The organism is Paenibacillus sp. F4 (assembly GCF_002894905.1).
GTDB classification, from domain to species: domain Bacteria; phylum Bacillota; class Bacilli; order Paenibacillales; family Paenibacillaceae; genus Paenibacillus; species Paenibacillus polymyxa_B.
In genome coordinates, this window is the sequence record NZ_POVS01000015.1 from 113,391 (window position 1) to 284,534 (window position 171,144).

Below are 171,144 nucleotides of genomic sequence, written 5' to 3' on the forward strand. Positions count from 1 at the left end.
GTAAGAGTATCTGGATGATTGCTGATTCCATTCGTGATCTGGCTGTGCGCGGTCGTGATGGAAAATTGGCTGCGAACGAAATGAGAGGAAGCACAATTTCCATCACTAACATCGGTTCTGCAGGCGGTATGTTCTTTACTCCAATCATTAACTTCCCTGAAGTTGCGATTTTGGGTACTGGCCGCATTAGTGAAAAAGCAGTCGTGAAAAACGGTGAAATTGTTGCCGCTCCAGTAATGGCTCTTTCCCTGAGCTTTGACCACCGTATTATTGATGGTGCAACTGCTCAAAACTTCATGAACTATATCAAACAGCTGCTCGCTAACCCTGAGTTGCTTGTTATGGAGGTGTAATCAATGGTAGTAGGAGACGCTTCTCTGGATATTGACACATTGGTTATCGGTGCGGGTCCTGGCGGCTATGTAGCTGCCATCCGTGCCGCGCAATTGGGACAAAGCGTATTGATCGTTGACAAATCTGAGCTGGGCGGTGTCTGTCTGAACCGTGGATGTATTCCATCCAAAGCTTTGATCTCTGCAGCTCATCAATACGAAGCAGCTAAACATGGCGAGTCTTTCGGTATTTCGGCTGAAAATGTAAAAGTGGACTTCGCTAAAACACAAGAATTCAAAAACGGCGTTGTTAAGAAAATGACAGGCGGCGTAAGTGGCTTGCTCAAAGGCAACAAAGTTGAAGTTTTCAATGGTGAGTGCATGTTCATCAACGAAAACGAAGCGCGTGTATTCAACGAACATGAATCACCACGTTACCGTTTTAAAAATGCAATTATCGCAACAGGTTCCCGTCCAATCGAACTGAAACCATTCCCATTTGGCGGACGCATTCTGTCTTCTACAGAAGCATTGAACCTGCCTGAAATTCCAAAGAGCCTGATCGTAATCGGTGGTGGATACATTGGTGCAGAGCTTGGACAAATGTACTCTAAATTCGGTTCCAAAGTAACGATCATTGAAGGTATGGATACAGTGCTTCCTGGTTTCGACAAAGATATGACTTCGATCGTTGCGAAAAGCATGAAGAAAACTGGCATCGAAATCTTCACTGGCGCTAAAGCTGAAAGTGCAGAGCAAACAGATAAAGACGTAACGGTGAAATTCTCCGTTAACGGCGAAAGCAAAGAAGTAACTGCTGAATATCTGCTTGTAACTGTTGGACGTCGTCCAAACACAGACGGTGAACTGGGTCTGGATCTGATCGGCGTAGAACTGGATGAGCGCGGAATGGTGAAAGTTGATCACCAAGGACGTACTAGCATTCCTCACATCTTTGCAATCGGCGATATCGTAGCTGGTCTTGCTCTGGCACACAAAGCTTCTTACGAAGGTAAAGTGGCTGCTGAAGCAATCGCAGGCGAGCCGTCTGTAGTAGATTACAAATGTATGCCAGCTGTCGTTTTCACAGATCCAGAATGCTCCAGCGTAGGCTACACAGAGACACAAGCCAAAGAAAAAGGATACAATGTCAAAGTTGGCAAGTTCTCTTATGGAGCAAACGGTCGCGCGGTTTCCCTGAACGCTGTTGAAGGTTTTGTGAAAATCGTAGCTGACGCTGACACAGGTCTGGTACTGGGTACGCAAATCGTAGGTCTGGAAGCTTCCAACCTTATTGCTGAACTGGGTCTGGCGATTGAAATGGGTGCTACACTCGAAGATATCTCCTTGACTATTCATGCTCACCCTACATTGGGCGAAATCGTTATGGAAGCAGCGGAAGTCGTGCTGGGTCATCCGATCCATGCATTGGCACCACGTCGCTAATACCATTTTTCATTATCTCGTTTTTGGTTTTCATACATGACAAAGAGAGGCAAGGAGCGCTATATTTGCGCTCTTTGTCTCTTTTTTTTCAAGCTTTAGGATTTTCAGGACTACCATGAAAATTCACACAGTACATGGTCAACGAAGCACCGTGCATGATAAACTAAATATAGATATTGGTGCAGAAAAAGAATTTTAAAGATTAGAATCTGGCGATGCCAGTTTTTATTCATGCTCAAAGGAGAGGAATAACGTGCGTAACTATTTGGAACTGCTGGAGGATATTTTAGAGAATGGAGTAAAAAAAGAGGATCGTACAGGAACGGGTACACTATCTGTTTTCGGAAGACAACTCCGTTTTGATCTGGCCAAGGGCTTCCCCTTGGTGACCACCAAAAGAGTACATTTGAAATCCGTTATTCATGAGTTGTTATGGTTTTTGCGGGGAGATACCAACATTTCTTATCTCAAGGAGAACGGAGTTACCATTTGGGATGAGTGGGCGGACGAGCAGGGGAATCTGGGTCCTGTATATGGATCGCAATGGCGCTCGTGGGAAACAACAGACGGGCAACATATTGACCAAATTGCGAATGTCATTGAGGCTATTAAAAATAATCCAGATTCACGACGACACATCGTCAGTGCTTGGAATGTGGCAGAAATCGAATCCATGAAGTTGCCGCCATGTCACTTTGTATTTCAGTTCTATGTAGCTGGAGGGAAGCTTTCCTGTATGCTAACAATGCGTTCTGTGGATACCTTTCTAGGGCTGCCGTTCAACATCGCGAGTTATGCATTGCTTACGCATATGGTTGCACAGCAGTGTGGTTTGGAGCCCGGCGAATTTATTTGGTCAGGCGGCGATGTGCATATTTATTCAAATCATATGCAACAAGTGCATACACAGCTGGAACGTGATCCTTATCCGTTGCCTCAGTTAAAAATTCTGCGCAAACCGGATTCGATTTTTGATTATACCTATGACGATTTTGCTTTTGAAAATTACGAGTATCATCCAGGGATTAAGGCGCCTGTCGCCATCTGATTAGAGGAGGTGGAAAAATGGGCATTTCAATGATATGGGCTATGGCACAAAATGGTGTGATCGGCCGAGATAACAAACTTCCCTGGCGCCTCCCTAGAGACATGGCCTTTTTCAAAGAACAGACGATTAATAAAACGGTACTCATGGGACGCAAGACGTGGGAATCCTTTGGAGGAAAAAGCCTGCCAAACCGACGTAACATCGTCTTGACTCGAGATCAGCGCTATCAGGTGGAAGGTGCGGAAGTGATTCATTCACTGGAAGAAGGGCTCCAATTAGCAAAGCAGGAGGAGCTAATGGTCATTGGAGGAGCAGAGATCTATGCACTGTTTTGGCCACATGCCGATCGGCTGATTGTGACTCGGATTGAGGAGACTTTTGAAGGCGATACAACGTTCCCTGAGCTGGATTGGAACGGTTGGAATATAGTTAGTGAGACTCCGGGTATCAAGGATGACAGAAATCCATATGAGTACCGTTTTGTTGTTTACGAGAGAACGGAATAAGAATAGACTGTATCCGACCCCACTCATTTGAAAAATTAATAAACCATATAAAAAATCCTTTTGGTGTTGATGCAAAAAGTTGCATAAGTTTTCATTACTTTTACGCTGTATTGTGATACAATAAATCAAATTCAACGAGAACAGACCCTTTCATGATACAAACAGACAAATTCGAATTTGACTTAAATTCTGAATGGATGATCGGGGTTCATAAGCGAAGAGATGGGGGAACGTAACATGTCTACACCAACTGGATTTATGGAATACACACGACAGCTTCCTACAGACCGGGACCCGGCAGAGCGTATAAAGGATTGGGAAGAATTCCATAAGCATATGTCTGAAGAAGAGCTGCGTACCCAAGGGGCGCGTTGTATGGACTGTGGAACTCCTTATTGTCATACGGGGATGGATATCATGGGAGCAACTCTAGGCTGCCCGGTTCATAATCTCATTCCGGAATGGAACAATCTCGTATATCGTGGTTTGTGGAAGGAAGCGCTAGAGCGGTTGCACAAAACGAATAACTTCCCGGAATTCACAGGTCGTGTCTGTCCTGCGCCATGTGAAGGTTCGTGTACAGTCGGCCTGATCGGACAGTCTGTTACAATTAAAACCATTGAGGAAGCTATTATCGAAAAGGGTTTTGAGGAAGGCTGGGTCGTTCCTAATCCGCCAGAAAAGCGTACAGGCAAACGAGTGGCTATTGTTGGTTCGGGTCCAGCAGGTTTGGCTGCAGCTGCTCAGCTTAACAAAGCAGGGCACAGCGTGACTGTGTACGAGCGTGCAGATCGTGTGGGTGGATTATTGATGTATGGCATACCGTCCATGAAATTGGATAAGAAGGTTGTTCAGCGGCGTGTGGATTTGCTGGAGGCTGAAGGTATTCAATTCATCACAAATACGGAAATCGGCAAAGATATCCCTACCGATCAGTTGATTGCTGAATATGATGCGGTTGTCCTATGCGGTGGTTCTACGAAGCCAAGAGAATTCAACATTGAAGGTAGCGATTTGAAGGGTGTTCATTATGCGATGGATTATCTGAATGGTACCATCAAAAGCTACTTGGATTCCAATCTGGAAGATGGCAACTATTTGTCTTCCCAAGGTAAAGACGTTATTGTAATCGGTGGCGGTGATACGGGTTCGGACTGTGTAGCTACTTCTTTGCGTCATGGTTGTCGGAGTGTCACTCAATTTGGCACACACACCAAAGCGCCTATGGAGCGTGACCCGATTGCTAACCCTTGGCCACAATTTCCAAACGTGTATTCTCTCGATTATGCACAGGAAGAAGCGAAGGCGTTGTTCGGAGAAGATCCACGTGAGTTCTCCATCATGACGACCAAATTTGTAGGTGATGAGAACGGTAATCTGAAAGAGCTGCACACCATTCAAATTCAACGGATTGTTGATGAAACAGGGCGCAAAATCTATCAACCGATTCCAGGTACGGAGCGCGTATTCCCTGCACAAATTGCTCTGATTGCCATTGGATTTGATGGTCCTGAGCAAACGATTGTAGAGCAAATTGGTTTGGAGACGGATCGTCGCTCCAACGTTAAAGCACGTTATGGAAAATATGTTACCAATGTGGATAAGGTTTTTGCTGCAGGCGATATGCGTCGCGGACAAAGTCTTGTCGTGTGGGCTATTAATGAAGGTCGCGAAGCTGCACGAGAGGTTGATAAATACCTCATGGGCGCTACCGTTTTGGTATAATTATAAATTTTATGTTACGGATCAGTCTAAGCTCCATCTTTGGATGGGGCTTTATTGTATTTCAAGCTGAGTCTGTCAGAAGCGAAAATGAATAAATGATTATTGAGCTGTGAAACATTGTGAAATTCATGTTATATAATATAACTTAAATTTAATCTTATCACCATATATTTCTTATCTAAATTGATCATAACATAAAAAGGGGTGTTTAGTGTAGCTTTTTTATAGAAAAAGAAATATTTCATAAGAAAATTAGATAAAAGCCGATACTTATGTTATATAAGTTAACGTATATATAACTTTCGTTGACTGTATAAAATCATGACCTGAGAGAACCATGGTATCTATGGTATAATACACGTATATTGTTGAAGCGTTTGACTAAATGAATTTACAAAGGAGCTTTCGTCGGGAGAAGGCTCCTTTTGCATGAGGCCGGGATACCTGTGTTTTCATTAACATTCCATGTATATGTATGATTCATGGAGGAGAAACAGAAGGCCGTTAGGAAGGAATGGAGTATGAATGAAGACGTTGATTATTGCCGAGAAACCAGATATGGGACGGACGATTGCCGCTGTTATGGAGCCGCGGGCTAAAAATAACCGTACCTATTTGGAAGGGGAGAAATACATTGTAACCTGGGCGATCGGACATTTGCTGGGTTTGGCTGAGCCGGATGCATACGATGCTAAGTACAAACGATGGAATATTAAGGATCTTCCTATTATCCCTGAGCAGTTCAAAATTGTACCGAATCCGAAAACAAAAGATCAGCTGAAAATGATTGGTGAACTGGCTAAACGCTGCAATGCCATCGTAAATGCTTGTGATGCTGGACGGGAAGGGCAATATATTTTTGCGTTGATTCAACAGCAATTGAAGTTGCATCAGCCAGTTAAACGACTGTGGATTTCAGATTTGACAGCGGAAAGTATTGCGACAGGCTTTGAACGATTACGTGATGCTTCGGAGTTTGAATTTCTGACTCAAGCGGCGAGGGCACGAAGTGAAGCGGACTGGCTGATCGGAATGAATGCTTCCAGAGCGTTCACAACACGACATAACACACTGCTGTCGGTAGGACGGGTGCAGACTCCCGTGCTGGCACTGATTCATGACCGGGAAAAGGAAATTGAGGCATTTCAGTCTCAAACCTTCTATGATGTGTGGGCTGAATTTAAGCAAGATCAAATCAAGTACAAAGGTGCGTGGCAGGGGGATCGGCTGACGAAGCCAGAGGAAGCTGAAGCTATCGCTGCGGCCGTTCGTGGAAAAACAGGTAAAATCACCAAATATGACACGAAGCAGACAAAAGAGTATCCTTTTAAATTGTACGATTTAACGCTGCTTCAACGCGAGGCGAATGCCAAGTATGGTTATTCGGCCAAAAAAACACTGGATGTGGCACAAGCGCTTTATGAGCGACACAAGGTCATTTCCTATCCGCGTACCAATTCTAACTATGTAACAGAGCAAAATATAGACGGTATGCACAAGGCACTACGGATGCTGGGAACAGGTCCTTATGCTGATCTGGTACAACAAGCCAACCCCAACTTGGTCCATAAACAGAATAAATCGGTCTGCAATCCATCTCGTGTTGAGGATCACCATGCTATTCTGCCGACGTTAAAAAGACAAGGTACGCTAAGTAAGGAAGAGCAAAACGTATATGACCTGGTTATTCGCAGGTTTTTATCACATTTTTTCCCGCCTGCTGAATATAAAATGCATACCGTAATGACGCAGGTGGACAAGCATCTGTTCAAAACAAATATCAAAGAGCTTCTTTCCTTGGGATGGAAAGTGGTTTTAAGTAAGGTTGACCAGGATAAAGGTAAAAAGAGCAAATCATCGAAAAAAGAGGATGAAGAGGAAACGGACGAGTGGACGGACAAGAAGTTTGAGATTGATGCGGGGCGTCCGGTGGAGTGTGTTCGCGCTGAGATGAAAGAAAAGGCGACTCAGCCCCCCAAAAGCTACACGGAGGGTACATTGCTTAAGGCGATGGAAAGCGCGGGCAAACAGATGGAGAATGAGGAATTACGTGAGGTCATGAAGGATGCCGGCTTAGGTACACCTGCCACACGGGCCGCCACAATTGAACGATTGAAAAAGGTTGGCTATATTGAAATGAAGGGCAAAAAGATTCTTATTACGGAAAAGGGAAAGATGGCTATTGACCTGATCCGTCATGCCGGGGTTGATCTATTAGCCTCGCCGGAGATGACAGGTCAATGGGAACGTCGTCTGCATCAAATTTCCAAGGGTGAGGCGGCTCAGGAGAAGTTTATGGATAACGTTAAAAGATTTACGTTGTCCATCATTGACAAGGTGAGGCAGCAGCCACCGGCTCCGGCAAATGCCTTTGGCGAGGAAGCAAGGGGGAAGCGTGCGGCTGGAAAAGAAGGCGCACGTAGTGCACGTGCGAGTGGACGCACCGGCGCCAAAGGGGTGGGGCGTGCTACATCAGGACGCGGTGGCAGTGCTGGAAGCGCAACGCTGGAGCAAGCAGCGCCACCAGCAAGTCGTGCTGCGGGAACAGCAGGTTCCGTTGCACGCAGCTCTTCCGACGGAGCCTCAGGCATTTCAGTGAGCCAAAGGCAAGCTTTGGGTAGCTGCCCAATCTCTAATTGTGGCGGAAGCATTATAGAAGGCCGCAAAGGGTATGGGTGCAGCCACTACAAGCAGGGGTGTGGCTTTGTCGTCTGGAAGGAATATGCTGGAAAGCAGATTACCGAAACGATGCTCAAGTCTCTGTTGACGAAGGGACAGACGCAATTGTTGTCTTTTAAGCGTAAAGATGGATCGACCGTCAAAGCGCGAATTGTTCTAAATGAACCAGGTACAGGGCAACTTAGCGTTCGAGAGGAATCCTGAGACAGGGTTTAAACCACTATTTTGGCTGAATCAAAGGTTAAATAACATTTTAAATACGAAAAAAGGACCCTATCCGAGGGTCCTTTTTTGTTGATGCAATTGTATGCTTTCGTGGATAACCCGTGGTACTTCCGTTAGCTTCTGTATCGTATACATCACGGAGTTCACATTTTTTTGCAATTCAACCATATTGTAAATCCATTCCTTAGGCTGCTTGAGATATACAGCATGAATACCTGCGGCAAGGGCTGGAGATACATCAGTGCGCAGAGAATTCCCGATCATCCAGGTGATGCTTCGGTCCAAACGATTCATCTGGATGATTTCTTCTAGGGCTTCGACATTTTTATGCTGACGAATGTAGATGCGGTCATCAAAGTAGGTAGCCAGTTTCATTTGTTCAATCTTTCTTTCTTGAATGATCTGCTCACCGCCAGTATAAAGATGAAGAGAATGCCCTGCTTTTTGGAGGGAGTTCAGCGTTTCGACCATGCCAGGATACGGTTCGATTTCCTGTTCGTATACACTTCGGCCAAGAGAGCGAAGCTCCTGCTCTTCCCGAGAATCGAGACGGCGTCCGAATTGTTCCGAGAAAAATTGGTACGTATCTATCAGAGATTGCGGAAAATGCTCGCTGGCAAAGCCCACTTGATGAACTCCAGCCACATCAATTTCGATTTGTTTTTCACGAATCGTATTTTTCGTTAGGTTATGAGTTGCAAACCATTCCTGAAGCAAATCGAAAAAGTGGTTGAGGATAAGGTCAAAATACTTGTTGCAGTGGACTAAGGTGTCATCAAGATCAAATAAAATGTGCTGCTTAGGATACGACATGATGCATACTCCTTCCAAGCCAAAGCTTTAACGCTGCTTCGATTATAACTAAAAGTACAATTCAAATTACAATCCAATATAGGATTCCAAAAATACCTGTAAATCAGCCGCGCCATCGGGACGGATGCTGAATTTTTCCTTATGATAACGTCCGATGTGAATACGGAGCAGACCAGCCACTCGTAAAATCATCATATCAGACATGAGTGTATCTTCCAAACGGCTCAAATCGTGGCGCATATCTTCGAGAGACTTAGGACCTTGAGCTACATAACGTAGAATTCGCAGCCGCTGCGGATCATTGACCGCACGAGTGAGCCGTAGCAGAAGCGTAGGCGGTTCTTCCTCGCTCTCCTCGGGGATATCTACCGGATACTGGATCAGCAGTGTGCGGGTATAAAAACAGTATGAATTAATCGGGCGATTATGGACAACCGGAAATAGGACTACTGTATCCAGGTCTTCCACGTGTGGCACGACTAGTCCAGCTGTCGCATATTCAACCAGTGCTTCCGGTTCCATCTTACTCAGCAGCATGCGTTTTTCCGCAGCGTCTTCTTCTGCCAACACACGTAGTTCGCCTTCCAAGGCCCGAAAATAATCACGATCCCACAATCTGAGGAGTGGTGCGTATACCTTACGAATGCGTAAAGATTCTTCAAAAGTTAAAAAAGGGATATGCGGAACGAGCAGCTCAAACATATCTTTATCCGGACCGTGGTCCAAATAAGAGATATAATCAGATATTTCATCCGATTCCGGTCGAAGTAACGCCCATGCATAGAGTGCGTCATAATCGCTAAAAGGGCAATCCTGAGCTGTTGCAAGCTCAGTACGAACTTCATGTTGTAGTCGTGCATCTACCTTGTCGATCCATTCATGGCCCAAGTCCATATCTTGGACCCACTTTTTAGTCACATAGGCCATGAAGCTGCCGAGCAATTCATAAATTGGAGAAGTGTCTATTTTAATTTGATAACTCATGGAACCCAATGCCTCCTATTCTGTCTTCTAGCCCAGAGCGGTGAACGTAATTAAGCCCGTCCATAAGCAAAACATGAGCATTTTAATAATTGCTCATTTATTTATTATGGCTTGTTCTGCCAGGGATTGTCCACTATAATATGAAATAGTGCGTTGTGACGTGAATGGGTTCGGATTGAACATACGAGGCTCCTTAACCGAAGGAGTCGGATACATACCAGACAAGCTCTTTCCGTAAAATCGTCATCTCAGATGGCGATTTTTTTCTTCTATTCTTTAATACACTAATTACACCTGAATTTGTATATGTGATTTGCCGGTTTTGCAGGACGGCATGGAATACATAGTGATAAGAATTATTATTGATTATGGAATCAAATGCAAATCATTTCTTAACATTGATTTTAATTATTTTATTTGTTCGATCAGGAGGAGCTAGGATGTCGTCGTCGTTACGGGTTCATTATTTTATTTTAATTGCTGTTATTATTGTTGCCGGATTATGCCAAGGTTTATTATTACCTATTCTGTCTATCTCGTTGGAACAAATGGGAGTTTCATCTTCACTAAACGGAATGAATGCGGCTGCCCTGTATATTGGTTCATTCGCAATGACGTTGGTGGCAGAGCGGACATTGGGGTGGTTAGGGTTCAAAAAGCTGATGGCCGGAGGGCTTGTGCTAGTGCTCGTTACGCTGCTGCTGTTCCCGCTAATCCCTGATATTCGGGTATGGTTCGTACTGCGTTTGCTAGTAGGTATTGGTGACAGTGCACTGCACTACTCTGCGCAGCTATGGATATTGCTGGTGACTCCAGCAGAGAAGCGAGGCCGCAACATTTCCTTTTATGGTATGTCATACGGTCTGGGTTTTGCATTAGGACCATTGGGATTATGGCTACTCGATTATGGAATGCTGGTTCCATTCGCTGCGTTGGCCTTATTGTGCTTGCTTGTTTTGCTGTTGGTGTTAATTAAGCTGCCGGACTCCAGACCGGAGAGGCTGGAGTCCGAGGCGCGTCCCACTCAAAGATTTCGTCGCAGCTATAGCTGGGCATGGTACGCTCTTTTGCCTGCATTTCTATACGGCTATATGGAAGCGAGCCTGAACAGTAACTTTCCAGTCTATGGCCTGCGTATTGGCTTTCATACCGATGAAATCGCCGCCTTGCTGCCGTTCGTCAGTTTGGGAGGGTTAGTGCTGCAGCTACCGCTAGGGATATTGAGTGACCGTTGGGGACGTAAAAAGGTGCTAATGAGCGTAGGTATAGCAGGGGGAATGACCTTTATGTTGCTACCTTGGAGCGGCAATCATTTTATGTTCACTTTGATATTGCTGACCCTAGCAGGTGGTTTAGTAGGCTCCTTTTTCTCCCTCGGTTTGGCCTACGCCGCTGATCTGCTGCCCAAATCATTTTTAGCAGCCGCGAATGTACTGGCATCCTTTCATTTTAATCTGGGAAGTGTGATCGGACCTAATATTAGCGGAGGGTTGTTGGACTTTGGGACTCAAGGCAGCATGTTTCTTGTCCTTGGAGGTAGTTACGTTGTTTTCGGATTGTTAGGTCTGTTTTCCAGAAAAAGAGTAACAGCGGTTTAAAACTGCGGTTTGCATGGTATTTGTTTCACATTTACTATAAAATATAAACAGTATTGATGGCGCGCAAAGGGGAATCACTTAGATGATTAAAATTCGGAAGCTGACCAAGCAAGTGGGGCCTGAACGGACCCAGCTACTTCGAGGAATTGATGCTGAAATTCATCAGGGCGAATTCATTGCCATAGTGGGGCCAAGTGGAAGCGGCAAAACAACGCTGCTTCGCTGTCTTGCTTTACAAGAGCCATGGGATGAAGGCAGTTTAATTGTAGGTGGCAATGATGTGCTGAAATTCGGGTGGACGGGCAAGATGAAAATAAAGCGGGAATGGGCATACCTGGAGCAAAACCCGCATCTAAATATGAATCGAACCGCTCTTAAAAATGTGCTCATTGGCAGATCCGGTCAAACTCCAATGTGGAGAATGGTGACCGGTATGGTGCGTTCCGACGATTATATGGGAGCGATGGACGTACTGGAGGATCTGGGTCTGCTGGATAAGGCGCATGATAAATGCGACAAGCTCAGCGGTGGCGAGCGGCAGCGGGTAGCGACTGCGCGTGCTCTCGTGCACGGAGCTAAAGTTATTTTAGCTGATGAACCTGTAAATGGACTTGATCCAGCTTCGGCTGCGCATGTATTGGAGACTTTTCGCAAGCTGTGTTCTGACGAGCGGGTGACGATCATTACTGTACTGCCGCTGGAAATGGCTGAACGCTTTGCTTCCCGTATATGGGGGCTGAATGATGGTGAATTGGTGTTTGATATTCAGGGAAGACGATTGACACAAGCAGAAAAGAACAAATTGTGAAGGGGACGGCAAGAGAAGTGAATATAATGCTGTTGAGAATGGTGGCTGGCTGCTCTTCCTTGCTGCTCCTTGCTGGATTTTTAAGCGGCTGTAATGTTATTAGCGATCCCATTTCGCTGATGGAGACACCGACGATGTCTGACGAGAAACAGCAGTTGAATGGTGCAGTGAATACGCAACTAGGGGCGGTACAGCCTTTAAGGCCGAATGACCCAGATGACCCGACGCCAATTCGGACGGGTGATCTGAACAATGATGGCACAGACGAAGCAGTGCTCTTTTATGAAACGCCAGATGAGAGCGTAAAAATACATGGTGCCTTGTTTGAAGCTCAGGGCGGAACGTGGGTAAAGAAGCTGACGTTTGATGGGGAAGGCACTGTGCTGGAGTCATTTAAGCTCGTGGATTTAACGAATGATGGAACACTCGATATTGTAGCGGGTTTTTCCAGCGGAGATAGTGGCGATGGCGGGGATCAGAAGGGACTCATCGTGTATTCCTATACCGGAGGAACTCTGGAGAAAATATATGCTACAGGTTATACGGACTTCGTCGTAGATGATTTTAACCACAACAAGATGGACTTGAACGGGGATAATTTGAATGATTTGACGATTGTCACGCTGCGACGTAATGAATTCTTTACGGTTAAAACGTTTCAATTCAGTGGGGGAACCTTTAAGGAAATCGGATCGTTGGATTTGGACAGTCAGGTCTTAGGTGTCTATAATGTCGTTGCTGGCAAGGTAGCCGAGGGTAGGCAGGGGATTATTATAGACACCAAAATTGCCCAGACCACTACCGTTTCCAATGTCATTGTGATGGATCACGGCAAGCTCAGGAAGCTTAATCTTATGGATGTCACCTTCAAGGATGCGACCATCGCCAGTGGTGATGTGGATGGTGACGGTATTCTGGAATTTGGTAATTTGGAGAAGCCTAAAGGTTGGAGTAACAAGCCGCTGGATGAGGTTCCATATTTTGTATCGTTTTATCAATGGGACGGGGCCAAAGGGACGATTTTTAAGCAGCAGCAGTATCGTGATTCTAATGAACAGGTCTACTTCAGATTACCGAAAGAGCTGCATGGCAAGGTGACTATTGATCCGAAAGTTTCGAAGAAGGACAGCTATTTGCGCTTCATTTTGGATGATACAGACAAAACGATAGCGGAAATTAAATTTTTCTCGTTGTCACAATGGGAGCGAAACAACGAAGGTTATAGCCAACTGTGGCGAACAAATGCGCAGGTCATTGGCATTAAGCGATCCAGTGAGCTGGAACCGCGTAAAACCATTAAAAACAAGATGGGGGAAAGGCAGGTAGAGTAGAGTGAGTAAAGTTTTAATCATGGAAGACGAGGAATCCATTCGCAGCTTTATCGTCATTAACTTGAAACGTAACGGTTTTGAGGTGCTGGAGGCATCGGAAGGGCATGAGGCTCTGAATATTTTGAACACGGTGCGGGATATTGATATTGCACTGCTCGACGTAATGGTACCCGGTATGGATGGTTTTGAGGTCTGTCGGAGAATCCGGGAAACGAATGAGCGCATCGGCATTATCTTTCTCACAGCGAAGGTACAGGAGCAGGATAAGGTGTATGCCTTGTCTGTAGGGGCCGATGATCATGTGAGCAAGCCTTTTAGCCCGACGGAGCTGATTGCACGTATTCAATCGTTATTGCGTCGGGTGAATGTACATCGTGAAACAGCAGCCAAAGTGTCCTTCCAGTCTGGACCGTTCACGCTGGACTTGATTGCTAAGCAATTTAAGAAGAACGGACAGCTGATCGAGCTGACGCCGACAGAGTTTTCCTTGATTCAATTTTTTCTGGAAAAAGAAAACACACCGCTCAGCCGAGATGTTTTGCTTGACCACGTATGGGGCAAGGAATATATGGGCGATCCGAAAATTGTGGATGTGAACATCCGACGTCTGCGGCAGAAAATTGAAAACAATCCTTCCGAGCCTGCTTTTTTACAAACAGTGTGGGGACATGGATATAAATGGAAAGGTCAGTCTCAATGATTAAAAAGGGGATTCGCCGACAGATTGTGCTTCACTATTTTTTTGTAGTGTTCTTGGCGCTTCTGTTAGTAGAAGTCATTTTTATGTTTGCACTCCGGTCGTACTATTACGATTCCATTTACAAACATATCGAAAGCCGTATCGAATCGGTAAGTGAATTTGCACCCAAATTCAAAGAGCCGGAACAGTCTTTGCAATCGTATTTGTTAAATACATTTTCTCTGCCCTTCACTGAACTGCAGTTGCTCGATGAACAGGGAAATGTAATTGATAACTCGACGAATTTTGCAGCAGATCTAAGTGTGCAAACAAGTGATGTGACACAAGCATTAGCTGGAGATACGGGCAAATGGATCGGAAAGCAACCGAGTACGGGGCAACAGGTGATGGCGGTATCTCAAAAACTGGACAATATCGTCGGAGACCAGGTGTACGTTATTCGGTATACGACTTCGCTGGAATTGGTAAATGATAAGCTGTTTACGATTACGCTGTTTTCTCTTGGCATCATGGCAGCTGTACTGGTTATTGTATTTGTGGTCAGTACAGGGCTCGCGAATTCCATTGTTAGACCGATTAATAATATCCGCGATGTATCTGCTCAGATGGCTCAGGGGAGGTTTGATGCACGCATTGAAGGCGATTATCGCTATGAGTTGGGTGAACTGGCTTCGACGCTGAACTACATGGCACAGGAGATTGTCAGAACAAATCAAATCAAGGATGATTTTATTTCATCCATATCTCATGAACTGCGTACCCCACTTACTTCTATTAAGGGTTGGAGTGAAACGTTAAATTCTGGCGGCTATGACCCGGAAGAGACGAAAATCGGGATGCAGATTATTTCCAAGGAGACAGATCGGCTGATTGGCTTGGTGGAGGAAATTCTCGATTTTTCCAAGCTTGAACAAAATGCCATGAAGCTTGTGATGGGAACGGTGGATCTACGGGAGCTTTTACAGGAAATTATGCTGAACGTATGGGCTAAGGCAGAAATGAAGCAGATTAAGCTCCAGCTGGATTCGGAGGAAACGGCATATCTCGTCCATGGAGACGGTAACCGTCTAAAACAGGTGTTTTTGAACATTGTGGATAATGCTATCAAGTTTTCGCATGAAAGCTCGATTATTTTTCTGTCTCTTCAACGGATTGATGGCAATATCGAGATTTCCGTACAAGATACAGGGATTGGAATTAGTGCTGAAAATCTTGCCAGAGTAAGAGACCGCTTTTTCCAGGTAGACCACCAAAACGGTGGTACTGGACTGGGATTGGCAATCTCGCAACAGTTTATCGAGCGCCATCATGGTCAGATGCTCATCAGAAGTGAACTGGGGGCTGGAACTACCATTACGGTTTCATTACCTGCTCTGCAAGCAGAACAATCCGTGGAATCATCACAACTTACTGAAGGACAGATTTAAAGCCTACTTATAGGTGTAATTAGAAAAACAGCCAGTCCTCTCAAATCGGGAGGGCTGGCTGCTTTTAATTTGGGGTAACGTTATGAGGTAAAACCTTCGGCACGCAAGCGTGTATTGCGCTCGTAAGCTTCTTTCAGCATACGTGTAGTTTGCGGTCGTACCGCCATTTTGCCAAATACCGTTTCATTGGGTCCGATGACCATAATTTCGCCCGGATTACCTTTAATGACAGCACCATCGCGAATCACAGCACCTTCACCGATAATCGCATGTTCAATATGGACGTTACGTCCAATGCGTGTGTCAGGCATAACGATACTTTCTTTGATGGCTGAACCTTTACCTACCTCGACACCACTAAATACAACGGAGCGTTCTATTCGGCCCTCTACTTGGCAGGAATCATGCAACAAGCTGCCCAATGGTTGTGTTTGACGATTAGGTACCTTTTGTGCGCTCAACCTTGTGCGGCGTTCACGTGTATACATTGGCCAGTCCTTGCGTTGAAGGTCGATCGCACAATCTTCGTGTAACAAATCCATGTGTGAATCCCATAGGCTTTTAACGGTACCTACGTCCTTCCAGTAGCCCTGGAATTCATAAACGTACAAGGATTCTTGGTCCGCCAACATTTTAGGTATGATATCTTTACCAAAATCATGACTGGATTGAGCATCCTGTGCGTCTTCTAACAGGTAATTTCTCAAGTAATCCCATTTGAAAAGGTAAATCCCCATGGAGGCCAAATTACTTTCTGGTTTCTCCGGCTTCTCTGCAAATTCTGTGACACGCAGATCTTCATCGGCACTCATAACACCAAAACGGTGTGCTTCATCCCAAGGTACCTCCATGACAGAAATGGTAGCCGCAGCTCCTTTTTCCTTATGGTAGTTCAGCATTTCACGATAATTCATATAGTAGATATGATCACCGGATAAAATAAGCACATGCTCCGGATTTTGGCTGTCAATATATTCGATATTCTTATGAATAGCATCTGCCGTTCCTAAGTATTCAGCGTTACCTGTGTTATAAGATGGAAGCAGGGTAATTCCCTTGTCATCTGTTTTTGTAAGACCCCATGGTGTTCCATCCCCGATATGTTCGTGCAAGGATTCTGCCTCATATTGCGTCAAGACACCTACAGTATCAATGTCTGAATTTACGCAGTTACTGAGAGGAAAATCGATGATCCGGTAGTGACCGCCAAAAGGTACGGCGGGTTTTGCAATCGTTGAAGTAAGGGGAGCAAGACGGCGTCCCTCTCCGCCTGCCAGCAGCATGGCAATGCATTCTTTATTAAACATTTCGTTTCCCTCCCGGTTTAGTTGTCAGTGTAGTACATACATAAACGGTATGGGGTACTCTTGAAACCATAAGGTATATAAGATTCCCCCAAAACTAAGGTTTATTTTTTTCCTAGTCATTTTTCTGTTCAATGTGGCTAGAATGGGGTAATAACTCAGGTCAGCTTTGACCCACAAGCGAATGCATTACCGATTCATACATTTTTACTTACAAAACATATAAGGGTGGTGACGTGATGACAGACCAAACTCTTCCGCAACAGGCTATTTCATCGGAAGATATTTATTTGTTTCATGAAGGAACGCTTTATCACAGCTACCGATCTTTGGGTTCCCACCTTACTGTGGAGAACGGAGAACAGGGCGTCCGCTTTACGGTCTGGGCTCCTCATGCTCTCCATGTCGGGCTTGCTACAGATCGCAACAACTGGAATGGGGAACAGGATTCCTTATATAGGGTTCCCAAATCCGGTTTTTGGAGTCGTTTTTTTCCGGGGATATCCCAAGGAACTTTTTACAAATACGACATTACGGGCGCAAACGGTGAACGATTTCTGAAAGCAGACCCTTACGCGGTACGTGCTGAATTGAGGCCAGCAACGGCTTCTGTGGTAGCTTCTATAGATGGTTATGCTTGGAACGATGCGATTTGGCGCCGAAAACGTAGAGCACCTTATGGAAAGCCTCTGCACATATACGAGCTTCATCTGGGCACTTGGAAGCAAAAAGAAGATGGAACGTTTTATACATACAGGGAAATAGCTGAGCTTCTTGTGCCTTATGTGACAGATATGGGGTATACACATATCGAGCTGATGCCGCTGAGTGAACATCCGTATGATCTTTCCTGGGGCTACCAGCTCACCGGATATTTTGCACTCACAAGCCGTTATGGAGAACCACATGATTTTATGTATTTGGTGGATCGTTGCCATCAGGCGGGAATTGGAGTGCTGATGGATTGGGTGCCAGCCCATTTTGCAAAAGATGCTCATGGATTAAGGCTGTTTGACGGATCGCCCCTGTTCGAATACGCTGATCCGCTGATTGCGGAAAAGCCCGGCTGGGGAACGCTGACGTTTGATTACAGCAAACCGGAGGTGCGTTCTTTCCTGATATCTAATGCACTATTCTGGATGGATGTGTACCATATTGACGGCCTACGCGTAGATGCTGTGACAAGTATGCTACGGCTGGATTTTGAAAAGCAGGACGGTCAATATCGTTTTAACTCTAAAGGAGGCATTGAAAATGAGGAGGCTATTGCCTTCCTTCAACAACTGAATGAAACAGTATTCCGCTATTACCCGTATGCTCTGATGATGGCAGAGGAGTCCAGTGCCTGGCCGATGGTGACTTCCCCGGTAAGCGATGGAGGACTCGGTTTTAATTACAAATGGAATATGGGCTGGATGAACGATACGCTTGATTATATCGAAACGGATTTCGATCAGAGGCCGGAGCGCCATAATTTGCTGACATTCCCCATAGCTTATGCGTACAGCGAGAATTTTACACTGCCGTTGTCGCACGATGAGGTTGTTCATGGTAAGAAGTCGCTGCTTGATAAAATGCCAGGTAGCTATGAGCAAAAATTTGCCGGTCTTCGAGCGCTTCTCGGTTACCAAATCACCTCACCGGGCAAAAAGCTCTTATTTATGGGAGGGGAATTCGGCCAATTCATCGAATGGAAGGATGAGGAGCAGCTTGACTGGTTTCTGCTGGATTATGACAGTCACCGTTCGCTGCACGCTTTTACAAAAGCACTGAATCATTTGTATATTCAGGAAAAGGCGTTATGGGAACTGGATCATTCGTGGGATGGCTATCAGTGGATTGAAGCGGAGGACCGTGGGCAGAGCGTAATTACGTATTTACGTAAAAGTAAAAAGCCGGGAGATACACTGGTCGTGCTAATTAACTTTCAGCCCGTGCCCAGAGAGAACTACCGAATTGGGCTGGAAAAGGCCGGGAGTTATATCGAACTGCTGAACAGTGATCATAAGGACTTTGGGGGAAGGGGCCAGCTAAATACCGGAGTGATACGGACCGCCTCCATTCCTTGCCACGGACAGCTTCACAGCTTGGAGGTGACCATACCACCCCTAAGCATCGTTATACTCAAGAAAGCGCCTCGGAGGCCTAAAAAAGCAGATTAAACACATAAGGAGGAAGCACATATGAACATTTTGTTTGCGGCAGCAGAAGCACATCCATTTATTAAAACAGGCGGGTTGGCTGATGTCATTGGCGCACTGCCGAAGGCACTTCGTCAGGCGGGGTGCGACGTCCGAATCATTTTACCTAAATATGCTGGGATTCCCGATACTTATAAAAAGTCTCTGCGTCCGGTAGCGGTGAAGCAAGTAGCCGTAGGCTGGCGTAATCAATATTGTGGAATAGAGGAACTGACATTAGACGGAATCAAGGTTTATTTTATAGACAATGAGTATTACTTCGGTCGTGACGGTATTTACGGTTATATGGATGATGGCGAACGCTTTTCCTTTTTTAACCGGGCGATTTTAGAAATGCTGCCTGAACTGAACTTTCGGCCGGATATTTTGCATTGTCATGATTGGCATACAGCGATGGTTCCGCTGCTTCTGAATGCCAATTATCGACATTTGCCCTTCTACAGCGATATTCGCACGGTGTTTACGATACATAATCTGCTGTATCAGGGGGATTTTCCGTATGAGGTCTTAACTGAGCTGCTCAACCTGGATGGGAGCTATTTCACCCCCGAGGGTGTGGAGTATCATGGCAGACTGAATTTTATGAAAGGTGGGCTTACGTACTCGGATCATGTCACGACCGTGAGTCCAACCTATGCAGAGGAGATTCAAACGGAATTTTACGGATACGGGCTGGAGGGTCTGCTTCGTAAATTGGGAGATCAGGGTCGCTTAACGGGGATTGTGAACGGAATTGACACCAAAAGCTACAATCCTGCCACGGACAATCGTATTTATACGAAGTACCGCACGAGTCTGACAAAGAAAAAGGAAAACAAAATTGGCCTGCAGAAGGAGCTGGGTCTGCCGGTGCGGCCAGACGTACCTATGATCGCCATGGTAACCCGGCTTGTAGATATGAAGGGGCTAGATCTGGTAACGAGAGTGCTTGACGAAATCCTGTATTATGATGATATCCAGTTTGTCGTGCTGGGAACAGGGGATCCGGCTTTTGAGCATTGGTTTCGTGAGGCAGCGGGACGCTATCCACTGAAAATGTCGGCGCAGCTCGCTTTTAGCGAACCTCTGTCACGAAAAATATATGCGGCAAGTGATATGTATCTTATGCCATCAAGGTTTGAGCCTTGCGGGATCAGCCAACTGCTGGCGCTTCGTTATGGAAGTATCCCTATTGTGCGAGAAACAGGGGGCCTTAACGATACTGTGCAGGCTTACAATGAGTCCACAGGGGAAGGAAACGGATTTAGTTTCACGAACTACAATGCACATGATATGCTGAACACTATTCGTCGTGCTGTTCATTTTTATCGCCAATCTGAGCATTGGTCGAAGCTTACACAGACGGCTTTTGCAGGAGAATATAGTTGGGATGTTTCAGCTAAAGCGTATATGGATATTTACCATTTGCTAACAAAGACGGACTGAACAGAGTAGGAACACCATAGTCATGTTAATGAAAAAGGGAATCCCTTTAGCCAGTGTTTGGCTGAGGAATTCCCTTTTTTGCTATGATCAGTCGCCTCCGCCACCACAGCTGCTTCCACATGAAGAGCCACTGCTACACGAAGAATGACTATCAGAATCGCCTGAATCATGGTGAGAAGAGCCTCCATGATGAGAACTGTCATGGGAGGAATGATGGTGCGAGTGATGTGTATCCCAGTTCGAGCAGCCGCTTGCCGAGCTACAGCCGGATGAGCTAGCTAATACGGCATTACCTGTAGCATCCGGGTGCATGTGTACGGCAAATTGTTCAGGTTGATACCATGAATACCACACAACAGCTAATAACAAATAGTCGATCTGTAAATAGTTGACCTTAGGCAATTGCTTACCCTCAGGATCATCCACCGCTTTATTCACCCGCTCGCGCAGATGTTGTACAATCTTATGAATCGCTTGTTGGGCCTGCTGTGAAATGGCTATATTCTCCTGCGTATTCCAGCGGTCACCTGCTGGCTGCGCGGAAGTTGTGAGTTTGTAATAGCGCGAAAGCTCGTCGCTCGGTAATGGATGATTAAAAAAGGTTCCCCACAAACTGGCGCTATAGCGGTTCCAGCCAAAGCATTCCACATACAACCAGTCAAACCACGCCCGCTCCTCACGCATCGGCTGAAAGCCGCCGGAATGAGGCGCATGGTGAAGCATACGACCAAAAAAAGCTTCCGAGAATTGCTGATATTCGCGGGTAAACATCAACATTTCGTGCCACAATTCATCCACATCACTACTGAACATAGGCACTCGATTCATAATCGCGCATAGCATAAAATATCGTTTTAGCTCATGCCAGCGCCAATCATATTCTTGCTCCGTCAGCTCTGGGTGGGCTTCCATTACACGACTCCTTACGCTATGAGCATAGGAGGCGGGAATGGATTGCTCCAGTAGCTGCATCAGCTCTGTAATCTCTGGATGACGCTCCTGTGTAAGGGACGAAGGAGAAGGGGAGCTGAGGAAAAAAGCATTCCGGCGCCGTGTCTTTCTGTTTCCCCGGTTCCTGCGTATTGCACGGAATATAAACCAAAAAATGATGAGGTCCACCACAATAAACAACGTCCAAAAACTGCTCATACTATCCATGATGGCTGACTACTCCTTTCTGAAAGAACACGGAATTAAGATTTAGCGTTCGTTATTCAGCAGAGCGAATTCTTTTTTTATCTGGGCTAGCAGTTTAGGATTCGTGATTACATCGCAAGCAGTCCATGCCAAAGTTCTCGCAGCCAGCAGCATTCCTTCCATGGCCCGGTCCTGCATCGCCAAATCGCGGAATTCTGGTGTATGCAAGGCATGCTTCTCGTCAATAACTTGAATGTAAGGATGGATAGCAGGGCAATGAAGCGATACATTTCCGATATCCATGGAGCCGTGATCTTCGCCTTCCGTTATATCTTCTTGTGAAATGCCAGCCTGCACCAAATTTGCGGTAAACGCATCGGAAAGTACACGGTTCGTGACCATTTCATCATAAGAAGTCTCATAATTGGAGGTCTCCAAACGACACCCGGCCTGTAAAGCAGCTCCTTCAGCAATTTGAATAACACGGCTAGTCAGCGGGTTCAGTTCTTGACGAGTAGCGGCTCTCACATAAAATTGGGCTGAGGCGTAATCAGGAATAATATTGGCTGCTTGCCCACCCTGGTTAATGATCCCATGGATACGCACTGTACTTTTTACTTGTTGACGGAACGCATTGATGCCATTGAACGTTTGAATCACAGCGTCCAGCGCGTTAATGCCTTCGTGCGGGCTGGCAGCCGCGTGAGCAGATTGACCAAAAAATTCGAATTGTACAGCATCAATCGCCAGTGATTTGCCTGATTTTTCGTAATGGTCATAAGGATGCGTCATAAGTGCTATGTCGCAATCATCAAACAACCCGGCAGCGGCCATCGGGACCTTTGCACCGCGTGTTTCTTCGGCAGGTGTGCCATATACCCGTACTTCTCCACCAGTTTCGTCGATGATCGACTTGAGGCCGACGGCAGCACCGGTACTCATCATACATATCAGATGGTGCCCACAGGCGTGTCCTAGACCTCTCAGAGCGTCATATTCTGCCAGAAAAGCGACAACCGGTCCGGGTTTTGCAGATTTGTAAGTTGCAATAAAGGCTGTTTCTATGCCCAATACGGGTGCCTGGACCTCAAAGCCGTGAAAAACCAGTTCTTCTTTTAAACGGGCAGCGGCCAGAAATTCCTCGTTTCCAAGTTCAGGATTTGCGCCAATATATAACGAAATGTCCTTAAACCGTGGGGCATGCTGCTCAATTGTCATTTGAATGGTCTGTTTAAAATCCATGCTGAAAACTCCTTTATATAAGCTGTAATGTAGGTACTGCGTTAGGTATGCTGAAATTGTACTATAACATTCATTGCATAATCATGCATATTCATTTATAATGACACAATCTTATTTATTATAAAGAATTTAAGGAGAGAAAAAAAGATTGAAAAAGGCATATCGTTTTACCGCCCTGGTTTTGTCGGCGGTTATCTTGCTGTTGACTGGTCTTCCCATGCTCAATGCATACGGAACGGAAGCAAAGCCTCAGAAAAAACTTGTAGTGGGCATGAGTGCCGACTTTCCGCCGTATGAGTTTCATAAAGTCATTAACGGTAAGGATACCATTGTAGGGTTCGATGTGGATATCGCCAAGGAAATCGCCAAAGATATGGGTGCGGAGATGGTCCCTGAGGACATGAGTTTTGACTCTTTGCTGCCTGCTCTGCAAAGTGGTCGCGTAGATTTGGTACTGTCCGGTATGACACCAACGGATGAGCGGAGAAAGAGCATTGATTTTTCAGATGTATATTATCGCTCCAAGCAAGTCATTATGGTACGCCCAGAGGATAAAGACAAATATCCTACGATGGATGCTTTGAAAGGCGAGAAGATTGGCGCACAAAAAGGGAGTATTCAGGAAGAAATTGCTCAAAAAGTGCCCAATGCCACTGTAACCTCACTGGACAAAATATCCGATCTGGTACTCCAGCTGCGGACCCAGCGTATCAACGCTGTTGTGATCGAAGATACGGTTGCTAAAGGATACACGTTAGATGGTACCGTAACACTTGCCAAAGCGGTGCCTGAGGATGCCGGAGCAGAAACAGCTGTAGGTATACGCAAGGGGAACGCAGAATTGCTTGCCTCTGTAAATAAAACGTTGGCTCGCCTGAAAGCGGACGGGTCGATTGAGAAGTTTTCCACAGAAGCGAGCGCGCTCTCAGCAGATCGACAGGTTTCTTCTAATAACATCGTAGATATTTTTTGGAAATACCGCAGTTTTTACGCTACGGGTATCGGCTACACTCTGTTGCTGTCTGCACTCGGAGTCCTGTTTGGATTTATCATTGGTCTGATCGTATCCTTGCTGCGGATGAGTGGTATACGCATCATTGAGTGGTTAGGTACCACTTATGTGGAGATCCTGCGTGGCACACCTATGCTGGTACAACTTATGATCATTCACTACGGGGTTGCTTTGACGCTGGGTGTCAATTTTACCCCACTTCAGTCTGGTATAATTACATTGTCTCTGAATAGCTCGGCATATCTGGCTGAAATTTTCCGTGCAGGTATCCAGGCAGTAGACCGTGGACAGATGGAGGCTGCCCGTTCGTTGGGTATGGGACGCGGTAAAGCTATGCGTCATGTCATTTTGCCGCAAGCGTTTAAATCTATTTTGCCTGCTATCGGTAATGAGTTTATTACGATCATTAAAGAATCATCCATTATTTCGACCATTGGGATGGTGGATATTATGTATCAGGCCCAGGTCATTAAGAACATTACCTACGAAGGATTAAGTCCGTTCGTAATCGCAGCCGCTATTTATTTTGTAATGACATTCAGCTTGTCTAAGCTGCTGGGTTTATGGGAAAGGAAGTTGAGAGCCAGTGATCACCGTTAAACAACTGCGTAAATCGTTCGGTAAGAATGAGATATTAAAAGGCATTGATATAGATATCGCCAAAGGCGAAGTCGTCGTCATCATCGGCCCCAGTGGTTCGGGGAAGAGTACGTTTTTGCGTTGTATGAATCTGTTGGAACAGCCTACGGACGGGGAGATTTTGTTTGAGGGCGAGCCGATTACAGCTCGTGGCCATAATATTAATGTAACCCGGGAGAAGATGGGGATGGTGTTCCAGCATTTTAATCTGTTCCCGCATAAAACAGTGTTGCAGAACCTGACACTTGCCCCAACACAGGTTAGAAGACAGTCAGGGAAGGAAGCGGAAAAAATTGCGCTAGAACTCCTGCGTACCGTAGGGCTTGAGGATAAGAAGAATACCTATCCGAACCAGTTATCTGGCGGTCAGAAGCAACGTATTGCGATTGCGCGTGCTTTGGCCATGCAGCCGCACGTAATGCTGTTCGATGAGCCGACTTCTGCATTGGACCCTGAAATGGTTGGAGAGGTTCTGGATGTAATGAAGAAGCTCGCCGAAGGCGGCATGACAATGGTAATCGTGACGCATGAAATGGGTTTTGCCCGCGAGGTGGGCGATCGAATTATCTTTATGGATAACGGTCAAATTGTAGAGCAAGGTACACCAGAGCAGGTATTTGGCACTCCAAGCCATGATCGCACCCGTGATTTTCTTGCCAAAGTATTGTAAGGAAGTGCTGATATAATCTATAAAAAAAGCCCTCCGTTTGACGGAGGGCTTTTTTCCTTTTTGTCACCATTTCCCCATACTTTCGTAACAAATATTGATTTCTTGATGACAAAATTGTAACGAGTATAGTATGATGTTCAAGGTTCCCAACATTTTCATACGGATAAGGTTACAAAATTGTGATATTATGCAGTAAGCCAAAACTTACCGGGACAGCATGTGGTTATGACAACCGCTGAATGCTGGGCCCAAACTATGGGAAGTGCGGGGGACGTAACAACGGCAGTCATTCCGATACGTCATAAGACGATGTGGAATATGCCTAGGGGTGAATTGCACAAGCATAGGGCTTCTCCTGAGTCCGAATCCGACAGCTAACTTCGCAGGCATAACAGAGGAGGTACATATCTTTGAAACATCTAAAACATATTGGTAAAACGATGAAATTTGCGGTGCTTGCCGCAGCTATTGCAGGGCTGGCACAGACAGCTGGAGTAGCGGATGCTGCTTCGCTTCACACTGCCAAAGAGGGCGATACCTTTTTTTTACTTGCTCAACGTTATGGAGTATCGGTAGACGAGCTAACGAAGGCGAACCCAAACATTGCCTCCAACAATATATATGCAGGTCTGCAAATTAAGGTGCCTGGCGAAAAAAGTGTGAAGGCAGCTTCGGATTCGAAGCCGCAGCTTCTTACGGAGAAAGCACTAGCGAATGAGGGGCCAACGATTGAAGCGTGGGGTAAAACATTCAACTATAGCAAAATAGTTGACGTTAAGGCTTCTGCGTATTCTGCTGCAGCCGATGAGAATGGTAAATGGGGAGCAGTAGACTACTACGGCAATCCGCTTAAACTAGGTACAATTGCGGTAGACCCGAACGTCATTCCGATGGGCACGAAAGTGCTGGTTACAGGCTATTCCCACCCAGGTTTGCCGGATCATTCTTTTGTAGCTGTCGCTCGCGATCAGGGCAGCGCCATTACAGGAAAACGGATTGATATCTTTATTCCTGGCAACAAATCATTTGTGAACGACTTTGGATTTCAAAATGTGAAGCTGTACGTTATTAATAAATAACATTGTACGTATATATTAGTTTAATAAAACATAATATATATTATGTAAACTTAATACATGTATTCTACCGCATATAACTAGGTCGGACTCTTATCAGGTCCTATCCGTAAAAAAAGGCTGTCTTGACGAGCAGAAAACTTCTGCTGGTAAGACAGCCTTTTTACGTTGCTTTAGCTTGTAGCTCAATCATAAACATATGGTTATTTCCGTTCCGAGGTGTGGAGTAGCCGGGGGACTGTCACAAATTTGTAGCCCTTAGCTTTTAGAGAGTGAATTAGACCCGGCAGAGCTTGGACAGTGCCTTGCAAGTTGGAACTTTGACCTCCACCTGCGTGCATTAAAATAATAGAGCCAGGCCCGGTAGCTGGGATCACATTGCGCTGAATTTGTGTTTTACTTAATCCCTTCCAATCGAGAGAGTCTACATTCCAATTGACAATCATATAGCCATGACGACGTGCCCATTGGATTTGAGGCTCCGTGATTTCACCGTAGGGTGGACGAATCAACTTGGGGCGAAAACCTGCGCTGGCTTGTAAAATACGTTCTGTTTTTGTAATCTGGTTGCGAAAGCGTTCTGGTGTAGCCTTCCTAAAATCCGGATGAGTATAGGAATGGTTTCCTATAGCATGGCCTTCACGGATAATACGGCGTATGATCCCCGGATGCTTTTCCGCACGGTGACCGACGATGAAAAAGGTGGCTTTGATGCCATTGGCGTGTAATACGTCCAAAACCTGCGGCGTATACCTAGAATCGGGCACATCATCAAAGGTTAGGGCAATTTGGCGGGTGTGTGGGCCGCACATTTTAAAAATGTCCGCATGTTTTTTACGCAGCATTGCTAATGTAGGAGTAGCTGGATCTGTGCTCTGTTGTACAGAAGAAGCAATAGCTGTTTCCTTGGGATGGGGCGTTCCGATGTTGGGAGGCGCATCCGCGTGAACGGGTAAACTTGAAAATGCTAGTAACAGTGCCAAGCATGGCAACACTCCCCTGTACGGCATATGTATCCCCCCTTTCCGTGCAGTGGTACCTAGTGGTGCTCTCGACTATTATGTACCTGTCCTATTAAAAATATGCTGGTAACCAAGTTCGGCTCATAAACGACTGGAAAGAAGTCCACGATGAAACGATTATCAATGAAGATGATGGAGCTAAACGTACATATTCTCTTAAACATGACCGAAAACAGGAGCATTTTCGCAAGTTTTAGCCTTACAACGAATTCGGTATACCGTGACAGCTGGTGTATAATGGGGATGCAATTCATAATTATACAGACATGGAATTGAAGGAAGGATGGATAAAAGTGACCGACTTGTTTACTCCTTATCAATTAAAGGGGCTTTCTTTAAAAAATCGGATTGTCATGCCCCCGATGTGCCAAACCAGCGTGGAGGCCAAGGATGGAAATCCAACGGATTGGCATCATGTCCATTATGTGAGCCGGGCAGTAGGAGGCACTGGACTTATTATTGTGGAAATGACAGCGGTCCATCCAGATGGACGTATTACGGATCGTGATTTGGGTATTTGGAGTGACGAACATATTCCTGCATATCGTAAGATTGTAGAGGAAGTCCACAAGTATGGTGCCAAAATTGGCATTCAACTAGGCCACGCTGGACGCAAGGCTGAAGATGCTGAGCAACCTGTGGGTCCGTCCTCCATTCCTTTTAGCGAACGCTTTAAAGAGCCCCGCGCCTTAAAGACAGCTGAAGTCAGGGAACTGGTTCAGGCATACAAAGAAGGCGCGCGCCGCGCGGTGGAAGCCGGTTTTGACACGGTCGAGATACATGGCGCTCACGGCTATCTGATCCATCAATTTCATTCCCCTTTAACAAATGCCAGAGAAGATGAATATGGGCAGGATTTGTCACTGTTCGGTGTTGAGGTCATACATGCTGTTAAAGAGGTTCTTCCTGCTGATATGCCTGTGCTTATGCGGATATCTGCCAAAGAATACGTCGAGGATGGATATAATGTGGAATACATAACAGGCGTAGGGGAACGATATCGTGATGCGGGTGTGGACATTTTCCATATCTCTTCTGGTGGTGAGGGTCCGATTGGTTCTGGCGGAGGCCCGTCTGCGCGTGCCGGCTATCAGGTGGAATTGGCTCATACCATCCGTGAAAAGCTGAATGTACCTGTAATTGCTGTTGGCTTACTGGATGATTATGAGGACGCCCGCCGTGTTGTTCAGCAGAAAGAAGCTGATCTGGTAGCAATAGGCCGTGCCATGCTGCGTGATCCCTATTGGGCGCTGCATGCATCGCGGGAGCTGAAAGTACAGGCCGACATCCCGGAGCCTTACTTGCGCGGCTTTTAGATATTTTTGAAACCCTCTTTGCAAAGCTTGCGTAAACATGTGTACAGAGCTTAAAATTTAAGCATTCAACTCTAGGAGGAACTTCACATGTCTATTTTCAAACGATTAAGAGATCTTACGATGTCCAACATTAACGCCATTATCGACAAGGCAGAAGATCCAATTAAAATGACGGACCAATACATTCGTGATATGCAAGAGGACCTGGAAGATGCAGAGAAAGCGGTAGCCGCTCAAATTGCTATTGAAAAGAGATTCAAACAGCAATACGAAGAACAGGCTGCTTTGGTAAAGAAACGCGAAGAACAGGCACATACCGCTGCAAAAGCACAAAATGTAGATCTGGCTCGTCGCGCGCTGGAAGAAAAGAAATCTGCTGAACAAAAAATGAATGAGTTCAAAGCTGGTTACGAACAGAACAAAGCTGCAGCCGATAACCTGCGTGGCAAGCTGGATGAAATGCGCAGACAGCTGACAGAAATGAAAAACAAGCGCGAGACACTGGTTGCCCGTTATAATGCAGCTAAAGCGCAAACTGAAATTAACAAAGCTATGAACGGTTTTAGCTCTGATACGGCAACTGCCGGATTGAAGCGTATGGAAGAAAAAATGCTGCAAGCAGAAGCACGTGCCGAAGCGAGCAACGAAATGTCCTCTAAGGAAAAATCGTTGGATGAGGAGTTCAAAGAGCTGGATAAGAAAAGCGCCGTGGACGATGAGCTTGCCGCTTTGTTGAAGCAATACGAAAATAAATAAGAACATTTTAGCAGTGCCACCAAGTGTGATTCTCAGGAAGCGAAGGAGAAACGTTTTCTCCTTCGCTTTTCCCTGCCTGGAGGCGTAAAACATTATATGAAGGCCAAGAAGATGTGGAGGATGGTATGAAATGCATTTTTTAGAAACGATGAAAGCAATGCTTGTATGGACTGGTGCGGGGGCTATTTTGATCTTCGCATTAATGTATGTCGACTCTTTATTTACGAAGTATAAGGATTTTGCCGAAGTGAAAGCTGGAAATATGGCCGTAACGGTACGAATGATTATGAAGCTGATTGCACAAGGCTATATTTTGTCAGGGTCTATCGCTACAGCTAATAATTTGCTCGAAGCGCTTGTGTATTCTGTGATCGCCTTTGTCATCCTGCTTGTTTTGGAAGTTATTGTACGTCTGCTGTTGCGGTACTGGGCTCAGTTTGATCTGGATAAAGGTACACAGGAAGGTAAAATTGGTTTCGGTCTGTTTTCAGGAGCGCTGCATCTGGTTGGCGCCTTGATCATTACAGCATGCTTCTAGGCTTAAGAAAGGCAGGAATATAACCATGGGTGTGTGGAAACGAATTTCAAATCTATTTGCTAAGCCGGAGCCGCCAAAAGCAGAGAAAAGCATGCTTCACTTAAATCCAGGTGATATCTGTGAAGTGTCGCTTGTCACCTATGAAGTGGTAGGTCGTGTACATAATCGTGCCCGGAATGCCGTTGTTTTGACGCTTCAGGATGGTAATCAAGTCAGTTATCTTCATATTGAGGAACGGGAAACACTGCAATTCGGACTATATCAGGCCATCGACGGCAGACTTGACAACCCGGAGGAAGTGCCGACCATTTTAGAGCTGGATGATACAACGTATCATTTGGAGGAGCAGTATTCTGGGCATGTTACCGTCATGGGCCGTGCTCCTTTCCGACAGGGTGGAGAGCAGCATGTGTGGCAGTACCAGTCTGATGATTACCATCTGTTGCGAGTAGAGTGGCAGGACGGTCGCTTTATGCTTTATGAAGGAGAAGAAGTGATTACCGGAGACGTCAAGGTTATTCGGGCAAGCTAGGAGAGGGTTACACATGAGCAAACGCACCTGGCAGTATGCATTAAAGGTCATTGTGGCGCTGAGCTTGTTCGTATCCGTATTAAGCGGCTGCGGCGCGCCAAGTGTAAAAGATACGTATCCGCTGGAATCGGTAAGTGGCAGCGGAAACTCGACCTCGTATGTATACCGGGCAGCTGGCAAGACAGTCCCGGAAGTCGCGGAGGAATTGAAAGAACAGCGTACACCGGAACAAATGTCACCGCAGAGCAATGAGCGGATGTTTCTGGTATATAGCGATGAGTGGTACCATTTGCAGCAAGATCCAGCTAAGAAGGAAGATACACTCATTGAAATTGACAGTAAAAAGTATGTCGAACAAAATTACAGTTCAAGCTTTCTAAAAGGATACTTAACCGCAACTGTACTGGATGCTCTGTTTGATTCGTTGCGTGGTTCAGGCTCCTATCGAGGCTACTCCAGCAGAGATGTATACCGACCTTCTCAGGGCCAATATCGTGCTCCTACAGTGCAGGAGAAAAAGGCGATTCCGCCGATTACGGTGGAGCGGAAAGGTTCGGTTACCCGTAGAGGAAAGAACTCGGATTCTAGCGTTGGATCAAGCGGAAGTTTGTTCGACAGAGGGTCCAGCAGTTCACCGAGCAGAGGCTCGATTTCACGTGACCGGAGCGACAGCGGCGGTTCCAGCATATTTGATTCGCCGCGTAAATCTTATAGTAAGCCCAAAACACGTAGCGGTTCAGGTAAAATCAGCCGACGAAGTCGACGATGATGGGTATCGTCAATTTATTTGAAAACAAAAGATTTGCGGAACTGTGGTACTGATGCACAGTTCCTTTTTTTATTTTTAGAGATGACGTTGGTGATCATCTAGTGGCACAGCCATTCAAGTTGAATTGGACAGAAGGGAAAGCAGCCGCAACCTACACCTTTATGGATATAATAATGTAGAGATAATCAAAACTCTGTTTAATTGAAGGGATTGAAAATTAAATGGTACTATCTATTTCTTGGCCAGATCTTTCACAAAGACCATTTAATCTAATGGTGGAACGAAAAATGGAGTGTTCTCCGAATGTTCTGTATCAGGCGTGGACGAAGCAGTTTGACAGTTGGTTTGCAGCCCCAGGATCAGTATTAATGGAGGCTGAAGTGAACACGACCTTCTTTTTCGAAACGCATTTTGAGGGGAAACGTCATCCACATTACGGAAGATTTCTAAGACTTGAGCAATACAGACTTATCGGGCTGACTTGGATTACTGGCGAAGGCGGCACCAAGGGGGCTGAAACAGTGGTCACCGTTGAGCTTAAACCTCGCGGTAATGGCACGCATCTTTACTTAACGCATGCAGGTTTTCCAGATGAGAATTCAAGGAACCAACATGAGCAGGCTTGGCCGCTTGTAATTGAGCAGCTCGACAAAAGGATGATGCCAGATAGACAAGGTTACAGGCTAAAACTGCAACAAGAGGACGATTTTAAAATCGTTCTTTTCATATTTTTTGACGACAAAAATAAATATTTACCTTACATAAAAACAAATATTACCAGTTTACTAGATTATTTCATTGCCACATCTATTAGTAAAATATACAATTACAACAGGCGAAATAAGAGGATGGTGTATCTGTGTTATCTGCTTTTTTATATATATTACTTGGTGTATTCGATGCTTTGGCCGCTGTTATTTTGGTCTTAAAGCTTTATATGCTTCCCGTGAGGGAATATCGCACAAAAATATTATTCTATGCAATTGGCATAGCTTTGTTTTCCTTTCTAATGAGGGAAGTTATAGGCTTGCCTAAATTAGATTTGCCGCTTCAGTATTTGTTAATGGTTATCTTTTTTAGATTTGGTTTAGGGATCAAAACCCATCTAGCAGCTTTTTCTGCTGGTTCTGGTCTAACGGCCTACATTAATTTACAACTTTTTGTATTTCTGTTTGCGTATTTTTTTGGAGTAGCAGAACCAGGTGCTATTAATGATACTTCTGGCTCTTCTATTTACGTTATTCAGTTAACTTCTATTATTATTGCGTGCTTTATTTCTTATATAATGGGAAAATATAACTTTGGTTTCTCGTTTATAATTCAGCCTCCACATGATTTTTTAAGAGCTGAAAATTACTTATCATCCCTAAATAAAATGTTGATTCTAGGTGCTCTAATATCAGCTGTCACCATTTTTATTACTTTGTATATGCTCTATAGCTCAAATACCATAGGATTACTATCCATTTCATTGCTTACTTTCGGCGTGTCGTATTTCTTTTCAGAGAAAGGAGATTATGAGGATGCTAGAAGCGCTATCACGGTACATCGCAACGGAAATAAAAAAAGCTGATCCTGATGGTCCAACAAGTGTAGAAGTGATGGAATATGCGCTTGGTATAAAAATTACCGAAGTGTCTTCGATACTAATGGTTGCGATTATAGCTTGGATGACTGGGCATTTTTGGGGGTCGTTATTAGCTCTAGTAACTATCATGTTTGTAAGAAGATTTTCAGGAGGGGCACACTTCAGTAATCTTACATTTTGTGTCTGTTTTACAACGGCAATATGTGTAACTATACCTCTCATCTCTTTAAATTTATCAATGATTTTGATTATTAATGCTTGTTCAGTATTAGTGTTTTTAGTTTATGCACCCAATCATTTTATTTATATTCATAAGACCAATAACCACAAATATTATAAAACGGTATGTGTTTTGATTTGTGCGGTGAATTTTTTTGTACAATCCCACATAATATGCTTATCTTTAGCTATTCAAGCATTCAGTATTCTTCCTTTATGGAAAGGAGGTGAACGAAAATGGATAAGAAATTGGCGAGAGCATTAAATTTAAGACTGGGAAAATACGCTAACGAATCTACCAAAAACGAAAAAACAGTATTTGGCGCTAAACCGATACCGGCAGAGCTCGAGAAAAAAGAAAAGAACTGATTATGTACCGCGTTACTCTAGACATTGTTCTTATACGATCGGGGTAACCGCACAGGCTTGTAAGGAAGCTTATCAGCTGTGAGATCGAGTCTAGCGCATTTGAAGGCCTGGTACGATTCGAAGCTTCACTTGCTCTATTTCTCATAATAAGCTTGATGCACTTAAAAAGTTATGGAAATGACCCGTGGAATTCACGGGTTATTTTATTGCCAACATACTTATATAGTAAGCCCAAAACACGCAACAGCACGGGGAAAAGCAGCCGAGTTTGACGTTCTAAACACCGCCCGGATTTGCCAGATAACGGTTTTAGCGTTATAACAGAAAGAGGGCATTTTAGAAGAACGGAGTGAGATTATGAATCATACATCATTAAACGCAGAAAAATTCCAGCGTAAAGCAGTTCAGGTGGAAGAGGCACAAAGCAGGATAGCTAGCCATGTTAAACAGGGTGAAAGGGAAGACGTAGAACTGGAGCAGGCGCATGGACGTTATTTGGCGATGGATTTGACCGCACCACACCCGTATCCCCGTTTTCGTCGCTCAGGTATGGACGGTTATGCGATCCTTGGCTCGGACACTGAAGTGTGCACGTCCGGTCAGGAAATCTGGCTACATGTGATTGATGAAATTCCATGTGGCACCGTATCGGACAAACTGGTGGAGACTGGAATGGCTGCCCGTATCATGACAGGAGCGCAATTACCTGAAGGAGCTGACACGGTTGTCATGCTGGAAGCAACACAGCTGCGTGAGGAAAATGGACAGACATATGTCGGCTTAAAGAAGCGTTTAGAAGTTGGCAAAAATGTGACACAGATTGGTCATGAGATTCAGGAAGGTCAGCTTTTGCTTAGCAAGGGAACCTGCCTGGGAGCGGGGCACATCTCGATACTGGCTACTTTTGGTGTACATCGGGTACCTGTTTACAGAAAGCCCAGGGTGGCCGTTTTTTCAACAGGATCTGAATTACTTGCAGTGGATGAGCCGTTACAACCGGGAAAAATTCGAAACAGTAATACATATATGCTGTCTTCTCAAATTAGAGAGGCAGGAGGAGAACCGTTCATTTTAAAAGCCATTCATGATGATTTGAGCCTTGCCCGTACTTCTGTACGTGAAGCGATAGCTGCCTATGATATCGTGGTCACGAGTGGAGGAGTATCGGTGGGGGATTTTGATATAATGGGTGACCTGGTACGACAGGAAGATGTGAACATGTTATTCAACAAGGTTACGATGCGTCCAGGAAGTGTGACCACAGCCGCAGTGATTGACGGCAAGCTGTTATTTGCGCTTTCAGGCAACCCCGGTGCGTGCTTTGTAGGCTGTGAGCTGTTTGTACGGCCGACGATCCAAATGATGTTATCTTCGGCACATCCATATTTACAAACCTGGACGGCGAAGTTAGGTGCAGATTATACGAAGGTAAACAACTATACACGCTTTGTACGCAGCTCTTTGGAGATACGTGATGGGCAAGTATACGCGATTCCTGCGAGAGCAGATGAATCTAGTGTCATGGTGACCATTAAGGACAGCGACTGTCTGATCGTGGTTCCTCCCACAACAGAAGGATTACGCGAAGGTGAAGAGGTGCGTGTACTGGTGTTACAAGGTGGACAGGCGAAGTGAATACGAAACATCCATTTGTATGTCAAATCGTCGGATTCAAAAATACGGGAAAAACGACCTTTCTCGGAGGATTGATTCGTTATGTGCAGAAGTCAGGTCTACGCGTCGCAGTGATCAAGCATGATGGACATGAATTTGAAATGGATCATGAGGGGACAGATACGTACAAGCACCGACAGGCAGGTGCTGAAGGCGTAGCTATTGTTTCGGCTGGAAGAACAGCCATTTTAGAGGAGAATAGTCAGTCTGTCACCAGACTGATCCGGCATTTTCAGGCCTATGATTGTGTGTTGCTGGAAGGCTTCAAGCAGGAGGATTATCCAAAGCTGGTCATGGTGCGGGAACAATCGGATGCTCAGCTTACCGATAAGCTGACAAATGTACAGGGGATAGCGGTTTGGAAGCATCAAATGGATTGGGCTCAAGGTCACTACTCAGATGAAATGATACAGATATTTCCTGCCGAGGCCAACGGACCCGCAGGCCGCTGGCTACTCGAACAGATTCAAAAGCAGATAGAAGGAATGAGCAGGGGTGAGACATCAATCGGCTGAGTCGGTTAGAGTCTCTACCCGCCGTTCGATCGCCTGAGACATGGTTTTGTCAGTCAGGTGAGCATACACTTCTGTTGTTTCTGTCGAAGCGTGCCCCAACTGTTCCTTTGTTTTGTAAATATCATTTTGTAAATAATAGTCAGTAGCAAAGGAATGACGAAGCTTATGCACGGTAAGGTAAGGCTTGCCGAACCGTTTGGCGTACTTGATGATCATTGCCTGAATCGCTCTTTTGGTCATCCGTTTGCCTTCTGTACTGCCGTTAGGACGTGTGACAAAGAGAGCCTTTTCTTTTTTTGGAGCGCGGTAACGGGTATGTCTCAAGGACAAATAAAGTACGAGATCATCTTTGGATTGCTCGCGGAAATACACCGGCGTTTTAAAGGTTTCGTCGTTATTGCCTTTGCGGTACACATATAATAATTTATTGTTTATGTCTAAATCGTCCAGATTCAGATTGACGATTTCAGATACGCGCAGGCCTGAGTTCAAAATGAGGCTGGCGATGCAGGCATCCCGTTCCTTATTTAGTTCATAGGAGTATAACGCCTGCTTGTTATCGGCCAAATCTTGACCATATCCTTCATAAATATAACCGATGAATTCAAGCAGTTCTTCCTCTTCCAGTATTTTACCTTTAAGCTTGGCCGCCGTATCCTTGGGTTTATGTATACGCTTGATTTCGACCTTGGCCATAATGTTGCGTTTGAGCAATGGATAAAAATTTTCATCCTCAGCGATTTGACTTAAATAATGAAAAAGCGAACGAAGAGACGATAGTTTACGTGAAATGGTTATACGGGAGTTGGAGCCTTCGCGCTTAGTAGACAGAAATAATCGAAAGCCTGTAATACTGTCCATATGAAGTGTCTCCAACTCTTCCAGTGTGACTTGGGCATTCGTTTCTCCGGTAGACAAGCCTTCCGAGCGAAGCCATGAAAAGAAAGCTTCGTAATCCCGCACATATTCTAGTAATGTGGAAGGGGAAAGGTCGGGCAGCTTATAATCCATAAATTGCTGCACGTACCATGGTAATCCCGGCATTTTTTCATCTAGTTTGCGCCGGTCGATGATCTTTTGTATATTCATTGGGTTCCACCTCGTCCGGTCATAATATATATGTATTTTAGCATATTTTGAACAGCACTGGATGGGATGTAATTCGAAGTTAAAGAACAGATTGAACCGCCAAGAGAGGTGAAAGTATGGGGTATAATATCAAATCGGAACTGAAGCTGTCTATTAAGAGTGTACCGGAGTCGCAAAAGGACATTATTGTACAGCTCATGCAATTTTATTTGTACGATTTTACAGCCTATCTTCGAATTGATGTCACTGAGAAGGGGACGTTCCCGGCTTATCCAGACTTGTATCAATATTGGACGAGCGGTGAACAGAAGCTGCCTTTTCTGATTTGGAGACAGGATATTCCTGTGGGCTTTGCACTCGTTGACCGAATGTCCAGCAATCGAGAAGCTGACTACTACATGGCTGAGTTTTTTGTACTTCGTCCTTATCGACATAATGGGGTTGGGACTTGGGCAGCTCATAATCTGTTTGGACGTTTTAACGGACGTTGGAAGGTGACCCAGATGAGCACGAATAGGCCGGCACAATCCTTTTGGCGTAAGGTGATCGGAAGTTATACGAAAGGTGAGTACAGGGAACAGACACATCCGGTAAGAGGGAATATAAGTCAGTTTTTCAATACCTGAAAAATTCGAAATAGTAAATCAGTAATGAAAAAGAGTCGGGGAGAGTATCCTATCGGCTCTTTTTTGTTGTCAATTCAAGTCTTCTATCCATCTATAGATCATTCCAATTAGAACCTGCATTGACACTATAAAAACGCAGGTATACAGTTATTAACATAATTCATATATATCAGATTGGAATTATCAACAATGGAACATCGGCTCCAAGAATGCAATGTAATCATAACATTACCCATCAGATCGGAGAGTGTTTTTAGGTGAAACGAACAAGTCGATTTGCAAAAATGGTAGCTTTAACCCTGTTGATGGTGCTGGTCTTATCGGCATGTTCGGGTAATGGCGGAGGCAATTCTACGAATGCCGAGGCGAATGCAGCAGGAGACGGGCAGGCCGCAGAAGGTGGAGATCTTACCTATGCCCTGGCAACATCGCCGGATTCACTGGACCCACATAAGAGTGGATTGGCAGTAGCATCTCGGGTATATCGTGCGATATTCGATAACTTGGTGGTAAAACTGCCCGATAATACGATTAAGCCTTGGCTGGCAACCGAATGGAGCGTTTCCAAGGATGGAAAAAGCTATACTTTCAAGCTGCGCAAGGACGTTAAGTTCCATGACGGAACTCCGTTCAATGCGGAAGCCGTTAAATTTAGCTATGATCGGATTATTGATCCGCAAGCCGTAGTAGGTAATGCCGCTAACTTGCTAGCTCCCTATGAGTCCTCACAGGTGATTGATGAATACACGATTAAATTGAATCTGAAACGACCATCGCAAGCATTTTTGAGCAATTTAAGTGTTCCGGCTGTAGCCATTGTTTCTCCGGCAGGAGTTAAAAAATATGGAGATCAATTCGGTAAGCATCCAGTGGGTACAGGCCCCTTTAAGTTTGTAAAATGGGACGAAAATGCAGAAATCAAAATCGAACGTAACCCGGATTACAAATGGGCACCGGAAACTATTGAGAATCAGGGAGCGCCGTATTTGGACAGCGTGACCTTTAAAATTGTTCCGGAGGAGGCGACCCGGATCGGCAGTGTGCAGAGTGGGCAGGCTTTGGCCGCTGAAACCGTCCCACCGCAAAACATTTTAACGTTGAAGAGTGACCCTAATTTTCAATTGTTGCAGGTCAATACCCTAGGACTGCCATATACACTGTTCATTAACCAAAAGAAGACACCGTGGAATGAATTGAAGGCGAGGCAGGCATTACAATATGGTATTGATGTGGGGACGATCGTCAAAACGCTGTATCTAGGAACTTATGAACAGGCTTGGTCGCCACTCACTCCGGGTATTTTTGGATATGATAAATCACTGGAAAACGGCTTGCAGCCTGATCTTAACAAGGCCAATCAGTTACTGGATGAGTTGGGGTGGGTTAAGGGAGCGGATGGTTACCGGGTGAAGGATGGACAACGTCTGACGCTGCATTATGTAGACGGCACTCTGAACCGTGAAAAACGGAACGACATTGCAGCCATTATTCAGCAGCAGCTGAAGAAAATCGGTGTTGATGTGAAGATTGAAATTACCAAGGATATTGCAACAGTTGTATATACGAACGGAAACTATGATTTCTACGGAAATAGCCAGGTCAATGTGGACCCGAACGCTTTATATGCTTTTTACCACACAGCGGCACCAAATCAGCGGCCTACACTGCCTAACTTCTCCAATCCAGAGGTCGACAAGCTGTTGGAGCAGGGAGCTATTGAACAGGATGATGCCAAGCGGGAGGAGATTTATAAAAAGGTGCAACAGCTAATCCGTGATCAGGCCGTCATCATTCCGATTTATGTTTTCCCTTATACGGTTGGAGCCGCCAAGTCAGTGCAGGGTCTCAAATTCGATGTAGTGGGTTATCCACTCTTTAACGATGTGCGTATTCAAAAATAGTATTGCTAAATAGTTTCTGGGGCCATCCAGACGGGAAGGAGTGTGGGCTATGATCAGAGCTGTTGCAGAAAGACTGGTTACTTCTTTGTTGGTCATTCTGGGTTCCTGTATTTTGGTATTCAGCATTTTGTATTTGCTTCCGGGGGACCCGGTAGATTCGATTCTTGACCCTTCAACGGCCACGCCAGAGATGATCGCCAATTTGCGTTATAAGCTGGGAGTGGATCAGCCTTTTCATGTTCAGTTTTTGAACTATTTCGGAAATCTGCTACAAGGTGATTTTGGAAAATCACTGCTCAATGCTGATCCGGTGCTGCCTAAAATATGGGTCAATCTCCCGCCTACACTGGCGTTGACGCTTGCCGGTTCTGCTATTTCGGTCATTATCGGTGTCCTGCTTGGAGTTTTGTCGGCCATTCATCGGGATAAGCCGATTGATATCATCGCACGAATCGTTGGATTGTTCGGCATTTCTATGCCCACATTCTGGTCAGGTATTCTGCTGTTGCTTATTTTCTCCATTCACTTGGGATGGCTGCCTGCTATGGGCTCGGACGGTTGGAAAACTCTTGTGCTTCCGTCTCTCACTTTGGGCATTGTTGGTGCAGGGTTCATTGTCAGAATGGTGCGCAACAGTATGTTGGAAGTCATTAATGAGCAGTTCATCGTAACGCTCCGTTCCAAGGGTTTGTCTGAGAAGGTTATTATGTATCGCCATGCGCTACGCAATGCGTTGATTCCAGCGATAACGATGATCGGGATGCTGATGGGAGAAATGCTGGCCGGAGCAGTTGTGAGTGAGACGGTATTTTCACGGCAAGGCATTGGGCGTTTAATTGCGGATGCAATTATGGCTAAAGACTTGCCAGTTGTGCAGGGAGTTGTATTGTTCTCTGCCATCATGTATGTGATCGTAAATTTACTGGTGGATATATCGTATACGTTCATTGATCCAAGGGTTAGACGCTCGGCGTAAGCCGGAAGGATTCAGGGAGGAGGAAGTCGGTTGAGAGAAACAATGGCTGCCAAAACAATTTGGAAGGAAAGAAAGCTGCGGGTAGCTCGGCAAACTGGAAGGTGGCGGCTCGGTGGAGTGTCGGATGGGTTCGTATATGCAGCCGGACTGATTATTGTGTTCGTAATCGTCTGTGCGGCATTTCCACAATGGATTGCTTCTTATGCACCCACAGAAATGTTAAGCGACCATATATTACAAGGACCAAGTGCGTCTCACTGGTTCGGAACCGACTATTTTGGGCGGGATGTATTCAGTCTGGTTGTTCACGGAAGTCAGGATTCTCTGTTTATTGGCTTTATGTCGGTACTCGTCGGCGGTCTGGTAGGTGGAATTATTGGTGCGCTCTCAGGCTACATTGGCGGTACGGTGGATTCGATACTGATGCGATTTATTGATATTTTGATGACTATTCCCGGCATTTTGCTAGCTCTGGCGATTGCGGCGGCTCTTGGCCCGAGCTTGTTCAATATTGTGCTGGCGGTAGCCATCTCTGCTGTCCCCGGTTATGCAAGAGTTATGCGAGGCCAAATTATGAGTATAAAAGGACGTTCTTACGTCACTGCTTCGCGTTCCATCGGAGTTACACCTTTCGGCATCTTTTGGCGTCATGTGCTTCCTAATTCCTTGTCCCCTTTGCTCGTGATGGCGACGCTTGGCATCGGTAGCACTATTTTGGCTGGATCGGGATTAAGCTTTCTGGGACTTGGCACGGTAAAGGAAATTCCAGATTGGGGAACAGTATTGTCTCAAGGACGAGGATATTTGACAGTAGCTTGGTGGATATGTACCTTTCCTGGCCTAGCCATTACGTTGTTTGTGTTGTCAGTCAATATTTTGGGCGACAAGCTGAGAGACCAGTTGGACCCGAAAAAGAACGCAAACTAGCATCAGGAAGCCTATTCTTAAGTGCTATAGAAGGAGGGAGTTCGTTTGTCATCATTGCTGGAGATTGAACATTTGTCGGTCGATTTTCACACTAAAAAAGGTTTGCTGCAAGCACTCGACAACGTATCACTGACGATCAGGGCGGGAGAAACGGTCTGCCTCGTTGGTGAATCCGGCAGCGGAAAAACGATTACCTCCAAGGCGATTATGCGGCTAATTGATTATGAGAACGGACGAATTGCTCATGGACAAATACGGTTGCAGGGCATAGATTTGACCGTTTTGTCGCAGCAGGAATTACGCTCACTTCGCGGCAAAAAGATGGCGATGGTATTTCAGGAGCCGATGTCAGCGTTTGATCCGGTGTACACCATCGGGTATCAGCTGATAGAAATCATCATGGAGCATGACCGGAAGACACGAAAGCAAGCATGGGCTCATGCGGTTCATTTGCTGAACAGGGTAGGGATTCCTGAACCGGAAATTCGTATGAAGCAGTACCCTGGAGAGTTGTCCGGCGGGATGCTACAACGGGCGATGATTGCGATGGCGCTCTCATGTGGCCCTGAGCTGCTAATAGCGGATGAACCAACGACGGCGCTGGATGTAACGATTCAGTCACAAATTTTGCAATTGCTTCAGGAATTAAAGGCGGAATTCAACATGTCGATTCTGTTGATTACGCATGATTTGGGTATTGCCGCAGAGGTTGCGGATCGAATTGTTGTGATGTATGCCGGTCGAGTCGTGGAGCAGGCAGCAACGAAAGAACTGTTCGAGCTGCCATTGCATCCTTACACTAGAGGATTGCTGCGTTCGGTGGCAACACTGGATACAGATCGCAGCAGCAAGCTGTTTTCGATCCCGGGGGCTATTCCCAGCTTGAGTGCATTGCCTTCAGGCTGCTTGTTTCACCCGCGTTGTCCGCATGCGACGGATCAATGCAAAAACGAAGCACCACCGCTGGCAGCCAAGGATGAACGCGAGGTGGCTTGCTGGCATTCGGAGCAATTGGCTGCGTCCGGCGATTGGCGTATTACAGAGCTATCGGTGGAAGGTCAGATCACGGGAGATGCTATTGCAAAGGCAGCCGAAGTAAAGGAAGAAGTGACGAACGTATCTGCTGTTGATGGGGCTAAGGTGAGCAGTCATGGCGTACAGGTAAAGAACTCGCCTAAATCCAATGAGACTATCACGGAAACTGTCCAGAACAAGCAGGACTTGTTTCGGGTGAATGGACTTCGCAAGCATTATCCGGTGAAAAAAAGCTTTCCCGGTCGGACTGGCGCTTCGATCCGGGCGGTGGATGATGTATCGTTTTCTATACGACAGGGTGAAACCTTTGGTTTGGTCGGAGAATCCGGCAGCGGTAAGTCTACTTTAGGCCGGCTGCTGATGCAGCTGGAACGTCCGACCTCAGGGCAGGTATGGTTCCAGGATCGGGAGCTGACACGTTTAGGAAATTCTGAGTTGCGATCCGTTCGCCGTGATATGCAGATGATTTTTCAAGACCCCTACGGATCACTTGATCCACGGTGGAATGTGGGAGATATCATAGGGGAGCCGCTTGCGGTTCATGAAGGGTTGTATGGCAAGGCAAAGCAGGAACGGGTGGAAGAACTCCTGAGCGCTGTTGGATTATCACCTTCGCTGGTTACGCGGTTTCCGCATGAATTTTCGGGAGGACAGCGGCAGCGAATCGGGATAGCCCGTGCCATTGCTCTGCAACCGCAGTTTATTTTAGCGGATGAGGCAGTGTCGGCTTTGGATGTTTCCGTTCAGGCGCAAATTGTCAATCTGCTTCAGGACTTACAGCGTAAGACGGATACGACCTATTTGTTTATCGCACACGGATTGCACATTGTCCGCCATATTTCAGATCGGATAGGGGTTATGTACTTGGGGAAACTTGTAGAAATTGCGCCAAGTGACGAGCTGTTCAGGCATCCTGCCCATCCGTATACTCGGGGGCTTGTTGCCTCGATACCTAACCCAAATCCGAAAAACCGCCGGGAGCTAATTACGGTACAAGGTGAGATTCCTTCGCCTGCGAAGCCTCCATCCGGCTGTCGTTTTCATACCCGCTGTCCACTAGCGACCTCGCGCTGCCGTGAGGAATCGCCTGAGCTGACAGCGATTAGCACAGGACATTATGCCGCTTGTCATTACCCGGCCTAGGTTCAAGCCCCTCCTTTGATCTGCTATCGGCATGATAAGAGAGCTACATTCTACAGGTCGTTCATGGTAAGATAAGGAAAGAAGTATATAAATTCAATAGGAAAAGAGGGTATTATGCTAGAAAAATGGGTTCAGGAATTAAAAGATGGTGAACAAGAGCTGATTGCGTGGAGAAGACATCTACATCAGCATCCCGAGCTGTCTTTTGAAGAAACGAATACGTCTGCATTTATCGCCGATCAATTGCGCTCTTTTGGTATTGAGGTAAGAACGAATGTGGGTGGAAACGGTGTGCTCGGGTTTTTAGAAGGCGGTCAGCCAGGTAGAACGATTGCATTTCGTGCTGATTTTGATGCGCTTCCCATTCAGGATGAAAAGGATGTGCCTTATAAATCGACTGTTCCGGGTGTTATGCATGCCTGCGGACATGATGGTCATACGGCTGCGTTACTTGGAGTGGCACGCGTGTTGAGCCATAACCGTGAGGCGCTGAAGGGAAAGCTTGTGTTTATTTTTCAACATGCGGAAGAAAAACCGCCTGGCGGAGCCAAGTTTATGATTGAGGATGGCTGTCTGGATGGGGTAGAGGCGGTATATGGTATTCACCTCGCATCTGAAATTCCGTTTGGTAAAATTGGATTAAAGAGTGGGCCTGCGATGGCGGCTGTCGACGCGTTTACGATCCAGATCAACGGCAAAGGCGGGCATGGCGCACGACCGCATCAGACGGTGGACTCTATTGTTATCGGCAGTCAAATTGTGAACGGGTTGCAGCAGGTGGTTAGTCGCAGGGTGGACCCTATTGAATCAGCAGTGTTAACGATTGGGGTATTTCAAGCTGGAACTGCCTTTAATGTGATTGCAGATAAGGCCAAAATTGAAGGCACTGTACGTACGTTTAATAAGGAAGTGCGTAAGGAAGTCGAGAATGAAATTCGCAGTATCGTCAAGGGGTTGACTGAGGCTTATCATGCCGGATACGAAATTGACTATCTGAATGGCTATCCTTCTTTGGTGAATGCCGAAGCCGAAACGGAACGTGTACGCGAGCTCATCGGCAGACTGTATGGAGCAGACGCCTTTTTGGATTTGAAGCCGGTCATGGGAGCAGAGGATTTTGCTTATTATTTGGAGCAGCGACCGGGAGCCTTCATTCATGTGGGTGCCCGTAATGAGGATGAACGAACGCATTTTGCTCATCACCATCCTCACTTTGATTTTGATGAGCGAGCATTGCTCGTCTCAGGACATATTTTTTTAGCTCTGGCGCTTGAATACTTGCAATAATATGCATATGTTTATGACTGACGACAGTATTAACGGAAGCAAAGGAAGCTGGAACCGCGCATAGCGCGGTTTTTTGTTGTAAATCCAAGTATTTTGACACCCATAAAGAATGAAAATAAAGTAATTAATTCACTATATGAAAAATTCATAATAGAATTAAATAAAAGGTGTTAACTCTGAGGTAAGTCCAAGCCTCCTATTATAAGCTGCGGAGCAGGAGATAATATTGCATTATCTTGATTTTTCGCACAAGGAAATGAGAAAAAGATGACGAATCTATTGAGCAAGACATCAATGTAAGCGCTAACAAAACTAGTGTTGCACCGTATTTATTGGGTTTGAATGGGGGTGAGCCTGAGAAAACATTTGTCAGATTTGTGAGAAGCAACGGTAACGATAGGAACGTATTCAGAATCGGCTGATTACTTTGATCTCAAAATGACTCGCATATTCAAATGATAATGAAGAAGGAGGTTGAATTCATTGACTAAGGCAAAAAACAGGTTGAGAATTGCTTGTTTGGCGCTTGTGGTAGCGGGTGCTTCCTGGACAGGAATGATAGCACCGGCTCATGCTGCTCCAAGTGACGATTACAGTTGGAAAAGTGTCGTTACGGGTGGAGGTGGTGGTTTTGTACCTGGTATTATTTTTAATGAAACGGAAAAAGACCTGATCTATGCCCGGACAGATATTGGAGGAGCTTACCGCTGGAATGCTGCCAATGAGAGTTGGATTCCGCTGACTGATTCTGTGGGTTGGGAGGATTGGAACAAAAATGGTATCGATGCACTAGCGACTGATCCTGTTGATCCGAATCGTGTATATATAGCTACAGGTACGTATACTAATTCATGGGATAAACAAAACGGGCAAATTATGCGTTCCACCGACAGGGGCAACACGTGGCAGACAACCAAGCTTCCTTTTAAGGTGGGAGGCAATATGCCGGGGCGCTCGATGGGCGAACGTCTGACGATTGATCCAAATAAGAATAATATTTTGTTCTTTGGAGCTCGAAGTGGTAATGGACTATGGAAAAGCTCTGACTTCGGAGCAACTTGGAGCAAGGTGAGCAGTTTCCCGAATCCAGGGACGTATGTACAGGACCCTTCCAATGAATATACCAGCGACATTGTCGGTTTGGCTTGGATTACTTTTGACAAAAAAACAGGCTCTTCCAGTAAAGCAACGCAGACGATCTATGTAGGTGTTGCAGATAAAAAGCAAAGTGTCTATCGCAGTACAGATGGCGGGACAACCTGGTCTGCTATAGCGGGACAGCCTACGGGCTATTTGCCACATCACGGTGTGTTATCAGCGGACGGCAACTTGTATATTTCTTATAGTGATGGAGCTGGTCCATATGACGGAACAAAGGGTGAACTTTGGAAATTGAATACAGCAAGCGGGCAGTGGACTAATATTAGCCCCGTAGGTAGCAGTAGTGCGGACAATCATTTTGGATATGGTGGACTGACGGTGGATGCCCAGAAGCCAGGTACACTTATGGTTGCTACGTTGAATGCCTGGTGGCCGGATGAAACGATTTATCGCAGCACTGATAGTGGGGCAACCTGGAGTCCTATTTGGGAATTCGATGGTTATCCGTCTCGCAAGCTGAAATACAATCTGGATATAAGCGGTGCGCCTTGGCTGACTTTCAATGCCAACCCTGCTCCACCGGAAGTATCGCCCAAGCTGGGGTGGATGATTGGAGATCTGGAGATAGATCCATTTAATTCAGACCATATGTTGTACGGCACCGGAGCTACGATTTATGGCTCTAAAAATCTGACCAATTGGGATAAAGGAGGAAAGCTGGATATTTCAGTAGCCGCTAAAGGAGTAGAGGAAACGGCGATTTTGGATCTGGTGAGCCCTCCAACCGGCGCGCCTTTGGTGAGCGCAGTAGGTGATGTCTCTGGATTCAGACACGACGATTTATTCAAGGCTCCAGCTAAAATGCTGGATAATCCGACCTTTACAAGCAGCGAAAGCATTGATTACGCTGAGCTGAATCCTTCTTTTATGGCCCGGGTAGGTAAAGCGGATTATAAAAAAGACCCAAATGCCAAATCCATCGGTTTTTCCAATGATGGCGGAGCCAACTGGTATAAAGCAAATAACGAGCCTTCCGGTACAGCAGGAGGAGGCAGCATCGCCGTAGCGGCAGATGGTAATGGTTTACTGTGGAGTACATCAGACAAAGGTGTGTTCTACTCCAAAACTGGCGGCAACTCATGGACAGCAAGCACAGGGATTCCAGCGAATGCAAAGATCGTCTCTGACCGAGTGAACCCTAATAAATATTACGCATTTGCCTCCGGGAAAATATATGTAAGCACCAATGGAGGCGTATCCTTTACGCCATCAGCGGTAACTGGCTTACCGACAGCAGGCAATGCTGATATTGATGCTGTACGAGGAGCAGAAGGAGATGTATGGTTCGCCGGAGGCTCCGAGGATGGAGGGCCATATGGCTTATGGCATTCCAAGGATTCCGGCGCTACGTTCACCAAGCTCTCTAATGTGCAGGAAGCGGATTTTATAGGCTTTGGTAAGGCAGCGCCGAACCGTACGAATGCAGCGGTATTTATCGTTGGTAAAATAGATGGTACACGTGGATTTTACCGTTCGGACGATGCTGGCGCAAACTGGGCGCGCATTAATGATGACAAGCATCAATATGCTCGAGTGACCAAAATTATTGGGGACCCTCGGATTTATGGACGTGCTTATCTGGGAACGAATGGCCGCGGCATTCTGGTGGCAGATCGTGTGGGTGGTGATCAGCCATCTACCGGGCAAGCAAGTATTACACCAACGACTGCAACCTATGGAGTGAATAACAGCAATACGGATATTACTGTCAAGCTAACACTTAACGGCAATACGCTAGAAGCGATCAAGCAGGGGAGTGTGGTGTTGAACAAAGGTGAAGATTATACGCTTAGTGAGGAAACAGTCGTTCTTACCAACAAGTATTTATCTAAACTTCCTAAAGGAGAGACAGCACTAAACTTCCATTTTAGTACAGGCAATGATGCATTGTTTACGATTACGGTGAAAGGGGATACGCCAAGTGAGCCGGGAACAGGCGAGGGCGTTCTGAAGGTGCAAACCTTCAATGGGAATGTATCCGCCACAAGCAATACAATCAGTTCCAAATTTAAAATAACCAATACGGGAACCTCATCAATTTCCCTAGCAGACGTGACATTGCGTTATTATTACACCATTAACGGGGAGAAAGCACAAAATTTCTTCACGGATTGGTCGAGCGTCGGTACAGGGAATGTGATTGCTAGCTTCAAAACATTATCCAATGCGAAGCCAGGGGCAGATTCTTATGCAGAAATCGGGTTTAACTCGGCTGCGGGTTCTTTAGAGCCCGGTCAAAGTGTGGAGTTGCAAACCCGGATATCCAAAGAGGACTGGAGCAGTTACACACAAACCGATGATTATTCATTTAATCCCACAGCCAACAGTTTACAAGATTCTGCTAAAATAACCGCTTACCTGTCTGGAAGCAAGCAATGGGGAATTGAGCCCTAAACCTTAATAAGGATAATCCTAAGTCAGCCACTCCAAGGAGTGAGCTGGCTTTATTTTTGATAACCTTGTTGTCCCGCATTTTTTTTTTGGGGAAAAAGCAACGACAAGTTGAAAACAGCAACTAATAGAGATTCAAATTAAATTGTATAATTATTTCACTATATGAAAAATTCATAATAGAAAAAAACTATTTCTCGCATACGATCTCCACAAAACAAACACACCACTTTAAGTAGAAAAAGAAACACTGACGGGAACATATGTTCTTTTATCTCGAAAAAGAAACGCTCCTGTCCTTAGACAAAAAGCGTCTTTAATCCATTTTTTATATTGATCATACACCTCAAACAAGATGCCGGGATGCTGAAATTAACAGCGTCATCGTAATGACATTCACAATCGTAGAAAGTAATACTGTTTGTGCGGCAAAATCGGGTTCATTTTTATATTCTTCCGCCAAAATACTTGTATTAACGCCGGTAGGCATACCCGATGCAATGAGCAAGGCTTGAGCGGGAATCCCCTTAAGACCCAGCAGCAAGACGAGCATAAAACCGACCATTGGACCAGCAATCAGGCGTAGTACCATACTGATGTATACGGCTGTCCGGCGCAAATGAAAGGGATATTGTACAATTTGTGCTCCCAAAGTAAGCAGAGCCACGGCAACCATCGACTGACTAATATAATTCAAAGGTTCAGCCAGTAAATTAGGCAATGGACTATGCAGCAGATTTAGGAGCAAACCTAGCGCAAGCGCATAGGGAACAGGCATTTTAAAAAAGTTAATTAATATTTTTCGAGTATTGGCCTTGCCGTGTTGCACAACAAAAGTACCGTATGTAAATGTGACAAAGCTTTGAAAGGTCATAATCAGAGCTTGAACGGAAATGGCCAGCGGATCACCTTTGAACACCAACTGATTGATTGGCAGACCATAATTTCCTGAATTATCTAGCATTACACTGTTTGTAAAAGCTCCACGCATTCCGGGGCTATATTTCAGAGATCTGGCGACGGTAGTGCTGATTACGTACAGAATAGCTATGTACAAGGCATAAAAAAGTGAAACCTCACCCATGAGCATTAAAGAAATTTCCGAGTTATAAAGACCCGTAAACACAACTGCGGGGGTGATATAGTAAAAATTGATTTTAGCTAAGGTATACAAATCCAGCCGAAAATAATATTGCATGATACAACCAAAACCGATAAGTACAAAAATAGGTAAAACAACGTCCAAAAGAATGGTGCCGAACATGTCTGTTTCATCTTCTTTCTATTATGCGAATGTAAAGGCTGATTCTTAAAAATGCATGTGTAATTCTCATTATACTGTGTAAATAGGTTAGGCGTATAATAAATTTTTATAGTGGTTTTGGCAATCTGGACTGCAGCTATAGTGGTGTCTCACACATTAGAAAAGAAAAGATAAAAAATCAGCTTAGAGAAGCCGTTAATACATCTAGGGACATTTGAGCCCGGTCTTTACTATAAGGAGGAATCGCATCATGAGAAACACTTGGACAGCTTTACTAGCGTGTATACTGGTCTTGGGACTGGCAGCGGGAACCGCTGAAGCCAAGCAGGGACGCGGAAATGATCAGGAGAACAAACAGGAAGCAAAGATGTCTGTTAAAGACGGGAATGAAAACAGCGGGGAAGAGCTAATCAATCCCCATGACTCAGACAATGATCAGTTTAAAAAACAAAAGGACAAAGCATCCGGTAAAAAGGATGAAAACAGTAAAAAAGAAAAACACGCAGAAATCAGAAAAACCGAACCTGTTGCAGTAACGGTTGATACATACGAGGAGTCCAAAGACCATAATGGTCACAAGGGACGCAACGGTTACAAGGGTCTGCTTCACGCGGTAGAAAATACGAAGGATAAGCCGGCAGGAGCGGTTATTGCGAATCTGCTGCTTACGAAATACCCGGACCGTTTGACTCCGGAGCAGGTTGCTGAACTTGAATTGATCCGGAATTCTGGTAAAGCACTGACTGAGGCAGCTGAGCTACTGGCTGAAAACGGAAATGTGACAGATGCCGTTTACATGCAGGAGGAGGCGGTACTGGCTAATGTGTCCGATCTGGACAGCTATAAAAAGCTGGGTGAATTCTCGAAGAAGGCTGGACGGCCGTCGGGTATGAAGCTGTTCGTGAATGGTGAAGAATACGATGCCAAACCGATTAACCGCAAGGGGACCACACTTGTTCCGTTTAGAACAGCTTCCGAAGCTTTGGATGCAAAGGTTTCCTGGGATCCGAAAGAAAAGGCTGTTACTGTCACCCGTAACGGTGTGTCCGTCAAATTATTTGTTAACAGTCCGAAAGCATATATTAACGGTCAGCCGTATTCTATCGAGCAGCCAGCATCCATAGTGGATGGGACGACAATGGTACCTGTAAGGGTAATCGGAGAGGCCTTGGGGACAAATGTTAAATGGGAGCCTGAGAGCCAGTCCGTTGTTGTATACGAGTAGCCAACAACTACTACTACATCAACATCATAACGTGTTGTAAACAAACAAAATTTTGTGAACAAAAAGGGCCCCTGACTAAATGTCAGGCCTTTTTGTTTTACCTTGCAATTAATGATTTCGTATTCTTTTTAATGGTGAGAAGATAGATAGCCTTCATGATACTACCAAGCTATTCGCATTATGTGCTGGTCATGTGTACAATTAAATAGAGAACACTGAGAAAAGGGAGTGTCATAGATGGATTTAGGATTAACGGGAAAAATAGCCTTTGTTGCAGGTTCCAGTAAAGGACTCGGCAAGGCAAGCGCACGGGAGCTGGCACGCGAGGGTGCGAATGTCGTCATTTCAGGACGGAACGAAGCAGAGCTTCAGCGGACGCAGGCGGAATTACTGGAAACAGCGAGTGGCCGCGTTGAATATGTAGTTTGCGATGTAACAAAACCAGAACATATCTCCCAGGCCATCCGCCGTACAGCTGATTTGTTTGGCACCGTTGATATTTTGGTTAACAATGCGGGTGGGCCTCCTGCCGGTACCTTTGATGATTTTTCAGATGAAGTGTGGATGCAGGCCTTTGAACAAAATTTACTTAGTCATATCCGGTTGATCCGTGAGGTGTTACCTTATATGAAAAAACAACAAAGCGGTAGGATTTTAAATATTGCTTCTTCCTCAGTTAAACAGCCAATTCCGGGGTTAATCATTTCAAATACGCTACGTACTGGAGTCGCTGGATTGGCGAAAACATTGTCTCTGGAATTAGCTCCTCATAATATTCTGGTACATACTGTAGCACCGGGGAGAATTGCAACCGATCGCGTGCGTAGCTTGGACGAGCATCGAGCTGAGAAAACCCAGCAAACGACGGATCAGGTTCGTAAACAAGCAGAAGAGGGCATTCCATTGGGGCGGTATGGAGAGCCTGAAGAGTTCGGTAAAGTTGTTGCTTTTCTGGCGTCTTCAGCTTCATCCTATTTGACAGGGAGCACCATCCTTGTGGATGGTGGAATGATTAAATCATTATAAAAAAATAAAAAAGCGTGCCAGCCTCAGGTTTAATTGGGTGCTGGCACGCTTTTTTAAAATTTATTTAGGAAGTAGAAAATCTTCATTCACGGCCTGGAAGCTCACAACCCTCATCGGTACATATACCACCTACATCTTGTTTGGACGAGCTGCCGCTTATCATGGTGAAAGGTGAGCGTTCATCCCATGCTTTTTGAAGCGCATCATAAAATACTTCCTCCGGCTGGGCACCAGAAACAGCAAATTTTCGATCAAATACAAAGAAAGGCACACCCTGAACACCCAACTCAGCGCCTTCGGCTTCATCAGCTCTAACTTCGTCGGTAAAACGGTCACTGGCTAATATAGCAGCCGCTTCCTTTTGATCCAAACCAACTTCAGTAGCCAGCGCTACAAGCACTTCATGATCCCCTGTATGCTTGCCTTCGATGAAAACAGCTTGGAATAAACGCTCGCTCAGCTCCAGCATTTTGCCTTGTGTTTGAGCCCAAAGTGTTAAGCGGTGAGCATCAAGAGAGTTCGTCGGCACCATGGCATGAATATTATAATCAAGACCCGCAGAGCGTGCGTTTTCGTTCATTCGATCATTCATAGCCTGAGCCTCTTGCAGACTGACCCCATATTTAGCTGATAGTTCTTCATTGATCGTTTTACCACTATCCCTCACAGCACCCGGGTTCAATTCGAAACTCTTGAATGTCAATTGCACCTCATTGCGATGTGGGAATTGCAAACTTCGATATTCATCAGGAAAAAGCCTCCATGTATACGTATTTTATTGAGTAACTGGGAGTGGTACTCTCCACTTTTGCATGTGTATAAAGGTGGAACTTCATTAGTTACAATAAGAATTATAAAGCTAAAGCATTCAACGTGCAAATAATTAATGCTTGTCAAAAAATTAATGCTGTGATATTTTATATGTGTAACCGGTTACACATTGGAGTTGAACCTACACTATGACAACAATTAAAGAAGTCGCCAGCTTTGCAGGTGTTTCCGTAGCGACCGTATCCAGAGTTATTAATGAAACTGGATATGTACATGAGGATACACGGCGAAAGGTAGAGGCTGCTGTGAAGCAGTTAAATTACAAACCTAATGAAGTTGCACGTTCTTTGTATAAAAAGAAATCCAGATTAATCGGCCTGCTGCTGCCGGATATTACGAACCCTTACTTTCCCTTGTTAGCTCGTGGGGTGGAGGATCGAATGCAGGAAAATGATTTTCGGATTATTTTCGGTAATAGTGATGAAGATCGCCAAAAAGAATTGGATTACATGGATACTTTTGTTCAAAATAATGTCGTTGGTGTTATTTCTTCTACCAATGATCCCGATGCCGATTGTTACGCCAAACTGAAGATCCCGGTCGTTTTTCTCGATCGAACTTCCAGTGACAGCCTCTCCGTATATGCGGATGGAGCCCATGGCGGTTGCTTGGCTGCTCAAGAAATGGTTGCCCGCGGCAGCAAACAAATTACAGTCATGCAGGGTCCTGCACATATTCGTCCAGCACAAGACCGTTTTCGCGGGGCGGTTGAAGAGCTTCAGCAATCCGGAATTGCTTACCATGTGGTCGAAACAACTTCCTTTTCGTTCAAGGAGGCCGAGTCGTGGGCCAAAGAGCTGTTTAGCAAGTACCCGGATACGGACGGAGTTATCGCAAGTAACGATATCGTGGCTACAGCGGTGATGCATGAGGCTCATAGATTAGGAAAGAAAATCCCGGATGATGTTCAAATTATCGGGTTTGATGATATACCATTAAGTAGTTTGTTATTCCCGCCTTTGTCAACGATCCGACAACCTGCTTATGAAATGGGCTGGGAAGCAGCAGGACTACTCATTCAGTTGATTGAGCAGTCGCAAGTAACGAATTCAAGCGTACCTAATCTTCATTCGAAAGTACTTACCTATTCAAGCATACAATTGCCCGTCAAATTTATAGAACGGGAAACGACGAGAAAGGTGGATTATGATGGCTAAAATTTCGATTATCGGAAGCAGTTCTATGGATCTTGTAGTTACTTCGTCCAAACGTCCCGGTGCTGGTGAAACGGTATTGGGTGAAAGCTTTACAACCGTACCTGGAGGTAAAGGAGCCAATCAGGCAGTAGCCGCAGCACGACTCGGAGCGGACGTTACGATGATTGGACGTGTAGGGGATGACCATTTTGGAGAACAGATTTTACGTAATTTTGAAGAAAATCATGTTTATACTGGCTATGTGAAACCGGTTACACATATGGAAAGCGGTACAGCGCATATTATACTAGCTGAAGGTGATAACAGTATTGTTGTGGTAAAAGCAGCAAATAATGAAGTGACACCCGCCTATGTGGAAGAAGCGCTTGACGTCATCCGAAGTTCGGATATTGTGTTAATTCAACAGGAAATACCGTCGGAAACGGTTGTTTATGTAAGTGAAATTTGTGCGAAGTACCAGGTACCATTGTTGCTGAATCCAGCTCCGGCTCGTGAGGTGGATGACAGCGTAATTGCGAATGCGACCTACATTACGCCTAATGAGCATGAAGCTGCCATTATGTTTAAGGATATGAGCCTTCAAGAAGCGCTGCGCAAATATCCCAACAAGCTGTTTGTGACTGAGGGCAGCAACGGTGTACGGTTCTTCGACGGAGAACAGGAAGTCGTGGTTCCTACTTATAAAGTAGAAGCCGTTGATACAACAGGTGCAGGAGATACGTTTAACGCTGCTTTTGCAGTGGCACTGGCCGAAGGAAAATCGCTGGCAGACAGTGTGAAATTTGCTAATCGTGCTGCGTCATTGTCCGTAACCCAATTTGGAGCCCAAGGTGGAATGCCAACCCGTCGTGAAGTAGAGGAGAAAATATAATATGAAGAAACTTGGAATCCTAAACAGTCATATATCCAAAATACTGTCGGATCTCGGCCACACAGACTATATTGTCGTGGCTGATGCCGGCCTACCTGTTCCTGAAGGCGTTACCAAAATTGATTTGGCCCTTAAACTGGGTGTTCCATCCTTTCAGGACGTCGTTGATGTCATTGCAGCAGATATGGTGATCGAAAAAGTAACGCTGGCCGAAGAAATCAAACAAGAAAATGAACAAGCATTGCAGTATATTATGCGCACCTTTGCAGGGGAGCAATTAGAACATCCACAGATTAATAAGCAGGCTGCTGTCATCGAGTTTTGCTCTCATGAACAATTCAAGGAGCTGAGCCGTTATGCGAAGGCGGTCATTCGTACAGGAGAGGCTAAGCCATTTGCCAATTGTATTTTGCAGGCAGGAGTTCATTTTGGATAAAGAATAAAAAGGAGGGTACAGCATGCAGATTCAAATGAAAGGAATTCACAAAGCCTTTGGAACTAATCAGGTACTGAGTGGTGTTGACTTTGATCTTCGTGAAGGAGAAGTACATGCCCTCATGGGTGAAAATGGTGCAGGAAAATCAACGCTGATGAATATTTTAATCGGATTGCATCGGCGAGATGAGGGAACGATCATCATTGACGGCCAGGAAACCTATTTTGCCGACCCCAAAGAAGCGGAGCAAAAAGGAATTGCTTTTATTCACCAGGAACTGAATGTGTGGCCGGAGATGACCGTGCTGGAAAATCTGTTTATCGGCAAGGAAATGACATCCAAGTGGGGCTTACTAGACAGCTCTAAAATGAAAGCGTTAGCAAATGAGCAATTCAGCAAGCTTTCGGTAAATCTTCCATTGAACGGTGAAGCAGGCGATTGTTCAGTGGGTCAACAGCAGATGATTGAAATTGCCAAAGCACTCATGACGGATGCTAAAGTTATCGTGATGGATGAGCCGACAGCCGCCTTAACCGAACGGGAAATTCAGAAGCTGTTCGAGGTTATTACTTCCTTGAAAAAAGATGGTGTTTCGATTGTGTATATTTCACATCGGATGGAGGAGATATTCGCGATCTGTGATCGGATTACCATCATGCGTGACGGGAAAACGGTGGATACTCAGGCGATTCCCGATACGAATTTTGATGAAGTTGTACGGAAAATGGTAGGTAGAGAGCTGACTGAACGCTATCCGGTAAGAACGCCAGCTTTGGGAGAAGTGGTTCTGGAGGTCAAAAATGCTTCGCATAAAGGGTTATTTGAAGATGTGAATTTCACTGTACGATCTGGGGAAATTGTAGGTTTTTCAGGCTTGATGGGCTCGGGACGGACCGAGATCATGCGGGCGTTATTTGGACTGGATGCTTTGGATCGTGGTGAGATTCATGTACGTGGAAAAAAAGTGTCTATTCGTAAGCCGGATGATGCGGTGAAATTAGGGATTGGCTTCATTACAGAAGACCGAAAAGATGAGGGATTGGTGCTGGATTTTTCCATTCGGGAAAATATGGTGCTGCCAAATCTCTTCAGCTTTACCTCAAAAGGATTTATTTCAGGTCAAAAAGAGTTGGATTTTGTTAACACTTTAATTAAGCGCTTACAAATTAAAACCCAATCGGGCGAAACAACGGTTCGCAGTTTGTCAGGTGGTAATCAGCAAAAGGTGGTTATTGCCAAATGGGTAGGTATTGGTCCAAATGTGCTCATTCTTGACGAACCGACGAGAGGTGTGGATGTGGGAGCCAAGCGGGAAATCTACCAGTTGATGAACGAGCTGACCGAACGTGGAGTCGCGATTATCATGGTATCCTCGGAACTCCCTGAGGTACTCGGCATGAGCGATCGTATTGTCGTGGTGCACGAGGGAAAGATCAGTGGAGAGCTGAGCAGGGAAGAAGCCACACAAGAAAATATTATGACGCTAGCTACAGGAGGACAGTAATATGACAACTATGAATGAATCAAAAAGCAGCAAAGGCTTTCAAATGTCACAAATCACGCAGAAGCTTGGCCCGTTGTTGGGACTCATTATTTTGGTGATCATCGTATCGGTCTTAAATCCCAGCTTTTTGGAACCGCTTAATATTTTGAATTTATTGCGCCAGGTATCCATTAATGCGTTGATTGCGTTCGGTATGACCTTCGTTATTCTCACAGGCGGAATAGATTTGTCAGTCGGCTCTATATTAGCACTATCCAGTGCTTTTGTCGCAAATATGATGCTGGCCGGGTTCGATCCTATTTTGGCGATTATTATCGGTTGTGCATTGGGTGGCGTGATGGGGATGGTCAACGGCTTGATGATTACGAAAGGTAAAATGGCTCCGTTCATCGCTACACTAGCAACCATGACCATTTTCAGAGGATTGACACTCGTTTATACCAACGGTAACCCTATTACAGGACTCGGAGACAGTCTGGTATTTCAATTGTTCGGTCGTGGCTATCAGTTCGGTATTCCGGTTCCAGCGATTACGATGCTCATTACCTTTGCTGTCCTATGGATCATTTTGCATAAAACACCATTCGGACGTAAAACGTATGCCATTGGTGGTAACGAGAAGGCTTCGATTGTATCTGGTATTAAAGTACCGCGTGTAAAAATTTGGATTTACTCTCTGGCTGGAATGCTTTCTGCATTGGCGGGAGCTATCTTGACTTCACGTTTGAACTCGGCGCAACCGACAGCAGGTACTTCTTATGAATTGGACGCCATTGCGGCTGTCGTATTAGGTGGAACAAGCCTCTCGGGAGGACGCGGACGAATCGTAGGTACATTAATTGGTGTGCTTATCATCGGTACACTAAACAACGGCTTGAACTTGCTGGGGGTTAACTCTTTTTATCAAATGGTAGTAAAAGGGATAGTCATCGCTATTGCTGTATTGATTGACCGTAAAAAATCCGCATAATACACCTAATCTGCGTAGAAGGAGACACATAAATATGAAAAAGCTTACATTAATCATGACTGCCTTGCTGCTCCTGCTCATGACAGGGTGTTCCTTGGAACCGCCCGAATGGGCCAAACCTAAAGCGGCCGCGAACCTGAAGGACATCAAAATCGGCTTGTCGATCTCAACGCTGAACAATCCATTCTTCGTCTCTCTCAAAGACGGAGTTGTGGCAGAGGCCAAAAAACAAGGAATGCAGGTCATTGTTGTGGATGCACAAAATGATTCGGCGAAACAAAGTAATGACGTGGATGATCTGATTCAACAGGGAGTAAACGCGTTACTTATAAATCCGACAGATTCGTCGGCCATCTCCACAGTGGTACAATCAGCGAATGCATTGAGCATCCCGGTTATTACACTGGATCGTTCTGCTGACAAAGGCGATGTAAAAGCACTCGTCGCTTCAGACAACGTAGAGGGAGGACGAATGGCTGCCAGATATGTGATTGATCAAGTTGGAAAAGGTGCCAAGGTGATTGAGCTGGAAGGTGTCCCAGGAGCATCCGCTACTCGTGAACGTGGGAAAGGCTTTCATGAAGTAGCAGATAAGGATCTGAAAGTCATAGCCAAACAATCGGCCGATTTTGATCGGACCAAAGGTTTGAACGTGATGGAAAATCTGCTGCAAGGCAACCCGGACGTTCAGGCAGTATTTGCCCACAATGACGAAATGGCGTTGGGTGCGATCGAAGCAATCCAAAGCTCAGGTAAGAACATTCCAGTCATCGGTTTTGACGGTAATGAGGATGCGCTTAAATCAATTAAGGAAGGGAAACTGACAGCCACCGTAGCTCAGCAACCCGAGCTTATTGGTCAATTGGCGGTGCAGGCAGCCAAGGATGTACTTCAAGGTAAAACCGTGAAAACATCAATTCCAGCTAAGCTGGAGTTAGTGGATCAATCGAAATAAAAAGGGCGCTTGACCCAACATATTAAGCTATTCGGACTGATGCTGTAATGCGCATCAGTCCTTTTTTTTGGCTATTCTACGATGACGATACATACCACATAAATGGAAGTTTTTAATTTTTGTATTGTAAGAAGAGACGGTAAAAGATAGAATAACAATTATATGATAATGAGAATCACTATCATATAATGAATTATATATATCTAAGGAGGACGTATATTGTGCAACAAAGGTACAGATTAAAATGGGAATCCACGCTTTGTCTTGTGGTTCTTTTGATGGTTGTATTGAGTGCATGTGGAAACGCAGCTAGCAACAACCAGACAAACGACAAGATCAGCACTAATGATCCTTCCGGGCAATCCAAAACGGTTGTCATGCGCGAATATACTGATGCCACTGGCAATAAGATCAGTATCCCTGCAAATCCACAGCGAGTTGTCACGACACAATATTTGGATGCTATGCTGGCCTTGGGAGTTAAGCCTGCAGGTGCTGCTTCCCATTTGTTAGAAGGCGACTATTTAAAAGGTAAGATTGACGGAGTTGCGGATATTGGGAACCCGACAAATGTAGAAAAGGTGCTGGAGTTACAACCGGACCTGATCATCACAACAGAATATACCACGCCCGAAGTGAAGGAGCAGCTAGAGAAAATTGCTCCAACCGTAGTCGTTTCGTTTGGAGAAGGCGATGTATTTGAGCAACTGCGGAGTGTCGCAGCCGTGCTGGGTAAGGACAAGGAAGCCGAGCAGTGGATCGCTAGTTTCAACAAAAAGGCTGAGGAAGGTCGAAAGAAGCTGGTTGGAAAATTCAAAAAAGATGAAACGGTTACGATTTATATGGCCTACGATAAGAATGTGTTAAGGGTATACGGAGCGCGGAATGTAGGACATGTTATTTACCGTTCACTGGAATTGAATCCTCCTGAGTACATACGCCAGAAGCTGGCGAAGGACCCGAGATTTAATTATGTTTATGATGTTATTTCAATGGAAAAGTTACCTGAACTATCAGGAGACCGAATTATTATGCTGGTTTATGATGAAGCGAGCAAGGACGGAATGCTTAAGCAAATTGAGCAAAGTGCATTGTGGAGAAATCTCCCGGCTGTCAAAAACCACAAAGTGTATTTCATCAAAGCTGACCCGTGGTTTACCTACTCGCCGCTAGCCGTTGACCAATCACTCGATGAGGCCGTTAAAATGTTTTCCGTTGATCCGAAGTGATCAGTTCAATTGAAATAAGAAAGGAGAAATCATAACCATGCTTAGACGATTTTTTGAATACTACCGTCCTTACCGGACTTTGTTCATCATTGATTTCTCTTGTGCCTTGCTGGCTGCACTGCTGGAGTTGGCTTTTCCGCTTGCAGTCAACCGGGTGGTCGATGATTTGCTGCCCAGCGGGAATTGGAAATGGATTTTATATGCCTGTCTAGCTCTACTCGGTATTTATGTCATAAGTGCTGCGCTGAATTACGTGGTTACCTATTGGGGGCACAAGCTGGGCATTAACATCGAATCGGACATGCGTAAAAAGCTGTTTGATCGAGTACAAAAGCAATCTTTTCGCTTTTTTGACAATAACAAAACAGGGCATCTCGTTTCACGTATGACCAACGATCTGATGGATATTGGGGAAATTGCCCACCACGGCCCCGAAGATTTGTTCATCGCGTTGATGACACTGGGGGGAGCCTTTGGTATCATGCTCGGTATTAACTGGAAGCTGGCTGTACTGACTTTTATCATTGTACCCCTTATGATTTACTTGTCTCTTTATTTCAGCCGTAAAATGTCTGCTGCTTTCCATCGTATGTTTTCTGATATTGCGGATTATAACGCTCGTATTGAAAATAATGTCAGCGGGATTCGCGTTGTTCAAGCGTTCTCCAACGAAGCACATGAAATGGAACGTTTTGCTGAAAATAATGGGCGTTTCCGTAAAACGAAGCTGATCGCGTACCGGATTATGGCCTGGAATTCCTCAATTAGTTTTATACTAATGAAGCTGGTTTCATTGTTTGTGCTTGTGTGTGGAACATGGTTTGTTATCGAAGGACAGATGACCTACGGGGAATTTATCGCATTTGTGATGCTGTCTAATGTATTCCTGGGGCCGATTAAACAAATTAATTCTGTCATCGAAACGTATCCGAAAGGGATTGCTGGCTTCCGACGGTACCTGGATTTGCTGGAAAGTGAATCGGATGTAGAAGATCTGCCAGGAGCCAAGGCGGTTAGCCATCTTAATGGAGATATTCAATTTGCAGGTGTAACGTTTGGTTACGAGAACAAAGATAAGGTATTACGCAAAGTGGACCTATCTATCCATGCGGGTGAAACCGTAGCACTTGTGGGTCCTTCAGGAGCAGGTAAAACGACACTTTGCAGTTTGTTGCCTCGCTTCTACGATGTCGAGGAAGGCAGCATTACCATTGATGGAATGGATATCCGTGAAATGAAGCTGGAATCGCTGCGATCCATGATTGGTATCGTACAGCAGGATGTATTCCTCTTTGATGGAACGATTCGTGAAAATATCGCTTATGGTAAGCTCGATGCTTCGGAAGAAGAAATCTGGGATGCTGCTCGTCGAGCTCAGATTGAAGACCTTGTTCGCTCATATCCGGATGGTCTGGATACAATGATCGGTGAGCGAGGTGTGAAGCTGTCCGGTGGTCAAAAGCAACGTTTGTCTATTGCCCGGATGTTCCTTAAAAATCCGCCAATTCTCATTTTAGATGAAGCAACATCAGCATTGGATACAGAGACAGAAGCCGCGATTCAGCAGGCGCTGACAGAGCTATCCCAAGGCCGTACGACACTCGTTATCGCGCATCGTCTGGCAACGATCAAAAATGCTGACCGCATTATCGTAGTTGCAGATCAAGGGATTGCCGAGCAAGGCAGACATGAAGAGTTATTGGCAGTAAAAGGGGCATATAGCCGCCTGCACCAAGCTCAATATGGAACGTAAATAGGCCGATATGACACCGTCAATAGAGAGAGGAATGAACGGGTTTGACAAAGAAAATGTGGATTGTGATGATGCTTCTGTCAGTCATTTTAGTTCTTACCGCCTGTAGTGGAAACGTGAAGCAACCGGATGAAAAGCAGAATCAAACTTCTAGTGAACAAAAGTCAGAGGAAATGAAAACAGTTAAAACGATTCATGGAGATATTAAAATACCGGTTCACCCTCAGCGGATTGTAGTAGATATGTACCAGAATGATTTATTAGCTTTAGGAATTAAACCTGTGGGAAGTGTCAAATATTATCTGGATAATCCGTTTTCGAAGGAGCTTGTGCAGGGCATTGCAAGCATTGGAGATCGCGGCAGCGTATCCATTGAAAAAGTATTGGCTCTGGAGCCTGACTTGATTCTGATTGGTTCTAAAGATGCTTATGAATATGAGAAATATAGTAAAATTGCTCCGACCATCGTCATTCCTTATGGAACGTACAAGAATGTTCATGAGGAACTGACAGCTTTTGGTGAGCTGCTTGGAAAAGAACAGGAAGCCAAAACATGGCTTGCCCAATACGATCAGCGGATGCAGGCTGCACGTGACAAGCTAAAGGGAATCGTTCAGCCTGGAGATACTTTCACCGTAATGGAAGCTTCGGAAAAAGAATACTATGTATATGGTGATAATTTTGGCAGAGGAGGGCAAGCGGTATACAAAGGACTGAATTTGACACCTCCGCCGCTTGTACAAAAAGAATTATTAGGTGAGACTCAATGGAAATCGGTGTCAAAAGAAGTCATTAATCAATATGCCGGCTCTTATATCTTTCTGACGGTTAACAAGGATTTGAGCGGTTACGAAGGAGACAGCATATGGAAATCACTAAATGCGGTCTGGCATGGTAAGGTTTTTGAGCTCCAGGAGGATCGATATTGGTACTTCGATCCCATCGCTATTGTAGGGCAAGCTGAAGAAATCGCAGATATGATCGTCCAGCGGAATAAAGAGAACGCCGCACAGAAGTAGTCGCTTCGGTGTTGTTGGCAGCCCTTTGGTATTTATGCCGAAGGGCTTTATTTGTTCACAATAGGGCAGAGCATTAGGCATTCCTCGAAATTTGCTATTGATGCCATTGCCACATTAATTTACAATAGTAAAGATTGCATGATAATAATTCTCATTATCAACATCATCTTCAACACAGTTCGTGATAGCTACATACTATTCAACAGTAAGGGTGAACAATAGTTATGAAATTATCAGAATCATCGGATGGTCCCGCTCAAAGTAAACATAACCAGTCGCCGACTCAATTCCACTCGCGACCTTGGGCGGCTACGCTTATCCTGACAGTGGGGCTTGGACTTTTAGCGTTCGGCATCGCGCTATCCCTATCTTTTGGTGCAGCCTCTATTAGGCTAGAAGAGGTATGGAACGCCGTTTTCCATTTTAAACCGGAGTTACAAAACCATCAAATTATTTGGGAAATCCGTCTACCTCGAATTCTGGGTGGAGTTTTAATCGGAGTTTGCTTTGCCGTAGCAGGTGCAATTATGCAAGGAATGACCCGAAATCCGCTTGCTGACTCGGGCTTGCTTGGACTGAACTCGGGAGCCAGCTTGGCGATGGCAATTTGCTTTGCCCTTTTTCCCGGCTCTTCCTTTTTACAGTTAATGTTGTATTCCTTTGTTGGTGCAGCTCTGGCTGTTGTGATGGTATATGGTACAAGCTCCATATCCAAATCAGGTCTTACGCCAGTTCGTCTTGTATTGGCGGGTGCAGCTGTCACGGCGTTGCTGTCTGCCTTAGGAGATGCGATCAGTTTGTACTTTAATGTTGGACAGGATTTGGCCTTTTGGTATGCCGGAGGGCTTAGTGGAACCAAGTGGGTTCAGCTCGGTATAGTTTTACCTTGGGTTGTGGCAGCTTTTATCGGCGCTCTCATGTTGTCGCGCTCCATTACGCTGCTTAGTTTGGGAGACGAAATTGCGTTGAGTCTTGGTCAGCGAACTGGGGTGGTAAAGGTAGTCGGAATGATTCTTGTTCTGATTCTGGCGGGTGCAGCGGTGTCGTTGGTGGGTTCTATAGGTTTCGTGGGATTGATTATTCCCCATATAACCCGCAAGCTGGTTGGCGTCGATTATCGCTGGATTATTCCATGCTCGGCCATTATGGGAGCTTTACTCATTGTGTTTGCCGATCTGGCAGCCCGTATGATTAACGCACCTGAGGAAACACCGGTGGGCGTACTTATTGCCTTAATTGGGGTTCCGTTCTTCCTTTATCTGGCACGTAAAGAAAGGAGGGCACTGTAATATGAATAACGTTACGAATGGGGCTATTGCCAAAGCTAGTCATCGTAAAAAAATCCATGATTGGATGGTTGTAGTCATTCTGCTCGTATTGCTCATTGCTGCGTTCACCATAAGTGCGAATACGGGAACCATCCGCCTTTCGCCAATGGAGCTATTTAGAACCTTGTTTGGACAAGGGACTCCACAGCAGGAATTAATCCTATTTGAATTCCGGTTGCCACGAATGGTTATTTCCCTTCTAATCGGTGCAGGTCTGGCTGTTTCTGGCTGCATCATGCAAGGGGTCTCGCGTAACGGCCTAGCGGACCCTGGTATTCTGGGGATTAATGCGGGCGCCGGGCTGATGGTCATGCTGTTTGTATTGCTTTTTCCATCTATGCAAACTACGAATTCATTGTTTTTACTTCCCGCTCTTGCGCTGATTGGATCAGGAGCAGCTGCTATTCTCATCTACGCGCTTTCTTACAAGAAAGGCGAAGGAATTTCCCCGACAAGGCTACTGCTGAGCGGAATTGGCGTAGCGGCGGGTATCAGTGCTGCGATGATCATTATGACTCTTAAGCTGACACCTGAAAGCTACACGTTTGTAGCTAATTGGTTAGCAGGAAGCATCTGGGGCTCAAACTGGAAATTCGTAATGGCTTTGTTGCCTTGGCTGATTGTATTACTTCCTTTCGCATACTACAAAGCAAATGTGATGAATGTGCTTAATCTGGGGGATCAGACGGCATCGGGGTTGGGTACACCTATCGAAAAGGAACGTATTCTCCTTCTCGCTGCTGCGGTTGGATTGGCCAGTTCTAGTGTTTCGGTTAGTGGCGGTATCGGCTTTGTCGGTTTGGTGGCTCCACATTTGGCGAGGAAGCTGGTGGGTCCGAAGCATAAAATGCTGCTGGTAACCTGTGCTTTAGTCGGAGCACTCCTGGTACTTGTAGCGGATACGATCACACGATCCTTACCTTTACAGAAAGAAATTCCGACAGGTTTGATTGTAGCCATCATTGGTGCGCCATACTTCTTATATCTGCTGAGTCGCTCCAAAGGGTAACATCACGAAAGGGTGCCACCAGTCAATTAAGGCTACACACAACAAATAACCTTCAACACCACTAAGGAAGTGGGGCTGAAGGTTATTTTTTCATTTGATTTAGCAGCCTTTCATCTCAACGGGAAGTATTCAAGGCATGAGAGGTTTGATGCAGCTCTCTGATCATTTTATGCAACGTGTAATTTTCCTGACGTGTCACGCCGTGTTGATTTTCCTGAACCAGCAACTGATGGATGTTTCGTTTTAGAATTTCACTTCGACGTTCCAGCATTTCGGTACTCATAAATAAATAAACACTCCCTTTGTCATGAATAAACCTACATTTTTGAAATGAGTATAGGCTGAATATAAGGTTGCCTTTCGACTTCTTTAAGTATATCGTGCTGGATGATCAAGGGAAAACGGAGCGAGACTGCAAATTCCTTTTTCTCATCATCCATGCCGTGTCGACAGCGACTCACCCCATGAGTTCTTAGATATACTTCCTGATGCTGGCGATAACAGGGGATTAGGCGTAATTAACTTCATGTATATAATTGTTTTTTTGATATAAACGGATTAAGTGTATTAATCCATTTAAAATATTTGTCCGTAAGGAGCGTATTGGATATTGCTCAGGCTGTCCTGAACAAGCAGAGGCTTAGTAGCGAGTTAATACAAAGGATCAATTGTGTATTTGCAGAAAATCAATTTGTGCGCTTAAAAGTTAGCTAGGTTTCTGAAGATCAGCATTTACATACAGAATTTATAGATGAACCCGACCAGTTAAAGCGAATGTATATGGAATCACTTATCAGTTTGCTGAAAGCTATGGAGGGGAGCTGGCCGAATTACGACTATTCTGCCAGTCCGCACCACTTGCCTTTGAGGCCGAACTTTTCAAGTCGTGTGTTGTACGCCGTAGACGTATACTGAAGCCATGATCCGAATGAAGCACGGCTCCTGATACGTCTATTTTGTGTGCATTCATAATACCAATTTCTTTATCCCCCGGACCGAAAAGATCCACAGTGGTGGAGAAATAATTGCTTTATCATCATTATTTGTATTGTGGATATACCGGCTGAACGGCTACCTGCTCAGGATCATGACCGAAGAACAACAGATTCGGCTTAACCTCCTGCACAATCTGCTGAATGCGGGCGATTGACTGGCGTGCCTGTTCACGGTTAAAGCCGTCAAACGGCACGTCGTTTGCGTAATTCTCCTGCGTGTAGGCAACATCAATCGTCAGCATGACCGGACCCGATTCCTTTGTTGTGACCAGCGCGGACTGATGACCCGGCGAATGCCCCGGAGTATAGAACAGTTGCAAACCTGGAACCAGCTCATGATCCCCTTGAAGCAGTCGGTAATTCAAGTCCGCCTGCACGCATTCCGGTGGCGCATACTGCAGATTGCCGATCGCAGCGTCTGCTTCGGTCTGCTGTACATAAATCGGTGTATTCGGAAAATGCGGATTGCCTCCGGCATGATCCATATGCATATGAGAGATTACGATGGCATGGATATCGTCCGGTTGATAGCCGATCCGATCCAGTACAGCCACGATACTATCATCCGCTGACATATGGGGAATGAAGCGCCCTTCAAACGGTGTACTTTTAAAATAATTTGGATTGTCGATAAACGAATCCGGCATACCGGTATCAATGAGAATCGGACCGTGATCTGTCTCCAGCAGATACGACCAGATTTGCAGGCGCACCAGTTCACCGGGCTGTGCATGATGGTTGAGTGAGGAGCGATCAATATCAAGCTGACCGATCGGTAACCAGTACAATTTGTTAATCATACAATCATCCTCCAATCTTAGTTTACATAATAATTATTATGTAGTTATTAATCAGGGTTTCGGCTGATAGAAAGTGATGTTTGTATTTTCGTTTGTAAGATCCGGGTGCTGGAGACTCATGCTGTCGTTGCAATCTCACTCTTTTGAAAATTAATTTTTAATAGTTTAAATGGTAAGGCATGTAGGCGTCCAGTAGAAATTTTCCGTCAGGCAGGCCAGTTCATGCTTTTCCTGTGAACAAGACTGTTTCTACTCTCTGCTCGAAATTTGCCCAGAAGCTGGATCACACGGTCATCATCTCGAAAATCGGTGAAATTCTTGGTGATCCACTGCTGCTAGTGGGTGAAAATCACAATCAGCTAACAGGCTATCATATGGAGATGATGCACGCGCCGGAGGGTGATCTGGATAGCGAGCTGGAAACTGCACATGATATTCATGTTTTGGCCACTATGGCGATTTTGACTGCTACCGATCGAGAGCAGCGCCCCCAGCTTGCTGATGAAGTAGAGAAGTGGTGCCGCATGCAGACTATTGGCTATTTAGTTTTGTTTTGGATATGAATGAATTACATTAGGTGAACTTTTCTTGAGCGTGTTTTAATTTGTCTACATTGTGGATCACCCCCTTCTGACCCTATGCCACTCTGTTAAGTGCTTTGAAATGTCTGCTTGAAGGTAATACCAGGCTGGACAAGAGGGGAGCGCTTTATTTATACTTAAAAAGGGCTAAAAAAACAGCGTATAATATAAATTATACGCTGTTTAGGTTTAAAACGACTTTTAGAATCTCTCCTGCATAAGATGTCGATTGGATTGTCGATAAAAATCAGACGAAAATGATCTTTTTACAGTATATTTCGGAATATGAACGGAAGTGGAGGCGAGCGGGATGAAAAAAGAGATGCGACATGTGGAGCTCGATACAACAGAAGAAATTGATGAAATATATGCTGAGGAGCTGGAAGCTTTTTTGATCTGGATGAAGGATGCGGGATATACGATACATACGCAAAAAAATTATATGGGGGATGTAAAGCAATTTTTACGCACGTTGCGTGAAAAACCACTCGATCAGGTGAAGAAGATTCATGTTATGTCGTATTTGTCTAAAGCGCGGGAGGGGGGCGCCGGAGATAGTACGCGGAACCGAAAGCATGCAGCGGTGAACAGCTTTTTTAAAGCGCTGCAGGAATTTGAGTTATGCAGCACAAATCCGGCAGCAGGAATTAAAAAAGCAAAGACTGAAAAGAATCGTATGCCCGTCTATTTGGATGAAAAGGATATTCACCCGTTTTTGCTCGCGGTGGAGGGGAAATATGCAAATCGTAATATGGCTATTTTTCTGCTGATGGTCTACATGGGATTGCGGGTGGGGGAGGTTCATTCATTGAATGTCTCGGATTACAGCCGAGAAAGACGTACCTTAGATGTGTTCGGTAAAGGACGTAAGTGGCGTACTCTCCCGGTACCGGAAGCCGTGTGTGATTTTGTAGAGCATGCGTTGGAGGAAAGATTGACGCCGTGGAGAGGTAAAGAGGATGCGATGTTCGTATCCCAAAAAGGCCGCCGTCTGGCAGTGCGCACCATTCAACAGATCGCTACAGAAACGTTCGAACGATTCCAGCAAGATAAGAGTATAGAACGCCGGGAGGCTTATTCCAGCCATAAGCTGAGACATACATTTGCGACAATGCTATTACGTAAGGGAGCAGATCTGCGTACCGTACAGGAGCTACTGGGGCATTCATCCATTCAGACAACCACAGTATATACACATGTCACTGATCGAGAAAAAGAAAAAGCAATGGATAAGCTGGATATTCAGATACCGTTATCAGGAGTGTAAGTATAGCATGGAATTTGAGATTATATGTAAACTCATTGGGCAGAATTACATCCTGACTTGAAAATCACATCAACGGCTTTAGGTCATTACAATCATGAACGTAGTATTCTTTTTCATAGCGTTAGTTTTGTTTTGATTGATTTGCTCCAACCTGATACTGATTAGCTGCCACCCAATCATTTTGTGCATACGATTCGATTTTGGTTCTTCAACAGCATTCTTCAATAGATTAGCCTCCTTATTTTAGCGATCATCTTATGTTAAGCATGAGGATAATTCAGAATAAGCTAGAAAACAATAGTGTATTAAAAGTTAGTACGATATTGCCTTGACAAAGGTAATATTTAGCTGCAAAATTAGTAAAACAACTTTATAAATATGGTTTATAAAGTTGTTTTATGATTTTATAAAAAGAAGGTGCTATGTATGGAAAAAGCTAATACAAATTTAATTAAAGAAATAAATCTGAACCTGGTTCGCAAAGTATTGAAACAGATCAGTAAGACAACAAAACCCCAACTAGCCGCATTGACTGATTTAAGTGTGGTAACTATCAATACCCTTATGCAGGAATTGCTTAATAATGGTGAGATCTTTGAAGATGAAATTGTCCCTTCAAACGGAGGCAGGCACGCGTTAACCTATCGTTTTAATTATGAGTATAGTCTAGCACTGATTATGCATATTAATGAAAAACAAGGGACGGATGTTGTCAATACCACGGTAGTTAATTTAAATGAGGACGTTCTGATGAAAGAAGAGCATCCCTTTCAAATTTTTAATGCTACACAATTTTATTCCACGATTCAAGACATCATTTCTCACTATCCCTCCATTAAAGTTATTGGTATAGGAATCCCGGGACAATCTGTAAATGGAGAAATTACAGTCAGCAGTCATGAAAGGTTAAATGGAATTCGGTTGGCAGAGGATGTGCAAAGCAAATTTGGTTTGCCTGTTATTGTGGAGAATGACGTAAATGCCGCTGTATGTGGATACGTCTATAGAGAACAAATAGATGAAGACCAATGTGTGCTGGCTATTTATTTTCCTGAAAATTCTCCCCCAGGGATGGGAATTTATTTGCGAAATGGGGTTTTAAAAGGCAAACATGGATTGGCTGGTGAAATCAAATTCCTTCCGTCGATAGTTTGGGATGAAAGCAAAGGAACGGAAGTTTTCTTCAATAGTATATGTGAAATTATTCAAATATTACAATCTATATTTGATCCTGACCGAATTGTGATCTATAGAGAGAATATAGAAGAAGTGTCTTTCTTTCATTTTTTAGAATCCTACAAATCTAAGCATAAGATGCCTTTGTATCCTGAGGTTATTCTCTCCGATTTATTTTATGAAGATTTTAAAACAGGGTTGAGAGGATTAACCCTAAAAGAATTGGAACATCCGATCATTGTCTTTAAATAATGTATATATGTGTAGTGAAAAGAGGAGGAGAGAAATGATGGCAAAGTGGTTTCTAATTATTATTTACCTATCGTTTATTAGTTTGGGGATCCCGGATTCCCTGCTGGGGTCAGCTTGGCCCGTCATGTGGACTGAACTTGGGGCTTCTTTTGGGTCAGCCGGAATTGTATCCATGGTCGTTGCAGGGGGAACCATTGTATCAAGTCTAGTTAGCGGAAGTATCATTGAAAGAATAGGTACAGGCAAGATTACTTTAGTGAGCTGCTTTTTGACTGCGGGAGCGCTACTCGGATTTTCATTTGCACCTTCTTTATTTTGGCTAGTATTATTAGCAATTCCTCTTGGTCTTGGCGGGGGAGCTGTTGATGCAGCGCTCAATCAATACGTGGCTACTCATTATAAGGCACATCATATGAGTTGGCTGCATTGTTTTTGGGGTGTTGGGGCAACGATGGGACCGATTATTATGTCTTTAAATTTCGAATTACAACTCATGGAGGAGTGGCTACACAGCCGTATCCATGATCCAGTTGAGTCTTGTTATTATTTTGCTCATTACACTACCATTATGGAAACGTGTTGCCGCGGTACAAAATCCCATAATCGAAACCCAATCAGACGACTCACAGAGAGATCACAATACTGTACAAGTTAAGAACATCTCCAAACAAAAGCTAATTCGAATGAAAGGAGTTAAGAACACGCTTATTGCTTTTTTGTTTTATTGTGGTGTGGAAGCCATGGTGGGCTTATGGGGAGCCAGCTATTTGGTAGGGGCCAGAAACATTGCAGCCGAAACTGCAGCTGGCTGGATATCCTTATACTACGGTGGAATTACGGTAGGCAGGCTTATTACGGGGTTTGTAACTTTAAAAATAAATAATCGCATGTTAATTCTGGCTGGTCAACTTACTGCAATTACAGGAGGACTCATTTTGTTGTTTCCTTTACCGGTCACCTTTTTATTACCTGGGTTTATTCTTATTGGGTTAGGACTTGCACCGATTTACCCTGGACTTCTTCATGAAACGCCAACTAGGTTTGGTAAAGAGAATTCTTCCAAGCTCATGGGATATCAAATGGCAGTTGCTTATACAGGAACAACATTGCTTCCTCCTATTTTTGGGGTTATAGCTTCTCAGGCAAGTATTCATTTTTTCCCGATTGCAATCATTGTTTTCCTTCTTTTTATGCTGTTCAGTTCAGAACAAGTGAATTGTACATTGAAAAAGAGAACTTTGAAGGGTTAATAGAAATTATCACTTGACCTGAAACGCGTTTCATCAGCTAAAGTAAACGTGTAACCTAAAAGAGAAAGCGAGGGCACTCTATGATCTCACTGATTTTACTTTGCTCAGTTATATGGGTTGGTACTTATTGGTGCTTAGCATTATCCGGGCAGTCTAAGGAAGTAAAACCTTACCGCTCCATCGATGATTTTTTTGAATAACTTTGTATGTCCACTTAATAAAGCAACTTTTTTTATTCACTTTATTAATATGTTTAATTAAATGCTTTAATAAGTGTACAGGATATGCAATGCACTTATTAAATGGATCAAGTTCTGGCACTAAGTTGGATTTACGGAATAAGGAGGTGCGACTGTGTGGGCGATAGAAGGTATCTCATGTATCATAATTTTAATCATTATGTACTTCGTGATCAGTAGTTTGGCTCATTCTCCTCTTGTTCAAAAGCTTGCAGCACGAATGTTAGAAGATTTTAATAGAGATTTTTATAGAGATTTTGATGTTGATCCATGACAAGAAAATGAAAAGCCGTAAATTAAACTTGGCTAATAAAGAGCTTATATATTAAGGGAGGATTTATATATGTTAAAACTGGTGGTAAGTGATCTGGATGGTACTTTTCTAAATAATAGTGGCACTTTTGATGTTGAATTATTTAATCAGGTGTATGGAGAAATGCAAGAAAATAATATTTCCTTTGTAGCCTGTACAGGCAAGCAGTGTGAAAGAGTAGAAGAATTATTTGGCGAGCACGGAAAAGGCATCTGTATCTTAGGGGACAGTGCTACGCGGATTAAAAAGGATGGAGTCGTTGTCAAAGAGTTTACGATTGAACACAATTTAGCATTACAAGCGATAACAGATATCGGAAGTTTTTCCAACCATTTCATTATCATAGCATGTACAACGGAAGCAGCATTTGTTCATTCTCATATTCAAGACGAATACTATAAAATTGTGAAAGGCTCGTATAAAGAAGTGATTAAGATTGATTCATTTGATCAAATCAACAGTAGCTTTCTTAAAATAACTGTATATGATCCAGCTGGAAGAAGTTCCTTATTAAGAAAACATGTTGAAAAGACTCTAATGAATCAAATCTATATCGTTGATTCTGAAGCAAATTGGCTGGATATTACAGCACTTCATACCCATAAAGGGGAGACGGTAAGAAAACTCCAAGAGATATTGGGGGTTACTGAGGATGAGACCATGTCTTTTGGAGATGGTGAAAATGATGTGGAACTTATGAGTATAGCAAAATATAGTTTTGCTATGAAAAACGCATGTGAGAATACTAAAAATGCAGCCAGTTTTATCACTAAATCCAACGAAGAAAACGGTGTCTTATTAACGATAAAAAAAATGATGGATTTACAAAAGCAATAATATTAATTATCGTTATGGAGAGAAGACCCCAAATTGCATCATGAAAGGACTATACGTAGCATGAAAAATAAGATACTTGTTTTTGATATTGGAGGCTCTTTTATTAAATTTAGTTTGTATTTTCAAGGTGAATTTATGTGCAAGGGGAAAGTTAAAACTCCATTGGACTCACTTGAGAATCTGCTTGTAGCTTTGAAGCAAATTCATAATCAGTTTATGGATGAATGTGGAGGTATAGCCGTCAGCATACCAGGTATTGTGAATTCGGATAGCGGCCATATGGTGCATGGAGGTTCATTAAGATATATAAATGATATAAATATGCTTGATGTTTTTAAGAAAGCGTTTCACAAGCCAGTAGCGATTGAAAATGATGGAAAGTGTGCTGCTCTTGGAGAAGCATGGCGTGGTTCATTACAAGGGATTACCGATGGTGTCGTTCTGGTCGTTGGAACAGGGATGGGCGGTGGAATCATCTCTCAAGGGAAATTGCTGAAGGGCCATCATTTATCAGCTGGAGAGTTCTCCTTCATTAGAACGAACAACGAAAATGCAGACAATGATGATTATCTGCTTGGTATGCAAGGGAGTAGTTTTGTTTTAACTAAAACCGTTGCGAAAGCCAAAAACCTTCCTGCAGATTCTATGACAGGTGAAAAGATATTCAAATTCATTGAAGAAGGTGATGGCACGGTCCAAACGATTTTTCGAGAATACTGTAGGAACATCGCAACACAAATCATTAATTTGCAATCCATACTTGATCCTGAAAAGTTTGTAATTGGGGGAGGCATATCTGAAAATCCTTTACTGGTTATTACCATTAGGGAAGAGCTAGAAAAGCTTTATAAGGATTCTATCTATAATTTTGTGCGTGCAGATATTGAACAAAGTAGATTAGGCAATGAAGCGAATTTGCAAGGTGCTATATATAACTACAAACAATCCTATCATCTTGAATGATAACTAAAGTTATATTTCGATGAGTGCGGGATTGAGTATTACAAACAAATAAAATAACAACAAAAGAGCGTGCCTTAACTTTGGACACGCCTTTTTTGCATTACAGATGTTTGATATAGGAGCTTTATATAATGAAGCTGGATTGAAGGTTAGAAGCCGAGTTTTACATGAACTTTGGATGTCTGATTTATCTTGTCTGTCTATTAAGGAATCATTAAGTTTACATAATATATATTATGTTTTTTAGTGTGGTAAAATCTGCAAGTGAATCACTCTTATCAAGTGTCCACTTGCAGATTCAAGTTTCACTGACAATATAAAATAGCTTATTTTTCAGTTGAGAATATACGCATGCGTCTATATTTCATTTTCCGGGGGAGATTCAATCATCAGTCCTTCGACATGCTTACGTCCCAGCAGTTTTCGTTTTTTGCGGTTTTCCTTGGTTTCTAAAACAATATCCAGATCATAGTCGTCAGGATACAATTCAGTAGCAGCGATGTGAAGGACGAGCCTCTTTTTGTTCATGGTTAGCTTCTGTCCTTGGATCAAAATCCCGACATTACCCCGTTCATCCTCGGTTTTGTATACAATTCCAGTTCGATCCAGATAGCCTACATAAACACTATCGCCAAGGGCAAAAGGCTTGGTTTTGAGAGGAATTTCTTGTTTACCCCGTTTTGTGACTGTCTGGTCTAAAGCCTCTTTTTTAGGGAAAGGCTTATTTGCATCATCAGACTTTTCATCATCTACAGAAGGGGGAATAACAAACGATTCCTGTGTATTCCGAGACGCTCTGCCTGCAGAAATGGCCTCAGAACGCTCGATAATACGTGTCCACATGCCCAGCTTCAAGGCAATTGCATATGCATAGCTTTCTCCGGCCTCTCCAATGCGAAGTCGGTACAAAGGTTGTAGCGTTTCGGTATCAAACTCCATACGAGCATTCTGAAATCCCGGTGTGTTTTCAGCAAAATGCTTGATTTCGCTAAAGTGTGTTGTAGCCACAACTGTCGCTCGGCGACGATGGAATTCTTCTAGCAACGCGATAGAGAGGCCTACTCCTTCTCCCGGATCGGTGCCGGATGCCATTTCATCAATCAGAATCAGAGTAGAGTTGCCTGTTGTTTCTAAAATGCTAATCATGTTGCGGATGTGTGCAGAAAAGGTGCTCAAAGCATGTTCAATACTTTGTCCATCCCCAATGTCTACCACAATTTCATCGAATACAGCCATTCGGCTGCCATGCAAAACAGGTACCAGTAGCCCAGATTGCACCATTAGTGTTAATAGACCGACGCTTTTGAGGGCCATCGTTTTTCCGCCTGTGTTCGGTCCGGTGATGATGAGTGAGGAATATCCTTCACCAATTGAGAAATCAAGCGGCACCATGGTATTGGACATCAACGGGTGACGTGCACCTTGGATGTCTATAATCCCGTCAAGGTTAAGTTCGACAGGAACAGCATCCAGAGTCATGGCGTATTTGGCTTTTGCCAATAAAAAATCCAGTACACCTACAGTCTCTGTATTGATGCTTAGTTCCCGGTTGTATGACTCAGCCATTGCCGTCAGGTCTCCCAGCACTTTCATTTCTTCTTTAGATTCTTCTGCCATGTTCGCGCTCTGATCGAATTGCAGATTCGTGATTTCGGCAGGTTCAACGTAAACCGTCTGACCACTTCCCGATTCATCCAGTACATTGCCTTTCACTTGTTTACGGAATTCTTTTTTGATTGGAAGCACGTAACGGCCATTGCGCTGGCTAATCATATTTTCCTGCATAATGGATCGGTGGCGGCTGGTGAGAGAGTCAAGTTTTCTCTTGATACGTTCTTCAGTAACCGCAATTTTTTTGCGAATTTTAGCTAGTTCTTTACTGGCGATATCCGTCACACGTCCCGAATGAATACATCTTTCGATTTCGGATAGAAGTGGCTCCATGCTATACATGGAAGATGCATAAGCGCTGACGGTTGGAGCAGCGTCCGCCTTGGAATGCATATATTTTATGAGTTGAATGCAGCTTCGAATGAATTGAGCCATATGAGAAAAATCACGCTCGCTGAACATATACCCGGTTCCGAGCAGTTGAAGAATGTGCTCCATTCCTTCCAACGAAGGAACAGGGACGCTTGCTCCGTGGCGAATGATCTGTAACGCTTCGTTGGTTTCGTCAAGACGAATCTTAATTGTACGGATATCAGTAATTGGGCGCATAGAAGCAGCGTGACGCTTACCCAGGTAAGAAAAAGCACATTCGGAAACTCTTGTTTTAATTTGATCATATTCCAAACGCAGCATTGTAGTTTCGTTCATGAATAAATCTCTCCTTTAGTTGTGTAGTGACAGGATTTTGGAAACCTTGCTAATAAAAAAGGGCGGAGAATGAACAAAACGTTCATTCTCCGCCCTTAAGGAAAGAGGGAATTTATCATCAAATAAGGCTGTTATACAGCTTTTGTAGTTCCGAGTTCCGTGTTTCCAATTCATTCACGCAACAGCTCTTTGCTAAGCTATTTGGATCGAATGGAAGACGTTTAAAGGGAAGTTACAGAATCTGAAAACAAAAAAACCGCGCTGAACACAGCACGGAATAAGGCCTGGATGAAGATAATCCCGAAGGCGATTTATGATATCCGCATGTTCTTAACTAATATCAGGATAACAACACAGCAACAAACAAACCTGTACCCAAAGGGTTCAAGCGCCTGGTGTTACTCCCTGAATATGCAATTGCTTAGTTAAGAACGTTCACCGACATCAAAATCTCTCCCTTAATTGAAGATATAACCATACTATACGATTAGACAGGCATTGAAGTCAAGGCCGACTTCTTTAATTTGGTACAGTGATGATCATTAGATTAACATAACGAAAATTATGTTAACTTAGTTCGACATGATGAGCTGTTGGATGATAACGGCCTGTATGCACGATTGTGGAAAAGACAGCATGAAGGAAGAGAAAGTCATTTCCGTATGAAATCATGATACAAACATTAAGAAACCGCCCCGGAGGATGTATATCATATCTCCAGGGGCGGTTTCTTGTGCTGTTATTTAGAATCATCGGCTATGACAGCTTGTACGGGCTGCCTGTCACAAAGCAATGGTAACAATAGCATCGCTCCGACCAAAAACAAGCCGGCGCTCACGGTATATACGGTGTTCAGGGAGGATTCGTGTTTGAGTGTTCCGCCGATACTCATACCGACGACCATCATCCCGGAGAACAGGGGAGAGAGGGCACCACCGACGCGGCCGATAAAAGCAGCTTCGGCATTTTTCATCATCATCGTGTTGATACCGATATGAATGCAAGGGAAAAATAGGCCGCTGAAAACTTGTAGTGACATAGTCAGCACAATATTGTGCGACCATCCGACTCCAAAGGTTGTCAGTGTGCTGACCAAAAGTCCGGCCACCAGCAGCAATTGCGGCTGTACTTTTTTGGCAACCCCCATAATCAGGCCACCTCCCACCAGCATAGCCGCTCCGTTCGCCATTAACGGCCATTGCAGGAATTCCTTGTTTTGTCCAAGGTTCTCGATGGCGACAAAAACCATTAATGGTTGAATAAGTCCAACCGCCAGCCCAATTACGGTAAATGTTCCCCCAAGCGTGCGAAGTGTGCGGTTATTCCATACATAACGTATTCCTTCTTTAAGCTCTTGAATGAAATGAGTTGGTTGATCATCTATCTCAAGTGCTTGTTCATCTTGTGGAATACGAGTCAGGACAAGCGCCGAGATGAGAAACAATATTCCGGTTATAGACATTGAAATGAAAATTCCAAAGTGTTGATAAATAAATGTACCGATAACAGGGCCGATAACCATAAATAATGCCATGAGAGATTGAAAAAGTGCCATCACTCCCTGTAGCTGTTCTGGTGCTACATGCTGCTTAAATATCTTCATCGCAGACGGCTGAGAAAATTGAGATAGAATGGCCGAAAAGAAAGTGGACAGCAAAAGCACCTGCCATGACCCGTACCATAATGCCAACAAGACAATAAAAATAGAGGCCGCGGATAGCAAATCGCAACTAATCATGGTCCGTTTAGGCCGCCAACGGTCCGCGAATGTTCCTCCAATGATAGCGAACAGAAAAATAGGCATGAATTCAGCAACCGAAATGAGCGACACGTATACGGGATCATTATGAGTCAAATCTGTTACATACAACAGTATGGCAAAGTTGCGCACCCAAATGCCCAAATTTAGCAGCGCATTGGAGGCGATAATGGTCCTTATATATGGATTTTTAAACAACAACAAACTCTCCTTTCCTGTTTTCAGGGCGCAAACCCTTTGAAAAACATTTTAAATAAACAAAATTTATTTTTGTCTAGATAATAATAGATAATATAATAAATTAACTGCTATTTAGTCAAATGTTTTTTGAAACTATGAAGAAAGTAGAGCATGGAAAATAAAGAGGCCAATGATCTTTAAGGACGTGAATTAGAATAGTGATAAAATTAATCACTTTAAACTAGTGAATTGGGAATGATATCTAATCAAAAGATGGTCAATATAATAAATATTATGTTGACTAAATTGCTTATCTAATAATAGGGATCTGAATCCGATGTACCTTTTAAAATCATAGTGATATAATTACGCGTACATGCCTGAAAAGGAGCGAATGGAACGTAAATGAACTTTCAAGTGGATTTTTTATCTTTTTTTGTAATTCAGGTAGATGGAAAAGAAGGACAGGGTGGTAAGTCCTATAAGCATTACGCTACAATGGACGACTACGATTATGACGAAAGCGATGTTAAAAAATTTCTGGACGGGGAATTTACTCGTATTAGCAAGCGGAAGGTTGAAAAAAATCCCAGCACAGAGCAGGCACCGACCAAAATCGGCCGCTTTATCGTCGAACCGGAGCATGAATTGAGCAGTAATCCGAATTTCAATATGTTCGCCCGACTGCGGGCAGCAGAGGATAAGGAAGATTTTAAAAATGCTTGTGACGATCTGGTGCGGATGTATCTGGATACGAGCGCAGTACGCGGCGGAGCGCTGATCATTGTACAGGCTACCTTGAATACCCACTCGGATGATCCGTTTATTTTTGTGCTTAAATGTGATTTTGAACCTAAAATTGCCAGAATTACTGAAAGCAGTCTGGTGAGTGAGGTCGAAATGGCTATTTCTGCCCGTAATATGAAATCCATCATGTATCCTTACATGCTTGAGGAGGGGATGAACGATGAGTGGGAGCTTAAAATTCACCAGTCTTCGCATGCCCGGTATTTTGAAGATTTTTTGAAATTCGTGACCTATGAGCAATCCATGCCCGAAATCGTCAATGAGCATGTCATGGGCTTCGTTCAGAACTATGTAGAAACCAAATGGCCGGATGCATCTAATGAGGAAAGACAGCAGGAAGAGCGCGATCTGGAATTGTGGGCGGCTAGCGAAAAACGGGATTTGCAAGGGAAATGGGAACCCCTTCAGGTCGTAGAGGCTGCACAGCATATTGTCGAGCTGAAACCAGAAATTGAAGTTCGTTTTAAACTAGATGATACGGCCGTGCGTGGGCTACTGTCCGACTTTGGCGCCAAGCTGCACATCACGAAACTTCATGATAGATATGCACTTATTATTGAAGGCGACGCATTTACGTTTGAAAAGGGATTTTCACCGATTGAGTTGCTCCAACCTGAATCGTTTGAAACGGTGGCTGAGCGGCTAAAAGAGAAACACCAGCATGAAAATGAGGATGTGGATGGCGATACGCCACCTTGGTAATTCGAATGCATAGCAGGACGACAAACTGAACTTTTACATTATAATGACTAAAAAACTGGCCTCTCAACGGATATTACCGCTGTGGAGGCCAGTTTTGTTTAGTTTTTATGTTCCCGATCTACATATGGACTTTGCTAATTTGATCTTTCAGCTTGTCCGCAGATTGAAGCAACCTTGCACGTTCCTCGTCATTGAGCGGAAGATCCAAAATTTCACGTACCCCATTGTGATCTACGATACTTGGAACACCTAAATATACGTCAGATACTCCGTTATAATCTTCCAGCAAGGTGGACACATTAAGTACCGACCCCTCGTCCCCGAGAATGGCGGCTACGATTCGGTCGAGAGCCAGCCCGATAGCATAAGAAGTTGCGCCTTTAGCATCTATAATTTCATAGGCAGCATTTTTGGTATTTTCAAAAATTTCATTTTTCGTTTCTTCACCCAGTTCCAGCGGAGTTCCAGCTACGTTGGCTGTGCTCCATACAGGTAACTCGGAGTCGCCGTGTTCTCCAATAATATGGGCGTGGATGCTTCGTGGATCGATGCCCTTCTGCTTCCCGATCAAATAACGGAAGCGTGCGCTGTCCAGCAACGTACCTGATCCAATGACTCTGCTTGAAGGCCAACCACTGCGTTTCCAAGAGATGTAGGAGAGAATGTCCACTGGATTGGTGGCGATCAGCAAAATGCCGTGTGTATTGACCTTGACGATATTATCAATAATACTTTCAAAAATTTCGGCATTACGCTTCAGTAAATCAATGCGCGTTTCTCCCGGCTTTTGTGAAGCGCCCGCTGTAACAATAATGATATCTGCATCACGGCAGTCTTCATAATCACCGGCCCACACTTTGACACCACCGAGAAAGGGAAGCCCATGATTCATATCGAGCATTTCACCCTTCGCCTTTTTGACGTTGACATCAATAAAGACAAGTTCTGACATGCGTTGGCGCAGCAGTAGGGTATAGCCGGTTGTTGTACCAACCGCTCCCATGCCGACAATGGCCACTCTACTTCGTTTGTAAGGTTTTAAGCTCATAAAATCCTCATCTCCTTCTCGGGTTGTATACCTTTTCATTTTGGGTATTTCTTAAAAATTTATCTTTCCAACTTAGTGTACCGTATAAATTTACCCACCGCAAAGAAATATGACATTTTTCCTTGACTTCAAAGGCGAGCTCGCTAATAATTAATCGAATGATAAGAACACGCACTAAAGCGTTGCAGCACCGATATTAACGCATGAAATTATGGAAAGAGGATTCGGCATATGGACTTATTTCGAAAAAAAACAGGACTGCTCCCGCACGAGGAAAGCGGATCTACAGGTCACTTAAAGAGAACAATGGGTGCCTTTGATCTCACCATGCTAGGTGTAGGATGTATTATCGGTACCGGGATTTTTGTTATTACAGGCAAGGCAGCAGCAGAAAATGCAGGTCCTGGATTGATGCTCTCCTTTGTTATTGCAGGTATTGCCTGCGTACTGGCAGCCTTGTGTTATGCGGAGCTTTCATCTACAGTTCCCGCAGCTGGGAGCGCTTATGCGTATAGTTATATTGTATTTGGAGAAATTTTGGCCTGGGTACTGGGTTGGGACCTAATTCTGGAATATGGAGTGGCGGCCGCCTCTGTGAGTAGTGGATGGTCTGCTTACTTTCAGGGCTTGCTGGCTGGATTTGATGTACATTTACCGCTGGCTTTAACCGCAGCCTTCGATTCGACCAAGGGGACCATTATTGATCTACCTGCCGTGTGCATCATCATGCTCATCACACTGTTACTGAGTCTCGGGGCCAAGGAAACGGTCCGATTCAATTTAATAATGGTTTGTGTTAAAGTCGGAGTCGTATTGCTATTTATTGGGATCGGTATCTTTTATGTAAAGCCTGCCAACTGGACACCATTTTTGCCTTATGGATTTTCTGGTGTTTTGAGTGCTGCGGCAATCGTATTTTTTGCTTATCTGGGTTTCGATGCAATCTCAACTGCAGCCGAAGAGGTACGCAATCCGCAGCGGAATATGCCCATCGGCATTATTTCTTCTCTAGCGATCTGCACGGTACTGTATATTGCCGTTTCAGTTGTGCTAACGGGAATGGTACCTTATACGCAGTTGGGGGTAAGTGATCCTGTTGCGTTTGCTCTCCGCTTTATTCATCAGGATTTCGTAGCCGGATTGATTTCAGTCGGTGCGATTGCGGGGATGACGACCGTTTTATTGGTGCTCTTGTATGGTCAAACGCGGTTAATTTTCTCCATGTCACGTGATGGCCTTTTACCCGTTTTTTTATCTAAAATAAATGCCAAAACTCAAACGCCAATTCGAAGCACTTGGCTGGTGGGCAGCATTATCGCATTGGCTAGTGGATTGTTCCCGTTACATGCACTGACCAATCTGACGAGTATTGGAACCCTATTCGCTTTTGCTGTGGTATCGGTAGGGGTTATCGTTCTGCGCAAGAAACGCCCTGATTTGAAAAGAGGGTTTACCGTGCCGTGGGTTCCGCTGCTCCCACTTTTGAGTGCTTTGGTTTGCATCGGTCTGATGCTTCAGCTTCATATTAGCACCTGGATTGGATTCATTGTGTGGCTTCTGCTTGGATTGTTGATCTATTTCTTCTATGGATACCACAAAAGTTTGTTGAACCGTAAATCTTAATAAATTCTAGTATAAAAAAGCCGGCATCCTGCACTTTTGTGAAGGGTCCGGTTTTTTTTGCCATTACGCGAAAAGTGTCACATAGAGGCGTTTATGGTATAATTCTGTTTCAGATAAGCTTTTGGCACGTGATTACAGCATGCCATCGAGGGAGGATTTTTATATGAAACTGCGCTGGCGTGCGCTCTTGGGGGGAGTACTGCTGCTGACGGGTATTCTACTGACTGCCTGTTCTGCTGAAGCCCCAGATACGTTAACTAAACCTCCGATTCAGGAACCTGATGACCAGGGTCAGACGATTACTATTAATCCACCAGTGACTCCTAAGGTGGGCGATCCTAACGCCAAATATGTAGTACAGACGCGAATAGCGGATTTTCATTTAATTGATAACAATAAAGGGTTAGTTTGGGGAGTTACCCATAATGAACTCCGGCTTTATGATACGCATGATGGCGGAAAGACATGGAATAATATTTCCCCCTCCGAAAACGTCCAATTTCAAGACAAGCTTGAATATGGAAAGGACATCAGTTTCACTGATTCTCGTCACGGTTGGGTTGTCCGTCAAAATTTGGACAAAACAGCAACCGTCATTCTGAGAACAGCAGATGGGGGACAGAGCTGGGATGTTTCAGCGCTTCCAAGTGGGGATCATGTGAGCTCGATTCAATATGTAAATCCAACTACTGGCTGGATCATGGCATATGTAAAACTGAATGAGCAGGATCAACAAAAACTGTTATATCACACCACTGACGGGGGAGCCACATGGAATAAAGTTGCGCAAAGTTCTGGCATAACATCTAACAAATCTGGCTCAGGTTTACCCGATCGGGGCAGTTTGGCGGGGATGAGCTTTTCTTCCAACAAGCAGGGATTTGTAGCGATCAATCTAGATAACAGTGTTAAGTTGTACAAGACTTTGAATCAAGGGAAAACCTGGACGCCGGTAGCTAACAGAATTCAGGGCTGCCCTCATGCCAAAGCAGAAGCCCAGCAGTCTCTGAAAGGGAGCAGTACCTCGTATTGGATTCCAGTTCTTTGCTATGGGGATAACGTCATAAAATATAACGGACTGTTTACAAACAATACAGGGATACAATGGAACGGTGTGCCTTTGGGTCTGAGTAGCAACATTAATGCTATTATTCCTGGCCGTACGTTTCTAAACGAAAAGGAAGGGTGGATCATAACCGAGACCGGAATGAGCCGTACAATGGATGGGGGGAAGACGTGGACAAGTCTCACCGGCAACAAAGTACTACCTTTGAAGCTAAAAGACTACCCACGATCAGTTAAGCTCCGTTTCGCTTCTTCTTCGGTGGGTTGGCTGCTTCTGGAGCGCCTTGATGACAAGAAGTCACTACTGCTGAAAACGACGGACGGCGGTGCGAACTGGAGAATTTTATAATCGCTATAAAGGTGATTGCCCTGGGGTGTTTTTCCCAGGGCGTTTTATTTTTAAAAAATTTAATTTTTATACGACTATATGTGAAAAAAATCACAAACTAACGAATAAGCCGCTGTTATACTAAACCTGTAAACAACGATAGGAGTGATAATCATGAGAGCGAATCAGGATCATATGTTAACCCAATACTACCTTCAATTTTGTTATACTTGCCAGGATGCCTATGGTTGCACGACTGAAGAGGACTGCAAGCAGTGTGCAGAGCGTTACGCTGAAGACGAAAATCATGAAGTTCTGGATGAAACACAACGTTATCTCCAGCTTGTACATGTGTAAATCGATGCATCATTCTGATATCGCCATATCTTGAGCCCTCCCGGATATTTCCGTGGGGGCTCTTGGCGTTCTTAAGGGTTGCTATCAAATTTGGGCAGGAACATACATATACTGTTATAGAAAGCTTAGGTCAGGTCAGGATGCCCGGTAGTTTCCCTGTGGAATGCCTGGCGGAGAGGAGTGCGGTGCATGGGTTTTGAGTCATTATGGATGTTCGATTGGCTGGGCACGGTACTGCCCGTATTTTTCGTTGTCGTGTTGGGTATTGTCGTGTTGTCTGCAGGCAGGGAAGTCATGGAATGGAGTCGGAATAAAAGGCAGCCTGTATTGACGGTCGGTTCCCGAATTACAGCCAGAAGGACACATCTCCAACAGAGGCGGCAGGAGGAACAAGGGACTCGTACCTATACTTTCTATTACGTAACCTTCGAGGTGGAAAGTGGCGACCGGATGGAGTTTAAAGTATCTGGAGAAGAATATGGCCAATGCGCTGAAGGGGATGAGGGACGGCTTACTTTTCAGGGTACAAGGTATATCGGGTTTCAGCGTCTTAATCGCTATAGCTTGGAACAGGTTAAAATGTAGAAATCAGCCTAACTATTTTTTTGGACTCATTTACAGCCTTCTGCGAGAAGCCAGGTAGAGGGCTGTAGATGTTTCTTGTACAGTACATTTTGGTACATATATACTAGAACAGTGTAGTTCAGAGGAGGAATGATTTGTGTCATTTGAGGGACAAGTTGTTATTGTAACAGGAGCGGCGCACGGCATCGGGAGAGAGGTCGCTTTTGCCTACGCTGCTCAGGGTGCCCATGTTGTATTTGCGGACCACAATGAGGAGGAGGGTGCCGCAGCCGCTGCAGCGGCCCGGAACGAGGGCTATCAGGCCATTTTTATTCCTTGTGATGTGCGGAAGGAAGAAGATATTGTAGCGCTAATCCGTGCCACGGAAGAAGAATACGGTGCGATTCATACGCTAATTAACAACGCTGGCGTGTCCAAATGGAAATCTCCTTATGAGTTAACGATAGCAGAATGGGATGACATTCTGAATACAAACGTACGCAGCTGTTTTATTGCCACTAGGGAAGCGGCTAAGGTGATGAAACGAAACGCAGAAGGTGGCTCTGTGGTCAATATGACCTCAACACGAGCTTTCATGTCAGAGCCGGATACAGAAGCCTACGCGGCATCCAAAGGAGCCATTGTGGCCCTTACGCACGCGATGGCCATATCGTTAGGAAAGGACGGGATTCAGGTCAATTGTATCAGTCCAGGATGGATTGAAACCGGGGATTATGAGCAACTCCGTACAGAAGACCATCAACAGCATCCGTCTGGGCGAGTAGGAACCCCTAAGGACATCGCACGGGCCTGTCTGTATTTGACACAACCCGGCAATAATTTTGTAACTGGTACGAATCTGGTAGTAGATGGTGGCATGACGCGTAAAATGATTTACGAGCCGTAGTAAAAGCCTAAATGAGTAGTCCCAATCTTGGGGCTATTTTTTTGTTTTTCTGGACTGTCACCCATTGGGCATTTGTACCATACGATAGGGTATGTGATGGAGAAGCGAGGAGGGGACGCGTTGGCTGTAATCAAGACCAACTCAGAGGATGTTAGGACACTCGCCCGATTGATGCGGGCAGAGGCCGAAGGAGAAGGAGAGCAGGGGATGCTCATGGTTGGCAATGTCGGAGTAAATAGGATTTTGGGCAATTGTCTGGATTTTCGGGGGATTCGTCTTATGAACGACATGGTGTTTCAGAGTCCGGGCGGGTTTGAAGCTACCCAAAAGGGGTACTTTTATCAAAGAGCCCGTGATCGTGACATTCGTCTTGCCCAGCGTGTCATTAATGGGGAAAAAATACGCCCGGCGTCCAATGCATTATGGTTTTTCAGACCGGCAGGAAACTGTCCGGGCACCTGGTATAACCAGACTAATACCGGACGTTTTAAAGCCCACTGCTTTTTTAGCCCGACTGTACAGGATTGCCCTGCCGTCTATTAGAACGCTTCAACATGAGTTTGAATAATTTAAAACCATTTTAGGAGGAATTTACATGATTTCACAGCAAGCTTACCGTCCTGTTTCTTATCCTGCTGGTGGCGGGTATCCCGAATGGCCCAGAGGGATGAATCCGGTCGGAACTATGCAGCCCATCAGCACCTTCCCCCCTCAGGTTAATAGCGGTAGTGCGATGACACCGGCTGGTATGGTGGTACAGAGCCAGACTCCACAATTTGAGCAATCATATATTGAAAACATTTTGCGCTTGAACTTGGGTAAAACAGGTACCTTTTATATGACGTATGAAAATAACCGGGAATGGAATGCTAAAATATTCAAAGGTATTCTGGAAGCAGCGGGTCGTGACCACATTATTATCAGTGATCCGGCTACGGGCAAGCGGACGATTTTGCTGATGGTGAATCTGGACTATGCTACTTTTGATGAGCCATTGTTATACCAATATCCCGGCGTCATCGGGAACCCGGGTGCATCCCCGGTTCGCTGATGCCTTCATATATATGAGTCTACATCCTCTGCCAGACGGCAGGGGATGTATTTTGTTTATAATCTTTCTCAAATATAGTAGCTTTCTTTGTGGTAAGCGGCGAAAACGAGAGTTTTATGACCTAAATGATAGGGGAGCTGTTTTTTCTGACATTGCTTGTGGTTTGACTGTATAGAGTATAGTTATATAATTAAATATAAGCTGATGAATGATCTAATCATTTATGCGGAATATGGCTTTGGAAGCCGGAAGGAGTGAATGTGTTGGGAAGTTGACGCTGCTTATGATGTGTTATCGTTCTGTCTATGATGAAACTATCCGAAGGAGGTGCGCCTGTCTGCCGTAATGACGGCTGATGGGGAGCATATTGAGTGACCCTTTACCGAGTATGTTTAACTTATTTATTGTTTTTGCATTAGTACTATTGAATGGTTTTTTTGTATCTGCGGAATTTGCCATGGTGAAGGTCAGAGGCAGCCGTATTGAAACATTGGTGGAAGCGGGCAATAAAAAGGCCGTGTACGCCGCCAATATGTTACACAACTTGGACGCTTATTTGTCTGCCTGCCAGTTGGGTATTACACTAGCATCGTTGGGACTAGGATGGATCGGAGAGCCGGCCATCGCACATTTGATCGAACCTGTATTTACAGCCGCTGGATTAGGAGCGGTATATGTGCACGGTACTGCCGTGGTTATTGCATTTATTGTTATTACGATTCTGCATATTGTGTTGGGTGAATTGGCGCCCAAAACGATAGCTATTCGTAAATCTGAGACCATTACGCTGTATTCAGCCATGCTGATGACTTGGTTTTACAAGTTGATGTATCCATTCATATGGGCGTTAAATGGAATGGCGAACAGCCTGCTGCGTTTATTCCGTCTGGAGCCGGTATCCGAGAATGACGATTCCGCGCATACCGGAGATGAAATACGCATTCTGATGAAAGAAAGCAATAAGAGCGGACTAATTGATAATACGGAATTGGCGCTTGTTGATAATATATTTGATTTTACCGACACGACCGCCAGGGAAATCATGATTCCGCGAACTGAGATGATCTGCTTATACAGTAATGTGTCCACAGAAGAAAATCTCGCGATTGCGACGGAAAGCATGAGAACCCGTTATCCAATCTGCGCCGAAGATAAGGACCATATTATCGGCTTTATCCATATTAAGGACCTTCTACGGGCGAACACACTGGATACCCGTACGATGATTCGACCGATTCTTGCTGTCCCGGAATCTACGCAAATTAGTGATCTGCTCAAACGCATGCAGCGCAGCAAGACGCAAATCGCAATTTTGATTGATGAATATGGCGGTACATCGGGTATGGTAACACTGGAAGATATTATGGAAGAAATCGTTGGTGAAATTCAGGATGAGTTCGATCAGGAACGTCCGAGTTGTGAGCAGATTAATGACGAGGAATTTTCCATTGACGGCATGTTATTAATTGATGAAGTGAACGATCGCTTTGGACTGGATCTTGATCATGAGGATTATGATACGGTAGGGGGCTGGCTATACTCACATGTCGAGGTTATTCCCCCACAGCCTGGCCAGACTGTAGTGTTTGAGGGATGTATGTTCACGGTAGAAGAAGTTGAAAACAAGCGGATTTCACGTATTCGGCTGATAAAACAGCCTATCATCGTGGAAGAAGCAGGAGTCTCATAACGGAATAAACTTGGAGAGCGACCTTGAACGATGTGGGGTCGCTTTTTAATTTGTCTCCTTTACAGAAAGGACATGAATTGATATGATGTTCGTGTAATTGTCAACCTCGTTATAGTCTTTTGGGTTGACAATAAAAAAGGAACTTCCTCTACGCTGAAAATCTTATCCATTTACATGATCATTAAATTTTGGGAGGCAAGAAGTATGAATTTACTAAACAAGGTTATAGAATGGGATTCGTTGGCTGAAAAAGCAATACACGGCAGCCGTGTATCGCTGGAAGAAGGCATAGCGGTACTGGAAGCCAACGATGAGGAATTATTACCGATTATGCAAGCTGCATTTCGGGTGCGGCATCATTTTTATGAAAAAAAAGTAAAGCTCAACATGATCATTAATGCCAAAAGTGGCTTATGCCCGGAGGATTGCGGTTATTGCTCACAATCTATCGTATCCACGGCGCCTGTGAGCAAGTACAGTATGTTGGACAAGGAATCACTGTTGGCTGGAGCTAGGGAAGCAGTAGCGCGGAGAGCAGGGACCTATTGCATCGTAGCTTCCGGCAAAGGTCCAACAGATCGAGAACTGGATCAGGTGATTGAGGCAGTACAAGAAATTAATCGCACGATGCCGCTCAAAATTTGCGCCTGCTTAGGGATTCTCAAGGGAGATCAGGCACGGCGGTTGGCAGAGGCTGGGGTACATCGATACAATCATAATTTAAATACAAGTAAGGCCAACTATCCCTCGATTACAACCACACATACATACGATCAACGCGTCGAAACTGTGAAAATGGCACAATCTCACGGAATGTCTCCATGCTCTGGCGTCATTATCGGGATGGGGGAAACGAATGAGGAAATCGTTCAAATGGCTTATGCCTTACGGGAGTTGGATGCTGACTCTATTCCGGTTAACTTCTTGAATCCAGTCCCCGGAACCCCATTGGAGGGAGCAAAGCGAATATCACCTATCCAAGCTTTGAAAGTGCTGGCACTGTTCCGATTCATCTGTCCATCCAAAGAAATACGCGTTGCAGGTGGACGAGAGTTGAATTTACGCTCATTACAACCGTTATGCCTGTATGCAGCGAATTCAATTTTTGTTGGAGATTATTTAACCACAGAAGGCCAAGAGGTCACATTTGATCATCAAATGATTGAAGATCTTGGTTTTGAAATTGAGATGTGTGCCTTTTCAGCCGTATAATAGAAATTGTACAAACTTGGAAGGGAGAGTTAAACGATGAGCGAAAAAGTATTTATTAGTCCAGGTAAATATGTGCAAGGGAAAAATGTGATTGATAAAACAGGTGAGTATGTTAAGCCATTAGGCCATACTGCCTTGGTTATTGCGGACAAGCTGGTTTGGGAGATTGCAGCCGACCGCGTGGTAAAAAGTCTGGAACTGGCTGATATTACGGCGGTTAAAATTGAATTTCAAGGGGAAGCATCCAAAAATGAAGTCAACCGTATTGCGGATCAGGGACGAAGCGCCCACGTCGACATTGTCATTGGTGTAGGTGGTGGTAAAACGCTGGATACGGCCAAAGCCGTTAATGAACTACTCGGTTCCTCAGTTGTGATTATTCCAACGACTGCTTCTACAGATGCCCCTACTAGTGCACTATCTGTTTTGTACACCGATGATGGTGCATTTGATACGTATACCTTTTTCAGTAAAAATCCGAGCCTGATCCTGGTGGACACGAAAGTCATTTCTCAAGCGCCGCCCTTGTTCCTCTCCTCAGGCATTGCAGATGCCATGGCGACGTGGATTGAAGCCCGTGCGGTCATTGAAGCTCGCGCAACGACAATGGCTGGTGGTTTGCCAACCTTGGCGGCAGAAGCCATTGCGTCCAAGTGTGAAGAAGTTCTTTTCGATTACGGACTGCAGGCTTACGAATCCGTGAAACGCAAAGTCGTCACACCTGCGCTTGAAGCGGTAGTGGAAGCCAATACGTTGCTAAGCGGTTTGGGCTTTGAAAGCGGCGGTTTGGCAGGCGCACATGCGATTCACAATGGTTTTACCGTTCTGGAAGGAGACATTCATTACCTGACACATGGTCAGAAGGTAGCTTTTGGCACCTTAGTCCAGCTTGCCTTGGAAAAAAGACCTCTGTCCGAGGTGGAGCGGTATATTGACTTTTATCTAAAACTCGATCTGCCTGTCACGCTGGAAGACATTAAGCTACAGGAAGCTTCCCGAGAGGATTTGTACCGGGTAGCTCAGGCTGCTACTAAAGAAGGCGAAACTGCTCACAATCTACCATTTGCTGTCACAGCGGATGATGTGCTTGATGCAATTTTAGCGGCTGACCAGTATTCACTTGCCTACAAGGCTAAAATTGGACATAGAAACTAACCCCATACGAAATAAAGTAGATTAAAAGGTCGCTGATCAGCGACCTTTTTCCATTATTTAACTTGTAACTTATGTTGTAATTTTATGGTGCATAATTAGGAAATATCGGCAGTATATTTATGGATCCCCTAAAATTTGCGAGGGGTTTAGCTATGGCAAAATGGAATGTAGAAGATCAAGGTACTCAATATAGTATTGAGTACAAGCGTAGCTAAACTGGCGGAAAAATCATTGTGAATGGAAGCGAGCAGAAGGTTAAAAGCTAGAACGTATTTTTGAACTCATCTTTATCCATGCATCAAACCACCAATCGAAGAGTTGTAAATTGCCTTATTGTCTTTTTCATCATCAGCGTGATACAAATTGTTTTTGGAATTGCAGCGAATTCTTGGATTAACACGTTGTAAAATAGATCTAACATAGCCTATAGGAATGAAGCAAGAAGGCTCTCCCGCATGAAGCGGTGAGAGCCTTTTTGTCGTGTTAGATCGCCCAATTTCCTTTACGGAAGATAGGTTCCTCAGTACCGTCCTCAGTAACGCCGTTGATGTCCATTTCACCTGAACCGATCATAAAGTCGACGTGTGTCAGGCTGGAATTCAGGCCGTTGGCAGCCAACTGCTCTTGAGTCATATCTTTGCCGCCTTTAAGGTTAAATGCATAGGCATTACCGATGGCCAAATGGTTAGAGGCATTTTCATCAAACAACGTATTATAAAATAAAATATTTTTATCAGAGATAGGTGACTTGTGAGGTACGAGAGCAACCTCACCCAGATAGTGTGAACCTTCATCCATTTCTACGAGATGCTGAAGAGTTTCCAAACCGGTCTCTGCCTGTACATCGACAATACGTCCATTTTCAAAAGTCAATGAAAAGTTGTCGATGATATTTCCGCTGTAGCTAAGTGGCTTGGTGCTGCTGACCTTACCGTTCACTCCCGTTTTGAGCGGAGCTGTAAACACTTCCTCGGTAGGCATATTGGCTACAAAAGTATGTCCCTGTTGGTTGACGCTTTCGGCTGCTACCCACAGATGATCTTTTGCCAATTCGATAGTGAGGTCTGTGCCTGGAGCCAGATAATGCAGCTTTTTATAGCGTTTGGCATTTAAAATATCAGATTTGCTGGAAAGGGTTTTCAAATGCTCTTTCCACGCCTCCACGGGGTTATCCAGATCCACACGCACGGTGCTGAAAATGGCATCCCACAGTTTATCCATTTGCTCTGAAGCTGGCAGATCAGGGAATACTTTGGCAGCCCACTCTGCTGAAGGATAAGCAATCAGAGACCAACTGAATTTGTCGGCCATTTGATATTCGCGGTATTGACGTAATTCATGTGAACGCACGCGCTGGGCAGCAGTAATTCGGCTGGACGGAATCCCTTTAAGCAAATCCGGATTTTCTGCAATGACATGCAGTACAGCTGCGCCATTTTCGACCTCTTCAGTCATTTCGGCTGCGTACCATTTGGGAGCAATATTAAAAGTTTCATCAGGAGCTAGTTCATACTGTAATCGAGTAATGGTCTCATCACTCCATTTTACTGTAACCAGCTTGGCTCCGGCAGTATACGCTGATTTGACGATAAGTCTCACGAGTTCGGCGGACAAGATTGGCGCATGAACGATGAGTGTCTGCCCAGGATGGACATTGGCGCCGACCCGAACGGCCAACTCGGCATATTTTTGCAATTTTTGTTGAAAATCTGACATGTAACTTTCCTCCATTTCACGAAAAGCCTTAAACAAGGCTTGGGTAACTTGCACAGTTTTTTTGCAAATTCCACACATAGCTTATATATTGTACAATGTAACGAAAAGGTTCACAAATCAGTTTTGGTACTATTTAGTGAAAATGAAAGGGCGGATAGATGAATGACAGAGCAAAATTCACCTCAGGAAGTGAAAGAAGTACATATTCAACAGGCACAAATGACAAGAGATGAGAATGGTGCTTATCTGGGCCAAGTGGTATTTAAAGTAGAGGGACAGAGTTCTGTATATGAAATCACATTCCACAGCAAAAGGGGAAAGGAATGGGATTATAGTCTCCATTTTGCGGGAGAGCCACGGGTGGAGGAAGAGATGCTGCAAATGGATAGCTGGATTGAAGAGAACGATGATTTGTTCGACTATTTGCTAGATACGGCATGGAGCACATTACCCGAGTAATGTAAACATGGTCTATTTTCGTGACAAGCGGATTATATTTAGCAGTGTCCGCATAATCTGCTGACATGGGGGAAGCCTAAAGGTCGATATTAACAGGAAATTCCATGTGAATAGGAGGGTGAAGCTTTGGCAAATCATCTGTTCACCGAAGGAATGACGGCAAATGAAGAGGCTGCTCCCGATCTCCTGAGCTTACGGACGTTGTTTGTAAATATGTGTTTTATTGGGGAGCCGGGAAGCCGTTCCTGGGTACTGGTGGATACGGGGATGACAGGATTTACAGACTCGATTATACGCCTGGCAGAGGAACGGTTCACTGGCCCTCCGATCGCTATTGTGCTTACACATGGTCATTTTGATCATGTAGGTTCGGTTATTGAGTTGGTACAGCATTGGGGTACACCTGTTTATGCACATCCTTTGGAATTACCTTATTTGACGGGAATGAAGGATTATCAAAAACCTGACCCTAGTGTAGGGGGAGGTTTAATGTCAGGAATCTCCTTTTTGTACCCCAATGATGCTATAGATCTCGATGATCGTATCACATCCCTGCCCCCAGATGGCAGTGTCCCCGGTGCCCCTGGTTGGAAGTGGCTGCATACGCCAGGACATACGCCTGGTCATGTATCGCTTTTTCATGAGCGAAGAAGGTTAATGGTGGCCGGTGATGCTTTTATTACGGTGAAACAGGAATCGGCACTGGCCGTTATTTTACAGGAAAAAGAAATACATGGGCCTCCTGCGTATTTTACAACAGATTGGCAAGCTGCGCAGCGTTCGGTGGAAATGCTGGCCAAGTTAAAGCCTGAGATTGCAGTCACAGGACATGGTCATTACATGCATGGTGCTGAGCTGACAGATCAGCTGGAGCGACTGGCGGGAGACTTTGAGCACATGGCTGTACCCAAACAGGGCCGTTATGTGTAGTGATGTGTGAAAGACGATGCCTTGCGGGGCATCGTTTTTTTTGTGGACGTGGAATTTTTTTGCTCAGCATGGTATAGTCAAGCCAAAAGCTAAACGCTTTCATTAAACATCGTCATTTCATCAAGGAGGATTTTTTGATGACACAACAACATGCTGCAATTGGTGATCTTTATTATGGAATACCGGCGATACGTCTTAAATTTGGACGATATGAAGCAGTTGCCCTGCCGGGAAACGGCGCAAATCTGATTTCTTTTCGTGACAATGAAACGGGATATTCTTTTCTGCGTGAGCCAGATGCTGAGAGCATAGAGGCTTTTAAGCAAAGCCCGTCCGTTTACGGAATTCCTTTCCTGTTCCCTCCGAATCGGTATGAGGATGGAAAATTCCTGTGGAATGGTGTTACATATGAGCTGCCGATAAATGAAGAGGCGACCCACAACCATCTGCACGGCTTTTTACACACTGTTCGGTGGGAGGTTGAGGACTACGGTTCTGGGGAGCAGGGCAGCTATGTGGTAATGAATCAGCATGTAAGGGAAGGACATCCCATGTTCCGCTATTTGCCCTTCACCTTTACCATGAAGTTAACGTACAGCCTGGACGAATTTGGCCTGCATCAGCGTTATGTGATCCATAACGAGGGCGATCAACCGATCCCCAACTTATTTGCCTTTCACACAGCGATTCGCGTTCCGTTCGTACCCGATAGCTCGCCTGAGGATTACAAGATTAAGGTCACAATCGGTGAGCGTCGTGAGCTGACGGAACGGTTGTTGGCCACAGGTCAGTTCCAGCCTTTATCTCCGGAAGAGGAACTGCTGAAGACGACGGGAGTTAGTCCTTATTTTGCCTCTATGGATAATCATTACACGGCAGCTCCGCAAAATGGACGCAACTACATGGAACTGACACACAGTAAGACAGGGGCTACCCTCGTATACGATGTAGGTACAGCTTATAAGCATTGGATGATCTGGAATAACAAAGCGAACAAGGAATTCATCTGTCCTGAGCCGCAAATGAACATGATCAATGCACCGAATCGTCCGGACCTACCAGCGGAGGAGATCGGATTGATTGCATTGGCTCCAGGCCATATTTTTGAAGCAACCAGCCGTTTGTATTGTATTTCACCTAATAAATCGAAATCCTAGCATTTAATTTTATCCTTATAAGCCTGTATCGTGTCCAACGGTGCAGGCTTTATTTGGGTATGTAAAGCACAGGTAAGGGCCAATGGGGAAGGAGGACGAAAAAGGTTGCAGAATGCCAAGCAGTCATAGTATGATACGAAACAGGAGATGATCAGATGAATTTTCCTTTTCAAGCCGTCAAACGCAAGCAAATCGCCGATGAAGTAGCTGAACAGCTGCAACGAAAAATTGCTGCTGGTGAATGGAATGTAGGCACAAAGATTCCAACCGAGCCTGAGCTCATGAAGCTATTCGGAGTCGGGCGATCTACAGTACGTGAAGCGGTTAGCGTTCTAGTACATGCCGGTCTATTAGAGAAAAAGCAAGGACACGGAACCTTTGTCTGCCAACCGACGACTTCTCAAGAGCCATTGGATTACCGTCTAAGCCGCGCTGAAATTATTGAGGTTTATGAAGTGCGGAGTGTGTTGGAACTGGAGATTGCCAGATTGGCAGCGTTACGTCGTAATGACGAGGATTTACGCTTGATGCGGGAGGCGCTGGACCGTCGAGCTGCGACATTGGCCGCTGGAGATATGAACGGGTATCTGGATGCGGATATCACTTTTCACTTGGCTGTTGCCGGAGCTACACGCAATAAGGTGCTTACAGACGTATATGGCAGCTTTGTAGAGGCTATCCGAAAGGCGCTGAACAATCTCATTACCGATCCGGCGATGCAAAATCATTTTACACTTCAGCATGAGAAAATATTTGAAGCAATCCGGGATCAGGATGGCAAGGCTGCCGAACTGTATAGCATTCAACATTTGGACGGCACCAAGCTGGAGCTGCAAAAGCATATGGGAAGTTCATAATTTTTTTAACATTAAACATCAGATGATCGGATGAATAAAATGATTTGTAAACCTTCTACTTTGAGCATCTCCTAAAATCAAACCAAAGGTGGTATCTGTATGCGCAAAATATGGGTGTTGGACACAACGTTAAGAGATGGAGAGCAATCACCAGGAGTTAGCTTAACCAGCACAGAAAAGGTGGAAATTGCTCTTCAGCTGCAAAAATTAGGCGTAGATCGGATTGAGACCGGCTTTCCAGCAACCTCGCCTGGTGAGATTATCAGCATGCAGGAGATTGCCAAACAGGTTACCCAAGCAACACTGGTTGGTTTTGCACGCTCGAAAGAACAGGATATTGATGCAGTCAGAGAGGCGCTACGAGGAGCTGAGGATGCCAGTCTTCATTTATTCCTGGCTACCTCACCCATTCACCGCCAACATAAGCTGCGAATGGATAAAGCGAAAGTATTAGAGACCGCTGCTGCTGCCATTCGTTATGGACGCAAGTATTTCAGCAAGGTAGAATTTTCAGCAGAGGACGCTAGCCGTACCGAGCTGGACTTTATTTGTGAAGTCGTGGATATGGCGATTCGTGCTGGAGCGACAGTCGTCAATTTACCGGATACGGTGGGATATGCCTCGCCGGATCAGTTCGGTGAAATGTTTAGAATCGTAAAACAACAAGTGCCTGGTATCGAAAAAATACAACTTAGCACACATTGTCATGATGATCTTGGCATGGCAACAGCTAACACGCTGGCGGCCATCCGTAATGGTGTAGACCAATTTGAAGGTACTATTAATGGCATCGGTGAGCGAGCGGGAAATACACCTATCGAGGAAGTTGCACTGGCCCTTGATACCAGAACCGAGCTTTATGGTGCACAAACGAGTCTGGTTTTGGAGGAGCTGTATGCCACCAGTCGCCTGGTGAGCAAACGTACGGGGATGTCGGTACCGGGAAATAAGGCCATTGTTGGAGCCAATGCGTTTGCGCACGAGTCCGGTATACACCAGGACGGAATGCTTAAAGAACGTACAACGTATGAGATCGTGTCCCCTGAGCGTATTGGTCTGAAGACAAGTAAACTTGTGTTAGGCAAGCACTCGGGTCGACATGCATTTAAAGAAAAACTGGCGGACATGGGGTTTGATGCTTTGACGGAGGAACAGCTGCAAGAGGCGTTCCACAAATTCAAGGCCTTGACGGATAAGAAAAAACAGGTGTTGGATGAAGACTTGCTCGTTTTGATGGACGAAAGCCGCAATGCCTCGCCTCAAATGTACACACTGGATTCCATTCAGGTGTCTTATGGTAATCAGTCGGTTCCAGTCGCATCCATTCGATTGAGTAAACAAGATGGGACAGCAATTGATGAAGTAGCAATGGGAAACGGTTCTGTAGATGCGATTTTCCATGCTATAGACAAGGCCAGTGGTGAAGAGGTGGAGTTGGAGGATTATTCAATCCAATCTGTAACATATGGCAAAGATGCGTTGGGGGAAGTACACGCTATTTTGAGGCAAGGTGAGTACACAGCTCTGGGAAGAGGCACAAGTACTGATATTTTGGAAGCTAGCGCCAAAGCTTACATCGATGCGCTGAACAAGCTACTGGGCAGAAAAGAAGTCCATGGCAAAAGCAATATCACCATTAGTTGAACATAGTAGCCATGCTGTAAATGAAATTTCCTTTCGCCTCCTCTGGCCTCATCGTAAAAAAGCGCTTGCAAAATAAATGATAACATTTGAAATTTAATGTATAATAGGCAAGAGAGAGCACCATATTTTGTCTGAATTACATAGGCCAAGAGGAGGAAATGAGTTGAACTACCGCATCGAAAAGGATACGTTGGGCGAAATCAAGGTACCGGCAGACCGTCTGTGGGGAGCGCAAACACAGCGCAGCAAGGAAAATTTTCCGATTGGCTCGGAGAAAATGCCATTAGAGGTCATACAGGCGTTCGCGGTGCTTAAAAAAAGCGCGGCGATCAGTAACTATAAGCTGGGTAAGCTATCACAGGAGAAGCAGGACGCCATTATTTATGCAGCGGACGAAATTCTCGCAGGGCGGGTCGATGACCATTTCCCGTTGGTTGTATGGCAGACAGGGAGCGGTACGCAGTCCAATATGAATGTGAATGAAGTGATTGCTCATCTGGGAAGCCAATGGTTACAAGAGCAGGGAAAAGATACGAAGCTGCATCCCAATGACGATGTAAACATGTCGCAAAGCTCAAATGATACGTTTCCTACGGCGCTTCATGTAGCGGGTGTCATTGCAGTGGAGGACCGTTTGTTGCCTGCCATTGATAAGCTGAAAGAGACTTTTCAACAGAAGTCAGAGCAATTCAAGGATATTATAAAAATTGGGCGAACCCATTTACAAGATGCGACACCGCTTACGCTGGGTCAGGAAATAAGCGGCTGGTATGCCATGCTGGACAAGAGCAAGCGAATTATCATCGACACGGTGCAATACATGAAGGAGCTGGCGATTGGCGGAACCGCGGTGGGGACAGGAATTAACGCTCATCCAGAGTTCGGCTCCCGAACCTCTGCGGAAATTTCCAGTTTCACTGGCAAAACGTTCACTTCCGCACCCAATAAATTTCATGCACTGACCAGCCACGATGAAGTGGTGGCCGTACATGGAGCAGTCAAAGCGCTCGCGGCCGATTTGATGAAAATCGCCAATGATGTTCGTTGGCTGGCAAGTGGTCCGCGTAGCGGCTTGGGGGAAATCACGATTCCTGCTAACGAGCCAGGTAGCTCCATCATGCCAGGTAAGGTGAATCCGACTCAGAGTGAAGCACTGACAATGGTCGTTACGCAAGTAATGGGTAATGATGCAGCTATTGGTTTTGCTGCGAGTCAGGGTAATTTTGAACTGAACGTGTTTAAGCCAGTAATCATATACAATTTTTTGCAGTCTGTTCATCTGCTGGCCGATTCCATTGTTGCTTTTAATGACAACTGTGCGATCGGCATTGAGCCTGATCTCGCTAAAATTGAGCACAATTTGAATAATTCGCTGATGCTGGTGACGGCATTGAATCCACATATCGGATATGAAAATGCCGCTAAAATCGCCAAACTTGCACATGCAGAAGGACTGTCCCTAAAAGAAGCGGCACTCCGCAGCGGACTGTTGACTGAAGAACAGTTCGATCAATATGTTGTACCTGCGCATATGATTCATCCTAAAGCCTAGAGCACGACGATTGTCTCTGCTTAAGCCTTATAAAAAATATACAAACCAGCTCATGGAGTGCGATTTAGCACAGACCATGAGCTGGATTTTTTGGTTTTCTCATATATTTTTTTACTTAAGATTAGTATTCCGTGTGATTTGAGGGTATATAGATAGAAGGCGAAAAATTGAACATCTATTTTCAAGATAGGAGAAGCCGTATGGAACAGACAACCCTTATTAATTTGATTGTGCTTTTGCTGTCCAGCTTGCTGCTGGTCGGTGTGCTGACTACCAAATTTTCCAGCCGTTTCGGTATGCCTGCGCTTGTTTTGTTTATTGCCGTAGGTATGGTGCTCAGTCAGTTTATTTATTTTGATAATGCCTTTATCACACAGCTGGTGGGCATTCTCGCGCTCATTGTAATCTTGTTTGAAGGCGGGATGCAGACAAAGTTTGCGGACGTTAAACCGGTTATTCGACCTGCGTTATCGTTATCAACGTTAGGGGTCATCATTACGACCGTAGTCATTGGCGTATGCGCCAAGTTTATTTTAGGCGTAAGCTGGATGGAATCCATGCTGTTTGGCGCTATTGTCGGATCGACCGATGCGGCGGCCGTGTTTTCCGTTCTAGGAGGTAAAAACATCAAAAAACGAATTACCTCAACGCTCGAAGCGGAATCCGGCAGTAATGACCCGATGGCTGTATTTCTCACGGTAACATTGATCGAGCTGATACATCACCCTGAGCAATCCATTTGGATACATATCTTGTTATTTTTATGGGAAATGGGTTTTGGTTTAGTCGTTGGTTTTGTACTCGGACGCATAGGTGTATATGCGATTAATAAAATGAATTTTGATTCATCCGGTTTGTATCCTGTGATGGCTCTGGCATTTGCAGTCTTGACGTATGCGGCGGCATCGTTACTGGAGGCAAGCGGATTGCTGGCGGTTTATGTCATGGCCATTGTCTTGGGAAATTCCGACTTGACCTACAAGCGATCCATTATCCATTTTAACAATGGTTTCGCCTGGATGGTGCAGATTATGATGTTTGTCCTGCTCGGGCTATTGGTCTTTCCTGATCAATTGCTGGGCATTGCGTGGCAAAGCTTGGCGCTCTCCTTCATCCTCATGCTCGTGGCTCGTCCAATAGGCGTGTTCCTAAGCTTGCTTTTTTCCAGGTACTCTGTGCGCGAGAAAACACTGTTATCCTGGGCAGGACTGCGTGGGGCGGTACCTATTGTACTCGCAACCTATCCTTTACTGGATGAGATGGATGTAGGACCCTTGTTTTTTAATGTTGTATTTTTCGTCGTGCTCACTTCTGCGATTATTCAAGGTACCACTATTTCGTGGCTAGCGGTGAAGCTTGGCTTGATGGACCCTAACGAGACGTCATCTCCTTCACTGCTGGAATTAGTTTCTCTGGGAAAAACCACTTCGGAAATCAACCACATTCAGGTACAAAATGGGATGTCGATAGCGGGCAAAGCGATTCAGGATATACAGTTGCCTGAAGATATTTTATTCACAGCCATCATTCGGAACGAGCAAATTATTGCCCCGAGAGGCACGACGGTGATTGAACCGGGCGATACATTGTATGTGCTTAGTCCCAAACTCAAGCGACAGCAGATGAAAGAGCTGTTCATGCTGCTCGAACCGGAGGCTGCTCCGTAAAAAGCGTAGAGTACCCTTAATTACAGTCCTTCACATTCATGTGGAGGACTTTTTCCTGTGTTTTTTTCAGAGTGGATGAATCTGTTAAAAAATTGACACTATCATTCTACAAAATTAGTTTATGATATTGTCGTTAGATGTCGCTGCCTATCGTTACAGATCATTTGATGGGCCATAGTGATGAATAAGATAGAAGTCACCAATAACAGGAGAGATGATGAATGAAACCGGAAGTCTTGCCAAAGCGTGCAGCAGCTCGCAGGCAGAAAAATAGAAAAAAGAAACGAAAAGGAAAATTCGGTCGTTTTATACTGCGACTGTTTATTGTATTCCTGGTAGCAGGAATAGGGGGTGGTGCGTGGTTGTTCTTAACGTCATCTGGCAAGGACATGCGCTATTTGGCTGCGGATACGCTGATCACGACCCAACATCGTCACTGGGCGAAGTACTTTATCGGGGAAGCAGAGGCGAAAAAACGTGTGGCTGAATATTCGGCCCGTTTTGAAGCGATGGGTGAGGAGAAGGACAGACATACAATCAATCTGCCTGATCTGATACCGACCAAAGTACAACAAACGCCGCTGGTTGAAGTGGAAGAGGTATCGGGCCGTAACTATCATGGCTATGTTATGACGGTTCATGACCCCACTAAAATTCGGCTCGGGGTTCCTGCCAAGGTCGGTCGGGGAGAAAGGGTATCTAGTATGGTCGAGCGTTTAGGGGCTGTTGCTGGCGTAAATGGCGGTGGCTTTGCCGATCCTAACTGGAATGGGAATGGCTTTAAACCGATTGGCGTTGTCATTTCCCAGGGCGAGATATACTACAATGATATGGGCAAAAATGCCTCTGTTCAAATCGTAGGTATTGATAAACAGGGAAAAATGATAGCCGGTCACTATTCGTTGTCCGAGTTGTCCAAAATGAATGTGCAAGAAGCGGTTACTTTTCAACCACGCCTAATCGTGAATGGGAAAGGTCTGATTCGCAATGCAAGCGAGGGGTGGGGAATTGCTCCTCGTACCGCAATGGGGCAAAGAGCAGACGGGGCCATTATATTCGTGACCATCGACGGTCGTCAGCCTGGGTACAGTATTGGTGCCAACTTGTATGATATGCAAAATATTTTGCTTAAACATGGAGCGGTTATCGGTGCTAATCTGGATGGAGGTTCCTCAACGGTGCTCGTCAAGGATAATGCCATTGTGAACAAGCCTTCTTCTGAATACGGAGAGCGGTATTTGCCGACTGCGTTTCTCGTATTTGAGCATCCAGAGACCGTTAGTATCCCGAACATATGGGAAGGTTTGAATCCTGGAGACATTGACGCCGCCAAAAAGAGATAGATCAGGAATGAACAAGAATATACGAGGGAGATCTGGCGACAGCACGCAAAGCGCTAATCCGTTTAGACAGACGTTCTGTCCATCCTTATATAGAAGCTCATAATCCTAACACTGAGCTTCTGTCCAGTGTCTATATGTCCCTCAAGGCGAAGCATTGCGCTATTTTGCAGTAGGTGGGGATGTGCTGAGTCTGGTTGAAGTGAAGGACGGTTTTCCACTTGTCACCTATCAAGGGTATGTGGGTGCTCCCTTTGATAAATTTACGATGGAATACGACCGTGGGAATCGCGTACAGATGCCCAGCAGGCGATGGAATAAGTTAAGAGCAGCAATAGCAAGTTAAAATATAAAAGCGCGGATCGTTGAAGTAAAGATACTTCCGGTACGCGCTTTTTTGATGGAATTTGTACTTTTGTTGCTTTGTGCTTGCGTAAGTATCTATTAAGCGTCATTATCTGCTTCGAGAAAGACGGAGATCAGAATTCGGGCGTTGTTATCTCCCACATTTTTGGCATAGTGGGGGATAGCTGCTCTCCAGCTAAAGGAATCTCCTGCTTCCAGAGTAGCCGAATCCTCGCCTTGCTCCACATATACCGTGCCCTCCAAGATAAAATGAATCTCATCCCCTCCATGAGCGTGCTCCTCTTCTGTAGACGAGCCTGGCGGCATGTCCACCAGCATCATTTTAACGTTTCCTTGTCCTCCCAAATGATCAACCTGAATGTTGTTTTTACCATATAAGGTTTTACGGCGCTCATCCTTGCGAATCACTTGCATCCGTTCCTCATCTTTAAGAAGCAGAAAAGCGAGAGGGACCTTAAGCGCATTAGCGATACTGTCCAATGTAGCGATGGAAGGGGAGGTTTTATTATTTTCTACTTGACTCATAAACCCTTGCGATAGTCCGGTTCGTTCGCATATTTGCTGGATGGATAAATTTTTACGTTTACGAGCAGCGCGTATGTTGCATCCTATACTCATAGAACGTTCCTCCTTTAAGGAAATATAATGTATACTAATTTAATATTTATCATACCAAATAATTTGTTGACAGACTATAGTTTCTTATGATAAATTCACATTACAAAATAATTATTTCTATTACTAATAATTCGAGTTTGATTCACACTAATGTGTTGTGGCATAGATTCAGACAGGATTATTTTTTTAACCAAATTATTAGTAATATAAATTAATTATTCATATGCACTTGTATGAGTGTAATAAACAAACAGAATGGAGAGATAAACATGAGTTCAGCAAGCAGAAACATTTCTACAATTATGCGGGTGGCGCTGGGAATTTTGTTTTTGGCACACGGAATTGCTAAATTCCAAATGGGGTTGGGTAATGTAGCAGGCTGGTTTGCCAGCATTGGCGTTCCAGGATTTCTAGGTTATGTCGTTGCGGTGATTGAGTTGGTTGGCGGGATTGCATTGATTCTTGGATTGCTTACTCGCTATGTATCTGGGCTTTTGGTTATTGTTTTGATCGGCGCCATTTTTACAGCAAAATTGTCCGGCGGGTTGATGGGGAATGGTCAAGGCGCTGGCTATGAGCTGGATATTGCTTTTATTCTGGTAGCTCTTCATCTGGTATTTGCACCAACGACTCGCTTGTCTCTGGACTCTTTGTTCAGCCGTCGTGAGTCAACAGAAAAATAATTTTTGATTGCTTTAGTCCTCCAATCCATGTAGAAAGAGGGAAATCTCATGACAGCACATATTCATGACAACACCAAAATTGGGCAGGTTTCATTAAAGGTTAGTAACTTGGAGCGTTCTATTCAATTTTATACAGAGGTCGTTGGTTTTCAGCTACTGCGTCAAACGGCGAATACCGCCGAATTGACTGTCGATGGGAAGCATGCGCTACTGATCCTTAACTATATTGAAAATGCAGTTATTCTGCCGCGTCAATCTGCTGCCGGGTTATATCACTTTGCTATTCTTCTACCAAACCGTGTAGCTCTGGGCCTGTCCTTACGTAATCTGCTGGCTCATGAGATTGAAATCGGACAGGGAGACCATGATGTAAGTGAAGCTCTATATATCCATGACCCCGATAATAACGGAATTGAAATCTATGCAGATCGTCCCCGTGATCAATGGAAAAAGGATGCTAATGGATTTTACATCATGGGAACAGATCCCGTGGATGCAGAAGACTTGGTTGCGATTTCCGAAAATCTACCTTGGCAGGGACTACCTAAGGGAACGGTAATCGGGCACGTCCACTTCCATGTGTCTAATTTGCTCAAAGCACAGCAATTTTATTGCGATGTGCTTGGCTTTGACATTACGTGCCGGTATGGCTCTTCAGCCTTGTTCGTTTCCGCAGGTGGTTACCACCACCATTTGGGCTTGAATATATGGGCAGGTGAAGGAGCCCCACCAGCTCCTGAGCACGCTGCCGGATTGGATTATTTTGAATTGATCGTACCAGATCAGAATGAATTGGATTCCATTGTGGCTCGTTTAGAGGCAGCAGGCTATGGAGTGCAAGAACGCGATGGCGCCAAGTATGTAGCTGATCCGTTCCGTATTCAAATTAAACTGATTAACGGTCAAATCTCGTAACAAAGAAGGCACGTAACAAAAAAAGGGTATTCCTATAAGCCGTAAAGGCTGGGAATCCCCTTTTTTCGTATACTAGAACAAGCTCCAGTCCAAATCCCGAGACATCTTCTCCAACAAGTGTACACCAGCTGTACTGTTGCCCATACGGTTCAGAGAAGGTCCAACCAGTCCAATGCCATATCGTCCGGGTACCATCGTCATAATACTGCCTGATACACCGCTTTTGGCAGGTAGTCCGACTTGAATGGCGAATTCCCCTGAGGCGTCATACATGCCGCATGTCGTCATAAATGTTTTGGCGATCTGTACATAGCGGCGGGGAATCAGCGGTATACCTGTCACCGGATCACGGCCGTTATAGGCTAGTACAAGTCCCATACGTGCTAAATCTGTACAGTTCAATTTGACAGCACAATGTCTGAAATAAACTTCAAGCACATCCTCCACATGACCTCTTAAAATTCCTTTTTCCATTAGAAAATAAGCAAGGGAACGGTTCAAATGGCCTGTAGCTGATTCTGAATCGTAGACATCCTGATCATATTCCAATGTGTCATTGTGGGTAAGCAGGCGGAAAAATTGGAGAACACGGGCAAATTTCTCTTCTGGACTGTTCCCGCGAATCAGAGAGGAGACTGCGATTGCTCCGGCGTTAATCAGTGGGTTAAACGGAATGCCCGGCTCAACTAGTTCTAGCTTTAGCATGGAATTAAAACGGTCTCCGGTAGGCTCCATACCCACCTTAGAGAAGACAACGTCCTCTCCATTATCCATCAAGGCCAGAATGAGCGTAAATACCTTTGAGATACTTTGCATCGTAAATTGGATTTCCGTATCCCCGGCCACTACGGTTTCACCGGCACCGTTCATTACAACAACACCCAGCGCGTCGGCCGGGGCTTTGGACAGTTCGGGAATATATGCTGCTACCTTGCCATGAATATACTCATGACGGCTTTGTTCTACCCATTCCGGCAGTTTGGTTTGTAATCTCTGCCACTCCGATGTCATTTCTTTTCCTCCAGTCGAGTAACCAATCTGTGGTATTTTGTTGTAGAGTAAGAAGTGATAGCTATACGCCTATTCTAAAGATATTTCTGGTCGAAAGACAAGTTTGAATTGAATTTGATAAGTGGAGGTAGTGACTTGTTTTTATCTCATAATGCACCGAATTTTGATGAAGACTATGATGAGGTTTTTAAGGGTCGAAGACTTAGAGGTTTTGTACGTAGTGTACTGGAGCAGGCTGCAGCCTTATCAGACAAAAATCCTAAATGGGCTAACCGCATATTGAAACAGTGGGCAAATGATGTGGAAACGAGCCGAAATGAGCGTCTGGAGCATGAACGCACCCGGGAGAGGCATGTGCATCTATTGTTTTCTCAGTCTGCCGCAGGCTCGATGAAGGTAGGACTTTCGGGTGCAGGATTGCGGCTTGAGAGTATCGTTCTGTCTTTTAATGATCAGTTTTCCATAGGACCATTGTGGAGGCTGGAAACATCAGAAGGACAAGAAAACCGTCACAGCTGGTTGGCTGAACGGATGATGCATTATGAGTTTTTCCATTACGCCAATTGGGAGCAGCGTATTGAACAGATGATGGTTACCCTTAGTGAAATTCCGGATGATAAGTCGATCACGATCTGGTGTGGCTCTAATGCTGACGAGCAGGTTGGATTACGCTTTGCATTATATCTCTTGCGCAACAGAGCTACACCTATTCGAGTCATTAATGTCACGGATACCTTGGAGCGGGAGCCGGATGATTATTTATATAATGAGAGTCCATTCCCTTTATCCATGGGCGTGGTGCATTCGAAAGAAATCGAACGGTTCATTAAGCGAAGTGAAGATGAACTTTATGTGGTGTGTATGGAAGACCGACGTCAATACGAACGGGAGTGGTTGGAGCTTAGCGAGCAAGATAGTGTCCTGAGATTATGGGACAATGACCGTATTGTTCATGTGCCGGAGGATTATTTGGATCAGGCCTTGCTGGATATGATTAGCCAGATACAGTTAGCTGATAATCTGGAATTTGTGAACACCGGAAAAATAATAGGTCAAGCTTTAACGCAGTGGTCGCAGCCAAGAAGCGATACTTTTTTGGAATACCGGATTCAACAGTTGATCGCTTATGGCAAACTTGATTTTCAGGGGATGCCGGGAATGATGAATCGTTATGCTGTGAAAATAAAAGAGTAAAGCGAAAAGAGATCAAATAAAAACTGCCGACGAGATCGGCAGTTTAATTTGAAGACCTTCTGATGTATCAGGCTATTCATCGGAAGGTTATTTTGCTATGTAATTAGAATCAATAGTAGCTGCTTGAATTCAATGAACTTATGATAGCAGGCAATAGAGCAACAGCCATAATGATATAGATCACGATTACAATAGCTGCCCAAAGAAGGCCTGCTTTAGCATAGTTAGCTTTGCTCGGATTAGTCGAGCCGCTAAATGCCCACACAAACAGCATAATAAGTCCAACTACCGGTATAGCCATCAGAAGTAAACTGATCATCCACTCCTTGAATGATACAGGAGGTGGGTAAACAGGGGCTGGTCTGGAGGGTGCTCCTTGCTGATTGTATTGCGGATTAAACTGGTTAGACAATTAGATCTTCTCCCTACGTGATTAGTATGTTGTGTTTCCTATATTGACCAAAACATCATACATGATATGACAATATGCAACAAGTAAAATTCAGTAAACAGTCTAATAGTACTATCACATGATTAAAAATAGGACTATACACCCTATTGACGAAGCAGTTTTTATATATTACTGTATTGATATTAACATTTTGTTTTTATCAATTGATTCAAATTAAAAGTTACATAGAGCATTCGTCACTTTTGAATTAAAAGCGACAAATGACCCATATATGAACAGGTAGGTGAGGCAAGTGACAGATGGATCGAAACATAATCACAGTGGCTTGACGGAAGAGGAGTTCTTGGCCGCTTATGATGCGAATGAATATGAGCGCCCATCCGTAACGGTAGATATGCTGCTATTTACGGTAATGGATCAGTTCCAACAAAATTACCGGAAGCTGCCTGAGAAGACCCTCCAGCTTCTTTTGATCCAAAGAGGAGAGCATCCTTATATAGGGCAATGGGCGTTGCCGGGTGGTTTTGTAGGCATAAATGAAAGTCTGGAAGAGGCTGCACGACGCGAGCTTAAAACGGAAACGAATGTGGACCAAATTTATATGGAGCAGCTATATACTTGGGGAGATGTGGCACGTGATCCTCGTATGCGGGTAATCAGCTGCGCTTACATGGCATTGGTGGACCACGATTCCTTGGAGGTACAGGCGGGGGATGATGCCGCTGATGCCCAATGGTTTGAGCTTGATTACAGCGTAGCTCAGGAGACGCGGACGAATCAGCCGGAAGGTTACACATGGGAACAAGACATTGACATCACATTGAAGCATGGGGACATCCATCTGTCAGCCAAAGTAAAAATCACTGAAATTCTTAAGGGGAAAACCATTGAAATCAAGCGAGAAGTGCTGGAGTCACAGGGAATTGCTTTTGATCATGCCAAAATTATTGCGTACGGTATAGAGCGTCTGCGCAGCAAAATAGAATACACAGATATCGCGTTTCACCTGATGCCAGCTCTATTTACACTGAGTGAGCTTCAGCAAGTGTATGAAATTATTCTAGGTAAGGAGCTCTTGGCCGCAGCTTTTCGTCGCAAAATAGCTGATCTCGTGGAAGAAACCAATGAGTATAGAAAGGCGGCCGGACATCGTCCGTCCAAGTTATACCGATTTAAGCCTCGGTCGCGTTTTATGTAGCATAAGGAATATGAAATGAGGAATCTTCATGGAAAAGTTTACGTTTTTTTATCGCAGTCATTCGCCGTTTTCGCAATGGTATCCTTCTGATTTTGTCGTGGATGGATTGGAGTTTAACTGTGCCGAGCAATATATGATGTTAAAAAAAGCACAGCTTTTTGGGGATGAAGAAGCGGGCCTGAAAATTATGCAAGCCCCCACCCCAAGGGAGCAAAAAGCCCGGGGCCGCAGTGTGCGCGGATTTGACCAATCCTTGTGGGAGGCCAATTGCCGGCAATTTGTGTATGACGGTAATTACGCCAAGTTTACACAAAATCCGAATTTGCTCAAGCACCTGCTTAAAACGAAAGGAACCACTCTGGTTGAGGCTAGTCCGACCGACACCATTTGGGGTGTAGGCTTAGCTGAGAGCGATGCTCGTATACGGAATCGCAAGCTATGGCGTGGCACGAACTGGCTAGGAGAAATATTGACGAATTTACGTGAGGATGTATTGCAAAAGGAGGTATAGTCATCATGAAAAATACAATGAATTCCCGGAGCAACCGGGAGGCTCGATCGCATATGGCGCAGGAAACACTATCCATTTTGGAATATGGGTATTATACGAATATCAAACAGGTTCAAGTAAATATGACAAAAGAGATAGGAAATGCGGTCACAGACTCGAAGTTATATACACCTTCTCAGCTGATAGCTGTAAAACAAGAGGCAGAGCAAAGAATAAAAAATATAATGGGGCCTTCTTCCCGTATAGAAGAACTGACGATTCTTGCAAAATTGGAAATTACGGGAGAAAGCACGTTACAGGCGGCATACAGACTCCAGGTAGAGGAGAAGCTGACCCACGTGGCGTGTTTGAATTTTGCATCAGCCAAAAACCCGGGAGGTGGATTTCTCGGAGGTAGCCAGGCTCAAGAAGAAAGCTTGGCTCGTTCGTCAGCGTTGTATCCTTGCATTTCACAAATGGAAGAGATGTATGGACATAATCGGAAGCTGCGGAGCTGTTTTTATTCAGATTATATGATTTATTCGCCTGAAGTTCCGGTATTTCGGGATGATCAGGGGACATTGTTGGAGAAGCCGTATCAAGTCGATTTCCTGACCGCACCTGCTGTAAATGCTGGAGTTGTGCGAGAACGGGAACCAGAGCAGGTGAATCGGATTGGTGAAGTGATGCTGGAGCGGATCCGTTACATTCTTGGAATGGCTAAGCAAAACGGCGTAGAACATCTTGTGCTGGGAGCCTATGGTTGCGGGGTATTTCGCAATAAGCCAGAAGAGGTTGCCCTCTGGTTCAAGCAAGTGCTTGTAGATGAAGGATATGGTTTGCTGTTTGACCGGATTGTTTTTGCAGTATTGGATCACAAAGCAGACCAACATACTTTAAACAGCTTTAAAAATGTTCTTTCTTGAAGCGAAGGCAGTGCATAAAAACTGTTTACTATAATATCTCATGAAAAAGGAAGGTGCTGAATGAATCCATCTTCGAACATAACCTGGCATGTGTCCGATATTGATAAGCAAGCGCGTCAGCTTTTGAATGGCCATAAAAGTCCGGTGCTTTGGTTTACGGGGCTCTCTGGTTCGGGAAAATCAACGGTTTCCTCCACACTTGAAAAAGCGTTATACGCACGAGGCATACACACGTTTATTTTGGATGGGGATAATGTTCGGCATGGTTTAAATCGGAATCTAGGTTTCCTGCCCGCTGACCGTAAAGAAAATATCCGCCGTATTGCTGAAGTTGCAAAGCTAATGGCACATGCGGGTGTTCTAACGATTTGCGCCACCATTTCCCCTTATCGTGAAGATCGTGAAATGGTAAAGGACATTTTACAGCAGGAAGGTTGCTATGAGATTTATATACAGTGCAGCCTGGAGGAATGTGAGCGACGCGATCCAAAAGGAATGTACAAGAAAGCACGTGCCGGAGAAATTCATCATTTTACGGGGATTGATGCTCCCTATGAAGCACCGCTGGAACCGGATCTAATCGTATCCACTGAAGACCGGGAGGTAATCCAATCGGTTCAGGATATCTTGGATTTTCTTGATAGGAAGCAGCTGCTATTATGATTTTATGATGAATTCTACATGAATATTGTCTGAAAGCCTCCATGGCAAAGCTTCGAGAAGTGATCAAGTAATCATTACAGAAAGTAAAAATGAAGCATACCAATTGGTGAATAAATACAGTACTGCATATACGGCAAGCCTTATAGGGCTTGCTTTTTTATTTATGATTTTAAACTAATTCTAAATCCTATATTATAATAATTATAAAAAAGTATTGATTTTTGTTTGTGCACAATTTATAGTGAAAGGCACATAGTCAACCAATTCATTCAAGAGGTGATGTCAATCATGAGTAACCAACCAACGAACCTGACCACAAGCTGGGGCGCTCCTGTTGGAGATAATCAAAATTCGATCACAGCAGGCTCACGGGGCCCCACACTAATTCAGGATGTGCATCTGCTGGAGAAATTGGCGCATTTTAACCGGGAGCGTGTGCCGGAACGTGTCGTTCATGCAAAAGGTGCAGGGGCGCACGGATATTTTGAAGTCACTAATGATTTGTCTGCATTTACAAAAGCAAGCTTCTTGTCTGAGGTGGGCAAGCGTACACCGATGTTTATTCGCTTTTCGACTGTGGCGGGTGAGCTGGGCTCGTCCGATACTGTACGCGACCCGCGTGGTTTTGCGGTGAAGTTTTATACAGAAGAAGGCAACTATGATCTCGTTGGCAATAATACACCTGTGTTTTTTATTCGGGATGCCATTAAATTTCCTGACTTTATTCATACGCAAAAACGTCATCCCCAAACCCATCTGAAAAACCCGAATGCGGTCTGGGATTTCTGGTCCTTATCTCCTGAATCGCTGCATCAGGTAAGTATCCTTATGTCTGACCGCGGTATTCCAGCTACATTTAGACATATGCATGGTTTCGGTAGTCACACGTTCAAGTGGGTCAACGCCGAAGGACAGGCAGTATGGGTGAAATATCATTTTAAAACGGAGCAAGGTGTGCAAAATCTTGATGTGGATTTGGCTGCGAAAATTGCCGGTGAAAATCCGGATTATCATACAGAAGACTTGTTTAATGCCATCAAAAAAGGTGATTTTCCTGCATGGAAACTTCATGTGCAGATTATGCCGGTAGAAGATGCAGATACGTACCGCTTTGATCCATTTGATGTAACAAAAGTATGGTCTCAAAAGGATTATCCGCTGATTGAGGTTGGGCGCATGGTGCTGAATCGCAATCCTGAGAACTACTTTGCTGAGGTAGAACAGGCGACATTCTCTCCGGGTTCATTTGTTCCTGGAATTGAAGCATCCCCGGATAAAATGCTGCAAGGACGCCTGTTTGCTTACGGCGACGCACATCGCTACCGTGTAGGTGCAAATCATAATTCGTTGCCAATCAACCGTCCGCATGCGGAAGTACAGAACTACCAACGTGATGGTGCATTACGCAGTGACAGCAATGGCGGAGGATCTGTTTATTATGAGCCTAATAGTCTCGGTGGACCCAAAGAATCACCTGCGCACAAAATTGCTCCTTTTGAAGTGTCTGGCGAGGCTCAAAGTGTAGCCTACGATCATCACGATCACTACACACAGCCGGGCGACCTGTACCGCTTGCTCAGTGAAGAAGAGCGTGCACGTCTGGTCCGAAACATCGTAAATGCGATGAAGCCCGTAGAAAATGATGAAATTAAACTACGTCAGATCGGACATTTCTACAAAGCTGATCCTGAATACGGACGTCGTGTAGCCGAAGGTTTGGGCTTGACCGTTCCTCAAGGCGAGTAAAAGGATTTTGCAAACTTCTAATCTGATAAACCCGTATGAATAAATAATAAAAGGATGTCCCAACACCACGTACATGGTGGATGGGACATCCTTTGTTTTTGAGAGCGATATAAATCAGGTGCTATTATATCCTCTGCAAGCGAGGTAAATAGATTACAAGAAACAGTGACCGTCCTAGTGCAAACACGATAAAGGATAGCCAAAGTCCGTGATTCCCATAATGGGGAACGCACCAGAAGAGAGCGATCAAAAAGCAGAGCAATGAAATCATCATCGAATTACGAATGGGATACGTTACCGTCATTCCCGTAAACACACCGTAGAATACCAGTCCCAGCCCGGCTGCCAGCGGAAAGACCACAAGCCATCTATTATAAGGGCCTGTAAGACTAATCACTGTAGCATTATCCGTAAATAGTGAGATAAGCGGCTCTTTCAGTGCGAAATACAATCCTCCGGTCACTACGCTGGTCACCAGTGTCCAGAACCAGGACAAGTTAATAACTCTTTGCAGCATTTTACGATCCCCGGCCCCCCGAGCCTGACCCGTCATGATGCTACTGGCGTTGGCGAACCCATCAAAAAAGTAAGCCATAATATAATGGATCTGCAACAAAATAGCGTTCGCCGCCAATTGATCGGTTCCAAAGCTCGCACTGCGCGCCGTAAACAGATTAAACATCGTCAGCAGACAGGCTGTACGAATCATAAGATCAAGGTTTGTTGCCATGACACTTTTCAACTCTGAAGCTCCAAACCAACCTCGCCAATTCATCTGTCCGCTGTGCTTCCATTCTTTCCAAATCGATGAGCGGAACACCAGGACCAGACCCAATACACATGCAAGAGCTTCCGCAATCAGAGTAGCGCTTGCTACACCAGTGACATTCCAATGCATCATCTGTGTAAATACAATAGCTAATACCATATTGATTACGTTCATTGTAATTTGCAAAAATAATGTAGCCTTCACACGGGACAATCCCATCAGCCAGCCGAGCAGCACATAGTTCACCAATGTAAGAGGGGCTCCCCAAATACGAATGTTAAAATAAATTGCTGCCTGCGCCGCCACATCCTGAGCCGGATGGATAAGCTGAAGAGAAGCTAGCAGAATTGGCTTTTGTAACACAATGAATACCGCACCAATGAGTAAAGCAATGGCCAGTGGGCGCATGAGAGCAGCTATGCTCTGGTCGTTATTTTGTGCCCCCGCGGCTTGTGCCGTGAAAGCTGATGTGCTGACTCGCAGGAAGCCAAACAGCCAATATAAAGTATTGAAAATAAGAGTGCCCACCGCTACACCGCCTAAATACGCGGAATGGCTCAAATGACCGATTACAGCTGTATCCACCGCACCGAGCAGCGGGGTTGTAATCGTCGAAATAATTAAAGGGATAGCTAAAGCAAGATAGGCTCGGTGGGAAGGCAACATGTTGAAAAAACCTCCAGTAATGATTGTGTATAAGGATGGCGATCCGAATGAAATAATGCTTCTTTGGGAAAATGCTCAACCACACTGCCTTCTTTCATGACCATGATTCGATCACTCATAAAGTGCACAGCCGCCAGATCATGTGAGATAAACAGATAAGCCAGTCCTAGCTCATCCTGCAAATCCTTGAGCAGATTTAAAACGGTGGCTTGTGTAGTCACATCCAAACTAGCCGTTGGCTCGTCCAATACGATAAAATCCGGCTCTGTGCTGATGGCACGTGCGATAGTTACACGCTGCTTTTCCCCACCGCTGAGCTGATGTGGAAACTTGTCCAGATAGCTGGCTGGAAGCTTTACCATATCAAGCAAATGTTCTGCTATATCCCGACGTTCTGAGGACATACCCGCCATAAAGGAAGGAACATAGTACTTAAGCTGGTCCAGTGGCTCCAGCAGGGAGTGCAGGATGGTTAGTCTGGGGTTCAAAGCCGCAGATGGATGTTGAAATACTGCACCCAGCCTGCTGCGAATCCGTTTTAATTCGCTCCGCTTTAGCCCTCGGATAGACTGTCCATCCAGTCTAAGCTCACCTTGATCAAATGGGTCCAATGTCAAAATACAGCGAGCGAGTGTACTTTTCCCACTGCCGCTTTCCCCGACGATGCCCAGACATTCTCGGGAGGAGATCGTCAGAGCAACATCTTGCAGCACCGTTTTGCCTCCAGCGTAAGCCTTCGTCAAACCGGAGACGGTCACGACAGGATTAGACGTGTCTTGCCGCTGAGCGCAGGCGGCTTGATTATTCATGTAAAGCGCTCCTTTCCAATGCGTTCTGTTCTTCAGTACTGTTGTAAGGCAAACGTGCTGGAGCGCCCGGAGACAGCGGTGGAATAGCCGCCAGTAGACGACGAGTATACGGGTGGGCCGGATGGTTCAGCACCGCTTGCGTTTCACCAGTTTCAACTAGTGAACCTTCGCGCATCACTGCGATTCGATCTGCATACTTGCGTACATGACGCAGGTCGTGAGTGATCCACAAGACGGATATACCCGTTTCCGTCCGGATTTGGTCAATGAGCTGGAGCACCCGATGAGCTGTGAGCGTATCCAGCGCGGTTGTAGGCTCGTCGGCAATAAGCAACTTCGGCTCCAGTAGCAGTGCAGCCGCAATAGCTGCCCGTTGCAATTGACCGCCGCTGAGCTGGAACGGATAGCTGCGGTACACGCGCTCGGCGGGAAGTTGTACGCGCTCCAGCACCTCGATACAGCGTTGCTTACGTGCCTTGCGATCTTGTTTGCCATGGGCGCGCATCAGCTCGTCCAGTTGGCTGCCCACACGCAGAAAGGGGGTGAAAGCCCCGTGGTAGTCTTGAAAAATGTAAGATATTTCACTACCAAGCAAAGAACGTCTTTGTTTAGCGGATAGATCCAGCAAATTATTGTCCTTCCACGCAATGATTCCTTCCGCTGTAACAGAAGAGGGGAGAAGGCCGCCGATAGCAAACGCCGTCATGCTTTTGCCGCTACCGCTTTCGCCGGCTAGAGCACACCATTCCCCCGGACGAATGGCAAGCTCCAGTTGCTCTACAATCGTTTTTGCATTTGTCCGAATCGTTAAGCCTTCAATAGTCAGCATGTGCCAGTTCACTCCTCTGTCCGGGTTTTAATATCATAACGGTCGCGCAGTTTGTCTCCAAATACGTTCGCCAGTAGCACTGTTAGCACGACAGCTATCCCTGGAACCAGCATCAGGTGGGGAGCCATTTGAAAATACGCTCGTCCTTCATTCAACATAGTACCCCATTCGGGAATTGGCGGCTGTGGACCTAAGCCCAAAAAAGATAGGGAGGCAATCATTAAAATGATTTTGCCGATATCCAGCGTAGCCAGCACAAGAACATTCCCAATTGCATGGGGGAGAATATGCCGCATGACAATCCGCAGGGAGGAGGTACCCGCCAGTATGGATAACGAAATGTAATCCTTTTGCTTTTCAGCCAGAACGGTACTACGCACCAGGCGTGCATAACCAACCCATTTTACCGCAGTCACCGCGAAAATAAGATTTACTAAGCCTGGTCCGAGCAAACCGCTCAGTACAATGGCAAAAATATAATCAGGTAATGTCATGAAGGCATCAACCACCCGTTTGAATACACGATCCATCCAACCTCCAATAAATCCTGAAAGCAGACCAAGAGGGACCCCGACAACCAGCGAAACGGCCAAAATCAACAAACTGGTTCCGACAGTCGTCCGAAGTCCAGCTATGACTCTAGATAGTACATCTCTGCCCAAATGATCCGTTCCCAGCCAGTGCGTAGCGCTGATCGATTGTAGTCGATTCCCCATCTGGATACGATACGGATCTTGCGGTGCAAGAAACGGAACGACTGTAATTGCTGCAAGAATGAGCAGGATGGAGAGCGACACGATCCATGTTTTGGACAATCGTGTTCTAGTGAGCTGCCTGTTTTCCGCATGTACGGATTTTATCATGATAAACGTTTCTCCTTCAAAGCGATTTCAGGATTGACCCAACGGTAGGACAGCTCTACCAAGATATTGATACATACAATGAATGCAGCCATAAATACGGTATAGCCCTGAATTATGGGGTAATCCCTTGCAGCAATGGCATCCACAATCCATTTGCCCAGCCCCGGATAGGCGAATAGCACTTCAATTACGACTGTGCCTCCCAGTAGGCTGCCTATACTCTCACTGAATACCGTAATGAGCGGAACTAGACTGTGACGAAGCATGTGTCTGAAAAAAATGTGGATGGGGCTGATTCCACGCGCTTGCGCCGCTTTGATAAAATCTTGTCCCGAGCTTTCAATCAGACTTGCGCGGATCATTCGTACATAAACGGCCGCCATTGCCAATCCCAAGGTAAGAGAAGGGAGTACCAAATGAAAAGCGGTTCCTTCACCCATAGACGGCAAAATGCGCAATTTAACTGCAAACCATTCGATAAACAAAAGCCCCAGCCAAAAGCTGGGAATCGAGGAGCCGATTAAGGCAAACACACGACTGGTTCTGTCAATCCAGCGGTTACGGTATAGCGCTGCCATCGTTCCCAAAGGGAGAGCTATCAGCAGCATAATGAACAGGGAGCCTCCGGTCAGCAGCAGCGTATAGGGCAGTTTTTCCATAAACTCTGTGAATACCGGACGATGGGTTAAATAAGATTGTCCAAAATCAAACTGAAGCAACTGAACCAGCCACTTACCATATTGCACAGGCAATGGTTGATCCAGCCCCAGTTGACTGCGCATATCCATTATTTGCTGATTGGACACAGCTACATCATCGACTCGGAGAATGCTCCGGACGGGATCGCCCGGAACAAGCTTAAGCAGACAGAAGCTCACAAAGGAAAGAATAAGAAAGAACAAAACCAGTTCAAGAAACTTTTTGGCGATGGATTTAAACATGCTAGTTCACATCCAGGTCCTGGGTCAGCAAGTAGTATTCACTTTGACTAGTTACCCAGTTATGTACGTAATCGCGATAGGCCACTACGTTGTTTGGATGGACCAGAAAGGATTGCAGATTTTGTTGGTCAATCAGCGTGACAGCCTTCAGCGCCAGCTTGTTGCGTTGTTCCTCATTCACGGTTGTGTTCAGCTGTGAAATCATACCCGAGAGTTCTGGTACATGCACACGCCCATAATTCAGTGCTCCTTCAGGCATGTAAGCCGCATTCAGAAAATAGCTTGCATCGCCGCGCGGGGCTGTAATGCTACTATAAGTCGCTAAATCCCAATCCTGATGAGCGGCAAGATATTCGTCAATATTATCAACCTGACGGATATCAATCGTAATGCCAAGTTCTTTAGCGTTAGCCTGAATCAGCTGGGAAATGAGTGGAAGCTCCGCTCTCGACTGGTAAGTTAGCAATGTAAGATGAAGCGGCTTGCCGTCGGGGTTCGCAACTTTTCCGTTCTGCACTGTATATCCAGCTTGCTTGAAGCCTTCTCGTGCAGCATTCAAATCAAACTGTTTCGTAATATATTTCGGTGAAAAAGGAAAGTCGGACAAGAACGGGCCTTGAGCAGGGGTTCCCTGACCAGACATGATACCACTGGCAATCTCATCCCGGTTGATCAGGTTATCGAATGCTTTACGCACAGCCGTCTTTTTCAGATCGTTATTGTTCATATTGTAAATCAGTTGATGCGTTCGCAAACTAGGAAGCGAGTCTACCTTAACATTAGAATCAGCTTTCAATAGCTCCAAGCTTTCAATTGGCGGGCGATACACAATATCAGCTGTTTTGGCTTGAAAAGCAAGCTGACGCGCATTGGCGTCTTCGTTAAACATGAATTTGGCATGTTTCAACTTTACTTCACCGTTCCAATATTGTTCATTGCGATCTAAATTCAGTTCACTTCCAGCACGGAAGCTGGCAACCTTGAACGGTCCCGTCCCTGATGGGAGGTCACCTGTAGCTGTGGTGTCTATAATAGCCGTATTCGGATGAACCAGCTCAGACACAAATTCTGGGAAAGGCTTGTCTGTCGTAATGGTCAAAATCTGTCCATCCGCATGAATATCACGGATATGTAGCGCATTTTTGACCGATGGATTGAGCTTTAACGCTCTTTCCAAAGAAGCTTTGACAGCAGCGGCATTGACGGCTTTACCGCTGTGGAAGTTCACACCTGGTCGGATGTTGAAGGTCCAGTGCTGTCCGTCCTTGCTGTCCCATTTCTCTGCAAGCCAAGCTTCCAGCTTGAGATCCTTGTTCACTTTGATCAGTGTTTCACTTACTCCAGCACGAACAGCTGTGTAATTTACATCTGAATGAGGGTCTATAGAAGGGCTTTGCACGTTAAACAATAAGGTGACACTTTTATCTTGTGGTGCAGCAGATGGAGAGGGTGAAGCTGACGGAGATGAAGCGCAGGCTGCCATCATCACCGCCATTACCGCAGGTATAAATAGTTTAAAATACGAACGCTTAAACAACAGGGAGTCCTCCTTAATAGTAATCGTAATTTTTACGCTTTAATTCATAAACCATATCGTAACCAAATGAAGGAGGTTTGTAAATATGTAATTGATGAATGTGTATGTAAATTCATATGAAAAAAGGCTGCATAACCAATAGTGAGATGGTTAGCAGCCTTTAAGTATATTTAGAAATGTTTAATTTGGAATGGCTAAAAATTTATGAATTAATGCATGGGTGCTTTGGCAGTGCCATGTTCAACATGAACTCTACGGATGAAAAACGCAAGGATCAACCCGATCACACTGATGATCATCGCAAAGAAAAATGAATTTTGTGATCCGATTGCCATGGCATTGGCCATTTCATTTACCGATTCAGGCATACTGGATTGGCTCAAATAGCTGTCCATGCCCTTCGAGAGAATGCTTACCGCTACGGCTGTACCAATAGCACCAGCAACTTGTTGGAGCGTGCTCATAATGGCCGTTCCGTCTGGGTATAGATCCATAGGGAGCTGGTTAAGTCCGTTTGTCTGAGCTGGCATCATAATCATGGAAATGCCGATCATCAAGCAACTATGAAGCACAATAATGAGTACGAGAGTTGAAGTTGTTGTAATGCCAGACAGGAAAAACAAAACAGCAGCTACAATCACAAGTCCTGGAATGACAAGCCATTTGGGACCAAATTTATCGAATAGGGAGCCCATAATGGGAGACAAGAGACCGTTGATAATCCCACCAGGCAGAAGTACCAAACCTGCTGTTAGAGCAGACAGAGCCAGCCCTTTTTGCAAAAAGAGTGGAAGAATCAGCATTGTAGAAAGGATCGTCATCATACATAGGAATACCATGATAACGCCAATAACAAACATTGGATATTTAAACACACGCAAATTCAACATAGGTTGCTTCATTTTCAACTGGCGTACAGAGAACAGAATCAACGATACCAGACCGATGATTACAGGAAGCAAAACAACCGGGCTAGCCCAACCTTCGCCACCTTCTCCGGATTTACTGAAACCAAACACGACACCGCCGAAGCCAATGGAAGACAATAGGATAGATAAAAAATCAATTTTGGGCTTGGTCGTTTTTGAAACGTTTTGCATAAATAAAACACCGCAGATCAGCGAGAGAACCAAGAATGGAAGGGAGATCCAGAAGATCCAGTGCCAAGACAGATTTTGCAGTACCAGTCCTGCAATGGTAGGTCCCACCGCAGGTGCAAACATAATGACCAATCCGATGATCCCCATAGCCGCGCCTCTCTTTTCAGCCGGGAAAATGATCAAGATGGTGTTAAACATCAATGGCAATAACAACGCCGTACCAATGGCCTGAAGAATACGTGCGATCAATAGCACTGTAAAAGTAGGTGCAAGTGCGGCAACGAGACAACCGGCTATTGAGAATAGCAACGATGTCACAAACAGCTGTCTTGTCGTAAAGGTTTGAATCAGCAATCCCGATACAGGTACTAAAATACCGAGTGTAAGCAGATAAGCGGTTGTCAGCCATTGGGCTGTTGCAGTTGTAATATGCAAAATCTGCATCAAATCATTCAGTGCAATGTTAAGTGCCGTTTCACTGAACATCCCAATAAAGCCGCTAAGGAGCAGCGCAATCATAATAGGTAGCACCTTGAACGTTTTGGGTTCAGAGGGTGAACTTGTTTGACTCATTGTACTCATGTTGTTTTTGTTCCTCCAAATAAATTAATAGTGTTGAATTATAACAATCGGTCTATATATAATAAACATGTTGTTATTTTTTTGTCAAAGTAAAAGTTTCAAATATTATATAATGAAGGATGCTGTATATGGCTGCTAAACCCGAATCATACGAGAATATCGTACAAACCGCATCGAAGCTCTTTTTTCATCAGGGGTATCACGCGACCGGACTGAATCAGATTCTTGCGGAGAGTGGATCACCGAAAGGGTCACTTTATTATTATTTTCCGCGTGGTAAAGAAGAATTGGCTTTGGAGTGCATAAGAAGAGGGAATGAGTTTATAAAGCAAAAATTAAAACAGACACTGGACGGGAATGATAATCCAGTACTAGCCATTCAGGATTTTATTCGTAATACAGCTGAGGAAGCAGACCGTACCGGCTTTAACGACTTCATGCCGATTGGCTTCTGGGCTGCTGCGGAAACTTCCTGTATTAGCGAATCGCTACGTCATGCTTGTGTGAATACATTTGCAGATTGGCAGCGCATTTATATGGAGCGTCTTCAGGAATCGGGCTGGGACGAGGAAAAGGCACACAGTCTGGCGGTACTTATCATTTCGATGCTCGAAGGTGCATTAATTTTGGCCGTTACGCAACAGAGCAGTGCTCCTATTTATAATATCGTGGATTACATTCCACAGTTGGTCAAATAATCCTGTCTCTTCAATTTTCAATCTCTCCTAATGAGCTCCAACAAGTAACTTTAGAGAGCCGATGTTCTCGTTTTTGAGAACTCGGCTTTTTTGTGGTTCTGAGACGTAATTTTACTCACATTACCAGCACCAAATGATGAAAAGTATGGTAAAATGGAATGAATTTGATTTTGATTTTGAGTGAAGGAAGGGTGATAGCAAGTGGCAAAAGCGAAGGTACCCAAACGGCCTACTCGGGATGAATTTGTACTGGAGGAAATCGGGAATCAGCTTGTAGAAGCACAACGAGAGCAATCTGAAGTTGTATTGACCGTATGGGGACGCGAAGAAACAACCCGTGGACAAATTGTTAAAATGGACCCGAGAACAGGAAAGGTTCATGTAGAGAGTAATGGAGAAACGGATAAAGTTCCTTTTATGGATATTATGAGTGTAAATTACCCGAGAGATTAGTTGTTGTGATTACATAAATATAGCAGATAGGGAAGAAAAGAATGACAAAGTTAGAGTCTCCCTTACTGCGTGGGAAAGTAACAATTTACAATTCGCGTATACAAAAACAACCGAGTGGTTTAGAGCCATCGGTTGTTTTTGTATACTGCTGCATGAGTGGGAAGAGAAAGCCGCGTTGTTGTATTGGCACTTGCCCTTGTACATGCTTATGTAGCTTTTATCGGGCTGGTATGACTGGCACGTGCTTCGGCTTTCTTAAGCACCTTACGATCAAAAATGAAGGGACCAAACGGCAACAGCGATGCAATCAAGGCTGCAAGACTTTGCAGTAGCGTTATTTTTCGCAGAATCAGCATGACCACAGTCGCTACAACATAGGCAACGAACAGTACCCCATGGATCATACCCACCCAGCTTACCATTTGTGGCATTCCAGCTGCGTATTTAAGTGGCATAGCGATACACACAAGCAGCAGATATGAAATCGCTTCAATATTACCAATGACACCAAACATCTTAAAGGCATTTTTGAACATAATACACCTCCTTCTCCTATTGCTTAAAATTTAATATATCCTATAATGCAATGTTATTAAACGGTAGAAAGTTACGATATATCGAATATTTATAGCTGAATCCAAAGGTTATGTCAGAGCTTTCACATGATTGAAGTATCTCCCACCAATGCTTCATTTCGCTGATTCCAACGTCCCACAGCTTAGCGTCCCCGGAAACGATAATCGTAATTTCGTTTAAATTGTTGCAACAAACAATGGGGCTTAGAAAGATGGCTTGGAGTAAGAAAAAACACTAAGCTGGTGTAGTTCGAAGGCTTAGCATATATTGTTTGCGCGACCCCTATCTGTAAAAAAGCTAGTGTGAAGCCTAAACATTTTGTATAGAAATTCCGATAACAGTTAAATGAATGTCTGTACATTATAGTGTTAATTTTAAGAGCTGGATTGCAGCAGAAGGGTTTGTAAGCTTGACTTATTAGTTTTGACAAATAAAATTTCCATACTGGTATCAAGGAGAGCATAGATTATGAATAAAAAACGTTTGCGTCAATGGATGGCTCCATTCGCAACGGCTACACTGATTTTGAATACGGGATATGGCATTTTGGCACCCGATGCAGTGGCTAGCGCGTTGTCGACTGAAAGGCATAACTCAAACCTAACAGGCCTGAATACAGCACAGTTACATACGAAATTAGCAACCGCTCAAGGTCGTCATGTGCCGGTTACTTCAGGCACGAAAGTGACTACGTTAACCAAAGGTTATGGTCAGAACACCTATCTCAACCAAATGCTAAAAGTAATGTCGAGCCAAATGGTTACTGCGAATATCGCGCTGGCAGAGGTAAGCAATCTGACAGCGGTTCCTACAGAAACAACAAAAGTATATTTGTCCTGGACCAATCCGTCGGACCTTAATTTCGACCATGTAAAAGTGGTTGGTGTCACTAACGATGTGTATGTAGATAATATTAGAAGTAACTCTTATATGTTGAGCGGTTTACAGCCGAATACGACCTATACCTTTCGAGTGAAGACGGTGAATAAGAGCGGAGATGAATCACAAGGTACGACAGTACAGGCCAAAACGGCTTCCATTGATGTCCCTGTAGATAAGACACCTCCGGGAGAGGTAAGCGGGCTGACAGCGACGAATGTCGGATATAACGCTTTTACCGTAAATTACATATTGCCTAAGGATGCTGACCTGAGCCAAGCGATCATCTATTTAAATGGTAAGGAAGTGCAACGAACTACAGGGACGTCCTATACGTTCAGTGGATTGATTGCTTCCACAAATTATACAGTTCTGGTCAAGACTATTGACAAATCCGGCAACATCTCTGGAGGAATCAGTATTCCGGTTACGACCTCAGCGCTTACCGTCGATACAGTGCCCGAAGTGACAGGAGCTTCAGTGACATCAGTTAATAACTATAGCGTCACTGTTTCCTGGACGAGACCCAGCGGAATTAGTACAGTGAGTCTGTATAAGGACGGGCAACTGGTAACCGATTCATCAGGAACATCCTATACATTCAACAATCTTTCTTCAGGGCAGGCCTATTCGTTCACGATTAGGTCCAAGCGAAGCACAGGTGCATTGTCCTCCGGTGTGAGACTGACTGCCACAACGGACAGTACGTCCTCCAATTCGTCAGAAGTGTCCAATCTTGAAGTAGATAGCAAAAGTGACACCTGGATCAAAATCACCTACGATATGCCGAGTAAAGCCGACAAGGTGAAGATATATGTTGATGGAGATTATGAGGGAACTACAAGCTCTGAGTCCTATAAAATCACGGATTTGCGAGAAGGACGCTGGTATGAGATTAAGGTCGTGACTGTTAATAGTAATGGAAGAGAATCTAGCGGTGTAAAGATATCAGAACGCACGGATTCGGATGGATACTATTCTTCTTCGTCATCTAGTTCATCGAATTATGAGAAAGCGAGAGATTTGATGCGAATTGCAGAAAACAGTCTGAATGCCTCGGACTGGCGTTCTGCCAGAGATGCAATCAGTGATCTGCCGAGCGGAACCCGTAAAAGCGATTTGCTGGATCGGTTAGAAGCTATTCGCAATAGAGCGATTGGTACCAGTAGTTCATCATCCGGGACGAGTTCTACAACAACAACTTCTGGTACAACGTCCTCATACCCTAACAATGCGGTTTCCTCATATTCAACTTCGTTCACCCTGACACCAGGAGCTAAATCAGCTTATGTCGATGGTCGTGCTACGACGATGGCTCAGGCTCCGCGAATCATAAATGGGGCGACGATGGTCCCGCTGCGCTTTATCAGTGAACGGATAGGTTACGAAGTAAATTATGAAAAGGCGACCAAAAAGATCATTCTGACTCGACCTACAGACGGCAAACAAGTAGTGCTTCAAGTCAAGAATTCGACCCTTGCCGTGTATGAGTTAAACAACTCCCGGAGTTATTCGACGAACATCACAGCTCCGGTTATTGTTAACGGCTACACGCTGGTTCCATTACGAGTGATTAGCGAGCTTTCGGGGTATCAGGTGAACTATAATACTGCATCCAAACAAATTACGATTACAAAATAAATGCTTCTGCAAAAAAGGGTTCTAGAGTTTTCACTTTAGAACCCTTTTTGTGTATTAAGAAGTGTATGTAAAACAATGACAAACTGTTACTCTGTAAACAAGTTATCTTGATTGAGAAGAATATCGAGTTGCTTAAGCTCGTCACTTGTTAGCCGAACACCCAGAGTTTGAAGATTGGACTCGATTTGATCAGGCTTGGTTGCACCTGGAATAATTAGATCAACGGCTGGACGCGTTAATAGCCAAGCTAGCGCAATCTGTGCAGGATCTGCACCCTAGTCTTTCGCGAATGCTTTGAATCGATCCACGCGTTCCAAATTTGCTAGAAACGCTTCTTTTTGAAATAAAGGATTATTCATTCGTGAAGTGTCATTAAAAACATCATTCTTCTTATATTTACCGGCCAACAGACCTGATGCGAGCGGGAAAAAAGGAATCAGTGAAATTTCGTGCTCTAGACAATAAGGAATAACGTCGGCTTCTGCATGACGAACCAGTAGTGAGTATTCAGCTTGAAGAACATCCAAGTGCTTATTAGCATTAAAAGCCTGAAGCTGCTCAAAGCTTAAATTTGAAGCGCCAATGGCTTTGATTTTCCCTGACTTCTTCAGCTCTGCAAGTGTGTCAGCAGCTTCAGCCAGCGGGGTACGGCTATCGGGAAAATGAAGAAAGAAAATGTCAACATAGTCTGTCTGTAATCTCATTAGGCTGTCATCCACAGCCTTACGTAATGCAGCTGGACTATTGTCGACTTCCAGATGGCCTTGATTAAATTGGGGGTTAGAAGAAGATTTAGTAGAGATTACAAGATGTTCACGGCCACCATAATCCCGGATGGCTTCACCGATTAACTCCTCAGAGTGACCCATTCCATACAGAAATGCGGTATCAATGAAATTGATTCCTTTTTCAAGGGCAGTCCTAATTAATTGTCGGCTTAGAGTATCATCGACTTTTGGATACATCATTGAATTACCTACCACACCTGCTCCAAAACCAAGTTTAAATGCTTTTAATCCTGTTTTTCCTATTGCTATTTGATTCTGGGCATATGGATTATAGGCTTTGCTATTTTTTATTTTACAGTTTTTCATAAAGAAGCATCACCTGTTCAGCAAGACACATAGCAATCAATTATCCAAGTGCTGACCGAGGAGGGGAATACCATTGTCGTTATCGAGCATAATCTGGATGTGATATATTATTGATCTGAGACTCGAAGGTGGTAGCAATGGAGGGAACACAACTATTGTGTTTATGATTTCGAATGCGATACAGGCAACCCCAAATGGGGTTGCCTGTATTTTTGTCTACATATATGTGATTGTATTAGTTGAATAGTTGATGATTTACTTTTTGTATTTGATGATCACATCGGTAATGAACTAATTGGAATTTTAATGCTTACCTGTCCGCCGCCTGTTTGGGTGGAGTTGGCAATAATCAACTTTCCGCCATGTAGATTGACAATGGATTTTGTTATATACAGGCCCATACCGTAATGTCCACTTAATCTTCTGGACGAGTCACCCATATAGAACTGCTCGGCGGCCTGTTTGAGGCCTTCCGGAGAGAAGCCTGGGCCTTCGTCTAAGATGCTGAACCGAATGCAGTCTTCCACAGACTCTACGGTCAGCTGGATCTCGCTATATTCAGGCGCCTGATCTACCGCATTAGAAGCAACATTCATAATGGCTCGCTCAAGTAGAACTGGATCTGCATACAGCGTCTTAGGGAGGTTATATGCAGCGAATGCTACAGATATTTTTTTGACAGCAGCCAAGGCCATTATCCGATCTTTCACTTTCGTTAAATAGAAGTCAGCATCCATCGTTTCCGCCCGCAGGGTGACTAGTGTTTCCGCTTTTGAAATTTCAATAAGAGTCTTAATGTACTGCTCCATCTGTTTGGTGCTTTCCGATATATAATCCGTATAGTTCTTTTGCTCTTCGGACTGATCGGTCTCGGACAGCAGCTCTACGTTTCCACGAACGATAGTGAGTGGTGTTTTGACATCGTGTGCTAGGGCGGATATTTGCTCGCGCCGGGATCTTTCGAGATTCCATTGTTTCTGAAGCGAAGTCTTTAACGTTTCTTTCATTTTATCCATGGAATGGAGGACCTGATCGATCTCCATCACGCCACTGAATTCGATTGAGAAGTCCAGATCCTGTGCTTGAATTTGTTTGGTGGCCTGCTGCAATCCACTCATCTTACGTGCCAGCTTTCGTCCGAAGGAGGAAGCCAGCAAGGCACCTCCCCCCAGAAAGGCGATACAGAACACGGCAAAAAAGGACAATTCCGCGTTCGGCAGGTATTGACGCAGGATAGGAAGTTCAAACTGAGCCGAGACAGAATAGCGCATCACAGTAACTTCATCATGATGTGAGACTTTTACATAGTTATAGGGAAATTGATAAGCAGTATCGTTCTGCTGCGTAACACTCCAAGCAGTTTGAGCCTGCTTTTCAGAAAGGTTTCCCTCAATGAGGCGGCCTTCCGAAGTGAATAACGCGTACTTGTACAGTTTTATCTGAGAATCCGGCTGCAGGATCTTGCCCGCTTCAATGATTGACTTGTCCTCCCGTACCTGCTTCTCCGCATAGTTCGCGGGAAGAATGGTTCCATAAGACATCAGGACATAGAAGATGAGAACCAGGAACAGAGCGAGCGCAATCGTCCCGATACAGAACATAACTAAATAACCCAGAAAAATGGTTCGTAGTTTGGTTGTCTTGCGTGCTTGCTGTACTTTGGTTACTTCCATCGGTACCCGATCCCCCAAACCGTCTCCACTGGCGAAACCTCTACTTTGCCAAGCTTGATTCGGATATTTTTGATATGCTCCACGATGGTGGCGGAATCGCTGTCCCCATCCAAGCCGAAGACAGCTTCGTAAATCTGCTCTTTAGGGAACACCTGTCCCCAGTTCAGCGCTAGAAACTTACATATCTCATATTCGCTTTTGGTAAACGGGACTACAACATTCTGAACGGTGATTTCCTTGCCGGACAGATTGAAATGAACTTCCCCGATGCAGAATACATTACGCCGTTCACGATTCTCCCGTCTGAGATGGGCGTTGATTCGTGCGCGCAGCTCTCCAGCCCCGAACGGCTTGACAATATAATCGTCGGCCCCTTCCCCAAGCCCCAACATCACATCGTTCTCCATGGATTTTGCGGTGAGAAACAGTATTGGACAGTCTACCTTGCTGCGAATTTCTCGGCAGAGTGTGAATCCGTCCAAGATAGGCATCATCACGTCAAGCAGGATAAGGTCAAATGCTCCGAGCTGCATGGTGAGAACCTGTGGGGAGGCGGAGACCACCGTGACAACATGGCCATCTTTCTGCAAAATATTTTGAAGGAGTGCCAAAACGGCGGGTTCATCATCAACGGCCAACAAGTTTGCCATACTTTATTCACTTCCCTTACTTTCTTAACTTCAATTCTTAATCCAACGAATGTTGTCCTTCCCAATGACAAATCCATAAACCTAATAATACCATGATCGCTAAAGTCCCCACTACGCAATATCTGATTCCCGAATCAAGCTGTATAGCTTCAGGAATAGCGTCTACTGAGCTTACGCTGTATTGCACCCAGATCGTGACGAACCGGGCCGCCCAAGCAGAGGGGAAGAATATCCAATTCTTTTCCCCCAGACCTGTAAGAAGCAAAGCGGACAACAAGCTCTCTACAATGCCGAGGCCGATGGAAGCTCCTTTGCCGAACCGCAAACTAATAAAAAAATGCAGAAAATAAAGGAATATACTGGACATAAACAGAATGCAGGCAGCAAGCACAAAGAACTCCATGTCATACGGAGACTCTTTCAAAAGATATAGAAAGCCAGCCCCAAAACCGCCAGAGGCAAGCAGCACACTGCCAAATCCCAAGATCATGAGCAGGCTGAGCTTGCTCATGAACGGTAGCAACTTCACTGGCGAGATCAATAGCTGCTGGAAATTGCCAGCGACTGCCTCCTGCTCAACAGCAATGGAGCAGACAATACCAATCATGGTAGGAAGAACCACGGCCAAGACCTGCAAATAGCCGTCCACCTTTGAAATCGGTGAATACGGAGTAAAGGAATAATAGGCTAGAAAGATTGCTATGCCTAAAAGCGGCACAAACAGCTGCACAAGCAGTAAGGGCTGCCTTCTAAGTTTAAGCACATCGGATTTCAGATAGCGGAAAAAAGAAATCATCTTATTTAGCCTCCCGCTTGCGGAAGGACATCGCCGTCAGTATCGACAGAATTATAAACAGGCAGATTGTGATCACTAGGCCGGGCACAATCACGCCTTTATCCAAAAGCGGATCTCCTGAAGGAACGGCAAGCCCATTAGGTAGCACTTTAATGACGGCGCACATTAATCGGGCTGGAATAGCATAAGGGACCGCCCACCACACAGAGGACGTAGCGAACAAAATGGTGCAAGATACGTTGCCCAGCATGTTAATAATTAGAGTGGCAAACATGCCTATTCGGTCCGTCAGGAACAGGCAAAGTGGAACTTGCCACAAAAAGGTGATGAAGAGGATTAGAGTTGCAGCAACGCTTCCTGCTAGTGTTACAGAAGTTGAGAATACGAATCCGCCAAGAGTTATCCCTATAAATAGGACAATAAAGGAAACCATTAAGAGTCTTACGCAAACCCCGATTTTACCGTACCATACCTGAGCCAAATCTACAGCCATGCCGAGGACAGCACGGTATTTCAGCTTCTTGCCATCCTTTTGGATCACTCCTGAGCACATTAAGGTGAGGGCACCTGGCAGCAGCATGAAATACCACCAATTGTAGCTGGCGCTTTGGAGCATACGTCCCCCCATGAGTACGGTACACAGAAGAAGAGTAGCGATGGGGGCAAGCCAGACCAACTTTTTTGTGAAGGTATGCTTTAATTTTAGATGTTCGGCGGCTATATATTGCTGCATCCTACTCATCCCCTTTTCGGTATTCCTGTGCAATCTGCATGAACAACGATTCCAGGTTTTGTCCTGGAGTGACCGCCTCTTGATAAGCTAATACGCCGCCGGCAATGATACCGACATGGTCAACGATTTGTTCGACTTCGGATAAAATATGACTGGAAAGAATTACGGTAATTCCTTGCTTCGGGAAGGAACGAATCAACTCACGTTGCTCCTGAATACCAATGGGATCTAGTCCGTTGGTTGGCTCATCTAAGATCAATAGCTTGGGATGATTGAGGAGAGCAATGGCAATGCCCAGCCGCTGTTTCATACCCATCGAGAACTGGCCCGAGCGCTTTTTCCCGGTATGGGTCAAATCAACCATGTTCAGCACTTCATCAATCTGCGAATCAGGCAATCCCAGCAACGTTGTACGAACTTTGAGGTTCTCTCTAGCTGTCAAATTCTCATAGAGTGGAGGGGATTCGATCAGTGCACCGATCTGAGCAAGATCTTTTCGGGACCAGGGTTTTCCTTGAAATAAAATCTCACCGGATGTCGGGCGTAGCATACCGGTTAACATTTTCAAGGTGGTTGATTTTCCAGCCCCATTTGGGCCAAGTAGTCCATAGACGGAATTCTCCTGAATAGACAGTGTGACGTTGTTCACCGCCTGTTGTCGTCCGAAGGTTTTGCAGAGATTTTTAGTCTGTAAAATAATGTTATCCATATCATTTCATCCTTTTCATTCGTTCTGACAACTACTTTAAAGATCAATTCTAAGAACTTTATAAGGATTTAAAATATTAATTTCAAACTTTATGCATTCATGCACTATTCGCTATAATGGATACAGTGATTTAGGAAAGGGATGTAATCATGAAGAAGATCATCGTAATTGGATCAGGAATTCTGGGGGCATCGACAGCGTACCATCTAGCAAAAATGGGTGCTGATGTCATTATTGTAGATCGTAAAGATAAAGGACAGGCTACTGATGCCGCCGCTGGCATTATCTGTCCCTGGTTATCACAGCGACGTAATCAGGCTTGGTACCAGCTGGCAAAGGCAGGCGCACGCTTTTATCCTGGGTTGATTGATGAACTCAAAAGCGAGGGAGAAACAGAAACTGGCTATGCTCAAGTGGGTGCTCTCAGTATTCATGATGATTTGGAGAAAATCAAAAAAATGGAGGAGCGGGCACACTTACGACAAGCGGATGCACCGGAAATCGGTGAAATTACCCGGCTAAATGAAAAAGAAACCCATGAACGGTTTCCTTTGTTAGTAGAAGGTTATCATTCTGTTCATATTAGCGGTGCCGCCCGTATAGATGGTCGTGCGCTGCGGGATGCGTTGGTCCGATCAGCACAAAAAAACGGGGCGGTCCTTATACAAGGAAATGCTACGCTTCAATATGAGTCCGTCCATGTAACGGGAGTAGTGGTCGGTGCAAAAAGCTTCTCGTCTGACAAGGTCATTGTTTGTGCAGGTGCATGGGCCAATCAACTACTGCTGCCTTTGGGCATTCATTTTAAGGTTAGTTATCAAAAAGCACAAATTATGCATTTGCAGGTTCCTAATAGGCAAGACACAGGCACCTGGCCTGTAGTCATACCGCCTTCTGATCAATATCTGCTGGCTTTTGATAAACAGAAGATCGTAATAGGGGCAACTCACGAAAATGAAATCGAAGGTTACGATACGAGAGTAACAGCAGGTGGTATGCAGGAAATTCTGGACAAAGGTTTAGAATTGGCCCCTGATTTAGCAAACAGCACTTTTCAGGAGGTAAGAGTTGGTTTCCGTCCTTTTACACCCGGCTTTCTACCGGTGATCGGAGCTGTTCCAGGCTGGGATGGTCTTATAGCGGCAAATGGGCTTGGAGCATCCGGGTTGACCATGGGCCCCTTTATTGGAAATCAGTTGGCAAAGTTGGCACTTGGAATGAATTTAGATATCGATATCAATGATTATGATATTCGAAAAGCAATAGATGAAAGTTGATTCTTGACCGGAGAAATGAAGTCGCCACAATGGCGGCTTTTTTAGCGATATAAGATTTTTTTCTCAACTTTAAGTGAACTTATATCGCTAGCCGAAAAGGGCAATTACAGGTTTCCATTTTAAAGATTAGATAACCATCTAACCGTTGAGTAGTTTATAGAGATTGACTCATATTAATGTTCAAAACTCCGCTACGTAAGAACAAGATAAGTGACATACTAAAACAAATCACAGTAAACAGGCTAACGGAAATAAAACCACCAGAGTGTGCATATAGCATTCCCGCTGTGAAAGAGCCAACCGCCGTACCACAATACATAGAAGAATTGGCAAGTGATGAAATTGTTCCTCGTGCTGTAGCAGACAGGCTTTGAAGCAAACTCATCATAAGTGGAAAAATCATTCCAAGGGTGAGGAAGATCAGGAAATATGTAATTTCGACATAAGTTACGCTGGGTAAATATGGAAGAAGTAAATAAAGCAGGCCGATGAAGATTATGCCATATTTCAAAGAGTGTCTAGCACCTACTTTATTAACTAGGCTACTACCAAATAAGCTGCTGATCGTATTTCCTAAACCAAGGAACAGAATTACCGTACCAATACTTGCAACATTGAGGCTGAATTTATCGGAAAGCCATGTGCCAATAAAAGAGAAAGCAGCAAAATTTCCGAGCTGGAATAGGAGGTAGGCAAGAAAAGCGACCTTAGGTGTTGATCCGCGTAGTAATGAACGATATCTACTCTCAATAGAGGAAGCCTTATGCTTCTGTACAGAAGCAGGCAAGGAGGGCAAGAGAACAGCAGTCAAAATAACGATCAAGAAGGTGCAGCAACCAATCATAATAAAAGGTGTTTGCCACCCTGTGGTAGCGAGATAGCTGCCGATGGGCACACCCAGCATTTGGGAAACGGCCAATCCTGCGGTAGCAACCCCCATGGTTTTTAACACTTTATGTGGTTGAACCAGCTGAGGAATGGCAGCCCAAACTTGAGGCGACGCGAAAGCGGCGCTAATCCCAGCCAATAAGCGAAAAGCAAACATGGTCCAAAAATCCGTGGCAAAGCCGCAAAGTAAAGTAAAGATACCAAAACCAAGCAAGCCGAACAGTAGTACTTTTTTTCGATTCCATTCATCTGACAAAGGTCCTGCAATTAGGGCAAACACAGCATAACCTAAAGCATAGGCCGAAACGATCCAGCCTGATTGCTCGATAGAAATACCGAAACTTTCACGAAGAATAGGTAAAAGAGGCGATACAATGAACGTATCAGTGCCGATGAAAAACATGATAAAGAAAAACAAGGTGATAATTTTATTCAAAACTAATTCCTCCATTTGTTCTATTGTTCGATAATTTTGGAACAATAGAAATATAACATTGCAATATGTTATAATGCAACTATAATTCTTTGTTCAGGCGGTGAACGGATTTTGAGAACACTGTATCATCCTAGCGTTAATGAAATTACTCTATCTACAGTTTTATATGCCCTAAGTGACCCGATTCGGCTTAATATCATCAAGATTTTGGACGAAAAGGGGGAGCAATCCTGTAGCTCGATAGATATTTCGGCCCCAAAGTCAACCTTGTCCCATCACTTTAAGGCTCTTCGGGAATCAGGAGTCGTTCATACAAGAATAGAGGGTACCCAACGCTTCATTTCAATACGGTACGACGATGTGAATTTACGATTTCCGGGCTTGCTATCGGCTGTACTGATGGGCTTGAAGCAATAAAACAAAGGTCTAGTTAGCATGATGCTGACTAGACCTTAATTGACGGAGGCAACGATATAAAATCATAAGTTGCCGCTTATTTTGTAGTTAGAGGGAGAACAATTATTCTATACGTCATTCATCATGTCATTGAGATGCGAATTCTCCAACGATTGTGTTAGGGTTTGCATGTTTTTCAAGTAGTCGATTTTATAGATACAGGAATAGATCACATTTAATACATAGTCAAAAGCAATTTGCGACGAAAATGTACCAATCTTGGCATGTTTTACTTCATCATTAGGCACCCGGATACAGATATTACTGAGTTTGGCCAATTCACTTTGATTGGTTGCTGTAATTGTGATAAAAGGGATATTTTCATGTGCGAAATGCCGTGCTGCTTTTAAAAAAATCGGCGACTTTCCGTGGTAAGTTAAAAACACAGCGCAGTCCTGTGTCGTAAGATTAGCCGTATGGTAAGCCCATTCAGACAGCTCCGTAGCTATAACCACATACTTGTTTATTTTCACCAATTTATTTTGAAAACTTTTCGCACGGATTTGTGAATCGCCTAACGCATATATAAAGATCCTTTTCGCTTGATCCAGCAATAGGGCTGTTTGCGACAATGAATCATCATCCATGAATGTAAAGTTTTTTTCAATCGTTTCTTTCATTAATTCTGCAATTTCTTTCGCCACTTGAAGTGGGGATTCATCAAAACCGAAGGGATAGTTGGGGTCTACATTGGAAATGTTCTGGGTGTTCTGCTGAAACTCCCGAGCAAGTTTGATTATAAACTGCTTGAAGCCCGATAGCCCAAGTTTATGTGTTAATCGATTAATTGCGGAATGCGAAGTATACGTTGCCTTTGCAAGCTCCTGAATATTTAAATGCAGGATACTTTCCTTATGAAGTAAAATATAGGATGCAATGCTTTTTTCGTTTGGTGTAAAGTTTTGCATTTCTGATAATTGCATCAGTATTTTCAACAGGTTCACCCCGGCTCAATTGAATATAACGTTCGGAAAATAATATGAAATAAACATTTTGTTTAAAAATAAACAACCATTTTTAAAAAAAATCGGTTGAATGTACCATTTTGGTGGCGAATCCTTTACGATCAACGTTCTTCTTTTATAATAAATGAAAAAGAGCCTAAGGGGGAAATAATATGCTTACCATCGGTTATATTGGAAATGGGAAAAGCACGAACCGTTATCATCTTCCTTTTTCATTGAACAGAGCTGAATTGAAAGTGAAGACGATATACGCCCGTAATCCAGATAAAAGGGAGTGGAAAAAAATCCCTGATGTGCTGTATACAAATAATATTGAATCTCTAATGAACGATAAGGAGATTCAGTTGATTGTTATCTGTACACCTGTAGAATCCCACTACTCTTATGCAAAAATGGCGCTAGACCACGGGAAAAATGTACTTGTTGAGAAACCTTTTATGTTAACCAAAGAAGAAGCCGTGTCGATCTTCCAATATGCTAAAGAGAAAAATCTGGTTATACAATGCTATCAGAATAGACGTTACGATTCGGATTTCCTCACTACCCAGAAGGTTATTGAATCAGGAAAGCTTGGAGATTTGCTAGAGGTGGAGATGCATTACGATTATTATCGCCCTGAGATCCCGAACTCCACTTCTCATTTTTCCAAATATAACAGTTACCTATATGGACATGGCGTTCATACCATTGACCAGGTTCTTTCCTATTTTGGGAAGCCGGACACAATCCATTATGATGTTCGTCAATTGCTGGGTACTGGAAGAATGAATGATTACTTTGATCTGGATTTTTATTATCCCTCGCTCAAGGTATCCATCAAATCCAGCTTTTTTCGCTTAAAAGAGCGGCCGGGTTTTGTTGTATACGGCAAAAAAGGCGTTTTTATAAAGCAAACGAAGGATCGTCAGGAGGAGCATCTGAAATTATACTATCTGCCTAAGGGACACTCCGATTTCGGCATCGACCAGCCCGAGCATTACGGCATCTTAACATATCTGGATGATAAAGGCGAGTATCATGAAGAAAAAGTCGTTTCTGAAAAGGGAGACTATGCTCGAGTATATGACGATATCTATCAGTCGATCGTACTTGGTAAAGAAAAAGTGATTAAAGACGAAGAAACGATAATTTGTATGGAAATACTTGAAAAAGGTATAGAGGAGTGCAACTAAAATGAAGTTGGGAATTGTCGGAGCAGGGATGATCGTAGGGGATCTATTGAGCTTTATTCAGGATATCCCGACTATTTTATTAAAGGCAATTTGTTCTAGACCTAGTCATGAGGAAAAATTACTGGATTGGCAACATAGATATGGAATCTCTCAGATTTATTCGAATTACAGCGAGATGCTGATGAATCGTGAGGTGGATACAATTTATATCGGGCTGCCTAATCATCTTCATTATTCATATGCCAAAGAAGCATTACTGAGTGGTAAACATGTCATTTGTGAGAAGCCGTTTACTTCCAATTTGCAAGAATTTCTAGAGCTAAAAGAAATTGCTCAGGAAAGAAAACTGGTATTGGTGGAAGCCATTACGAATCAATATTTGAAAAATTATTTGTCAATGAAGGAGTATCTACCTAAACTGGGTGAGATCAAAATCGTTGAATGCAACTATTCTCAATACTCATCTCGGTATGAAGCTTTCAAAGCGGGAATAATCCAGCCTGCGTTTAATCCGGAAATGTCTGGTGGAGCCTTGATGGATATTAATTTATATAATATTCATTTGGTTGTTGGATTCTTCGGGAGCCCTAAGAAAGTGGAGTATTGGGCGAACATGGAGCGTGGAATTGATACTTCAGGTATGCTGCTGCTTGATTACGGCGATTTCAAGTGTGTCTGCATAGGTTCAAAAGACAGTACGGCCCCCAATGCCGTGAACATTCAAGGCAATAAGGGCTATATACACATGGCAAGTTCAGCTAATATATGCGACTGCTTTGATTACACTGCGAATAAGGAAACGCCAATTCGGGTGGACCTAAAAGATCATTCGCATCGAATGTATGACGAATTCGTTGAGTTTGACCGTATCATCGAGGAGAAAGATTTGGAAAAAGCCTCGGATATGCTTGAACACAGCGAGAAGGTCATGAATGTGATTGAGAAAGCCAAGCAGTCCGCCAATCTTGTATTTGGCCCTGATAAACACGATCTATAATACTTTTAGATCAGTTAACGAACTGAATATTAAAGTAGCAACTCGCTAGGGTTGCTTCTGACTCGCTGATTTGAGAGTAGCAGACATAGTAGCCTGCTACTCTTTTTTTTCATCAGATTCACAATTTCCGGTCCAACAGCATGCCTATTTGCTCTGCCATCTCGACAGGAGGGAGAGGCTTATCATTCAAAAACCACCACTCCATAATTCCCACCACAGCGGACGCTGCATAACGGACAACCACTTCTTCGTTTAGTCCCCGATTTCTTGCTTCATTCATGTCGACCTCTTCCCGGAGTTCATCGATCATAAATTCAAGAAACCGAGTGCGGAAGTAAGGGGCGCCTTTGCTCACCAGCATCGTGGAGAAAAATAAATAGTTAGCCTCAAAATATTCAAACCAAACAATTTCGGCCTCTGTAAAGCTCAAATGAGCCGATTCAATACATAATCTTCGAAGTTCATTGATGTGTGCGGCGATCAGCTTATCCAGCAAATCATATTTGTCCACGTAATGAAGATAGATGGTTCCCCGGCTTACATTCGCTTTGTCGGATAGATCCTGAATCGTAATATGGTCGAAACTCTTTTCGGCCATCAACTCCGTTAATGCTTTTTTCAAGGCTTCCTGTGTTTTGAGTATTCTTCTGTCTACTTTCACTGTGTTCAACCCCTAAACTTCTAAATGATAATTGACTGTTTTAACTTATATGTCTATTAATGAACAAATCAAGCGTATTTAACAATTGCAAGCATTCTGTATCAGCTTATAATAATAGACACAAGTTCAATAATGTATCTATTTCAATTATAGATGCATTTATATGAAGGATCAATGCAAATGAAGAAAGAGGAGATATCACATGTCAGATACTCAAAAACTTACGGCTGCACAGCGAACGATTGGGGACTTCTCACCAAAGATCGTCGAGCTGACCGACAAGGTGCTGTTTGGGGACGTTTGGGAACGCAAAGAGCTGGACCCACGCGACCGCAGCCTCATTACCGTAGCAAGCTTGATCACCGGAGGGAATTCCGAACAACTGGGCTTTCATTTGAGTAAAGCCAAAGACAACGGCCTAACGGAAGAGGAACTGATCGAAGTCATTACCCATCTTGCCTTTTATGCGGGCTGGCCGAAGGCGATGTCCGCTATTACAGTTGCCAAAGAACTATTCGCAAAAGAAAACTAAGTCTCAAAGCAAACATTTTATATCCAATCTCAGAACCTCAATTAAGCAATTTAAATTAGAAAGGATGTTCATTCTCTATGTCCAATATTCAAGATAAAGTCGTTATTATTACAGGTGCTTCCAGCGGAATCGGAGAGGCAGCTGCCAAAGAGCTGGCATCTAAAGGTGCGAAGCTTGTGCTGGCGGCTCGCCGTGAAGACCGTTTACAAAAGCTGCAAGAAGAAGTTGAACAAAGCGGGGGTACAGCCATCTACAAAGTAACCGATGTGACATCGCATGAACAAGTGGAGGAGTTGGCTTCGTATGCACTTCAAGAGTTTGGGAAAATCGACGTACTTATCAATAATGCCGGAGTCATGCCGCAATCGTTTCTCTTTAAGAAGAAAATTGATGAATGGGATATGATGATTGCTATTAATATCAAGGGACTTTTGTACGGGATTGCTGCTGTTCTGCCTGCGATGCGGGAACAGAAATCTGGCCATATCATTAATCCGGGGTGTCCAGCAGACGGGCAAGCCTGAGCACGGCGTCCTGAATGGACGATTCCATCCGGCCGACGAACAGGGCACGCTTGGCATTATCTTTTGACGTGACCTTAATATCACAATCGTTCAGTACTTCAAGGATCTGGTTCTGTGTAAATTCGAGCTTGAGACTCAGGTAAGGAGAGTCAGCAGACGCTTTTATAATTTGACCGATCACAGGCAGATTCATGGAAGCGATCAGATAATTGGACGGTCCATATTCAAATCTCTCCTGTGCCAGCAAAATTTCTTTCAGACCTTGAACGACAACACAAAAAGAAGGCTTGTAAACCCGATAAGCGGGCTCAGTTAAGCTGGAATGCTGATATAAAAATAGGGAAGGGATCGCCGTTTCCTTGGCGCTATTCTGAAGCGAGTGACGCTCGATTAATCCGGTAAGCTCCTGTTGCTGTTGAATAAGGTTCTCGGACATTCAAATCCTCCTTGCAGGTTTGTCTGGTCCCATTATAAGACTTATCCGCCTGTAGCAACAGTAGCCGTGATAGGATTGGGCAATCATTTAAGACGAATGAGATACCGCTTCGCTTTCTCTGTTCGGCATAATAAGACTAAGCTCACAGAATCAAGCTAGGGGGAGAACAACAGAATAGCTGAAGCGGAGGGAGTGACAGAAGCCTCTAAACTACCGTAAGCATAACGACATTATCAAAGAACAAGTTTAAAAAAGGGAGGAGATGAATTATTTGAATCGTTGGTTTAGGAACTTATTGGTTCAAAGGCTTATCACATTAATAGAGTTTGAAGAACATGAATTTTTCAAAAAATTATATAATAGTTCTCTTGATAGGATAGTAAGTCAATCAACAAATGGAAAATAATAATACTTATAATTACAAACCTCTAACTAGATAAAGATAGAATCATAATAAGAAAGGAAGATGTATGATGGAAAAGCGTAAATTGGGAAATAGCGGTCTGGAAGTTTCTGCAATCGGACTTGGATGCATGGGAATGAGTTACGGTTATGGGCCGGCTTCGGACCAAAAGGAAATGATCTCGGTCATTCGGGAAGCGGTCGAGCGCGGCGTGACTTTCTTTGATACTGCCGAAGTATACGGACCCTACACGAATGAAGAACTCTTGGGCGAAGCTCTTCTTCCTGTTCGAGATCAAGTCGTGATTGCCACGAAGTTCGGCTTCAATATCCAGGATGGCAAGCAGTACGGGATGAACAGTCGCCCTGAGCATATCAAGAAAGTTGCCGAAGAATCGCTTAGTCGGCTCAAGATTGAAGCCATCGACCTGTACTATCAGCACCGGGTCGATCCAGATGTGCCGATCGAAGAGGTAGCGGGAGCCGTGCAAGATCTGATCCGGGAAGGAAAGGTGAAGCACTGGGGATTGTCTGAAGCAGGAGTGAAGACCATTCGTCGTGCACACGCGGTTCAGCCACTCACTGCAATTCAGAGTGAATATTCCCTGTGGTGGAGACGCCCCGAAGAGGAACTCCTCCCTGCCCTAGAGGAGCTCGGTATTGGCTTCGTTCCGTTCAGTCCTTTGGGCAAGGGGTACCTGACGGGGAGTTTTAATGCAAATACGACATTCAATCATGGCGACTTGCGTAGCGTTCTTCCACGTTTTACTCCAGAAGCCCTGGAGGCCAATCAGGTGCTGGTCGACCTGCTTAAAGAGATGGCTGAGCAGTTAAAAGCAACGCCAGCCCAAATCGCACTCTCCTGGCTGCTAGCCCAGAAGCCGTGGATCGTTCCAATCCCGGGCACACGGAAATTAAGCCGTCTGGAAGAAAATCTAGGCGCAGTGGACATTGAACTCACATCCGAAGATGTGCGCAATATTAACAGCGCAGCCTCGCAGATCACTTTGATGGGCGCCAGATATACGGAGGAGCTGGAGAGAAGAACGGGTCTTTGATCTAATTCTTCAAGTCATAATCCAATCATGAGGAAATCTCTTTTGTTAAAGTAAATAATTGAGATGAGAAATCGTATTTCTCCGCAATATTAAGATCCTGTCCCGCCTTATGGGGCGGGGTGAGTATAAGTCCAATGTTCATTAACTCGCTGCCGGTAAAAAAGCATTAAAATCATCCCTAAAATCGAAATAGCGGCAGTCATGGACGAGGAAATAATGTCCTAGAACTGCCGCTATTTTATTGAACTATCGTATCCGTTTGCGTAATAGTTAATAAACATTTATTTGTTCGCGGCACTGATTGCTGGGTCTAGGATATCCCACTCAATCTGTTTGCCAGCAGGAACCACGAGACCATGTCCTTTCAGTAACGAAAAGAGCTTATCCATCCATGGGGTACGCTTTTTGGGGATTGACAGAGGTATGGCTGCATGAGAAAATGTACGCGCGTACATAAAATGATTTGGAGGTGGGTAATATCGTTTCGCGCAAGGAAGTAGCAGAACTTTCCGGCGTGTCTGAAGCGACGGTATCTCGGGTCTTGAATGCAGTAGGTCCTATCAAAGAGGATACGCGGAGAAGGGTTCTGGATGCAGCTAATCAGCTTGGATATGTACCCAGTGCGCTGGCTCGTAACTTTGCCCGAAGCAAGAGTGGCCATCTTGGTGTAGTTATGCCTTATGTCCCAAAGGCGCACCTGTTCTCAGCCTATTTTTTCTCTGAGATGCTGAGCGGTATCGGAAACAAGGCCAGAGACAGCGGGCTCGATCTGCTTCTATTGTTCCGAAAGCCGGGGGAACGGATTGATTACAGTAGTCTTTTTCGCCAGCAAAGGATCGATACCTGTATCATCCTTGGAGCCAGGGATGACCACGATGAGGTAGAAGCTCTAAAGAGACTTCAGGAAGAAGGACGTCCGTTCTGCGTCATGAATCACCATTTTGAAGGGCAATCGTTCTGTGAAGTGGATGCAGATCATGTAGAAGGCAGCCGGGCGGCTGTAAGTCACCTCATCGAGCAGGGATATAAGCGGATTGCCTTTCTCAACGGCCCGGACATCTATTCCAACAGTACTGAGCGATTGAAGGGTTACCGTACCGCGCTTCAGGAGGCCGGTATTGAATATGACCATGATCTGCTTCTGGAAGGTAATTACAGCCGTCGAAGCGGGCTCGAAGCCTCAGCTACAATCGCAGGCAAATTGAATGATATTGATGCTGTATTTGCGGCGAACGACCGGATGGCCCTCGGGGTAATGCAGGGTCTCCGTGAGCGCGGACTGGCAGCTGACCGGTTTCCGGCGTTTGTAGGCTATGACGATTCGGATGCGGCTGAGATGGCTGTTCCGCCGCTAAGCAGTGTCCGCGTACCTTTTTATGAGATGGGGGAGCTTGCAGCCTCGAAGCTTATACCCGATTCTCTGAATCTTATTCCAGCCCTGGAACTAACCGGGCGCGACTCGATAAGAGAACTCCTGTCCACAGAGCTGATTATCAGGGCGTCATCCATTCGTCAATAACACCATTCGTCAAAAATTCGTTGAAACTCAGACCCATAAGGAGGATCACGACATGTCTAATCGTCTTCGTATCGGAATGGTTGGCTACAAATTTATGGGCAAGGCTCACAGCAACGCTTACCGTAGTCTACCCATGTTCTTCCCAGATGCCCCGCTGCAGCCAGAGATGTCCGTTATCTGTGGACGCAACGAGCAGGGGGTTCAGGCAGCTGCCCGCCAGTTCGGTTGGACCGAAAGTGTTACGGATTGGCGTGATCTAGTGAAACGTAACGATATTGATCTCATTGACATTAACGCCCCGAGTAATGCCCATAAGGAAATTGTCGTTGAGGCGGCCCTTCATGGCAAGCATCTGTTCTGTGAGAAGCCACTTGCGCTCTCGCTGGCGGATTCACGTGACATGCTGCAGGTAGCAGAGGAAGCAGGGGTCAGACATATGGTAGGCTTCAACTACCGTTTTTCTCCGGCTGTCCAGCTGGCAAAGCAGCTAGTCGAGAGCGGACGCCTAGGCAAAATTTATCATTTCCGTGCCTTTTTCCTTCAAGACTGGATCATGGACCCGTCCTTCCCACTGGTATGGCGTCTGCAAAAAGAAGTGGCCGGTTCTGGCTCTCATGGTGATCTTGGCGCCCATCTGATTGATCTCGCTCGCTTCTTGGTCAGCGAGTTCCATGAAGTGATCGGCATGAGCGAGACATTCATCAAACAGCGCCCGTTGGCTTTGGAGATGAGCGGGTTGAGCTCCAAAAGGAGTACTGAAGCAAATGCTCCGATGGGAGAAGTGACAGTCGATGATGCCACGTTGTTCCTGGCACGCTTCGCCGGAGGTGCGCTGGGCAGCTTCGAGGCCACACGTTTTGCTGCCGGACATCGGAGCACAAATTCATTCGAGATCAACGGTAGCCTAGGCAGTGTGCGGTTTGACTTTGAACGAATGAACGAACTGGAAGTGTATTTCACACAGGATGAGGAGGACGTTCAGGGCTTTCGCCGCGTACTCGCTACCGATCCGGCACACAAGTACTCCGAAGCCTGGTGGCCTGCAGGACATACGATTGGATTCGAACATACCTTCACCCATGAAATGCTAGAGATGTTGAGTGCCATCTCTGAAGGACGGCAACCGTCGCCGAACTTCCGCGACGGTGTTGCTTGTCAGGCTGTGCTTGAAGCGGTAGAACGATCCATAGAGGAACGCCGCTGGGTATCCATTGAAGAAATGTAGTATAACAATACATTCCGAAAGGTGAGTGGATTTCAGATGCGCAAGGCACTGATTGTATGGGGTGGATGGAACGGACATGAGCCGGAGCAGGCGGCGGCCATTTTTGAACGCATTTTGAAGGAAGAGCAGTTCGAGGTGAAGGTGTCTAATACCCTGGAAGCCTACCAGGATGCTGAGAAACTGCTTGACCTGGACCTGATCGTTCCAATGTGGACCATGGGACAGATTGAGCAGGAACTGGTCAATAATGTCTCAGCTGCGGTTCAAAGCGGCGTAGGTCTCACAGGCTGCCATGGCGGCATGTGTGATGCCTTCCGGAACAACGTGGACTGGCAGTTCATGACAGGCGGGCAATGGGTTGCGCATCCCGGCAATGACGGCGTAGAGTACATGGTGAACATGAAGCGCGGCTCCAGCCCACTTCTAGACCATATTGAGGATTTTCAGGTCAAAAGCGAGCAGTATTACCTCCACGTAGACCCGGCAGTTGAAGTGCTGGCAACCACACGCTTTCCGATCGTACCAGGCCCCCATTCAGCCAATGGCCCGGTGGATATGCCTGTTGTATGGACGAAGCGCTGGGGGAACGGCCGCGTCTTCTACAATTCGCTGGGCCATCACGCAGATATCATAGATATGCCTCAAGTGACCGAGATGATGCGCAGCGGGTTTCTGTGGGCAGCAGCAGGCAAACAGGCTGTGGCCACCCGGGGTAGCTCTCTGGCAGAGGCTTATACAGGCATGACAGACAACCAACAGCGTTAGCGTGGACACGAATAGGATGAAGCGTTAGCGCATCTGACAAAGATTTTTACAGCCTGTATCCTCATCCTCGGAAAGTACTGAATGCAGAAGGGCAACAGACAAGACGGACGGTAAGATCGTTAGGCGTGTATTCTTATGCAATGATGTCCCGATTGAATTCGTATTTCCAGTCTCCATTTGATTGATACATTGATGATTTGTAATTTTACAATATTTAACAATCAGAACAGATGGGCTTGTTTATAAGCCCCGTTCAGCGACAGGATGGTATCCGATGTAACAAAAGAGTGCCATTATCCATTTTTTCTGAAGAAGAAGGGAGTCCAGGCATGAACAAAATGAAAGTAGGCATTATTGGGTGTGGTAAAATTAGCGGAATTTACATGGAAAATTGCCATCGTTTCGACATTCTGGAGCTGTACGCAGTAGCGGATCTGGACCAAGGTCGGGCAGAGGAGCAGGCGGTAGCGTTCAACGTACCGAATGTATATTCGGTAGATGAGATTTTGGCTGATCCGGAGATCGAACTCATCATTAATTTGACCATTCCGGGCGTTCACGCCGACGTATGTCTCAGAGCTCTTGAGGCAGGCAAGCATGTCTATGTGGAGAAGCCACTTGCCGTCACCCGTGAGCAGGGGCAGGCTGTCTTGGATCTTGCTCATCAAAAGGGACTGCTTGTCGGCTGCGCACCAGAGACCTTCTTCGGTTCCGGTATACAGACATCATTGAAGCTGATTGAAGACGGAGTCATTGGAAATCCGGTAGCCGCTACGGCTTTCATGATGAGCCGTGGACATGAACATTGGCATCCTGATCCTGAATTTTATTATGCAGTCGGCGGCGGTCCGATGTTTGATATGGGCCCTTATTATTTGACGGCTCTGGTGCAATTGCTGGGTCCGATTGCTACCATTTCGGGCATGACAAGCAAGGCGATGGATCGGCGAACGATTACGAGCGAAAAAAAGAGAGGCCAGTCCATCCCGGTCGATATACCGACCCATGTGGCCGGATTGCTGCGTTTCAAGCAGGGGGCTGTCGGCACGCTCATTACCAGCTTTGACATCTTTGGTGGAAGCACTCTGCCACCGATCGAGGTATACGGCACTCAGGGCACGCTACAGGTGCCTGACCCAAACACGTTCGGAGGGCCAGTTCGCTACAGGCTGCTAGGCGAGCAAGAATGGACAGAGATACCGCTGCTGCCGGGCTACCAGGAGAACACACGGGGCATCGGTGTTGCCGATATGGCCTACGCTATCCGCAGCGGACGGCCTCACCGCGCCAGTGGTGAATTAGCCTATCATGTGCTGGAGGCGATGTGGGCGTTCCACGATTCCTCCGATCAGCAGACCTTCTATCCCATGCAGAGCACATGTCTGCGCCCGGCGGCTTTACCGGAAAACCTGCCGTTGTATACGTTAGATGCGTAAACTAATGTAATTTTTACATCCCGCTTTGAATGTTCATTTCTATTGAAAAGAAGACTTCAGCTCCGTTTTGACCGCGGCTTTGGAGTCTTCTTAGTTCATTTTCAGGAAGAATCTTAATTTCGGGCATAAAATCATTCTTTACCTATCATTCTAAATATGTTATATTGTTGGCGTAGGAGGAATACACGGATAAGAAGCCAAGAGTTATGAGGAGTGGTGTGAGATCTTGCCGTGGACTCTTCTGCAAATATTAGAATGATCATTCTAATTATAACAGATGGAGAAGGGATGGATTGAACATGGAATATCGTGTATTAGGAAATACAGGCCTTAAAATAAGCAGTTTTGTATTAGGTACAGGTACTTTTGGTTTTTGGGGCAACAATACGGAGAAAGAAGCTGCAGTCATGTTAGATGAGGCTTTGGCTGGAGGCATTAATCTGATCGATACAGCGGATGTCTATTCAAGTGGTCAATCCGAAGAAATTCTGGGTGACATCCTAAAAGGACGCAGACAGGATGTTATTCTGGCCACGAAAGGCGGAATGCCCATGGGCAGTGGGCTTAATCAATCCGGTAACTCGAAATATTGGATTAAGCGTGCAGTAGAGGGAAGCTTGAGAAGGTTGCAAACGGACTATATCGATTTGTATCAACTACATCAGCCAGATCTCCATACTGACATTGAAGAGAGTCTTGACGCACTTACGGACCTGGTTCGTGAAGGGAAGATTCGCTATATTGGTACATCCAATTTTCAGGCATGGCAAGTGACCGAAGCACAATGGACTAGCGAACGCAAAAATACCGCACGCTTTGTATCCGAGCAAGCCCCGTATTCCATATTGAATCGAAGCATCGAATTCGATTTGCTTGCTGCAACCGCAAAATACGGAATGGGCGTAATGGTTTGGAGCCCACTTTCGGGTGGTCTACTAACGGGAAAATACCGCTCGGGAGAAGCTGTTGCCCCAGATTCAAGAGCAGCAAGTTCTCTAGGGAAACTTTCAACTGTTGTAGATCCGAATCGAGAAGAAAATCGCATCAAGTTCGAAGCCGTTGCTAAGCTCCAAACCCTTGCAAATGAAGCAGGATTAACTTTGCCACATCTTGCCATGGCATTTACACAAGCTCATTCGTCAGTTACTTCTGCTATAGTGGGGGCAAGAACAATTGAGCAACTTCGTGAAACGTTAAAAGGCAGCGACATCCGATTAAGCACTGATATCCTGGATGCGATAGATGCTATCGTTCCGCCAGGAGTAACCCTGGATGCCCTGGAAAAAGGATGGACGCCTGATTGGTTACAAGCAGACAAACGAAGAATCCTAGGTTAAATATATAAGATAGACCTCATACCTGTAATGTATTCACTTTTTTTAAATCTAGTTTGCCGATCCTTCACTAAATTGTATAATGATTATTCGAGGTGATGACGATGGCAAGATCAAAAGAATTTGAAGTTAATGAAGTATTAGATAAAGCAATACACCTGTTTTGGGCACAAGGATATGAGAAAACTTCAATGCAAGATTTGGTTGAGTTTATGGGCATTCACCGAAGAAGTATCTATGATACCTTTGGGGATAAGCATGCCTTATTTATGAAAGCTCTCGAACGATATGAAACGAAGCAGACCAGCAAAATGAGGTTTCTGATTGAAAAACAAAAACCGATCAAAGAATTAATTCGGGAGTTGTTTGAGGCGACAGTAAGAAATGAAGGAGAACCTCTAGGGTGTTTTCTCGTGAATTCAGGCGTGGAACTCGGCGTGTTGGATCCTGAAGTTTCATCCTTAGTTGATGAGAGTTATTCGCGAACTGAGGAACTCTTGACTAACCTTGTACTGAAGGGTCAACAATCGGGTGAGTTCAAGGCTGACTTGGATCCTGTAGTTATTTCTCATTATTTAATGAATGCGTGGTTAGGGCTACGTACGTTGGTTAAGACAACAACGGATCAGCAAAAATTAAAGAATATTATTGATATGACACTGACCGCTTTAGATTAAAAGTGGAATTACAGCATGACAGGCAAAAGGAGTCACCTAAATGGAGGACTGTTTGTTTCCGTGATACAAGTTTTTTCTTGTCCCTCTAATGAAAGAAAGAACTTGTATCTTATGCCTCAAACAAGTCAAGGAATACCGCTCCAAAATTAAAATTTTAGTCATAAAAAAATTCTTTACTGTTCGTTCTAAAATTGATATGCTAATAGCAAGTTAGATCTAACTGTTTTTTTACCCTAATAAGAATGATCATTCTAAAATCGTCTTTAAAACTCATTACCACTAATCTGGATGTTATGAAGGAGAGAATATTATGAAGTATACAGTTATTACGGGAGCAAGTTCAGGGATTGGATATGAAACGGCATTGGGATTTGCTGCACGTGGCAAAAACTTAATCTTGGTAGCTAGAAGATTGGATAAATTAGAAGAACTTAAATCAGCAATTCAGGATATTGATCCTACTGTAAATGTTATTGTTCATACAAGTGATCTGTCTGTTACAGATCAGGCCTACACACTATATAACAATTTAAAAGAATACCAAATTGAGACCTGGATTAACAATGCGGGGCTCGGTGAAGCTTCTTTTGTAGCAGAACAGAATTTAGATAAAGTTGAAACTATGTTACGTGTTAACATTGAAACCTTGACGATCCTTTCTACACTATATGTGCGAGATTATGCTGATGTAGAAGGAACTCAGTTAATTAACGTCTCATCCGCACTCGGATATGCCATTGCTGTAGGGAGTGTTGCTTATTCTGCATCAAAATATTACGTTAGTGCCTTCACAGAAGGCCTTGCAAAAGAACTAGAAATGAAAGGTGCAAAACTAAAAGCAAAGGTTTTAGCACCAGCTATAACGGAAACGGAATTCTCGAAGAAATCATTAGATACTGAAGAATTTGATTACAAAGCAAACATGCCTAAGTACCACACTGCCAAACAAATGGCGGGCTTCATGGTGGATCTTTATGATAACAACGAAGTGGTAGGTATTGTAGACCAGAACTATGATTTCAACCTGAGAGGCCAAATCTATCCAATCATTTCAGAATTTTAAATTCAATTCATATATCCTTGAATACATGGAAGAATTAGAGTGCAAGAGGGTCTACAATAACATAAAGGCTGAAACATGGCGTACAACTGAAAATTGTGCGCCACGTTTTTTTTAGTCTAAAGATGCTCGATGTTTTCAAAAAAACGCATTTAGTAAAAAATGGTATAGCGAGCGGATCAACCTAAAAACTCGATTGCGTTCATGGTTATGCTATCCCCAAATTAGCAAAGGAAGAGGATGAATGATGAGAGCAGCACAAGTACAGAAATATTCAAAAATAATCCAAGTGGAATTAAATGATGTAAACATACCACAGATCAATAGCCATGAGGTACTTGTCAAAGTAAAAGCTGTAGGTGTAAATCCACTGGACATTCTTAATCTGAATGGCAGTGTTCGGATGATTGCCGACTATAAGTTGCCATTAACTTTAGGGAATGAACTATCTGGGGTTATTGAAGCTGTTGGTGATGATGTTTTGAATTTTAAGGTTGGTGACCCTGTGTATACGAGGTTGCCGCTTAATAAAATCGGTGCTTTTGCTGAGTATGCGGCCGTAAATGAAGATGCTTTATCCATCATGCCTGAAAATCTATCTTTTATTGAAGCTGCTGCTGTACCCCTTACTGCCTTGACTGCTTATCAAGCATTGCACGATGTACTCCATGTCCAGCCGAATAAAAAGCTATTCATTCCTGGAGGAACCGGAGGATTTGGCGCTATGGCAATCCCCATTGCCAAATCACTGGGACTATTTGTTATTACAAGTGGAAGTGAAAGAGGCAGATCACGTATACTGTCGATCGGGGCTGATCAATTCATAAATTATAAGGCAGAGAATTATGCTAACATACTGTCCGATATCGATTATGTGATCGACACCTTGGGTACCAAAGAGATCAAAGCTGAACTGGGTATTTTAAAACCACAAGGGAAATTGGTATCATTGAAAGCCGGACCTAATTATCGCTTTGCGGTTGACAATCATTTTCCGATGTGGAAAAAAGCATTGTTTGGTCTAGTGGGTGCTCGCTTAGATTCTTTAGCACGCAAGAATCAAAATGAATATCGTTTTTTATTTGTGCAAGCCAATGGAAGTCAATTACAAGAAATCACTAAACTTGTTGAAAAAGAAAATATCAAGCCCTCTATAGATTCAACTTATACGTTTGATGACATTAACAAAGCGTTGATTAAAGTGTCAACGGGCCACTCCCAAGGTAAAGTGATTGTGACCTTTTAAGTAATATTACATTTTTCATGATACTAGAATGTTCATTCTACTATTTGTTTCTAAAACGTGCATTCTAGCGAGTTAAAAAACGGTATTCGCGGGAGAAGCAACCCGGGATTTGATATTACTTTGCGAACCCCAAAAAAGGGGAGAAGAACAGATGATTAGACATGTGGATGTTGATTATTTAAAGAATTGGTTCTCATTAATGCAATCCCCCTGACCAAAGTTTCTGGCAGGGAGGATTGCATTAATGTAAGTTCTAGTTCACATACTTCTCTATCGTGCTTCGCACTGCTCCGGGACCTGCCAGCATTTCATGAAACATGGCTTCAATCTTGTCGCCCAGACCAATTTCATATAATCGGACACCGAACAGTTTGTCATCCTCGAGGAGGCAGCGAACCTCGGAGGTCTGATCGCCCAGCTTCGTATTCTGCAAATATCCCTGCAACGTATCGAGTAACGGGTCCGGACTGAGTGTGAAGGGTTCTCCTTGATCATCCACTCCCAGTAAATAGCGACACCAGATCGCAATGGTCAAGGGAATAGCAGTCAAGTTCGTAGGATCAAGCCCTGCTGTGCTAGCATAAGTCTTTATGGTTTCCCCAAAACGGATGCTCATCTTTTGAGAGGTATCTGTTGCAATCCGCTGTGGCGTATCCGGAATATAGGGATTGGCGAAGCGTTCCTGCAATACCTCGTCAATAAATGGTTTCGGTTGGATGATACCGGGATCAACTACAACAGGTAAGCCTTCCTTGTAGCCGATGGTTTCCACCAGACGACACAATGTCTGATCCTTCATTTCATCTGCAATGAGCTCATACCCAAGCAGACACCCAGCGAGGGCCAGCGCTGTATGCAGCGGATTGAGACAGGTAGTGACTTTCATCTTCTCCACTTTGTCCACCGTATCCCGATTCGTGAAGATGATGCCAGCTTCCTCCAGTGCAGGTCTCCCGTTCGTAAACTTGTCTTCAATGACCAAATACTTGCTAACCTCAGCATTGACAAAGGGAGCCGTATACGTATGCCTGGAGGTAACGATCATCTCCATGTCAGCTAACCCCAGCTCCCGAAGAGCAGACTGTACTTGCAAGGAAGGGCGAGGGGTGATTTTGTCAATCATGGTCAGGGGGAAGGTTATTTTCTCCTCATTCTGCAGATAGTCTGCAAATCCTCCCTCTACTAGGCCTCTGCGAGTCCACTCCTTGGCGATGGCAATCATACTATCCTTTAACAGATCGCCGTTATGGGAGCAATTATCCATGCTCACAAAGGTCATTGGATGCCGTCCCCTCAGATAACGCCGATAGGCAAGCGAAGTAGCTATGCTCATCACATGCACCGGCTGTTCAGGACCATTCGTCAAATCCCTCTCCACAACAGCCAGATACTTGCCGTCGGGTCCGGTCAGGGCGTATCCTTTTTCCGTGACAGTAAAGCTGGCCATCTGCAGGGACGGATTCTCAAATATTTCAATCAGACGGAGGTAGTCGTCTGGACGATTTTGCTCTGCTGCGAGTCCCTCAACAATGCTTGCGACCACGCTCTTGTGAAATCTTCCGTCTGCACTCATCAACACCAGTAAGGTTAGATTGTCGTAAGGCTTATAGGCTTTTTCGATCATTTCAAAATCAAAGGCTTCGGCCGCAATAATACCTGTATCCGCTTTCAAGTTATTCAGCAGTTGTTGCTGCGCATTGGCTATCAACCCTCGAAAAATATTGCCTGCGCCGAAATGCACCCATTGCGGTCTAACTCGGGTGTTATTGGCTACAAGCTCCAGATCATATTTTGGCAGTTCGATGCCTGCTGCTCGCCAGGCCGCCTTGTCTAAAAGGCCTTTCCGGTCAAGTTGGAGCATTTATTTCACTCCTTTGCCTTGAGCGAGACTATCCCAGACACCAAGCAAGTACATAACCCCCAGTGCACGGTCATACAAACCGTAGCCAGGTCGACAATTCTTTTCTTCCCCCCATAGATGTCTGCCGTGATCCGGGCGTACATACCCCTGATAGCCGTTCTCGTGATAAGCTCTAACTACTTCCGGTACATCGACGCTTCCGTCCTTCCCGCGGTGTGACACTTCAATAAAGTCGCCATTCTCAAACACCTTGACATTACGAATATGCGCAAAATGAATACGATCATGAAACTCCCGAATCATGGCTGGCAAATCATTCTCAGGATTGCTCCCCAGTGAGCCTGTGCAAAAGGTTAGACCATTATATGGACTGTTCACTGCATCTAGGATGCGTCGGATGGTCTCACGACTCCGGACAATTCTCGGCAATCCGAAGATGGGCCATGCCGGATCATCAGGATGAATGGCCATCTTGATGTCAACCTCCTCGCAGACCGGGATGATGCGCTCAAGAAAATACTTCAGGTTGTCAAACAACTTGTCTTCAGTGACATCCGCGTAAGCAGCAAAAAGTTCATCCAGTCTCGCCAACCGTTCTGGTTCCCAGCCAGGCATGGTGAACTTCCCAGCTCCCTTGAGAATCCGATCCACCATTTGGCGGGGATCATCGGTAATGGCAGCCTTTTCATAAAAGAGGGCGTTGGACCCGTCAGGCAGTTCCTTGTACAGCTCTGTTCTGGTCCAGTCAAAGACAGGCATAAAGTTATAGCAAATCACCTTAACTCCCACTTTGGCTAATTTTCGAATGGTGTCGATATAAATGTCAATATATTGATCGCGGGATGGTAGGCCGATTTTGATATCATCGTGGACATTTACACTTTCTACGACCGCCGTACTAAAGCCCTTGCTCGTAATCTGATCAGCTACCTCCTGAATTCGCTCCATTTCCCATACTTCACCGGCTACCTTATCATGTAAAGACCAGACAATGCCCATAACTCCCGGAATTTGCCGGATATGATCCAGTGTAATATTGTCGTTGCCTTCCCCATACCATCTCCAGGTCATATTCATAACGATACCTCCCTGATTATATTTCATCTGTCTTGTATACAAGATTGAGTTGATCATAAATTATAGGGTTTGTTCTTGTCAATGATAATCTCAGAGGGGTCCGTCACCTCAAAATGCTTTATAATAAGTCTACTAGATTTATAAAGTGAAGGTAGGAATGATATGTTTACAAAAGAAGAAATCATGCAACTGTTGAAAAAAGATATTTTGTCACTGACCTTAAAGCCGGGTACTCTTCTCAGCGAGACGACTTTGTCAGAACGCTTTCAGCTGTCCAGAACTCCGCTACGCGATGTATTGAAGTGGCTTGCGCTTGAGTCCTACATTGATATTTATCCCAAGAAGGGGAACATTGTGTCCTATATTGATCTGGAGTCCGTTGAACAAATTATTTACTTAAGAAGCGCATTGGAAAAGGAGATTATGAAGGAGCTTTCTTCGCAAATTGCATTAAGCGATGTACAGAAGCTGAGCGATATTCTGGACAGACAGAGAGCTGTGATTGAAGAAGATCATGCTACGGATCAATTTCTCAGTTTGGATGATCAGTTCCACCAAACCATGTTCCAATTGGTGGGGCGGGGGTTTCTTTGGCAGCTCATTCAGCAGTCAAATGTTCACTATATCAGATATCGCAAGCTGCATATGCTGGAAACAGGGAAGCTGATGGGCATCTGGCATGAGCACCAAGCTATGCTTGAATCCATGCTGAATAAGGAAACAACTAAAATGGATGATCTGGTTCATCATCATCTCAGAGAGGATATCCATTCGCTCGATTTTCTCCGGAAGTTCGCTGATTATATCAAGAAATAAGGCTAGCTCAAATTGCATGTACAGGAGTTTTCGTCCTTGTATACATGTCAGGTGAAATCCTCCTTGAATACACTCATGGATTAATGTGACAGATTAATCAAATTTATTGTAAATAGGACTGCAGACTCTCCTAGGAACCAACTATGATGTAACTTATAAAAGAGGCCAGATACCTGAAAATGCTTGAAATTACTCTGTTTTTTTAAGAACCAACTTTAATGTCACTAAACACACCGGCAGCCGTCCAGTTCGGCTTCCGTTTTCATTAAGCTAATTACTAGTTAAACTCGATTAAGGAGGGATCTAGATGACTCATTCATTCCATCCCGTCCACTCTCCCAAATTGCAACCGGAGCTACAACAGCCATGGTATAACTGCCGGGAGTATCCAGCGAGTCCTCAATTGGAATCACATGTGGCTTCTTTTTGGACAATGGATTATCGTCCTGTTCCAGACAAGCTTTGGCATCGAGTTATACCGGATGGCTGTGTCGATATTGTCGTGAATCTTCTTTCTCCATTCAGCCGAAAGGCTGCCTACGTTGTGGGTCCTACAACTCGATCAGAATTACTGCAGTTCTCTGAACCTCGTTCACTATTTGGTATTCGGATATATTCGGAATCAGCTCGTTCTATTCTTAAGACACCTCTTTCGGCGTTTAAGGGACAGCGTATCTACTTGGATGATGTATTGGGTTTAGAAGAAATGTATTGGGTAGAAGAAATCTTATCAGCCACTACGATCTCCGAAATTCTTGCGGTTGCTGAACATCATTTGGTCCGAATGCTGGCGAATAGCGATATGGCAATTCCTCCACTTGTGTATCAAAGCTTGCAGATTATTTATGGCCGAAAAGGGAATTTATCCGTAACGAATTTGGCCAATCAAGTTCACTTTAGTGAACGGCATCTTAGAAGGGTATTTGATCAGGAGCTGGGCTTAAGTCCGAAGGAGATGCTTGGAATAATCCGGTTTCAAAGCACGCTGCAAGATTTTTTTCAGGGCGGTTATTCCAGTTTAGTGGATCTTTCGCTCAAATACGGCTATTACGATGAGTCACATTTCACCAATACATTTAAGCAATATTATGGATTGTCTCTTAAAAGCTTGATAAGTAAGAGACGAAAGAGTCCGATTTTTCCTATTTAACAGTCTATATGATCGATACAATGGAGGTGAATAATCATACCACTGGATAGGAGTTGTGAAGCATGGCAGTTAAGTTAAAAAGATTATCGATTTTCGTAAAAGAGATGAAGAGGTCCTTGGATTTTTATCGGACATTAGGCTTAGAAATACCGGAAAGGGCAAATGAAGAACATCATATAGAAGTAGCATACAACGATGTTATTCTTTCTTTTGATACTTGGGAATCGGCACAGATGATTCTAGGCGACCAGCAGAAGCCTGCCGGTTATCGGATGGAGATCGCTTTCCAGTTTGACAGTAAGGAAGCGCTGGATGAATCGTATAGCCGATTGACAGTACAGGGATATGAGGGGCATTTTGAACCGAACGATACACCTTGGGGCGAGCGTTATGCGATCATAAAAGACCCTGATGGCAATTTGATCAGTTTGGTCGCTTGATTTGGTTTAAAATTACGGTAGCCGCACACAACGATCGGCTGCCGTTTTTTCAATTAACGGGCAAATAGTTCGAACAAATTTAAAAAATACTCTTTTCTTTTGACTCAACAAAGGGGTAACGGGATGAAGTTGAGAAGTAACGGCACGGTTTGGTCGTGGATGCATATCATGCAGGTGCGATATTCGTTGGACAGCAAACCTGTATTAAATAGTACAAGTGCAAAGAAGAGCAGCCCGGAAAAAATATAAGAGGTTCACTATACGTGCTTCGTTCGCTGAACTAACGGGCAGGTTAGCTCAATAAGAACCTGACGCAACTTCAGAATTTCCTTAGGCTGCATAACCGATAGGGGACTATGCAGTAACTGAGTTCGGCTCGAGCCATGGTTTTTGATGTGACTAATGATAGCGGAAAATCAAAAAAGAACCTGGATAGTTTTATCAGGTTCTTTTATGTTGCATATAAAACAGACACGATGATATAATCAGATTACGACTTCGTAAAATTTAATGGACATAACTATTACATCTTACAATTTAACTTTACCATGCCGGTGAACTCTTGTCAAATGTTTTTTTCTCAATTTAATGGTTAGGAGAGATGTTGAATGAGTTCTTTGGTTCTCGATTTTCAAGAAATGGAAAAAACCAAGCTTTTGCTCGTTGGCGGAAAAGGGTTAAATTTAGGGGAATTATCAAAAATTGAAGGCATACATGTACCAGAAGGATTTTGTGTTACAACAGTGGGATATCAAAAAGCCATCGGACAAAACGAAACGTATCATGCTTTGCTGGATCGACTAACCATGCTAAAAGTAGCAGATCGAGATCAAATTGGTGAAATCAGCAGGAAGATTCGAGAAATCATAATGGACATAGAAATTCCTTCCGATGTTGTGCAAGCAGTTGCTCACTATCTCTCCCGGTTTGGTGATGAACATGCATATGCAGTGCGTTCTAGTGCGACTGCTGAAGATTTACCACATGCCTCTTTTGCTGGTCAACAAGACACCTATTTAAATATCATCGGCAAAGAAGCAATCTTGCAGCATATCAGCAAATGTTGGGCTTCCCTATTTACGGATCGCGCGGTAATCTACCGTATACAAAATGGATTTGACCACAGTCAAGTTTATTTATCCGTTATCGTTCAAAGGATGATTTTCCCACAAGCTTCAGGGATTTTATTTACCGCTGATCCGATTACTTCCAACCGAAAGCTGCTATCCATCGATGCCAGTTTTGGACTTGGAGAAGCACTGGTCTCTGGTTTGGTCTCTGCCGATTGTTATAAAGTACAGGAAGGGGAAATCGTTGATAAGAGGATAGCAACCAAAAAATTGGCTATCTATGGACGAAGAGAAGGCGGAACAGAGACCCGGCAGATCGACCCCGATCAGCAAAAGACTCAAACCCTTACTGAACAACAAATTTTACAACTGGCACGCATCGGAAGACAGATCGAAGCTTATTTTGGTTACCCGCAAGATATCGAATGGTGTTTGGCCCATGATACTTTTTATATTGTCCAGAGTCGTCCAATCACGACTTTATACCCGATCCCTGAAGCAAATGATCAGGAAAATCACGTTTATGTATCTGTCGGTCATCAACAAATGATGACTGACCCGATAAAACCATTGGGATTGTCTTTTTACCTGTTAATAACTCCTGCACCCATGCGTATAGCCGGTGGAAGGTTGTTTGTTGATGTTACACATATGCTGGCTTCGCCTGTCAGCAGAGAAACTTTCTTAAATACCCTGGGAAAAAACGATCCGCTCATAAAAGACGCATTTATGACCCTAATAGAGCGAGATTTTATAAAATCGTTACCAGATGATAGAAAAGAACCGAGTCCCGGTAATAGCAGTAAAGGGTTGTCGTCTGCAGGTTTTCAAGCACAAATCGAAAACGATCCGGCAATCGTTTCTGATTTGATTAAGAACAATCAAACATCGATAGAAGAATTAAAACAAAACATCCAAACGAAATCAGGAGCAGATTTATTTGATTTTATTCTGGAAGATCTCCAAGAATTAAAGAAGATCTTATTTGACCCACAAAGTTCAAAGGTTTTTATGACTGCTATGGATGCTTCGTCATGGATCAATGAAAAAATGTACGAGTGGTTAGGTGAAAAAAACGCAGCAGATACGCTTTCTCAATCTGTACCAAACAACATTACTTCGGAAATGGGTCTGGCGCTATTGGATGTCGCAGATGCGATTCGTCCTTATCCGGAGGTAATTGATTATTTACAACATGTAAAAGATGATAATTTTTTGGATGAACTGGTTAAGTTGGATGGTGGACAGGAAACTCAAGACGCTATCTATGCTTATCTCAACAAATACGGAATGCGATGTGCCGGTGAAATCGATATTTCGAGAACTCGTTGGAGTGAAAAACCAATTATACTTGTCCCCATGATTCTCAGTAATATCAAAAACTTTGAGCCTAATGCTGGCAATTGGAAATTTGAGCAAGGGCGACAGGAGGCTTTGAAAAAAGAACAAGAGTTATTAGATCGATTGAAGCAATTACCGGATGGTGAACAAAAAGCCAAAGAAACAAAACGAATGATCGATCTGATCCGGAATTTCATCGGTTATCGTGAATATCCCAAATACGGCATGGTTAATCGCTACTTCGTTTATAAGCAGGCTTTACTAAAAGAAGCCGAACAACTCGTACAAGCTGGTGTTATTCACGAGAAAGAAGATATATACGATCTCACTTTTGAAGAACTTCACGAAGTCGTACGCACAAATAAACTGGATTATCAGATCATCCGTAAACGAAAAGACGATTATAAATTATATGAAAAACTAACTCCCCCGCGTGTAATCACGTCTGATGGTGAAATCATTGCGGGTGAGTACAACCGAGAAAATCTCCCAGCCGAAGCGATTGTAGGTCTGCCTGTTTCTACCGGAGTTATAGAGGGACGAGCACGTGTCATCTTAAACATGGAAGATGCTGATCTGGAAGATGGAGATATATTAGTCACCGCCTTTACTGACCCCAGCTGGACACCATTGTTTGTATCCATAAAAGGCCTAGTCACCGAAGTTGGTGGACTGATGACTCATGGAGCCGTTATCGCACGTGAATATGGCTTACCCGCAGTTGTCGGAGTGGAGAATGCTACCAAACTGATAAAAGATGGGCAACGAATTCGTGTGCATGGAACAGAAGGGTATATCGAAATATTGTAATGGCTGAATGCGCTAAGTAATAGCCTCTGTCATAATGGACAGTATTAAATGCAACCTGTCATGGATAAAAGGGCGGTTATCCTGTTCGTCCTTTTATCCATGACACAAAATGATTTATACATAGCTGACCCGATAATCTAAATCTCTTGTCCTTTAAGGAGAGAATCGGCAGGCGCCGATTCTTTTAATGGAAAGCATTTTTTCCCTTTGAGGGATATAGGCCATGCGGCAGGCAATGTCCCAAATGCTCTTTTGACAACCCAAAATCCAAGACTGGCAGGAAGGATTAACACATGCCAAACATGCTTAGAAAGTTCTCTTTAGGCCGAGTCGTGGGAACTCCTGAAAGCTTGCAGGCCGTTTCGGAAGATGAGACTTACCAAAAATATTAGTGATAAATGTAGCGATTCACCCTATTTATTGTGCAATAGTCCATAAGTAGTAGGCCAACGTTCTGCGAAAAATTTTTCCGTTTCCATTAGATACAATTGGCGCTGTTCAAGAGTTCGCTTCTCCATACCTGAGTAATTATACCATTTAAGTGAGTTTATACCCATTTTTCGAAAAGTTCCACGAAACATCATTTTGGTGATTGGATTTCCAAATAGCCATCGATAAATATATGTTGGAGTTGCCATAACAGTTAGTAAAGAAGCACCCTTCAAACGAGGAAGCAGACACTTAAATAAACGTCCTGGTTTAGGCTCGCTGTACACGATTCCTTTTGCGAATACCTTATCCAAGAAACCTTTCATCATTGCTGGCATTCCTTCCCACCAGATAGGAAAGATAAAAATAAGGTGATCTGCTTCGAGTAGTCGCTGTTGATAATCTGCAATTAGAGGATCAATTACTTCCTATGTTCGCCAAGACGCGAGGTCAGAAGCAGACATAACAGGATTGAAGCCGTCTTTATGCAAATCAATCAAATCGATTCGGTGACCACTTGAACGCAAACCTCTTATGGTAGCTGCCAACAAGGCGGCTGAATAGCATTCTATTGTGAAGAATATTTTCTGAAGCACCACTTCCATAAGGATGATCAAATATAATAAGAATATTCATATAAAATTCCTTTCTTGTACTTTGTTTTCTTGGAAACAAAATTGTTTTATGGATACAATAATATATTTTTGTTTCTCTGTTTTCAATAATGTTTCCTTGTATTTTATTTTTTATAATCACTTGGTATACTAGAAATATAAAATCTGAGAATATTTCTTTATTCTCTAATATAAAATCTTAAAAGTAAGAGAGTGAGATTGTAAAAATGAATGATAATGTTGAACAAACGCTTTTAATAACAGATATAATAGGTCACATTGCTGCTGTACAAAAGCGATTTCAGTCAGAAGGCGAAGATGAAGAAAGAAGATGGATGATTAAAAATGCTACTGAATCGGTCGTTATCGAATTTTTAAAGGAAGCATCTGTTCAGATGCTCCATGTCTTGGATGCTATAGGAGAATTAGAGCCAGTCAATGGCATTACAATTTCTAGGCATTTTGGTATTCCCAGAGGTAGCGTATCAAAAATAACTCAGCGGCTGGTGAAACTAGGAGTTATACATGCTGAATCATTATCTTCCAATAAAAAAGAAGTATTATTTCGTTTAACTCCATCTGGTGAGCAAGCTTTCAAATTGCACCAGCAACTTCATAAACATATTGATGATAATTTTAGGATTTTTCTAAGTCGTTATAACCTCGATCAGATACGCTTTCTTTCAGAATTAATGAGAGAAGTATTGGAAACTTCATGGGTTGGATCCGAAATGGTTCCTGTTGAAGCAGAGGATGAACACGAAGATTACAAGTTATCTACTAACAAAATTAGCTTACCTATAGATTTACAACAAAAAAATGAAATCTTAAGTATGCTACAGAATTTTGATTCGAAGAAGTTGAGCAGAGTAAAAGAATTGATACGTATTGCCTTTCTTGAGGATTGACTAATACCTGTCTCTATCAAATTTAGGGTTTATGGAGAAACTCTTATAAAAAATGCATGAAGGCACTAAAAATTCTTAGGTCTCCTAAGAATTTTTTTTCATAGAAGGAGAAAGCTCAAGAGGCCATTCTGTACTCTCGACCATAAGTTATTTGGTGATACTGGGCTACATCCCGCTCCCACCAAATAGCAATTAAATGGAAGCGGGATTGCAACAGCGATAGGAATAGGATATTACACTCTATCCCGTCGCTCAGGCCAGCTGCAGCGATAGCTTTTCTAATGGTAACCTTACGGTCAGGGAACCCACAATTATAGTCAGTTCTATGATGTCCTTTATCATTGGGGTAAAGTGACAGACTTGACTTGAGCAGAGGTATTTCCGTAAATATCCTTGGCCAGCACGAGAATATGCAGCGTATCAGCTTGGGAGGCACCATCCTGTTTGTATTTAGTAGTTGGAAGCGTTGCTGACCAATTGGCTTTATCTTCTGTAATAACGACACGAATGCCATTGACATAAACTTTAAGCTGCGCGATATCACTTTGATCTGTGACTGAACCTTCCAAAGCGAGAACATCATCCGTGATCGAAGCATTCAACTTAAGTACAGGGGGGCCTGTTTCCTTGCGTTTAGAGGGTGGGAGAGTGGTTTGCGGGTTATAGGAAAAGGTTTCATCCTCAAGCGCTGGAGTACGTGCTGCAATAGGACGGTTTTTGGTCGCCTGCTCATAGGAATAAGCGTAACGAAGCAGGTCATTATCGCTGTATGCGGCACCTGCCATCGTCAGATTAACGGGCATACCGGTATCCTTCATAGCGCCCATACTCACAGACACACTTGGGATCCCGTACTCGCGTAGAATGAAATTCGTATTGGAGAAATAGTTGCCATTCTCCCAAGCCTCCTCATAGGACGTTTCATTCACATCGGAGTCAGCTTTGCCGATATTCGAATTTGCCGGGAATGCAATAAAATCAAGGTTGTTTTGCTTCATCCAATCTTCAAAATCAATCTTTCGTACATTTTCAAGCCCCCTGAGACCTTCCTGAAACTGAGGAATTTGTTCGTAAGGGGTGACGCCTTTCTTTATGGTTTCAATGAATACGTCATAGTGGCCAAGGTCTCTGCCACGTTTGGCATCTACCGAACCGGGCGGATTCGGGAAGACGGTTGCAGGGTCGATATTAGCCCATGACGGGAAATTTGGATCGCCCACACTTTTAAGGAATTCCTCAGCTGCATAAGGATTAAGCAACCCAAATTCCTTTTCATCCCACTTTGCTGGCATCAAACCACGTTCCTCAGGTGTTTTCGATGTTGCCCGGTCCTTCTCGCTATTCGCCTGCAAGGGGAAGTCAACTTCCACAACCTCAGCTCCAAGAGCAGTTAAATCCTTAACAGCTTTTTCCCATAATGCCTGTATCGAAGGTCTGAATTTGATCGGAGTTGTGGTTTCATGGTCCTTACCGATATAAATTTTCGGAACGCCAATGCGTTTGCCTTTCAAAGCTTGAATGTCTCGCAGCTCTAAATAGGATTTGGGACGGACACTGTTGACAGAAGGGAGCCGAACGGCTTTCTGCTCTCGCCAGAAATCGCCCTTGGTGATCTTATCTTCTACAACGATCACGTCAAGCAAGCGGAGCATGTCCTCGACAGTCCTCGTATGTGGGACAACGACATCCCGTATAGGGAAGAGCGGCCAATTCCCCCGAATGGAGATTAGGCCCCGCGATGGCGTGTAGGCAATTAAACCATTGTTAGATGCTGGTGATCTTCCAGAGGATACCGTTTCTTCCCCCATACCGAAGGCAGCGAGGTTGGCGGCTGTTGATACGCCAGATCCGTTAGAGGAGCCAGAGTACCAGGCTGCAGCCAAATAATCTGGATTGTACGGACTTTCAGCACGGCCATAAACGCCTCTTTGCATTCCACCTGCTGCCATTGGCGGCATATTGGTTTTACCAATGAGCACCCCTCCGGATTTGCGTATCTTTTCTACTGTAAAGGCATCGTCCTTTGCCATCAGGTTTTTGAAAGCCGGAGATCCAGAAGCGACAGTGAGCCCCTTAACCTTGTAGCTGTCTTTAACCGTGTAGGGGATGCCTTGCAAAGGACCGGTCTTAATACCTTGTGCCCTTAGTTGATCAGCTTGAGCAGCTTCTTTTAGTACGTCGGGGTTCAGAATAGGGATGGAATTCAGTCGAATGCCACTAGAATCATAGGCATATACCCGGTTAAGGTACAGAGCAGTGAGCTCGACACTTGACAGTGCCCCTGACTTCATCGCTTCCTGCATTTGAACAATCGTAGCCTCTTGCAATTGAAATGTAACTAGGGAAGAGACGGGTTCACTAGTTTTACTAGAGGATGAGGGTGAAGGAGCGGCGGATGCAAGCGGGCATCCCGTGAAAGTTAAAATCATACCAACTGTGATCCATTTGCAATAGTTACCGATTACATTCCTTGTATTCGCTTTTAGCGTTCGTGCGCACATAGCATTTTCACTCCTTAAATTAGGTAGGATCAGGAATTTAAAAAGAGGGGATGAGAAAGGTCCTTTTACAGTATAAATGTTTCTAATTATATTACTTATTTTCATATGAAATGTCAATTTTTGTAATGCGCAACACAAGGAAGTTCGCTACTTTTAATGTGAAATCTAGTAATCCATGATTCAGATTGTTGCATCATCGCTGAAGACAAAAATCAATCTCCTCCGAGAAAGAATTTTATATTTCGTTTAATCCCAAAGGAAGAGATGTTGAAAAAACTATTATATGCCTGAAAGAGTATTGTGGTGACTTGAGAGAAGTTCGTAAAAAACAATCGAATGATTCAAGTTTTGAAATGAAAACGACACCGTTTTGGTGCCGTTTTTTCCCGGGAGGAGGCGAAAGAGGCTTAATTCTAACGTTTTAATTTATGACTTGATTCCTTTTTAACAGCCCCCATAATTGATCAGCCACATCATTTGGCGATTGCGGCATGTTATTCAGAATCCACCATTCAATTACGCCTACAAAGGCGGAAGCCATGAATTGAGTAGTCAATTCTTTGCTGTAATTTTTGTTGTCCCCATCCATATTAATATGAAGTTTGATGTGGCTCGTAACGATTTCAAGCATCCGATCACGAAACGCGGGAATTCCTTTGTTTGAAAGCATGGAAGCATATAATCGATGATTCTCTTCGAAATAACTAATGACAGGCAAAAAGGAGGATTGGATTAAATCGAAGGTCTCTCCGTTAGCATGTGTTATCGTCGTAACCGAAATCATTTTATTTAAATTCTCTTCTATGCACTTGTTTAGCAGATCGTATTTATCGCGGTAATGGAAATATACCGTCCCTCTATTGACATTTGCCCGATCCGCAATTTCGTTGATCGTAATGTCCTCAAAGTCCTTCTCTGAAATTAAAGAAGCAAAAGATTGAAAGATAGCTTCCTTCGTCTTTAAGATCCTTCTGTCAATTTTAATGCCCATCCGCATAACCTCCATAAAAAAATCCAACACATCTATCGTTTCCGTTGAATATTGAACAAAAAGCGCCACATTAGCGATTGAACTCATCCGCATACCCTATATAATAATCAATAAGTTCAATTTATTCAACAAATGTTGGATAGTGAAGAGAAGGAGTGTGAGGAAAAAGGGATGATGGCTTGAAAACAGAATGGTTACAGCAATCCGAAATATTTACCAAACGATTAAACTGATGCTGACGCATGTGTCAGATATCGTATTCATGCGATTCACTCAAACCCAATGAAATAAGGAGGACCACTTCATGTCACTGGAAACTATACAAGCAAAAATGGAATTAAGAGAATTGGTCGATGCTTATGCAACTCTAACAGATGAAAAAAGAATTTCGGATCAAATGCGTTTATTTACGCCGAATACTCAATTCAAGGTCTACTTTGGGGACCAGTTGGTGTCCGATGTTACAGGAACAACACAACTGGAAGAGGAGTTCAAAGGTCACGTTTCACTTGTAAAACATTATTTCTCCATGAATGGACAGCACGTTGTGAACGTGGATGGCGATACTGCAACGGGAGTTGTATTCTCTCAGATAAAAATGGTGAGGGATAAAGAGGGCATAGAAGTTATCACAGACTATAGTGTTCAATATCATGATGTATATGTACGTCTAAACGAAAAGTGGTTCATAAAGGAACGTACTTCAAAATATATAATCATCGAAGCAAGATCCTTGCAAGGTTAAAGGAATATTCAATTGAAAAAGATGTAATGTTAAAAAATGACGGGAGAGTTGTACACGCGATTCCGTCATTTTTTAGTTATATTTAGATATATATCATGAATGTAAGCTGCATATCGTTTTAGGAAACCATTTACCCCGATGACGATTCCTTCAGCATCGTGCGTCGTGAGCAAACTGGGCGCCCAAGGAATCGAGTATTAACGTCCATCAGGTCAGCTACATTAAGCAGCACGGAGGCAGCGTCAACATCTCACCTTTTGTACAATGCGGGGAGGAGAGGCTATTGTTTTTTGAAAGAAAAATGCTCCTGTATCTTTAGCTAGGATTTTGGGAGCATTCCAATCAGTTGTTGAAGTAGTGAGACTGTTAGAGGTCGGGGGATAAGTGCAGGTTGCACAGGCCTCCAACCCAGAAGTTCCTGAGTTGCAGCGCTTGATCTCGGGATATCGAGCGCTGCAAGTGTACTAAGGAAGCCGATAACTTGTGTCATAAAAAAAGTGTACAAAAGTACCTATATTACTATTGACACAAATTTTCCTACATAATAGAACTAAGAAACCCAATCAGATTAGATTGTGGTAGTGCCCTGTAAACATTTTTTATAAATATTACTTTTTTGAAGCCAGCTTTTACAGTAAATAAAAAGAAGCAAGAGATGAAAGAACACTGCAGGGAAATTATCGATCCAGCATTAGTTCTTCAAAAGTATTGTGGGTTATTTTACAGTCATGAAACGATAGGCAGTGAACAAAATAGATGGATTAACAATGTATTACACAGTAGATTAAAAGACAACAATAAATAAGCATGAATGTCGGTGGTCAAGAACATCTACACTATTAGTCAAAATACGGGTTTTGTGAACATGTCTAAAGAAAACCGCATAACAGCTTGGCTTTACCTGTTGTTGTCGGATGACAAGAACATTATCCCATAAATGACAAGAACTTTATCTCATTCCCTATTCACATTTAATTATATCCGATAAATATTATCACAGTCAAAAATAAAAAATCGCCTTTAGTAGGCGATTTTTAAACGTAAGATTCAATTCTTTTATTTTCATCACTTGAATTTTCGTAAATTCTCATTGCTACACTTAATGGTTTAAAAGTATTCATCTTGAATAACAATTTCTTCATAGTTTTAGTACTTAGCGGACATTTAAATTCATTTAAATTAATCGTTCTAGCTACACTTGGAAGCATGATTTCGATTCTTTGATTGTGCCTTACATCTGAGTTGTGTTTTAGAATTGCTCTCGGAATACTATTTTGTAACATAATATCTATTTTATCTCGATTCGGAACACTAATTTGTTCGGCTCCTTCTACCGCTATTTTAAGCCATTCGTAAAAATAATTAAGACATAGCTCAGATGTCACTCGATTTAATACCCAGTTAAACATTTCTCTGTTGTCGTATATAGAAAGATTGGTATGGGCAAAGAGCTTAGTTTTGTAGTCATCTATGATGCTCTCTATAAGTTCAGTTACAACAGTTATACCGGGCCTTCTTCTAGAAATAACTAGATTATTGTAAAAATGCTCTCTCCCTAATAAAGTTTGCTTCCAAAATACATAAGCATAAGCATATGGACAAATGGGAGGGAACTCTTCATTTTCATTTTTTCTAAGTTCCTGAAGCATTAGTATACATTTTAGATGTTTTTTGATGAATTTCTTTCTAATATATTGGTCTATAGCTTTGAAACATCTACTATTTTCATTATATAAATCATTCTTAAATTCATCTCTATACAAGTAATCTTGCCTTAAGGCAACTTTCACATTAAAAAAATACTTGGATTTAACTCTAGGTTCACCTTAAATCCAAAACGCTCTTGCTGGGGGTCTAAACGCGACAAATACGGTACGGAATCATGAACATTTTCGGCCGTCACATGCACATCGGTAATGGGCGCTGTTAAATAACCCGAATCGAGTGCAACGGCTCGCCTTGCTCCAATGGAGGTAATACATCTGGTTCGGATTCTTCCTGAGAATCAGAATCATACAGAACTTTTCGCCAACCTTCCTGCACAATAAGTCTTCCTTTGGTGAGAAATGTTTCTTGATCACCTACGACTGTAATTAAGCGCGAATAATCAATAATAGCCTTATCATAATGCGCAGCTATCAGCCTCTTGACAATCAGCTCGTATAAATTACGCTCTTCTGGTTTCAATCGTCCGATTTGGGGGATCACTTCTGTTGGAATGATCGCATAGTGATCACTTACTATTGCCGCATTGACAAATCTCTTATTATTGGCAATAGATTGTATGGGCAAAGGAAAGAAATCCTTGAATGATTCTTGACGACTTAACTTTGAAAGAATCTCAGGAAATTGCCTGGCTTCTTCAGGTGTTACATAAGCCGAATCCGATCTCGGATAGGAAATGTATCCTTCCAGATAAAGCTGCTGCAGCGCATTTAAACAATTTTGAGGCGAATATTTATAAATTTGATTGGCAACTGCTTGCAATGAAGATAAGTTAAAGAGCTGTGGCGGTTGAAATTCTTTTCGCTCTCTCTCAATTTCATTGACTGATGCCAGCTTATTTTCACAGTTTCTTTTGACGGACTCCGCTTCATCCCGACTTGCAAACCGTGTTTGCTCCTCCCGAAACCATGTGCCTTCATAGACAGTATCATTTATTAGGAATTTGGCTTTTAATTCCCAGAACGGTTCCGGTTTGAAATTCTGAATTTCTTTCTCGCGTGCTACGATTAGCGCCAATGTCGGACTTTGTACACGCCCAGTTGAGAATACTTCTCTAATTCCTCTACGCTGGAACAGAAGTGAATATACCCGTGAACCATTCATTCCTACGAGCCAATCAGCGCAAGAACGGCTAACGGCTTCATAATATAAGGACCGGGTATCCTCTTCACCTTTCAAATTCATAAAACCTTGTTCGACGGCTTTGGGTGTTAACGATGATATCCATAGCCGTTTCATAGGTTTGTTCACTCCAACAAGCTGAACCGCTATGCGGACTATGTACTCTCCTTCCCTCCCGGCATCCCCGGCATGGACGATTTCTTTGATATCTGGACGCATTAAAAGGGATTTAATCACTTGAAATTGCTTGGCTTTAGAAGGAGAAACGCGATGTCTAAATTTTTCGGGTAATATCGGCAAAGTGTCTAGACTCCACTTCTTAAGACTAGGATCGTATTCCTCTGGAGGCACCAATTCGCAAACATGACCAACAGCCCAAGTCACTAGGGCTCCTTTTGGAAATGTATCGTTCGGTGAGATTTCAATATACCCTTGTTGTTTTTTTATGTTTAAAAGGTGAAGCCAACTTCGCCCCTTGATCCGGTTTTTCCGCAATAATAAGTTTCAATATGTCACGGACCTTTCTGAGAGAACTATAAATTGATTATATCAGCAAATCGGTTCAATTTCATGACTTAGAATTATATACAGCAAAATGATAATAAGTGGTATTAAATAGTTGCTGGGCTTCACTCCCTCTTTTTTTATATCCATTCTTAGGTAAATTCAATTTTCTTTTCAGACATCACATTGAATCTTGATAATTAGGCCTTTCTTAGCGGATCATGTTTTACGATGTTACGAGCAAATGAACGGCGAGCCTTGACAAAAACCATTGCAAAAGAGGCAAAAAGAGACCCCGAAGTCTCTTTTCAGGTTCATCACCAGCAGTTGTGTAAGCGCAAAATAGCCCCCACCTTGTTCCCAAGATGAGGGCCTGTTAGTCTTAGTTTGATTGAAATAGGCGGCACGTCAGTGGGAGCGAAGGCGACCATGGCAACAATTCGTCTAGCTCAACCGGATCTTTCGGATTCGCAAGCTGCGGAAGCTGTTCGAGCAGGTCCGTCAAATACTTGAAAGGATTTAGCCCGTTTTTCTTCGCTGTTTCAATGACACTGTAGATCGTTGCACTGGCTTTTGCTCCGTGTGGCGCATTGGAAAAAAACCATTTTTTTCAATGATAACGAGCGAATACCAGCCGCTTCCGTCCGGTGAAGAATAGACGGTCGAGTACGCAAACCACATCGCCCCGGCATCGTGTCCGCTGTCGATATGCAATTTCACCTTCAATTTGTCATTAGTCCTATTGGCGATCCGCCAACATTTTAACTTTATCTTGACTAGCTTAAACCATGCTATTAATAGTAAACAAAGTAACGAATTTCACCGATAATGTTACTTTGTTTACGGGATATCTTAACTCTGTAAACAACGTATTCAGCGTAGTGGTGCCTTTACAATGAGAGGCATCGGATAACCTTGCTAGGTAGGGCTTGCTGAACGGGTCACATTTTACAGTGGAACGAGCAAGCGGACCGCGAGTCTCAACCACAGCCATTGCAAAATAGACAAAAAGAGAACCCGAAGTCTCTTTTCGAGGTTCATCACCAGCAGTTGCAGCCCGATCACGGTCTCGCTCGTCGTCTGAAGGTGTGCTCGAATACGGCCAAACCCATAACTGCGCTTGCCTTCGCCGAACTTGCCTTCCACCGCATTGCGTGCGGCTGCATCCGTCTTGGCGATTTTCTTTTTCTCCTGCTGATCGGCTGACGGACGACCCAACTGCGGTCCGCTTAAGCGAATTCCCTCTTTGCAGAAGCGCAAGTTGTCGCGGGTTCGATAGATCTGGTCGGCCAGCACCGCTTTGGGATAATAACCAAATCTGGCGCGGTAACGCTCTACGGCGTCCTGCAATGTCTGCCCTTCGTTGTAGCTATCCCACGACAGATGCTCGCGGAAAGCGTAGCCGTTCACCACGCTAATCGCCAGCTTCTCTCCGAACTCGACGTTTGCCCTGGCTTTGCCGCGCACGATCGGTCTGACATGTGGCTGTGCGATACTGACAATCCGATCCGATATGCTGTGTGTCCGCTTGTCATACATCGTTTGCTGCTGACGATAAAGCTCTTGAATGACCAGCAGTTCCTTGTACAAACGCCGCGGCAGGCCGCTCGTCATATCGGCGAGTTCGGCGATCATGCGCAGATCACGGGAAACGAACCTGAGCTGCTTGCCGATCGCTTTTCGCATCGCGCGCGGCTTCACGCGCCGCTGCTTGGCAACCGCCAGATAGGCTTTGCGGGCACGCTCTCGGTATGTTCTGGGCTTCGGGTCTTTCCACGTTCCGGTTCGTGCAGGATGTCGATGATCTTCTCCAGCTTTTCTCTGGCCTGATTCAGTAACGACAAATCCGTCGGGTAGGCGATATCCGCCGGCGCGCAGGTAGCGTCCAGCAGCAGTTCGCCCTCGTTCGTCAGTTCCATCTGCTGTAGCTGCGTTTCTGAAGGCTTACCGGACGCTGCGTCAGTTCCGCTGCCAGGTTCATCGTCGTCCGATGAATCATCCGACACTTGCGCGCTTCTTCCAGAGCGATCCATTCATTCACTTCATCCAGAATTTCGCCACCCAATCGCTTGCGGAAATGCGTCATGAGAGAATGATGAAACGGACGGCGGTACCGATATTCCGGCAGACCGAGGAAGTACTGCAGATACGGGTTCTCCAGAATCTGACGAAGTGTCTCCCGATCATCGGTGCCAAGCCGCTCCTGGATGATGAGTGCGCCGAGCGCGATACGGATCGAAACGGCTTTTTGGCCCTTGAGGCTTTTCTTGAAGTTTTTCGCATACTTCTCTTCGAGCATCCACCACGGAATCATCTGGGCCAGCAGCACCCAGCGGTTATCTTCTGCGAGCTTTCCGCCGAACGGCAGAAAAAAGTCGACGGGCAGGTTCATCTGGTTCTCGGTTCGCTGATACAATCCTGACGCCTCCAAGTGCACGGTTTTTCACGGGGCTGCCCCGTTTTCCTTCGACATAAGAGGCCCTAAACCCTTGTGCCTGTTGGAGTTTTGATTCGTTCAGCAAGCCCTAGGTAAACCGTGTCCTATGGGCATCGGCGCACGTGTTTAGACTCCGATGCCGCGAGGCTCATTGTCAAGGCGAATACGTTGTTTACATGTCTTCGATGTACACGCCCTTGATAATCAAGGATTTTCTAAAAGCGAGTTGAGATAATTAACGAAAATATACGCTAAGTATTAAACGGATTAATGACCCTTTGGCGGCTCAAACATCATATTGTTTAACTGGTTCACAAAAATACCTTCGTTCGGGCCCGGGTTGTTTCGAAATACTTTCGCTTCTTCCACTAGAACCTCGTCCGCATCCGTACCAAGTACCTTCATCGTTTCATCAATGAATGATGCTAGTAGCATAGAGCTCGGATCGTTATTGAAATACGTTTGAACCCCTGGCGGCGCAATTTCCAGGATTTTCACCGATGTGTCTTTAAGCATGTACCGTTGGGATAGCGTATAGGAATGGAGCGCTGCTTTCGTCGCACTATAAACAGCAGCACCCGCCAGTGGCACGAATCCAAGTGACGAAGTCGTGTTGATAATAACCGCTTCTTCTTTGGACTTCAAATGCTCGAGTATCTACATAACTTTTCACAAATAGTATATTGTACATATTTTTTAGAGAGAATGCCTGTTTTAGAACCTTCTCTTTGTTCTTATTCAAAAATTTAATTGTACAATTCTCTAGGGCCTGTACGCAAACCTATTTGAGCCATAAACGAATTGAAAGCAGCGTCAAAAAAGCCATGAACATGTTCGCTGTTTTTTCATAGCGAGTGGCCAAGCGTCGATAGTTTTTTACTTTGTTGAAAAAGCATTCAATTAAGTGTCGCTCTTTATACGTTTCAGAATCTAACGGGCGCTTTACCCGCCGATTGCGTTTGCTTGGGATAACCGGAGTGATCGCTCGGCTTTGCAAAAGCTCCAGAATGGCATTGGTATCGTAGGCGCGATCAGCCAACACTTCGCCCGGGCAGAAGTCCAGTTCATGAAGAAGGCGATAGCCGGTGACAGAATCGTGGTCTTGTCCTGGCGTCAATTCGAAACGCAGCGGATAGCCGAGCGCATCCACCATCGCATGAATTTTGGTAGTTAATCCTCCGCGCGAACGTCCGATTGCTTGCCGGTCCTGCCCCCTTTTGCGCCCGCTCCATGTTGATGGACGCGGACGATGGTGGCATCGACCATGACCTGCTCCCAATCCGGCTCGATGGCGACATGCTTCAGTATTTCACCCCAAATATTCGCTTTTTGTAGCCGCCAGAAAAAGCTGTAGGCTGAAGACCAAGGGCCATAGTAACTCGGTAAATCCCGCCATGGCGCGCCCGTTCGAGCAACCCAAAGCACGGCATTGAGCATCTGGCGCCGATCCTTGGGCGGACGTCCTCCCTGTTTTTTTCGGGCTGGGGGCAACAGGGGGTCAACTATATTCCATTCTTCATCCGTTAACTCGTATCTTCGTCTCATGTGCCTTATTTTACTAGATTTCTACGAGTTGTACAGTTTGCGTACAGGCCCTAAAAAAATCGGGCTAAAAAAACGCATTTTTCAGCCCGATTTTGCTTATTTTTTTTTAAAATCCACCTTAGTTCTTACCGCCATAGCCCTTATAAGTAGCGTAAACTGCATCTGCATATTGATTGGCCAGAATAGGACGGCCATAAGAGTCTGTAGTTCCCGGATACCAGTTATCTCCTCCGTTATAGTGTAATAAGCCATTATATATGTTGCCGAATCT

148 protein-coding genes, 7 pseudogenes and 1 riboswitch (1 of these 156 cut by a window edge) are annotated in these 171,144 nt (G+C 44.5%); of the genes and pseudogenes, 107 read left to right on the forward strand and 48 right to left on the reverse strand.

The window, feature by feature from the left end; genetic code table 11:
• The 6 genes from C1T21_RS17510 to C1T21_RS17535 form a co-directional block, all read left to right on the forward strand.
• On the forward strand, positions 1 to 353 hold the 3' portion of the coding sequence (locus C1T21_RS17510; RefSeq protein WP_103049147.1) for a 2-oxo acid dehydrogenase subunit E2. The gene continues 1,261 nt to the left of window position 1, outside the view; the window shows 353 of its 1,614 coding nt (coding positions 1,262-1,614); the start codon falls outside the window, past its left edge; its stop codon occupies positions 351 to 353.
• A gap of 3 nt (positions 354 to 356) precedes the next feature.
• Positions 357 to 1,778, forward strand: a complete 1,422-nt coding sequence (lpdA, locus tag C1T21_RS17515; protein WP_103049148.1) for a dihydrolipoyl dehydrogenase — start codon at positions 357 to 359, stop codon at positions 1,776 to 1,778.
• A gap of 253 nt (positions 1,779 to 2,031) precedes the next feature.
• Positions 2,032 to 2,826 (forward strand): thymidylate synthase, encoded by a 795-nt coding sequence (gene thyA, locus C1T21_RS17520; protein WP_013310507.1) that lies wholly within the window; start codon positions 2,032 to 2,034, stop codon positions 2,824 to 2,826.
• A 17-nt stretch (positions 2,827 to 2,843) separates the two neighbouring features.
• Complete coding sequence (locus C1T21_RS17525) at positions 2,844 to 3,332, forward strand: dihydrofolate reductase (protein WP_103049149.1); 489 nt, start codon at positions 2,844 to 2,846, stop codon at positions 3,330 to 3,332.
• A gap of 237 nt (positions 3,333 to 3,569) precedes the next feature.
• Entirely contained in the window at positions 3,570 to 5,057 is a 1,488-nt protein-coding gene (locus C1T21_RS17530) for a glutamate synthase subunit beta (protein ID WP_103049150.1), read from the forward strand.
• A 525-nt stretch (positions 5,058 to 5,582) separates the two neighbouring features.
• The gene (locus C1T21_RS17535) at positions 5,583 to 7,940 is read left to right on the forward strand and encodes a type IA DNA topoisomerase (protein WP_103049151.1); all 2,358 of its coding nucleotides are present in this window, start codon (positions 5,583 to 5,585) and stop codon (positions 7,938 to 7,940) included.
• Between the two features lie 69 nt (positions 7,941 to 8,009).
• On the opposite strand, the gene C1T21_RS17540 is transcribed toward C1T21_RS17535, so the two are convergent.
• Together C1T21_RS17540 and C1T21_RS17545 are read right to left on the reverse strand one after the other, a co-directional pair.
• Entirely contained in the window at positions 8,010 to 8,774 is a 765-nt protein-coding gene (locus C1T21_RS17540) for an HAD family hydrolase (RefSeq protein ID WP_029517450.1), read from the reverse strand.
• A 66-nt stretch (positions 8,775 to 8,840) separates the two neighbouring features.
• Positions 8,841 to 9,758, reverse strand: coding sequence for a hypothetical protein (locus tag C1T21_RS17545; protein WP_061828235.1), 918 nt, complete (start codon positions 9,756 to 9,758; stop codon positions 8,841 to 8,843).
• Positions 9,759 to 10,198: 440 nt separating this feature from the next.
• Here C1T21_RS17545 and C1T21_RS17550 point away from each other — a divergent pair, with 440 nt between their 5' ends.
• From C1T21_RS17550 to C1T21_RS17570, 5 genes are all read left to right on the forward strand, one after another.
• Positions 10,199 to 11,356, forward strand: a complete 1,158-nt coding sequence (locus C1T21_RS17550; protein ID WP_103049152.1) for an MFS transporter — start codon at positions 10,199 to 10,201, stop codon at positions 11,354 to 11,356.
• 82 nt (positions 11,357 to 11,438) lie between these two features.
• Positions 11,439 to 12,164 carry a phosphonate ABC transporter ATP-binding protein gene (locus C1T21_RS17555; protein WP_103049153.1) on the forward strand — a complete coding sequence of 242 codons (726 nt, stop codon included), beginning with the start codon at positions 11,439 to 11,441 and terminating at the stop codon, positions 12,162 to 12,164.
• Positions 12,161 to 13,495 (forward strand): hypothetical protein, encoded by a 1,335-nt coding sequence (locus C1T21_RS17560; RefSeq protein WP_103049154.1) that lies wholly within the window; start codon positions 12,161 to 12,163, stop codon positions 13,493 to 13,495. The genes C1T21_RS17555 and C1T21_RS17560 overlap by 4 nt, the downstream gene beginning before the upstream one ends.
• Position 13,496: 1 nt before the next feature.
• A complete protein-coding gene (locus C1T21_RS17565) occupies positions 13,497 to 14,195 on the forward strand; it encodes a response regulator transcription factor (RefSeq protein WP_007432526.1) in 699 nt (232 codons plus the stop codon).
• Complete coding sequence (locus C1T21_RS17570) at positions 14,192 to 15,622, forward strand: sensor histidine kinase (RefSeq protein WP_103049155.1); 1,431 nt, start codon at positions 14,192 to 14,194, stop codon at positions 15,620 to 15,622. The genes C1T21_RS17565 and C1T21_RS17570 overlap by 4 nt, the downstream gene beginning before the upstream one ends.
• Positions 15,623 to 15,702: 80 nt before the next feature.
• Here the strand turns inward: C1T21_RS17570 and C1T21_RS17575 are convergent, their stop codons facing one another.
• Complete coding sequence (locus tag C1T21_RS17575) at positions 15,703 to 16,929, reverse strand: glucose-1-phosphate adenylyltransferase (protein WP_103049156.1); 1,227 nt, start codon at positions 16,927 to 16,929, stop codon at positions 15,703 to 15,705.
• A 236-nt stretch (positions 16,930 to 17,165) separates the two neighbouring features.
• Here C1T21_RS17575 and glgB point away from each other — a divergent pair, with 236 nt between their 5' ends.
• Positions 17,166 to 19,088: a 1,4-alpha-glucan branching protein GlgB gene (gene glgB / locus C1T21_RS17580; protein ID WP_103049157.1), complete on the forward strand. Its 1,923-nt coding sequence runs from the start codon at positions 17,166 to 17,168 to the stop codon at positions 19,086 to 19,088.
• A 21-nt stretch (positions 19,089 to 19,109) separates the two neighbouring features.
• Positions 19,110 to 20,552 carry a glycogen synthase GlgA gene (gene glgA / locus C1T21_RS17585; RefSeq protein ID WP_103049158.1) on the forward strand — a complete coding sequence of 481 codons (1,443 nt, stop codon included), beginning with the start codon at positions 19,110 to 19,112 and terminating at the stop codon, positions 20,550 to 20,552.
• 87 nt (positions 20,553 to 20,639) lie between these two features.
• Here glgA and C1T21_RS17590 read toward each other — a convergent pair whose 3' ends face one another.
• Both C1T21_RS17590 and C1T21_RS17595 read right to left on the reverse strand, forming a co-directional pair.
• Positions 20,640 to 21,710: a glycine-rich domain-containing protein gene (locus C1T21_RS17590; protein ID WP_103049159.1), complete on the reverse strand. Its 1,071-nt coding sequence runs from the start codon at positions 21,708 to 21,710 to the stop codon at positions 20,640 to 20,642.
• A 42-nt stretch (positions 21,711 to 21,752) separates the two neighbouring features.
• Complete coding sequence (locus tag C1T21_RS17595; protein WP_103049160.1) at positions 21,753 to 22,931, reverse strand: M20 family metallopeptidase; 1,179 nt, start codon at positions 22,929 to 22,931, stop codon at positions 21,753 to 21,755.
• Between the two features lie 148 nt (positions 22,932 to 23,079).
• On the opposite strand from C1T21_RS17595, the gene C1T21_RS17600 reads away from it, so the two are divergent.
• The 3 genes from C1T21_RS17600 to C1T21_RS17610 all read left to right on the forward strand — a co-directional run bounded on the left by C1T21_RS17600 (position 23,080) and on the right by C1T21_RS17610 (position 26,331).
• A complete protein-coding gene (locus C1T21_RS17600; protein WP_103049161.1) occupies positions 23,080 to 24,543 on the forward strand; it encodes an ABC transporter substrate-binding protein/permease in 1,464 nt (487 codons plus the stop codon).
• Entirely contained in the window at positions 24,530 to 25,252 is a 723-nt protein-coding gene (locus tag C1T21_RS17605; RefSeq protein ID WP_013310491.1) for an amino acid ABC transporter ATP-binding protein, read from the forward strand. The genes C1T21_RS17600 and C1T21_RS17605 overlap by 14 nt, the downstream gene beginning before the upstream one ends.
• A gap of 235 nt (positions 25,253 to 25,487) precedes the next feature.
• Positions 25,488 to 25,656, forward strand: a riboswitch (cyclic di-AMP (ydaO/yuaA leader).
• Positions 25,657 to 25,662: 6 nt separating this feature from the next.
• Entirely contained in the window at positions 25,663 to 26,331 is a 669-nt protein-coding gene (locus C1T21_RS17610) for a 3D domain-containing protein (RefSeq protein ID WP_103049162.1), read from the forward strand.
• A 200-nt stretch (positions 26,332 to 26,531) separates the two neighbouring features.
• On the opposite strand, the gene C1T21_RS17615 is transcribed toward C1T21_RS17610, so the two are convergent.
• Positions 26,532 to 27,338, reverse strand: a complete 807-nt coding sequence (locus C1T21_RS17615; RefSeq protein WP_103049163.1) for a polysaccharide deacetylase family protein — start codon at positions 27,336 to 27,338, stop codon at positions 26,532 to 26,534.
• A gap of 305 nt (positions 27,339 to 27,643) precedes the next feature.
• Here C1T21_RS17615 and C1T21_RS17620 point away from each other — a divergent pair, with 305 nt between their 5' ends.
• The 11 genes from C1T21_RS17620 (at position 27,644) to mobB (ending at position 35,626) form a co-directional block, all read left to right on the forward strand.
• Complete coding sequence (locus tag C1T21_RS17620; RefSeq protein ID WP_103049260.1) at positions 27,644 to 28,666, forward strand: NADH:flavin oxidoreductase/NADH oxidase; 1,023 nt, start codon at positions 27,644 to 27,646, stop codon at positions 28,664 to 28,666.
• A gap of 87 nt (positions 28,667 to 28,753) precedes the next feature.
• Complete coding sequence (locus C1T21_RS17625; protein WP_013310486.1) at positions 28,754 to 29,422, forward strand: PspA/IM30 family protein; 669 nt, start codon at positions 28,754 to 28,756, stop codon at positions 29,420 to 29,422.
• Positions 29,423 to 29,552: 130 nt separating this feature from the next.
• The gene (locus C1T21_RS17630) at positions 29,553 to 29,960 is read left to right on the forward strand and encodes a DUF350 domain-containing protein (protein ID WP_103049164.1); all 408 of its coding nucleotides are present in this window, start codon (positions 29,553 to 29,555) and stop codon (positions 29,958 to 29,960) included.
• Positions 29,961 to 29,985: 25 nt separating this feature from the next.
• Positions 29,986 to 30,492 (forward strand): DUF4178 domain-containing protein, encoded by a 507-nt coding sequence (locus C1T21_RS17635; protein WP_007432513.1) that lies wholly within the window; start codon positions 29,986 to 29,988, stop codon positions 30,490 to 30,492.
• 13 nt (positions 30,493 to 30,505) lie between these two features.
• Entirely contained in the window at positions 30,506 to 31,261 is a 756-nt protein-coding gene (locus tag C1T21_RS17640; RefSeq protein ID WP_023988948.1) for a DUF4247 domain-containing protein, read from the forward strand.
• A 221-nt stretch (positions 31,262 to 31,482) separates the two neighbouring features.
• Positions 31,483 to 32,190, forward strand: coding sequence for an SRPBCC family protein (locus tag C1T21_RS28335; protein ID WP_308411646.1), 708 nt, complete (start codon positions 31,483 to 31,485; stop codon positions 32,188 to 32,190).
• Entirely contained in the window at positions 32,121 to 32,834 is a 714-nt protein-coding gene (locus C1T21_RS17650; RefSeq protein ID WP_103049165.1) for a hypothetical protein, read from the forward strand. The genes C1T21_RS28335 and C1T21_RS17650 overlap by 70 nt, the downstream gene beginning before the upstream one ends.
• Positions 32,785 to 33,333 (forward strand): accessory gene regulator ArgB-like protein, encoded by a 549-nt coding sequence (locus tag C1T21_RS17655; protein ID WP_180984607.1) that lies wholly within the window; start codon positions 32,785 to 32,787, stop codon positions 33,331 to 33,333. The genes C1T21_RS17650 and C1T21_RS17655 overlap by 50 nt, the downstream gene beginning before the upstream one ends.
• The gene (locus C1T21_RS28100; RefSeq protein ID WP_258012516.1) at positions 33,306 to 33,437 is read left to right on the forward strand and encodes a hypothetical protein; all 132 of its coding nucleotides are present in this window, start codon (positions 33,306 to 33,308) and stop codon (positions 33,435 to 33,437) included. Before C1T21_RS17655 ends, C1T21_RS28100 begins: the two co-directional genes overlap by 28 nt.
• A gap of 357 nt (positions 33,438 to 33,794) precedes the next feature.
• Positions 33,795 to 35,072, forward strand: coding sequence for a molybdopterin molybdotransferase MoeA (locus C1T21_RS17660; RefSeq protein ID WP_103049167.1), 1,278 nt, complete (start codon positions 33,795 to 33,797; stop codon positions 35,070 to 35,072).
• Positions 35,069 to 35,626, forward strand: coding sequence for a molybdopterin-guanine dinucleotide biosynthesis protein B (gene mobB, locus C1T21_RS17665; RefSeq protein ID WP_103049168.1), 558 nt, complete (start codon positions 35,069 to 35,071; stop codon positions 35,624 to 35,626). The genes C1T21_RS17660 and mobB overlap by 4 nt, the downstream gene beginning before the upstream one ends.
• Here the strand turns inward: mobB and xerS are convergent.
• Positions 35,615 to 36,715, reverse strand: a complete 1,101-nt coding sequence (gene xerS / locus C1T21_RS17670) for a tyrosine recombinase XerS (protein ID WP_013310478.1) — start codon at positions 36,713 to 36,715, stop codon at positions 35,615 to 35,617. The genes mobB and xerS overlap by 12 nt on opposite strands.
• Before the next feature lie 116 nt (positions 36,716 to 36,831).
• Between xerS and C1T21_RS17675 the strand changes: the two genes are divergently transcribed.
• From C1T21_RS17675 to C1T21_RS17705, 7 genes are all read left to right on the forward strand, one after another.
• Complete coding sequence (locus tag C1T21_RS17675) at positions 36,832 to 37,341, forward strand: GNAT family N-acetyltransferase (protein ID WP_103049169.1); 510 nt, start codon at positions 36,832 to 36,834, stop codon at positions 37,339 to 37,341.
• Positions 37,342 to 37,625: 284 nt separating this feature from the next.
• Positions 37,626 to 39,242 (forward strand): ABC transporter substrate-binding protein, encoded by a 1,617-nt coding sequence (locus tag C1T21_RS17680; RefSeq protein WP_103049261.1) that lies wholly within the window; start codon positions 37,626 to 37,628, stop codon positions 39,240 to 39,242.
• A 49-nt stretch (positions 39,243 to 39,291) separates the two neighbouring features.
• The gene (locus C1T21_RS17685) at positions 39,292 to 40,218 is read left to right on the forward strand and encodes an ABC transporter permease (protein WP_103049170.1); all 927 of its coding nucleotides are present in this window, start codon (positions 39,292 to 39,294) and stop codon (positions 40,216 to 40,218) included.
• 30 nt (positions 40,219 to 40,248) lie between these two features.
• Positions 40,249 to 41,145 (forward strand): ABC transporter permease, encoded by an 897-nt coding sequence (locus C1T21_RS17690; RefSeq protein ID WP_103049171.1) that lies wholly within the window; start codon positions 40,249 to 40,251, stop codon positions 41,143 to 41,145.
• Between the two features lie 45 nt (positions 41,146 to 41,190).
• A complete protein-coding gene (locus C1T21_RS17695; protein WP_103049172.1) occupies positions 41,191 to 43,323 on the forward strand; it encodes an ABC transporter ATP-binding protein in 2,133 nt (710 codons plus the stop codon).
• A 114-nt stretch (positions 43,324 to 43,437) separates the two neighbouring features.
• Positions 43,438 to 44,610 carry a M20 metallopeptidase family protein gene (locus C1T21_RS17700; protein WP_103049173.1) on the forward strand — a complete coding sequence of 391 codons (1,173 nt, stop codon included), beginning with the start codon at positions 43,438 to 43,440 and terminating at the stop codon, positions 44,608 to 44,610.
• Between the two features lie 483 nt (positions 44,611 to 45,093).
• The gene (locus tag C1T21_RS17705) at positions 45,094 to 48,165 is read left to right on the forward strand and encodes a X2-like carbohydrate binding domain-containing protein (RefSeq protein ID WP_103049174.1); all 3,072 of its coding nucleotides are present in this window, start codon (positions 45,094 to 45,096) and stop codon (positions 48,163 to 48,165) included.
• Positions 48,166 to 48,508: 343 nt separating this feature from the next.
• Here C1T21_RS17705 and C1T21_RS17710 read toward each other — a convergent pair whose 3' ends face one another.
• Complete coding sequence (locus C1T21_RS17710; protein ID WP_103049175.1) at positions 48,509 to 49,426, reverse strand: AEC family transporter; 918 nt, start codon at positions 49,424 to 49,426, stop codon at positions 48,509 to 48,511.
• A 250-nt stretch (positions 49,427 to 49,676) separates the two neighbouring features.
• Here C1T21_RS17710 and C1T21_RS17715 point away from each other — a divergent pair, with 250 nt between their 5' ends.
• Positions 49,677 to 50,651: a copper amine oxidase N-terminal domain-containing protein gene (locus tag C1T21_RS17715; protein WP_103049176.1), complete on the forward strand. Its 975-nt coding sequence runs from the start codon at positions 49,677 to 49,679 to the stop codon at positions 50,649 to 50,651.
• A gap of 237 nt (positions 50,652 to 50,888) precedes the next feature.
• A complete protein-coding gene (locus C1T21_RS17720; protein WP_103049177.1) occupies positions 50,889 to 51,677 on the forward strand; it encodes an SDR family oxidoreductase in 789 nt (262 codons plus the stop codon).
• 82 nt (positions 51,678 to 51,759) lie between these two features.
• Here C1T21_RS17720 and C1T21_RS17725 read toward each other — a convergent pair.
• Positions 51,760 to 52,407, reverse strand: a pseudogene (locus C1T21_RS17725) (DsbA family oxidoreductase); the annotation flags it as partial.
• Positions 52,408 to 52,636: 229 nt separating this feature from the next.
• On the opposite strand from C1T21_RS17725, the gene C1T21_RS17730 reads away from it, so the two are divergent.
• The 11 genes from C1T21_RS17730 (at position 52,637) to C1T21_RS17780 (ending at position 64,739) form a co-directional block, all read left to right on the forward strand.
• Complete coding sequence (locus C1T21_RS17730) at positions 52,637 to 53,665, forward strand: LacI family DNA-binding transcriptional regulator (protein WP_103049178.1); 1,029 nt, start codon at positions 52,637 to 52,639, stop codon at positions 53,663 to 53,665.
• Positions 53,658 to 54,536, forward strand: a complete 879-nt coding sequence (gene rbsK, locus C1T21_RS17735) for a ribokinase (protein WP_103049179.1) — start codon at positions 53,658 to 53,660, stop codon at positions 54,534 to 54,536. Before C1T21_RS17730 ends, rbsK begins: the two co-directional genes overlap by 8 nt.
• A gap of 1 nt (position 54,537) precedes the next feature.
• On the forward strand, positions 54,538 to 54,972 hold the full coding sequence (rbsD, locus tag C1T21_RS17740) for a D-ribose pyranase (protein WP_103049180.1): 435 nt from the start codon (positions 54,538 to 54,540) through the stop codon (positions 54,970 to 54,972).
• Between the two features lie 22 nt (positions 54,973 to 54,994).
• Positions 54,995 to 56,476 carry a sugar ABC transporter ATP-binding protein gene (locus C1T21_RS17745; RefSeq protein ID WP_103049181.1) on the forward strand — a complete coding sequence of 494 codons (1,482 nt, stop codon included), beginning with the start codon at positions 54,995 to 54,997 and terminating at the stop codon, positions 56,474 to 56,476.
• A gap of 1 nt (position 56,477) precedes the next feature.
• Positions 56,478 to 57,446 carry an ABC transporter permease subunit gene (locus C1T21_RS17750; RefSeq protein WP_013310465.1) on the forward strand — a complete coding sequence of 323 codons (969 nt, stop codon included), beginning with the start codon at positions 56,478 to 56,480 and terminating at the stop codon, positions 57,444 to 57,446.
• A gap of 34 nt (positions 57,447 to 57,480) precedes the next feature.
• Entirely contained in the window at positions 57,481 to 58,401 is a 921-nt protein-coding gene (rbsB, locus tag C1T21_RS17755) for a ribose ABC transporter substrate-binding protein RbsB (RefSeq protein ID WP_103049182.1), read from the forward strand.
• Positions 58,402 to 58,622: 221 nt separating this feature from the next.
• Entirely contained in the window at positions 58,623 to 59,630 is a 1,008-nt protein-coding gene (locus C1T21_RS17760; RefSeq protein WP_103049183.1) for an ABC transporter substrate-binding protein, read from the forward strand.
• Positions 59,631 to 59,667: 37 nt separating this feature from the next.
• A complete protein-coding gene (locus C1T21_RS17765; RefSeq protein WP_025720642.1) occupies positions 59,668 to 61,383 on the forward strand; it encodes an ABC transporter ATP-binding protein in 1,716 nt (571 codons plus the stop codon).
• A 68-nt stretch (positions 61,384 to 61,451) separates the two neighbouring features.
• Entirely contained in the window at positions 61,452 to 62,402 is a 951-nt protein-coding gene (locus C1T21_RS17770) for an ABC transporter substrate-binding protein (RefSeq protein ID WP_374703729.1), read from the forward strand.
• 224 nt (positions 62,403 to 62,626) lie between these two features.
• Positions 62,627 to 63,691 carry a FecCD family ABC transporter permease gene (locus C1T21_RS17775; RefSeq protein ID WP_103049184.1) on the forward strand — a complete coding sequence of 355 codons (1,065 nt, stop codon included), beginning with the start codon at positions 62,627 to 62,629 and terminating at the stop codon, positions 63,689 to 63,691.
• Position 63,692: 1 nt separating this feature from the next.
• Entirely contained in the window at positions 63,693 to 64,739 is a 1,047-nt protein-coding gene (locus C1T21_RS17780) for a FecCD family ABC transporter permease (RefSeq protein ID WP_025720648.1), read from the forward strand.
• A gap of 115 nt (positions 64,740 to 64,854) precedes the next feature.
• Here the strand turns inward: C1T21_RS17780 and C1T21_RS27405 are convergent, their stop codons facing one another.
• Together C1T21_RS27405 and aiiA are read right to left on the reverse strand one after the other, a co-directional pair.
• Positions 64,855 to 65,022 (reverse strand): hypothetical protein, encoded by a 168-nt coding sequence (locus C1T21_RS27405; protein WP_007432475.1) that lies wholly within the window; start codon positions 65,020 to 65,022, stop codon positions 64,855 to 64,857.
• Between the two features lie 756 nt (positions 65,023 to 65,778).
• Positions 65,779 to 66,534, reverse strand: coding sequence for a quorum-quenching N-acyl homoserine lactonase AiiA (gene aiiA / locus C1T21_RS17785; protein ID WP_103049185.1), 756 nt, complete (start codon positions 66,532 to 66,534; stop codon positions 65,779 to 65,781).
• A gap of 233 nt (positions 66,535 to 66,767) precedes the next feature.
• Here aiiA and C1T21_RS17790 point away from each other — a divergent pair, with 233 nt between their 5' ends.
• From C1T21_RS17790 to C1T21_RS17815, 7 genes and pseudogenes are all read left to right on the forward strand, one after another.
• A complete protein-coding gene (locus C1T21_RS17790; RefSeq protein ID WP_103049186.1) occupies positions 66,768 to 67,097 on the forward strand; it encodes a hypothetical protein in 330 nt (109 codons plus the stop codon).
• Positions 67,098 to 67,425: 328 nt separating this feature from the next.
• Entirely contained in the window at positions 67,426 to 68,382 is a 957-nt protein-coding gene (locus tag C1T21_RS17795; RefSeq protein WP_103049187.1) for a tyrosine-type recombinase/integrase, read from the forward strand.
• A 426-nt stretch (positions 68,383 to 68,808) separates the two neighbouring features.
• Positions 68,809 to 69,810, forward strand: a complete 1,002-nt coding sequence (locus tag C1T21_RS17800) for an ROK family protein (RefSeq protein ID WP_103049188.1) — start codon at positions 68,809 to 68,811, stop codon at positions 69,808 to 69,810.
• 34 nt (positions 69,811 to 69,844) lie between these two features.
• Positions 69,845 to 71,060: pseudogene (locus tag C1T21_RS17805) on the forward strand (MFS transporter).
• Positions 71,061 to 71,414: 354 nt separating this feature from the next.
• On the forward strand, positions 71,415 to 71,573 hold the full coding sequence (locus C1T21_RS27410; protein WP_180984608.1) for a hypothetical protein: 159 nt from the start codon (positions 71,415 to 71,417) through the stop codon (positions 71,571 to 71,573).
• Between the two features lie 69 nt (positions 71,574 to 71,642).
• Positions 71,643 to 72,449, forward strand: a complete 807-nt coding sequence (locus C1T21_RS17810) for an HAD-IIB family hydrolase (protein ID WP_103049189.1) — start codon at positions 71,643 to 71,645, stop codon at positions 72,447 to 72,449.
• Positions 72,450 to 72,509: 60 nt separating this feature from the next.
• Complete coding sequence (locus tag C1T21_RS17815; protein WP_103049190.1) at positions 72,510 to 73,412, forward strand: ROK family protein; 903 nt, start codon at positions 72,510 to 72,512, stop codon at positions 73,410 to 73,412.
• A 357-nt stretch (positions 73,413 to 73,769) separates the two neighbouring features.
• On the opposite strand, the gene C1T21_RS17820 is transcribed toward C1T21_RS17815, so the two are convergent.
• Complete coding sequence (locus C1T21_RS17820; RefSeq protein WP_103049191.1) at positions 73,770 to 75,731, reverse strand: endonuclease MutS2; 1,962 nt, start codon at positions 75,729 to 75,731, stop codon at positions 73,770 to 73,772.
• 739 nt (positions 75,732 to 76,470) lie between these two features.
• Positions 76,471 to 77,688: an MFS transporter gene (locus C1T21_RS17825; protein ID WP_103049192.1), complete on the reverse strand. Its 1,218-nt coding sequence runs from the start codon at positions 77,686 to 77,688 to the stop codon at positions 76,471 to 76,473.
• 387 nt (positions 77,689 to 78,075) lie between these two features.
• On the opposite strand from C1T21_RS17825, the gene C1T21_RS17830 reads away from it, so the two are divergent.
• On the forward strand, positions 78,076 to 79,179 hold the full coding sequence (locus tag C1T21_RS17830; protein ID WP_103049193.1) for a DUF3900 domain-containing protein: 1,104 nt from the start codon (positions 78,076 to 78,078) through the stop codon (positions 79,177 to 79,179).
• Positions 79,180 to 79,297: 118 nt separating this feature from the next.
• Here the strand turns inward: C1T21_RS17830 and C1T21_RS17835 are convergent, their stop codons facing one another.
• Positions 79,298 to 80,227: an L-lactate dehydrogenase gene (locus C1T21_RS17835; RefSeq protein ID WP_013310450.1), complete on the reverse strand. Its 930-nt coding sequence runs from the start codon at positions 80,225 to 80,227 to the stop codon at positions 79,298 to 79,300.
• A gap of 231 nt (positions 80,228 to 80,458) precedes the next feature.
• Here C1T21_RS17835 and bcaP point away from each other — a divergent pair, with 231 nt between their 5' ends.
• From bcaP to C1T21_RS17885, 10 genes are all read left to right on the forward strand, one after another.
• On the forward strand, positions 80,459 to 81,850 hold the full coding sequence (gene bcaP, locus C1T21_RS17840; protein WP_103049194.1) for a branched-chain amino acid transporter BcaP: 1,392 nt from the start codon (positions 80,459 to 80,461) through the stop codon (positions 81,848 to 81,850).
• Between the two features lie 163 nt (positions 81,851 to 82,013).
• Positions 82,014 to 83,264, forward strand: coding sequence for a WD40/YVTN/BNR-like repeat-containing protein (locus C1T21_RS17845; RefSeq protein ID WP_103049195.1), 1,251 nt, complete (start codon positions 82,014 to 82,016; stop codon positions 83,262 to 83,264).
• 153 nt (positions 83,265 to 83,417) lie between these two features.
• Positions 83,418 to 83,600, forward strand: coding sequence for a hypothetical protein (locus C1T21_RS17850; RefSeq protein ID WP_061828281.1), 183 nt, complete (start codon positions 83,418 to 83,420; stop codon positions 83,598 to 83,600).
• A gap of 189 nt (positions 83,601 to 83,789) precedes the next feature.
• Positions 83,790 to 84,185: a DUF2500 domain-containing protein gene (locus C1T21_RS17855; RefSeq protein ID WP_013371386.1), complete on the forward strand. Its 396-nt coding sequence runs from the start codon at positions 83,790 to 83,792 to the stop codon at positions 84,183 to 84,185.
• 136 nt (positions 84,186 to 84,321) lie between these two features.
• A complete protein-coding gene (locus tag C1T21_RS17860) occupies positions 84,322 to 85,071 on the forward strand; it encodes an SDR family NAD(P)-dependent oxidoreductase (protein ID WP_103049196.1) in 750 nt (249 codons plus the stop codon).
• Positions 85,072 to 85,191: 120 nt separating this feature from the next.
• The gene (locus C1T21_RS17865) at positions 85,192 to 85,614 is read left to right on the forward strand and encodes a cell wall hydrolase (RefSeq protein WP_103049197.1); all 423 of its coding nucleotides are present in this window, start codon (positions 85,192 to 85,194) and stop codon (positions 85,612 to 85,614) included.
• Positions 85,615 to 85,666: 52 nt separating this feature from the next.
• Positions 85,667 to 86,122, forward strand: a complete 456-nt coding sequence (gene gerQ, locus C1T21_RS17870; protein WP_103049198.1) for a spore coat protein GerQ — start codon at positions 85,667 to 85,669, stop codon at positions 86,120 to 86,122.
• A gap of 388 nt (positions 86,123 to 86,510) precedes the next feature.
• Positions 86,511 to 87,812, forward strand: a complete 1,302-nt coding sequence (locus C1T21_RS17875; RefSeq protein ID WP_134902212.1) for a hemolysin family protein — start codon at positions 86,511 to 86,513, stop codon at positions 87,810 to 87,812.
• Between the two features lie 204 nt (positions 87,813 to 88,016).
• A complete protein-coding gene (gene bioB, locus C1T21_RS17880; RefSeq protein WP_103049200.1) occupies positions 88,017 to 89,024 on the forward strand; it encodes a biotin synthase BioB in 1,008 nt (335 codons plus the stop codon).
• A gap of 36 nt (positions 89,025 to 89,060) precedes the next feature.
• On the forward strand, positions 89,061 to 90,179 hold the full coding sequence (locus tag C1T21_RS17885) for a glycerol dehydrogenase (protein ID WP_103049201.1): 1,119 nt from the start codon (positions 89,061 to 89,063) through the stop codon (positions 90,177 to 90,179).
• Between the two features lie 483 nt (positions 90,180 to 90,662).
• Here the strand turns inward: C1T21_RS17885 and C1T21_RS17895 are convergent, their stop codons facing one another.
• Positions 90,663 to 91,895, reverse strand: a complete 1,233-nt coding sequence (locus C1T21_RS17895) for an aminopeptidase (protein ID WP_025722749.1) — start codon at positions 91,893 to 91,895, stop codon at positions 90,663 to 90,665.
• Between the two features lie 162 nt (positions 91,896 to 92,057).
• Here C1T21_RS17895 and C1T21_RS17900 point away from each other — a divergent pair, with 162 nt between their 5' ends.
• The 9 genes from C1T21_RS17900 to C1T21_RS17940 all read left to right on the forward strand — a co-directional run bounded on the left by C1T21_RS17900 (position 92,058) and on the right by C1T21_RS17940 (position 101,847).
• The gene (locus C1T21_RS17900) at positions 92,058 to 92,354 is read left to right on the forward strand and encodes a hypothetical protein (RefSeq protein ID WP_103049202.1); all 297 of its coding nucleotides are present in this window, start codon (positions 92,058 to 92,060) and stop codon (positions 92,352 to 92,354) included.
• A 126-nt stretch (positions 92,355 to 92,480) separates the two neighbouring features.
• The gene (locus C1T21_RS17905) at positions 92,481 to 93,284 is read left to right on the forward strand and encodes an MBL fold metallo-hydrolase (RefSeq protein ID WP_061828289.1); all 804 of its coding nucleotides are present in this window, start codon (positions 92,481 to 92,483) and stop codon (positions 93,282 to 93,284) included.
• 137 nt (positions 93,285 to 93,421) lie between these two features.
• Positions 93,422 to 94,441 (forward strand): aldose 1-epimerase, encoded by a 1,020-nt coding sequence (locus C1T21_RS17910; RefSeq protein WP_103049203.1) that lies wholly within the window; start codon positions 93,422 to 93,424, stop codon positions 94,439 to 94,441.
• 155 nt (positions 94,442 to 94,596) lie between these two features.
• Positions 94,597 to 95,298: a FadR/GntR family transcriptional regulator gene (locus C1T21_RS17915; protein WP_103049204.1), complete on the forward strand. Its 702-nt coding sequence runs from the start codon at positions 94,597 to 94,599 to the stop codon at positions 95,296 to 95,298.
• Between the two features lie 99 nt (positions 95,299 to 95,397).
• Entirely contained in the window at positions 95,398 to 96,942 is a 1,545-nt protein-coding gene (locus C1T21_RS17920) for a 2-isopropylmalate synthase (RefSeq protein WP_103049205.1), read from the forward strand.
• A gap of 163 nt (positions 96,943 to 97,105) precedes the next feature.
• On the forward strand, positions 97,106 to 98,494 hold the full coding sequence (gene fumC / locus C1T21_RS17925) for a class II fumarate hydratase (RefSeq protein ID WP_103049206.1): 1,389 nt from the start codon (positions 97,106 to 97,108) through the stop codon (positions 98,492 to 98,494).
• 200 nt (positions 98,495 to 98,694) lie between these two features.
• Complete coding sequence (locus C1T21_RS17930) at positions 98,695 to 100,161, forward strand: potassium/proton antiporter (protein WP_103049207.1); 1,467 nt, start codon at positions 98,695 to 98,697, stop codon at positions 100,159 to 100,161.
• Positions 100,162 to 100,382: 221 nt separating this feature from the next.
• Positions 100,383 to 101,504 (forward strand): phosphodiester glycosidase family protein, encoded by a 1,122-nt coding sequence (locus C1T21_RS17935; RefSeq protein WP_103049208.1) that lies wholly within the window; start codon positions 100,383 to 100,385, stop codon positions 101,502 to 101,504.
• 154 nt (positions 101,505 to 101,658) lie between these two features.
• A complete protein-coding gene (locus C1T21_RS17940) occupies positions 101,659 to 101,847 on the forward strand; it encodes a hypothetical protein (protein ID WP_258012523.1) in 189 nt (62 codons plus the stop codon).
• Positions 101,848 to 101,945: 98 nt separating this feature from the next.
• On the opposite strand, the gene C1T21_RS17945 is transcribed toward C1T21_RS17940, so the two are convergent.
• Positions 101,946 to 102,485, reverse strand: coding sequence for a helix-turn-helix domain-containing protein (locus C1T21_RS17945; RefSeq protein ID WP_103049209.1), 540 nt, complete (start codon positions 102,483 to 102,485; stop codon positions 101,946 to 101,948).
• 269 nt (positions 102,486 to 102,754) lie between these two features.
• Between C1T21_RS17945 and C1T21_RS17950 the strand changes: the two genes are divergently transcribed.
• Both C1T21_RS17950 and C1T21_RS17955 read left to right on the forward strand, forming a co-directional pair.
• Entirely contained in the window at positions 102,755 to 103,168 is a 414-nt protein-coding gene (locus tag C1T21_RS17950; protein ID WP_103049210.1) for a DoxX family protein, read from the forward strand.
• Between the two features lie 48 nt (positions 103,169 to 103,216).
• Positions 103,217 to 104,083 carry a VOC family protein gene (locus C1T21_RS17955; protein WP_103049211.1) on the forward strand — a complete coding sequence of 289 codons (867 nt, stop codon included), beginning with the start codon at positions 103,217 to 103,219 and terminating at the stop codon, positions 104,081 to 104,083.
• Between the two features lie 72 nt (positions 104,084 to 104,155).
• Here C1T21_RS17955 and glsA read toward each other — a convergent pair whose 3' ends face one another.
• Positions 104,156 to 105,094 carry a glutaminase A gene (gene glsA / locus C1T21_RS17960; protein ID WP_028541640.1) on the reverse strand — a complete coding sequence of 313 codons (939 nt, stop codon included), beginning with the start codon at positions 105,092 to 105,094 and terminating at the stop codon, positions 104,156 to 104,158.
• Between the two features lie 135 nt (positions 105,095 to 105,229).
• Between glsA and C1T21_RS17965 the strand changes: the two genes are divergently transcribed.
• Entirely contained in the window at positions 105,230 to 106,288 is a 1,059-nt protein-coding gene (locus C1T21_RS17965) for a DUF1835 domain-containing protein (RefSeq protein WP_103049212.1), read from the forward strand.
• A gap of 109 nt (positions 106,289 to 106,397) precedes the next feature.
• On the opposite strand, the gene C1T21_RS17970 is transcribed toward C1T21_RS17965, so the two are convergent.
• Positions 106,398 to 106,700: a hypothetical protein gene (locus tag C1T21_RS17970; RefSeq protein ID WP_180984610.1), complete on the reverse strand. Its 303-nt coding sequence runs from the start codon at positions 106,698 to 106,700 to the stop codon at positions 106,398 to 106,400.
• Between the two features lie 292 nt (positions 106,701 to 106,992).
• Here C1T21_RS17970 and C1T21_RS17975 point away from each other — a divergent pair, with 292 nt between their 5' ends.
• The 5 genes from C1T21_RS17975 to katA all read left to right on the forward strand — a co-directional run bounded on the left by C1T21_RS17975 (position 106,993) and on the right by katA (position 111,723).
• The gene (locus C1T21_RS17975) at positions 106,993 to 107,898 is read left to right on the forward strand and encodes an NUDIX hydrolase (RefSeq protein WP_103049213.1); all 906 of its coding nucleotides are present in this window, start codon (positions 106,993 to 106,995) and stop codon (positions 107,896 to 107,898) included.
• 28 nt (positions 107,899 to 107,926) lie between these two features.
• Positions 107,927 to 108,409 carry a riboflavin biosynthesis intermediates N-glycosidase gene (locus C1T21_RS17980; RefSeq protein WP_103049214.1) on the forward strand — a complete coding sequence of 161 codons (483 nt, stop codon included), beginning with the start codon at positions 107,927 to 107,929 and terminating at the stop codon, positions 108,407 to 108,409.
• Positions 108,410 to 108,414: 5 nt separating this feature from the next.
• The gene (locus C1T21_RS17985; protein WP_103049215.1) at positions 108,415 to 109,314 is read left to right on the forward strand and encodes a TIGR02452 family protein; all 900 of its coding nucleotides are present in this window, start codon (positions 108,415 to 108,417) and stop codon (positions 109,312 to 109,314) included.
• A gap of 60 nt (positions 109,315 to 109,374) precedes the next feature.
• Positions 109,375 to 109,977 (forward strand): adenylyl-sulfate kinase, encoded by a 603-nt coding sequence (cysC, locus tag C1T21_RS17990; protein WP_103049216.1) that lies wholly within the window; start codon positions 109,375 to 109,377, stop codon positions 109,975 to 109,977.
• Between the two features lie 288 nt (positions 109,978 to 110,265).
• Positions 110,266 to 111,723, forward strand: a complete 1,458-nt coding sequence (gene katA / locus C1T21_RS17995) for a catalase KatA (protein WP_103049217.1) — start codon at positions 110,266 to 110,268, stop codon at positions 111,721 to 111,723.
• Between the two features lie 124 nt (positions 111,724 to 111,847).
• Here the strand turns inward: katA and C1T21_RS18000 are convergent, their stop codons facing one another.
• The 7 genes from C1T21_RS18000 to C1T21_RS18030 form a co-directional block, all read right to left on the reverse strand.
• On the reverse strand, positions 111,848 to 113,158 hold the full coding sequence (locus C1T21_RS18000) for an MATE family efflux transporter (protein ID WP_103049218.1): 1,311 nt from the start codon (positions 113,156 to 113,158) through the stop codon (positions 111,848 to 111,850).
• Complete coding sequence (locus C1T21_RS18005) at positions 113,125 to 113,967, reverse strand: ABC transporter ATP-binding protein (RefSeq protein ID WP_103049219.1); 843 nt, start codon at positions 113,965 to 113,967, stop codon at positions 113,125 to 113,127. Before C1T21_RS18005 ends, C1T21_RS18000 begins: the two co-directional genes overlap by 34 nt.
• Positions 113,960 to 114,796, reverse strand: coding sequence for an ABC transporter ATP-binding protein (locus tag C1T21_RS18010; RefSeq protein WP_103049220.1), 837 nt, complete (start codon positions 114,794 to 114,796; stop codon positions 113,960 to 113,962). Before C1T21_RS18010 ends, C1T21_RS18005 begins: the two co-directional genes overlap by 8 nt.
• Before the next feature lie 8 nt (positions 114,797 to 114,804).
• A complete protein-coding gene (gene nikC, locus C1T21_RS18015) occupies positions 114,805 to 115,659 on the reverse strand; it encodes a nickel transporter permease (protein WP_103049221.1) in 855 nt (284 codons plus the stop codon).
• Positions 115,656 to 116,600: a nickel ABC transporter permease gene (nikB, locus tag C1T21_RS18020; RefSeq protein WP_103049222.1), complete on the reverse strand. Its 945-nt coding sequence runs from the start codon at positions 116,598 to 116,600 to the stop codon at positions 115,656 to 115,658. The genes nikC and nikB overlap by 4 nt, the downstream gene beginning before the upstream one ends.
• 1 nt (position 116,601) lies before the next feature.
• A complete protein-coding gene (gene nikA, locus C1T21_RS18025; protein WP_103049223.1) occupies positions 116,602 to 118,137 on the reverse strand; it encodes a nickel ABC transporter substrate-binding protein in 1,536 nt (511 codons plus the stop codon).
• Between the two features lie 209 nt (positions 118,138 to 118,346).
• Positions 118,347 to 119,810, reverse strand: a complete 1,464-nt coding sequence (locus tag C1T21_RS18030; protein WP_180984618.1) for a DHA2 family efflux MFS transporter permease subunit — start codon at positions 119,808 to 119,810, stop codon at positions 118,347 to 118,349.
• Positions 119,811 to 119,947: 137 nt separating this feature from the next.
• Between C1T21_RS18030 and C1T21_RS18035 the strand changes: the two genes are divergently transcribed.
• A complete protein-coding gene (locus tag C1T21_RS18035; protein ID WP_103049225.1) occupies positions 119,948 to 120,517 on the forward strand; it encodes a TetR/AcrR family transcriptional regulator in 570 nt (189 codons plus the stop codon).
• 201 nt (positions 120,518 to 120,718) lie between these two features.
• A complete protein-coding gene (locus C1T21_RS18040; RefSeq protein ID WP_061828313.1) occupies positions 120,719 to 120,970 on the forward strand; it encodes a YolD-like family protein in 252 nt (83 codons plus the stop codon).
• A gap of 206 nt (positions 120,971 to 121,176) precedes the next feature.
• Here C1T21_RS18040 and C1T21_RS18045 read toward each other — a convergent pair whose 3' ends face one another.
• Positions 121,177 to 121,506, reverse strand: coding sequence for a DUF3817 domain-containing protein (locus tag C1T21_RS18045; protein WP_061828314.1), 330 nt, complete (start codon positions 121,504 to 121,506; stop codon positions 121,177 to 121,179).
• Between the two features lie 508 nt (positions 121,507 to 122,014).
• Between C1T21_RS18045 and C1T21_RS18050 the strand changes: the two genes are divergently transcribed.
• Positions 122,015 to 124,066, forward strand: coding sequence for a fibronectin type III domain-containing protein (locus tag C1T21_RS18050; protein ID WP_103049226.1), 2,052 nt, complete (start codon positions 122,015 to 122,017; stop codon positions 124,064 to 124,066).
• Positions 124,067 to 124,152: 86 nt separating this feature from the next.
• On the opposite strand, the pseudogene C1T21_RS18055 reads toward C1T21_RS18050, so the two are convergent.
• The 6 genes and pseudogenes from C1T21_RS18055 to C1T21_RS18080 form a co-directional block, all read right to left on the reverse strand.
• Positions 124,153 to 125,160, reverse strand: a pseudogene (locus C1T21_RS18055) (aldo/keto reductase).
• A 275-nt stretch (positions 125,161 to 125,435) separates the two neighbouring features.
• Positions 125,436 to 126,833: a HAMP domain-containing sensor histidine kinase gene (locus C1T21_RS18060; protein ID WP_103049227.1), complete on the reverse strand. Its 1,398-nt coding sequence runs from the start codon at positions 126,831 to 126,833 to the stop codon at positions 125,436 to 125,438.
• The gene (locus tag C1T21_RS18065) at positions 126,824 to 127,483 is read right to left on the reverse strand and encodes a response regulator transcription factor (protein WP_103049228.1); all 660 of its coding nucleotides are present in this window, start codon (positions 127,481 to 127,483) and stop codon (positions 126,824 to 126,826) included. Before C1T21_RS18065 ends, C1T21_RS18060 begins: the two co-directional genes overlap by 10 nt.
• Before the next feature lie 37 nt (positions 127,484 to 127,520).
• Positions 127,521 to 128,279 (reverse strand): lantibiotic immunity ABC transporter MutG family permease subunit, encoded by a 759-nt coding sequence (locus tag C1T21_RS18070; RefSeq protein WP_103049229.1) that lies wholly within the window; start codon positions 128,277 to 128,279, stop codon positions 127,521 to 127,523.
• A gap of 1 nt (position 128,280) precedes the next feature.
• Complete coding sequence (locus C1T21_RS18075) at positions 128,281 to 129,012, reverse strand: lantibiotic immunity ABC transporter MutE/EpiE family permease subunit (RefSeq protein ID WP_103049230.1); 732 nt, start codon at positions 129,010 to 129,012, stop codon at positions 128,281 to 128,283.
• Between the two features lies 1 nt (position 129,013).
• A complete protein-coding gene (locus C1T21_RS18080) occupies positions 129,014 to 129,721 on the reverse strand; it encodes a lantibiotic protection ABC transporter ATP-binding protein (RefSeq protein ID WP_069289620.1) in 708 nt (235 codons plus the stop codon).
• A 149-nt stretch (positions 129,722 to 129,870) separates the two neighbouring features.
• Between C1T21_RS18080 and C1T21_RS18085 the strand changes: the two genes are divergently transcribed.
• On the forward strand, positions 129,871 to 130,998 hold the full coding sequence (locus tag C1T21_RS18085; RefSeq protein WP_103049231.1) for an NAD(P)/FAD-dependent oxidoreductase: 1,128 nt from the start codon (positions 129,871 to 129,873) through the stop codon (positions 130,996 to 130,998).
• A gap of 154 nt (positions 130,999 to 131,152) precedes the next feature.
• Here C1T21_RS18085 and C1T21_RS18090 read toward each other — a convergent pair whose 3' ends face one another.
• Positions 131,153 to 132,322 (reverse strand): MFS transporter, encoded by a 1,170-nt coding sequence (locus tag C1T21_RS18090; protein WP_103049232.1) that lies wholly within the window; start codon positions 132,320 to 132,322, stop codon positions 131,153 to 131,155.
• Positions 132,323 to 132,433: 111 nt separating this feature from the next.
• Between C1T21_RS18090 and C1T21_RS18095 the strand changes: the two genes are divergently transcribed.
• Complete coding sequence (locus tag C1T21_RS18095) at positions 132,434 to 132,739, forward strand: ArsR/SmtB family transcription factor (protein WP_103049233.1); 306 nt, start codon at positions 132,434 to 132,436, stop codon at positions 132,737 to 132,739.
• 107 nt (positions 132,740 to 132,846) lie between these two features.
• Here C1T21_RS18095 and C1T21_RS18100 read toward each other — a convergent pair whose 3' ends face one another.
• Positions 132,847 to 133,713: a MurR/RpiR family transcriptional regulator gene (locus C1T21_RS18100; protein WP_103049234.1), complete on the reverse strand. Its 867-nt coding sequence runs from the start codon at positions 133,711 to 133,713 to the stop codon at positions 132,847 to 132,849.
• Between the two features lie 182 nt (positions 133,714 to 133,895).
• On the opposite strand from C1T21_RS18100, the gene C1T21_RS18105 reads away from it, so the two are divergent.
• On the forward strand, positions 133,896 to 134,915 hold the full coding sequence (locus C1T21_RS18105; RefSeq protein ID WP_103049235.1) for a Gfo/Idh/MocA family oxidoreductase: 1,020 nt from the start codon (positions 133,896 to 133,898) through the stop codon (positions 134,913 to 134,915).
• A gap of 1 nt (position 134,916) precedes the next feature.
• Positions 134,917 to 135,912, forward strand: a complete 996-nt coding sequence (locus C1T21_RS18110) for a Gfo/Idh/MocA family protein (RefSeq protein WP_103049236.1) — start codon at positions 134,917 to 134,919, stop codon at positions 135,910 to 135,912.
• A gap of 118 nt (positions 135,913 to 136,030) precedes the next feature.
• On the opposite strand, the gene C1T21_RS18115 is transcribed toward C1T21_RS18110, so the two are convergent.
• On the reverse strand, positions 136,031 to 136,573 hold the full coding sequence (locus tag C1T21_RS18115; protein WP_180984611.1) for a TetR/AcrR family transcriptional regulator: 543 nt from the start codon (positions 136,571 to 136,573) through the stop codon (positions 136,031 to 136,033).
• Between the two features lie 202 nt (positions 136,574 to 136,775).
• Between C1T21_RS18115 and C1T21_RS18120 the strand changes: the two genes are divergently transcribed.
• Positions 136,776 to 137,105 (forward strand): carboxymuconolactone decarboxylase family protein, encoded by a 330-nt coding sequence (locus tag C1T21_RS18120; RefSeq protein ID WP_103049237.1) that lies wholly within the window; start codon positions 136,776 to 136,778, stop codon positions 137,103 to 137,105.
• Positions 137,106 to 137,182: 77 nt separating this feature from the next.
• Positions 137,183 to 137,599, forward strand: a pseudogene (locus C1T21_RS18125) (SDR family oxidoreductase); the annotation flags it as partial.
• Here the strand turns inward: C1T21_RS18125 and C1T21_RS18130 are convergent.
• Positions 137,595 to 138,065, reverse strand: coding sequence for an AraC family transcriptional regulator (locus C1T21_RS18130; RefSeq protein ID WP_258012524.1), 471 nt, complete (start codon positions 138,063 to 138,065; stop codon positions 137,595 to 137,597). The pseudogene C1T21_RS18125 and the gene C1T21_RS18130 overlap by 5 nt on opposite strands.
• Before the next feature lie 473 nt (positions 138,066 to 138,538).
• Between C1T21_RS18130 and C1T21_RS18140 the strand changes: the two genes are divergently transcribed.
• The 9 genes from C1T21_RS18140 (at position 138,539) to C1T21_RS18180 (ending at position 148,787) form a co-directional block, all read left to right on the forward strand.
• Positions 138,539 to 139,525 carry an aldo/keto reductase gene (locus C1T21_RS18140; RefSeq protein ID WP_180984612.1) on the forward strand — a complete coding sequence of 329 codons (987 nt, stop codon included), beginning with the start codon at positions 138,539 to 138,541 and terminating at the stop codon, positions 139,523 to 139,525.
• A 463-nt stretch (positions 139,526 to 139,988) separates the two neighbouring features.
• Positions 139,989 to 141,044: a LacI family DNA-binding transcriptional regulator gene (locus C1T21_RS18145; RefSeq protein ID WP_180984613.1), complete on the forward strand. Its 1,056-nt coding sequence runs from the start codon at positions 139,989 to 139,991 to the stop codon at positions 141,042 to 141,044.
• 52 nt (positions 141,045 to 141,096) lie between these two features.
• Positions 141,097 to 142,269, forward strand: coding sequence for a Gfo/Idh/MocA family protein (locus tag C1T21_RS18150; protein WP_103049239.1), 1,173 nt, complete (start codon positions 141,097 to 141,099; stop codon positions 142,267 to 142,269).
• Positions 142,270 to 142,305: 36 nt separating this feature from the next.
• A complete protein-coding gene (locus C1T21_RS18155) occupies positions 142,306 to 143,034 on the forward strand; it encodes a ThuA domain-containing protein (RefSeq protein ID WP_103049240.1) in 729 nt (242 codons plus the stop codon).
• A 329-nt stretch (positions 143,035 to 143,363) separates the two neighbouring features.
• Positions 143,364 to 144,470, forward strand: coding sequence for a Gfo/Idh/MocA family protein (locus C1T21_RS18160; RefSeq protein ID WP_103049241.1), 1,107 nt, complete (start codon positions 143,364 to 143,366; stop codon positions 144,468 to 144,470).
• A gap of 299 nt (positions 144,471 to 144,769) precedes the next feature.
• Positions 144,770 to 145,807, forward strand: a complete 1,038-nt coding sequence (locus C1T21_RS18165) for an aldo/keto reductase (RefSeq protein WP_103049242.1) — start codon at positions 144,770 to 144,772, stop codon at positions 145,805 to 145,807.
• Between the two features lie 101 nt (positions 145,808 to 145,908).
• Positions 145,909 to 146,481: a TetR/AcrR family transcriptional regulator gene (locus C1T21_RS18170; protein WP_103049243.1), complete on the forward strand. Its 573-nt coding sequence runs from the start codon at positions 145,909 to 145,911 to the stop codon at positions 146,479 to 146,481.
• Positions 146,482 to 146,791: 310 nt separating this feature from the next.
• Complete coding sequence (locus tag C1T21_RS18175; protein ID WP_103049244.1) at positions 146,792 to 147,544, forward strand: SDR family NAD(P)-dependent oxidoreductase; 753 nt, start codon at positions 146,792 to 146,794, stop codon at positions 147,542 to 147,544.
• A gap of 244 nt (positions 147,545 to 147,788) precedes the next feature.
• Entirely contained in the window at positions 147,789 to 148,787 is a 999-nt protein-coding gene (locus C1T21_RS18180; RefSeq protein ID WP_103049245.1) for an NADP-dependent oxidoreductase, read from the forward strand.
• 253 nt (positions 148,788 to 149,040) lie between these two features.
• On the opposite strand, the gene C1T21_RS18185 is transcribed toward C1T21_RS18180, so the two are convergent.
• Entirely contained in the window at positions 149,041 to 150,648 is a 1,608-nt protein-coding gene (locus C1T21_RS18185; protein ID WP_103049246.1) for a mannitol dehydrogenase family protein, read from the reverse strand.
• On the reverse strand, positions 150,649 to 151,725 hold the full coding sequence (uxuA, locus tag C1T21_RS18190) for a mannonate dehydratase (RefSeq protein WP_103049247.1): 1,077 nt from the start codon (positions 151,723 to 151,725) through the stop codon (positions 150,649 to 150,651).
• Positions 151,726 to 151,887: 162 nt separating this feature from the next.
• On the opposite strand from uxuA, the gene C1T21_RS18195 reads away from it, so the two are divergent.
• The 5 genes from C1T21_RS18195 to ppsA all read left to right on the forward strand — a co-directional run bounded on the left by C1T21_RS18195 (position 151,888) and on the right by ppsA (position 157,352).
• On the forward strand, positions 151,888 to 152,541 hold the full coding sequence (locus tag C1T21_RS18195; RefSeq protein ID WP_103049248.1) for a GntR family transcriptional regulator: 654 nt from the start codon (positions 151,888 to 151,890) through the stop codon (positions 152,539 to 152,541).
• Positions 152,542 to 152,848: 307 nt separating this feature from the next.
• Complete coding sequence (locus tag C1T21_RS18200) at positions 152,849 to 153,691, forward strand: helix-turn-helix transcriptional regulator (RefSeq protein WP_025722803.1); 843 nt, start codon at positions 152,849 to 152,851, stop codon at positions 153,689 to 153,691.
• Between the two features lie 62 nt (positions 153,692 to 153,753).
• On the forward strand, positions 153,754 to 154,131 hold the full coding sequence (locus tag C1T21_RS18205) for a VOC family protein (protein WP_025722804.1): 378 nt from the start codon (positions 153,754 to 153,756) through the stop codon (positions 154,129 to 154,131).
• A gap of 123 nt (positions 154,132 to 154,254) precedes the next feature.
• Positions 154,255 to 154,380 carry a hypothetical protein gene (locus C1T21_RS28105; protein ID WP_258012526.1) on the forward strand — a complete coding sequence of 42 codons (126 nt, stop codon included), beginning with the start codon at positions 154,255 to 154,257 and terminating at the stop codon, positions 154,378 to 154,380.
• Between the two features lie 359 nt (positions 154,381 to 154,739).
• Positions 154,740 to 157,352 (forward strand): phosphoenolpyruvate synthase, encoded by a 2,613-nt coding sequence (ppsA, locus tag C1T21_RS18210; protein ID WP_103049249.1) that lies wholly within the window; start codon positions 154,740 to 154,742, stop codon positions 157,350 to 157,352.
• A gap of 413 nt (positions 157,353 to 157,765) precedes the next feature.
• Here ppsA and C1T21_RS18215 read toward each other — a convergent pair whose 3' ends face one another.
• Complete coding sequence (locus C1T21_RS18215; protein ID WP_308411647.1) at positions 157,766 to 158,203, reverse strand: NAD(P)H-dependent oxidoreductase; 438 nt, start codon at positions 158,201 to 158,203, stop codon at positions 157,766 to 157,768.
• A gap of 419 nt (positions 158,204 to 158,622) precedes the next feature.
• On the opposite strand from C1T21_RS18215, the gene C1T21_RS18220 reads away from it, so the two are divergent.
• Positions 158,623 to 159,303 carry a winged helix DNA-binding protein gene (locus C1T21_RS18220; RefSeq protein WP_103049250.1) on the forward strand — a complete coding sequence of 227 codons (681 nt, stop codon included), beginning with the start codon at positions 158,623 to 158,625 and terminating at the stop codon, positions 159,301 to 159,303.
• Positions 159,304 to 159,641: 338 nt separating this feature from the next.
• Here the strand turns inward: C1T21_RS18220 and C1T21_RS18225 are convergent, their stop codons facing one another.
• Both C1T21_RS18225 and C1T21_RS18230 read right to left on the reverse strand, forming a co-directional pair.
• Complete coding sequence (locus C1T21_RS18225; RefSeq protein ID WP_103049251.1) at positions 159,642 to 161,804, reverse strand: amidase; 2,163 nt, start codon at positions 161,802 to 161,804, stop codon at positions 159,642 to 159,644.
• A gap of 421 nt (positions 161,805 to 162,225) precedes the next feature.
• Complete coding sequence (locus tag C1T21_RS18230; RefSeq protein ID WP_103049265.1) at positions 162,226 to 162,795, reverse strand: TetR/AcrR family transcriptional regulator; 570 nt, start codon at positions 162,793 to 162,795, stop codon at positions 162,226 to 162,228.
• Positions 162,796 to 163,099: 304 nt separating this feature from the next.
• Between C1T21_RS18230 and C1T21_RS18235 the strand changes: the two genes are divergently transcribed.
• Positions 163,100 to 163,540 carry a nuclear transport factor 2 family protein gene (locus C1T21_RS18235; protein ID WP_103049252.1) on the forward strand — a complete coding sequence of 147 codons (441 nt, stop codon included), beginning with the start codon at positions 163,100 to 163,102 and terminating at the stop codon, positions 163,538 to 163,540.
• A gap of 1,034 nt (positions 163,541 to 164,574) precedes the next feature.
• On the opposite strand, the gene C1T21_RS18240 is transcribed toward C1T21_RS18235, so the two are convergent.
• The 7 genes and pseudogenes from C1T21_RS18240 to C1T21_RS18270 form a co-directional block, all read right to left on the reverse strand.
• Entirely contained in the window at positions 164,575 to 165,303 is a 729-nt protein-coding gene (locus C1T21_RS18240; protein ID WP_180984614.1) for a hypothetical protein, read from the reverse strand.
• Between the two features lie 163 nt (positions 165,304 to 165,466).
• Complete coding sequence (locus tag C1T21_RS18245) at positions 165,467 to 166,771, reverse strand: DNA topoisomerase (RefSeq protein WP_258012527.1); 1,305 nt, start codon at positions 166,769 to 166,771, stop codon at positions 165,467 to 165,469.
• 502 nt (positions 166,772 to 167,273) lie between these two features.
• Positions 167,274 to 167,501 (reverse strand): annotated as a pseudogene (locus C1T21_RS28560) (transposase domain-containing protein); the annotation flags it as partial.
• Positions 167,411 to 167,617: a hypothetical protein gene (locus tag C1T21_RS18255; RefSeq protein ID WP_080771912.1), complete on the reverse strand. Its 207-nt coding sequence runs from the start codon at positions 167,615 to 167,617 to the stop codon at positions 167,411 to 167,413. The pseudogene C1T21_RS28560 and the gene C1T21_RS18255, both read right to left, overlap by 91 nt.
• A gap of 222 nt (positions 167,618 to 167,839) precedes the next feature.
• Positions 167,840 to 169,307: pseudogene (locus C1T21_RS18260) on the reverse strand (IS5 family transposase).
• Positions 169,308 to 169,595: 288 nt separating this feature from the next.
• Positions 169,596 to 169,982, reverse strand: a pseudogene (locus C1T21_RS18265) (SDR family NAD(P)-dependent oxidoreductase); the annotation flags it as partial.
• A 127-nt stretch (positions 169,983 to 170,109) separates the two neighbouring features.
• A protein-coding gene (locus tag C1T21_RS18270; protein ID WP_102163329.1) for an IS5 family transposase occupies positions 170,110 to 170,873 on the reverse strand; the annotation gives its coding sequence in 2 pieces (ribosomal slippage) (positions 170,110 to 170,537 and positions 170,537 to 170,873; 765 coding nt in all).
• Positions 170,874 to 171,144 lie beyond the last annotated feature (271 nt).

Excerpts from the sequence above, each read along its gene's own strand:
- lpdA (WP_103049148.1), top strand. The coding sequence starts at position 357 with ATGGTAGTAGGAGACGCTTCTCTGGATATTGACACATTGGTTATCGGT.
- C1T21_RS17525 (WP_103049149.1), top strand. The coding sequence starts at position 2,844 with ATGGGCATTTCAATGATATGGGCTATGGCACAAAATGGTGTGATCGGC.
- C1T21_RS17530 (WP_103049150.1), top strand. The coding sequence starts at position 3,570 with ATGTCTACACCAACTGGATTTATGGAATACACACGACAGCTTCCTACA.
- C1T21_RS17535 (WP_103049151.1), top strand. The coding sequence starts at position 5,583 with ATGAAGACGTTGATTATTGCCGAGAAACCAGATATGGGACGGACGATT.
- C1T21_RS17540 (WP_029517450.1), bottom strand. The coding sequence starts at position 8,774 with ATGTCGTATCCTAAGCAGCACATTTTATTTGATCTTGATGACACCTTA.
- C1T21_RS17545 (WP_061828235.1), bottom strand. The coding sequence starts at position 9,758 with ATGAGTTATCAAATTAAAATAGACACTTCTCCAATTTATGAATTGCTC.
- C1T21_RS17550 (WP_103049152.1), top strand. The coding sequence starts at position 10,199 with ATGTCGTCGTCGTTACGGGTTCATTATTTTATTTTAATTGCTGTTATT.
- C1T21_RS17555 (WP_103049153.1), top strand. The coding sequence starts at position 11,439 with ATGATTAAAATTCGGAAGCTGACCAAGCAAGTGGGGCCTGAACGGACC.
- C1T21_RS17570 (WP_103049155.1), top strand. The coding sequence starts at position 14,192 with ATGATTAAAAAGGGGATTCGCCGACAGATTGTGCTTCACTATTTTTTT.
- C1T21_RS17575 (WP_103049156.1), bottom strand. The coding sequence starts at position 16,929 with ATGTTTAATAAAGAATGCATTGCCATGCTGCTGGCAGGCGGAGAGGGA.
- glgB (WP_103049157.1), top strand. The coding sequence starts at position 17,166 with ATGACAGACCAAACTCTTCCGCAACAGGCTATTTCATCGGAAGATATT.
- glgA (WP_103049158.1), top strand. The coding sequence starts at position 19,110 with ATGAACATTTTGTTTGCGGCAGCAGAAGCACATCCATTTATTAAAACA.
- C1T21_RS17590 (WP_103049159.1), bottom strand. The coding sequence starts at position 21,710 with ATGGATAGTATGAGCAGTTTTTGGACGTTGTTTATTGTGGTGGACCTC.
- C1T21_RS17595 (WP_103049160.1), bottom strand. The coding sequence starts at position 22,931 with ATGGATTTTAAACAGACCATTCAAATGACAATTGAGCAGCATGCCCCA.
- C1T21_RS17615 (WP_103049163.1), bottom strand. The coding sequence starts at position 27,338 with ATGCCGTACAGGGGAGTGTTGCCATGCTTGGCACTGTTACTAGCATTT.
- C1T21_RS17625 (WP_013310486.1), top strand. The coding sequence starts at position 28,754 with ATGTCTATTTTCAAACGATTAAGAGATCTTACGATGTCCAACATTAAC.
- C1T21_RS17630 (WP_103049164.1), top strand. The coding sequence starts at position 29,553 with ATGCATTTTTTAGAAACGATGAAAGCAATGCTTGTATGGACTGGTGCG.
- C1T21_RS17635 (WP_007432513.1), top strand. The coding sequence starts at position 29,986 with ATGGGTGTGTGGAAACGAATTTCAAATCTATTTGCTAAGCCGGAGCCG.
- C1T21_RS17640 (WP_023988948.1), top strand. The coding sequence starts at position 30,506 with ATGAGCAAACGCACCTGGCAGTATGCATTAAAGGTCATTGTGGCGCTG.
- C1T21_RS28335 (WP_308411646.1), top strand. The coding sequence starts at position 31,483 with ATGGTACTATCTATTTCTTGGCCAGATCTTTCACAAAGACCATTTAAT.
- C1T21_RS17655 (WP_180984607.1), top strand. The coding sequence starts at position 32,785 with ATGCTAGAAGCGCTATCACGGTACATCGCAACGGAAATAAAAAAAGCT.
- C1T21_RS28100 (WP_258012516.1), top strand. The coding sequence starts at position 33,306 with ATGGATAAGAAATTGGCGAGAGCATTAAATTTAAGACTGGGAAAATAC.
- C1T21_RS17660 (WP_103049167.1), top strand. The coding sequence starts at position 33,795 with ATGAATCATACATCATTAAACGCAGAAAAATTCCAGCGTAAAGCAGTT.
- xerS (WP_013310478.1), bottom strand. The coding sequence starts at position 36,715 with ATGAATATACAAAAGATCATCGACCGGCGCAAACTAGATGAAAAAATG.
- C1T21_RS17675 (WP_103049169.1), top strand. The coding sequence starts at position 36,832 with ATGGGGTATAATATCAAATCGGAACTGAAGCTGTCTATTAAGAGTGTA.
- C1T21_RS17680 (WP_103049261.1), top strand. The coding sequence starts at position 37,626 with ATGGTAGCTTTAACCCTGTTGATGGTGCTGGTCTTATCGGCATGTTCG.
- C1T21_RS17685 (WP_103049170.1), top strand. The coding sequence starts at position 39,292 with ATGATCAGAGCTGTTGCAGAAAGACTGGTTACTTCTTTGTTGGTCATT.
- C1T21_RS17700 (WP_103049173.1), top strand. The coding sequence starts at position 43,438 with ATGCTAGAAAAATGGGTTCAGGAATTAAAAGATGGTGAACAAGAGCTG.
- C1T21_RS17710 (WP_103049175.1), bottom strand. The coding sequence starts at position 49,426 with ATGTTCGGCACCATTCTTTTGGACGTTGTTTTACCTATTTTTGTACTT.
- C1T21_RS17715 (WP_103049176.1), top strand. The coding sequence starts at position 49,677 with ATGAGAAACACTTGGACAGCTTTACTAGCGTGTATACTGGTCTTGGGA.
- C1T21_RS17720 (WP_103049177.1), top strand. The coding sequence starts at position 50,889 with ATGGATTTAGGATTAACGGGAAAAATAGCCTTTGTTGCAGGTTCCAGT.
- C1T21_RS17730 (WP_103049178.1), top strand. The coding sequence starts at position 52,637 with ATGACAACAATTAAAGAAGTCGCCAGCTTTGCAGGTGTTTCCGTAGCG.
- rbsK (WP_103049179.1), top strand. The coding sequence starts at position 53,658 with ATGGCTAAAATTTCGATTATCGGAAGCAGTTCTATGGATCTTGTAGTT.
- rbsD (WP_103049180.1), top strand. The coding sequence starts at position 54,538 with ATGAAGAAACTTGGAATCCTAAACAGTCATATATCCAAAATACTGTCG.
- C1T21_RS17745 (WP_103049181.1), top strand. The coding sequence starts at position 54,995 with ATGCAGATTCAAATGAAAGGAATTCACAAAGCCTTTGGAACTAATCAG.
- C1T21_RS17750 (WP_013310465.1), top strand. The coding sequence starts at position 56,478 with ATGACAACTATGAATGAATCAAAAAGCAGCAAAGGCTTTCAAATGTCA.
- rbsB (WP_103049182.1), top strand. The coding sequence starts at position 57,481 with ATGAAAAAGCTTACATTAATCATGACTGCCTTGCTGCTCCTGCTCATG.
- C1T21_RS17765 (WP_025720642.1), top strand. The coding sequence starts at position 59,668 with ATGCTTAGACGATTTTTTGAATACTACCGTCCTTACCGGACTTTGTTC.
- C1T21_RS17770 (WP_374703729.1), top strand. The coding sequence starts at position 61,452 with ATGATGCTTCTGTCAGTCATTTTAGTTCTTACCGCCTGTAGTGGAAAC.
- C1T21_RS17775 (WP_103049184.1), top strand. The coding sequence starts at position 62,627 with ATGAAATTATCAGAATCATCGGATGGTCCCGCTCAAAGTAAACATAAC.
- C1T21_RS17780 (WP_025720648.1), top strand. The coding sequence starts at position 63,693 with ATGAATAACGTTACGAATGGGGCTATTGCCAAAGCTAGTCATCGTAAA.
- C1T21_RS27405 (WP_007432475.1), bottom strand. The coding sequence starts at position 65,022 with ATGAGTACCGAAATGCTGGAACGTCGAAGTGAAATTCTAAAACGAAAC.
- aiiA (WP_103049185.1), bottom strand. The coding sequence starts at position 66,534 with ATGATTAACAAATTGTACTGGTTACCGATCGGTCAGCTTGATATTGAT.
- C1T21_RS17795 (WP_103049187.1), top strand. The coding sequence starts at position 67,426 with ATGAAAAAAGAGATGCGACATGTGGAGCTCGATACAACAGAAGAAATT.
- C1T21_RS17800 (WP_103049188.1), top strand. The coding sequence starts at position 68,809 with ATGGAAAAAGCTAATACAAATTTAATTAAAGAAATAAATCTGAACCTG.
- C1T21_RS17810 (WP_103049189.1), top strand. The coding sequence starts at position 71,643 with ATGTTAAAACTGGTGGTAAGTGATCTGGATGGTACTTTTCTAAATAAT.
- C1T21_RS17815 (WP_103049190.1), top strand. The coding sequence starts at position 72,510 with ATGAAAAATAAGATACTTGTTTTTGATATTGGAGGCTCTTTTATTAAA.
- C1T21_RS17820 (WP_103049191.1), bottom strand. The coding sequence starts at position 75,731 with ATGAACGAAACTACAATGCTGCGTTTGGAATATGATCAAATTAAAACA.
- C1T21_RS17830 (WP_103049193.1), top strand. The coding sequence starts at position 78,076 with ATGAACTTTCAAGTGGATTTTTTATCTTTTTTTGTAATTCAGGTAGAT.
- C1T21_RS17835 (WP_013310450.1), bottom strand. The coding sequence starts at position 80,227 with ATGAGCTTAAAACCTTACAAACGAAGTAGAGTGGCCATTGTCGGCATG.
- bcaP (WP_103049194.1), top strand. The coding sequence starts at position 80,459 with ATGGACTTATTTCGAAAAAAAACAGGACTGCTCCCGCACGAGGAAAGC.
- C1T21_RS17845 (WP_103049195.1), top strand. The coding sequence starts at position 82,014 with ATGAAACTGCGCTGGCGTGCGCTCTTGGGGGGAGTACTGCTGCTGACG.
- C1T21_RS17850 (WP_061828281.1), top strand. The coding sequence starts at position 83,418 with ATGAGAGCGAATCAGGATCATATGTTAACCCAATACTACCTTCAATTT.
- C1T21_RS17855 (WP_013371386.1), top strand. The coding sequence starts at position 83,790 with ATGGGTTTTGAGTCATTATGGATGTTCGATTGGCTGGGCACGGTACTG.
- gerQ (WP_103049198.1), top strand. The coding sequence starts at position 85,667 with ATGATTTCACAGCAAGCTTACCGTCCTGTTTCTTATCCTGCTGGTGGC.
- C1T21_RS17875 (WP_134902212.1), top strand. The coding sequence starts at position 86,511 with ATGTTTAACTTATTTATTGTTTTTGCATTAGTACTATTGAATGGTTTT.
- bioB (WP_103049200.1), top strand. The coding sequence starts at position 88,017 with ATGAATTTACTAAACAAGGTTATAGAATGGGATTCGTTGGCTGAAAAA.
- C1T21_RS17885 (WP_103049201.1), top strand. The coding sequence starts at position 89,061 with ATGAGCGAAAAAGTATTTATTAGTCCAGGTAAATATGTGCAAGGGAAA.
- C1T21_RS17895 (WP_025722749.1), bottom strand. The coding sequence starts at position 91,895 with ATGTCAGATTTTCAACAAAAATTGCAAAAATATGCCGAGTTGGCCGTT.
- C1T21_RS17900 (WP_103049202.1), top strand. The coding sequence starts at position 92,058 with ATGACAGAGCAAAATTCACCTCAGGAAGTGAAAGAAGTACATATTCAA.
- C1T21_RS17910 (WP_103049203.1), top strand. The coding sequence starts at position 93,422 with ATGACACAACAACATGCTGCAATTGGTGATCTTTATTATGGAATACCG.
- C1T21_RS17915 (WP_103049204.1), top strand. The coding sequence starts at position 94,597 with ATGAATTTTCCTTTTCAAGCCGTCAAACGCAAGCAAATCGCCGATGAA.
- C1T21_RS17920 (WP_103049205.1), top strand. The coding sequence starts at position 95,398 with ATGCGCAAAATATGGGTGTTGGACACAACGTTAAGAGATGGAGAGCAA.
- C1T21_RS17930 (WP_103049207.1), top strand. The coding sequence starts at position 98,695 with ATGGAACAGACAACCCTTATTAATTTGATTGTGCTTTTGCTGTCCAGC.
- C1T21_RS17935 (WP_103049208.1), top strand. The coding sequence starts at position 100,383 with ATGAAACCGGAAGTCTTGCCAAAGCGTGCAGCAGCTCGCAGGCAGAAA.
- C1T21_RS17945 (WP_103049209.1), bottom strand. The coding sequence starts at position 102,485 with ATGAGTATAGGATGCAACATACGCGCTGCTCGTAAACGTAAAAATTTA.
- C1T21_RS17950 (WP_103049210.1), top strand. The coding sequence starts at position 102,755 with ATGAGTTCAGCAAGCAGAAACATTTCTACAATTATGCGGGTGGCGCTG.
- C1T21_RS17955 (WP_103049211.1), top strand. The coding sequence starts at position 103,217 with ATGACAGCACATATTCATGACAACACCAAAATTGGGCAGGTTTCATTA.
- glsA (WP_028541640.1), bottom strand. The coding sequence starts at position 105,094 with ATGACATCGGAGTGGCAGAGATTACAAACCAAACTGCCGGAATGGGTA.
- C1T21_RS17980 (WP_103049214.1), top strand. The coding sequence starts at position 107,927 with ATGGAAAAGTTTACGTTTTTTTATCGCAGTCATTCGCCGTTTTCGCAA.
- C1T21_RS17985 (WP_103049215.1), top strand. The coding sequence starts at position 108,415 with ATGAAAAATACAATGAATTCCCGGAGCAACCGGGAGGCTCGATCGCAT.
- cysC (WP_103049216.1), top strand. The coding sequence starts at position 109,375 with ATGAATCCATCTTCGAACATAACCTGGCATGTGTCCGATATTGATAAG.
- katA (WP_103049217.1), top strand. The coding sequence starts at position 110,266 with ATGAGTAACCAACCAACGAACCTGACCACAAGCTGGGGCGCTCCTGTT.
- C1T21_RS18000 (WP_103049218.1), bottom strand. The coding sequence starts at position 113,158 with ATGTTGCCTTCCCACCGAGCCTATCTTGCTTTAGCTATCCCTTTAATT.
- C1T21_RS18005 (WP_103049219.1), bottom strand. The coding sequence starts at position 113,967 with ATGAATAATCAAGCCGCCTGCGCTCAGCGGCAAGACACGTCTAATCCT.
- C1T21_RS18010 (WP_103049220.1), bottom strand. The coding sequence starts at position 114,796 with ATGCTGACTATTGAAGGCTTAACGATTCGGACAAATGCAAAAACGATT.
- nikC (WP_103049221.1), bottom strand. The coding sequence starts at position 115,659 with ATGATAAAATCCGTACATGCGGAAAACAGGCAGCTCACTAGAACACGA.
- nikB (WP_103049222.1), bottom strand. The coding sequence starts at position 116,600 with ATGTTTAAATCCATCGCCAAAAAGTTTCTTGAACTGGTTTTGTTCTTT.
- C1T21_RS18030 (WP_180984618.1), bottom strand. The coding sequence starts at position 119,810 with ATGAGTCAAACAAGTTCACCCTCTGAACCCAAAACGTTCAAGGTGCTA.
- C1T21_RS18035 (WP_103049225.1), top strand. The coding sequence starts at position 119,948 with ATGGCTGCTAAACCCGAATCATACGAGAATATCGTACAAACCGCATCG.
- C1T21_RS18045 (WP_061828314.1), bottom strand. The coding sequence starts at position 121,506 with ATGTTCAAAAATGCCTTTAAGATGTTTGGTGTCATTGGTAATATTGAA.
- C1T21_RS18050 (WP_103049226.1), top strand. The coding sequence starts at position 122,015 with ATGAATAAAAAACGTTTGCGTCAATGGATGGCTCCATTCGCAACGGCT.
- C1T21_RS18060 (WP_103049227.1), bottom strand. The coding sequence starts at position 126,833 with ATGGAAGTAACCAAAGTACAGCAAGCACGCAAGACAACCAAACTACGA.
- C1T21_RS18065 (WP_103049228.1), bottom strand. The coding sequence starts at position 127,483 with ATGGCAAACTTGTTGGCCGTTGATGATGAACCCGCCGTTTTGGCACTC.
- C1T21_RS18070 (WP_103049229.1), bottom strand. The coding sequence starts at position 128,279 with ATGATTTCTTTTTTCCGCTATCTGAAATCCGATGTGCTTAAACTTAGA.
- C1T21_RS18075 (WP_103049230.1), bottom strand. The coding sequence starts at position 129,012 with ATGCAGCAATATATAGCCGCCGAACATCTAAAATTAAAGCATACCTTC.
- C1T21_RS18080 (WP_069289620.1), bottom strand. The coding sequence starts at position 129,721 with ATGGATAACATTATTTTACAGACTAAAAATCTCTGCAAAACCTTCGGA.
- C1T21_RS18085 (WP_103049231.1), top strand. The coding sequence starts at position 129,871 with ATGAAGAAGATCATCGTAATTGGATCAGGAATTCTGGGGGCATCGACA.
- C1T21_RS18105 (WP_103049235.1), top strand. The coding sequence starts at position 133,896 with ATGCTTACCATCGGTTATATTGGAAATGGGAAAAGCACGAACCGTTAT.
- C1T21_RS18110 (WP_103049236.1), top strand. The coding sequence starts at position 134,917 with ATGAAGTTGGGAATTGTCGGAGCAGGGATGATCGTAGGGGATCTATTG.
- C1T21_RS18120 (WP_103049237.1), top strand. The coding sequence starts at position 136,776 with ATGTCAGATACTCAAAAACTTACGGCTGCACAGCGAACGATTGGGGAC.
- C1T21_RS18130 (WP_258012524.1), bottom strand. The coding sequence starts at position 138,065 with ATGTCCGAGAACCTTATTCAACAGCAACAGGAGCTTACCGGATTAATC.
- C1T21_RS18140 (WP_180984612.1), top strand. The coding sequence starts at position 138,539 with ATGGAAAAGCGTAAATTGGGAAATAGCGGTCTGGAAGTTTCTGCAATC.
- C1T21_RS18150 (WP_103049239.1), top strand. The coding sequence starts at position 141,097 with ATGTCTAATCGTCTTCGTATCGGAATGGTTGGCTACAAATTTATGGGC.
- C1T21_RS18155 (WP_103049240.1), top strand. The coding sequence starts at position 142,306 with ATGCGCAAGGCACTGATTGTATGGGGTGGATGGAACGGACATGAGCCG.
- C1T21_RS18160 (WP_103049241.1), top strand. The coding sequence starts at position 143,364 with ATGAACAAAATGAAAGTAGGCATTATTGGGTGTGGTAAAATTAGCGGA.
- C1T21_RS18165 (WP_103049242.1), top strand. The coding sequence starts at position 144,770 with ATGGAATATCGTGTATTAGGAAATACAGGCCTTAAAATAAGCAGTTTT.
- C1T21_RS18170 (WP_103049243.1), top strand. The coding sequence starts at position 145,909 with ATGGCAAGATCAAAAGAATTTGAAGTTAATGAAGTATTAGATAAAGCA.
- C1T21_RS18175 (WP_103049244.1), top strand. The coding sequence starts at position 146,792 with ATGAAGTATACAGTTATTACGGGAGCAAGTTCAGGGATTGGATATGAA.
- C1T21_RS18180 (WP_103049245.1), top strand. The coding sequence starts at position 147,789 with ATGAGAGCAGCACAAGTACAGAAATATTCAAAAATAATCCAAGTGGAA.
- C1T21_RS18185 (WP_103049246.1), bottom strand. The coding sequence starts at position 150,648 with ATGCTCCAACTTGACCGGAAAGGCCTTTTAGACAAGGCGGCCTGGCGA.
- uxuA (WP_103049247.1), bottom strand. The coding sequence starts at position 151,725 with ATGAATATGACCTGGAGATGGTATGGGGAAGGCAACGACAATATTACA.
- C1T21_RS18195 (WP_103049248.1), top strand. The coding sequence starts at position 151,888 with ATGTTTACAAAAGAAGAAATCATGCAACTGTTGAAAAAAGATATTTTG.
- C1T21_RS18200 (WP_025722803.1), top strand. The coding sequence starts at position 152,849 with ATGACTCATTCATTCCATCCCGTCCACTCTCCCAAATTGCAACCGGAG.
- C1T21_RS18205 (WP_025722804.1), top strand. The coding sequence starts at position 153,754 with ATGGCAGTTAAGTTAAAAAGATTATCGATTTTCGTAAAAGAGATGAAG.
- C1T21_RS28105 (WP_258012526.1), top strand. The coding sequence starts at position 154,255 with ATGAAGTTGAGAAGTAACGGCACGGTTTGGTCGTGGATGCATATCATG.
- ppsA (WP_103049249.1), top strand. The coding sequence starts at position 154,740 with ATGAGTTCTTTGGTTCTCGATTTTCAAGAAATGGAAAAAACCAAGCTT.
- C1T21_RS18220 (WP_103049250.1), top strand. The coding sequence starts at position 158,623 with ATGAATGATAATGTTGAACAAACGCTTTTAATAACAGATATAATAGGT.
- C1T21_RS18225 (WP_103049251.1), bottom strand. The coding sequence starts at position 161,804 with ATGTGCGCACGAACGCTAAAAGCGAATACAAGGAATGTAATCGGTAAC.
- C1T21_RS18230 (WP_103049265.1), bottom strand. The coding sequence starts at position 162,795 with ATGGGCATTAAAATTGACAGAAGGATCTTAAAGACGAAGGAAGCTATC.
- C1T21_RS18235 (WP_103049252.1), top strand. The coding sequence starts at position 163,100 with ATGTCACTGGAAACTATACAAGCAAAAATGGAATTAAGAGAATTGGTC.